181 protein-coding genes, 2 tRNA genes and 12 pseudogenes (2 of these 195 only partly in view) are annotated in these 230686 nt (G+C 61.2%); 85 read left to right on the top strand and 110 right to left on the bottom strand.

The window, feature by feature from the left end; all coding sequences use genetic code 11:
* The 3 genes and pseudogenes from JN756_RS01275 to JN756_RS01285 form a co-directional block, all read right to left on the bottom strand.
* On the bottom strand, positions 1-20 hold the beginning of the coding sequence (locus JN756_RS01275) for a DUF1493 family protein (protein ID WP_082107806.1). It extends 616 nt beyond the left edge of the window; only the first 20 of its 636 coding nucleotides appear in the window; the start codon lies at positions 18-20; its stop codon lies beyond the left edge, outside the window.
* Positions 21-25: 5 nt separating this feature from the next.
* Entirely contained in the window at positions 26-508 is a 483-nt protein-coding gene (locus tag JN756_RS01280) for a hypothetical protein (RefSeq protein ID WP_046385050.1), read from the bottom strand.
* A gap of 365 nt (positions 509-873) precedes the next feature.
* Positions 874-1032: pseudogene (locus tag JN756_RS01285) on the bottom strand (Fic family protein); the annotation flags it as partial.
* A gap of 160 nt (positions 1033-1192) precedes the next feature.
* Here JN756_RS01285 and JN756_RS01290 point away from each other — a divergent pair.
* The 3 genes from JN756_RS01290 (at position 1193) to JN756_RS01300 (ending at position 5047) form a co-directional block, all read left to right on the top strand.
* Positions 1193-2368, top strand: coding sequence for a tetratricopeptide repeat protein (locus tag JN756_RS01290; protein ID WP_017848566.1), 1176 nt, complete (start codon positions 1193-1195; stop codon positions 2366-2368).
* A 286-nt stretch (positions 2369-2654) separates the two neighbouring features.
* Entirely contained in the window at positions 2655-4592 is a 1938-nt protein-coding gene (locus JN756_RS01295; protein WP_201021719.1) for a RecQ family ATP-dependent DNA helicase, read from the top strand.
* A gap of 23 nt (positions 4593-4615) precedes the next feature.
* Positions 4616-5047, top strand: a complete 432-nt coding sequence (locus JN756_RS01300; RefSeq protein WP_102617764.1) for an acyl-CoA thioesterase — start codon at positions 4616-4618, stop codon at positions 5045-5047.
* Positions 5048-5165: 118 nt separating this feature from the next.
* Here JN756_RS01300 and JN756_RS01305 read toward each other — a convergent pair whose 3' ends face one another.
* From JN756_RS01305 to JN756_RS01320, 4 genes are all read right to left on the bottom strand, one after another.
* Positions 5166-5642, bottom strand: coding sequence for a glycine zipper domain-containing protein (locus JN756_RS01305; protein WP_057005769.1), 477 nt, complete (start codon positions 5640-5642; stop codon positions 5166-5168).
* 199 nt (positions 5643-5841) lie between these two features.
* Positions 5842-8190 carry an FdhF/YdeP family oxidoreductase gene (locus JN756_RS01310; protein WP_201021720.1) on the bottom strand — a complete coding sequence of 783 codons (2349 nt, stop codon included), beginning with the start codon at positions 8188-8190 and terminating at the stop codon, positions 5842-5844.
* Positions 8187-9026 carry a formate dehydrogenase accessory sulfurtransferase FdhD gene (gene fdhD / locus JN756_RS01315; RefSeq protein WP_046385046.1) on the bottom strand — a complete coding sequence of 280 codons (840 nt, stop codon included), beginning with the start codon at positions 9024-9026 and terminating at the stop codon, positions 8187-8189. Before fdhD ends, JN756_RS01310 begins: the two co-directional genes overlap by 4 nt.
* Positions 9027-9123: 97 nt before the next feature.
* Positions 9124-10011: a LysR family transcriptional regulator gene (locus JN756_RS01320; RefSeq protein WP_017848560.1), complete on the bottom strand. Its 888-nt coding sequence runs from the start codon at positions 10009-10011 to the stop codon at positions 9124-9126.
* Positions 10012-10142: 131 nt separating this feature from the next.
* Between JN756_RS01320 and lysM the strand changes: the two genes are divergently transcribed.
* Complete coding sequence (gene lysM, locus JN756_RS01325; protein WP_046385045.1) at positions 10143-10586, top strand: peptidoglycan-binding protein LysM; 444 nt, start codon at positions 10143-10145, stop codon at positions 10584-10586.
* Positions 10587-10628: 42 nt separating this feature from the next.
* Here lysM and yrfG read toward each other — a convergent pair whose 3' ends face one another.
* Positions 10629-11291, bottom strand: a complete 663-nt coding sequence (gene yrfG, locus JN756_RS01330) for a GMP/IMP nucleotidase (RefSeq protein ID WP_046385044.1) — start codon at positions 11289-11291, stop codon at positions 10629-10631.
* A gap of 87 nt (positions 11292-11378) precedes the next feature.
* Here yrfG and nudE point away from each other — a divergent pair, with 87 nt between their 5' ends.
* Both nudE and cysQ read left to right on the top strand, forming a co-directional pair.
* The gene (gene nudE, locus JN756_RS01335) at positions 11379-11945 is read left to right on the top strand and encodes an ADP compounds hydrolase NudE (RefSeq protein ID WP_017848557.1); all 567 of its coding nucleotides are present in this window, start codon (positions 11379-11381) and stop codon (positions 11943-11945) included.
* A complete protein-coding gene (gene cysQ / locus JN756_RS01340) occupies positions 11942-12778 on the top strand; it encodes a 3'(2'),5'-bisphosphate nucleotidase CysQ (protein ID WP_046385043.1) in 837 nt (278 codons plus the stop codon). The genes nudE and cysQ overlap by 4 nt, the downstream gene beginning before the upstream one ends.
* A 60-nt stretch (positions 12779-12838) precedes the next feature.
* Here the strand turns inward: cysQ and JN756_RS01345 are convergent, their stop codons facing one another.
* From JN756_RS01345 to rfbB, 4 genes are all read right to left on the bottom strand, one after another.
* Positions 12839-13297 (bottom strand): YiiD C-terminal domain-containing protein, encoded by a 459-nt coding sequence (locus JN756_RS01345; protein ID WP_169881829.1) that lies wholly within the window; start codon positions 13295-13297, stop codon positions 12839-12841.
* A 26-nt stretch (positions 13298-13323) separates the two neighbouring features.
* Complete coding sequence (locus JN756_RS01350; protein ID WP_046385041.1) at positions 13324-14709, bottom strand: sigma-54-dependent transcriptional regulator; 1386 nt, start codon at positions 14707-14709, stop codon at positions 13324-13326.
* The gene (locus tag JN756_RS01355) at positions 14706-16514 is read right to left on the bottom strand and encodes a sensor histidine kinase (RefSeq protein WP_046385040.1); all 1809 of its coding nucleotides are present in this window, start codon (positions 16512-16514) and stop codon (positions 14706-14708) included. The genes JN756_RS01350 and JN756_RS01355 overlap by 4 nt, the downstream gene beginning before the upstream one ends.
* A 110-nt stretch (positions 16515-16624) precedes the next feature.
* Positions 16625-17707 (bottom strand): dTDP-glucose 4,6-dehydratase, encoded by a 1083-nt coding sequence (rfbB, locus tag JN756_RS01360; protein WP_201021721.1) that lies wholly within the window; start codon positions 17705-17707, stop codon positions 16625-16627.
* Between the two features lie 154 nt (positions 17708-17861).
* Here rfbB and JN756_RS01365 point away from each other — a divergent pair, with 154 nt between their 5' ends.
* The 4 genes from JN756_RS01365 to JN756_RS01380 all read left to right on the top strand — a co-directional run bounded on the left by JN756_RS01365 (position 17862) and on the right by JN756_RS01380 (position 24322).
* The gene (locus JN756_RS01365) at positions 17862-20771 is read left to right on the top strand and encodes an aminotransferase (RefSeq protein ID WP_201021722.1); all 2910 of its coding nucleotides are present in this window, start codon (positions 17862-17864) and stop codon (positions 20769-20771) included.
* Positions 20772-20891: 120 nt separating this feature from the next.
* Positions 20892-21998, top strand: coding sequence for an agmatine deiminase (gene aguA, locus JN756_RS01370; RefSeq protein ID WP_057005777.1), 1107 nt, complete (start codon positions 20892-20894; stop codon positions 21996-21998).
* Positions 21999-22232: 234 nt separating this feature from the next.
* Positions 22233-22448 (top strand): hypothetical protein, encoded by a 216-nt coding sequence (locus JN756_RS01375; protein WP_017848546.1) that lies wholly within the window; start codon positions 22233-22235, stop codon positions 22446-22448.
* A gap of 587 nt (positions 22449-23035) precedes the next feature.
* On the top strand, positions 23036-24322 hold the full coding sequence (locus JN756_RS01380) for an OprD family porin (RefSeq protein ID WP_046385033.1): 1287 nt from the start codon (positions 23036-23038) through the stop codon (positions 24320-24322).
* A 73-nt stretch (positions 24323-24395) separates the two neighbouring features.
* Here JN756_RS01380 and JN756_RS01385 read toward each other — a convergent pair whose 3' ends face one another.
* From JN756_RS01385 to JN756_RS01430, 10 genes are all read right to left on the bottom strand, one after another.
* On the bottom strand, positions 24396-26525 hold the full coding sequence (locus tag JN756_RS01385) for a M48 family metallopeptidase (protein ID WP_201021723.1): 2130 nt from the start codon (positions 26523-26525) through the stop codon (positions 24396-24398).
* Between the two features lie 216 nt (positions 26526-26741).
* Entirely contained in the window at positions 26742-27536 is a 795-nt protein-coding gene (locus JN756_RS01390) for a hypothetical protein (protein ID WP_057005779.1), read from the bottom strand.
* A 13-nt stretch (positions 27537-27549) separates the two neighbouring features.
* A complete protein-coding gene (locus JN756_RS01395; RefSeq protein WP_057005780.1) occupies positions 27550-28365 on the bottom strand; it encodes an acid phosphatase in 816 nt (271 codons plus the stop codon).
* A gap of 37 nt (positions 28366-28402) precedes the next feature.
* Complete coding sequence (locus JN756_RS01400; protein WP_057005781.1) at positions 28403-29245, bottom strand: MipA/OmpV family protein; 843 nt, start codon at positions 29243-29245, stop codon at positions 28403-28405.
* 72 nt (positions 29246-29317) lie between these two features.
* The gene (locus tag JN756_RS01405) at positions 29318-30352 is read right to left on the bottom strand and encodes a DUF1254 domain-containing protein (protein ID WP_057005782.1); all 1035 of its coding nucleotides are present in this window, start codon (positions 30350-30352) and stop codon (positions 29318-29320) included.
* A gap of 159 nt (positions 30353-30511) precedes the next feature.
* Positions 30512-31498, bottom strand: coding sequence for an AraC family transcriptional regulator (locus tag JN756_RS01410; protein ID WP_108526231.1), 987 nt, complete (start codon positions 31496-31498; stop codon positions 30512-30514).
* 331 nt (positions 31499-31829) lie between these two features.
* Entirely contained in the window at positions 31830-32828 is a 999-nt protein-coding gene (locus JN756_RS01415; protein WP_108526233.1) for an NADP-dependent oxidoreductase, read from the bottom strand.
* Positions 32829-32896: 68 nt separating this feature from the next.
* Positions 32897-33766 (bottom strand): alpha/beta fold hydrolase, encoded by an 870-nt coding sequence (locus tag JN756_RS01420; RefSeq protein ID WP_126587768.1) that lies wholly within the window; start codon positions 33764-33766, stop codon positions 32897-32899.
* Positions 33767-33813: 47 nt separating this feature from the next.
* Complete coding sequence (locus JN756_RS01425; RefSeq protein ID WP_169881821.1) at positions 33814-34602, bottom strand: SDR family NAD(P)-dependent oxidoreductase; 789 nt, start codon at positions 34600-34602, stop codon at positions 33814-33816.
* Positions 34603-34668: 66 nt separating this feature from the next.
* Entirely contained in the window at positions 34669-35769 is a 1101-nt protein-coding gene (locus JN756_RS01430; protein WP_201022274.1) for an alkene reductase, read from the bottom strand.
* A gap of 146 nt (positions 35770-35915) precedes the next feature.
* Here JN756_RS01430 and JN756_RS01435 point away from each other — a divergent pair, with 146 nt between their 5' ends.
* Positions 35916-36485, top strand: a complete 570-nt coding sequence (locus JN756_RS01435) for a TetR/AcrR family transcriptional regulator (protein WP_046488718.1) — start codon at positions 35916-35918, stop codon at positions 36483-36485.
* Positions 36486-36795: 310 nt separating this feature from the next.
* Positions 36796-37251, top strand: a complete 456-nt coding sequence (locus JN756_RS01440) for a hypothetical protein (RefSeq protein ID WP_017848534.1) — start codon at positions 36796-36798, stop codon at positions 37249-37251.
* A 93-nt stretch (positions 37252-37344) separates the two neighbouring features.
* Here JN756_RS01440 and JN756_RS01445 read toward each other — a convergent pair.
* Positions 37345-37494, bottom strand: a pseudogene (locus JN756_RS01445) (Arm DNA-binding domain-containing protein); the annotation flags it as partial.
* Positions 37495-37548: 54 nt separating this feature from the next.
* Between JN756_RS01445 and JN756_RS01450 the strand changes: the two are divergent.
* Positions 37549-37695: pseudogene (locus tag JN756_RS01450) on the top strand (phage portal protein); the annotation flags it as partial.
* Positions 37696-38098: 403 nt separating this feature from the next.
* On the opposite strand, the gene JN756_RS01455 reads toward JN756_RS01450, so the two are convergent.
* From JN756_RS01455 to JN756_RS01505, 10 genes and pseudogenes are all read right to left on the bottom strand, one after another.
* Positions 38099-38722: a Fic/DOC family protein gene (locus JN756_RS01455; protein WP_057005789.1), complete on the bottom strand. Its 624-nt coding sequence runs from the start codon at positions 38720-38722 to the stop codon at positions 38099-38101.
* Positions 38719-38886: a YhfG family protein gene (locus tag JN756_RS01460; protein ID WP_090234743.1), complete on the bottom strand. Its 168-nt coding sequence runs from the start codon at positions 38884-38886 to the stop codon at positions 38719-38721. Before JN756_RS01460 ends, JN756_RS01455 begins: the two co-directional genes overlap by 4 nt.
* Before the next feature lie 467 nt (positions 38887-39353).
* Positions 39354-42512 (bottom strand): metallophosphoesterase, encoded by a 3159-nt coding sequence (locus tag JN756_RS01465; RefSeq protein ID WP_201021724.1) that lies wholly within the window; start codon positions 42510-42512, stop codon positions 39354-39356.
* A gap of 853 nt (positions 42513-43365) precedes the next feature.
* Complete coding sequence (locus JN756_RS01475) at positions 43366-44343, bottom strand: IS5 family transposase (protein ID WP_033902000.1); 978 nt, start codon at positions 44341-44343, stop codon at positions 43366-43368.
* A gap of 100 nt (positions 44344-44443) precedes the next feature.
* Positions 44444-45424: pseudogene (locus JN756_RS01480) on the bottom strand (integrase domain-containing protein).
* A gap of 909 nt (positions 45425-46333) precedes the next feature.
* Positions 46334-47656, bottom strand: a complete 1323-nt coding sequence (locus tag JN756_RS01485; protein ID WP_201021725.1) for a tyrosine-type recombinase/integrase — start codon at positions 47654-47656, stop codon at positions 46334-46336.
* Between the two features lie 172 nt (positions 47657-47828).
* Positions 47829-47904: transfer RNA gene (locus JN756_RS01490), tRNA-Thr, on the bottom strand.
* 130 nt (positions 47905-48034) lie between these two features.
* Positions 48035-49411, bottom strand: a complete 1377-nt coding sequence (locus tag JN756_RS01495; protein WP_046385021.1) for an HlyD family type I secretion periplasmic adaptor subunit — start codon at positions 49409-49411, stop codon at positions 48035-48037.
* Positions 49401-51554, bottom strand: a complete 2154-nt coding sequence (locus tag JN756_RS01500) for a type I secretion system permease/ATPase (protein WP_102618928.1) — start codon at positions 51552-51554, stop codon at positions 49401-49403. Before JN756_RS01500 ends, JN756_RS01495 begins: the two co-directional genes overlap by 11 nt.
* A gap of 46 nt (positions 51555-51600) precedes the next feature.
* The gene (locus tag JN756_RS01505) at positions 51601-52953 is read right to left on the bottom strand and encodes a TolC family outer membrane protein (RefSeq protein WP_046385019.1); all 1353 of its coding nucleotides are present in this window, start codon (positions 52951-52953) and stop codon (positions 51601-51603) included.
* Between the two features lie 347 nt (positions 52954-53300).
* On the opposite strand from JN756_RS01505, the gene JN756_RS01510 reads away from it, so the two are divergent.
* Both JN756_RS01510 and JN756_RS01515 read left to right on the top strand, forming a co-directional pair.
* The gene (locus JN756_RS01510; protein ID WP_250690865.1) at positions 53301-72044 is read left to right on the top strand and encodes a tandem-95 repeat protein; all 18744 of its coding nucleotides are present in this window, start codon (positions 53301-53303) and stop codon (positions 72042-72044) included.
* Between the two features lie 123 nt (positions 72045-72167).
* Positions 72168-72506: a hypothetical protein gene (locus JN756_RS01515; RefSeq protein WP_057003600.1), complete on the top strand. Its 339-nt coding sequence runs from the start codon at positions 72168-72170 to the stop codon at positions 72504-72506.
* Positions 72507-72550: 44 nt separating this feature from the next.
* Here the strand turns inward: JN756_RS01515 and lapD are convergent, their stop codons facing one another.
* Both lapD and lapG read right to left on the bottom strand, forming a co-directional pair.
* The gene (gene lapD, locus JN756_RS01520) at positions 72551-74509 is read right to left on the bottom strand and encodes a cyclic di-GMP receptor LapD (RefSeq protein ID WP_169881404.1); all 1959 of its coding nucleotides are present in this window, start codon (positions 74507-74509) and stop codon (positions 72551-72553) included.
* Between the two features lie 11 nt (positions 74510-74520).
* On the bottom strand, positions 74521-75237 hold the full coding sequence (gene lapG, locus JN756_RS01525; RefSeq protein ID WP_017849958.1) for a cysteine protease LapG: 717 nt from the start codon (positions 75235-75237) through the stop codon (positions 74521-74523).
* 265 nt (positions 75238-75502) lie between these two features.
* On the opposite strand from lapG, the gene bcsQ reads away from it, so the two are divergent.
* A complete protein-coding gene (gene bcsQ / locus JN756_RS01530) occupies positions 75503-76462 on the top strand; it encodes a cellulose biosynthesis protein BcsQ (RefSeq protein WP_201021731.1) in 960 nt (319 codons plus the stop codon).
* Positions 76463-76703: 241 nt separating this feature from the next.
* On the opposite strand, the gene JN756_RS01535 is transcribed toward bcsQ, so the two are convergent.
* The 5 genes from JN756_RS01535 to JN756_RS01555 all read right to left on the bottom strand — a co-directional run bounded on the left by JN756_RS01535 (position 76704) and on the right by JN756_RS01555 (position 80909).
* On the bottom strand, positions 76704-77891 hold the full coding sequence (locus JN756_RS01535; protein WP_046490904.1) for a methyltransferase: 1188 nt from the start codon (positions 77889-77891) through the stop codon (positions 76704-76706).
* Positions 77872-78561 carry an ABC transporter permease gene (locus tag JN756_RS01540; RefSeq protein WP_046385364.1) on the bottom strand — a complete coding sequence of 230 codons (690 nt, stop codon included), beginning with the start codon at positions 78559-78561 and terminating at the stop codon, positions 77872-77874. Before JN756_RS01540 ends, JN756_RS01535 begins: the two co-directional genes overlap by 20 nt.
* 38 nt (positions 78562-78599) lie before the next feature.
* Positions 78600-79295, bottom strand: a complete 696-nt coding sequence (locus JN756_RS01545) for an ABC transporter permease (protein WP_046385013.1) — start codon at positions 79293-79295, stop codon at positions 78600-78602.
* Between the two features lie 74 nt (positions 79296-79369).
* Positions 79370-80122 (bottom strand): ABC transporter substrate-binding protein, encoded by a 753-nt coding sequence (locus tag JN756_RS01550; RefSeq protein WP_046385012.1) that lies wholly within the window; start codon positions 80120-80122, stop codon positions 79370-79372.
* A gap of 13 nt (positions 80123-80135) precedes the next feature.
* Positions 80136-80909: an ABC transporter ATP-binding protein gene (locus tag JN756_RS01555; protein WP_017849951.1), complete on the bottom strand. Its 774-nt coding sequence runs from the start codon at positions 80907-80909 to the stop codon at positions 80136-80138.
* 555 nt (positions 80910-81464) lie between these two features.
* On the opposite strand from JN756_RS01555, the gene gabP reads away from it, so the two are divergent.
* On the top strand, positions 81465-82856 hold the full coding sequence (gene gabP / locus JN756_RS01560) for a GABA permease (RefSeq protein ID WP_017849950.1): 1392 nt from the start codon (positions 81465-81467) through the stop codon (positions 82854-82856).
* A gap of 79 nt (positions 82857-82935) precedes the next feature.
* Here gabP and JN756_RS01565 read toward each other — a convergent pair whose 3' ends face one another.
* Together JN756_RS01565 and JN756_RS01570 are read right to left on the bottom strand one after the other, a co-directional pair.
* Complete coding sequence (locus JN756_RS01565; protein ID WP_201021732.1) at positions 82936-83349, bottom strand: hypothetical protein; 414 nt, start codon at positions 83347-83349, stop codon at positions 82936-82938.
* 69 nt (positions 83350-83418) lie between these two features.
* The gene (locus JN756_RS01570; protein WP_108526630.1) at positions 83419-84366 is read right to left on the bottom strand and encodes an alpha/beta hydrolase family protein; all 948 of its coding nucleotides are present in this window, start codon (positions 84364-84366) and stop codon (positions 83419-83421) included.
* A 213-nt stretch (positions 84367-84579) separates the two neighbouring features.
* Between JN756_RS01570 and relB the strand changes: the two genes are divergently transcribed.
* The 4 genes from relB (at position 84580) to JN756_RS01590 (ending at position 87771) form a co-directional block, all read left to right on the top strand.
* A complete protein-coding gene (relB, locus tag JN756_RS01575) occupies positions 84580-84771 on the top strand; it encodes a type II toxin-antitoxin system RelB family antitoxin (protein WP_081610227.1) in 192 nt (63 codons plus the stop codon).
* Positions 84758-85069 carry a type II toxin-antitoxin system RelE/ParE family toxin gene (locus JN756_RS01580; protein WP_032805156.1) on the top strand — a complete coding sequence of 104 codons (312 nt, stop codon included), beginning with the start codon at positions 84758-84760 and terminating at the stop codon, positions 85067-85069. Before relB ends, JN756_RS01580 begins: the two co-directional genes overlap by 14 nt.
* Positions 85070-85110: 41 nt before the next feature.
* A complete protein-coding gene (locus tag JN756_RS01585; RefSeq protein WP_079442658.1) occupies positions 85111-86085 on the top strand; it encodes an arsenic resistance protein in 975 nt (324 codons plus the stop codon).
* Between the two features lie 78 nt (positions 86086-86163).
* Positions 86164-87771 (top strand): ArnT family glycosyltransferase, encoded by a 1608-nt coding sequence (locus JN756_RS01590; protein WP_126585334.1) that lies wholly within the window; start codon positions 86164-86166, stop codon positions 87769-87771.
* Between the two features lie 143 nt (positions 87772-87914).
* Here JN756_RS01590 and JN756_RS01595 read toward each other — a convergent pair.
* The 4 genes from JN756_RS01595 to JN756_RS01610 form a co-directional block, all read right to left on the bottom strand.
* Positions 87915-87990, bottom strand: a tRNA-Phe gene (locus JN756_RS01595).
* Positions 87991-88093: 103 nt separating this feature from the next.
* Positions 88094-88366: an oxidative damage protection protein gene (locus tag JN756_RS01600; protein WP_017849944.1), complete on the bottom strand. Its 273-nt coding sequence runs from the start codon at positions 88364-88366 to the stop codon at positions 88094-88096.
* A complete protein-coding gene (gene mutY / locus JN756_RS01605; RefSeq protein WP_201021733.1) occupies positions 88363-89430 on the bottom strand; it encodes an A/G-specific adenine glycosylase in 1068 nt (355 codons plus the stop codon). The genes JN756_RS01600 and mutY overlap by 4 nt, the downstream gene beginning before the upstream one ends.
* Positions 89427-91646, bottom strand: coding sequence for an AsmA family protein (locus tag JN756_RS01610; RefSeq protein ID WP_128192071.1), 2220 nt, complete (start codon positions 91644-91646; stop codon positions 89427-89429). The genes mutY and JN756_RS01610 overlap by 4 nt, the downstream gene beginning before the upstream one ends.
* Positions 91647-91970: 324 nt before the next feature.
* Between JN756_RS01610 and JN756_RS01615 the strand changes: the two genes are divergently transcribed.
* From JN756_RS01615 to JN756_RS01645, 7 genes are all read left to right on the top strand, one after another.
* Positions 91971-93632, top strand: coding sequence for an OFA family MFS transporter (locus JN756_RS01615; protein ID WP_057003609.1), 1662 nt, complete (start codon positions 91971-91973; stop codon positions 93630-93632).
* Between the two features lie 169 nt (positions 93633-93801).
* Positions 93802-94395 carry an imidazoleglycerol-phosphate dehydratase HisB gene (hisB, locus tag JN756_RS01620; protein ID WP_017849940.1) on the top strand — a complete coding sequence of 198 codons (594 nt, stop codon included), beginning with the start codon at positions 93802-93804 and terminating at the stop codon, positions 94393-94395.
* A complete protein-coding gene (gene hisH, locus JN756_RS01625; RefSeq protein WP_017849939.1) occupies positions 94395-95033 on the top strand; it encodes an imidazole glycerol phosphate synthase subunit HisH in 639 nt (212 codons plus the stop codon). The genes hisB and hisH overlap by 1 nt, the downstream gene beginning before the upstream one ends.
* Positions 95034-95291 carry a DUF2164 domain-containing protein gene (locus JN756_RS01630; RefSeq protein WP_017849938.1) on the top strand — a complete coding sequence of 86 codons (258 nt, stop codon included), beginning with the start codon at positions 95034-95036 and terminating at the stop codon, positions 95289-95291.
* 39 nt (positions 95292-95330) lie between these two features.
* Positions 95331-96068: a 1-(5-phosphoribosyl)-5-[(5-phosphoribosylamino)methylideneamino]imidazole-4-carboxamide isomerase gene (gene hisA / locus JN756_RS01635; protein ID WP_017849937.1), complete on the top strand. Its 738-nt coding sequence runs from the start codon at positions 95331-95333 to the stop codon at positions 96066-96068.
* A gap of 9 nt (positions 96069-96077) precedes the next feature.
* Positions 96078-96848 carry an imidazole glycerol phosphate synthase subunit HisF gene (gene hisF, locus JN756_RS01640; protein WP_010563131.1) on the top strand — a complete coding sequence of 257 codons (771 nt, stop codon included), beginning with the start codon at positions 96078-96080 and terminating at the stop codon, positions 96846-96848.
* 66 nt (positions 96849-96914) lie between these two features.
* Positions 96915-97670 carry a substrate-binding periplasmic protein gene (locus JN756_RS01645; protein ID WP_046385004.1) on the top strand — a complete coding sequence of 252 codons (756 nt, stop codon included), beginning with the start codon at positions 96915-96917 and terminating at the stop codon, positions 97668-97670.
* Here JN756_RS01645 and JN756_RS01650 read toward each other — a convergent pair.
* The 4 genes from JN756_RS01650 to gpmI all read right to left on the bottom strand — a co-directional run bounded on the left by JN756_RS01650 (position 97661) and on the right by gpmI (position 102869).
* Entirely contained in the window at positions 97661-98440 is a 780-nt protein-coding gene (locus tag JN756_RS01650) for a divergent polysaccharide deacetylase family protein (RefSeq protein ID WP_201021734.1), read from the bottom strand. The genes JN756_RS01645 and JN756_RS01650 overlap by 10 nt on opposite strands.
* Position 98441: 1 nt before the next feature.
* Complete coding sequence (locus JN756_RS01655) at positions 98442-99758, bottom strand: S41 family peptidase (protein WP_046385002.1); 1317 nt, start codon at positions 99756-99758, stop codon at positions 98442-98444.
* 30 nt (positions 99759-99788) lie between these two features.
* A complete protein-coding gene (locus tag JN756_RS01660) occupies positions 99789-101084 on the bottom strand; it encodes a murein hydrolase activator EnvC family protein (protein WP_046385001.1) in 1296 nt (431 codons plus the stop codon).
* A gap of 258 nt (positions 101085-101342) precedes the next feature.
* Entirely contained in the window at positions 101343-102869 is a 1527-nt protein-coding gene (gene gpmI / locus JN756_RS01665) for a 2,3-bisphosphoglycerate-independent phosphoglycerate mutase (RefSeq protein ID WP_046385000.1), read from the bottom strand.
* 151 nt (positions 102870-103020) lie between these two features.
* On the opposite strand from gpmI, the gene JN756_RS01670 reads away from it, so the two are divergent.
* Genes JN756_RS01670 through secB form a run of 3 tightly spaced genes read left to right on the top strand, consistent with a single transcriptional unit; the run spans position 103021 to position 104211 of the window.
* Entirely contained in the window at positions 103021-103434 is a 414-nt protein-coding gene (locus JN756_RS01670; protein WP_017849931.1) for a rhodanese-like domain-containing protein, read from the top strand.
* A 1-nt stretch (position 103435) separates the two neighbouring features.
* Positions 103436-103690, top strand: coding sequence for a glutaredoxin 3 (gene grxC / locus JN756_RS01675; protein WP_046384999.1), 255 nt, complete (start codon positions 103436-103438; stop codon positions 103688-103690).
* A 41-nt stretch (positions 103691-103731) separates the two neighbouring features.
* Complete coding sequence (gene secB / locus JN756_RS01680) at positions 103732-104211, top strand: protein-export chaperone SecB (RefSeq protein ID WP_017849929.1); 480 nt, start codon at positions 103732-103734, stop codon at positions 104209-104211.
* A 118-nt stretch (positions 104212-104329) separates the two neighbouring features.
* Here secB and JN756_RS01685 read toward each other — a convergent pair whose 3' ends face one another.
* Complete coding sequence (locus JN756_RS01685; protein ID WP_017849928.1) at positions 104330-104785, bottom strand: tRNA (cytidine(34)-2'-O)-methyltransferase; 456 nt, start codon at positions 104783-104785, stop codon at positions 104330-104332.
* Between JN756_RS01685 and JN756_RS01690 the strand changes: the two genes are divergently transcribed.
* Positions 104784-105224: a hypothetical protein gene (locus JN756_RS01690; RefSeq protein WP_079442662.1), complete on the top strand. Its 441-nt coding sequence runs from the start codon at positions 104784-104786 to the stop codon at positions 105222-105224. The genes JN756_RS01685 and JN756_RS01690 overlap by 2 nt on opposite strands.
* Before the next feature lie 531 nt (positions 105225-105755).
* Here the strand turns inward: JN756_RS01690 and ntrC are convergent.
* From ntrC to glnA, 4 genes are all read right to left on the bottom strand, one after another.
* Complete coding sequence (gene ntrC / locus JN756_RS01695; protein WP_017849926.1) at positions 105756-107192, bottom strand: nitrogen regulation protein NR(I); 1437 nt, start codon at positions 107190-107192, stop codon at positions 105756-105758.
* Positions 107189-108274, bottom strand: a complete 1086-nt coding sequence (glnL, locus tag JN756_RS01700) for a nitrogen regulation protein NR(II) (protein ID WP_017849925.1) — start codon at positions 108272-108274, stop codon at positions 107189-107191. Before glnL ends, ntrC begins: the two co-directional genes overlap by 4 nt.
* 311 nt (positions 108275-108585) lie before the next feature.
* A complete protein-coding gene (locus tag JN756_RS01705; RefSeq protein WP_017849924.1) occupies positions 108586-109122 on the bottom strand; it encodes a chorismate mutase in 537 nt (178 codons plus the stop codon).
* 145 nt (positions 109123-109267) lie between these two features.
* Positions 109268-110674 carry a glutamate--ammonia ligase gene (glnA, locus tag JN756_RS01710; protein ID WP_017849923.1) on the bottom strand — a complete coding sequence of 469 codons (1407 nt, stop codon included), beginning with the start codon at positions 110672-110674 and terminating at the stop codon, positions 109268-109270.
* Between the two features lie 334 nt (positions 110675-111008).
* On the opposite strand from glnA, the gene thiI reads away from it, so the two are divergent.
* Both thiI and typA read left to right on the top strand, forming a co-directional pair.
* Complete coding sequence (gene thiI / locus JN756_RS01715; protein ID WP_046384997.1) at positions 111009-112463, top strand: tRNA uracil 4-sulfurtransferase ThiI; 1455 nt, start codon at positions 111009-111011, stop codon at positions 112461-112463.
* Between the two features lie 139 nt (positions 112464-112602).
* On the top strand, positions 112603-114423 hold the full coding sequence (gene typA, locus JN756_RS01720) for a translational GTPase TypA (RefSeq protein WP_017849921.1): 1821 nt from the start codon (positions 112603-112605) through the stop codon (positions 114421-114423).
* Between the two features lie 195 nt (positions 114424-114618).
* Here the strand turns inward: typA and JN756_RS01725 are convergent, their stop codons facing one another.
* The gene (locus JN756_RS01725) at positions 114619-115053 is read right to left on the bottom strand and encodes a YkgJ family cysteine cluster protein (protein ID WP_017849920.1); all 435 of its coding nucleotides are present in this window, start codon (positions 115051-115053) and stop codon (positions 114619-114621) included.
* Between the two features lie 236 nt (positions 115054-115289).
* Between JN756_RS01725 and JN756_RS01730 the strand changes: the two genes are divergently transcribed.
* The 6 genes from JN756_RS01730 (at position 115290) to JN756_RS01755 (ending at position 124951) form a co-directional block, all read left to right on the top strand.
* The gene (locus JN756_RS01730; RefSeq protein WP_079442664.1) at positions 115290-117740 is read left to right on the top strand and encodes a glycogen/starch/alpha-glucan phosphorylase; all 2451 of its coding nucleotides are present in this window, start codon (positions 115290-115292) and stop codon (positions 117738-117740) included.
* A 159-nt stretch (positions 117741-117899) separates the two neighbouring features.
* Positions 117900-121439, top strand: a complete 3540-nt coding sequence (locus JN756_RS01735) for a DUF2339 domain-containing protein (RefSeq protein ID WP_057003612.1) — start codon at positions 117900-117902, stop codon at positions 121437-121439.
* The gene (locus JN756_RS01740; protein ID WP_169863899.1) at positions 121439-122791 is read left to right on the top strand and encodes a DUF3999 domain-containing protein; all 1353 of its coding nucleotides are present in this window, start codon (positions 121439-121441) and stop codon (positions 122789-122791) included. The genes JN756_RS01735 and JN756_RS01740 overlap by 1 nt, the downstream gene beginning before the upstream one ends.
* A gap of 109 nt (positions 122792-122900) precedes the next feature.
* Positions 122901-123911 carry a class 1 fructose-bisphosphatase gene (locus tag JN756_RS01745; RefSeq protein ID WP_046384995.1) on the top strand — a complete coding sequence of 337 codons (1011 nt, stop codon included), beginning with the start codon at positions 122901-122903 and terminating at the stop codon, positions 123909-123911.
* Between the two features lie 185 nt (positions 123912-124096).
* Complete coding sequence (locus JN756_RS01750; protein ID WP_010563154.1) at positions 124097-124351, top strand: hypothetical protein; 255 nt, start codon at positions 124097-124099, stop codon at positions 124349-124351.
* Positions 124352-124381: 30 nt separating this feature from the next.
* Positions 124382-124951, top strand: a complete 570-nt coding sequence (locus tag JN756_RS01755; protein WP_017849913.1) for a lipocalin family protein — start codon at positions 124382-124384, stop codon at positions 124949-124951.
* 84 nt (positions 124952-125035) lie between these two features.
* On the opposite strand, the gene JN756_RS01760 is transcribed toward JN756_RS01755, so the two are convergent.
* Positions 125036-126400: a formimidoylglutamate deiminase gene (locus JN756_RS01760; protein WP_017849912.1), complete on the bottom strand. Its 1365-nt coding sequence runs from the start codon at positions 126398-126400 to the stop codon at positions 125036-125038.
* Positions 126401-126478: 78 nt separating this feature from the next.
* On the opposite strand from JN756_RS01760, the gene hutC reads away from it, so the two are divergent.
* From hutC to JN756_RS01825, 13 genes are all read left to right on the top strand, one after another.
* Entirely contained in the window at positions 126479-127258 is a 780-nt protein-coding gene (hutC, locus tag JN756_RS01765) for a histidine utilization transcriptional repressor HutC (protein ID WP_169850562.1), read from the top strand.
* The gene (locus tag JN756_RS01770) at positions 127255-127815 is read left to right on the top strand and encodes a HutD/Ves family protein (RefSeq protein WP_169863789.1); all 561 of its coding nucleotides are present in this window, start codon (positions 127255-127257) and stop codon (positions 127813-127815) included. Before hutC ends, JN756_RS01770 begins: the two co-directional genes overlap by 4 nt.
* Positions 127816-127921: 106 nt before the next feature.
* Entirely contained in the window at positions 127922-129100 is a 1179-nt protein-coding gene (locus JN756_RS01775) for an integrase core domain-containing protein (protein ID WP_372340312.1), read from the top strand.
* Positions 129101-129506: 406 nt separating this feature from the next.
* Positions 129507-131192, top strand: coding sequence for a urocanate hydratase (hutU, locus tag JN756_RS01780; protein ID WP_057003614.1), 1686 nt, complete (start codon positions 129507-129509; stop codon positions 131190-131192).
* A 149-nt stretch (positions 131193-131341) separates the two neighbouring features.
* Positions 131342-132814, top strand: a complete 1473-nt coding sequence (locus JN756_RS01785) for a purine-cytosine permease family protein (protein ID WP_108526624.1) — start codon at positions 131342-131344, stop codon at positions 132812-132814.
* A gap of 68 nt (positions 132815-132882) precedes the next feature.
* The gene (locus JN756_RS01790) at positions 132883-133848 is read left to right on the top strand and encodes an ABC transporter substrate-binding protein (protein ID WP_046384991.1); all 966 of its coding nucleotides are present in this window, start codon (positions 132883-132885) and stop codon (positions 133846-133848) included.
* A 71-nt stretch (positions 133849-133919) separates the two neighbouring features.
* On the top strand, positions 133920-134771 hold the full coding sequence (locus JN756_RS01795; protein ID WP_046384990.1) for an ABC transporter permease: 852 nt from the start codon (positions 133920-133922) through the stop codon (positions 134769-134771).
* Positions 134768-135592: a quaternary amine ABC transporter ATP-binding protein gene (locus tag JN756_RS01800; protein ID WP_017849905.1), complete on the top strand. Its 825-nt coding sequence runs from the start codon at positions 134768-134770 to the stop codon at positions 135590-135592. Before JN756_RS01795 ends, JN756_RS01800 begins: the two co-directional genes overlap by 4 nt.
* 136 nt (positions 135593-135728) lie before the next feature.
* Positions 135729-137252, top strand: a complete 1524-nt coding sequence (locus JN756_RS01805; protein WP_169881401.1) for an HAL/PAL/TAL family ammonia-lyase — start codon at positions 135729-135731, stop codon at positions 137250-137252.
* A gap of 19 nt (positions 137253-137271) precedes the next feature.
* On the top strand, positions 137272-138810 hold the full coding sequence (hutH, locus tag JN756_RS01810) for a histidine ammonia-lyase (protein WP_017849903.1): 1539 nt from the start codon (positions 137272-137274) through the stop codon (positions 138808-138810).
* A 144-nt stretch (positions 138811-138954) separates the two neighbouring features.
* A complete protein-coding gene (hutI, locus tag JN756_RS01815; protein WP_201021735.1) occupies positions 138955-140160 on the top strand; it encodes an imidazolonepropionase in 1206 nt (401 codons plus the stop codon).
* 11 nt (positions 140161-140171) lie between these two features.
* A complete protein-coding gene (gene hutG / locus JN756_RS01820; RefSeq protein ID WP_108526621.1) occupies positions 140172-140972 on the top strand; it encodes an N-formylglutamate deformylase in 801 nt (266 codons plus the stop codon).
* Positions 140973-141143: 171 nt separating this feature from the next.
* Positions 141144-141482, top strand: a complete 339-nt coding sequence (locus tag JN756_RS01825; RefSeq protein ID WP_201021736.1) for a hypothetical protein — start codon at positions 141144-141146, stop codon at positions 141480-141482.
* A 141-nt stretch (positions 141483-141623) separates the two neighbouring features.
* Here the strand turns inward: JN756_RS01825 and JN756_RS01830 are convergent, their stop codons facing one another.
* The 5 genes and pseudogenes from JN756_RS01830 to JN756_RS01845 form a co-directional block, all read right to left on the bottom strand.
* Positions 141624-141815, bottom strand: coding sequence for a hypothetical protein (locus JN756_RS01830; protein ID WP_132849963.1), 192 nt, complete (start codon positions 141813-141815; stop codon positions 141624-141626).
* Entirely contained in the window at positions 141805-142224 is a 420-nt protein-coding gene (locus JN756_RS01835; protein WP_057003621.1) for a hypothetical protein, read from the bottom strand. Before JN756_RS01835 ends, JN756_RS01830 begins: the two co-directional genes overlap by 11 nt.
* Positions 142225-142609: 385 nt before the next feature.
* Positions 142610-142776: pseudogene (locus tag JN756_RS32175) on the bottom strand (RHS repeat-associated core domain-containing protein); the annotation flags it as partial.
* Positions 142775-143182, bottom strand: coding sequence for a hypothetical protein (locus tag JN756_RS01840; protein WP_227778768.1), 408 nt, complete (start codon positions 143180-143182; stop codon positions 142775-142777). The pseudogene JN756_RS32175 and the gene JN756_RS01840, both read right to left, overlap by 2 nt.
* Positions 143166-147503 carry an RHS repeat-associated core domain-containing protein gene (locus tag JN756_RS01845; RefSeq protein WP_250690866.1) on the bottom strand — a complete coding sequence of 1446 codons (4338 nt, stop codon included), beginning with the start codon at positions 147501-147503 and terminating at the stop codon, positions 143166-143168. Before JN756_RS01845 ends, JN756_RS01840 begins: the two co-directional genes overlap by 17 nt.
* On the opposite strand from JN756_RS01845, the gene JN756_RS32270 reads away from it, so the two are divergent.
* The 9 genes and pseudogenes from JN756_RS32270 (at position 147502) to JN756_RS01890 (ending at position 157767) form a co-directional block, all read left to right on the top strand.
* Positions 147502-147741 (top strand): hypothetical protein, encoded by a 240-nt coding sequence (locus JN756_RS32270; RefSeq protein ID WP_057003622.1) that lies wholly within the window; start codon positions 147502-147504, stop codon positions 147739-147741. The two genes, JN756_RS01845 and JN756_RS32270, sit on opposite strands and share 2 nt — an antisense overlap.
* A 152-nt stretch (positions 147742-147893) precedes the next feature.
* Complete coding sequence (pip, locus tag JN756_RS01855; protein WP_017849899.1) at positions 147894-148865, top strand: prolyl aminopeptidase; 972 nt, start codon at positions 147894-147896, stop codon at positions 148863-148865.
* Positions 148862-149299, top strand: coding sequence for a D-aminoacyl-tRNA deacylase (gene dtd, locus JN756_RS01860; protein WP_046384985.1), 438 nt, complete (start codon positions 148862-148864; stop codon positions 149297-149299). The genes pip and dtd overlap by 4 nt, the downstream gene beginning before the upstream one ends.
* Positions 149300-149622: 323 nt before the next feature.
* Positions 149623-151302: a glucan biosynthesis protein G gene (locus JN756_RS01865; RefSeq protein WP_186357264.1), complete on the top strand. Its 1680-nt coding sequence runs from the start codon at positions 149623-149625 to the stop codon at positions 151300-151302.
* Positions 151295-153903: pseudogene (gene mdoH, locus JN756_RS01870) on the top strand (glucans biosynthesis glucosyltransferase MdoH). The gene JN756_RS01865 and the pseudogene mdoH overlap by 8 nt, the downstream one beginning before the upstream one ends.
* A gap of 150 nt (positions 153904-154053) precedes the next feature.
* Complete coding sequence (locus tag JN756_RS01875; RefSeq protein ID WP_177031414.1) at positions 154054-154854, top strand: transporter substrate-binding domain-containing protein; 801 nt, start codon at positions 154054-154056, stop codon at positions 154852-154854.
* A gap of 220 nt (positions 154855-155074) precedes the next feature.
* On the top strand, positions 155075-155872 hold the full coding sequence (locus JN756_RS01880) for a transporter substrate-binding domain-containing protein (protein ID WP_046384982.1): 798 nt from the start codon (positions 155075-155077) through the stop codon (positions 155870-155872).
* A 208-nt stretch (positions 155873-156080) separates the two neighbouring features.
* Positions 156081-157040, top strand: coding sequence for an amino acid ABC transporter permease (locus tag JN756_RS01885; protein ID WP_017849893.1), 960 nt, complete (start codon positions 156081-156083; stop codon positions 157038-157040).
* On the top strand, positions 157033-157767 hold the full coding sequence (locus JN756_RS01890; protein WP_017849892.1) for an amino acid ABC transporter ATP-binding protein: 735 nt from the start codon (positions 157033-157035) through the stop codon (positions 157765-157767). The genes JN756_RS01885 and JN756_RS01890 overlap by 8 nt, the downstream gene beginning before the upstream one ends.
* A 3-nt stretch (positions 157768-157770) precedes the next feature.
* Here the strand turns inward: JN756_RS01890 and JN756_RS01895 are convergent, their stop codons facing one another.
* From JN756_RS01895 to ubiE, 12 genes and pseudogenes are all read right to left on the bottom strand, one after another.
* A complete protein-coding gene (locus tag JN756_RS01895; protein ID WP_201021740.1) occupies positions 157771-159678 on the bottom strand; it encodes a methyl-accepting chemotaxis protein in 1908 nt (635 codons plus the stop codon).
* A gap of 142 nt (positions 159679-159820) precedes the next feature.
* A complete protein-coding gene (locus JN756_RS32275; protein WP_371928175.1) occupies positions 159821-160693 on the bottom strand; it encodes a methyl-accepting chemotaxis protein in 873 nt (290 codons plus the stop codon).
* A pseudogene (locus JN756_RS32280) lies at positions 160679-161737 on the bottom strand (methyl-accepting chemotaxis protein); the annotation flags it as partial. The gene JN756_RS32275 and the pseudogene JN756_RS32280, both read right to left, overlap by 15 nt.
* Before the next feature lie 80 nt (positions 161738-161817).
* Positions 161818-162525, bottom strand: coding sequence for a 16S rRNA (uracil(1498)-N(3))-methyltransferase (locus JN756_RS01905; RefSeq protein WP_201021741.1), 708 nt, complete (start codon positions 162523-162525; stop codon positions 161818-161820).
* A complete protein-coding gene (gene tatC / locus JN756_RS01910) occupies positions 162522-163316 on the bottom strand; it encodes a twin-arginine translocase subunit TatC (protein WP_017849888.1) in 795 nt (264 codons plus the stop codon). The genes JN756_RS01905 and tatC overlap by 4 nt, the downstream gene beginning before the upstream one ends.
* A complete protein-coding gene (gene tatB, locus JN756_RS01915) occupies positions 163313-163723 on the bottom strand; it encodes a Sec-independent protein translocase protein TatB (protein WP_017849887.1) in 411 nt (136 codons plus the stop codon). Before tatB ends, tatC begins: the two co-directional genes overlap by 4 nt.
* Before the next feature lie 10 nt (positions 163724-163733).
* Positions 163734-164012, bottom strand: coding sequence for a twin-arginine translocase TatA/TatE family subunit (locus JN756_RS01920; RefSeq protein ID WP_017849886.1), 279 nt, complete (start codon positions 164010-164012; stop codon positions 163734-163736).
* A gap of 25 nt (positions 164013-164037) precedes the next feature.
* Positions 164038-164370, bottom strand: a complete 333-nt coding sequence (locus JN756_RS01925; protein ID WP_017849885.1) for a phosphoribosyl-ATP diphosphatase — start codon at positions 164368-164370, stop codon at positions 164038-164040.
* A gap of 2 nt (positions 164371-164372) precedes the next feature.
* Positions 164373-164765 (bottom strand): phosphoribosyl-AMP cyclohydrolase, encoded by a 393-nt coding sequence (gene hisI, locus JN756_RS01930; RefSeq protein WP_017849884.1) that lies wholly within the window; start codon positions 164763-164765, stop codon positions 164373-164375.
* A gap of 41 nt (positions 164766-164806) precedes the next feature.
* Positions 164807-166411 carry a ubiquinone biosynthesis regulatory protein kinase UbiB gene (ubiB, locus tag JN756_RS01935; protein ID WP_017849883.1) on the bottom strand — a complete coding sequence of 535 codons (1605 nt, stop codon included), beginning with the start codon at positions 166409-166411 and terminating at the stop codon, positions 164807-164809.
* The gene (locus tag JN756_RS01940; RefSeq protein WP_017849882.1) at positions 166408-167031 is read right to left on the bottom strand and encodes a ubiquinone biosynthesis accessory factor UbiJ; all 624 of its coding nucleotides are present in this window, start codon (positions 167029-167031) and stop codon (positions 166408-166410) included. The genes ubiB and JN756_RS01940 overlap by 4 nt, the downstream gene beginning before the upstream one ends.
* The gene (ubiE, locus tag JN756_RS01945; RefSeq protein WP_017849881.1) at positions 167031-167801 is read right to left on the bottom strand and encodes a bifunctional demethylmenaquinone methyltransferase/2-methoxy-6-polyprenyl-1,4-benzoquinol methylase UbiE; all 771 of its coding nucleotides are present in this window, start codon (positions 167799-167801) and stop codon (positions 167031-167033) included. Before ubiE ends, JN756_RS01940 begins: the two co-directional genes overlap by 1 nt.
* 144 nt (positions 167802-167945) lie before the next feature.
* Here ubiE and JN756_RS01950 point away from each other — a divergent pair, with 144 nt between their 5' ends.
* From JN756_RS01950 to JN756_RS01965, 4 genes and pseudogenes are all read left to right on the top strand, one after another.
* Entirely contained in the window at positions 167946-168221 is a 276-nt protein-coding gene (locus tag JN756_RS01950; protein ID WP_017849879.1) for a polyhydroxyalkanoic acid system family protein, read from the top strand.
* A gap of 104 nt (positions 168222-168325) precedes the next feature.
* Positions 168326-168748, top strand: coding sequence for a phasin family protein (locus JN756_RS01955; RefSeq protein ID WP_046384976.1), 423 nt, complete (start codon positions 168326-168328; stop codon positions 168746-168748).
* 12 nt (positions 168749-168760) lie between these two features.
* Positions 168761-169630: a phasin family protein gene (locus JN756_RS01960; RefSeq protein WP_057003629.1), complete on the top strand. Its 870-nt coding sequence runs from the start codon at positions 168761-168763 to the stop codon at positions 169628-169630.
* A 60-nt stretch (positions 169631-169690) separates the two neighbouring features.
* Positions 169691-169831, top strand: a pseudogene (locus JN756_RS01965) (DNA-binding response regulator); the annotation flags it as partial.
* A gap of 23 nt (positions 169832-169854) precedes the next feature.
* Here JN756_RS01965 and JN756_RS01970 read toward each other — a convergent pair.
* The 10 genes from JN756_RS01970 to JN756_RS02015 all read right to left on the bottom strand — a co-directional run bounded on the left by JN756_RS01970 (position 169855) and on the right by JN756_RS02015 (position 182807).
* Complete coding sequence (locus JN756_RS01970) at positions 169855-170475, bottom strand: TetR/AcrR family transcriptional regulator (RefSeq protein ID WP_017849876.1); 621 nt, start codon at positions 170473-170475, stop codon at positions 169855-169857.
* Between the two features lie 28 nt (positions 170476-170503).
* The gene (gene phaC, locus JN756_RS01975) at positions 170504-172186 is read right to left on the bottom strand and encodes a class II poly(R)-hydroxyalkanoic acid synthase (RefSeq protein ID WP_079442680.1); all 1683 of its coding nucleotides are present in this window, start codon (positions 172184-172186) and stop codon (positions 170504-170506) included.
* 88 nt (positions 172187-172274) lie between these two features.
* Positions 172275-173120, bottom strand: coding sequence for a poly(3-hydroxyalkanoate) depolymerase (gene phaZ, locus JN756_RS01980; RefSeq protein WP_017849874.1), 846 nt, complete (start codon positions 173118-173120; stop codon positions 172275-172277).
* A 163-nt stretch (positions 173121-173283) separates the two neighbouring features.
* Entirely contained in the window at positions 173284-174963 is a 1680-nt protein-coding gene (gene phaC / locus JN756_RS01985) for a class II poly(R)-hydroxyalkanoic acid synthase (RefSeq protein WP_046384973.1), read from the bottom strand.
* 249 nt (positions 174964-175212) lie between these two features.
* On the bottom strand, positions 175213-175590 hold the full coding sequence (locus JN756_RS01990) for a gamma-butyrobetaine hydroxylase family protein (RefSeq protein ID WP_057003631.1): 378 nt from the start codon (positions 175588-175590) through the stop codon (positions 175213-175215).
* Positions 175591-175737: 147 nt separating this feature from the next.
* On the bottom strand, positions 175738-177075 hold the full coding sequence (gene hslU, locus JN756_RS01995) for an ATP-dependent protease ATPase subunit HslU (protein ID WP_046384972.1): 1338 nt from the start codon (positions 177073-177075) through the stop codon (positions 175738-175740).
* Positions 177076-177113: 38 nt separating this feature from the next.
* Positions 177114-177644 (bottom strand): ATP-dependent protease subunit HslV, encoded by a 531-nt coding sequence (gene hslV, locus JN756_RS02000; protein ID WP_010563201.1) that lies wholly within the window; start codon positions 177642-177644, stop codon positions 177114-177116.
* A gap of 272 nt (positions 177645-177916) precedes the next feature.
* Entirely contained in the window at positions 177917-178618 is a 702-nt protein-coding gene (locus tag JN756_RS02005) for an SPOR domain-containing protein (protein WP_017849870.1), read from the bottom strand.
* 1 nt (position 178619) lies between these two features.
* Positions 178620-180356 (bottom strand): arginine--tRNA ligase, encoded by a 1737-nt coding sequence (gene argS, locus JN756_RS02010; protein WP_057003632.1) that lies wholly within the window; start codon positions 180354-180356, stop codon positions 178620-178622.
* Positions 180357-180587: 231 nt separating this feature from the next.
* Positions 180588-182807, bottom strand: a complete 2220-nt coding sequence (locus JN756_RS02015) for a primosomal protein N' (RefSeq protein ID WP_017849867.1) — start codon at positions 182805-182807, stop codon at positions 180588-180590.
* A 225-nt stretch (positions 182808-183032) separates the two neighbouring features.
* On the opposite strand from JN756_RS02015, the gene rpmE reads away from it, so the two are divergent.
* The 3 genes and pseudogenes from rpmE to JN756_RS02030 all read left to right on the top strand — a co-directional run bounded on the left by rpmE (position 183033) and on the right by JN756_RS02030 (position 184885).
* Positions 183033-183263, top strand: a complete 231-nt coding sequence (gene rpmE, locus JN756_RS02020) for a 50S ribosomal protein L31 (RefSeq protein ID WP_017849866.1) — start codon at positions 183033-183035, stop codon at positions 183261-183263.
* 14 nt (positions 183264-183277) lie between these two features.
* Positions 183278-183361, top strand: a pseudogene (locus JN756_RS02025) (thermonuclease family protein); the annotation flags it as partial.
* A 255-nt stretch (positions 183362-183616) separates the two neighbouring features.
* Positions 183617-184885: a malic enzyme-like NAD(P)-binding protein gene (locus JN756_RS02030; RefSeq protein ID WP_017849864.1), complete on the top strand. Its 1269-nt coding sequence runs from the start codon at positions 183617-183619 to the stop codon at positions 184883-184885.
* Positions 184886-185084: 199 nt separating this feature from the next.
* Here the strand turns inward: JN756_RS02030 and JN756_RS02035 are convergent, their stop codons facing one another.
* Entirely contained in the window at positions 185085-187547 is a 2463-nt protein-coding gene (locus tag JN756_RS02035; RefSeq protein WP_442966384.1) for a penicillin-binding protein 1A, read from the bottom strand.
* Positions 187548-187767: 220 nt separating this feature from the next.
* Here JN756_RS02035 and pilM point away from each other — a divergent pair, with 220 nt between their 5' ends.
* The 12 genes and pseudogenes from pilM (at position 187768) to JN756_RS02090 (ending at position 202932) form a co-directional block, all read left to right on the top strand.
* Positions 187768-188421 (top strand): type IV pilus biogenesis protein PilM, encoded by a 654-nt coding sequence (gene pilM / locus JN756_RS02040; RefSeq protein WP_046385359.1) that lies wholly within the window; start codon positions 187768-187770, stop codon positions 188419-188421.
* Entirely contained in the window at positions 188418-188972 is a 555-nt protein-coding gene (locus JN756_RS02045) for a PilN domain-containing protein (protein WP_046384969.1), read from the top strand. Before pilM ends, JN756_RS02045 begins: the two co-directional genes overlap by 4 nt.
* Positions 188969-189517: pseudogene (locus JN756_RS32285) on the top strand (type IV pilus inner membrane component PilO); the annotation flags it as partial. The gene JN756_RS02045 and the pseudogene JN756_RS32285, both read left to right, overlap by 4 nt.
* A 6-nt stretch (positions 189518-189523) precedes the next feature.
* Positions 189524-189940, top strand: a pseudogene (locus JN756_RS32290) (pilus assembly protein PilP); the annotation flags it as partial.
* A 144-nt stretch (positions 189941-190084) separates the two neighbouring features.
* A pseudogene (locus JN756_RS02055) lies at positions 190085-191338 on the top strand (type IV pilus secretin PilQ); the annotation flags it as partial.
* A 4-nt stretch (positions 191339-191342) separates the two neighbouring features.
* On the top strand, positions 191343-191861 hold the full coding sequence (gene aroK / locus JN756_RS02060; protein ID WP_026140392.1) for a shikimate kinase AroK: 519 nt from the start codon (positions 191343-191345) through the stop codon (positions 191859-191861).
* Positions 191862-191986: 125 nt separating this feature from the next.
* Positions 191987-193087, top strand: a complete 1101-nt coding sequence (gene aroB / locus JN756_RS02065) for a 3-dehydroquinate synthase (RefSeq protein WP_017849857.1) — start codon at positions 191987-191989, stop codon at positions 193085-193087.
* A gap of 10 nt (positions 193088-193097) precedes the next feature.
* The gene (locus JN756_RS02070; RefSeq protein WP_057003635.1) at positions 193098-194666 is read left to right on the top strand and encodes an SPOR domain-containing protein; all 1569 of its coding nucleotides are present in this window, start codon (positions 193098-193100) and stop codon (positions 194664-194666) included.
* 351 nt (positions 194667-195017) lie between these two features.
* On the top strand, positions 195018-199463 hold the full coding sequence (gltB, locus tag JN756_RS02075) for a glutamate synthase large subunit (protein ID WP_057003636.1): 4446 nt from the start codon (positions 195018-195020) through the stop codon (positions 199461-199463).
* A gap of 32 nt (positions 199464-199495) precedes the next feature.
* A complete protein-coding gene (locus JN756_RS02080) occupies positions 199496-200914 on the top strand; it encodes a glutamate synthase small subunit GltD family protein (RefSeq protein WP_017849854.1) in 1419 nt (472 codons plus the stop codon).
* 242 nt (positions 200915-201156) lie between these two features.
* Positions 201157-202224, top strand: a complete 1068-nt coding sequence (gene hemE / locus JN756_RS02085; protein ID WP_017849853.1) for a uroporphyrinogen decarboxylase — start codon at positions 201157-201159, stop codon at positions 202222-202224.
* Positions 202225-202422: 198 nt separating this feature from the next.
* On the top strand, positions 202423-202932 hold the full coding sequence (locus JN756_RS02090) for a cytochrome b/b6 domain-containing protein (RefSeq protein WP_017849852.1): 510 nt from the start codon (positions 202423-202425) through the stop codon (positions 202930-202932).
* A gap of 11 nt (positions 202933-202943) precedes the next feature.
* Here JN756_RS02090 and JN756_RS02095 read toward each other — a convergent pair whose 3' ends face one another.
* A complete protein-coding gene (locus tag JN756_RS02095; protein WP_201021743.1) occupies positions 202944-204212 on the bottom strand; it encodes an MFS transporter in 1269 nt (422 codons plus the stop codon).
* A 124-nt stretch (positions 204213-204336) separates the two neighbouring features.
* On the opposite strand from JN756_RS02095, the gene JN756_RS02100 reads away from it, so the two are divergent.
* Positions 204337-205251, top strand: coding sequence for a LysR family transcriptional regulator (locus tag JN756_RS02100; protein ID WP_057003638.1), 915 nt, complete (start codon positions 204337-204339; stop codon positions 205249-205251).
* A gap of 108 nt (positions 205252-205359) precedes the next feature.
* Here JN756_RS02100 and JN756_RS02105 read toward each other — a convergent pair whose 3' ends face one another.
* Genes JN756_RS02105 through JN756_RS02200 form a run of 20 tightly spaced genes read right to left on the bottom strand, consistent with a single transcriptional unit; the run spans position 205360 to position 222660 of the window.
* Positions 205360-205755 carry a hypothetical protein gene (locus JN756_RS02105; RefSeq protein WP_017849849.1) on the bottom strand — a complete coding sequence of 132 codons (396 nt, stop codon included), beginning with the start codon at positions 205753-205755 and terminating at the stop codon, positions 205360-205362.
* Positions 205756-205782: 27 nt separating this feature from the next.
* Positions 205783-207009 carry a beta-ketoacyl-ACP synthase gene (locus JN756_RS02110; protein ID WP_046384962.1) on the bottom strand — a complete coding sequence of 409 codons (1227 nt, stop codon included), beginning with the start codon at positions 207007-207009 and terminating at the stop codon, positions 205783-205785.
* A complete protein-coding gene (fabG, locus tag JN756_RS02115; protein WP_201021744.1) occupies positions 207009-207737 on the bottom strand; it encodes a 3-oxoacyl-ACP reductase FabG in 729 nt (242 codons plus the stop codon). Before fabG ends, JN756_RS02110 begins: the two co-directional genes overlap by 1 nt.
* Positions 207734-208195, bottom strand: coding sequence for a hotdog family protein (locus tag JN756_RS02120; RefSeq protein WP_017849846.1), 462 nt, complete (start codon positions 208193-208195; stop codon positions 207734-207736). The genes fabG and JN756_RS02120 overlap by 4 nt, the downstream gene beginning before the upstream one ends.
* Positions 208192-209358 carry a beta-ketoacyl-[acyl-carrier-protein] synthase family protein gene (locus JN756_RS02125; RefSeq protein WP_079442688.1) on the bottom strand — a complete coding sequence of 389 codons (1167 nt, stop codon included), beginning with the start codon at positions 209356-209358 and terminating at the stop codon, positions 208192-208194. The genes JN756_RS02120 and JN756_RS02125 overlap by 4 nt, the downstream gene beginning before the upstream one ends.
* Positions 209355-209837 carry a hypothetical protein gene (locus JN756_RS02130; protein WP_201021745.1) on the bottom strand — a complete coding sequence of 161 codons (483 nt, stop codon included), beginning with the start codon at positions 209835-209837 and terminating at the stop codon, positions 209355-209357. The genes JN756_RS02125 and JN756_RS02130 overlap by 4 nt, the downstream gene beginning before the upstream one ends.
* Positions 209834-210568: a class I SAM-dependent methyltransferase gene (locus tag JN756_RS02135; protein ID WP_201021746.1), complete on the bottom strand. Its 735-nt coding sequence runs from the start codon at positions 210566-210568 to the stop codon at positions 209834-209836. The genes JN756_RS02130 and JN756_RS02135 overlap by 4 nt, the downstream gene beginning before the upstream one ends.
* The gene (locus JN756_RS02140; protein ID WP_026140390.1) at positions 210565-211812 is read right to left on the bottom strand and encodes an NAD(P)/FAD-dependent oxidoreductase; all 1248 of its coding nucleotides are present in this window, start codon (positions 211810-211812) and stop codon (positions 210565-210567) included. The genes JN756_RS02135 and JN756_RS02140 overlap by 4 nt, the downstream gene beginning before the upstream one ends.
* A gap of 33 nt (positions 211813-211845) precedes the next feature.
* Positions 211846-214176, bottom strand: coding sequence for an MMPL family transporter (locus JN756_RS02145; protein WP_046384957.1), 2331 nt, complete (start codon positions 214174-214176; stop codon positions 211846-211848).
* Positions 214148-214834, bottom strand: a complete 687-nt coding sequence (locus JN756_RS02150) for an outer membrane lipoprotein carrier protein LolA (RefSeq protein ID WP_046490798.1) — start codon at positions 214832-214834, stop codon at positions 214148-214150. The genes JN756_RS02145 and JN756_RS02150 overlap by 29 nt, the downstream gene beginning before the upstream one ends.
* Positions 214828-215256 carry an acyl-CoA thioesterase gene (locus JN756_RS02155; RefSeq protein ID WP_057003642.1) on the bottom strand — a complete coding sequence of 143 codons (429 nt, stop codon included), beginning with the start codon at positions 215254-215256 and terminating at the stop codon, positions 214828-214830. The genes JN756_RS02150 and JN756_RS02155 overlap by 7 nt, the downstream gene beginning before the upstream one ends.
* On the bottom strand, positions 215249-216790 hold the full coding sequence (locus tag JN756_RS02160; RefSeq protein WP_126588445.1) for an HAL/PAL/TAL family ammonia-lyase: 1542 nt from the start codon (positions 216788-216790) through the stop codon (positions 215249-215251). Before JN756_RS02160 ends, JN756_RS02155 begins: the two co-directional genes overlap by 8 nt.
* Positions 216774-217709, bottom strand: a complete 936-nt coding sequence (locus JN756_RS02165) for a lysophospholipid acyltransferase family protein (RefSeq protein ID WP_017849837.1) — start codon at positions 217707-217709, stop codon at positions 216774-216776. Before JN756_RS02165 ends, JN756_RS02160 begins: the two co-directional genes overlap by 17 nt.
* Positions 217706-218440, bottom strand: a complete 735-nt coding sequence (locus JN756_RS02170) for a glycosyltransferase family 2 protein (RefSeq protein ID WP_046384953.1) — start codon at positions 218438-218440, stop codon at positions 217706-217708. The genes JN756_RS02165 and JN756_RS02170 overlap by 4 nt, the downstream gene beginning before the upstream one ends.
* Entirely contained in the window at positions 218433-220103 is a 1671-nt protein-coding gene (locus tag JN756_RS02175) for an acyl-CoA synthetase family protein (RefSeq protein ID WP_201021747.1), read from the bottom strand. Before JN756_RS02175 ends, JN756_RS02170 begins: the two co-directional genes overlap by 8 nt.
* Entirely contained in the window at positions 220100-220645 is a 546-nt protein-coding gene (locus tag JN756_RS02180; protein WP_017849834.1) for a COG4648 family protein, read from the bottom strand. Before JN756_RS02180 ends, JN756_RS02175 begins: the two co-directional genes overlap by 4 nt.
* Positions 220642-220896: an acyl carrier protein gene (locus JN756_RS02185; protein WP_017849833.1), complete on the bottom strand. Its 255-nt coding sequence runs from the start codon at positions 220894-220896 to the stop codon at positions 220642-220644. Before JN756_RS02185 ends, JN756_RS02180 begins: the two co-directional genes overlap by 4 nt.
* Before the next feature lie 9 nt (positions 220897-220905).
* Positions 220906-221175 (bottom strand): phosphopantetheine-binding protein, encoded by a 270-nt coding sequence (locus tag JN756_RS02190; protein WP_046384951.1) that lies wholly within the window; start codon positions 221173-221175, stop codon positions 220906-220908.
* Positions 221153-221965 (bottom strand): lysophospholipid acyltransferase family protein, encoded by an 813-nt coding sequence (locus JN756_RS02195; RefSeq protein ID WP_017849831.1) that lies wholly within the window; start codon positions 221963-221965, stop codon positions 221153-221155. The genes JN756_RS02190 and JN756_RS02195 overlap by 23 nt, the downstream gene beginning before the upstream one ends.
* Entirely contained in the window at positions 221941-222660 is a 720-nt protein-coding gene (locus tag JN756_RS02200) for a beta-ketoacyl synthase chain length factor (RefSeq protein ID WP_046384950.1), read from the bottom strand. The genes JN756_RS02195 and JN756_RS02200 overlap by 25 nt, the downstream gene beginning before the upstream one ends.
* A gap of 337 nt (positions 222661-222997) precedes the next feature.
* Between JN756_RS02200 and JN756_RS02205 the strand changes: the two genes are divergently transcribed.
* Complete coding sequence (locus tag JN756_RS02205) at positions 222998-223768, top strand: ParA family protein (protein ID WP_017849829.1); 771 nt, start codon at positions 222998-223000, stop codon at positions 223766-223768.
* Between the two features lie 41 nt (positions 223769-223809).
* Here the strand turns inward: JN756_RS02205 and trxC are convergent, their stop codons facing one another.
* The gene (gene trxC / locus JN756_RS02210; protein WP_017849828.1) at positions 223810-224244 is read right to left on the bottom strand and encodes a thioredoxin TrxC; all 435 of its coding nucleotides are present in this window, start codon (positions 224242-224244) and stop codon (positions 223810-223812) included.
* Positions 224245-224482: 238 nt separating this feature from the next.
* Between trxC and JN756_RS02215 the strand changes: the two genes are divergently transcribed.
* Both JN756_RS02215 and JN756_RS02220 read left to right on the top strand, forming a co-directional pair.
* Positions 224483-224779 carry a type II toxin-antitoxin system HigB family toxin gene (locus tag JN756_RS02215; RefSeq protein WP_017849827.1) on the top strand — a complete coding sequence of 99 codons (297 nt, stop codon included), beginning with the start codon at positions 224483-224485 and terminating at the stop codon, positions 224777-224779.
* Positions 224776-225177: a helix-turn-helix domain-containing protein gene (locus JN756_RS02220; protein ID WP_046384949.1), complete on the top strand. Its 402-nt coding sequence runs from the start codon at positions 224776-224778 to the stop codon at positions 225175-225177. The genes JN756_RS02215 and JN756_RS02220 overlap by 4 nt, the downstream gene beginning before the upstream one ends.
* A 6-nt stretch (positions 225178-225183) precedes the next feature.
* Here the strand turns inward: JN756_RS02220 and selO are convergent, their stop codons facing one another.
* The 3 genes in view from selO to JN756_RS02235 are tightly spaced (at most 49 nt apart) and all read right to left on the bottom strand, a layout consistent with a single transcriptional unit that may run on beyond the window.
* Complete coding sequence (selO, locus tag JN756_RS02225) at positions 225184-226647, bottom strand: protein adenylyltransferase SelO (protein ID WP_126588442.1); 1464 nt, start codon at positions 226645-226647, stop codon at positions 225184-225186.
* 48 nt (positions 226648-226695) lie between these two features.
* Positions 226696-230079 carry a mechanosensitive channel MscK gene (gene mscK / locus JN756_RS02230; protein ID WP_046384947.1) on the bottom strand — a complete coding sequence of 1128 codons (3384 nt, stop codon included), beginning with the start codon at positions 230077-230079 and terminating at the stop codon, positions 226696-226698.
* Positions 230080-230128: 49 nt separating this feature from the next.
* On the bottom strand, positions 230129-230686 hold the 3' portion of the coding sequence (locus JN756_RS02235; RefSeq protein ID WP_046384946.1) for a potassium/proton antiporter. 1185 nt of this gene lie beyond the right edge of the window; 558 of the gene's 1743 nt are visible here — the last part of the coding sequence; the start codon falls outside the window, past its right edge; its stop codon occupies positions 230129-230131.

A 230686-nucleotide genomic window follows, 5' to 3' on the forward strand; every position in this document is an offset into this window, starting at 1 on the left:
CATTGAAGATATTCAATCATTGGGCTTAACCGCCTAGGAACGGGACGACAATGGCAGACATGGAGCGTTGAGGGCCTATCCCGCCTTCGACCTGGGCTTCAATTCCAATGACCACGTCGCCAGCGGGGTAGCTACGGATGATGCTTTTGATGATTAAGCCCACCGTGGTGCCAACGACGCGTGCTACAGGTTTTGAAAGCGGGTGAATGGGCGCACCGAAGGCCCCTGCCAATAATAAGGCGACGATGGTCCCGCGTTCGTTAAGCAGATCGGCTTGTTGCCGGGTCAGCGGCTTGGAAATCGCGACAGTCATCTTGCAGGGCAAATCACGAGCAAACATCTTTTCATAAAGATCCACCAGTCGATAGCGCACCTCGTTTGCTGAAGCACCGGCTTCTAACAAGCAAAGGTTTGCCAGAGCATGCTTGTGAGTGGGGAGAACGGTAAGGCGAATGACCGTGAAGGTGACGCCGTAGTGGCCGATGTGTTGAGTCCTTTCGATGTCCATGGGTTTTTGCCGAGGCAGTTGAGAGATCAATAGTTTCGGCCATGCGAAGGGGGGTTATGTAGAGGATTGGGCGGGTGTTTTGAGCAGTTTGGGAAGGGGACTACGTAGTAATAGATAGTTTCTTACGGAGGATTCCCGCATTTTCAATTTCACCGAGATTTGCAGGGCAAAGCCAATCAATTGTGGGAGTCGGGCTTACCCGCGATGGCGGTGGGTCAGGTATAGAAATATAGCCTGAAGTTTCGCCGTCGCAGGCAGGCCCACTCCCACAGTTTTAGCTGTGTGGCTGGCTTGGTTGTGTTTGCTTAATAGCTGGTTTAGCCGTTCGTGGTTCGATCAGGCACTGACAGGCCTACTGATACACCCTGGATGATTTTCGCCGCTTCCGGCGGGATGCGTTCCGGGGTGCAGAACAGTGTGCTGCCTTTCTGGATGTTGACGCTGCGCAACTCGCTAGCCCAGTCGTAGATGTCGTCGAACAGCGTGCGGTGGATGTGTTGCAGGCGGTCGAGGTCGTAGGGCGGTTACGCAGGACGCCGCTACCGGGGTAGCAAGGCTTGATTGTAGCGAAATAAAATCACGTCACATTTTGTATAAAAAGTCCGCAAGGGCTCTAAATTCAGCGTATGTTTCACCGCAAAATCTTGTAGGACGATCCCGTCCACTACTTAAAGGGAGTTAAGCATGGGTTTGCTTCGTGTCGCTTCGGCGATGTCATTGTGTGCAGTGGCTTTTTCGATCCAGGCCGAGCAGTTGCCGATCGAGGTGCTCAGTGCGGTGGTCAAGGACCAGAAAATCGCCGACGCCGAAGTCCTGCTGCAACGTAACGGCGCACAGAACGTGGTGGGCCGCACCAACGCCCAGGGCCAGGTGACCCTCACCAGCGAAGCGGCCGATGATGCCAGCAACCTGTTGATCATCAAGAAGCCCGGCTATTCCAACCTGGTAGTGAAGTGCCCCTGCGCCGGCATGACCTACGCCATCAGCCCGGTGATGGAAAACCTCGACGGCCTGCGTGTGGTGCTGACCTGGGGCAAGACCCCGCGCGACCTCGACTCGCATATGATTTTCCCCGGCAATAACATCTTCTTCCGTAACAAAAAGGGCACCGACGCTGAGTTGGATGTGGACGACACCGACAGCTATGGCCCGGAAACCATTACCCTGCAGAAGAAGCACTACGGCGAAAGCTACGTGTATGCCGTGCATGACTACTCCAACAGTGGTTATCCAAACTCGAACGAGTTGTCCAACAGTGAGGCCAAGGTGTTTGTGTACATGGGGCAATCCCTGGTACGCACCTACTACGTGCCGCAGAACCGCGCGGGCAACCTGTGGACCGTATTCCGCATGACCGGTAGTGGCGACTTCCAGGACATCAACACGTTCACCGGTGTGAGAGTCGGTGCCGAAGACGTACTCAATGAGGTCAAGCCTCTGCTGGACGACAGCGTGGCCGTCACCGCAGTGGCTGTCAGCTCGTCGGTACAAGCGGATGCGAAGAAGCTGAACCTGAAGGGCGAAGCAGCCTACCAGGCAGGTAACCTGGACCAGGCCATCGACCTGTTCCGTCAGGCCATCGACCTGGACAATAGCTTCGGCAAAGCCTACGGCAACCTGGGCCTGGCGTATCAGAAGGCTGGCAACACCGCCGAGTCGATCTGGGCCAACCGCAAGGCCATCGCCCTGGCGAACGGTGCCACTGCCGCGACCGTGCGTGCCGGCGCCTACTACAATATTGCGCGGATCTACGAAGCGGCGGGGCAGTTCGCGGATGCGTTGCGTCACTACCAGTTGGCCAAGGAACAGAAGGCCAATCCGGTGTATGACACGGCGATCGAGCGTGTGCAGAACCGCTGATTTAGCTGTAGTGCCGTTCTAAGGTGTGGGAAGGGGGTTGCTCCCGATGGTGGTAATTCAGTCGGTTAATTTCTGACTGATACACCGCCATCGGGAGCAATCCCCTTCCCACATTTGGTTTGTGATGCTCCTACTTACACAGTCGAACTTGTCATATTTGGCCCAAGGCCATTGCCCCAGCCTGTGTATCATCCTGTCTCTTTTTTCCTTGCGACCTATCTCGATTCGCTGAGCGTCCCAGGCTATGTTTTTGAGCCACCTTCAGCGGTCAATGGAGTGACAGCTTATGCACGACACCCTCCAGCAGGTCTTTGGTTATCCACAATTTCGTTTGGGCCAGGAAGCCGCGGTCAGCGCCGTGCTGGCCGGTCGTTCGGCGGCAGCGATTTTTCCGACCGGGTCGGGCAAGTCCCTGTGTTACCAGCTGTCGGCGGTGTTGCTACCGCACCTGACGCTGGTGGTGTCGCCGTTGCTGGCGCTGATGCAGGACCAGTTGGGTTTCCTGCAACGCCATGGCATCTCGGCCGGCAGTATCGATTCGGCGCAAAGCCGCGATGAGGCCAATGAGGTGATGGCGCGCGCGCGCTCGGGCGAGTTGAAAATCCTGATGATTTCCGTGGAGCGCTTGAAGAACGAGCGCTTTCGCAACTTCCTGCAGAGCGTGCCCATTTCATTGCTGGTGGTGGATGAGGCGCACTGTATTTCCGAATGGGGCCACAACTTCCGTCCGGATTATTTGAAGCTGCCGGACTACCAGCGTCAGTTCAAGATCCCACAAGCGCTGCTGCTGACGGCTACAGCGACGCCCAAGGTGATTGCCGACATGCAGGCCAAGTTCGCCATTGCGCCTGACGACGTGATCACCACGGGCTTCTACCGGCCGAACCTCAACCTGTTGGTAGAACCGGTGAGCGGCGCGGACAAGCGTCGGCGGCTGGTCCAATGGATGAGCGAGCGGCCCGGCCAGCCGAGCATCGTCTACGTCACCTTGCAGAAAACCGCCGAGCAGATCGCCGAGCACCTGAATCGCCATGGCATCCAGGCCGAGGCGTATCACGCCGGCTTGCCCCACGATAAACGCGAGGGCATCCAGCAGCGTTTCATGGGTGGGCGCTCCAATTGCATCGTCGCCACCATCGCGTTTGGCATGGGCATCGACAAGAGCGATATCCGCAACGTGGTGCATTTCGACCTGCCCAAATCCATCGAAAACTACAGCCAGGAAATCGGCCGCGCCGGGCGTGACGGGCAACCCTCGGATTGCCTGGTGCTCGCCAACCGCGACAGCCTCAATGTGCTGGAAAACTTCGTGTACGGCGACACGCCCGAGCAGGAGGGCATTCGCCGTGTGCTGGACGAGTTGCAGGCCGCGCGAGGGGACGGGCAGTGGGAGTTTCTGCTGCGCTCGCTGTCGGACCACAGCAACATCCGTGAGCTGCCCCTCAAGACGCTGCTGGTGCAGTTGGAACTCAAAGGCGTGATTGCGCCGCGCTACGCGTTTTACGCCGAATACCGGTTCAAGTACCTGATCGAGCCCGACGCCTTGTTGGCGCGGTTTTCCGGGGAGCGGCAGGCGTTTGTCGCAGCGATCGTCCAGGTGTGCAAGCGGGCCAAGACCTGGGCGACGGTGGATTTCGACACGCTTTATCAACAGCACCAGGCCGAGCGCAATCGCGTGGTGAAAGCGCTGGATTACTTCCAGGAGCAGGGCCTGATCGAGCTGGAAAGCAAGCAGATGACGGAGGTCTACAGCCTGCTGAAGACCGATTTCGATCCGCAGGTGTTGAGCGCCGAGTTATACACAGGCTTCAAGCAACACGAGGTCACGGAAGTGGCGCGGATTCACGCCATGCTCGACCTGTTCGCCACCGAACACTGCCTGGGCCAGCGCCTGGCCCGCTATTTCGGTGATGAACATGCACCGCAGCGCTGCGGGCATTGTTCGGTGTGCCACGGCCATGTCGCGCATTTGCCGGCGCCGCCGAGCCTGGCGCCGCTTGTGGATAAAAACTTCATGGGGCTGTGCGGTGATTTTATCCACAGGCATCATGAGTACTGCGGCCAACTGCCCGGCGCCGAACGGCTGACGCGGTTCCTGGGCGGTATCAGCGTGCCGCTGTTCACCAAGTTGAAGGCACGCGGCATCCCTGGTTTTGCTGCGCTGGAGGACTACCCCTACGCCGAGGTACGCGAGTGGGCCGAAACCCATTTGAATAACCTGTAAACCCACTTTGACGAGACGCGCCGATGCCTGACTCCATGCCCCAACGCGCCGATTACCGGCACTTCCAGCCGATCATTACGCGCTGGCACGACAATGATGTGTATGGCCATGTGAACAACGTGACCTACTACAGCTTCTTCGACACTGCGGTGAATACCTACCTGATCGAACACGGTGGCTTGGATATTCATGACGGCGAGGTGGTGGGGTTTGTGGTGAGTTCGGCGTGTGATTACTTTGCTTCCGTCGCCTTTCCCGAACGCATCGAAATAGGCCTGCGGGTCGGCAAGTTGGGCAACAGTTCGGTGCAGTATGAGTTGGCGGTGTTCAAGGCAGGCGAGGAGGACGCCTGTGCGGCGGGGCGCTTCGTGCATGTGTTCGTGGATCGGGGGACGAACCAGCCGGTGACGATTCCGGGGATGTTGCGCGAGGCGTTGCAGCGGTTGGTGGCCTGACTGTGGGAGGGGGCTTGCCCCCGATAGCGGTGTATCAGCCAGCACATGGGTGACTGAAACTCGGCTATCGGGAGCAAGCTCCCTCCCACAGTGTTTCTTCAGTGTTCTTTAGATCTGATCAATCACGGTAGTGATGCTTGTTCTTGCGATGGCCATAGGCATGGCCACGGCCAGGGTGATCATCCCGGTAGTAGCGACGGTCGTCACGGCCACGGTAACGACGGTCGTCGTCATCGCTCTTGTTGCCCATGTAGTTGCCCAGCGCGCCGCCCGCGCCGCCGCCGGCGGCTGCGCCGATCAGGCTGCCGGTGGTGCCGCCCATGCTGCGGCCTACCACGTTGCCGCCCGCTGCGCCCAGGGCGCCGCCAATGGCTGCTTCGCCGCGGCTGCGCTTGTCAGCGCCGACCGCACTGCCGCCCGCGCCGCCCAGGGCTGCACCGATGGCTGAACCGGTATTACCGCCGACCTGCTGGCCGACAACCGAACCGAGTACCCCGCCCAATGCGCCGCCTACACCGGCTTCGGTGGTGCCACCGGCCATGGCTGCGCCACTGACCAGGCCAAGGGACAACAAGAGAATCGAGGAGAACTTCATAGAGAGACCTCAAGAGGATGACGGCGCGATCCTGAGGCTGTGTCGACATTGTGACAATAGAAATCCGACCAGTAACACGACTTGTACACAATTCTCTAACTTACTGTTTTAGCTAGGGAACTTAAGTAATTTTGGCGGGTCTGTAATTACTTCGGAACGGCCGCTTTTATGCAAAAGCGGCCTTTTTTGTGCCCGGGATTTACGCCGAGCGCGCCATGATCAGGCCATTGTCGCTCGCCGCTTCCAGGCGGATCGCCACAAATTTCGACGTCGGCGTATGGCTGCCATCCCCGGTGCTTTCCAAGGGCACCAGCGGGTTCACTTCCGGGTAGTAAGCCGCTGCCTGCCCCGCCGGAATATCGAACGCGAGCAAGGTGAAGCCTTTTACGCGGCGCTCACGGCCGTCTTCCCACAGCGACACGATGTCGGCCTTTTGCCCCGGCTTGAAGCCCAGGCGGATGATGTCGGCTTCGTTGACGAACAACACGTCGCGTTGACCTTTGACCCCGCGATAGCGGTCGTCCAGGCCATAAATGGTGGTGTTGTACTGATCGTGGGAGCGCATCGACTGCATGATCAGGTCCGGCACGTGCCCGGTGGCGTGGGTGCGTTCGTGGATCAGGTCCTTGGGCAGGACGTTCGGGCGGAAGTTGGCGCGGCCCGAAGGCGTGTTCCAGCGACGTACCCCGGCGGCGTTGCCCAGGTAGAAACCGCCCGGGTTTTTGATCCGCTCGTTGAAGTCCTTGAAGCCTGGGATGGTGTCGGCGATCAGCTCGCGAATACGTCCGTAGTCGGCCACCAGCCAGTTCCAGTCCACCGGTTGGCTGCCCAGGGTGGCGGCGGCGATGCCGGCGAGAATGGCCGGCTCGGATTTCATCAGGCTCGACAGCGGTTGCAGCTGGCCGTTGGAGCCGTGGACCATGCTGAACGAGTCTTCCACCGTCACCGCCTGCGGGCCTTCGGCCTGGATGTCGATGTCGGTGCGGCCCAGGCACGGTAGGATCAGCGCGTCTTTGCCGTGCATCAGGTGGCTGCGGTTGAGCTTGGTGCTGATCTGCACGGTCAGGTCGCAATTGCGCAGGGCTTCGAAGGTGCGCGGGCTGTCCGGGGTGGCTTGGGCGAAGTTGCCGCCCAGGCCGATAAATACTTTGGCGCGGCCTTCCAGCATGGCGTGGATCGCCTCGACCACGTTGTGCCCGTTGGTGCGCGGCACCTGGAACTGGAAGCGCCGCTCCAGGGCGTCGAGGAACGCCACCGGCGGCCGTTCGTTGATGCCCATGGTGCGGTCGCCCTGCACGTTACTGTGGCCGCGCACCGGGCACAGGCCGGCGCCCGGGCGGCCGATATTGCCGCGCAGCAGCATCAGGTTGGCGATTTCCTGGATGGTCGGCACCGAGTGACGATGCTGGGTGATGCCCATCGCCCAACACATGATCACGTTCTTGCCTTTGGCGTACATGCGCGCCGCTTGCTCGATTTCTACCAGAGGCAGGCCGGACTGCGCGACGATTTCTTCCCAGGAGGTGTCATCGATCTGGCCGAGGTAATCGAGCACGTGGGTGGTGTGTTCGTTGAGGAAGTCGTGGTCGAACACCGCTGCCTTGCCTTCGGCCTGGGCCTGGCGCTCCCACAACAGCAGGAACTTGGCCATGCCGCGCAGGATGGCCATGTCGCCCCCCAGCGCTGGGCGGAAGTACGCGGTGTTGGTCGGCTTGTCGCCGTTGGTGAGCATTTCCAGCGGGTGTTGTGGGTGCTGGAAGCGTTCCAGGCCGCGCTCTTTCAGCGGGTTGATGCACACCACCTGAGCGCCGCGTTTCACCGCTTCGCGCAGCGGTTCGAGCATGCGCGGGTGGTTGGTGCCGGGGTTCTGGCCCCAGACGAAAATCGCGTCGGCGTGTTCGAAGTCGTCAAAGGTCACGGTGCCTTTGCCGACGCCGACACTTTGCGCCAGGGCCACGCCACTGGCTTCGTGGCACATGTTCGAGCAATCCGGGAAGTTGTTGGTGCCGTAGGCGCGCACGAACAACTGGTACAGGTACGCCGCTTCGTTGCTGGCGCGGCCCGACGTGTAGAACTCGGCCATGTCCGGGCTCGGCAGGGCGTTGAGGTGCTGGCCGATCAGCTCGAACGCCGCCTCCCAACTGATGGGCTGGTAACGGTCGGTCTGTGCGTCGTAGCGCATCGGCTCGGTCAGGCGGCCCTGGTATTCCAGCCAATAGTCACTTTGCTCCAGCAACGCGGTGACGCTGTGCTTGGCGAAGAACGCGGCATCGACGCGGCGTTTGGTGGCTTCCCAGTTGACTGCCTTGGCACCGTTTTCGCAGAACTTGACCATGCCGCTTTCCGGCGAGTCGCCCCAGGCGCAGCCCGGGCAGTCGAAGCCGCCGTTCTGGTTGGTCTTGAGCATCATGCGCAGGTTTTTCAGCGCGTTGTCGCTGGTCAGCCATGCCTGCGCCACGCTGATCAGCGCGCCCCAGCCGCCCGCCGCACCCTTGTAAGGCTTGTAGCGCGGGGTTGGGGTTTGGTCGGCTTGGTGGTGATTGCTCATGGCTGTTTCTCCATCGCAGGGCTGTAGACCCGCGGCGCACTTTTCTGCGGCAGGTGGATGAGATTGAGGTTGTGCCGGCGTGCCCATTGCAGGGCCAGGCCGGTGGGCGACGACAGGCTGACCAGGGTCTGGATGCCCGCGCGCAGGACTTTCTGGATCAACTCAAGGCTGCAACGGCTGGTGACAATGGCCAGGCCGCCTTCGCTTGGAATCCGTTGGCGGATCAGCGCGCCGATCAATTTATCGAGGGCGTTGTGTCGGCCGATGTCTTCGCGGCCCAGCAGCAGTTCGCCCTGGTTGTTCATGAACACCGCCGCATGCACCGCGCCGCTGTGCTGGCCCAGAGGCTGGAACGCGCTGATGCGCTGGCGCAGGCCGTCGAGCCACTCGGCCGGCGGCAGGGGCGCGCCGGGCAGTACCTCAAGGTCCGGCAGGGCGTGTTCCAGCGCTTCCACGCCGCACAACCCGCAACCGCTGGTACCGGCCAGTTGGCGGCGCTGCTGCTTGAGGTTCCAGAACGCGCGGCTGGAAATCTGCACCTGAGCGTACTGGGCAGAGCCCGTGCCGCTGAGTTTCAGGTCATAAATGTCGCTAACGTCGGCGATAATGCCGCTGCCGATACTGAAGCCTACAATGAAGTCTTCCAGGTCCGTCGGCGTCACCAGCATCACGGCCTGGCTGATGTCGTTATAGGCAATCGCCAACGCCACTTCTTCCGCCAACGCGGTGCTGGCGACTTCCGTGTGTTCGAGCGTGCAAAACTGGTAGCTCTGGCTGGCGGCGGGCGCGGGCGTTTGAACAGCGGGCGCCGCGCAGACTGGGCGCTTGGCGTTCATGAGGCAGTACCGACGGCGGATGGGTCAGTGTTTAGACTAGGCGCGACAAAGCGTCGCGTCTAATTGCCAGTACTGATCTACCGATAGATGACGTCGATCAAGACTCGGTTTGCGATTTCTGAAACAGCGCGAAACACGCTTCCGCCAACGCAGAGCGCGGGGCGCTGCGGCGCATGATCAGCCCCAGGCGCGCCAGGGTGTGGGCGTCTTCGATCGGTTGCAGGCGCAGATGCTCGGTCAGCGCGTCCAGGCCGCCGTCCAAGGGCATCACCGCACAGCACAGCCCGCCGTGGACCGCTTGTAACAACTGATGGACCGCGTCGGTCTGCAACAACGGTTGCGGGTGCAGGCCCCGGCTATGGAAGTTGTGATCGATGGACTGCCGGAAGTGCATGCCGCTGGTGAGCATGCCCAGCGGCAGTTCGATCAGGGCTTCCCAGCTCAGGGGCTTTTCGCCGAAGCTGAAATAGCGTTGGTCGTACAGCAGGCCCATGCGGGTTTCGCCGAGGGCCAGGGAGTCGAAGCGCTCGTTGTCCAGGCGGTCGAGGTAGGACACGCCGAGGTCCAGGCGATTGCTCGCCAATTGTTCGAGGATCTGTTCAGAGCTGAGGGCCGACAGCTCAAAGCGCAGACTTGGGTGTTCTGTGTGCAGTTGTTGCATCAGCGCCAACGGATCGAAACTCGACAGCGGCACCACGCCCAGGCGCAACGTCCCCACCAGGTTGCCGCGACAGGCTGCGGCTTCGGCCAGCAGGCCGTCATACGCCGCCAGCACCGTGCGCGCCCAGGCCAGCACGCGCTCACCCGGGGCGGTGAAGCCTTCGAAGCGCTGGCCACGGTTGACCAGTGGCAGATCGAGTTCTTCTTCGAGGCTGCGCAGGCGCATCGACAGGGTCGGCTGGGTGATATGGCAACGCGCGGCCGCCTGGCCGAAGTGGCGCGTCTCGTCGAGGGCGATGAGGAATTTCAGTTGCTTGATGTCCATCTTCGCTCCAGGGCTTATTCCAATGGCGGGGGGATTCTAGCGTGTTTGGGTCTTTAGGCGGCTGGGAACCCAGATCTGTTGGGCTGGTCTAGTCTTTGGCATCTGGAACTCAAACCCAAGGAGAGAGCAGCATGAGTATTTTTAGCTTTGTTAAGGAAGCCGGCGAAAAGTTGATCGACCTGTTGACGCCGGGTAATGCGAACGCCAGCGAGCAGTTGAAAGAGCATGTGGCCAAGGTCGGTCTGGGTAATCCGAACGTACAGACCACGGTTGACGGCGACAAGGTGACCGTGACCGGCGAAGTTGCCAGCCAGGAAGAGAAAGAGAAGATCCTGCTGGCGCTGGGCAATATTGCCGGGGTCGCGAGTGTGGATGACCAGATCAAGGTCACCGACCCCGCACCGATTGTGGCGGCGCGTTTTGTCGTGGTGAAAAAGGGCGACACCCTCAGCGCGATTTCCCTGGCGGTGTACGGCAACGCCAATCTGTACAACAAGATCTTTGAGGCCAACAAGCCGATGTTGTCGCATCCGGACAAGATCTACCCGGGGCAGACGCTGCGCATTCCCGAGTAGTACACGCGGTAAACCTGTGTGGGGGCTTGCTCCCACATGGGTTCAGAGTCCGACAATGAGATCCCGGTAGTCCTCGACTGCCGCAAATTCCCCGGTGTCCTTTGGCCCTTTTTTGCTGTCCGGCTCTTTCACCGCCAGCAAATGCCCCACGCCGAAGTCCCTGGCGCTGCGCAGGATCGGCAAGGTGTCGTCGATGAACAGGCTGCGCGCCGGGTCGAAGTCGATATCGGCCTGCAGGGCGTCCCAGAACTGTGGGTTTTCCTTGGCGAAACCGTAGTCGTGGGAACTGATCATCCGCTCGAAATACGGCGCCAGCTCGATGCGTTCCATCTTCAATGACAGTGAATCACGGTGCGCGTTGGTGATCAGGATCACGCGCTTGCCGGCCTGTCGGATCGCCGCCAGAAACGTATCGGCATCCGCACGCAGGGCGATCAGGTGGGCGGTTTCCTGCTTGAGTTCGCGCACCGGGATTTTCAGCTCGGTACTCCAGAAATCCAGGCAATACCATTGCAACTGGCCGGCGTTACGCTCGAACAGAGGCTGCAACTCCATCTCGGCCATGGCACGGCTTACCCCATGCAGCTCGGCGTAGCGTTGGGGCAGGTGCTCCATCCAGAAGTGGTTGTCGTAATGCAGGTCGAGCAGGGTGCCGTCCATGTCCAGCAGGACGGTGTCGATGGCGTGCCAGGGCAAAGAGGGCATGGGGCGTTCTCACGTAAGTAAAGATATCCGACACAGACAATCGGAAAAGCCACGGTATAGTAACCCGATCACCCCAAGGAGCCGCTTATGCGCCAGAAACCCACCGTCCTCTCCCGCGAAATAGTCGCCAGTAGCCGTTTGTTCCGCGTGGAAGCAGTGCAATTGCGCTTTTCCAACGGCGTAGAACGGACCTACGAGCGCCTGGTGGGGCGCGGTGCCGGCTACGGCGCGGTGATGATCGTGGCGATGATCGACGCCGAGCATGCGTTGCTGGTGGAGGAATACTGCGGCGGGACCGACGAATACGAGCTTTCGTTGCCCAAGGGTTTGATCGAGCCGGGCGAGGATGTGCTGGCGGCGGCGGACCGTGAACTCAAGGAAGAAGCCGGCTATGGCGCACGCCAGTTGGAGCACCTCACCGAGCTTTCGCTGTCGCCTGGCTACATGAGCCAGAAAATCCAGGTGGTACTGGCCACCGATCTGTATGAAGAACGCCTGGAAGGCGATGAACCCGAGCCGATGCGTGTAGACCGGGTCAACCTGCGCGAGCTGGCGCAACTGGCGCAAAACGAGCAGTTCAGCGAAGGCCGTGCCCTGGCCGCGCTGTACCTGGTACGAGACCTGTTGACCCAGCGTGGAGTGTTCAGCGCATGAGCGAATTGTTTTTAGGCCACCCATTCATTGCCCCGGTGATCGAGCTGGCGCGCCAGGCCGGTGAAGTCATCATGCCGTTCTGGCGCGCCAATGTGGCCGTGACGTCCAAGTCCGATAATTCACCCGTGACGGCGGCCGACCTTGCCGCTCATCATCTGATTCTCGCCGGCCTTACCGCGCTGGACCCGAGCATCCCGGTGCTTTCTGAAGAAGACGCCGATATCGACCAGAGCGTGCGTGCCGGCTGGCAGCGCTGGTGGTTGGTGGACCCGTTGGATGGCACCAAGGAATTCATTTCCGGCAGCGATGAATTCACTGTCAACGTCGCGTTGATCGAACAGGGCCGCGTGGTGTTTGGCGTGGTGTCGATGCCCACCAGCGGCCGTTGCTACTTTGGCGGCGCGGGCCTGGGGGCGTGGCGCTCCGATGTGAACGAAGCGCCCAGGCCGATCCAGGTGCGCCTGGCCCCGGCCGCCGGCGAGGCGTTTACCGTGGTTGCCAGCCGCCGACACAGCAGCCCTGAGCAGGAGCGTTTGCTCCAGGGCTTGAGCGAAGGCTTGGGTGAGTTGAAGCTGGCGAATATCGGCAGCTCGTTGAAGTTTTGCCTGTTGGCCGAAGGCAGTGCCGATTGCTACCCGCGCCTGGCGCCGACCTCCCAGTGGGATACCGCCGCAGCCCAGGGCGTGCTCGAAGGTGCGGGCGGCGAAGTGCTGGAGTTGAGCGGCGAGCCGTTCAGCTATCCGGCGCGGGAATCGTTGCTGAACCCGTTCTTCCTGGCGCTGCCGGCCAAAGCCGCGTGGCGCGAACGCCTGCTCACCCTGGCCCGCGCTTAAGGCCTCAGCAGATCAAAATGTAGGGGGGGCTTGCTCCCACTTTGTTTTGTGGCGCGGCGGCTAGCGGTGCAGGACGTACTGGCCGCTGAAAACCACTGCGCGCTCGTCACTGCCGTCATTCACAATCCACGTTTCCAGGGTCAACCGCGCGCGGCCATAGCGCTTGTACGTCGCCACAAAGCGCCTCCACACGTTCTCCTCCGGCGCCTGGCAGATCACGGTCGCGTCTCGTGTGACCGGCAGCGGGTAACTGATCTGCCCTTCCTGGATCACGATATGCCCGTCTTCGAGAATGCCTTCTTCACGCAACTGCAAGTGCAGCCAACCCCAACCCGCCAAGACCGCGCCGCAATACAGGCTGCCGCCGAACATGGTGCTCTTGTGGTTGATATTGGCTTGCAGGGGCAAGTGCAGTTGCAATTGGCCGTGTTGCCAGTCGAGCACCTTGAGGCCCATTTCCCGGGTGAGGGGGATGTCGTGGTGGAGGATAGATTCCAGGTAACGGCTGTCGCGGCTCATGGCGGCCTCTTGGCGGATAGGGTGGGTCATTCGTCGTCGCTGCTGTGGCTGGCGCTGTCGGCAAAGTTGAGGCCGTGCTTGCGCAGTTTGTCATGCAGGGTCTTGCGCGGTACGCCGAGGGCTTCGGCGAGGCTGCGCAGGGAACTGTGGGGGCGGCTCAGTTCGGCGGCGATCAGGCTTTTTTCGAACTGTTCGACTTGTTCGCTCAGGCCGCCGGGGGTGGAGGTCAGCAGGCCGGCGGAGAGATTGTCCGGGGTGTTGTCCAGCGCCAACTCCAGGCCCAGGGCGAAGCGCTCGGCGGCGTTCTGCAATTCCCGCACATTGCCCGGCCAACTGTGGCGCAGCAGCAGCGCGCGTTGGCCCGGCTGCAATTCGTGCAGCGGCAGGCCATGGCGGCTGCTGGCTTCGTCGGCAAAGTGCTGGAACAGCATCAGCGCATCTTCACCGCGCTCACGCAGCGGCGGAATGCGCAACGGTGCGACGTTGAGGCGGTAATACAAGTCGGCGCGGAAGCGGCCCTGGTCGGCGGACTGGCGCAGGTCTTCCTTGGTGGCGGCGATGATGCGGATATCCAGCGGGATCAGTTGATTGCCGCCCAGGCGCTCGACCACGCGCTCCTGCAGCAGGCGCAGCAGCTTGACCTGCACATCCAGGCTCATGCTTTCGATTTCGTCGAGGAACAATGTGCCGCCGTTGGCGAATTCGAATTTGCCGATGCGGCGTTTTTGCGCGCCGGTAAAGGCGCCCGGCTCGTGGCCGAACAGCTCGCTTTCGACCACCGACTCGGCGAGCGCGCCAGCGTTGATCGCCACGAAAGGCCCGCTGCGCCGGCTCGACAAGTCGTGCAGTGCGCGAGCGACCACCTCTTTGCCGGCGCCGGTTTCGCCGAGGATCAGTACATCGGCCTTGGTTGCCGCCAGCGCGCCGATCTGCTCGCGCAGGCGCAGCATTTGCGGGGAATGCCCGACCAGGCGCGTGCTCAATTGCTGGCGATCGCTGAGGGCCAGGCGCAGGCTGCGGTTATCCAGCACCAGCCGGCGCAGGGCCAGGGCGCGGCGCACGCTGTCGAGCAGGGCGTCGCTGGCGAACGGCTTTTCGAGGAAGTCATACGCACCGGCACGCATGGCCTGCACCGCCAGCGGTACATCGCCGTGGCCGGTGATCAGCAGCACCGGCAGCTCCGGGTCCTGGCCGTGCAGCTCGGCCAGCAGCTCCAGGCCGTCCATGCCGGGCATGCGGATATCGCTGACCACCACGCCCGGCCAATCCCGCGACAGCTGCGCGGTGAGGCCGGTGGCTTCGCCCAGGGGCAGGACTTTCAGCCCGGCCAGGTCCAGGGTCTGGCACAGGGCCTGACGCAAGTGTGGATCGTCGTCGATCAACACCACCTGAATCTGGTTATCGATACTCATACACTGCGGTCCTCGGACGGTTGCAGACTGACGCCCGGCGAGCCGGCACGCAATTTCAAGGTTAACAGCGCGCCGCCTTGCTTGTGGTTGGCAAACAGCAGTTCGCCACCAAAGGCACGCATCAAGGTGTCACAGATCGCCAGGCCCAGCCCGAGGCCCTGGGTGCGGGTCTTGGTGGTATAGAACGGCTCGCTGGCGCGTCCCAGGGCTTCCATGCAAAACCCCGGGCCGTTGTCGCGAATGTACAGGTTGACGCCCTGCTCGGTGGTTTCGGCACTCAGCCAGAGTTTGCGCGGCGGGCCTTTTTCGGTGAGGGCGTCGAGGGCATTGGCCAGCAGGTTGCCCAGCACTTGGCGTAGACGGGTTTCACCGGCCTCGACCCACAAGGTCGCCTCGGGCAAATCGCGGATCAACTCGACTTCCATCGCGCGCCGCCGTTTGGCCAGCAACGCCAGCGCGTCGTCCAGTGCCGGTTGCAGGGCGACGCTTTCCGGCGCATGCCGATCGCGGCGGGCGAACGCGCGCAAGTGGGCGATGATCGAGGCCATGCGGCCGGTCAGTTCGCTGATCAGTTTGAGATTGCCGCGCGCGTCGTCGGTTCGCTCATGGTCGAGCAGGATTTCGGCGTTTTCCGCGTAGCTGCGAATCGCCGCCAGGGGTTGATTGAGCTCGTGGCTGATGCTCGCCGACATGGTGCCCAGCGCCGACAGTTTGCCCGCCTGCACCAGATCGTCCTGGGCGCGCACCAGTTCCTGCTGCGCATGTTCGCGCTCCAGCACTTCCTGTTTCAGACGCCGGTTGAGCCCTTCCAGGTCGCTGGTACGCTCGGCCACGCGCATTTCCAGTTCGCGTCGGGCCTTGGCTTCGAAGGCGATGCGGTCCAGGTAGTGTCGACGGCGCTGCATCATCAGGCCCAGCAGCAACATCAGCACCAACAGCGTGGCGCCGCCCACCGCGACCACGGTGCGTACCGGGCGGTTGATCAACGATTGTGGCGCGAGGATCTCCACGTTCCAGCCGGTTTCGGCGATGGCCGTGGATTGGCGCAGCCAGGCCGTCGGGCTCAAGGCCAGCGGTTGCGGATCGCGGGTCGGGTAGGGCTGGATCGCGATGATCGCCTGGCGCTCTTCGTCCGTCAGTGGCCGGGTGGCGCGGAACCGCCATTGCGGGCGCGAGGTCAGGATCACGACGCCGTTGTGGTCGGTGACCAGCAGTTGCTCGGGGGTGTTGCCCCACAGGCTTTCGGTGTGGTCCAGGTCGACCTTGACCACCAGCACACCGATGACTTTCTCGCCATCGCGCACCGCGGCGGCGAAGAAGTAGCCGCGTTTGGCCGAGGTAGTGCCCAAGCCGAAGAACCGGCCCAGGCGCCCGGCCATGGCTTCGCTGAAATACGGGCGGAACGAGAAATTGCGCCCGACGAAGCTGTCTTGCTTGTCCCAGTTGGACGCAGCGAGGGTCTTGCCGGTGGTGTCCATCAGGTACATCACTTCGACCCCGGCCTGGGCGGCGACGTCCTTGAGCAACAGGTTGGCGTTGGCCAGGTTGGTACTGACCTGCGGTGCCGCCAGCGCGGTGCGCAGGGCTGGCAAGTCGCCGAGGATCTGCGGCAGCACTTCATAGCGGTGCAGGGTGCCCAGCAGGTTGGCGACGTACAGGTCGAGGGTCTGGCGGTTCTGCCCGGCCAGTTCGCTGCGGTAGTAGCGCTCGGCCAGGTGCTCCAGCGGCCACAGCAGCGGCGCCAGGCACAGCGCCAACAGGGCGAGGCTGCGCCAGCGGGGTCTTCGCGGGAGGGGTGGGGTCATGGGAGTCATGCGCCTGAGGGTACAGGCGCATTATGCCTAGTGCTGCTGTGCAAGACACTCGCGCAATGCGTCTTGCCACTGTGGCCCGTGGGCCTATGCGATCCCCTTCATCATGCAATCAGATCCTTCATGTCGGTATTGCCCAATCGTTCGCCCTGATAACTGCCGTCCTGGACCCTGCGGCACCATTCCAGGTTATCGAGGTACCACTGCACGGTTTTGCGCAGCCCGGTTTCAAAGGTTTCTTGCGGGACCCAGCCCAACTCGCGTTCGATCTTGCTGGCGTCGATGGCGTAGCGCTGGTCGTGGCCGGGGCGGTCCTTGACGAAGGTGATCAGGTCGGCAAAGTGCGCGACACCGGCCGGGTGTTGCGGTGCCAGCTCTTCCAGCAGGGCGCAGATGCTGCGTACCACGTCGATATTCTTCTGCTCGTTGTGGCCGCCGATGTTGTAGGTCTCGCCGACCACGCCTTCGGTCACCACCTTGAGCAACGCACGGGCGTGGTCTTCGACGAACAGCCAGTCGCGGACCTGCAAGCCGTCGCCATAGACTGGCAACGGCTTGCCAGCGAGGGCGTTGAGGATCACCAGGGGGATCAGCTTCTCGGGGAAATGAAACGGCCCGTAGTTGTTCGAGCAGTTGGTCAGCAATACCGGCAGGCCATACGTGCGCTGCCAGGCGCGAACCAGGTGGTCGGACGCGGCCTTGCTGGCCGAATAGGGCGAGCTGGGGGCGTAGGGCGTGGTTTCAGTGAACAGATCGTCCACGCCGTGCAGGTCGCCGTACACCTCGTCGGTGGAGATGTGGTGGAAGCGGAACGCGCTCCTGGCCGGCTCTGCGAGCGTTTGCCAATACGCGCGGGCGGCTTCCAGCAGGCTGTAGGTGCCGACAATGTTGGTCTGGATAAAATCCGACGGGCCGTCGATGGAGCGGTCCACGTGGGACTCGGCCGCCAGGTGCATGATCGCCTGGGGCTCGAAGCGCGCGAGCACGGCGCTGACGGTGGCCTGGTCGACGATATCGGCCTGGACGAACTCATAGCGGCTGTTGGACGCGATGCTGGTCAGCGACTCCAGGTTGCCGGCGTAGGTCAGTTTGTCCAGGTTGAGCACTTCGTGCTCGGTGTGTTGAATCAGGTGGCGGATCAGGGCAGAGCCGATGAAACCAGCGCCGCCAGTGACAAGAATGCGCATGTTCGGAGGGCCTTTTCCTTGGACGGACGTTAAGCGGATGGAGCATAGCTTGAGTTGTGCGGCAGGGTCGCGCAAGCACGGTATGCGAAGGGGTTGCCTAACCCCCCTCAATAATGGCGATATAAGCGCCTGACAAAAAAGCCGAGGTCGCCCCATGTTGCTCGCTACGTTGATCCATCGCGCCAGCCTACCCTGCCCGCAAGTGGGGCCCGACCAGGCGATTCGGTTACTTGAGCAGCATTACGGCCTCACTGGCACCTTACGGTCCCTGGGCAGCCAACAAGACCTCAACTACAGCATCGACACCAACCATGGCCGCTTTGTTCTGAAAATCTGCCTGGGCGACTACGCCGCCGTCGAATTGCACGCCCAGCATGCCGCGCTCCACGCCTTGCAGACGCAGGACGGGTTGCGCGTCCCCCGAGTCATCAAGGCCCTGACCGGTGAGGACCTGCTGACCGTGACCGTCGACGGGCAAACCCTGCACCTGCGGCTGTTGGATTACATCGACGGCCAGCCCTTGACCCACCTGCCTCACGTGGGCCGCGAGGTCATCGCAGGCTTCGGTGACTTGTGCGGGCGGATGAGCCAGGCGCTGGCCGATTTTGCGCATCCGGGCCTGGCGCGGACCCTGCAATGGGACCCGCGCCACGCGCAGGAACTGATCAGCCACCTGCTGGCGACCCTGCCAGACCTGCCCCACCGCGCGGCATTGGAGCAAGTCGCCGAGCAGGTCGGCGAGCGCATTCGGCCCCTGGCGGATCACTTGCCGTGGCAAGCGGTACACATGGACATTACCGATGACAATGTGGTCTGGCAGCGCGATGCCCTGCGTCATTGGCAGATCCAGGGGGTGATCGATTTCGGCGATCTGGTGCACACCTGGCGCATCGCCGACCTGTCGGTGACCTGCGCCGCCTTGCTGCACCATGCCCAGGGCGATCCCTTTGCCATTTTGCCAGCAATCCAGGCCTGTCATTCCGTTACGCCGTTGCAGCGCGAAGAACTGCAGGCGCTATGGCCGCTGATCGTCGCCCGTGCGGCGGTGCTGGTGCTCAGCAGCGAACAGCAGCAACGCCTGGACCCCGATAACGACTACCTGTTGAAAAACGCCGAGCATGAGTGGGAAATTTTCCAGGTTGCAACGTCGGTGCCGTTTGAATTGATGGAGGCGGCGATCCTGCTCTGTGTCGGGCAGACGCTGCCACCGATCGCCAGCGAGGGGTTCGCGCCGCTCTTGCCGGGGCTGGTGGGACGCGAGTTCGCGCTGATCGACCTGGGAGTGCTCAGCCCACATTTCGAGGCGGGTAATTGGGAACAGCCGGGGATTGACCGGCGCTTACTGGACGAGGCTGCGGCGGTTCACGGGTTGGCCGCCAGTCGCTACGGCCAATACCGTTTGTCGCGCACCTGCCCGGACAGCGCCACGGAACCGCAGACGTTCCCGCTGCATGTCGAGTTGCACCTGCCCCACGGTACAGCGGTGGAGGCGCCCTTCGCTGGGGTGCTGCGTGTCGGTGCCGATGGCTTGCTGTGCGTGCAGGATGGTCCGTTGAGCCTGCGCTTGTGGGGCGTAAGCACCTCGTTGAGCGCGGGAGCGGCGGTGGTGGAAGGGCAAATACTGGGCGAGGTCCATGCTCCCCTGACCGTGCAATGGTGCCGCGCCGACGTTGAGCCACCGCTGTTCTGCACGCCGAGCCGGGCGTCGGCGTGGCAAGCGCTATGCCCGTCACCCTCGGCGCTGCTGGGGCTGGCCTGCGATGCCGAACCCGAGCTCGACCCCCAAGCCCTGCTGGCGCGACGCGATGCCAGCTTCGCGCGCTCGCAGAAGCATTATTACGTCGATCCGCCGCGCATTGAACGAGGCTGGCGCAACCATCTGATCGACATGCAGGGCCGCTCCTATCTGGACATGCTCAACAACGTCGCTGTGCTCGGCCATGGTCACCCCCGCATGGCAGCGGTGGCGGCGCGGCAGTGGTCGCTGCTCAACACCAACTCGCGCTTTCACTATGCGGCGATTGCCGAATTCTCCGAGCGCTTGCTGGAGCTGGCGCCGGACGGCATGGACCGGGTCTTCCTGGTCAACAGCGGCACCGAGGCCAATGACCTGGCCATCCGCCTGGCCTGGGCCTACAGCGGCGGGCGCGACATGCTCAGCGTGCTGGAGGCCTACCACGGTTGGTCGGTGGCGGCGGATGCGGTGTCCACGTCGATTGCCGACAACCCCAAGGCCCTGAGCAGTCGTCCGGACTGGGTTCACCCGGTGACCGCGCCCAATACCTATCGCGGTGAGTTCCGCGGGCAGGACAGCGCGCCGGATTACGTGCGAAGTGTGGAACACAACCTGGCGAAAATCGCCGCGAGCCAGCGCCAACTGGCCGGCTTCATCTGTGAGCCGGTGTATGGCAATGCCGGGGGCATCTCCCTGCCGCCGGGCTATTTGCAGCAGGTGTATGCGTTGGTGCGCGCCCAAGGTGGCGTGTGCATCGCCGATGAGGTTCAGGTGGGTTATGGCCGCATGGGGCATTTCTTCTGGGGCTTTGAAGAGCAGGGCGTGGTGCCCGATATCATTACCATGGCCAAGGGCATGGGCAACGGTCAGCCGTTGGGGGCGGTGATCACCCGTCGCGAGATTGCCGAGGCGCTGGAGGCCGAGGGGTATTTCTTCTCGTCATCGGGGGGCAGCCCGGTCAGTTGTCGGATCGGCATGGCGGTGCTGGATGTGATGGAGGAAGAAAAGCTCTGGGAAAACGCCCAAGTGGTCGGCGCGCATTTCAAGGCGCGGCTGGAAGCCCTGATCGACCGTCACCCGTTGGTCGGCGCGGTTCATGGTTCCGGCTTCTATCTGGGCCTGGAGCTGGTGCGCGACCGGCATACCCTGGAACCCGCCACCGAAGAGACCACACTGCTGTGCGACCGCTTGCGTGAGCTGGGGATTTTCATGCAGCCGACCGGTGATTACCTGAACATTCTCAAGATCAAGCCGCCGATGGTCACCTCCAGACGCAGTGTGGATTTCTTTGTCGACATGCTGTCGAAGGTGCTGGACGAACAGTTGTAAATAATCGATTGTTATCGATTAAATGCTGTCATATTTATCGGCTATGTTGTTTTGATGCTTTTAAGGCCGATTTTTATCGGTTATAAAGTCGGCCTTCACCCTTTCGGAGCCCTGATCGCCATGACCACCCTGCACAGCACACCTCGCGCCGATGGCTTTCATATGCCTGCCGAATGGGCGCCACAGACCCAGGCCTGGATGATCTGGCCCGAGCGCCCGGACAACTGGCGCCTGGGTGGCAAGCCGGCGCAGGCCGCGCACGTGGCGGTGGCCAAGGCTATCGCGCGTTTCGAGCCGGTCACCGTGGCGGTTTCCGCCGGCCAGTACGAAAACGCCCGTGCCCGCCTCGACGTGCCCAATATCCGCGTGGTGGAAATGTCCAGCGACGACGCCTGGGTGCGCGACACCGGCCCGACTTTCGTGATCGACAGCCGTGGTGAAGTGCGCGGCGTGAACTGGGATTTCAACGCCTGGGGCGGTTTTGACGGCGGCCTGTATGCGCCGTGGAACCGTGACGCGCAGGTCGGCGGCAAGATCCTCGAGATCGAGCGTGCGCCGCGCTACCGCACCGAAGGGTTTGTGCTGGAAGGCGGCTCGATTCATGTCGACGGCGAAGGCACCCTGATCACCACCGAAGAATGCCTGCTCAACCGCAATCGCAACCCGCATCTCGACCGTGCAGCCATCGAGGCTGTGCTGAGCGCCAACCTGGCTGTGGATAAGATCATCTGGTTGCCAGACGGCCTGTTCAACGACGAAACCGACGGCCATGTGGATAACTTCTGCTGCTATGTACGCCCGGGCGAAGTGCTGCTGGCCTGGACCGACGACCCGCAAGACCCGAACTACTCACGCTGCCATGCCGCCATGGACGTGCTGCAAAGCAGCACCGATGCCCGGGGCCGCTCGTTCACAGTGCATAAAATGCCGATTCCGGGGCCGCTTTATGCCACCGAAGCAGAGTGCGCGGGTGTGGACCCGGTGGACGGCAGCCAGGAGCGCAACCCTTCCGTGCGTCTGGCCGGTTCCTACGTCAACTTCCTGATCGTCAACGGCGGCATCATCGCGCCGAGCTTCGACGACCCGCTGGACAACCAGGCCCGCGAAATCCTGCAGAACCTGTTCCCGCAGCACGAAGTAGTGATGGTGCCGGGCCGCGAACTGTTACTGGGTGGGGGCAATATCCATTGCCTGACCCAACAACAGCCTGCCCCGCAGAAAAACTGAGTGCGGTTGTAACAACGTCGGAGCGACGACCGGGCGCCACTCGGTTCTAGCGTTCACAGCAAGCCCGCGGCCCCGTAAGGCCGTGGGCTTTTTTGTGTCCAACTGCCTATAAATACTGCACATTGGCATAGCTTTTGTATTGGTATTGTCACAGTGGCCCACGGTGATGACTGCGCAGTTCTGTCATAAACCTTGAGTAAGTTAGCGGCTCACGCAGTAGGAGAGAGCGCTGAAATGAATGTCGATATCAACTTGATGCACACGCGCACGTTCCACCCCGTGCGAGTCAACAGTGACGAAATCCATGCGCTGGCGCTCTGGTTGAAGGCACATGGCTCACGGCAGGTCAGGCAGCCGCCTGATTTATTCAGTGTGATGAGTGAGCGCTACCCGGCAGGCTTGTTCAGCGACGAAGAAATGCACGCATTGTGCGAATTGATGAATAACTGAGAACTCGCCGATCAACCATCGGCGAGGGAGCACGTTCGCCATTGCGGTGTGCCCTTCACTGAATAAGTGATTGAGCTATACCTGTCGCGAGCAGGCCCCCGTTTAAAGTCGGTTCAGTCTTAGAAACAGCAGGTTCCCCTCACCATGATGTGACGACAGATCTTCGGGCTGAATCTGCGTCACATGGCTCGCTTAAGCGCATAAGACCTTACTTGAAAATAATGACAATTATTTGCATTTGTGCGCGTGCCTGTTCCCACGCGTTCGACTTATAAAATATGTTAGTGAGTCCGTATTTTTTCTGTATGGATAAGATTTCCAGGCGATGGCCGAAGCGCTGTAGGCCGTGGCTTAGAATTTTTTTGCCTAAATACAGACGATTAGCGAAATTGACACATAGTTCAACGCGAGACTAGCATTGCGTCCAACGCCTGTGGCTAACAGCCATGACTCAACCAATAAGAAAAGGCCCGCGGCAGTTCAGTCGTCCGCGGGCTTTGTTTTTTTCGGAAAAAGTCGACACCAAAACAGCAATACGGAGCCTGGTGTCATAGCGCGTACTCAACCAGTAATAAGGAATATAAGAAATGTTGAAACAACGGATGAGTCTGATCGCTCTGGGGATTTTGAGCGCATCGACAGCCATGGCAAACGACCAGGAGCAATCCAAGGGTTTCGTTGAAGACAGCCACCTGAACATCGCCGCACGTAACGCTTACATCAGCCGTGACTACAAGAACGGCAAGCAAGACAAAGCCGAATGGGGCCAAGGCTTCATCGGTAAGTTCGAGTCCGGTTTCACCCAAGGCACCGTCGGTGTGGGTGTGGACGTGATTGGCCAGTACGCCATTCGCCTGGACGGCGGTAAAGGCCGCAGCGGCGCGGGCGGTATCGACTTCTTCAAGCAAGGCGACAGCGGCTCTGCCGCCAACGACCTGGCTAAAGGCGGTGCGGCGGTGAAGTTCCGCCTGTCCAACACTGTGCTCAAGTACGGCGACCAGTTCCCGAACGTGCCCGTGCTGGCTTACGACAACTCTCGTCTGTTGTCGGAAACCTACACCGGTACCTCGATCGTTTCCAAAGAGATCGAAGGTCTGCAACTGGATGGGGGCCACTTCACCAAAGAAGCGCGTAAGAGCGCTGAAGGTACCGACAGCGGCCGTCTGAAAAGCATCGATTACATCGGTGGTAGCTACAAATTCACCGAAAGCCTGTCGGCAGCGCTGTACGCCTCCGACATGCAGGACGTGCTGAAGAAGCAATACGTGAACGTCAACTACGTACTGGCCCTGCCGGAAAAGCAGTCGCTGACGTTTGACTTCAACGGCTACAAGACCAAGCTGGATCGCAGCTTCGCCCTGGAAAACCAAGGTGATGCAGACGCGCGCGACAACAAAATCTGGAGCCTGGGCGCCACGTGGGCTGTTGGTCCGCACAGCTTCACCGTCGCTCACCAGCGCAGCACCGGCGACACCGGCTACCTGTACGGCGGCTACCGCAACGATGGCGGCATCGGCGACGGCGGCAACACCATCCTGCTGGCCAACTCCTACTGGTCCGACTTCAACGGCAAGGACGAGCGTTCGTGGCAAGCGGCCTACGGCATCGACTTCGCTACCTTCGGCATGCCTGGCCTGACCTACAACGTGGCCTACGTGCGCGGTACCAATATCGACGACGGCAGCGGTCGTGGCGATGGCACCGAGCGTGAAATCTGGAACCAGTTCAAGTACGTCGTTCAGAGCGGCCCGGTCAAAGACCTGAGCCTGCGTGCTCGTGCCTCGTGGTTGCGCGTTTCCAACAACGCCAGCAACTACAACGTAGGCGGTAACGAATTCCGCCTGTTCGCCGACTACCCGATCAACGTTTTCTAATTGATCCGGCGTCGCGCCTGATTGCAGGCGATAAAAAACCCCGACTGGTTCGGGGTTTTTTTATGTCGCGGGTTCAGTCCTGCCGGTTTTGCAGAATCTTGCGGGCGAGGGATGCGTTGACGTAGTCGGTCATCAGCGTCAGGCCTTCATAGGGTTCGATCTTCTTGTTGTCGATGCACAACTGCGCCATCTGCAACAGCACCTGACGTTTCTTGCGGTTGACCCGCGCACCGGGTACGCCGAATGCGGTTTTGCGCAGTTCGGGCAACGGCGCCTCGGGCGTGAGTTCGACGGTCACCCAGATGCCTTGGACAAACTGCAGCGTGACAGTGGCGATGTGTTCGATGGGCAGCGGTTGCGCCAGATTGGCAAACACGAAATGTTCCGGCGTCAGGCGCAACGCGGTCTGCGGCGCGCGTTTGAACCGGCGGATGCCCAGCCACAGAAATATCAGCGCAATGCTGGCAATCCCCGCCCCGGCACCCACGGCGGACAGCGCCGTGCCTTTCAAGCGCTCCGGGGCAAGCCAGGGCTCGCTCATCATCGCCAGCCCCAGCAACATAAACGGCAGCGCCAACACCGCCATTAACACGGCACGTCGGCGACCGCCTTCGTGCAGGGCATGTTCGCCTTGCGCCGAGGCGGCCAGGGTTTCCAGCAGATGAGTGTGAGCGCTGTGTTCGCAGGCCGCTGCGGCGATCAGGTCGTGGGACAGTTGCTCACGCAGCGGGTGCGCCGCGCTGAAAAGGGCATCGATTTGCCGGCTCGCAGCCTCTGCGTCCACGCCACGGGTGGCGCTGTGCATGGCGTCGGCCCAGGGCACACGCAATGCGTGCAAGCGCTCGCCGTTGGAGGGGTGGGAATCGGTCGGGTGGGGTTGATGCGTTTCCAGCGCTTCGTCGGGTGCCTGCAATTCTTGGCCTTGCAACGCGGCGAGGGCGGCGTTCAGCACATCGCCCTCAACGGGGGTGTCGCAATGGGCCAGTAGCACGTCTTCCACAGGCGTCTGCAACACCGATATGCGCAACAGCGCCGAGGCTACTGCCGCATTGCCTGCCAAGCGGCCACCGGCGGCGTCGGCCAGCAACTCGCGCTCACGGCTCCAGCGGTTCACCGCATGATCGAAGCGCTGCATGAAAAACACCCCGAACAGGAACGACGGGCGCATCAACCAACCCTGGATCAGATCGCTGTTCATCATGGTCTGCGCCAGCGTCTCCAGGCTGCGGCTGACGCCATCGTAGATCGGCACAAAGCGCAGGCTGTACTCGGTGTCTTCGCCGACAAAATGTGCCAGCTCATGGCCGATCACGGCGTCGACTTCCTCGCGGCTCAGCAACCCCAGGTACAGCAGCGGCACATGCAGGGTGCGCCCGTGCAGCGGCGTTTCAGCGGGCCGCACCGTGGCGGGGCTGGAGGTCACGTAAAAGCCCAGGGCGAGGCTGACCACAATATGATCCGGCGGCAACGCGCCCAATCTGTCGGCCAACTCGCGCACCTGGCGCCATAACCCGGGCGCCTGTTCAGCCGTCACCACCCGGCCGAACATCTCGAGCGGCGTGGGCTCGAACATCACCAGCATATGCCGCAGTTGTTTGAGCAGCAGCCAGATCGAATACAGGCAGATTACCGCGATTACCCCCAGCCACCCCATCAGCTTGACTTCGCCCCGGCCCAACCGGCCGATATGCCACAGCGCCAGGCCCTCATAACTCAGCACCAAGGCGAGCGTCGCCGCCATCGCCACCACCTGGCTTACCAGTACGTAGGGCAACAACCGGCTGCCCAGGGAAAATACCTGCAGCAACTGTTCTCGCGACTGCTGCGCGCGCCGCCCCGCCCATTGCGTACCGGCCAGCGCGGCCACGCCGATCGCCGCGGCGAGCAGTCCGAGCCCCATCACCCAGGGTGCCAGCGTGCGCAAGACGCGATTGAGTTGGCGCGCGGTGGGCAGCTCGGCCTCGATTCGCGCCAGTCGGGAGAGAAACTGCTCCGGGCTGAGGGCGTCACTGCCCACCGTAATGGGCACCGTCGGATTTTCTTCCACCCACCTCTTCAGCACGGGCTTCATCACGTTGACATAGGCTTGGGCTTGGTCGGGAACCTGTGCGCCCTCGGTGGCGCGCTGCAATTGCCATGTTCCAACGCCGGCCAGCAGCAGGGGAAAAATGATCAGCAGGAAAATCAGTTTTATGGCGTTCATGGGAGTCCGTTCGCAACGCAGAAAGCGAACGTTTATACCGAAGAACAGGTGGGGTGGGCGAGAGGAGCGGTCTTCCCGGGCGTTAGGAAAAAGCGCCGCGGGAAGGAGGAGGGCTCTGTAGGCTAGATCGTCAATTCTGAAACGCTTTGACCTGTCAGCGGTCGAGGCGTTTGGCGTGGGGCTTGCTGACTGTTAACCATGGGCGATGATTTGTCCTCAGAATCGCCCACTGATACCCAACAGCGGCCCCTTCTGGACAATGTCGTAGACAAAGCCATCGTGACGATAATCAACCCCCATGGCCCGGTAGCCGAGCACCGCTGAAAACCCGGGTGAAAACTCCCAGCCTGCCAGCGCTGCCAGGTCCCAGTCTTCCCGGGACTGCCCGGTGCCCACCATCCCCCAGGATGACAGCCAGAATCGATCATTCACTGCATAGTGCCCTCGCAGGCCCGCCATGGCGTCTGCCCACGTCGCATTGTCAGAGCCAGAGGAACCGCCAGCCGGCCCACCATGCAGGCGGATGGTGGTGCCGCTGTACCAGACGCGCACGCCACCCGCGACATCCAACCGACGGCTTTCATCACCCAACACCGTGTACCCGCCTCCCAGGAACCCGGAGGCGGTCTTGCTTTCCACCTCAAGTTTGGACGCGGGGGCGTCCGCCGGCAGACGGTTGCGGGTGTCGGTGTCGATGTACATCAGGTCGGCGAGTACGCTGTATGGGCCGCGTCGCGCCTCGCCCATCAGCATCGCCGACATATCCACAGTGCGTGCGATATCCGCGAAATCGGACTTTATAAACTGGGTTCCGGTGCTGCTATGGCCCACATGTCCGCGAATGCCGGCGCCCCACACGTAAGGCCCACCGTTGAAGGTCCAGCCATCGCCGTCGGCCGCCATGGCCCTTGTTGGCAAACCGGACGCGGCTACCGCCAAGGCGCCAGCCACCAATGCCAGGCGTGCATGTTTGCGCCGCAACGCCGAGCGTGGGTTGTCGCTGTGCATCATGGTGTTTCTCCGGTCAATGCTGAGTCAGCGAGAGCGCCACGCCCTCGGCCGCACAGTCCTCTGTAGGCTTGAGCCCCGCTTTTTGAGCGGCCTTGACCTCTTCCTTCGCGGCCGCCAGGTCCGCCAGGAACATCGGATTACTATGCAAACTCGCCACGGTCGCAGCCCCCATGATGCGGCCTGCGTCCACATCGCTCTGCCAATGAGCATCGCAGATGACCCGGCTCTGGCCGAATGACAGCCCGCGAGTCATCAATTCAGTGGCGCGTGCGGGTTGAATCTCGGCCAGCAACAGCCCCCAGGCCCAACCGGCAGCGGAGTGGCCGGACGGCCAGGAGCCATCCGTGCGCAGCAACGGTTCCATGTCTTTACGACAGGTTCCTTCGTTGTGCGCCACGAATGGGCGGGTGCGGTTGTAGGCGTTTTTCCCGGCATAGGTGGAACCGCCCGCATCCGTCAGGGTGCGCTGCATCAAGGTATAAAGATGCGGTGTGTTTTCTTCGGTGATCGGTGTGCCCATCGCGCAGGAAAATGCTTTCGCCGGACCCGGAAATGAAAGCTCGGCATCCGCTGCCGCGAGTTTCTCCCGGGCCGTACCTCGCAGCGACAGCGCCGCTCGGCGTGCTTCCTCATCCCGCGCGAGCGCTGCAGAGTCGGGCTTTGGCGGGGCGCCAAGCAATGCCAGGCGCAGTGGCAAGTCGGCCGAGTCAAGATAGCCCGGGGCGAGTTTGAAGTGAGGGTCCGTGACCTTGGTGACAGCATCGTCGGCCAACACCAGCCCGGAGCAGAGCAGGCCGGCCAGCCCCAGTTGCTTTTGTATTGTTTTCATCGAGGGTTCCCTTATCTATCCCGGAATTGCCGGCTGATCAAAACCGGTAGAGGGCATTCAGATAGGCGCCTGCGCCCACTTTTTCGCCTGTCAGCGGGCTGTTGCGGGCATCGGAGACCAGGGCGTAGGTCTTGACGCCGCCTTCCAGTGCCAGTTGTGGTTGCCATTGCCAGGTGAGGCCCAGTTTCAAGGTCACGTCGCGCATCCCGCCACCGGGGTGGTATTCGTCGAACCGCGTGCGTGCAGCCTGTTGGGCGGTGACACCGAAGCGCGCCATCATGTCGTTCTCGTTGCTCCAGGTGCCGTACAGGGTCGAGTCCAGGGTCAATGTCGAAGACAGTGCGTAGGCAGTGGCCACCCCGGCCTCCAGATACGCGGTACGCCCCAGGCTTTGCCCACCGTAATCACGGTTCTGGGTTGATTGCAGGCCTCGAACGAACAGGCGACCGGCCGGAAGCACCCAATACGCTTCCGCCCCGACCAAGGCCGTGCTGTCCAGGTTGCCCATTCCCCTCAGGTAGTTATCCCGACCGTCTAGGGTGTGGATTCTTTCCTTGCGCCCGGGGTCGTAACCCATCAGCAGAGCCACGCCAAAAGGAGAAAGCCCCGGCAAATCCCAGCGCAGTCCGTCCGGGAAAGCGGCGGTGAATTTGCCCCAGTTTTCGGTAGGCAAGACCGCTTTGAATTTCAGTGAAGGGAATGCGGCATAGTGTGAAGCGCCTTCGTACAACGGGCCGACGGCCAGCCCGCCGCCGACGGTCACGGAGGGTTCGTTTGAATCCTCCGCGTGTGCAGGCAATACCATCGCAAGTGCGAGTGTCGCACCGGTAATGAGCGTTACCGGATGCTTGAGAAAGTTTGAACCACCGATGGTTGTCATTGCGTCTCTCCTATGCGGTAAAGCCAAACTTATTGGCGTTTTTATTTAGTTATAAAGTTTGTAGATTTTTAATCAGCGCGTGACTGGCTGCGGCTTCGGAAAGCTCCATTGGCCATTCAGTATTTGTTCGCTTGGCTGATAAAGCCTGACTGTGTAGTTCCAGCCGGGTGGAGTCGGCAGGCAATTCGCGATCTTTGCGTCGCAGCCACCGAACTGAATGACAATCGAACCATCCTCACTTTTCTTGGCGGTGAGGTTGTTCAACGAGTAAGCGTCCTGAGGGTTTTTCTCAAAGTAACCGTCTGCGTTATAAACACTCACGGACCAGAAACTGTTCACCGGAACATCCCCGACTTTGAGCCGGTACACAGTGTTGCCGTTGTTCTTTGGCATCACCCCGCCCAGGTAGATAGCGTCCTTGGCTGGGTTTCCGCCCCACCCCGTCGCAGTGCCGATCAAGTGATGGATCGGGTTGACCGCGCCCTTGGGCCCAAAGGACTGGTTGTAGTCGGGAATGGTCGAGCCCAGGACGGCCAAGGCATCACGTACCTTGGCCTGGCTGGCCTGGTCCCACTTCGGTACGACGAACTCCCCAACCTTGGCTTGGCTGACCGTGATTGCGTCCTGCAGTGCATGCACTGTTTCAAGGTCTTTGCGATCGGAGGGGTCGAAGAACGTCCGCACCGCCACAAACACATAACGTGTGCCGACAGCCTCTTTCGTCAGCGTCCGGCGACCGGCGCCGTAAGTGACGATGGGTACGTAGTGATCTTCATTGATCACCGCCATCGACATGAACCTTCCCCCGGCCTCGGGCAAGGTGATCGTGACGGGGCCTGCATCGAGATCGAACACCGCCGATGAATAGAGCGTGTCCCGATTCATCCGCACCACATTCTGGGCATCGATTGGCACGGCTTCGCGGCTGTGAACAAAGCGGCCCAAACTGCCAGTCGCCACCATTTTTCCCAAGTAGAGATCGGACTCGGCACGCACGAAGTTATCTACACCCACCGGTATTGCCGCGTCCGAGGATGACTGGGCGTTCGCGCTTCCAAAAGCTGCCAACGCCATGGCGAAGATGCAGGCCGTGGATGAAGGGGACATGTAAACCTCTTGGTTTTATAAGTTGGCGTTAATTTTTTGACTGTATAAGAACGCCTTGGCACAAACTTGCCATTTGGTGCCAAAAGCAAAGCGAGCGCGCACGCGAAGGCCATCCCTGAACGGGGCTAAAGAGTTGGGCAAGCAGGCGAGGAGGGGAGGTTAACGATCGTGTTTCAACAAGATGGAGCGATAGCGCGACGGCGGGCTCCCGGTCCAGCGCTTGAAGGCACGCGTGAAGTGCGCGGGATCGCTGTAGCCGACCATATAGGCAATCTCGGTTGCGCTGTATTTACCGCTGGCCAGTAACTGAAATGCTTCGCTACGACGTGTCTCGTCACGTAATGCGTCAAAGTCGATGCCGCAATGTTCGAGGCGACGCTGCAACGTTCGGGGCGACAGCCCGATCGTTCGTGAAATAGTCGCAAGTTTGGACAGTTCCTGATCCGCTATCTGCTTGGCGAGCACGTCAGCTGTTTCAGTGGTCGACTTCAAGGCTTGAGTGGTTTTCCAGGCAATATCCCGAGTGTAGTGCAGGGGAATTTCAAGCAACTCACGATCGAACTCGATCATGTTGTACTCAGCGTTCATGTGGAGATTCGGGCCCAGGTATTCTTCAAGCGCCTCGTCGCCTCTTTCTCTTGGGTTCTTTAGATGTACGCGTATGGCGCCGGGCTCGCCGGACATGAGCGGCACTTTTCTGAGCACCACCAGGCTGGCGGTAATGACTTGCTTCGGATCAGCCCCGTGCTGCCCGTTAAAGTGGTGGATGAGTTTCGTCGTGCGCCCTTCGGTGACAATGTTTACTTCTCCTCCTTGATGCAGTAATTGCGTATGGACTGCCGCCATTGCACACGCCTGAGCGAGGCTGGTGGAACCCAATATCAATTCGCCCCATGCACCGAGTGAGCGCACGTCGGTCAAATGCCCCACAGACGCACCGGCGAAGGGGTCCTGTGCGATAGCTGCCATTTCGTTGGCGATATGAAAGCAGGCCGCTCGTGGTACCCAGGCATCCGGGTTTTGAAACACGTGAGGAGAGATACCAAAACGCCGAAAGAACTCCAGCGGCAACACGCTGCGCATGCTCAGATAGGGGGCTATTTGTCGAAGAGTGCTGAGTTTGATGGCTGGCGCAGCATTCGTCATGGGGGGCGCACCTGTTTTTAGAGGCAATCCACTTGAAACCGTCTGGGTGCGCGGGGAAATACGTGTGGAACTTCTGCTGAAGTCGCGCTGTTGAAAGCACAGTAAACATGATGGTCGATTCGGCGACAAGATCATCGCTTTTCGACATTCGCCCCCTTTCCCGTTACTGCTCAAGCATCAAGCTACGCCAAATGATTATCGGCGCTTCTACAGGTGCAACTTGCGGTTGCAACGGCGCCTGTGTGTGCGGTGGCGGTTCCTCTGGTTCAGGCGCTGGGGGCTGATACTTGGCGGCGTGCGCGTTATCGACTGACATATTGTTGGAGTGCGCTTATTGGAGAGTGATGATGACTTTGCCTTTTGATCTGCCCTGCTCGACGTAGCGCAACGCCTCTGCCGTCGATTCAAAAGGGAAGGAACGATCAATGACCGGTTTGATGACACCAGCTTCGATAAGCGAGCTGATTTTTTGCAGTTGTGCGCCGCTGGCCCGCATAAACAGAAATGCATAGTTCACCCCGTGCTTGCGGGCTTTTCTACGAATACCGCTGCTCAGCAGGCGCATGACTTGTCGCAGCATCCAGGACAAGCCTTGCGCTTGGGCAAAGGCTGCCGTCGGTGGCCCGGAGAGGGAGATGAGCTGTCCGCCGGGCTTGAGAACCTCGACCGATTTCATCAGCACATCCTTGCCCTGGCTGTTCAATACCAGGTCGAAATCGTGTAATTCGCTCGCAAAGTCGTGCTTCTTGTAGTCGATGACCACATCCGCCCCGAGCGCCTTTACCCATTCGACATTCGCCGTGCTGGTGGTGGTCGCAACAAAAGCGCCGAGGTGTTTGGCGAGCTGGATGGCAAACGTGCCGACACCGCCGGAGCCGGCATGAATCAACACCTTCTGGCCTTTTTTCAGCTGGGCGGTCTCAACCAGCGCCTGCCAAGCCGTCAAGGCGGCCAAGGGGACGGACGCCGCTTCGGCCATGTCCAGGTTCGAGGGTTTCAGCGCGAGTGCGTTTTCGTTCACGGCGATCAGTTCGGCAAACGTGCCGATCCGATCCTCGGGAGGGCGTGCATAGACTTCGTCTCCCGGGTTGAACCGCGTCACCGCCGAGCCTGTGCGAACGACCACCCCCGCCAGGTCGTTGCCCAAGACCAATGGAAATGTATAAGGCAGGATCAGTTTGAATTCGCCGGTTCTGATCTTCGAGTCCAACGGGTTCACGCTTGTTGCGTGCACCTGGATCAGAACGTCATGCACACCGACCGCAGGGTCGGGCACTTCGCCAAGCAGTCCGTTCTGCTTGCCGTAGCGGTCGATAAAAAATGCCTTCATGTTGCAACGCTCTTGTCGGTGGAATGAGAACGGGGCGCGGCCCCGGCAACGTTGATGCGATGAGACGTTCAGGCGTCGAGGAACGCCAAGGCCTTGCTCACGAAATCGCCAGGGTGCTGGAAAATGCTGCCATGCCCGGCGTCCGGGTAAATGACCAGTTGCGCGTCAGGGATTCGCTTTGCCAGCTCAAGCGAGTTGACCGTGGGCACCATGATGTCGTTGTCGCCGTTGGCGATCAGCGTCGGCATCTGCAGGCGCCCGAGGTCTTGCGGCGCCTGCTTGCCCCACGCAGTAATGGCTTTTAATTGCCGAAAAAACGCACGGGGTGTCGGGCCTTTGTCCCGGTCTTGCTGGCGCTCTTTCAGCCGTTGCAAATACTCGGACGCGGCGCGTTGTCCGTTGGCCGTGCCGGTAAAGAACAGGTAGAACTTGGGATCGCGTAGCGTCAGCAGCCCCTTGAGCATCAACGGCCAGGTCACCGAACCGACGTTGTCGATGCCTGTGCCGCCGGCCGGTCCGGTTCCGGTGAGGATCAGCCGGCGCACGCGTTCGGGGGCTTTCAGGGCGATGTCTTGAGCGACGAAGCCACCGAGTGAAAAGCCGAGCAGGTCCACCTTGTCCAAACCCAACGCACGGATAAAACCGATGCCATCGTCAGCCATTTCACCGACGGTCAACGGCGCGGCGCCCCCCGAGCCACCGATACCACGGTAATCGGTGGTGATGACACGCCGGTTTTTCGCCAGACCGTCAATGATCCTGGGGTCAAAGTTATCCAGCACTGCCCCCCAATGGTTGAACATGACCAGCGGAACCTGCGTTCTGGGGCCCAGATCGCGGTAGGCAAAAGGTATCCCGCCCACCAGAACCGACTGGTTCGCCGCGTGGATAAATGACGACGGTGAACCGGGATGATTGCTGCTAGCCAAAAGAGTCATGTTTATTCCGTGCGATTGCGGAGCGAGGCCGACCTGCTCGACAGGGTTCAGACTTCAGTCAAATAACGCGGCGCCACGACGGACTGTCTGATCTGCGACAAAAGACCCTGACGTGCGGTTTGCAGGGCATCCCAGCGCTCGCCTTCTTGCAGCGGCGGAATGGTCACCGGTTCGCGGCGATCGAAGCCGACCAGTGCGGCATCGACCAGGTCAGCCACTTCCATGACTTCACTCAAGGTGTTGATGTCGATACCGGCGCGATCCCAGATCTCCGTGCGGGTGGCCGCGGGCAATACGGCCTGCACATAAACACCCTGAGGCGAAAGCTCCAGGCTCAGGCCTTGGGAAAGGAACAGCACAAACGCCTTGGTCGCCCCATAGACCGACATACCAAACTCAGGCGCCAGGCCCACCACCGAACCGATGTTGATGATCGCGCCTGCACCGGCTTTGGCCAGGCGTGGCGCGATGGCGCTGGCGAGTCGCACCAGCGCCGTGGTGTTGAGGGCCACCAGCTGCGCCACGCTGTCGGTGCTTTGCTCGATGAAGCTGCCGGACTGCGCGGCACCGGCATTGTTGACGAGGATGCCGATGCGAGCGTCGTCCCGCAGGCGCGCTTCGACGGTCTGCAGGTCGCCGAGTTGAGTCAGGTCGGCCGCAAGCACTTCAACGGCGACGTTGTGTTCGCCACGCAACTTTGCGGCGAGTGTTTCCAGGCGCGCGTGGTCGCGGGCAACCAACACCAGATCATGCCCGCGTTGGGCAAAACGCTCGGCGTAAACCGCGCCGATGCCAGTGGAAGCGCCAGTGATGAGAACGGTAGGGTAAGTCGTCATGATGTCAGCTCTTTATCGGGAACATGGATTGATGCACGAATAAAACCGGGCTCGATCAGCCAGTGCTCAGTTCGCGCGGGTGCTGGATTCGGCAAGCGTTGGGTAGTCGATGTATCCCGCCGCGCCGCCGCCGTAGAGCCTGGAGGGGTCGAAGGCGGACAGTGGCGCAGCGGTCTTGAGCCGCTCCACCAGATCGGGATTGGCGATAAACGGGCGGCCAAAGGCGATCAGGTCGGCCCTGTCATGCGCAAGGCGTGCGGTGGCCAGGTCCAGGTCATAGCCGTTGTTGGCGATGTAAGTGTTCTTGAAGCGCTGGCGCAAGGCGTCGAAATCAAAGGGCGCCACATCACGTGGCCCGCCGGTTGCGCCTTCGACGACGTGCAGATAAACGATGTCCAGGGCATTGAGTTGATCGACGATGTAATCGAACTGAGCCTGCGGATCACTGCTCGATACCCCATTGGCCGGCGAGACCGGCGAAAGGCGAATACCCGTGCGATCAGCACCAATCTCGGCGGCCACCGCGGCTGTCACTTCCAGCAGCAGGCGCGCACGGTTTGCGATCGAGCCGCCGTAGGCATCAGTGCGCAGGTTGGCACTGTCCTTGATGAACTGATCCAGCAAATAGCCGTTTGCACCGTGGATTTCCACACCGTCGAAGCCTGCCGCAATGGCGTTTGCCGCCGCTTGGCGGAAATCGTTGACGATGCCTGGGAGCTCGTCAATTTCCAGCGCGCGCGGCTCGGAAACGTCCTCGAAGCGATTGTTGACGAACACCTTGGTCGCCGCACGCAGCGCGGAAGGGCCTACCGGCGCCGCGCCGTGCGGTTGCAGATCCACGTGGGAAACTCGGCCCACATGCCACAGCTGCAGGAAAATCTTCCCGCCCTTGGCGTGTACGGCATCGGTCACCTTGCGCCATCCCTCTATCTGAGCCGCTGTGTAAATACCTGGCGTGTCCTGATAGCCCTGCCCCTGCTGGGAGATCTGCGAGGCTTCGGAAATCAGCAACCCCGCACTGGCCCGCTGGCTGTAATAGGCCGCAGCAAATTCACTCGGTACAAAACCCTTTCCGGCGCGATTGCGCGTCAGTGGCGCGAGAACCACGCGGTTCGACAGCGTCAGAGCGCCCAGTGTGTAGGGGGTAAACAGGTTCAAGTCGCTCATGGGTGTGTGTTCCGTGCCCGTTGGTAAATGGTCATCTTGCTTGCGATTAGGATGATGATCGAAATCTAAACTGTCAACGGTTTTGATTATGGTCGACATCTATGTATCATCAGCCGATGAATTTCAGCGGTAGAGAGGTATCGAACATGCGAGTGTCCAAGGCTCAGGCCCAGGCAAATCGGGAGCACATCGTCGAAACGGCGTCAGTCGTGTTTCGCGAGCGCGGCTTTGACGGAGTCGGCGTGGCCGACCTGATGGCCGCCGCCGGTTTCACCCATGGCGGTTTCTACAAACATTTCGCTTCAAAGGCCGACCTGATGGCCGAAGCCTCGGCCAACAGCCTTGCGCACTCACTGGCCAACGCCGAAGCATTGAGCGTGAAGGACTTCATCGATCTGTACGTCTCCAGGGAGCATCGCGACAGACGCGCTACGGGTTGCACCATGGCAGCGCTGTGCGGTGACGCAGCGCGTCAATCGGGCGACTTGAAATCGGCATTCGCTGAAGGCATCGAGCACATGCTGCAAACGCTCGGCGAAAAATACCCGACCGGCCCGGATGCGGCGCCGGGTGAGGCAAGGCAGAAAATGATCGACCTGCTGGCACGCGCGGTCGGCGCGATCACGCTATCGCGCGCCTGCCCTGACGACTCGGCGCTGGCGGATGAGATTTTGGCGGTGTGTCATGGGCAGATGATCGAGTCGTTGTCGGAGTAGTTGGGGGTTTGATGGTTTTGGGCGTTAGGGGGAGTCAGGGGAAGAACATGATTTTCGTTATCTGATTGAAAATATGGCCTTGCCCCTATTGACCGCTGTTCTCCAAGCAATTGACCTGTACACGCAGCACTGAGAGCAGGCGCCTTCACGGAGTAAACCACCGGCGATAAGGGATAATTCAAATTAATCTAACTTCCTGTTGTTTCTAACAGTGTTGGCCATTTTGATGCTGTGGAATAGTACACGGGTTCGTGATAGTGAATTTGCTTAAATGTTTGCAATTTCAAACATACTATTCGGAGGCGTGCACATGGCCACTCTTAATGGAAAGGTTTTATTTTATGATCCCAAGTACCAGACGGGGACGATAGGCGACGAGGCGGGAAGCATGAAACGTTATGTTTTTCATGACTCGGACGTGGTATCTGGTGAGACGTTGGAAAAAGACCAGCTTGTGTTTTTTACTGAAGAAGTATCTTTAAGTGGCGGGACCCCTGGATATAGAGCTACCTTGGTTCAAGGTAGGCCGTATAGGGTGGGAATGACCATACTTTCCGGTACGGTACTGTCATATAGTTCTGAGCGCTCGGGGGGGGTAATTGCAGATAAGAACACAAAAAATCTCAATCACTATACCTTTTCCGACTCGGACGTGGTGTCTGGAGGTCCATTACACGTGGGGCAGTCTGTAACCTTCATTGGAGAGATGATCCGAGTTAATGAGGCTCAGTTTCAATACGGAGCAAAAATAATTCAGGGTGAGTAATGATACTTGCCGGTGGTGAGCCGCGTGAACATTTACGTAAACTGTGCGGCATTCTCTGAGTTAATGGAGTTTTTAGCCTCGGTCGCTGATGAGCCGCGACCGGGAGAGGTTGGCGGTAACGATGGGGTAATTGCCAATGATGAGCGTACCTTCCTTGCCGCTGGGCTTGGTGTACTTCAAGCGCCAGGTCTTCACGCCATTGGGTTTGACGAAAAGGTACATGCCGCCGCCGTCGAACAGTTTGGGAAACAGGGGCAGACTACCATTATTGAAAACATGCTCTGACCCCTATTTTCCATGCCGGAAAATGCGGCGGGGTTTGGGGATGTGGAAAAGATTGATCGGGTGTATATGAATAATGAAATACGGTCGATCAGGCAGTTGTTTTTACAGGTGAATGGGCGGTTGCGTATGGATCGAGGCATAGAATGGATTGATAGATGAGCTCGTAGGGGGCATATATAGGTAGAAGTGTGCGCGTGTGTTTTTCAATTGCCAAAGTATAGGCCTGATTTTTATGATTTGTCGGGAAACAGGGGTCAGACCACCATTATTGAAAACATGCTCTGACCCCTATTTTCCTAATTTAGCCGTGAGCGCGAAACCAGTTGCCATCCAGCGGCTATAACTGGCGTAGGAACCCCGTCGATGGTTGGATCATCAGCGTAGGGTGAGACCCCCACACCCCTGCTTGAGGGCGTGTATATGAATATCAAGCGTACTTTCAAGGGCTGCCGGCAATGGTGGCCCTTTTCTTTACCTGTCACAAAAGTGTGTAGCGCTTGTATAGCTGGTCGCCGGGGGAAACGCTGTCCTGTCTTTTTTCATGGGGCTTGTTCACTCCCCATCAGGCGTCGTCTGCATTGTCTTCCATGATCGGCAGACCAATGCAACGATCAAATATCTGGATCAGCGGGCCATCGTCGCCATGAAATGACTGATGATTCGCTTTAATCCATTCTTGTTTGTCGACTTCCCACCAATTGATCTCGTAACCCGCGTTGATGATGATCCATTCGAACAGCATCCGCTGGGCTCGTCCGTTACCTTCTCGGAAGGGATGTGCGACGTTCAACGTACTGTAGGACTCGGCGACGGCTTTGAGCAGTAAGTCGCGTGAATAGCCTTCAAACCAGCCGTTGGACTCGACTTTTCGGAATTCTCTGGCGGCTTCCGGCTCTATGCGGTCAGGGACACAGAACTGATTTCCACCTTTGCTGATCTTTACCGTCCGGATCTCGCCGGCCCAACTATAGATAGCCGAGAATAGGGTACGATGAATTTGTTTCAGAGTATCCAGGCTGTATGGCGGCTCTATGAACTCAAGCCGCTCTGCGGCAGCTTCGGTGAGATAGCGTTCGGCCTCGTTGAGGTCGTCCTCATCATGCAAATCAAGTAGGTTTTTGAGGGTACCTGTTCCCCGGTAACAGTAGGGATCCTGATCGACCCCGTATTTGTCATTACTACTCAAGCTTTGATTTGCCGAACGGCCATGAGCGCAGCTTCGCGAGTGGGAAGCTTGTGATCGTCATTTGGAGAGGTCGTAAAACCCTCGAGGCGCAAGCTGGCCGCGAAGTTGGATTTACGGTGTTTGGCGAAGTAGGCTTTTTTGGCTTGAAAACTCAGCTTTTCCACGTCTGCTCTCCACGGATGTGTGCCCGAGAGTATAGCTTATTCAACTAGCTGTTTGGCTCTGCATCGGCGCTACTCGTCGCCTTGGGAGATGCTCCCACCGAAGGCCGGGCTGGAAGGACATTTCGTCAGGCAAAAAAAAGCCTCGCATCGCTGCGAGGCTTTTTAATATGGTGCGGCACCAGGAGTCGAATTAAAACATAACGTTTTGTTTTTCCGCTGTTTACTAGTTCCGCAAAATTTACACTATCCCTAAAAATATCCTTTTGTTCTGGTGGTTTTTCCATCGACGAGAACCAATTGACTTGGTTTTTTCAGAAAAAATTTCAACGCCAGAGTGAATTTTAGTTGAGTCGATAGTATTAAAAGATATTGGTTTTGTATGTTGTTTGTATGGCTGTTAATTGTAAAAGCGTCTTAGGTGCGGACCTCAATATTTAAAATCTAGTTGAGGCCCGTTTGATTAGTCGTTACTGCGGGTTTCGTTCGGGCAAAAAATCTTTCCAGTCTATCTGGCTGATTTTTTTTGCGCCGACGCTGCTGGTCCCAATAAAATGTTTGGCGGACGCCGCTTTCATTAAGTGCTCGATATCTTTGAGAGTGTTGGTTGAAATGAAAGCGTATTTATATTGATTGCGAAGTGTTCTGTTTATATCCATAAGGTAAAAAGAGTTATGCTGTACGGTGTTGATGTATTTTTCAACCTCTCTGTTCCAGTCGCGAGGTCGTTTTATAATCGCCAGGAGCATTAGTTCATGCTTAATTATTTCGCTTGTGGAGTGGTTTTTTATCTTGTCTATCAGAAGTGGACCCATTTTCATCGAAAATAGATCGTCAGCAAACATTCGCGTAACAGCGGCGGGAATTGCAGCTAGAATACTTCCAAATCTTTGCTCTGGCGTATCACCAAATTTGCCATTTAATATTATATATACGCCATCGTAGATGGCGTGTTTATCAACTGCTAGGGTTGGAAGAACTACAAGGATAACTTTCGAAGCTTGTTCCCAGCATAAAAGAATTTCGTTTAAAAGTTCGCGCTTTAGATCTAGAGACGCATAATCGCTGTTGCGGAGAGCTCGTGCTGCAGCTCGAATCCCTGACATCATCCTGTCAAATGAATGTTCAGATAAGAAGGTGCTTATATTTTGATCGTGTGGTTTTGCTCTGTCATAATCACGGTCTGCATAACGGTCTTTAATTTCCGCTGGCAGGTTGGATTCCGCCACTCCATTAGCAACTTCATCTGCCATTAGTTTGCGAGCTTTTTCAGATGCAACCCATTTTCCGAACTTATATGGGTTTAGTGTCGGTGGTAGGCCACAGTCTTCCTCGACTTTTGTTCTGACTTGACGTAAATCTTCGCTAAGTATCCGAAGTGCATCCTCTCGACGCCGATCTATCCCGGTGTAAAACTCAATCATTTCCGGGTACGCCATGTATCTCATATCCGAAAAAATATAATCGGAAAATGTCGTTTCATGATGCATGCGTTGGGCGGCAAAATAATAAACCCAATAAGCAAATCTGAAAGAAAACATGTTGTTTCGAGAAATAATTATGTTGTTTCGATGTAATACGTCAAAAACAACATTTATCTCAAGGTCTATAAGTCTTTCCTGGCAGCAGTCTTGCGTTTTTCGTAGGAAACCGTCACGTGAAAAAACGTAATCGCCCTGTCTAATAAGGTATTCGCAAAAATAACCTAGAACATATTCGCAGTCTTTAAGGTCTGGTCGAAGTTTGTATGTAGGTATGTCATCAATGTTGAATAGGAGGAATAGTACTCGTTTGATTATTTCTGATCTATTTACCGGGCTTTCATCAAAATCTATTTCCGATACTTTGAGCAAGGTCAGGCAGTTAAGGGGGGTGCGATGGAGATTTAATACATCCATATCAGCAATGATTCGGGAGGTCACGCTGTCTTCGTCACCAATAGTTTTCTTTTCGTTGTAGCTTGCGACAAATTTTCTAATTTTTTCGCGCGACAAAGGCCACAGATACAGTGTTTCAAACTCTCTTCCAAGATCCACTGAATTAGTGGTTGTAACCCTGTTTATGTCGTCGTGCTGCATGCATATTATCGGCGCTGTGGGGAATAGTTTTGTTAAAAGATTAAATAGCTTTAGATCGTCTTTTTCAAAAGCAGACCAAGAATCTAAAATTATGCACTTTACATCGGATGACTGAAAACCCGTTAGCTCCAGTTCCTCCTGTACCGCAGTGTTTAATGCTGAACTGTTGGCTTTAATATTCTGGGCGTCAAGGTAAAGCCAAAGTTGCTGATCCGGACTGCACCATGCAGCATGGATTAGATAATGAGAAAGACAAGTAAGGCCATATTGTGGGGGCGCCTTTATTACTATTGGATGGGGCGCTTTCACGATAGACGCTAAATCGACAAGTCCATCTTCTTCAGCGCCTGAGTTTGTTTCTTGGTGTCGCGAAATAGTCGGGGTGATCCAATCCACGGGATTGGAAGAAAACAACTTCAATGCATCTGTTAATCGTTTTTTAAACTGCCGTTCAATGAAGATGCTTGCTGAGTTACCTTTGTCTATAACTGGAGCTGCATGTTTTGGGAGCGATGTTGTCAATTGCGAATCGGATGCTTGTTCAGGAGGGCAGAATTTATTTAGTTTGAAATTCCACCGTCCTAATGGCGCATGCTTTGCCACAGGTGCGATAGTCCAATCACTAGATTTTTTCTTGGTATGAAGAAGGACTTCACCTATTCCACTTTTATAATCAATACTGACGAGGTTGAAGCCAAATTCTTCTGACGCCTCTGCTCCAACAGCCCCCGCGCCAATCACTACGTGGCTTTCTAAAGGACTGACCCATGAATTATGTGTGTGTCCGTGTAGCCAAAAATCATAGTTTGCCGATATCTGGATTGTTGATATATCTCTGTCTGCTGTATTGAGCCAGTCAACTGGATGGTGTATTAAGCCGATTTTAATGTCAGCTTGTTTAAGGTTTTTGTTCGCAGTGTTGAATTGCCATTGGCCAGCGAGCCAGATATTACGATCATCTTCATCACCGGCGCACGTCCAAGCGGAGTTAAAACCGGCGATCCCTACGGTCACAGTGTTAATGGTTCTAGTGGTGCTGTACACATGCCGATTTTCAGGGTCGGATTGATGAGGTAAGTATCGCTTGATGAAGTCGCCGTATTCGTCAAGTCGGCTAATTGCGCTGCTGAACTCTATCGATCGATCGGCAAATCTTTGATTTATTTTGTCAATGTGACTGCTAGCGTCACTAGCCCAGTTTTCAAGCGTAAGTTGGGCGTCGGAGTTTATTGACTTGCGATTTACATCATGGTTTCCGGGAACTAAAAAAAGATTATCCTTTGGGAAAGGATCGCTTCCTGTTCCGCATATATTTAGTATCTCATCAAAGAACTTCTGAGCTATATCATACTGTTCTTTTAAAGGCATTCCTGGCATGTTGCCGAATGCAATATCACCGGTACAAAAAATAAGATCTGGCTTAGGCAGGTATCCATCTTTAAAATGCTCCACTAGATAGTCTATCAAAGATTCTCTAGATGCAGAGTCTCGCCACTCTTTTTTTGGAGAAAAGTGGATGTCTGAGATATGAAGCCAAGTTAATTTGCTCATGCGAGCCCCTTAGTTTTATTTAATTAAATAACTTGTAGCTACATTCTGCGTTTTAATAATTATCGTGCGTGGCCAATAATGCATTTTTTTACTTGGCTGCGTAGCTTTAGTGGTGTGCTCTAGTAATTGTTGTGTCAGTCGACTTTTCGGAAAGGATGAAGGACGGAGCGGATTAACCCCTAGTGAAAAAAAGACTGCGAACAAAACACTGGCGGCGCCCTCAATGAAGCTGAATTCCTGATGGTTGTGCCGGTAGGAAGCCTCCACCCAAAGGTTGAAAAAAATGGATGCTTGGCGGTGATAGGGTTTGTCTTCCATGGCACTCAACGCATTGACCCGCAGCGAGACAATTTACGGTATCAGGCATATTTGCTCAGCTGCCTGGATCCTGTTCAGCGTCTTCACGGTACTATATTGCCATCATGGAGTCCAAGTGCTGATTTGCCAATCATTGTCGTGAGTGCTGTGGTGTGAGCTGGAACGATTTACCCATACGTAGCTCAATGAGTTGTATCGTAAGTTTGTAGTAGTAGCGTGTTTCGGCCGTCCGCTCATTCAGCTTCTGGCTAAGAAACCACTGAAGGTGCTTTCGCTGCCAATTCCATGGTGTCGTTCTATGCCAGCGATGTGAGATGGCTGTTTGGATAGCAATTGCTTGACGAATGTGGCGTTGGCGAGTGGTTTTGGAACCATTCAGGACGCCAGTTAGGGAAGGTCTGAAGTAAGCAGCCGTTTTTAACGGCCTCGCTGTCTGAGGTTCAAAAAACACCGACTTAATCGAAAATCAGACCTTTCCTCCTGTCAGTTCACTGTTTTTTGCGGAATAGCACCTTTTCAGGGCTCATTGTCCACATCACAGGCGCACCTCGCCTGCATTCAACAGTCGTTTTCGCATCATCCACAGGTTCGATAAGGCAAACAGTGTGGTCTGCTGCGCGGTGTTTTTCACCAAGCCTCGGAAGCGGACTTTCGTATAACCAAACTGGCGCTTGATCACCCTGAATGGATGCTCAACCTTGGCCCGGACTTGAGCTTTCGCGTATTCGATTTTGCGGCGCATGCGACCGATCAGGCTCTTTTTTGCATGCTTCTTATAGCTGCTGGGGCGCGCTGCGATCGACCAGATCATCTGGCGATGTTGATGCTCCGCACGCTTCTCCACGCCGGTGTAACCGGCATCGCCAGAGACGTAAGTTTCCTCGCCATGCAGCAACTGATCGACCTGAGTCACGTCCGCCACATTCGCCGCCGTGCCCACCACGCTATGTACCAGACCGGATTCAACATCGACACCGATGTGCGATTTCATCCCGAAATAGTACTGATTTCCTTTCTTTGTCTGGTGCATTTCGGGGTCGCGTTTACCGTCCTTGTTCTTGGTCGAACTGGGCGCATGAATGATCGTCGCATCGACCACAGTTCCCTGACGCAGCAGCAAACCTCGGTCGCCCAAATAGCCGTTGATGACCTGCAAAATCCCACCGGCCAGCTCATGTTTTTCCAACAGCCGGCGGAAGTTGAGGATCGTGGTTTCATCCGGAATCCGATCCAAATGCAGCCCGGCAAACTGGCGCAGAATCGTGGTTTCGTAGAGGGACTCTTCCATCGCCGGATCGCTGTAGCCGAACCAGTTTTGCATCAGATGAACCCGCAGCATGGCCATCAACGGATACGCCGGACGACCGCCTTCACCCTTCGGATAATGCGGCTCGATCAACGCAATCAGGCCTTTCCAGGGCACGACCTGATCCATCTCAATCAGGAAACGCTCACGGCGGGTCTGCTTACGTTTGCCTGCGTACTCGGCATCAGCGAAAGACATTTGCTTCATCGGGGCTCAACCGTTCAGTTCGTGGGACAGCCGTATCTCACCAGATTTGGAAGTCTTTTTCAGAGTTTCCTTAGGAAAAGCTCCATATCGAATGGTTTGCTCATCCTCGGCCACCAATGTAAGCCGATACCACGTCGATACGGCCGTGCCCCAGCTCATAGCCGATTTGTGCTCGCGCTTCCTGATCGAGGTGTCGGTCGAGCTGGTAGCAACTGCCACCGTTGATGGGCGCAGGATGCTGAGTGATTTGCTCATATCGTTCGCACGCATAGGTCGCCCGCAATTAGTGAAAGCCCTTGAGGTTGTGCGTTTGTAAAATCTCCCGTGCGGGGCGAACGATTACCTGCTGGAAATCGAGGTAGCGTTCATTCCCTGCAAGCAGGTTGCGGCTACCGTCAGGTGAGACTTGAAGGGCGAATGCCAGTGCCTCGCGGATGTGCTCATCGACCGTTATCCACCGATGGGCCGAGGCGCCAGATCGGCCACCTTTGGTGCCGTCCTGGATGTTGATCTTCCCGAGTTGCTCGGCTTCCCGTTGCAGTCGAGGAAGGTCGGCCAAAATGGCCTCGCGCAAGCGCATTCCGGCGGCTCGCACCAAGTGCACGATGGCGGCAGCGCGTTGCATTTGGTGTTCGCGGAGTACGTCGACGATCCGTTTCACATGTTCGCGATCTTGGCCTTGCGGTACCGATTGACGAACACTGATGCGCCGCATTCCCAACGCCTTGCTCGGACTCACGACCTTCACATACTGATCACCCCGAAGTGCAGCCATGGTCCGGTTCACGCTGGACAATCGGTTTTGCGCGGTGGCGATGCCTATAGCGCCTTGGTCAACTTGCTGACGCAGATATCCGGCGTATTCCAGCAGGGTCTGCCGATCAATTTGTCGCGCATCGTTAATTCCTGGTCCATCCTCCGACCGACACCACCGAACAAAGGCCTGCCAGCGATCACTGTGCGCTTTAACGGTCCCATAGTGCCCGCCGCCGAATATGTCTTTCAGCGCTTGCGGCCCGGCATAGCTCAGTTGCCGACCATAGCCAAAATTCTGCCCGTCCCGTCTACCTACCAGTGCCATGATCAAACTCCTCTCGAAGCCAAACCTTTGAGACTTTCCCCACGTCATCCCGCCAAGAATGTTGAGTGTTATCAGGGATCAAGGCCCCTGCGGCCTGTGAGGGTTGTCCACTAACGCGGGACTTACGGCTCTTTACGGCCGGGAGCTTGGGCATCTCATGATCTGGTCTCCTGAACACTTCCGAAGAAGTGGGCGGGTGGAGGCTACGCTGGCTGACGAGACCGGCGCCGCGAGATCCTGAGTCGGGTGAAGGCAGTGAGGCGATGACCGGGGCATACCTGACTGTCAGTCAGGTGCAGTCCATTCCGTGGGCTGCGGCACCATCATCTGCATCGCTGTTGCTGGTGACTTCGGTGTTTGTCACGCCGATTGTCACGTGGGGAAATGCCGCAATGCCTTGTACGAGGTGGGCTGCAGCAGTGGTAGGAGCGCCCGTCTCTTTCCGGGAGAAAGAGACGGGCGCAGGTTGGCGCAATGAAATGACCAAGCGGATAGGTTGCTGCAGGGCAGCTATGAAAGGGGGAAGTTGCCGCAGTGGGCACACTGGTAAAAGTAGGCATCCATCACATCGCTGTGACCGTGCGAGCCGCCGGACGCTAATCGCACTTTGGGAGAACCACCACGGTGTGGCGTAGCCTTAAAGGTTCTGGCTACCTGGGTTGCTGTCAACGACAGCGCTTTGCCCGATCTTTTCTACGCCTGTGGATAATTTGGGTCAAGGCTCGAATTTTCGAGAGTTCTGCGGCTGTGGATGAAATTATCCACCGGTGGAAATCTGTGGTTTTCCACAGACAGTTGCGTGGGCTTTAGATTTTTTAAGTGAGGTCCATCCAAGCAGGGCGGCTTTGCAGCCCTGTTTGGATGGACCCGCGTGGACAAGCGGATCACTGAGATATGAAGACCGAGCGCTTACTCGGTTGCGCCACGTTTTGCTTTTAGGCGAGTGACGTTCGCTCCGGTCTGGTTCGCGAACTCGTGGGGAGTGACATGCTCCTGCCGGTTGGCCTCCAGGTACCGGCTCCACCAGTTCATGATCAGCCTGCGCTCCTCGATGAATTCGGCCTTGTGGATGTAGGCGGCGCGGACGTTGTTGCGTTCCTTGTGGCTCATCTGCCGTTCAATAGCTGTCTCCGACCACAATCCTGACTCGATCAGTGCGCTGCAGGCCATCGAACGAAACCCATGCCCGCAGATATCGGTTTTGGTGTCGTATCCCATCGTCCGTAGCGCGTTGTTCACGGTATTTTCGGACATGGGCTTCCAAGGTTTGGCATCCCCTGCGAAGACCAATGCGAATTTGCCTGTGAGTGCATGGATTTTTTCGAGTAGCGCCACTGCTTGCGGCGATAAGGGTACTAAATGGATATCCCCTGCCATCTTCGTACCCCTTGTGGAAAAGGGTACTCCTTCCAGCGCGGGGCGAGTGTCCGGTATCTCCCAGGTGCCGCGCTTGAGGTCGAACTCGCTCCAGCGTGCGAAACGCAGCTCGCTGGATCGTACAAACACATGCAGCGACAGCATCACCGTCAGACGGGTAAGTGCCCGGCCTTTATAGGTGTCGATCCGCTCCTGCAGTTCCGGCAGTCGCGATAAGGGTAGAGCGGGGCGATGCACCACCCGCGGGGCCTTGATCGAGCCTTCGAGGTCGTAAGCAGGGTTTATGGTGATAAGCCGGAGGCGCTTTGCCTCGCGCATTATGCTCTGCAGGTAGTTTTGTACCCTTAAAGCAACGTCTATCGTTCCGCGCTTCTTGATCGCTTCCAAGGGCTGCATAAGGTCATGGGTGTCGAGATCAACAATGGCGCGTGCGCCGATCAGCGGGAACACGTGGGTTTTGAGGCGGCTCATCACTGTCTTGGAATGGCCTGGTGCCCACTTGGCCGACATTTCCGTATGCCAGTCGAGCGCAACGCTTTCAAAGGTTCTGCCTTTGATCACGGCTTCCGCCTTGGCTTGGTGCTTGGTCTCTATGGGATCAATGCCATCCGCCAGCATTCGCTTGACCTCCAAGCGCTTGCGGCGCGCATCGGCGAGGCCGATGACGGGGTAGTTGCCGAACGAGGTCAGTCCTTCCCGTCCGTCAGGTTTGACGTAACGGAGCCGCCAGCCTTTGCGGCCATTGGGTTGGACTAGGAGGTAGAGGCCATCGCCGTCGAAAAGCTTGTAGGCGCGGTCTGTAGGTTTTGCCAAGCGGCAAGCTGCGTCGGAGAGCGGAGCTGTGGTGCGCGACATAAGGGTACTCCCTTTTATCGAAGTGACCTGTATCCCAAACTCTACCCTTAAAACGGTTGGAATCCATCAGTTTCTGACGGAAACCGATGGAACGCCAAAACGAAAAAACCCGCCAGAAGGCGGGTTTTTCGGGGGTTCCAGAGATTTTGAAAGCCTTCTCTGGAACCTTGTATGGTGCCGGCACCAGGAGTCGAACCCGGGACCTACTGATTACAAGTCAGTTGCTCTACCAACTGAGCTATACCGGCGTGTTAGGGCGACGATTATAGCGATTGAAAAAGTTCTGTAAACCCCTGAAATCTGACTATTTTTGCGAAAACCCAAGTTTTCGCCCTTCGCCCTGCATTTACCTGCTTCTCCCGCAGCCAAATGCCCCGATCAGCGCTCGTGCATGGCCTCTGCGCGGGATTTGATGATTGGCTTGAGCAGGTAGCTCAAGATGCTCTTCTTGCCGGTGATGATGTCCACAGAGGCCACCATGCCGGGGATGATCAGCAGGGGTTTGTCGTCGGTGCCGAGGTGGCTGCGGTCGGTGCGCAGTTTGATGACGTAGAAGGTGTTTTTCTTCTCTTCATCCATCACGGTGTCGGCGCCGATCTGTTCGAGTTTGCCTTTGAGGCCGCCGTAGATGGTGTAGTCGTAGGCGGTGAATTTGATCATTGCTTCCTGGCCGGGGTGGAGGAAGGCGATGTCTTGCGGGCGGATCTTGGCTTCTACCAGCAAGGTGTCGTCCAGCGGTACGACTTCGGCGATGTCGCTGCCGGGCTGGATCACGCCGCCTACGGTGTTGACCAGCATTTGCTTGACGATACCGCGCACGGGGGAGGTGACCATGGTGCGGCTGACGCGGTCTTCCAGGCCTTTGGAGGTGGCTTGGGCCTTGCTCAGGTTGGTGCGCGCTTCGTTCAGTTGAGCCAGGGCTTCGCTGCGGAATTTGCCGCGGGTCTCGTCGATTTTGCGTTGCACTTCGTTGATGGCGGCCTGGGCGCGGGGGATGGCCAGGGTGGTGCCGTCGAGCATGCCGCGAGTTTCCACTTCGGAGCGTTTGAGGCGCAGCACTTCTACCGGCGAGACCGCGCCCTGTTGTACCAGCGGTTCGGACATGCCGATCTCCTGGCGCAGCAGGTTCAGGCTGTTGCGGTATTGGTCCTGCTTGGAGGCGAATTCACGCAGTTCCTGCTGGCGTTGCAGCAGTTGTTGTTGCAGCCCGCCGATTTCGTCCGACAGTTGCTGGCGTCGGCTCAGGTACAGCGACTCTTCGTTCGAAGCCTGGTTGGGCACGGCTTTGCGCGCGTCTTCGGTAATGTTCAGCGGGCGATTTTCGACTTCGGCGCTGAGGCGCTCCACGCGCAGTTCCATGGCCACGCGGTCGGCTTCGGTTTCGCCGACGTTGGAGGCAAAGCGTGTGTCGTCCAGGCGTACCAGCGGCGCGCCGGCGTCGACGATTTGGCCTTCATGCACGTAGATCTGGGCGACGATGCCGCCTTCCAGGTTCTGGATTTTCTGGATGCGCGAGGAGGGGATCGCCTTGCCTTCGCCTTTGGTCACTTCATCGATGATCGCAAAGTGCGCCCACAGTATCAGGAACACGAAGAAGCCGATCACGCCCCAAATGGTCAGGCGCACGATGCGCGGGGCGTCGTCGACCAGGGCTTTTTCGACTTCGGGCAAGGGCTGGTCTTCGAGCGAGTCGGTGCCTCTGAAATAGCCGAAGATGACGTCTTTCAAACGGCGTGGGCCGGATTTAAGCAACACTGATCTGCCCCTTTTTCAGCGCTTCCATGACGGCCGCTTTTGGACCGTCCGCGAGTATCTGGCCACGGTCGATCACCAGCAGGCGATCCACCAGGCTCAACAGCGAGGCGCGGTGGGTGACCAGAATCACCGTCTTGTTTTCGATCACCGACTGCAAGCGCTGTTTCAGGCGCTCTTCGCCGGTGTTGTCCATGGCGCTGGTCGGTTCGTCCAGCAGCAGGATCGGTGGGTTCAATAGCAACGCACGGGCGAGGGCGACGTTTTGTCGCTGGCCGCCGGAGAGGTTTTGCCCGCGTTCGCCCACTTGCAGTTCGTAACCTTGCGGATGCAGCCTGGCAAATTCATGCACGCCGGCCAGTTCTGCGGCTTGCAGCACCATTTCGTCGTCCACGTAGCGTGCGCCCGAGACGAGGTTGTCGCGCAAGGTGCCGGCCAGCAGTTGGATGTCCTGGGCCACGTAGCCGATGTTGTGGCGCAATTCGCTGACATCGATCTGGCGAATGTCCACGCCATCGACCAGCAACGAGCCCGAATCCGGCTGGTAAAGACCGACCAGCAGTTTGGCCAGCGAGCTTTTGCCCGAGCCGCTGCGCCCGATGATGCCGATCTTCTCGCCCGCCCGCACATTCAGGTTGATGCCGCGCAGCGCCAGGTTTTGTTGGTTCGGGTAGGTGAAGTCGACTTCGCGGAACGTCATCGCGCCTTGCAGCGCCTTGCGGCTGAGCGGGCGTTCGTCGTAGTTGCGTTCTTGCGGCAACTCCATCATCTGGTCGACCGAGACCATCGTCACCTTGGCTTGCTGGTAGCGCGTCAGCAGCCCCGACAGTTGCGCCAACGGGCCCAGTGCGCGACCGCTGAGCATGTAGCAGGCAACGAGGCCGCCCATGCTGAGGGCGCCATCAATGATCTGGTACACGCCGAAAATGATCATCGCCACGCCGGCCACTTGCTGGATCAGCAAGGTGATGTTCATGGCCAGGCCGGACAACACCTTGACCCGCAGTTCCAGGCGGCTGAGGGTGCCAATGGTCTGTTCCCATTGATACTGGCGCTCGCTTTCTGCGTTATTGACCTTGACCGCATCGAGCCCGGCGAGGGTTTCGATCAGGCTCGACTGGCGCTCGGCGCCCAGGGCCATGGTGCGCTCCAGTGTCGCAGTCAGCGGTTTCTGGAGCATGTGGCCGATACCCAGGGCCAGCGGGAAGGCGATGATCGGAATCCACACCAGGTGGCCGCCGAGCATGGCGATCACCACCAGGATGATCAGGGTGAAGGGCAGGTCGATCAGGCTGGCGAGGGTCAGCGAGGTGAGGAAGTCGCGCATCCCCTGGAATTCATGGATGTTCTGCGCAAAGCTGCCGACCCGCGCCGGGCGCACTTTCATGGCCATGCCCACGATGCGCTCGAACAGCGTCGCGGAGATGATCAGGTCGGTTTTTTTGCCCGCCAGGTCCAGGCATAAACTGCGCAGGCTCTTGAGCAGCAGATCGAACAGGTACGCGCCGCAGATACCGATGGCCAGCACCCACAAGGTGGCGGTGGCCTGGTTGGGGACCACGCGGTCATACACGTTCATCACAAACAGCGGTGCGGCCAGGGCGATCAGGTTGATCACCAGGCTCGCGGCGATTGCGTCGGCGTAGAGCCAGCGCGAGCGCTTGAGGGTGTCTCGGAACCACGAGCGTGCGCGCGGAATCAGCGTGCCGCTGGTGATGTCAAATTTATGCTGCGGTTGGGCGAAAAATACCCGACCGCTGTAATCCTGACTCAAGGTTTCACGGCTGACCTGTACTTCGCCGCCGTCGCTTTCGCTGAGCAGCAGTCGCGCCGTGTCGCCTTCCCAGCCCAACAGCACCGCGCTGCGCCCTTCCTTGAGCAGCAGCATGGCGGGCAGTGCGATGGATGGAATCTGTTCCAGCTTGCGCTGCAGCAACCGCCCCTGCAAACCCGCCCGAGCGGCTGCACGCGGCAGCAGCTCGGCGCTCAGGCGCTGGGCCGCGAGTGGCAGCCCAGTGGTCAGCATTGCGCGGCTGGCGGGTTTGTAATGCAGTGAGCAGAGTGTCAACAACCCGTCCAGCAAGGGGTCGTCATGCTGACTGCGCGGGTCATGGTTGAGTTGCGCCACACCTATTTCAGAATCCAAGCTGACTCTCTCTTACTGCAGTTGAGTGGTCCAACGCCGTCAAGAATCAGTTCATCCCTGGCAGGTTTACCGACGGTTTAATATCGTTCTGCACAACCGATGCCATCGGCGCTACCACGCCCTGACTTCTCAGCAGTTGGCCCATGTCGGCCTTGATTCGATACTGCGTGTAGATCTGCAGGTTTTTGATCTGCGCCAGACGCTGCTGAGCGGTGAACAGTTCATTCTCGCTGTCGAGCAAGTCGAGCAGTGTACGCTCACCGAGGCTGAACTGCTGTTGATACGAGGTACGTACTCGCGTGCTGCGGTCCACGTATTCCTGCGCGATCGGCACCTGCTGGGTGGCGTTGTTGTAGGCGTTCCACGCCAGGCCCAGCTCTTCGTTCAGCTGACGCAGGGCGTTGTTGCGGATGTCCAGCGCCTGGGAGGCCTGGGAAGCCTTGGACTGCAGGTTGGCCTTGTCGGTGCCGCCGTTGAACAGGTTGAACTGCATGTTCAGCATGGCGGAATAGCTGTTGTCATGGCCTGGGTCGCCGGCGATGTTGTCGTTGGCCGAACGTTGCAGCACCGCATCGAAGCGCGGGTAGAAGGTCGACTTGGCGGATTCGTACTGCTTTTCAGCGGCGGTGATATCCGATTCGGCAGAGCGCAATACCGGGCTGTCGGCAATCATCTGGCGGCGTGCGTCATCCAGGCTGGCTGGCAGCAAGGTCACGATGCCCGCTGGCTTTTCCAGTTGGTCAGGCTCTTGGCCGACAACGCTCATGTAGTTGGTATTGGCGTCAGCCAGGTTGGTCTGTTCGGTGATCAGGTTGTTTCGAGCCTGAGCCAGACGGGCTTCGGCCTGGTCCATGTCCGCCATTCTTCCGACGCCACGGCTGGTGCGCAATTTGATCTGGTCAAAAATGCGTTCGTGGCTTTTCAGGTTCTCTTCTGCCAGTTGCACCATCTCGCGACGGGTCAAGACATCCAGATAAACCTGGGCGACCGTCAGGGCGGTGCGCTCGGTCGTGTTGAGCAGCGCATAACCGCGGGAATTGGCGGTGGCTTGTTGGCGGCCTACTTCATTTTGGGTGCCAAAACCCTGGAACAGGTTTTGCTGCAGACGAATGGTCGATTCGCCGCGGTTCATGGTTTTCCAATCGTGGCTGTTGCTGGCCGCGCGGGTGGTGGTGTTGTCCGAGCTTTCACGGCCATAACCGCCCAGCAAGTCGACTTTAGGCAAGTAGCCGCCTTTGGCTGCGTCGACTTGGTAGTCAGCAGCAATGCGCGCATTGACACCCGCTTGGATCTCCGGATGGACTTCCACCGCTTTCTGCATCGCTTCCGTCAGCGTTTGAGCCTGTACGAAACTGGCGGCTAGAGCAAAAGGCAAAGCTTTGAATAAGTGCAAACGCATTGTGATTCTTCCCTGGGGATTGGTTGCCTGGAAAACCGCAACAAACTTGAAATAGTGCATTGGATTGGCAACCGAAATCACTGCTTGTCATGAGTGCTGGACGGTGCAAACAGAAAGTCGCGATGCCGTGTAAATATCAATGTGACATTACCGGGCGGATTGTTTAGGATGGCGCCAAATAGGTCAATACCTTGACGGAAAAGTAATTCGTCGAGCAAAACACCAAAATATTGACGCCAAATTTTTTACATGGGTTTAACGTACTCCAGCTATTGAATCGGCACTAGAGAGAAAGGCCGGTCTCCATGATGGATGCCCCCTGAACGGTAATACACGGAGAGTCTTTTATGAGCAGCGTTGCGGTCGTCAAAAGCATTGTCGGTCAAGTGTTTGCGGTATCCCCGGAAGGGATTCGTCGCCTGCTGGTAGAAGGGGATCGTTTGTTTGCAGGGGAGCAGGTGGAAACCGGTCCTGCCGGCTCCGTGTCGCTGGAGCTTGCCGATGGCCGCACCCTTGACCTGGGGCGCGACACGCAATGGAGCGCGAACACGCCTGACTCAGTGACCGACCTGAGTGCCGCCACTGCCCAGGAAGCACCCTCCGTTGCCGAACTGCAGCAAGCCATCGCTGCCGGTGCCGACCCGACCCAAGACCTTGAAGCCACAGCTGCCGGCCCGACTGCCGCTGGCGCGGACGGCGCCGTGGGTGGCGGCCACAGCTTTGTCGTGCTGGACGCCACCGCAGGCACGGTTGACCCTACCATCGGTTATCCGACGAACGGCTTGAATGCCGCCGATGCCGCGACCAGCCTGTTCACCGCCGCTACCAATAACAGCCTCGATCCGCGCAGCGTCACCATCACCTTGACTGCCACGCCGAGCATCACCGAAGCCGGCGGCGTCGTGGTTTACACCGTGTTTGTCACCCAGGCGCCGACCAGTGACCTGACCGTCACCTTGTCCAACGGCTTGTCTGTCGTGGTCCTCGCCGGCCAGACCGCGGGCGCGCTGAACGTCACGTTCGCGGGCAATGACACGCCTTACCTGGATGCCTCGTCGATCTCCGCCACCATCACCGGCACGTCCGGCGGCGGCAACCTGATCATCACCACCGACCCGGCGCCGGCCGTTACGCAGATCAATGACACCATCGACACCACCACCGTCACGCTGAGCGCGAACGCGTCGGTCGATGAGGGCGGCAAGATCGTTTATACCGCGACCGTGAACAACGCCGCGCAGACCGACGTCACCATCACGCTGTCCAACAACACCACCATCACCATCGAAGCCGGTAAAACCACGGGCACCGTCAGCGTCGATACGCCGGCAAACCTGGCCGATGGCAAAGACCTGACCGTCAGCGCCACCATCACCGGTGCAAGCGGCGGTAACTACGAAAACCTGGCGATCAACCCGGAAGCCGCCACTACCACCGTGATCGCTGTCGACAACCCGAGCGTGCTGGTCGCAGACACCAACACGGTTGCCGAGGAGCAGGTTGCCACTGGCAACGTGCTGAGCAATGACAGCGACATCGACAACGTGCTGACCGTCGCGACGTTCACCGTTGGCGGCACCACGTATAACGCAGGCCAAACCGCCATTGTCGAAGGTGTCGGTACCGTCACCATCGGTGCGGATGGTGCGTATGCGTTTACCCCGGTCAAGGATTACAACGGTGAAGTGCCGCAAATCGGCTACACCACCAATACCGGTTCGAGCAGCACGCTGGACGTGACGGTGACGCCGGTTAACGACGCGCCGGTGGCAGTGGTGGTCGCAGCGAACGGAGCTGAAGATCCGGCCCAGGGCATTGCGGTCAAACTGAGTGCGACCGATGGGGATGGTTTGGCGAACGTGAAATCGTTCACTGTTGGCACGCCAACCAATGGCACGTTCTACACCGACGCGGCCATGACCAAACCGGTGACCGGCTCGATCGACGCGGTCAACGGCGAAGCGACGATTTACTTCAAGCCGAACGAAAACTTCAACGGCACCGCGAATTTCACCTATACCGCGACCGACAGCGGCAACGCGGATGGCAGCAACCCGCTGACCTCTGCTCCGGCTAACGGCACTGTCACTGTGACGGCGGTCAACGATGCACCGGAAGCGATCGCGACCACTGCAACCGGGACTGAAGATCCAAGCGTAGGCATTGCGGTCAAGCTGAGCGCGACCGATGTGGATGGCCTGGCGAACGTGAAATCGTTCACCGTCGGCGAGTCGGCCAACGGCACGTTCTACACCGACGCTGCCATGACCAAGCCGGTGACTGGCGCGATTGACGCGGTCAATGGCGAAGCCACCGTGTACTTCAAGCCGAACGAAAACTTCAACGGCACCGCGAACTTCACCTACACCGCGACCGACAGTGGCAACGCTGACGGCAGCAACCCGCTGACCTCTGCGCCGGCTAACGGCACTGTCACTGTGACGGCGGTCAACGATGCGCCTGAGGCTGTGGCGACCACTGCGACGGGCTCTGAAGATTCGGCCCAGGGTATTGAAGTCAAGCTTTCGGCCACCGACGTAGACGGCGTGGACAACGTGAAATCGTTCACTGTCGGCACGCCAACCAATGGCACGTTCTACACCGATGCTGCCATGACCAAACCGGTGACTGGCTCGATTGATGCGGTCAACGGCGAAGCGACTGTTTACTTCAAGCCAAACGAAAACTTCAACGGCACCGCGAATTTCACTTATACCGCGACCGACAGCGGCAACGCTGACGGCAGCAACCCGCTGACTTCGACCCCAGCCAACGGCACCATCACTGTCACTGCGGTGAACGATGCGCCGGTGGCTGTGGCGACCACTGCGACCGGTTCTGAAGATCCGGCCCAGGGCATCGAAGTCAAGCTTTCGGCCACTGATATCGATGGCGTGGAGAACGTGAAATCGTTCACCGTCGGCACGCCTACCAACGGCACGTTCTACACCGATGCGGCCATGACCAAGCCGGTAACCGGCTCGATCGACGCGGTCAACGGCGAAGCCACGGTTTACTTCAAACCGAACGAAAACTTCAACGGCACGGCGAACTTCACCTACACCGCGACCGACAGCGGCAATGCTGATGGCACCAACCCGCTGACTTCTACTCCGGCCAACGGCACTATCACCGTGACTGCGGTCAACGATGCGCCAGAAGCTGTCGCCACTACCGCGACCGGTTCTGAAGATCCGGCCCAGGGCATCGAAGTCAAGCTTTCGGCCACTGATATCGATGGCGTGGAGAACGTGAAATCGTTCACCGTCGGCACGCCTACCAACGGCACGTTCTATACCGACGCTGCCATGACCAAGCCGGTAACCGGCTCGATCGACGCGGTCAACGGCGAAGCCACGGTTTACTTCAAACCGAACGAAAACTTCAACGGCACGGCGAACTTCACCTATACCGCGACCGACAGTGGCAACGCTGACGGCACCAACCCGCTGACTTCTACTCCGGCCAACGGCACTATCACCGTGACGGCGGTCAACGATGCGCCGGTCGCCGCACCGACCACCGCAACGGGTTCTGAAGATCCGGTTCAAGGCATCGAAGTCAAACTGAGCGCGACCGACGTAGATGGCGTGACAGACGTGAAATCCTTCACCGTCGGCACCCCAACCAACGGCACCTTCTACACCGACGCGGCCATGACCAAGCCAGTTACTGGCTCGATCGACGCCGTTAACGGTGAAGCCACCGTTTACTTCAAACCAAACGAAAACTTCAACGGCACCGCGAACTTCACCTACACCGCCACCGACGGCGGTATTGCTGACGGCGGCAGCCCGCTGACCTCTGCGCCTGCCAACGGCACTATCACCGTGACCCCGGTCAACGATGCACCAGTGGCTGCGGCCACTACCGCAACGGGTGCTGAAGATCCAAGCGTAGGTATCGCGGTCAAACTGAGCGCGACGGACGTAGACGGCGTGGCGGACGTGAAATCGTTCACTGTCGGCACGCCTACCAACGGCACGTTCTACACCGACGCCGCCATGACCAAACCGGTGACCGGCTCGATCGACGCCGTCAACGGCGAAGCCACCGTTTACTTCAAGCCAAATGAAAACTTCAACGGCACCGCGAACTTCACCTACACCGCGACCGACGGCGGTATTGCTGACGGCGGCAGCCCGCTGACCTCGGCTCCGGCCAACGGCACCATCACCGTGACTCCGGTCAACGATGCACCGGTCGCCGCACCGACCACCGCAACGGGTTCTGAAGATCCGGTTCAAGGCATCGAAGTCAAACTGAGCGCGACCGACGTAGATGGCGTGACAGACGTGAAATCGTTCACCGTCGGCACCCCAACCAACGGCACGTTCTACACCGACGCCGCCATGACCAAGCCAGTGACTGGCTCGATTGACGCAGTCAACGGCGAAGCCACCGTTTACTTCAAGCCAAACGAAAACTTCAACGGCACCGCGAACTTCACCTACACCGCGACCGACGGCGGTATCGCTGACGGCGGCAGCCCGCTGACCTCGGCTCCGGCCAACGGCACCATCACCGTGACTCCGGTCAACGATGCGCCGGTCGCCGCACCGACCACCGCAACGGGTTCCGAAGATCCGGTTCAAGGCATCGAAGTCAAACTGAGCGCCACCGACGTAGACGGCGTGGCAGACGTGAAATCCTTCACCGTCGGCACCCCAACCAACGGCACCTTCTACACCGACGCGGCCATGACCAAGCCGGTAACCGGCTCGATCGACGCGGTCAACGGTGAAGCCACCGTTTACTTCAAGCCAAACGAAAACTTCAACGGCACCGCGAACTTCACCTACACCGCCACCGACGGCGGCATTGCTGGCGGCGGCAGCCCGCTGACCTCGGCTCCAGCCAACGGCACCATCACCGTGACTGCGGTGAACGACGCTCCGGTACTGGGCAACGCCTCGACCAACGCATTCGGCGACACCTATATTGAAGGCAAGCCTGGCGGCTACGTGGCGGCGAACCTGACCGTCAGCGACGTCGACAACAACACCCTGCAAAGCGCCAAAGTCACACTCGTCAACCACCTGGCAGACGATGTACTGATCGCAGATGTCAGCAACACCAAAATTGCAGTCAGCTACGACAAGGCCACGGGCATCTTGACCTTGTCCGGTGAGGCCACCACGGCTGAGTACCAGGAAGTCCTGCGTTCGGTACACTTCGCCAGCGAAAGCGAGAACCCGGACCCGGCCAATCGCACCCTGACCATCACCGTCAACGACGGCCAGCTGGATTCGGCGCCTGTCACCTCCGTGGTGTACGTGGTTCCGGTGAACGATCCGCCTGAGGTCAAGTTCGACAGCACCACATTCACTGAGCAAAAAGACGCAGTCGCGCTGGTCGAAAACCTGACCATCAAAGACGTCGACAACACCACCTTCAGCAAAGTCGTGGTCACCGTCGACCACCTGGCTGCAGGTGATTTGCTCAGCAATACCGATGTGCTCAAGGCCCTGGCCGTTGCCGGGATCACCATCACCCAGAGCGGCAGCGCCGCCGACGGGAAAATCGTCTACACCCTCACCAGCGACTCGAAGGCCGGCAGCAGCGCCGCCGACTTCGTCAAACTGGTTGAAGCCATCACCTTCCAGAGCCCGGGCAATAACCCTGTCGGTACCGATCGTACCGTCACCATCGATGTGACTGACAACGGTGGCGGCAACCTGGATCGCGAACCGCCGGAAACCGGCAGCGCCACTGGCAAGGTCACTATCGACCTGTTCAACGACGCCCCGACTGCATCGGCCGACAACACCACCGCCGATGAAGACCATACCGCCAAGATCGTGCTGGACGGCAAGGATGTGGACGGTACCGTCTCCAGCTTTGTCATCACCACCTTGCCGGAAAACGGCAAGCTGTACAGCGATGCCACGCTGCAAACCGAACTCAAAGTCGGCGACTCGGTGCCAGCGGGTGCCGACGGCAAGGCCGCGGTTTATTTCGCCCCGACCGGCGACTGGAGCGGCAAAACCGAGGTGACGTTCACTGCGGTCGACAACGGCGGTAAATCGAGCGCCGTAACGACGGCCGACATCACGATCGCGCCGGTTACCGACACTCCGCACCTGGGCCTGCTCGGCGGCGGCCCTGTGACCTCGATCAACTTCGACAGCGCCAACCTCAATGGTTCGTGGGGCATCGTCGGGGTAAATGACGCCAACAACGCGCCTGTCAGTGGCACCCCGAGCACTCCGTGGCTCACGGGGAATGCCGGCGGCCAAGTCGAAATCGGCCAAAGCAGCAACTACGGCGTAGAGACCCCAGGCAACAGCCAGGTCATCGAGCTTGAGAAAAACGCCGGCGACGACTCCAGCCTGTACACCATCATCAAGGCAGAAGCCGGCACGGCGTACACCATCTCGGTCGACTACTCGCCGCGTGCGGGCGCCGAGAACAATTCGGTGATCGACGTATTCTGGGGCGGCGTCAAAGTCGGCACCCTGGATACCACCACCGTCGGCATGAAGACTTACACCTTCGTCGTGCCGGTCACTGCTGACGGCGATGCCAAACTCGAGTTCAAAGCCCCGGCCGGGGATGCAAACAACTCGTTGGGCGGCGTGCTGGACAACATCAACGTCACCCAGGTGCTGAACACCGGCCTGGAAGACCATGCGATCAAGCTGTCGACCATCGACGCATACGCCACCGACAAGGATGGCTCCGAGACGCTCAAGCTGGAAGTCGGTGGCATACCGCTCAACGCGACCATCTCCGATGGCACGCCGGGCCACACCTTCACCGCGACGGCTGGCAATCAAAGCGTCGACATCAGCAACTGGAACAAGGCCACCCTGGTCTTCACCCCGGCGGAAAACGCCAACGGCCTGGTGAACCTCACCGTCACCGCCACCGCGCAGGACGGCACGGCTGATCCGAAGTCCGAGTCGATCACCCTGCCGATCAACGTGATTGCCGTTAACGATGCGCCAGAAGCTATCGCGACTACCGCGACCGGTTCCGAAGATCCGGTTCAAGGTATCGAAGTCAAACTTTCGGCTACTGATATCGATGGCGTGGAGAACGTGAAATCGTTCGCGGTTGGTACGTCGACCAACGGTACGTTCTATACCGATGCGGCGATGACCAAACCGGTGACTGGCTCGATCGACGCCATCAACGGCGAAGCCACGGTTTACTTCAAGCCAAATGCGAACTTCAACGGCACGGCGAACTTCACCTATACCGCCACCGACAGTGGCAATGCTGACGGCAGCAACCCGCTGACCTCGGCGCCTGCCAATGGCACCATCACTGTGACTGCGGTGAACGATGCGCCGGTTGCCGCACCGACCACTGCAACGGGTTCTGAAGATCCGGTCCAGGGTATCGAAGTTAAGCTTTCGGCCACTGACGTAGACGGCGTGGCGGACGTGAAATCGTTCACCGTCGGCACGCCAACCAATGGCACGTTCTACACCGATGCGGCCATGACCAAGCCAGTGACTGGCTCGATTGACGCGATCAACGGCGAAGCCACCGTTTACTTCAAGCCGAACGCGAACTTCAACGGTACCGCCAACTTCACTTACACCGCCACCGACGGTGGCATTGCTGACGGCGGCAGCCCGCTGACCTCAGCACCTGCCAACGGCACCATCACCGTAACTCCGGTCAACGATGCGCCTGTGGCTGTGACCACTACCGCGAGCGGTGCTGAAGATCCAAGCGTAGGTATCGCGGTCAAGCTGTCCGCCACCGACGTAGACGGCGTGGCAGACGTGAAATCCTTCACCGTCGGCACGCCTACCAACGGCACGTTCTACACCGACGCCGCTATGACCAAACCGGTGACCGGTTCCATTGACGCAGTCAACGGCGAAGCGACCGTTTACTTCAAGCCAAACGAAAACTTCAACGGCACGGCGAACTTCACCTACACCGCCACCGACGGCGGTATCGCTGACGGCGGCAGCCCGCTGACCTCAGCGCCTGCTAACGGCACTATCAGCGTGACTCCGGTCAACGATGCGCCAGTGGCTGTGACCACTACCGCAACGGGTGCTGAAGACCCAAGCGTAGGTATCGCGGTCAAACTGAGCGCGACCGACGTGGATGGCGTGGCAGACGTGAAATCGTTCACCGTCGGCACGCCAACCAATGGCACGTTCTACACCGATGCGGCGATGACCAAGCCAGTGACCGGCGCTATTGATGCGGTCAACGGCGAAGCGACCGTTTACTTCAAGCCGAACGCGAACTTCAACGGCACCGCGAACTTCACCTACACCGCTACCGACGGTGGTATTGCCGACGGCGGCAGCCCGCTGACCTCAGCACCTGCCAACGGCACCATCACCGTGACTCCGGTCAACGACGCGCCAGTGGCTGTGACCACTACCGCAACCGGTGCTGAAGACCCAAGCGTAGGTATCGCGGTCAAACTGAGCGCGACCGACGTAGACGGTGTGGCAGACGTGAAATCCTTCACCGTCGGCACGCCAACCAATGGCACGTTCTACACCGATGCGGCCATGACCAAGCCAGTGACTGGCTCGATTGACGCGGTCAACGGCGAAGCGACCGTTTACTTCAAGCCGAACGCGAACTTCAACGGCACCGCGAACTTCACTTACACCGCGACCGACGGCGGTATCGCTGACGGCGGTAGCCCGCTGACCTCGGCACCTGCCAACGGCACCATCACCGTGACCCCGGTCAACGACGCGCCTGTGGCTGTGACCACTACCGCGACCGGTGCTGAAGATCCAAGCGTAGGTATCGCGGTCAAACTGTCCGCCACCGACGTAGATGGAGTGGCAGACGTGAAATCCTTCACCGTCGGCACGCCAACCAATGGCACGTTCTACACCGATGCGGCCATGACCAAACCGGTGACCGGTTCCATTGACGCGGTCAACGGCGAAGCGACCGTTTACTTCAAGCCGAACGCGAACTTCAACGGCACCGCGAACTTCACTTACACCGCGACCGACGGCGGTATCGCTGACGGCGGTAGCCCGCTGACCTCCGCGCCTGCTAACGGCACTATCACCGTGACCCCGGTCAACGATGCGCCTGTGGCTGTGACCACTACCGCAACCGGTGCTGAAGATCCAAGCGTAGGTATCGCGGTCAAACTGTCCGCCACCGACGTAGATGGAGTGGCAGACGTGAAATCCTTCACCGTCGGCACGCCAACCAATGGCACGTTCTACACCGACGCGGCGATGACCAAACCGGTGACCGGTTCCATTGACGCAGTCAACGGCGAAGCCACGGTTTACTTCAAACCAAACGAAAACTTCAACGGCACTGCGAACTTCACCTATACCGCCACCGACAGTGGCAATGCTGACGGCAGCAACCCGCTGACCTCGGCGCCTGCCAATGGCACCATCACTGTGACTGCGGTGAACGATGCGCCGGTTGCCGCACCGACCACTGCAACGGGTTCTGAAGATCCGGTCCAGGGTATCGAAGTTAAGCTTTCGGCCACTGACGTAGACGGCGTGGCGGACGTGAAATCGTTCACCGTCGGCACGCCAACCAATGGCACGTTCTACACCGATGCGGCCATGACCAAGCCAGTGACTGGCTCGATTGACGCGATCAACGGCGAAGCCACCGTTTACTTCAAGCCGAACGCGAACTTCAACGGTACCGCCAACTTCACTTACACCGCCACCGACGGTGGCATTGCTGACGGCGGCAGCCCGCTGACCTCAGCACCTGCCAACGGCACCATCACCGTAACTCCGGTCAACGATGCGCCTGTGGCTGTGACCACTACCGCGAGCGGTGCTGAAGATCCAAGCGTAGGTATCGCGGTCAAGCTGTCCGCCACCGACGTAGACGGCGTGGCAGACGTGAAATCCTTCACCGTCGGCACGCCTACCAACGGCACGTTCTACACCGACGCCGCTATGACCAAACCGGTGACCGGTTCCATTGACGCAGTCAACGGCGAAGCGACCGTTTACTTCAAGCCAAACGAAAACTTCAACGGCACGGCGAACTTCACCTACACCGCCACCGACGGCGGTATCGCTGACGGCGGCAGCCCGCTGACCTCAGCGCCTGCTAACGGCACTATCAGCGTGACTCCGGTCAACGATGCGCCAGTGGCTGTGACCACTACCGCAACGGGTGCTGAAGACCCAAGCGTAGGTATCGCGGTCAAACTGAGCGCGACCGACGTGGATGGCGTGGCAGACGTGAAATCGTTCACCGTCGGCACGCCAACCAATGGCACGTTCTACACCGATGCGGCGATGACCAAGCCAGTGACCGGCGCTATTGATGCGGTCAACGGCGAAGCGACCGTTTACTTCAAGCCGAACGCGAACTTCAACGGCACCGCGAACTTCACCTACACCGCTACCGACGGTGGTATTGCCGACGGCGGCAGCCCGCTGACCTCAGCACCTGCCAACGGCACCATCACCGTGACTCCGGTCAACGACGCGCCAGTGGCTGTGACCACTACCGCAACCGGTGCTGAAGACCCAAGCGTAGGTATCGCGGTCAAACTGAGCGCGACCGACGTAGACGGTGTGGCAGACGTGAAATCCTTCACCGTCGGCACGCCAACCAATGGCACGTTCTACACCGATGCGGCCATGACCAAGCCAGTGACTGGCTCGATTGACGCGGTCAACGGCGAAGCGACCGTTTACTTCAAGCCGAACGCGAACTTCAACGGCACCGCGAACTTCACTTACACCGCGACCGACGGCGGTATCGCTGACGGCGGTAGCCCGCTGACCTCGGCACCTGCCAACGGCACCATCACCGTGACCCCGGTCAACGACGCGCCTGTGGCTGTGACCACTACCGCGACCGGTGCTGAAGATCCAAGCGTAGGTATCGCGGTCAAACTGAGCGCGACCGATGTAGATGGCGTGGCGGACGTGAAATCCTTCACCGTCGGCACGCCAACCAATGGCACGTTCTACACCGATGCGGCCATGACCAAGCCAGTGACTGGCTCGATTGACGCGGTCAACGGCGAAGCGACCGTTTACTTCAAGCCGAACGCGAACTTCAACGGCACCGCGAACTTCACTTACACCGCGACCGACGGCGGTATCGCTGACGGCGGTAGCCCGCTGACCTCGGCACCTGCCAACGGCACCATCACCGTGACCCCGGTCAACGACGCGCCTGTGGCTGTGACCACTACCGCGACCGGTGCTGAAGATCCAAGCGTAGGTATCGCGGTCAAACTGAGCGCGACCGATGTAGATGGCGTGGCGGACGTGAAATCCTTCACCGTCGGCACGCCAACCAATGGCACGTTCTACACCGATGCGGCCATGACCAAACCGGTGACCGGTTCCATTGACGCGGTCAACGGCGAAGCGACCGTTTACTTCAAGCCGAACGCGAACTTCAACGGCACCGCGAACTTCACTTACACCGCGACCGACGGCGGTATCGCTGACGGCGGTAGCCCGCTGACTTCGGCTCCAGCCAACGGCACCATCACCGTAACTCCGGTCAACGATGCGCCTGTGGCTGTGACCACTACCGCAACCGGTGCTGAAGATCCAAGCGTAGGTATCGCGGTCAAGCTGTCCGCCACCGACGTGGACGGCGTGGCGGACGTGAAATCCTTCACCGTCGGCACGCCAACCAACGGTACGTTCTACACCGATGCGGCCATGACCAAGCCAGTGACTGGCTCGATTGACGCAGTCAACGGCGAAGCCACGGTGTACTTCAAACCAAACGCGAACTTCAACGGCACGGCGAACTTCACCTACACCGCTACCGACGGTGGTATTGCCGACGGCGGCAGCCCGCTGACCTCAGCGCCGGCTAACGGCACCATCACAGTAACTCCGGTCAACGACGCGCCTGTGGCTGTGACCACTACCGCGACGGGTGCTGAAGATCCAAGCGTAGGTATCGCGGTCAAACTGTCCGCCACCGACGTAGATGGCGTGGCAGACGTGAAATCCTTCACCGTCGGCACGCCAACCAATGGCACGTTCTACACCGATGCGGCCATGACCAAACCGGTGACCGGTTCCATTGACGCGGTCAACGGCGAAGCGACCGTTTACTTCAAGCCGAACGCGAACTTCAACGGCACCGCGAACTTCACCTACACCGCTACCGACGGTGGTATTGCCGACGGCGGCAGCCCGCTGACCTCAGCTCCAGCCAACGGCACTATCACCGTGACTCCGGTCAACGACGCGCCTGTGGCTGCGGCCACTACCGCGACCGGTGCTGAAGATCCAAGCGTAGGTATCGCGGTCAAACTGAGCGCGACCGATGTAGATGGCGTGGCGGACGTGAAATCCTTCACCGTCGGCACGCCAACCAATGGCACGTTCTACACCGATGCGGCCATGACCAAACCGGTGACCGGTTCCATTGACGCGGTCAACGGCGAAGCGACCGTTTACTTCAAGCCGAACGCGAACTTCAACGGCACCGCGAACTTCACTTACACCGCGACCGACGGCGGTATCGCTGACGGCGGTAGCCCGCTGACCTCAGCACCTGCCAACGGCACCATCACCGTGACTCCGGTCAACGACGCGCCAGTGGCTGTGACCACTACCGCAACCGGTGCTGAAGACCCAAGCGTAGGTATCGCGGTCAAACTGAGCGCGACCGACGTAGACGGTGTGGCAGACGTGAAATCCTTCACCGTCGGCACGCCAACCAATGGCACGTTCTACACCGATGCGGCCATGACCAAGCCAGTGACTGGCTCGATTGACGCGGTCAACGGCGAAGCGACCGTTTACTTCAAGCCGAACGCGAACTTCAACGGCACCGCGAACTTCACTTACACCGCGACCGACGGCGGTATCGCTGACGGCGGTAGCCCGCTGACCTCGGCACCTGCCAACGGCACCATCACCGTGACCCCGGTCAACGACGCGCCTGTGGCTGTGACCACTACCGCGACCGGTGCTGAAGATCCAAGCGTAGGTATCGCGGTCAAACTGAGCGCGACCGATGTAGATGGCGTGGCGGACGTGAAATCCTTCACCGTCGGCACGCCAACCAATGGCACGTTCTACACCGATGCGGCCATGACCAAGCCAGTGACTGGCTCGATTGACGCGGTCAACGGCGAAGCGACCGTTTACTTCAAGCCGAACGCGAACTTCAACGGCACCGCGAACTTCACTTACACCGCGACCGACGGCGGTATCGCTGACGGCGGTAGCCCGCTGACCTCGGCACCTGCCAACGGCACCATCACCGTGACCCCGGTCAACGACGCGCCTGTGGCTGTGACCACTACCGCGACCGGTGCTGAAGATCCAAGCGTAGGTATCGCGGTCAAACTGAGCGCGACCGATGTAGATGGCGTGGCGGACGTGAAATCCTTCACCGTCGGCACGCCAACCAATGGCACGTTCTACACCGATGCGGCCATGACCAAACCGGTGACCGGTTCCATTGACGCGGTCAACGGCGAAGCGACCGTTTACTTCAAGCCGAACGCGAACTTCAACGGCACCGCGAACTTCACTTACACCGCGACCGACGGCGGTATCGCTGACGGCGGTAGCCCGCTGACCTCAGCTCCGGCTAACGGCACCATCACCGTGACCCCGGTCAACGACGCGCCTGTGGCTGTGACCACTACCGCGACCGGTGCTGAAGACCCAAGCGTAGGTATCGCGGTCAAACTGAGCGCGACCGACGTAGACGGTGTGGCAGACGTGAAATCGTTCACCGTCGGCACGCCAACCAACGGCACGTTCTACACCGATGCAGCCATGACTAAACCGGTAACCGGCGCGATCACCGCGGTCAACGGCGAAGCCACCGTGTACTTCAAGCCAAACGAAAACTTCAACGGCACGGCCAACTTCACTTACACCGCGACCGACGGCGGTATCGCCGACGGCGGCAGCCCGCTGACCTCGGCACCTGCCAACGGCACCATCACCGTAACTCCGGTCAACGATGCGCCGACTGCGAGCAATGGCTACGTAGAAAGCAACGAAGACACCCCAGTCGAGCTGAAATGGTCGACGTTTGGGGTCAGTGATGTGGATTCCACGGACCTGAAAGTCGTCTTCACCAGCCTGCCCAACGGTGCCATCGAGTACAAAGTCGACGGTGTCTGGGTCAAGCTCAGCGCGGCTGATCTGAAAACCGATACGTCGCCGGGCAAGGCCTTCAGCCAGGCCGACTTCGACAATCACAATGTGCGTTACAGCCCAGCGGCCAACGAGTCGGGCGATAACAGCTTCGGCAACGCCGGCGTCGGTAACAAGCAGGGTGATTACACCGAGCTGAAGTTCCAGGCGACCGACGGCCAGCTCAACAGCGATACGAAAACCATCACCGTGGATATCCACCCAGTGACGGACGTTCCTGTCGTGACCGTCGGCGCATTCGGTGACGTGCCAACCGGCTTGACCATTCAAACCTGGACCGGCGGCAACCTGCCGGGTGCATTGGGTACGAACGGCAATGGGGTTGTTCAGTCCAGCGATTTGATCCGGGTCATCAACGCTCAAACGCCTGACAGCGCAGCCTCCACGGGTGTGACCGCCAACGTGAGCAACGCTAATGTGGTGGAACTCACCGCGACCAAAGTCTCCGGTCTGATTTACCTGGAAGCCGGCAAGAGCTACAGCTTCACCGGCAGCGCCGATGACAGCCTGGCGGTTACCGTCGGCGGCAAGTTGGTGTCGACCGAGACCTGGAGCCAGGGCACCGGGATCAACGCAACCCCCTTCACGCCGACAGAGTCGGGTTATTACACCCTCGACATCTATCACTACAACCAGGCCGGCCCGGGCAACTACGACGTCAATGTCTCGATCAACAACGGCCCGTCGATGGCGTTGGGCAGCAGCGGCGTGCAGACCTATACCAGCCTGGAAGCGTTGAAAGCCGCCGGGGCGGTGTTTGACGATGCTCATGTGGTCAACGGAGAAGGTTATTACACCGGCTACGTTTATAACCACGGCCTGGAAGACACTGCGATCAAGATCAGCCCGATCACGACCACGTTTGTCGACAATGACCAGTCGGAATCGCACAAGGTAGAAATCAGCGGCCTGCCTGAAGGCGCTGTCATCACCGACGGCGCCACGGGCCACAGCTATACCTCGACGGGTGCGACCACCCAGTACGATGTCAGCAATTGGAACCTGGCTACCCTGACCGTCACTCCGGCCAAGGATGCGACTGCCAATTTCGATCTGACTGTGACGGCAACGGCCAAAGAGTTGAGCACGCAGGTTGAAGAAGTCACGACTGGCAAGGTGAGCGTGGTGATCACTGCGGTCAACGACGCGCCGGTGGCTGTGGCCACTACTGCGACGGGTGCTGAAGACCCAAGCGTAGGTATCGCGGTCAAACTGAGCGCGACCGACGTAGACGGCCTGGCGAACGTGAAATCCTTCACCGTCGGCACGTCGACCAACGGCACCTTCTACACCGACGCGGCGATGACCAAACCTGTGACCGGCGCGATTACCGCGGTCAACGGCGAAGCCACCGTGTACTTCAAGCCGAACGCGAACTTCAACGGCACGGCGAACTTCACCTACACCGCGACCGACGGCGGCAACGCTGACGGCAGCAATGTACTGACCTCGCCAGCAGCCAACGGCAGCATCACCGTGACTCCGGTCAACGATGCGCCAGTGGCTGCGGCAACCACCGCGACCGGTGCTGAAGATCCAAGCGTGGGTATTGCAGTCAAGCTGAGCGCGACCGACGTAGACGGCCTGGCGAACGTGAAATCGTTCAGCGTCGGCACGCCAACCAATGGCACCTTCTACACCGACGCAGCGATGACCAAACCAGTGACCGGCGCGATTACCGCGGTCAACGGCGAAGCCACCGTGTACTTCAAGCCGAACACGAACTTCAACGGCACGGCGAACTTCACCTACACCGCGACCGACGGCGGCAACGCTGACGGCAGCAACGTACTGACCTCGCCAGCAGCCAACGGCAGCATCACCGTGACTCCGGTCAACGATGCGCCAGTGGCTGCAGCAACCACCGCGACCGGTTCTGAAGATCCAAGCGTAGGCATCGCGGTCAAGCTGTCCGCCACCGACGTCGATGGCCTGACCAACGTCAAGTCGTTCACCGTCGGCACGCCAACCAATGGCACCTTCTACACCGACGCGGCGATGACCAAAGCGGTGACCGGCGCCATTAACGCTGTCAACGGCGAAGCCACGGTTTACTTCAAACCGAACGCGAACTTCAACGGCACGGCGAACTTCACCTACACCGCGACCGACGGCGGCAACGCTGACGGCAGCAACGTACTGACCTCGCCAGCAGCCAACGGCAGCATCACCGTGACTCCGGTCAACGACGCGCCGGTGGCTGTGGCCACTACTGCGACGGGTGCTGAAGACCCAAGCGTAGGTATCGCGGTCAAGCTGAGCGCGACCGACGTAGACGGCCTGGCGAACGTGAAATCGTTCACCGTCGGCACGCCAACCAATGGCACCTTCTACACCGACGCGGCGATGACCAAAGCGGTGACCGGCGCGATTACCGCGGTCAACGGCGAAGCCACCGTGTACTTCAAACCGAACGCGAACTTCAACGGCACGGCGAACTTCACCTACACCGCGACCGACGGCGGCAACGCTGACGGCAGCAACGTACTGACCTCGCCAGCAGCCAACGGCAGCATCACCGTGACCCCGGTCAACGATGCGCCGGTTGCAGCGGCAACCACCGCGACCGGTGCTGAAGATCCAAGCGTAGGTATCGCGGTCAAGCTGAGTGCGACCGACGTAGACGGCCTGGCGAACGTGAAATCGTTCAGCGTCGGCACGCCAACCAACGGCACCTTCTACACCGACGCAGCGATGACCAAACCCGTGACCGGCGCGATTACCGCGGTCAACGGCGAAGCCACGGTTTACTTCAAGCCGAACGCGAACTTCAACGGCACGGCGAACTTCACCTACACCGCCACCGACAGCGGCAACGCTAACGGCAGCAATCCGCTGACCTCGGCCCCGGCCAACGGCACTATCACCGTGACCTCGGTCAACGACGCACCGACCCTGGACCTGAGCACCACAGACGGTTCCGTCCTCACCAGCTACAGCACGGCCTACTCGGAGCGCAGTACGGGTGGGATAGCGATCACCGGCAACGTAGCCATCGGTGACGTCGACAGCAGCCAGATGCAAAGCGCGACCATCACCTTGAAAAACGCCAGCGCGGGCGACCAGCTCAGCTCGAGCCTGGTGACCGTGGGCGGTACTTACAACGGCGTCACCCTGACCAGCGTTGGCACCGACGTCAGTGGCAAAATCGTCCTGACCCTGTCGGGCGCGGCTGACACGGCCACCTACAAGTCGTTGCTCGAGTCGTTCCAGTACTCCAGCACCAGCAAGTATCCGACCACGGGTGATCGCACTGTCGAGATCGCCGTGAAGGACAACGCAGGCGCTGACAGCCTGAGTTCGTCGGTGGCCACCAGCACCATTACCGTTACGCCACAGACTTATGTGGTGACGGAAGGCGGCGGCGCCGCCGATGTCGTCGACCTGAGCAGTACCTCGGCCAACAACATGGTGGTCGGTGACAAAGGCGGTATCGTCAATGCGGGCAGCAACTACAACATTGCCTTCATCGTCGATACCTCGGGCAGTATCGGCAGCAGTGCGATGAAGTCGATCAAGGCGCAGCTTGCGAGCGTGTTCGATACCTTGATCAGCAATGCCGGTAAAAGCGACTCGGGTGTTGTGAAAGTACTGCTGGTCGACTTCGATACGCGGGTCGAAGCGCAGGTCTCGGTCAACCTCGCCGACAAGGACGCCGCTAAAGCGGCCTTGCAGGCTGTGTTGACTCAGATGACGTCAAAATCGAGCGACATGACCAACTATCAGGATGCGTTCAACGCCGCCACCAACTGGTTCAAAGGCGACGAAGCCACGAGCAATGTGGGTGCAAAAAACCTGACGTACTTCATTACCGACGGTGAGCCGAACATGTACACCGCCATTCAGGGTAACCCTCTCCTGGGCTCGACCAGTTGGTTCGGCTCGAATGTTTACTTTGATAGCATCGTCAATAGCGGCAATTACGTCTTGGGTCAGACCAACTCGGTCACAACGACAATCAACGGCAGGACGCAGGTGATTGTCGATGGTGACGGCAAGGTCTATTCCTACGATGGTTGGGGTAATAAAAACCTCGAAGGCACCGTGGTGGCCAACAGCAGCGGCGGCTTTGACGTGGCGTCGGTCTACAACGACTCCAGCGCCGCCATGAGCAACGCCCAGTCGGCCTACTCCGATCTGGTCAACGCGGTTCCAGGCAAGGTTGTCGTCGAGGCCATCGGTCTGGGCTCGAACATTGATACCACTGTGCTCAAGCAGTTTGATACCGATCATACCGTCGCCACGATCGACACCGCGAAGCTGGCGGATGCCATCACCGGCCACGCGGCTGATACCGGCGCCGACACCCTCACCGGTGGTTCGGGCAACGACATTCTGTTCGGCGACCTGATCAGCTACAACAACCTTGAAGGCAGTGCTGCACTCAAGGCGTTCGCGGCCGACAAACTGGCCACGACTGTCGATCACATCGATGACCGTACCTTGCACCAGTTCATCACCGAGCACGTCGCTGACGTGGGTGCATTGGCCAGCGCGTCGAACATCTACGGCACCAACGACGGCGCTGACAAGCTGATCGGCAACGCCGGCGACGACATTCTGTTCGGCCAAGGCGGTAACGACGTGCTCAACGGCGGGGCGGGTAACGACATCCTGGTGGGCGGCAAGGGCAATGACACCCTCACCGGCGGCGCGGGGGCGGATACCTTCGTGTGGCTCAAAGGGGACACCAACACCGGGACTGGCGTCGATACCATCACCGACTTCAAGCACAGCGAAGGCGATAAGTTGGACCTGTCCGATTTGCTGCAAGGCAGTAACGACACCAACCTGACCAACTACCTGAAGTTGAGCACCGACTCGGCGGGCAACTCGACGCTGAGTGTCAGCAGCAGCGGTTCGTTCACGGCGCAGGGTGGCGGTACGGCCGATGTTACGATCAAGGTCGATGGCGCCAGCTGGGGCAGTGGCAGTGCCGCGATCAACAGCCTGATCGCCGGTGGTGATCTGACCGTCAAGCATCACGACTGATCACCCTGGAGCGCCAATCTTTCGGGATTGGTGCTCCGTGGGCACCAGCTTCGGGAAAATGTGTGTAATCTCTGTAGGAGCCAGGTGCGGCGCCTGCAGGGATTTTTTATTGGGAGAACGCTGATGTTCTACGTGCAACGCGATCAATACAACGCTTTGGTTCGCGTCGAGACGCAGGCCTTCGCCGAATCCACCGGGACTCTACCGGCGGATCATCAGGACATTCAGGCGTGGTTTGCCACGGATGTGATCGACAACAGCCTCAAGCAGCTCCAACAGAGCGACTCCGAGATGATTCGGGTGCTCGATGACTTGATCCAGGTGCTGACCGCCAAGGGCGTGATCCGCATCACTGACCTGCCGCCCGCCGCGCAGGTCAAGGTGATGGAGCGTACCCAGGCACGGACGGCGCTGGGCGGTTTGAGTGAGCTGATCAATGACGATGAAAGCGGTTTGATCTGAGGCGCACGCACCTCTTTCACGGCATGAGCGTCAAGCCGGCCTGATTACTCGGCGCTCCACGTCCACGGCGCAGGTTCACCGACCAGTTGGCCTTGCACCCCTTCGATGCCCATCTCGCGAATCACGCGCAACTCACCTTCGGTTTCCACGCGTTCTGCAATCAACGGCAAATCGATGCTGTGGGCGGCACGCTGGATCGCCTCGATAAAAAAGCGCTTGTGGCTTTCCTGATCAATGGTCCGGATGTAGCTGCCGTCGATTTTGAGGTACGCCAGGCCCAGGTTCGCCAGGTTGCCGATCATGCTGAAACGCCCGCCGAAACGTTGCAGGCCGAGGCTGTATCCGAGGCTGCGCAGGCGCCGGGTGAGACGCTCCAGCTGGGCTTGCTCGGGCACTTGCTCTTCGCCGATCTCCAGCGTCAGGCGCGTACCGAGTGTCGGGTGTTGCGCCAATCGCTCGAACATCCGCTCCAGGGCTTGTGGGTCATTCAAGGTCGCCGCCGAGAGGTTCAACGCCACCGATTGGTTGTGTTGTGCCAGGTGTTTGATCACCAGGTCGAGCATCAATTGGTCAAGGCGTGCGGTCCAGCCGAAGCGCTCCAGCCAGGGCAGGAAGTGCCCCGCCGCAATGGTCTGGTCCTGGTTGTCGAGCAGGCGCGACAGTACCTTGTAGTGCAGCACCTGACGGGTATCGCTGCTACTGACCACCGGCTGGAAAAACAAGCGGAAGCGCCCCTGATTCAGGGCCTCGTCGAGCAGGGTGTGCCAGCTATGCGGATCGTCGCTGACGGTGCCCCGGGTCTGGCGCTCCAGGCATACCCAGGTTTGGCCGCTACTGGCTTCAGCCTGGGCCAGGGCCTGATCGGCCAGCTTCAACAGGTCGGCCGAGGCATCGCCGGGGTTGTAGGGCGCGAGGCCGATGTAGGCCACGCTCTGCATGTCTGTGGCGCCCGTTTCGTACAGGCTCTGCAGGGTGGTTTCCAGCGCCTGGGCCAATTGCACCGCTTCGTGACGCACCAGGCCTGGGGCAAGCACCGCGAACTCGCCGCCGCGGCTGCGGGTGATCAGGTTGTGGGTTTCCGGGTACTTGGCGCAGGTCCGCACCAGTTGCTGGCTGACGGCTTGCAGCAGTTGGTCGGTGCGTTGCCCGCCCAGGCGCTGGTTGAGACCGGCGAGGTCATTGACCCGCAAGATCAGCAGGTAGCCTGAACTGGCTTCTTCCAGGTTGCTGACCCGCGAGTTGAGCTGCATCTCGAAATAGCGCCGGTTGGCCAGCCCGGTCAGGCTGTCCTGGTAGGACTCCACGCGCAGCTTCTCGCTGCGCTCGGTCTGTTCATTGAACAACGCCTTGAGCTTCTCGACCATCTGGTTCATGGCCTGCACCACGCGCCGCAGTTCGGGGGTGCGGGGCAGGTCGGGCAAACTGATGAATTCGCGCCGCGCGATGGCGTGGGACTGTTCGACCATATAGTCCAGCGGCTTCAACTGACGGCGCAGCAACAACGCGCCGAGCACCGCACTCGCGGCGCCGCAGAGCAGCAACCAGCCCAGGCTGCCCAATGCGCTCTGCCACAGTTTGGCCAGGGCGAACATCGGGTGGCTGATCACCTCGACCCGTGCCGCCTGCTGCCAGCCTCGGCTGACGATGGCATCGCCGCCGGCCGGCGCGAGGCCGATCATTTTCACGAACCAGGCCGGCACGCCGCTGGCATCAGGCTCGGCGGCACGCTCCACCAGCACCTGATTATTGCTCAGGTCCACCACGCGGATGCTCGCGTAGTAGCCACTGTCAAAAATCGAACTGACCATCAGCTCGGTCATCGCCGGGTCATCGATGTTCGGCGTCAGCGACAGCGCCAGTGCGGTGGCCGCATCCTGGGCGTGGGAACGCAACTGGTTGACGTACTGCGCACGCGAGCTTTCCAGGCTGACGATGAAGCTACCGCTGAAGGCAACCACTAGAAACACACAGATAGCGATCAGCAATTGTTTGAACAGTGACATCGTAGCTCCTGTTAATTATCCGAACTGGCCGGAAACCCTTCGGCGGTCATTTTTTTCAAGACATCCTGCCAGCGTGACAGGCGCTTGCTATCACCGACTTTTTTGTTGCCCGCCGCGCCGGTCAGCCACAACCCTTCGCCGTTGAAAGCATAGACGGGCAGCAGGTCCGGACGTTGGCTGGCCGGCAGAATGGGGTCCATCAGGCTGTCCAGTACCAACGGCATGGCTTCCGGGCTTGCATAGTAGGTCAGTACCATATGCGCGCGATTCTGGCGCAAGGCCTTGACGTAGGTTATGCGCAGCTTCTCGGCCGGGACGCCCAAGTGACGCAGGCTGAAGTATTTGGCGATGGCATAGTCTTCACAATCACCGGCACCTTTCCACAGGGATTGAATGGGCGTCGCCCAATAATCGATCTCGTGCCACAGGTCGATATCTTCTTCGTAGTGCAACTGGCGGTTAAAGAACAAGTTGACCACGTTGAGTTGTTCGGTCTCGCTGACCTGCTTTTGCGCCGTGAGCAGGTGTTGCCAGGCATCGATACGCTGGCGCCCGGCGCCCAGGGGCCCGTACAGCGCCTCGGCGCGGCGGCTGATCTGGCTGAAATCCCAATCGGCGAGCAGATTGCCCAGCAGGCCGCCACCCAGCAACAGCGTGATGGCCAGACCGTACAGGAACCGAGGGAAGTTAAAGCGTATCGCCACTGCGAATACCCGAGCTTGCAGCATTGAAGGTGCGGCAATGGTGCGGTGATACCGGGTAAAAAACAATGGCACGATGAAATCACTTTGTAGCAATTTATCCTGAATAAGTGCCGGTAAATTGGCTATTTTCCGCTCGTCTGAAAGGGTGGCGGCAATTCCATCAAAATAATGACACCTCATAACGCCTGTCACAGAATGTCGCAACCAAAGCGCCGACAAAAAGACTTGCGGTCAGCCTTATCTTGCCGACCTTTCACGTCTTTAATGGCACTGTGAAGGAGTTATGGCCATGAGCCGTACCGATGATCTGTTTGCCCCGTCCGGCAAGAGCCTGACCCGGGAGCCCAAGGCACGGAACGCTCGGCTGCACTTTTTCGGCACCCTTCCATTCGATGATGGCACCCGCGCTAACCAGAAAGACGGCTCGCGCTTTTGCGCCAATGCGCCAGCGGCGTATGAACAACCTCATCATTATGACTTGAGCACACCGCGCCCAACCGTGGTGGCGCTGGTCTCAGTCAACGGCGGCGTCGGCCGCAGCACCCTGGCCACGGCGTTGAGCAGCGGCTTGCAGCGCTTGGGGGAGTCGGTGGTGGCGCTGGATCTGGACCCTCAAAACGCATTGCGCCAGCATTTCGGCGTGGCCCCGGAGCTCCTGGGCGTCGGCCGCGCCAGCCTGCTCAATACGCGCTGGGAGACGCTCCTGCAAACAGGGTTTGCCGGCTGCCGCGTGATCCCCTTCGGGCACACCGATATCAAGCAGAAGGACAACCTGCAACGTTGGCTCACGCGTGAACCGGAGTGGTTGGCGCAGCACCTGTCGACCCTGGGGTTGAGCGAGCGCCCGATCATGCTCATCGACACCCCCGCCGGTAATAACGTCTATCTGCATCAAGCCTTGAGCGTGGCCGATAGCGTATTGGTCGTCGTCCAGCCGAATGCCGCGTGCCTCGGCACGCTTGACCAGTTGGACGCGGTGCTGGCGCCTTATCTTGAGCGTGAACGCCCGCCACATTGCCACTATGTGATCAATCAACTGGAAGAAAACTCGGCGTTCAGCCGGGACATGGTCAATGCCTTCAAACTGCGCCTGGGCGATAATCCGTTGGACGTGGTGCATCGCGATCCATCGATCAGCGAAGCCCTGGCCTTTTCCACGGACCCGCTGGATAACTTGGCGGCGAGCGCCGCCTGCGACGATCTCAAGAGGCTGTGCCGGTTGTTGATCGCACGGAAAAAAGCCCGCTAAATCACGCTTTATGCGCTGAACGCGAAATGCTTATGCACAATCGGCAGGTCGCCGATGGCGTCGAATGGGGTTTGGGCGGAACCATTCTCAACACGGCGCAACCGCCTGTTTTGCGTGCGTTTTATTCGTTGCACAAAAAATGATCAGTATGGCATTTGGCCTGTAGCGCAGATGGCTACAACTTCTGTAAGGATTTCATCAACAGAGTTATCCACAGGGCGCGCGTAGGAAAAAATGCGCTTTAATCGCGCTCAGCCAGCACCATAAGGTTGCGTGGGGTCAGGGTGGTTTCGCAGAAGCTGCCTACCGCCACGGTGTAGCCCTGTTCCCGCAGAAACAGAGCCCGATCCAGCACCAGCCACAGCTCCAGCGGGCGGCGGAACAACCCTCGCAGCAGTTCCAGGTTTCTGACCTCGGCCAAGCGCCGCCAGCCGTGTGCCTCCAGCGCTGTCCAATCCTGCTCGCCTGTGGATAAACCTTTGAGGCCGGCCAACTCGCGGCAATAGTCGGCGAAGGGTTTATCCAGCCAACTGGCGGGCAGGGACGGCGTGGGCAGGTACGTGTCGCAATGGCGCAATTGGCGCTGCAAGTGATCGAAACCCAGGCGCCTGGCCATGGACGTATCCCGTTGCCGGCGCACCCGCTTGCCGGCGGTGACGGTTTCACTGAGGGGCAGCCCCAGGTCATCCACTGATAAGCGCAACGCCGAAGCGCGGCCGACGCTCGACAGTGGCTGATAGCGATCGGTGCGGATGCGGTTGTAGCAGCAGGGTGCCAGCGCCAGTTGCTTGCAGCCGGCAGTGCTGGCCAGTTGCAGCAGACGCACGTGCAGGTCGCCGCAGGCGTGCAGGGCGACGGGTGTGTGTTCGGCGCTGACCGTCACGTCGGCCAGTACGTCTTGCAGGTGATGGGTGACGGGCAGTTGGTGGTGGTCGCTCAAGGCCTGCCCGGCGGCGATCAGGGCCGGATCGTATTCCAGGCAGGTCAGTTGCTGCCCGCTGTGCAGCAGGCGGCGGCCGAGGTGGCCTTTGCCGGCGCACCAGTCCAGCCAGTGCCGCGGTGGTTGCGCGAACCCCAGGGCAGCACCGAATGCTTCGATCTGTTGCCACTTGCGGCCGGGCACATCGACGTTCAGGCGCTGGCGGGCGGGTGCCAGGGGCTGCGTCGGTAACTTATCCACAGCACTGAGGCGCAGCGCCTGCGCGGCCAACTGTGGAAAAGGCGCCGGGGCGGGCAGCTCATGGGGCCGGTTGTGGCTGCTTTCCGCGTCGGCCAGCGAGCGCCGGCGCAGCCACTGGGCGAGCGCGGGATGTTGGGATTCCCAGGGTAACTGGCGATGCGTGAAGGGCCGTGGTCGCCACAGCCCCTGATGTTCGCTGAGGAACGCATCCAGCGCCTGGAAGTGCGCTTCAACGTCCCTGGCAGGCATCGACTCGCAGCCAGCGTTCCAGCAGTTTGAAACCGCGCACCAGCACATAGGCCATCAGCAGGTAGAACAGGCCGGCGGCGAAGAAGATCTCCACTGGCAGGTACGTGCGCGCAATGATGGTGCGCGCCATGCCAGTCAGTTCGAGCAGCGTCACGGTGCTGGCCAGGGCGCTGGCCTTGAGCATCAGGATCACTTCGTTGCTGTACGCCGGCAGGCCGATGCGCGAGGCGCGCGGCAGGATGATATAGAACAGCGTCTTCGGCTTGGACATGCCCAGGGCCCGCGCCGCTTCGATTTCACCCGGCGGGATGGCCTGGATCGCACCGCGCAGGATTTCGGCGATATAGGCGGCGGTGTGCAGGGTCATGGTGGCGGTGGCGCACCAGAACGGATCGCGCAGGTACGGCCACATGAAGCTGTTACGCACCGCGTCGAACTGCGCCAGGCCGTAGTAGACCAGGAACAGTTGCACCAGCAACGGTGTGCCGCGGAAGAAGAAAATGTAGCAATAGGGCAGGGTCCGCACGTACCAGCGGCGCGAAGAGCGGGCGATGCCCAGCGGGATCGCCAGCAGCAGGCCGGCAATCACCGCAATGGCCACCAGCTCGAGGGTGAGGGTCGCGCCCTGGGCCAGTTTGGGCAGCCACTTGATGATCACGGCCCAGTTCAGGCCCAGGTCGAAATGGGACAGCCAGCTGTAGTCGCCGTTCATTGGGTGCTCCTTGCAAAGCCGCGACTGGCGCGTTCTTCCAGGAAGTGCATGCCAGTCATGGCCAGCACGGTGAGGCCCAGGTACATGAACGCCGCCACCATGAAGAAGGTGAACGGCTGCTTGGTCACGGTCACGCCGATCTGCGCATGGCGCATGATTTCTTCGAGGCCGATCACCGATACCAGCGCGGTGTCTTTCATCAGGATCATGAACAGGTTGCCCAGGCCCGGCAGGGCGATGCGCCACATCTGCGGCATGATCAAGCGGGTGAAGATGCGAAACTTCGACAGGCCCAATGCCACACCGGCTTCACGGTGGCCCTTGGGAATAGCGAGGATCGCACCACGGAACACTTCCGTGGCGTAGGCGCCAAAGCACAGGCCCAGGGCGATGACCCCGGCGGCGAAGGCGCTGAGGGAAAGGTCGGGGTTACCGAAAAACTCCCCGAGGGCACGCATCAGGTTGACCGTGCCGAAATAAATCAGCAACACCCACAACAGTTCGGGAATACCGCGAACGAGGGTCGAGTAAGCCCCGCCCAGCCACTGCAGCGGCTTGTATGGGGACGTCTTGGCCAAAGCGCCGGCCAGGCCGAGTACCAGCCCCAGGCACAGGGCCGTGAGCGCCAGCTTGACGGTCATCAGCGCGCCGGCGGCGAGCGCCGGGCCGAATCCGTAGAGATCGAAATTCATGGTGTTTTCATATCGCGGCAGGCAAAGCTGAAAGCCGACGCGCCCCTGGGAGCGCGTCGGGCATACCGTTCAGATCATTCGATGCTGAAAGGGAAGTACTTGTCGTTGATCTTCTTGTAGGTGCCGTCGGCCTTGATCTCTGCCAGGGCTTTGTTCAGGCGTTCGCGCAGCGGGTCGCCTTTGCGCACGGCGATACCGATCTTGTCGCTCTCGACCACCGGGTTGCCCTTGAATTCGTAGGCGGAACCGTCTTTGCTCTTGAGCCATTCGTACTGCACGTACTTGTCGGCGAGGATGCCGTCCAGGCGGCCGGACGTCAGGTCGAGGTAGGCGTTTTCCTGGGTGTCGTAGAGCTTGCTGGTGGTGTCTGGCAGCTTGTCTTCCAGGTAGGTGCCGGCCAACGTCGCGCGTTGTGCGCCGATGATCTTGCCTTTCAGGTAGGCCGCGTCGGTCTTGAAGTCTGCCGTGGCTTTAGGTGCGATGAACTGCAGCTTGTTGGAGTAGTACGGGTCGGTGAAGTCGACGGCCTGCTTGCGCTCGTCGGTGATCGACAGCGAGGACACCAGGAAGTCGAATTTCTTCGCGTTCAGCGCCGGGATGATGCCGTCCCAGTCCGATACATACACTTCGCACTTCTCGACTTTCATCTTGGCGCACAGGGCGTCGCCGATGTCTTTGTCGAAGCCGACGACGTTGCCGCTGGCATCTTTATTGTTGAACGGCGGGTAGGCCGCTTCGATCCCCATTTTCAGGGTTTCTGCCATGGCCGAGGCGCTGAACGCCATCGAAACGGCCGCGGCCAGAAGGAATTTTTTATAGTTCTGCATGCATGTTGCTCCGTTAGCGGTTGCTGGACATGAATTGTTTGCAGCGCGCCGAAAGCGGGTTTTCAAACACCTGCTGTGGCGATCCTTGCTCTTCGACCAGGCCTTGGTGCAAGAACACCACTTCACTGGACACCTGGCGGGCGAAGCCCATTTCATGGGTGACCAGCAGCATGGTGCGGCCTTCTTCGGCCAGCGCGCGGATCACATTAAGTACTTCCTGGACCATTTCCGGGTCAAGGGCCGAGGTGGGTTCGTCGAACAGGATGACTTTCGGCTGCATCGCCAGGGTACGCGCGATGGCCGCCCGCTGCTGCTGGCCGCCGGACAATTGTGCGGGGTAGGCGTGGCGCTTGTCGCCGATGCCGACCTTGGCCAGCAGGGCTTCGGCCACTTCGATGGCTTCGGCCTTGCTCTGGCCGAGCACGCGGCGTGGGGCCTCGATGATGTTGTCGAGGATGCTCATGTGCGGCCACAGGTTAAAGTTTTGAAACACAAACCCGATTTCGCTGCGCAGGCGGTTGATCTGCTTGCCGTCGGCGGCTATCAGCTCGCCGTTCTTCGCGGCCTTGAGCTTGAGCTCTTCGCCGGCCACCAGGATCTGGCCCTGGTGCGGGTTTTCCAGCAGGTTGATGCAGCGCAGGAATGTGGACTTGCCGGAACCGGAGGAACCCAGGATCGAGATCACATCGCCGTCGCGAGCGGTCAGCGAGATACCTTTGAGTACCTCCAGCTCACCATAGCGTTTATGCAAGTTGCGGATTTCAAGCGCGGGCGCGGCCAGAGCCATGTGCGGTCCTCATTGTGTTCGTTGCGTTCCTGCTGTTGGGTCGCCTTCCTGGCGAGGCGCCAACCTAGCATAGCGTCCGGATGGCAGCCAACAGCGCGGCGGATGCTTAACAGGTGGTCTGCGGCAAGGTGTCGCATCGGCACAGCGGCGTGTCGCGCCATCAACAACCGAACAGCCGTTTGAACCTGGAAAACCCGCAGGCTTCGCGTGAAAAAGGGCGCGATGGTGCCAGCTTTGGGCGGGTGTTGGAAGGGTTAACCGGGCAAACGGTGACCATCGGCCCTTTTATGGGGCGTCACGTACTTTTTGTGTGTATTTGTGGTGCGCGCGTTCGGGTAAAAGTGAGTCGCTCGGTAACGCTGTAGCGGAATGCCAGCATTCTCAATGACTTGCGAGGGCTGCTGGATCGTCCTACAGCCCGCGTCAATCGGGGTTTTGTAACATTTTGGCGCAAATATTGCGTAAAAAATAAAGAACGCCCTGTTTGTTTCTTTTCACGTGAAAGGCACGCGCCGGGCGGACCGTTTTCGCAATTCCTCGTTTAAAGGTGTGTCAATGAGTAGTACGCATAGCTCCAATGACCTCGAACAGGGGCTCAAACCGCGTCACGTCACCATGTTGTCGATTGCCGGCGTCATCGGTGCCGGTTTGTTTGTCGGCTCCGGCCACGCGATCGCCGCCGCCGGCCCTGCGGTACTGCTGGCGTATGCCGCCGCCGGTGCGCTGGTGGTCTTGGTGATGCGGATGTTGGCCGAAATGGCCGTGGCGTCGCCGGACACCGGTTCGTTCTCGACCTACGCCGATCGGGCGATCGGTCACTGGGCCGGTTTCACCATCGGCTGGCTGTACTGGTGGTTCTGGGTGCTGGTGATTCCATTGGAAGCCAACGCCGCCGCGACCATCCTCCATGCCTGGTTCCCCGGCGTGGCCATCTGGGCGTTTACCCTGATCATCACCTTGCTGCTGACGGCGACCAACCTGTTCAGCGTGAAGCACTACGGTGAGTTCGAGTTCTGGTTCGCGCTGATCAAAGTCGTCGCGATCGTGGGCTTTGTGATCCTCGGCCTGCTGGCGATCTTCGGCTTCTTGCCGACCAGCCAGGTCAGCGGTGTCTCGCACCTGTTCGACACCCAGGGCTTCATGCCGAACGGCATGGGCGCTGTGCTGGCGGCCATCCTGACCACCATGTTCTCGTTCATGGGCACCGAGATTGTCACCATCGCGGCCGCCGAGTCGAAGGACCCGGGCCAGCAGATCACCAAGGCCACCAACTCGGTGATCTGGCGGATTGGTTTGTTCTACCTGCTGTCGATCTTCATCGTGGTGTCCCTGGTGCCTTGGAACGATCCGACCCTGGCTGCCGTAGGTTCCTACCAGACAGTGCTGGAAAGCATGGGCATCCCGAATGCCAAGCTGATCGTTGACCTGGTGGTCTTGGTTGCCGTGACCAGCTGCCTCAACTCGGCGCTGTACACCGCCTCGCGCATGCTGTTTTCCCTGGGCCGTCGTGGTGATGCACCCGCCGTGTCCAAGCGCACCAACAAAAGCGGCACGCCTTACTGGGCGGTGATGCTGTCCACCGGCGCAGCGTTCCTGGCGGTCTTCGCCAACTACGTGGCACCGGCGGCGGTGTTCGAATTCCTGCTCGCCAGTTCCGGCGCCATTGCGTTGCTGGTGTACCTGGTGATTGCGGTGTCGCAACTGCGCATGCGTCAGAAGCGTACTGCGGCGGGCGAGACGCTCGCTTTCAAAATGTGGTTGTTCCCAGGCCTGACCTACGCGGTGATGGTGTTCATCGTCGGTACGCTGGGGATCATGCTGTTCCAGGAAGCCCATCGGGTCGAGATCATCGCGACCGGGGTCTTGAGCTTGCTGGTGGTGGCGGCGGGGCTGCTCGTTTCGAGCCGTCGCAAGGCCCAGAGCGTAGGCGCTGCAGTACTGAATTGATGTGATGGAGTGCGGTGCTTGATTGCGCCGCAGTTCAAATGTGGGAGGGGGCAAGCCCCCTCCCACATTGCGTTTTGCGTCAGTCTTGGGAAATCACCAGCGCCTGGGATGCGGCGACGTAATCCGCCTGGAACTGCGGCGACTCGACCCACGCCAGGGCTGCCGCTTCATCCTCGGTGTCGGTAGCCCACTGCCGATATTCGATCAGTGCCGCCAGGATAAAGTCGGTGGCCTCTTCTTCGCCTTCCTGCTCCAGCACCAATGCCAACAGCGGGTGCGCCAGGAATGCCGCGCACAGCGCTTGCTGGCTGATTTCGCCGGCAGTACGCATCTCGACAAACAATTCAGTCAAATCCACCGACTCAAGATCGATGCGGCTGTCATCGCCGGCAAATGCATCCGGATTGCTCGCGACGGCGCGTTGGGTACGGTTTTGCTTGGCCTTGGCCTTTGCCCGGTGGGCACGTTTCTGCTGCTTGTTCGGCGAGGCCATGGGCTCACGTCCTTGGTTCAGGATCTGGGTGGGTATTGAAGCGCAGGTTGAGGGAAATCCCAAGGGGTTCTAGACGCGCGCCGTTATGCGACGGCCCGGTGTGCCGGGTGTTAGCGCGCCGTGCTTCAGCCATGCCAGCGCAATCGGCCACAGCCGATCCTCATACTCGCTGCGAAAGAACGCGAAATGTCCGACCTGTGTTTCTCCGATATCGTCAGGGGCGATGCGCAGGTGAGTGCGTTCGCTGCTGGCGAAGTAGCTCAGCAAGCGCTCGATGGCCGGCACGGTGCCGAAGGGGTCGTCGGTGATGCTGATCGCCAGCACCTGCGCCGTTACCCGGGCAAACGGCAGTTCACCCAAGGCGCGCCCGCTGGGCCGTGTTTCATAGCTCGGCGTCGGCGTGCCCCAGTCCCGTACCACGCCGGCCGGCGTATCCTCCAGCCAGCCCAGGCGCTTGCCCGGGAAGTAGCCGAACAGCGCCGTCACCAGTGGCATCACCACATGCCACTTGCCAACCATGCGCCAGCGCCCGCTCGCTGCGTAATCGCGCCAGTAGGCGAATTGCGCGCCCACCGTCACCAGGCGCCGGATCACTGCGCCGGACGCCCCGAGCCCCGCTGCGCAGCCGCCAAAGCTGTGACCGACCACGTCGATCGGCTGCCCCGGGAACTCGCGCTGCGCCCGCTGCAATATCGCCTCGAAATCCAGGCGGCCCCAATCCGACCATGAGGCCTTGAAGCCTCGCAGCGAACCACGGCGGGACTCGCCGATGCCGCGATAGTCGTAGGTGATGACATCGAAGCCGTTGGCGAACAGGTAGTCGGCGAAGCGTGAATAGTGGCGACAGCGCACGGAGGTGGCGGCGTTGATGATGACGACCGGGCGTGTAGGGTCGCTTCGGATATGGCGCCAGGTGAAGCCGCCAAGCGGGTAGCCGTCTGCGGCGGGTGCCCTGAAGGAAGTGTTTTGGCAGGGTTGAGTTGCAGGCGTTGGCGAAGAGGCATCATTCAAATTCATCGTTTTGGGCCTGTGCCGATTTTTTATTTTTGGTAACGGTTGGCCAGTTTGCCAGCACTTGTACTTCGTTCCGCTGACTCACTAATCTCTGGCGCTCACAACGCCTACAACGCCCGTGCACAGTGGCTTGTTCCGAAAAAACCACACATCTGAGAGAAACGACAGCCAACCATGGACAGATTAGACTGGCAGGCATCCATTACGGAGGTCTCTATGAGCATTCCACGTTCTCCCATCGTTTCGGAGTTTGAAACAGAAGAGCAAGCTGCCAGCTACGACCGTTGGTTTCGTGCCAAGGTGCAGGCTTCAATTGACGATCCTCGTCCTAGTATTCCGCACGATCAGGCGATGGCTGAAGTCGAGAAGGTGCTGGAAGAGAGGCGCAAGGCTCGTGCTTCTCGTTAAATGGCGACCTGAGGCTATTGTCGCCCTGATCGAGATCATTGATTACATCGAGCAGTACAACCCGGTTGCCGCCGTCTCGCTGCACCAAACTATTGTGGTTGCCGCCGAGGGGTTGTCCCTGATGCCATACGGATTCAAGCACGGTCGCTTGTCTGGTACTCGGGAAATGGTTGTTCATCCAAACTACCTGGTGGTCTATCGGGTGACGGAGCACGTTGAGATAGTGATGGTGTTACACACTCGCCAGGAATATCCCAGGGATGTGATCGGGCCACACCACTCGACCTCACGCCAGTAGATGCTTAGGCTTGCGCCTTTGCAATCAGCGAGAGCGTCCTGATGACCCGCGACACCCTCGAACACCACCAGATTCCCCTCTACTTCGCCACCGTCCTCCTGGCCGCCGCTTTCGGTCTGCTCGCGCCGTCATTGGCGCATGGCCTCGGCGTGCTGGTCACGCCGGCCATCGCGGTGCTGATGTATGCGATGTTCCTGCAAATCCCGTTTCTGCAGCTGCGCCAAGGCGTGGGCAACCAGCGGTTCCTGGCGGCGTTGCTGCTGGCCAATTTCGTTCTCGTGCCCGTGCTGGTGTGGCTACTGACGCGTGGCCTGGTGGAGCGCCCGGCGTTGCTGGTGGGGGCGTTGCTGGTGTTGCTGACGCCGTGTATCGACTACGTGGTGGTGTTTACCCACATCGGCAAGGGCGATTCGCGCTTGATGCTGGCCGCGACGCCGCTGCTGTTGTTGTTGCAGTTGGTGTTGTTGCCGGTGTACCTGGGGTTGATGTTGGGCGCGCAGTCCGCGGTGGTGGTGGAGGTGCGGCCGTTTGTCGAGGCGTTCCTGTTATTGATCGTGGTGCCGATGGTGCTGGCGGTGATCACCACCTCGCTGGCGCGGCGATCCTCGGTCGTCAACGCCTGGAACGATGCCTGGGCCTGGTTGCCGGTGCCGGCGATGGCAGCGGTGCTGTTTGTGGTGATCGGTTCGCAAATCACCGCGGTGGTGCGCGATATCAGCCTGTTGCTGCCGGTGATTCCGGTCTACGTCGGCTTTGTGCTGTTGGCGCCATTGATGGGGATGTTCGCCGCGCGCCTGTTCGCGCTGCCGGCGGTGACGGCGCGCGCGGTGACGTTCAGCGCGGCGACGCGTAACTCGCTGGTGGTGTTGCCCCTGGCGCTGGCGTTGCCCGAAGGCGTGCGCGGGTTGGCGGCGACGGCGGTGATCCTGCAAACCCTGGTCGAGTTGATTGGCGAGCTGATCTACGTTCGCCTGATCCCGACGCTGGTGTGGCGCGCAGATCGGCCGGGCACATGAATGTTCAGGGTTGTTCAGGCGCTATTTGGGATGTGTTGGGCACCATAAGCCGCCGCTCACTACCTGGCAGGACAACCGATGGATCAGCGCAACTCTTTTCGCCTGGAGTCTCTGGGCATTTTTCTGATTGCTTTGTTGTTATTTACGTTGGGGATCTGGGACCAGCAGCCTCAGGGGTTTGACGGGCGCTGGGCGTTGTTCATGCAGGAAATGTTTCGCCATGGGGCGAGTCTTTTCCCCACCACCTACGGCCAGCCCTACGCGGATTATCCCGGTACGGCGACGTTCTTCAGTTTTGTATTCGCCCGGTTGTTCGGTGCGCCCAACCACCTGGCGAATGTCCTGCCCACCGCGCTGGCCTCTGCCGGAGTGGTGGCGCTGATCTATCGCTTGCTGGCGCCTTCCAGTCGCGCCTGGGCGCTGTTGACGGTGCTGCTGACCTTGCTCACCACCCAGTTGCTCGAAAAGTCGCGCTCGGTGTGCCTGGATCAGATGGTGGCGCTGTTGTGCGTAGGCAGCTTCTACCTGCTGCACAGTGGCGAACGCCTTGGCTCGCGGCTGCGGCAGCTGGCGGTGTTCCCGCTGTTTATCCTGGGCTTTGCGATTCGCGGGCCGTTGGGCTTGATCGAAGTCTGTGGGGTGGCCTGCGTGTATTGGGCGTTGGGTCGTCCGGGGGAGCGGGTCAGGCAAGTGCTGATCCACGGCGTTATCGGGTTGCTGCTGTTGGCGTGTTGCTGGTGGCTGCTGATGCAGTTGGCGCGGATCAGTGGGGGCCAGGCCTTTGCCGATGAAGTGTTCAAGATGCAGGTTGGCGGGCGCCTCGATGAAATCGGCGAGCCGTTCTATTTCTACTTCCAGCTGAGTCTGTACCGTTACTTCCCGGTGGTCCCCATGGCGTTGGCGAGCATGGTTGCGCTGCGTCATCGCTGGCCGGAACGCTGGGGCAATGACGACGTGCAACTGGTCGTGCGGCTCGGCGCCTGCGGCTTGATGATTCTGCTCGGGCTGTCGGTGCCGCACTTCAAGCGCGCTTATTACATCCTGCCCATGGTGCCGATGTTTGCCGCTGTCGCCGCCTATGGGCTGCTCCACGCACAGAACTGGTTCGTCGGGGTGCGTCGCTGTTACACATGGCTCGTCGCGGCGCTGCCGGCGTTGTGCGTGGTTGTAGTCTTCGTGTGTCGACATGGGTGGCAGAAGCACGGTTACTGGCCGGACGTTTCGTTGCCGTTGCTGATCGGCGTGCTGGTGATCCTGCAGGGGGCGGCATTGATCGCCTGGCGTCGCGCCGGGCGTTTGGTGTGGCTCAGCGCGATCGCACTGGCGGCGCAGTGGTTGTTGCTGGTGACCGTGGTAGAGCCGGCCAAGGACCTGCAGTTCGACACCCGGCAATTTGTCAGTCAGGTGGAAGCGCTTCGCGCACAAGAGCCTGGACCGTTGGTGTTTGTCGGCCTTGCGCGGGACACCTGGGCAGTGCGCTACATGATGAACCTGGATCACGACGAGCAACCGCTGTTCATCGGGCGTAACCAGCTCGATCAGTTGGACTCGCTGCCACGGCCGTCCTGGGTGATCGTGGCGCGCAAGGAAACCGAGCAGTTGAAGGGCACACCGGTGGAACACCTGGCGCCGATGTTCAACGGACGACTGAACGACAATCCGTTGTTGGTGTTCTTGCTCAAGTAGGCGGCGCGAGGCGGGTATTGCGTACTGGGGTGACGGTGAGCCACCCCGGTTCGGGATGGGTAAATCGAAGGCAACAAAAAACCCGCACTAGGCGGGTTTTTTGGGTGTTTCAGATGATCGTTGCACCACCTGAAACTTAATAGTGGTGCCCAGAGACGGAATCGAACCGCCGACACGGGGATTTTCAATCCCCTGCTCTACCGACTGAGCTATCTGGGCAACGGGGCGCATTAAACGGGTTTTTCAGGGGGTCGTCAAGCAAGTTTTCAAAAAATATTTAATTATTACCGTCGCTTACGTGCCGACCCCGGTTTTTGATCAATTATTGAGCAGGCGGCACGTAGCCTTCGGCCTTGGCGTAATCCTCGCCGGAAAAGAACTTGTCCATCTCGCCTTGCAGGTATTTGCGGTCTTCGGCGTTCATCATGTTCAGGCGTTTTTCGTTGATCAGCAGGGTCTGGTGTTTCTGCCAGTCGGCCCAGGCCTTGGCGGAGACGTGATCGAAAATGTCCTGGCCCTTGGCACCCGGGAACGGGGCGCGCTCCAGGGCGGGCAGTTCTTCGTGGTACTTGCGGCAGATGATGGTGCGGGTCATGACGAAACTCCTGCGTTCAATACGTCGGCCGCGCGCTTCAGCAGTTTTTTCACCGGGGCGGCAAGGCCCAGGCGCGGCGGGGTGGCGAGGTTATACCAGAGCCAGTCGGCCTCGGCCACGTGATGGGCGGATTCCTCGACCTGGACCAGCCAGGGTTCGATGGCCAACTGGAAGTGGCTGAAGGTGTGGATCAGCCCCGGCAGTTCCTGTTGTTTGCCCAGCTCCAGCGCGTGCTGGTGGGCGAGATGTTCGAGGTCTTGCAGGTCGTCCAGCTCCGGCAGGCTCCACAAACCGCCCCACAGGCCCGTGGACGGGCGACGGTAAAGCAGGATCGCGCCGTCGCCATTGGCCAGCATGGGCATCAGCGTGCGCTTCTGGGGGATGCTCTTGCGCGGCTTGGGGATCGGATAGCGCGTCTCCAGGCCGAGCATGTGGGCTTCGCAGCCTTTTTCCAGCGGGCATAACAGGCAACTGGGCTTGCTGCGGGTACACAGGGTGGCGCCCATGTCCATCATCGCCTGGGTGTAGGCGTTGATGCGATCATGGGGCGTGAAGCGCTCTGCGGTGGCCCAGAGCTGTTTGGCCACTTTGGGTTCGCCGGGGTAGCCCTCCTGCGCGGTAAAGCGTGCCAGCACGCGTTTGACGTTGCCATCGAGGATCGGCGCGCGCAGGCCCATGCTCAGGCTGGCGATCGCGCCGGCGGTGGACAGACCGATGCCGGGCAGTTCGGTGAGCTTTTCCACGTCGCGGGGAAACTCGCCGCCGTACTCGGCCACGACAATCTTCGCGGTCTTCTGCAGGTTGCGCGCCCGGGTGTAATAGCCGAGGCCGGTCCACAGGTGCAGCACCTCGTCTTCCGGCGCGGCGGCCAGGGCTTCGACCGTTGGCAGGGAGGCCATGAAACGGTCGAAGTAATTGAGCACGGTGCTGACCTGGGTCTGTTGCAGCATGATCTCCGAAACCCACACCCGGTAGGGCGTGATGCCCTGTTGCCAGGGCAGGTCATGGCGACCGTGGCGGTCGTACCAGTTCAGTACCGCCTCGGAAAACTGCTCGTTTTTCATCGTTTGAACAGGCCTTTCAACGCGTCTTTCAACTGCGGGTTAACTTTGTCGAGCTTCTCTTCCAGCTTCTCGTTGAGGCGGTTGCCGGCGGCCTTGATGGCGACCTGGCCGAGGCCGTCCTTGTCCAGGCGGCACGCCTTGGCGCCCAGCTCCAGCGGGCCACGGCAGCGCAGCGGCACTTCGATGCCCTGGAAGTTGGCGCCTACCTCGCAGGCGGGGTCCGGCACTTCGCGTTGATCGCCCTCGACGATGATGCCGACGCGATAATCCATGCCCAGCACGCGCAGGTCGATGTCGCCGTTGCCGTTGACCGTAAGGCCGGGGATACGCACCTTCAGGTCGGGGTTGTTGGCCACGCCGTTGCGCAACGTCAGGTTGCCCCTGAGTTCCTGGAACGGTGTGTCCTTGGCCCGTGGCTCGCTGCTCAAGGTCTTGCGGTTGAGCAGGGCGATGCCGGTACACAGTTGCTGTTCAAGGTTGGCGTTGAGCAGCACGCCGTTGTTGATCACGAAGCTGGCGTTGCCGTTGAGGCTGTCGATCAGTGCCTTTTGGCTGTTGCCGCGGCCGCTGAGGTTGCTGTCGAGGGTGATCTGGCCCTTGACCGGCGGCGTCTGCCCCTGGGCTTGCAGGATGCGCTCGACCGGCACTTGCTTGATGTGGCTTTGCAGGGCCAGCACTGGAATGTCCTGGCGCACATCGAGGCTGCCATTGGCCTGGAAGCTGCCGTTGTAGAGGCCGCCGCTCAGGCTGTCGAGCTTGAGCTGGCCGTCGAGGCCGCTGGCCTTGAGCATGGCGTTCTGGATCGGCAGCTTGCTCAGGGTCAGTTGGCCGAAGGCCAGGTCGGCCTCCACGTCCAGCGTGCGCAGGCGGGTCAGCGGCAGCAGCTTGTCGGTGCTCCAGGCGCCTTTGGTCGGGGCGTCCGGCAGCGGTGTGGTGCCACCGGCGGCCATGGCGCCGGCTTCGCTGTTCTGCACTTCGGCCTGGCGTGCGGCGGTTGCCCCCTTGGCGGATTCGGACTTGGCCGGCAGGTAATTGTCGGCGTTGAAGGTGTCGCCCTTGAGTTGCACGCGCAGCGATTGCTTGGCGAAATCGTCCACGGCAACGCGGCCGGTGAAGGTGCTGCCGTCGAGTTTCAGGTTGAGGTCTTCCAGGGCCAGGCGGGTCGGCGTGCCTTGGAGGCGGCTGACCAGCTCGACTTTGCTCAGGCTGCCCTCGGCCATCGGTGGCAGCGGGTTGCCGACGCTGTCGAGGAACTTGGCCAGGTCGAACTGGGCGATCGACAGGGCGCCGCTGAGCTGCGGGGTCTTGTCCAGGTCATTGACCTTCAGTTCGCCGAGGGCGCGCAACTGGTTGGCCGAGAGTTTCAGGTTGGTCCACTCGGCAATGTTGGCCGCCAGGTCCACCAGCAGTTGGCCCTGGGTGGAGAAGGTCACGGTTTTGCCTTGCAGCGGTTCGCCGGTGGCTTCGCCGCTGAACCGCATGTCTTCGAACTGATAACGCTTGAGCGCCCGCTGAATGCGCAGGTTGCCGTTGAGTTCGGTCTTGACGCGCATGACCGGCTGGTTGCTGCCGAGGAACGCGGTGAGCTTCAGCGGAATGCTCGCCCCTTCGTGGATGGCACCCGCACTCAGCTGGATGCTTTCGGCGCTGAACTGCTTGCCGGTCTGTTCATCGTTGTATTCGATGCGGGCGTTGTTGATGGTCAGGCTGTCGATGTCCAGGCGGATGGGCTGCGGCGGTTTCTCTGCCTTCACCTCGGTCACCGGTGCCGTCGCTTGCACGGGGGTTGGCGTATCGGTGGCCGCCTCGGGGGCGTTCTTGCCGATGTCTTCCCAGTTGCCGTGGCCTTGCTTGTCGCGGTTGAGGCGCAGGTTCAGGCCTTCGACGCGCACATCGCTCATCTGCACTTCGCGGCGCAGCAGCGGTAGCACGCGTACCGACAGGCCGAGCATCTGCAGGTCGGCGAACGGCTGGGTCGGGTTGGTCAGGGTCGCGACGCTGGCTTCGTGCAGTTCCAGGCCCAGCCAGGGGAACAGGCTCCAGCCGATGTCGCCATTGAGCGTCAGCTCGATGTGGGCCTTGTCGCGGGCAATCTGGCGAATCTCGTCTTTGTAGTCGTTGGGATCGAAGAGATGGGTCAGGGCAAAGCCGAGAGCCACAATGATCAGCAACAGCCCGAGAAGTACCAGACCCAGGATTTTGCCGAACGCTTTCATGGGCGAGTCCTTGTATGTCGATTTCAAAATTTAGCCGCAGAGTATAGCGCCCGATGGCCTGCGTCAGTTCACGGATCGTTACATTGTATCTAGCGCAGGGGGGCGGTATTTTGGCGTCAAAAAACACAAAAAATCCGCGAAAGGTAGTGGCATTTTGGTTTTTCTGTCATCCACTGATGCTAATCTCTGCGCGTTCGTCCGCCTTCTGCGACGTAACGTCGCGCTTTAAATGGAGCTTTATTCAACAAAACGGTCACGCCCTGCGTGCAAGGCCGAAGGAGAGAGCGCCTGACGAACACATACTAATAACTGGGGGAAACACTAATGAGCACTAGCACTGCGGCGGGTATTGCTGCCGCGCAGCCTGCGTTCCTGTCCAAGGAGCGCATCATCGCCAAGCCCGGGTTCAACCGCTGGCTGGTTCCACCGGCCGCTCTGGCCATCCACCTGTGTATCGGCATGGCCTACGGCTTCTCGGTGTTCTGGTTGCCGCTGTCCAAGGCGCTGGGGATCAGCGCGCCGGTGGCCTGTGCGCCGGATATGAGCTTTATCGCTCAGGTCTTCTCGTCTCAGTGCGACTGGCCGATCTCCATGCTGGGCTGGATCTACACCCTGTTCTTCATCTTCCTGGGCTGCTCGGCGGCGATCTGGGGCGGCTGGCTGGAACATGCCGGGCCACGCAAGGCGGGCGTCGTCTCGGCGCTGTGCTGGTGTGGCGGCCTGCTGATTTCGGCGCTGGGGATTTATACCCACCAGATCTGGCTGATGTGGGTCGGCTCCGGCGTCATTGGCGGTATCGGCCTGGGCCTGGGTTATATCTCGCCCGTGTCGACCCTGATCAAGTGGTTCCCGGACAAGCGCGGCATGGCCACCGGCATGGCGATCATGGGCTTCGGCGGCGGCGCGATGGTGGGGGCTCCCCTGGCGGCAGCGCTGATGGGGCACTTCGCTTCGCCGACCAGCGTCGGCGTGTGGCAGAGCTTTCTGGTGATGGCGGCGATTTACTTCGTGTTCATGATCGGTGGCGCGCTGTCCTACCGCGTTCCGCCGACCGGCTGGAAGCCTGAGGGCTGGACCGCGCCGGTGAAAAAAGCCAGCAATGCGATGATCACCCATCGTCACGTTCACGTGAACGTCGCCTGGAAAACCCCGCAATTCCGTCTGGTCTGGCTGGTGCTGTGCCTGAACGTATCGGCCGGTATCGGCATCCTCGGCATGGCTTCGCCGCTGCTGCAGGAAGTGTTTGGCGGCAAATTGCTGGGTGTGGACGTGCCGTTTGGCCAACTGAATGCCGGGCAACTGGCCTCGATCGCGGCGATCGCGGCGGGCTTTACCGGGCTGTTGAGCCTGTTCAACATCGGTGGCCGGTTCTTCTGGGCGTCGTTCTCCGATTACCTGGGCCGTAAAAACACCTACTTCGTGTTCTTCGCCCTGGGCTTTGCCCTATATGCGCTGATCCCGAACCTCGGGCACCTGGGCAACGTGGCGCTGTTCGTGGCGGCGTTCTGCATCATCCTGTCGATGTACGGCGGCGGTTTTGCGACGGTTCCGGCTTACCTGGCCGACCTGTTCGGCACCCAGATGGTCGGCGCGATCCATGGCCGCCTGCTGACCGCCTGGGCTGCGGCGGGCGTGCTGGGCCCGGTGTTGGTGAACTACCTGCGTGAATATCAGTTGAGCATCGGCGTCGAACGCGCCGCCGCTTACGACATCACCTTGTACATCCTCGCCGGCCTGCTGGTGCTGGGTTTCATCTGCAACCTGCTGGTGCGCCCGGTGGCCGACAAGTACTTCATGAGCGACGCCGAACTGGCCGCCGAACAGGCGCTGGGCCATGACAAGGGTGCCGATTCGAGCACCGTGCTGGAGTGGAAAGCCTCCGCCGGCAGCAAGCCGCTGGCTGTCGCGGCCTGGTTGGTGGTGGGTATTCCGTTGGCGTGGGGTGTGTGGGTGACCCTGCAAAAGACGGCGGTACTGTTCCACTAAGTTGACTGCAGGCGGGCGCACCATCCTGGAGCGCCCGCTTGTATGCACATGTCTAGCGTCGACCTTCCTCGCTTCAACTCGTCAGTCTTATCCCCTTCGATGTTTCTGTTTAGCGCCCGCGCCCCTATAATGGCTGCCTTTTTCGCCCAATGATTTTGCGGAGCTGGTGATGGCCGAACGTAAGGCGTCCGTCGAGCGCGACACTCTGGAAACCCAGATCAAAGCCTCGATCAACCTGGATGGCACCGGAAAGGCCCGATTTGATATCGGTGTACCTTTTCTTGAGCACATGCTGGACCAGATCGCCCGTCATGGGCTGATCGACCTGGATATCGTCAGCAAGGGCGACCTGCATATCGACGACCACCACACGGTGGAGGATGTCGGTATCACCCTCGGCCAGGCTTTCGCCAAGGCCATCGGCGACAAAAAAGGCATCCGTCGCTACGGCCACGCCTATGTCCCGCTGGATGAGGCGCTGTCGCGTGTGGTCATCGACTTCTCCGGTCGCCCCGGCCTGCAGATGCACGTGCCCTACACCCGCGCCACCGTGGGCGGCTTCGACGTCGACCTGTTCCAGGAATTCTTCCAGGGTTTCGTCAACCACGCCCTCGTCAGCCTGCACATCGACAACCTGCGCGGCACCAACACCCACCACCAGATCGAAACCGTGTTCAAGGCATTCGGTCGCGCGCTGCGCATGGCGGTGGAGCTGGATGAGCGCATGGCCGGGCAAATGCCATCGACCAAGGGCGTCCTGTAATGCAGACGGTCGCGGTTATCGATTACGGCATGGGCAACCTGCACTCGGTGGCCAAGGCCCTCGAGCACGTAGGGGCCGGCAAGGTGCTGATCACCAGCGATGCCACGGTGATTCGCGAGGCTGACCGCGTGGTGTTCCCAGGCGTTGGCGCGATTCGCGATTGCATGGCCGAAATCCGTCGCCTGGGCTTTGACAGCCTGGTGCGCGAGGTCAGCCAGGACCGGCCGTTCCTCGGCATTTGCGTGGGCATGCAAGCCTTGCTCGAGCGCAGTGAAGAGAACGACGGCGTCGACTGCATCGGCCTGTTTCCAGGCGAAGTGAAGTTCTTCGGCAAGGACCTGCATGAAGACGGCGAACACCTGAAAGTCCCGCACATGGGCTGGAACGAAGTGCGGCGCACCGTGGATCACCCGCTGTGGCATGAGATCCCGGACATGGCGCGCTTTTACTTCGTCCACAGCTACTACATCGCCGCCGGTAACCCGCGCCAGGTGGTGGGTGGCGGGCACTACGGCGTCGACTTCGCCGCTGCGCTGGCCGAAGGTTCGCGTTTTGCGGTGCAGTTCCACCCGGAGAAGAGCCATACCCATGGCCTGCAATTGCTGCAGAACTTCGCTGCGTGGGACGGTCGCTGGTAGATGGCCAAGAAACCGAAGCTGCCGATCCTGAACCTCACGCCCGAACAGGAACGTGAGGCTACCAACAAGATCAAGCGCTTCATGGAGGACCGTTTCGAGCTCAAGCTGGGCTCGTTCGAGGTTGCCGAGATCCTTGAGTTGTTCACCATTGAAGTTGCGCCGCACTATTACAACAGGGCGATTTTCGATACGCAGACGCTCCTTAGGGAACGGTTCGAAAGCATCGAAAGCGACCTGTGGTCGCTTGAGAAACCCTGATTTCCCAAGCATTGCTGAATATCGAATAAGGTTTGCCAGATGCTGATTATCCCCGCTATCGATCTCAAGGACGGCGCTTGCGTGCGTCTGCGCCAGGGCCGCATGGAAGATTCCACGGTGTTTTCCGACGACCCGGTGAGCATGGCTGCCAAATGGGTGGACGGTGGTTGCCGTCGCCTGCATCTGGTGGACCTGAACGGCGCCTTCGAAGGCCAGCCGGTCAATGGCGAAGTGGTGACTGCGATCGCTAAGCGCTACCCGAACCTGCCGATCCAGATCGGCGGCGGTATCCGCTCCCTGGAAACCATCGAACACTACGTCAAGGCCGGCGTAAGCTACGTGATCATCGGCACCAAGGCCGTGAAAGACCCGGCCTTCGTCGCCGAAGCCTGCCGCGCGTTCCCGGGCAAGGTGATCGTCGGCCTGGACGCCAAGGACGGTTTCGTCGCCACCGACGGCTGGGCGGAAATCAGCACGGTGCAGGTGATCGACCTGGCCAAGCAGTTCGAAGCCGACGGCGTGTCCGCCATCGTTTACACCGACATCGCCAAAGACGGCATGATGCAGGGCTGCAACGTACCGTTCACCGCTGCGCTGGCGGCGGCGACCAGGATCCCGGTGATCGCGTCCGGTGGCATCCACAACCTGGGTGACATCAAGTCGCTGCTGGATGCCCGGGCCCCTGGAATCATCGGCGCGATCACCGGCCGCGCAATCTACGAAGGCACCCTGGACGTCGCCGAAGCCCAGGCTTACTGCGATGCCTACAACGGCTGAGGACTGACCATGGCGCTGGCCAAACGCATCATCCCTTGCCTGGACGTCGACAACGGTCGCGTGGTCAAGGGCGTCAAGTTCGAGAACATCCGTGACGCCGGCGACCCGGTGGAAATCGCCCGTCGCTACGATGAGCAAGGTGCCGACGAGATTACCTTTCTCGACATCACCGCCAGCGTCGACGGCCGCGACACCACGCTGCATACCGTCGAGCGCATGGCCAGCCAGGTGTTCATCCCGCTGACCGTGGGCGGTGGCGTTCGCACCGTGCAAGACATCCGCAACCTGCTCAATGCCGGCGCGGACAAGGTCTCGATCAACACCGCCGCAGTGTTCAACCCGGAGTTCGTCGGCGAAGCCGCACAGCACTTCGGCTCGCAGTGCATCGTGGTGGCCATCGACGCCAAGAAAGTCTCCGGCCCCGGCGAACCGCCGCGCTGGGAGATCTTCACCCACGGCGGGCGCAAGCCGACCGGCCTGGACGCGGTGGAGTGGGCGATGAAGATGGAAGGCCTGGGCGCCGGTGAAATCCTGCTGACCAGCATGGACCAGGATGGCATGAAAAACGGCTTCGACCTCGGCGTGACCCGTGCCATCAGCGATGCGCTGGGCATTCCGGTGATCGCGTCCGGCGGCGTCGGCAACCTGCAGCACCTGGCCGACGGCGTGATCGAAGGCCACGCCAGCGCCGTGTTGGCGGCGAGTATTTTCCACTTCGGCGAATACACCGTCCCCGAGGCCAAGGCGTACATGGCCGCGCGCGGTATCGTGGTGCGCTAAACGCTGCTGGACACCATGGCAAGTGCGCGGCACTCTCTGCGCTTGCCATGGATTCCGGTAACTTTCATGCTCAAAGACCTGTTGCTCGCGCTCGCCAGTACCTCCGTGCTCATGATCGGAGTGGCCCAAGCCGAAGAATCGTCTGACGCCTCCCTGGTGTTGCTGACGGAAAACTTCCCGCCCTACAACATGGCGAAAAACGGCAAGAACTTCGCCAAGGACGAGAATGTCGAAGGCATCGCCGTGGACATCATGCGCGAAACCTTCAAGCGTGCTGGCATTTCCTACAGCCTCACTCTGCGTTTTCCTTGGGAGCGGATCTACAAACTCGCCCTGGAAAACCCCGGCTACGGCGTGTTCGTGATGGCCCGCCTGCCGGAGCGCGAAGCGCTGTTCAAATGGGTCGGCCCTATCGGCCCGGATGACTGGGTGATGCTGGCCAAGGCCGACAGCAAAATCCAGCTCGACGAGCTGGCGCAGGCGCGGCGCTACAAGATTGGCGCGTACAAGGGCGACGCGATTGCCGAGACCCTGGAGAAGCAGGGCCTCAAGCCAGTGCTGGTGCTGCGTGACCAGGACAACGCGCAAAAGCTGCTGGATGACCAGATCGACCTGTGGGCCACCGGCGACCCGGCCGGCCGCTACCTGGCGCGCCAGGTCGGTGTGACCGGGCTCAAGACCATCCTTCGCTTCAACAGTGCCCAGTTGTACCTGGCGCTGAACAAGGATGTGCCGGACGAAACGGTGGCCAAGCTGCAGGCGGCGTTGGATCAGTTGCGCGAGGAAGGCCTGCTCGACCAGATGATGGCGCGCTATTTGTAGCGATAGGTGCCGTTCTTGCCGTGCCCTGCCATCGCCTGATTGCTGCGCACGCTGATCATCAGTTTGATATCAATCCAGTCCACGCCCTGGGCCTTGAGCTTGGGCAGCTCGCGTTCGAGCACCGCCAGGGTTTGTGGATACGGATGGCCGATCATCACGACTGAGCCCTGTTTATGGGCCAGTTTGATGGCGCTCTGCAATTGCGTGGTGATCGCGGCTTCGGTGCGTTCGTCGTCGAGGAACACATCCCGCGAGACGCTGGCCAGGCCGATCTTCTGCGCTTCGGCGGCGCCGACGGTCTGCGCGCTGGTGCGGCTGTCGACAAAGAACTTGTGGCGCCGTTGCAACTCGCCCATCAGCCAGGCCATGGCTTCGGGCTGGGCAGTCATGCGGCTGCCCATGTGGTTGTTGATGCCGGCGGTGTAGGGCACGGCCTTGAACGCAGCGTCCAGGCGCTTGCCGAGCTCTTCGATAGGCAACTCGGGGTGCCAGGCGAACGGGCCGGTGGCCGGGTCCATGGGCATGTGCAGGATCACGATCTTGCCGGCCTTGTGCGCTTCGCGGGCGAATTCGGCGGCGTGGGGCGTGTCGGGCATGATCGCCGTGGTCACCGGGCCGGGCAGGGCCAGCACACGGCGATCCCGGGGCAGGTTTTGCCCCAGGTCGTCGATGATCAGGGTCAGGTAGGCTTTGTGCGGTTCGCTGGCCGGGGTCGCGTGGGCGACCCCGGCCAGGCTGCACAGTGCAGCGATGATCAGGGCAACGCGCATATCAACGGCTGCGCGTGATGCTCAAGCCCTTGAGCAGGCTCAACGCCTGGGCCAGTTGGTAGTCATCGTCCTGCGGCATCGGCTTGGCCTTGGCACTGCTGCCGGTCGGTTGGTCGGCGCCGCCGTTGCCATTGCCGAGGTGGCCTTGCAGGTCGGCTTCCTTGTAGTACTCGCTGTCGACCTCGTTGGTGATCTTGGCCTTGCGCACTTCGATGTCCGGCACGATGCCCTGGGCCTGGATCGAGCGGCCGTTTGGCGTGTAGTACAGCGCGGTGGTGATTTTCAGGGCGCGCTCGTTGTTCAGCGGCAACACGGTTTGCACCGAGCCTTTGCCGAAACTGGTGGTGCCCATCAGCACACCGCGCTTCTGGTCTTGCAGGGCGCCGGCGACGATCTCCGAGGCCGAGGCGCTGCCGCCGTTGATCAGCACGGCCAGCGGCACGTTTTCGCTGAGGTCGTTGCCGGTGGCCGAGAAGCGCAGTTCGGAGTTGGCGATACGGCCCTTGGTGTAGACGATCAGGCCTTTGGTGATGAAGTGGTCGACCACTTCCACCGCCGACTGCAGCACGCCACCGGGGTTGTTGCGCAGGTCGAGCACGATGCCGTTGAGCTTCTTGCCGTTGTCTTTGCGCAGCTTGGCCAGGGCCTTGGCCACTTCGTCGCCGGTCTTGACCTGGAACTGGGTGATGCGGATGTAGCCGTAGCCCGACTCCAGCAACTGGCTCTTCACGCTCTTGACCGTGATGGTCGCGCGGGCCAGGGTCACGTCGAACGGCGCGCCGCCGTCGCGCACCAGGGTCAGGGTGATTTTCTGGCCGATCTTGCCGCGCATCTTGTCGACGGCTTCAGTCATGGTCTGGCCACGGGTCGGCTGGCCGTTGATCTTGACGATCAGGTCGCCAGCCTGGATGCCGGCCTTGGACGCCGGGGTATCGTCGATCGGCGAGACCACTTTGATCTGGCCGTCTTCGGCGCCGACTTCAATGCCCAGGCCACCGAACTCACCGCTGGTGCTTTCCTGCAGCTCGGCGAAATCTTCCGGGCCGAGGTAGGCGGAGTGCGGGTCGAGGTTGCTGAGCATGCCCTTGATGGCATTTTCCAGCAGGGTCTTGTCGTCCACGGGTTCGACATAGGCTGCCTTGATCCGGTCCATGACCTCGGCAAAGGTGCGCAACTCGTCCAGCGGCAACGGCGCCTTGGTGGTCGCGGCCATGCCGGCGGGTGCAGCCGGTGCGGCCTGGTCGGCGAAAGCCAGAGGCGCGCCGATCACCAGGGCGATCGTCAGGGCCAGCGAAGTGAGGCGGGACAAATGCAGCATGTCGAACGAACTCCTAATGTAGATGCGACCCTATCCTTGGGTGCGGCACCATTGTGCAGGATCGCTCGGGCGGCCCTGCTGACGAATAGCGAAGTACAGCGCCGGGGTGTCCTGGCCGCCACTGTTACCGACAGTGGAGATGGATTCCCCGGCTTTTACCACATCACCTGCCGACTTGAGTAAAGTCTGATTGTGGCCATAAAGACTCAAATAGCCATTACCGTGGTCGAGAATCACCAATAAACCGGCGCCCCGCAGCCAATCGGCAAACACCACGCGACCGCCGTGGACGGCGTGGACCTGGCTGCCGGCGGCCGCGCTGATCATCACCCCATCCCACTTGGCGCGGGTGTCATCGCCGCGGGTTTCCCCAAAGCGTGCCAGCAGTCGACCATCAACCGGCCACGGAAGTTTGCCGCGCGCGGAAGCAAAAGGCCCGCCGAAGGATTCGCCCGCGCTGGAAACCAGCGGCCCGGGCGCTGCGTGCGCCGGTTTGCGCGGTGCCGGGGCGTCGCTCGTGGCTGCCAGTTCGGCCTCACGCTGGCGCTTTTTTTCCGCTTCCTGCTGGGCGATCAGCGCTTTCTGTCGCGCTTCTTCGGCCTCGCGTGCCTGGCGAGCCAGGGTTTCTTCGATGGTTTTCAACACTTTGCCGAGGTCGGCCTGGTCCTGCTCGCGGGCTTGTAGCTTGGCGTCGCGGGCCTTTACGTCGTCATTGAGCTTGGCCAGGGCCAACTGGCGTTCCTTGCGCACCTTGTCGAGCTGGTCGCGCTGGCTGTCGAGGCTGCTTTTCTGGTCGAGCAGTTGCGATTGCTGGTCGGCGATTTCCTGTTCGACGTTGGCCAGTTGGCGCAGGGTCTCGTTGAAGCCCTTCAGTTGGGCAAGGCGTGCCTTGCTCAGGTAATCGTAGTAGGTCAGGGTGCGTGCGAATTTTTCCGGGTTCTGCTGGTTGAGCAGCAGCTTGAGGTACTCCTGGCGGCCACTCTGGTAGGCGGCGCGGGCCTGGATCGCGATCAGGCGTTGCTGTTCAACGCGGGCGCTCTGGAGTTTTTTTTTCTCAGCGTCGAGTCGCTCCAGTTCCGACTCGCTCTTCTTTAATTCTTTTTGTAGCTCCTGGACCTGCTTCTCCAGCTTGCCCATCTCGGTTTCCGTGCCGCGCAGGTCTTTCTGCACCCCGGATTTCTCTTCCTGGAGCTTGCCGAGCAGTTTTTTCAGCTCGGTGATGTCCTGACGCGTAGCGTCCAACTGTTGTTGGGTTTGCGCGCGCTCATCGGCAAATGCCGGTTGGAGCAGGCAGACGAGAGCGAGGGTAATCAAGGCGCGAAGCATAGAGGCGGGCGACACCAGGGAAAGGGACGGCCTAGTATGCCCGGCAAGCGCTGCAAAAAAAACGCCCAATTCGGGCTTCTGGGCAAGATAGGTGCCGAGCGGCAGTGGTATGGCGAAAAGACATCTACCCAACACCACGAGTCCAATGTGGGAGGGGGCTTGCCCCCGATTGCGGTGTGTCAGCTGAATAGGTGTTGGCTGATCCACTGCTATCGGGGGCAAGCCCCCTCCCACATTGGTTCTGCGGTGTGGTTTAGATCAGACCAGAATCGAGGTGCCGGTCATCTCTTTGGGCTTCTCCAACCCCATCAACATCAGCATGGTCGGCGCCACATCGGCCAGCACGCCGCCTTTGCGCACTTTCAGGTCGCGCTTGCCGACGTAGATGAACGGCACCGGCTCGGTGGTGTGGGCGGTGTGGGCTTGCCCGGTGGATTCGTCGGACATTTGCTCGCAGTTGCCATGGTCGGCGGTGATCAGCGCTTCGCCGCCGACTTTTTCCAGGGCGTCGACGATGCGGCCTACGCACAGGTCCAGGCATTCCACGGCCTTGATCGCGGCGGCCAGGTTGCCGCTGTGGCCGACCATGTCGCCGTTGGCGTAGTTGACCACGATCACGTCATAACGCTGGTGTTCGATGGCGTCGACGATCTTGTCGGTGACTTGCGGCGCGCTCATTTCCGGTTGCAGGTCGTAGGTCGCGACTTTCGGCGACGGGATCAGGATGCGCTCTTCGCCCGGGAACGGTTCTTCGCGGCCGCCGGAGAAGAAGAAGGTCACGTGGGCGTACTTCTCGGTTTCGGCGATGCGCAGTTGGGTCTTGCCGTTTTTCGCCAGGTAGTCGCCCAGCACGTTTTCCAGGCTGCCGGGGGCAAAAGCCGACGGGGCCGGGATGTTGGCGGCGTATTGGGTGAGCATCACGAACTCGATTTTCGGCTGGCGCGCGCGTTCGAAGTCCTTGAAGCCTGGGTCGACGAACACATGGCTCAGCTCGCGGGCACGGTCGGCGCGGAAGTTCATGAACACCACGGCGTCGCCGTCTTCCACTTTCACCGGCTCGCCGATGGTGGTGGCCTTGACGAACTCATCGCTCTCGCCACGCGCGTAGGCGGCTTCCAGGCCTTCCTGGGCGGTGGCGGCGTTGAATTCGGCCTGGCCGTCGACGATCAGGTTGTAGGCCTGGGACACGCGGTCCCAGCGGTTGTCGCGGTCCATCGCGAAATAGCGACCGACCAGGCTGGCGATGCGGCCCTTGCCGAGGGCGGCGAAGGTGGCGTCCAGCAGTTCGATCGACGATTGCGCGCTTTTCGGCGGCGTGTCGCGGCCGTCGAGGAAGGCGTGCAGGTAGATCTTGTCGGCGCCGCGCTTGAAGGCCAGTTCGGCCATGGCCACGAGGTGGTCCTGGTGGCTGTGTACGCCGCCATCGGACAGCAGGCCCATGAAGTGCACGGCCTTGCCGGCAGCGACGGCTTTATCGACGGCTGCGCAGATGGTCGGGTTCTCGAAGAACTCGCCGTCGCGGATCGCTTTGGTCACGCGGGTGAAGTCCTGATAGACCACTCGTCCGGCGCCGAGGTTCATGTGGCCGACTTCCGAGTTGCCCATTTGGCCGTCCGGCAGGCCCACATCCATGCCCGAACCGGAGATCAGCCCGTTGGGCAAAGTGGCGGTCAGACGGTCCAGCACCGGCTTGTTGGCCGAGTACACGGCGTTGTCGTGGTGGCTTTCACTGTGTCCGAAGCCATCGAGAATTATCAGGACCAAAGGTTTAGGCGTCGTAGTCATAGATCCTCTCGCGGCGGTAATTGATGAAGGGGATTGAAAAGGGAGTGGCAGTTTAAAGCGAAGTTCCGACCACGTCACCGCTTTACGGGGGTTGGCCCCCCCTGACGGCTGTGTATACTTACCGCCATTTTAACGCCCTGGAACCTCCTTGATGGTTGATCACCTGATTGCATTTGCCACTGCCCACTACCTGCTCGCGGGTGCCTTCGTCATCCTGCTGGCGCTGCTGATCGCTCATGAAATGAGCCGCGGTGGCCGCAGCCTGAGCACGTCGGAGCTGACCGCGCTGGTCAACAAGGATGAGGCCGTTGTCGTGGATATCCGTCCGGCCAAGGATTTTGCCGCCGGTCATATCGTTGGCGCCCTGAACATTCCCCAGGACAAGCTGATCGCGCGCCTGGCCGAGCTGGAAAAGCACAAGGCCAAGACCATCATCCTGGTCGACGCCCAAGGCCAGCATTCCGGCACCCACGCCCGCGAAATGCTCAAGACCGGCTTTACCGCCGCCAAACTGTCTGGTGGTATCAGCAGCTGGCGCGCCGACAACCTGCCGCTGGTGAAGTGATATGAGCCAGGTTGTCGTGTATTCCAGCGATTGGTGCCCTTACTGCATGCGGGCCAAGGCCTTGCTGGAGAAAAAGGGTGTTGCCTTCGAAGAGATCAAGGTCGACGGCAAACCCCAGGTGCGCGCCGAAATGGCCCAGAAGGCGGGACGCACGTCCGTGCCGCAGATCTGGATCGGCGCCAAGCACGTCGGTGGATGCGATGACCTGTTTGCCCTTGAGCGCGCCGGCAAGCTGGACGCGCTGCTTCACGTCTGACTCCTAAACCCTAAAAGACCCAAGATCAAGAAGGATCTGCGATGACTGACCAACAGAACACCGAAGCAGCAGAAGCCCAAGGCCCACAGTTTTCGCTGCAGCGCATCTATGTGCGTGACCTGTCGTTCGAAGCGCCGAAAAGCCCGGCCATCTTCCGTCAGGAGTGGACCCCAAGCGTCGGGCTGGACCTGAACACCCGTCAAAAAGCCCTGGAAGGCGACTTCCACGAAGTCGTGCTGACCCTCTCGGTCACCGTCAAGAACGGCGAAGAAGTGGCCTTCATCGCTGAAGTGCAACAGGCCGGTATCTTCCTGATCCAGGGCCTGGACGAAGCGTCCATGAGCCACACCCTGGGCGCGTTCTGCCCGAACATCCTGTTCCCGTATGCCCGCGAGACCCTGGACAGCCTGGTCACCCGTGGCTCGTTCCCGGCGCTGATGCTGGCTCCGGTGAACTTCGATGCCCTGTACGCGCAAGAGCTGCAGCGCATGCAACAGGAAGGTTCGTCGACGGTTCAATAAGTCGATGCGCTAAAAATGTGGGAGGGGGCTTGCCCCCGATTGCGGTGTGTCAGCTGAATAGGTGTTGGCTGACCCACTGCTATCGGGGGCAAGCCCCCTCCCACATTTGTTATGTGTGTTATTTGAAGCCGAGTTGGCGCCAGCCTTCGTAGACGGCGACGGCGACGGTGTTCGATAAGTTCAGGCTGCGGCAACCTTCGCGCATCGGCAAACGCAGGCGATGGCCGTCGGGCAGGGCGTCGAGCACCTCGGCCGGCAGGCCACGGCTTTCCGGGCCGAACAGGAAGGCGTCGCCGTCGGCGAAGCTGGCGTCATGGAACGGCCGCGAGCCCTTGGTGGTGAACGCGAACAGCCGAGGGTGGCCGAGGCTTTCCAGGCAGCTGGCGAGGTCGGCGTGGCGTTGCAGGGTGGCATACTCGTGGTAGTCCAGCCCGGCGCGGCGCAGGCGCTTGTCGTCCATGTCGAAGCCCAGCGGCTCGATCAAATGCAGGTGGCAGCCACTGTTGGCGCACAGCCTGATAACGTTGCCGGTATTCGGCGGAATTTCTGGTTGAAAAAGGATGACGTGAAACATGCACGGCTCCGAAGGCAAAGATGCGCTGCATTCTACCCTCGAAGAAGACCCCAGGCCGAAGCTATTGCCAAGGGTTTTGGGCTCTTTGGCGATTGTCGGCCTGATGGTGGGCCTGATGATCGGGCGCCTGACCGCCCCGGACCCGGTCGAATTGCTGCAGGTGACGCCGGCGGCCAACGGTGTGGTGGTGTGGTTCAACAGCGAACCCAAGCTGCATGGCGAGCATATCGACGGCACCGTGGCGCTGTTGTTCGACGCGCAGGGCAAGGCCGCCAGCGGGCAGCTCAAGGTCAATGACAAGGATGTGAACTGGCGCGTGCGCAAGACCGATGGCGGCCTGTTGCTCAACCTGGTGGCGGCGCGGCCGTTGCGTGGGGAATGGTCGGGAGAGGAAGCTGAAGGCCGCTGGCGGCTGGAGATCCATCTCCAAGAGCAATAAAAGAGGGAGTTCCCGGCCTGCCTGTACCAGGGCTCCCAAAACGGGATGAAGCCATCCGGCTTCGTGTTAAAGAGGGAATCCCCGGCCTGCCTGTACCGAGGTTCCCGAAAGCGGTGTGGAGCGCGACGCGGTTCGCATCAAGCACCCCGGGTGTAAAGAGGGGATTCTCGGCCTGCCTGTACCAAGGTCCCCGAAACTGGGTTGTATCAGGGTTATTGCAGGGCGCGTGCCACACTGGCCAAGTTGCTCGAAAAAAACGCTCCAGACAGCGAAAAGCCCCGGAATACGGGGCTTTGGCGTTTTCGGTTGTCTGATTTCAGGCGGCGGTGCGAAGGTTTGAGGTGTTGGCGCCGTGCCCGATGCCGGTTCATGGTGCATTGAAGCGGTGCATGGTCGCCAAACCTTATGCAGATCCAAATGTGGGAGGGGGCTTGCCCCCGATTGCGGTGGATCAGTCATGTAGATGCCGACTGACATGCCGCTATCGGGGGCAAGCCCCCTCCCACATTCGATCTTCAGTGGGGCTGAGATTCAGCCCTCGTCACCGTCGTCATCATCCGCGCCATCGACCTTCATCCCCAGTTCCTTGATCTTGCGCGTCAGGGTATTGCGGCCCCAACCCAGCAGCACGGCGGCATCGCGACGGCGGCCGGCGGTGTGCTTGAGGGCGGTTTCGATCATGATCCGTTCGAAGGCCGGCACGGCGCTGTCCAGCAGGTTCGACTGGCCGCGTGCCAGGGCCTGGTCGGCCCATTGACGCAGCGCCTGTTCCCAGTTGGTCACGGGGGCCGAATCCTGCGGCAGGCTGAGCAGCTCCGGCGGCAGGTCGCTGATATGCACTTCGCGCCCGGACGCCATGACCGTGATCCAGCGGCAGGTGTTCTCCAGTTGGCGCACGTTGCCGGGCCACGGCAGGTTCTTCAGGTATTCCTCGGTCTCGCTTTTCAGCAGCTTCGGCTCGACGGCCAGCTCCTGGGCGGCGCGGCTGAGGAAGTGGCGCGCGAGGGTCGGGATGTCTTCGCGACGGTCCGACATGCGCGGGATGTGGATGCGGATCACGTTGAGGCGGTGGAACAAGTCCTCACGGAACTTGCCCGCATGCACCAGGGTTTCCAGGTTCTGGTGAGTCGCGGCGATGATACGCACGTCAACCTTGACCGGCGTATGCCCGCCCACACGGTAGAACTCGCCGTCCGCCAGCACGCGCAGCAAGCGGGTCTGGGTATCGGCCGGCATGTCGCCGATTTCATCGAGGAACAGCGTGCCGCCGTCCGCCTGTTCAAACCGCCCGCGCCGCAGGTTGGCCGCGCCGGTGAAGGCGCCTTTCTCGTGGCCGAACAGCTCGGACTCCATCAAGTCCTTCGGAATCGCCGCCATGTTCAGCGCGATGAACGGCGACGCCGCGCGCGGGCTGTGGCGGTGCAGGGCGTGGGCCACCAGTTCTTTACCGGTGCCCGACTCGCCGTTGATCAGCACGGTGATGTTGGAGTGGCTCAAGCGCCCGATGGCGCGAAACACTTCCTGCATCGCCGGCGCTTCACCGATGATTTCCGGGGTGCGGGTCAGGGCAGGCGGGGCTTCCTGGTTCTGCTGTTCCTGGGCGTGCTGGTTGGCGCGCTTGACCAGCGCCACCGCTTCGTCCACGTCGAACGGCTTGGGCAGGTACTCAAAGGCACCGCCCTGGTAGGACGCGACAGCGCTGTCCAGGTCCGAGTGCGCGGTCATGATGATCACCGGCAGGCGCGGGTGCTGCTCGCGAATCCGCGCCAGCAGGTCCAGGCCGCTGGCACCGGGCATGCGGATGTCGGAGATGATCACGTCGGGCTGCTGGCGCGCCAGGCGGCTCATCACCCCGTCAGCGCTGTCGAAGCTCTGGGTGGTCATGCCTTCCTGTTGCAGGGCTTTCTCGAGGACCCAGCGGATAGAACGGTCGTCATCGACGATCCAGACAGTTTCACTACGGCTCATGTCGATGGGGCTCCTTGTTCCAGAGGCAGAAAGATCGAGAACGTGGTGTGGCCAGGATGGCTCTCACATTCGATCAGACCCTGGTGCTGGCTGATGATGTTCTGGGTAATGGCCAGGCCCAGCCCGGTACCGTCCGGGCGGCCGCTGACCATGGGGAAGAAAATGGTTTCCTGCAGTTCTGCTGGAATGCCCGGGCCGTTGTCGGTGATTTCGACTTTGGTCACCAGACGATGGCGCACGTGGCCGATGGTGAACTGGCGCAAGGCGCGGGTGCGCAGGCTGATGCGGCCCAGGCGCAGCTCGTTCTGGCTGCTGATGGCCTGCATGGCGTTGCGCACGATGTTGAGCACCGCCTGGATCATCTGCTCGCGGTCGATCAACACGTCGGGAATGCTTGGGTCATAGTCGCGCACCAAGGTAATGCAGCCTTGGCTTTCGGCCTCGACCAACTGGCAGACACGCTCCAGCACCTCATGCACGTTGGTCATCGCCAGCGACGGCAGCTTGTTGGAGCCGAGCATGCGGTCCACCAGATTACGCAGGCGGTCGGCCTCTTCGATGATGACGTTGGTGTAGTCCTTGAGGTGCTCGTCCGGCAGCTCACGAGCCAGCAACTGCGCCGCGCCGCGAATCCCGCCCAACGGGTTCTTGATCTCGTGGGCCAGGCCGCGCACCAGCATCTTGCTGGTTTCCTGCTTGGACAACTGCGCTTCTTCCTTGGTGATGCGCAGCAGGCGGTCACGCGGGTGGACTTCGAGCAGCAGCAGGGTGCTGCCGTTGCTCAGGATCGGGGTCACGGCGTAGTCGACGGTCAGGGTCTGGCCGGTCAGGGCGGTGAGCATCGCTTCGCGCTTGGTGAACGGATGTGCCTGCTCCACTGCCTGGCGCAACGAGCTCAAGGCTTCGGCCGACTCGGTGAACAACTCGCTGATGAACTGCCCATGGCTGCGCTGCCCGCTGATGGCCAGGAGCATCTCCGCCGCCGGGTTCATGTACTCAAGGCGCAGGTCGTCATTGAGCAGGATGGTCGCGGTGGTCAGGTTGTCGAGTAACAAACGGTGCAGTGCATCGCTGATGGTCATCAGGACCTCTTTTGGAGCAAGGCGCGGGCTTGAGGCACACGCTGATACAAGGAAAATGCAAAAACCAAACCAAGGCTCCGAAAAGAAGCGTTTAAGCCCTGAAATAAGGGTTTAAGGCTCGAAACTGTGGCGTTCTGCCAGCTTCATCGGGAAGTTTCGAACCAAAATGGGCTGGGTCGGTGGGAAGGGTGCAAGCTGTCGCACCAATATAGTGCGATTTTGTGACGATTGTTCAGGAAGCGCGAATTCACACAAATCAAATGTGGGAGGGGGATTGCCTCCTCCCACATTTTTGGATCGGGTTTACCGTTTTAGTTTTTGTAGATACACAGCTCGGCGGTCGCGCGGATCATCGCCAACTGCTGCATCGGCTCATTGAGCGGCTCATGCACGGCTTCGGCCAGCCATTGCGGGCACTGTGGGTCGGTGCGCTGCGGGCTGAAGTCGGCCAATTGCTGCAGCAGGCGTTTTTGCAGTTGGTCCAGTTGCGGGCGAATCTGCTTGACCAGGTCCGGGCGCGGATCGTCGGGGGCCTTGCCCTGGAACTGCCAGTCGGAAAGATGGGCGTACTGCACCAGTTTGTTCGCTTCGATCTGTGCCGAGAAGAACTGCCCGGCGGCGGCAGGGTCCAGCTTGTAGCTCGGGGCCTGGGCGACGACGCTGGCGATCACCTCTTGCTCGCGCTTCTTGTCTTCTACGGGCTTGTGGCTGTCCCACTTGCTCAGGGCGACCTGGTCGGCGATCGCCAGGCGCTCGGCGATGCTGTTGAGTAAAGGTTCGAGGCTGGGCGGCGCAGCGCTCGCACTGGCACTGACGAATAACAGAGCGAACACAAGTCGACGTTTCAATGCTGATCTCCTTGTGGGAGGGGGCAAGCTCCCTCCCACCTTTTTGATTGGGTTTGCAGGTGCGGAGCTGTGTAATCCCCGGGCAAAAAAAGACCTCCCGAAGGAGGTCTTTTTCGATCACGCCACGTTAAGCGACGCTACCGGATCAGCAGCTGTAGTACAGCTCGTATTCCAGTGGGTGTACGAAGGTGCGGACTTTGATTTCTTCTTCGCTTTTCAGCTCGATGTAGGCATCGATGAAGTCGTCGCTGAATACGCCGCCTTTGGTCAGGAACGCACGGCCCTTGTCCAGCTCTTCCAGGGCTTCTTTCAGGCTGCCGCACACTTGTGGGATCTCTTTGGCCTCTTCAGGCGGCAGGTCGTACAAGTTTTTGTCGGCGGCGTCGCCTGGGTGGATCTTGTTCTGGATGCCGTCCAGGCCAGCCATCAGCAGTGCAGCGAAGCCCAGGTACGGGTTGGCTGCCGGGTCCGGGAAGCGGGCTTCGATACGGCGAGCGCGCGGGCTGGACACGTAAGGAATACGGATCGATGCGGAGCGGTTACGAGCCGAGTAGGCCAGCATTACCGGTGCTTCGAAACCTGGGACCAGACGCTTGTAGGAGTTGGTCGACGGGTTGGTGAAGCCGTTCAGGGCCTTACCGTGCTTGATGATACCGCCGATGAAGTACAGGGCGGTGTCGGACAGGCCGGCATAACCTTCGCCAGCGAAGGTGTTCTTGCCATCTTTAGCGATGGACAGGTGAACGTGCATACCCGAACCGTTATCGCCGTACAGAGGCTTAGGCATGAAGGTTGCGGTACGGCCGTAGGCATCAGCCACGTTGTGTACGCAGTACTTCAGGGTCTGGACTTCGTCAGCCTTGGCAACCAGGGTGTTGAACTTCACACCGATTTCGTTCTGGCCGGCAGTCGCCACTTCGTGGTGGTGTACTTCGATGACCAGGCCCATTTCTTCCATGGCGTTGCACATGGAGGTACGGATTTCGTGGTCGTGGTCGAATGGCGGAACTGGGAAGTAGCCACCTTTGATACCTGGACGGTGGCCTTTGTTGCCGCCTTCTACGTCCTGGTCGGACATCCACGAACCTTGTTCGGAGAAAATCTTGAACATGGAACCGGAGATGTCGGACTTGAACTTGACCGAATCAAAGATGAAGAATTCTGGCTCTGGGCCTACGAATACGGTGTCGCCGATACCGGTCGACTTCAGGTATTCCTCGGCACGCTTGGCGATCGCACGTGGGTCGCGGTCGTAGCCTTGCATGGTCGAAGGCTCGATCACGTCGCAGACGATGATCAGGGTTGGGTCTTCGGTGAACGGGTCCAGCACGGCAGTGCTGTCGTCCGGCATCAGGATCATGTCGGAAGCTTCGATGCCTTTCCAACCGGCAATGGAGGAACCGTCGAACATTTTGCCTTCTTCGAAGAACGCGTCATCCAGCGCGTCGCGAGCCGGCATGGTCACGTGGTGCTGAGTGCCTTTTGTGTCCGTGAAGCGCAGATCAATCCACTTAACGTCATGATCTTTGATGAGTTGAACCGACTTCGACATGGTGTCCTCCGGGGTGGCTTCGGGCTGGGTAGTGGAGTTAGCCCTTAGAATGTGGGTGATGCCGGCGCGGATAGTCCGCCATGGCAACCTGCCTCACAAGAGAGCAAATTGCATGCCAGTGCGCCAACATGGCCTTTTTGCGTCAAAATGGCCCCTATAACAGTGCAAACCGCCGAAATGGAATAAATAACGCACTGCAATGTGGCGCGCATTTGCATAAGTGACCTGTTTTGGTGCGTTGCGCCGTTGATGCATATTAACTGGTTAAACCTTGAGCGATTTCCGCTATAATCCGCGCCCCCCTTTTTCGGCAGGCCCTGCGCGCGCTGTTTCCATGAAATTAATCGTTAAAGTCTTCCCCGAGATCACCATCAAAAGCCGACCGGTACGGATGCGTTTCATCCGTCAGTTGGCCAAGAACATCCGTGCCGTGCTCCGCGATCTGGACCCGGCTGTGGTGGTGAACGGTGTGTGGGACAATCTCGAGCTGGAAACCCGTGTCACCGACGCCAAGGCCTTGAAGGATATGACCGAGCGCCTGAGCTGCATGCCGGGCATCGCGCATTTCCTGCAGGTCGACGAGTACCCGCTGGGCGACTTCGACGACATCACCGAAAAGTGCAAACAGCACTTCGGCAGCGAGCTTGAAGGCAAGATTTTTTCGGTGCGCTGCAAGCGTGCCGGCAAGCACCCGTTCAGCTCCATGGATGTGGAAAAATACGTCGGCAGCAAGCTGCGTCGCGAGTGCGGCGCAGCCGGAATTTCCCTCAAGGCGCCGCAAATTGAAGTGCGGATGGAAATTCGCGACCAACGGTTGTTTGTGATCCACAGCCAGCACAATAGCATTGGTGGCTACCCGCTCGGCGCCCTGGAACAGACCCTGGTCTTGATGTCCGGCGGTTTCGATTCCACGGTGGCGGCCTACCAGATCATGCGCCGCGGCCTGATGAGCCACTTCTGCTTCTTCAACCTGGGCGGGCGTGCCCACGAATTGGGCGTGATGGAAGTCGCGCACTATATCTGGAAGAAGTACGGCAGCTCCCAACGCGTGCTGTTTGTCAGCGTGCCGTTCGAGGAAGTACTGGGCGAAATTCTCGGCAAAGTCGATAACAGTCATATGGGCGTAGTATTGAAGCGTATGATGTTGCGCGCAGCGTCCCGAATTGCCGATCAACTGCAGATCGACGCGCTGGTGACCGGCGAAGCGATTTCCCAGGTATCCAGCCAGACGCTGCCGAACCTGTCGCTCATCGATTGCGTGACCGAGAAGCTGGTGCTGCGCCCACTGATCGCCAGCCATAAGCAGGACATCATCGACCTGGCAGAACAGATCGGCACCGCTGACTTTGCCAAGCACATGCCTGAATATTGCGGGGTCATTTCGGTGAACCCCAAGACCCACGCCAAGCGCAACCGCGTGGAGTATGAAGAACAACAGTTTGATATGGCGGTTCTGGAGCGTGCGCTCGAGAACGCCAAACTGGTCCCGATCGATCGTGTCATCGACGAGTTGGGCCAGGATGTGCAGATCGAAGAAGTCAGCGAAGCCCTGGCCGGTCAGATCATCATCGACATCCGTCACCCGGATGCCGCTGAAGACGAGCCGCTGGAAATCGCTGGCATCGACGTACAAACGCTGCCGTTCTATGCATTGAACGCGCGTTTCAAGGAACTGGATAACAGCCGTCAGTACCTGCTGTATTGCGACAAAGGCGTGATGAGTCGCCTGCATGCCCACCATTTGCTCAGTGAGGGGCATGCCAATGTGCGCGTTTATCGACCGAGCTAAGAGCCCGGGGCTGTTTGCCTGTGGCCTGCGTCACCGGCCCCCCGACTCTGCCGTCAAGCTGTAACGGCAAGGCCTGACTCTACTGTTAATCGCTGCCACGACCTGTCAGCACACCGAATCCTCTGATCGAGATACACAAGTGATCGAAAATCTACGTAACATCGCCATCATTGCTCACGTTGACCATGGTAAAACCACCCTGGTAGACAAACTCTTGCGTCAATCCGGCACCCTGGAGCGCAACGAGCTCAACGACGAGCGCGTGATGGACTCCAACGACCAGGAAAAAGAGCGCGGTATTACCATCCTGGCTAAAAACACCGCTATCAACTGGAACGGCTACCACATCAACATCGTGGATACCCCGGGCCACGCCGACTTCGGCGGCGAAGTAGAACGCGTAATGTCGATGGTCGACTCCGTTCTGCTGCTGGTTGACGCTCAAGACGGCCCTATGCCGCAAACCCGTTTCGTGACCAAGAAGGCGTTCGAAGCCGGCCTGCGTCCGATCGTGTGCATCAACAAGGTTGACCGTCCAGGCGCGCGTCCGGATTGGGTTCTGGACCAGATCTTCGATCTGTTCGACAACCTGGGTGCTACCGAAGAACAACTGGACTTCCAGGTTATCTACGCTTCGGCCCTGAACGGTATCGCCGGTCTGGATCACACCGCCATGGCGGAAGACATGACCCCGCTGTACCAGGCCATCGTTGACCACGTTCCACCACCGAAGGTTGACCGTGACGGTCCGTTCCAGATGCAAATCTCGGCACTGGACTACAACAGCTTCCTGGGTGTTATCGGCGTTGGCCGTATCGCTCGTGGTAGCGTCAAGCCGAACACTCCGGTTGTCGCTATCGGCGCCGACGGCAAGAAGCGCAACGGTCGTATCCTGAAGCTGATGGGTCACCACGGCCTGCACCGCATCGACGTTGAAGAAGCGTTCGCCGGCGATATCGTGTGCGTCAGCGGTATGGACTCGCTGTTCATCTCCGACACCCTGTGCCAGCCGGACACTGTCGAGGCGATGAAGCCTCTGACCGTCGACGAGCCAACCGTTTCCATGACCTTCCAGGTAAACGACTCGCCTTTCTGCGGTAAAGAAGGCAAGTTCGTGACCTCCCGTAACATCAAGGAACGTCTGGACAAAGAGCTGCTCTACAACGTGGCACTGCGCGTTGAAGAAGGCGACTCGGCTGACAAGTTCAAGGTTTCCGGCCGTGGTGAGCTGCACCTCTCGGTACTGATCGAAACCATGCGTCGCGAAGGCTTCGAAATGGGCGTTGGTCGTCCTGAAGTGATCATCCGTACTGTTGACGGCGTGAAGCAGGAACCGTTCGAAAACGTCACCATCGACACCCCTGAAGAATCCCAGGGCAAGGTCATGGAAGAGATGGGCCTGCGTAAGGGCGACCTGACCAACATGGTGCCGGATGGCAAAGGCCGTGTGCGTCTGGAATACAACATCCCTGCGCGTGGTCTGATCGGTTTCCGTAACCAGTTCCTGACCCTGACCAACGGTGCTGGCATCCTGACCTCGATCTTCGATCGCTACGACACCATGAAGTCCGGCGACATGTCCGGCCGTCAGAACGGTGTTCTGGTTTCGGTTGAAACCGGCAAGGCGCTGACCTACTCCCTGGAAACCCTCCAGGCGCGTGGCAAGCTGTTCGTTGAACACGGTCAAGAGATCTACAACGGTCAGATCGTTGGTCTGAACAGCCGTGACAACGACATGGGCGTCAACCCAACCAAAGGCAAGAAGCTCGACAACATGCGTGCTTCGGGTAAAGACGAAACCATCGCTCTGGTTCCACCTGTTCGCTTCACCCTGGAACAGGCCCTGGAATTCATCCAGGACGACGAGCTGTGCGAAGTCACGCCTAAGTCGATCCGCCTGCGTAAGAAGATCCTGGACGAAGGCGAGCGTACCCGCGCTGCCAAGAAAGCCAAGAACTGAGTTAACTCAGGCTGAATGAAAAACGCCCCCGGTCGAAAGGCCGGGGGCGTTTTTTTATGTCTGCAGGTTTTGTGCTGAAGGTGCCGGCCCTATCGGGGGCAAGCCCCCTCCCACATTTTGAAGGCGTTCACAAATCAAAACTGTGGGAGGGGGCTTGCCCCCGATAGGGCCCTTGAGAGCCCTGCAAAACATGGATCAGAACTTATCGAGCGTCTTGAAATTGGTCTCGCGCACCACTTCCTTGGGCTTGTACGCGCAATACCCCGGCCGCGGGCCGATTTTCGGGTGGTTGCGGCAGGTATCCGGGCGCTTGTCATAAATAGTGCAGAAGCGCGTCTTACGATCCAGGTACAGGCAGTCGTTGTTGCTCATGCGCTGCAGGGTGAAGATCTCGGATTTGCTGTTGTAGCGCTCGACGATGCCTTCCTTCTGCAAACGCTTGGCGATGTTCTTCGGCGGGTCGCCGCGCTCGAATTCATCGACGATGCCAATGCGGATCAAGTCTTTGATCTTCACTTCGACCGGCAGCGTGCAGCAGCTGGACACGCAGCCTCCGCACATGTGGGCGGAATATTTCTGCCAGGTCTCGAGACGGTCGAGTTCCGCGGCGGCGATCAGTTGAGGCTTCATCAGGGTTCCAAGGTGGGGCGGTATCCGGGCGCGCGATCATACCGGGATTGATGGTTTTTTGAACAATATTTTCGGGTTTTCAGCTCGAAGGCGGCTCGAACAGTGATCGGGCACGACCCCTGCATTAAATTCATGCAAAGGTGAATGAGTTAAAAAACTGCCGAACCAGCGCGTCGACCGCCGGTCAGACCGACTAGGCTCTAGCAACTCCTTCAATCTCGCCCGAGGTCACACCGATGTCTCAGGAACCGCTTGCACGAGAAGCAGAGGTAGCCGCATTTCGCGATGCTGTCTTGACCAAACTCACCTACGCGGTGGGCAAAGACCCGGATCACGCCTTCGACCATGACTGGTTCGAAGCCATTGCCCTGGCCGCCCGCGACCAGATGGTCGATCACTGGATGAACCATACGCGGCAAATCTACCGCAAAGGCCAGAAGCGGGTGTATTACCTCTCGCTGGAATTCCTCATCGGCCGCCTGCTCTTCGACAGCCTGAGCAACCTCGGCCTGCTGGAGATCGCTCGCGAAGCGCTCACCGAGTTGGGTGTCGACCTGGAACGCATCCGCCTGCTGGAGCCCGACGCAGCGCTCGGCAACGGCGGTCTGGGACGCCTGGCGGCGTGCTTTATGGAAAGCATGTCGACCCTGGGCATTGCCGGCCATGGTTATGGCATCCGCTATGAGCACGGGCTGTTCCGCCAGGCGATTGTCGATGGCTGGCAGCAGGAGCAGACCGAGCGCTGGCTGGATTTCGGCAACCCGTGGGAGTTCGAACGGGCTGAAGTGATCTACTCGATCGGCTTCGGCGGCAGCGTCGAAACCCTCGCCGATGCCGGCGGCAAGCTGATTCAGGTGTGGTCGCCCAGCGAAACCGTGCGGGCCGTGGCCTACGACACCCCGGTGGTCGGCTGGCGCGGCGCCAGCGTCAACACCCTGCGGCTGTGGCGTGCGCGCGCCGTGGAAGACCTGCACCTGGAGCGCTTCAACGCCGGCGACCATTTGGGCGCCGTCGCCGAAGTGGCCCGCGCCGAAAGCATCTCCCGAGTGCTTTACCCGGCCGACAGCACCGAAGCGGGGCAGGAACTGCGCCTGCGCCAGGAATACTTCTTCGTCTCGGCCTCGCTGCAAGACCTGCTGCGCCGCCACAAGAACATGCACGGCTCGGTGCTGAGCCTGGGCGAACATGCCGCCATTCAGCTCAACGACACGCACCCGTCCATCGCGGTCGCCGAGTTGATGCGGCAACTGGTGGACCTGCACGATATTCCCTGGGAAGCGGCGTGGGACGTCACCGTCGAAACCCTGTCGTACACCAACCACACACTGCTGCCCGAAGCCCTGGAAACCTGGCCGGTCGGCCTGATGGAACGCATGCTGCCCCGGCACATGCAGATCATCTACCTGATCAACGCGCAGCACATCGACTCGCTGCGCGCCAAGGGCATCCACGATTTCGACGTGCTGCGCGCCGTGTCGCTGATCGAAGAAGACAACGGCCGCCGCGTGCGGATGGGTAACCTGGCGTTCCTCGGCTCCCATAGCGTCAACGGCGTATCCGGCCTGCACACCCAACTGATGCGCAGCACGGTGTTTTCCGAACTGCACAAGCTGTACCCGGAGCGCATCAACAACAAAACCAACGGCATCACCTTCCGCCGCTGGCTGTACCAGGCCAACCCCCAACTCACCGGCATGCTCGTCGACGCGCTGGGCGCGGACATCCTCGACAAGCCCGAACAGCGCCTGATCGAACTCGAACCGTTTGCCGAGAAGCAGGCCTTCCGCAAGGCCTTTGCCGAACAACGCCTGCACAGCAAGCGCGCGCTGGCCGAGATCATCCATGAGCGTCTGGGTATTGCGGTCAACCCGGCGGCGATGTTCGACGTGCAGGTCAAGCGCATCCACGAGTACAAGCGCCAGTTACTCAACCTGCTGCACACCGTGGCGCTGTACCAGGCGATCCGTGCCGAGCCCGAGACCGACTGGGTGCCGCGAGTGAAGATCTTCGCCGGCAAGGCGGCGGCGAGCTATCACCAGGCCAAGCTGATCATCAAGCTGACCAACGACATCGCCCGTACCGTCAACAACGACCCCACCGTGCGCGGCTTGCTCAAGGTGGTGTTCCTGCCCAACTACAACGTCAGCCTGGCGGAAAGCATCATCCCGGCGGCGGACTTGTCGGAGCAGATTTCCACCGCCGGCTTTGAAGCATCGGGCACCAGCAACATGAAGTTCGGCCTTAACGGCGCGCTGTCCATCGGCACCATGGACGGCGCCAACGTCGAGATGCACGAGCGCGTGGGCGGCGAACACATGTTTATCTTCGGCCTCAGCGCCCAGCAGGTGGAGGCCCGCAAGCACGCCGGTGAATTCCACGCCGGGCCGGACATCGCCGCGTCCCATCGTTTGAGCGATGTGTTGCAAGCGATTCGCGGCGGGGTGTTCTCGCCGGACGATCCGGGCCGTTATGTGGGCTTGATCGATGGGCTGATCGAGTACGACCGCTTCCTGGTGTGTGCCGACTTCGATGCCTACTGGGAGGCGCAGACCCGGGTCGACGCGCATTGGCATGATTCCAAGGAATGGTGGCGTTCGGCGGTGCTCAATACCGCGCGGATGGGCTGGTTCTCTTCGGACCGCACCATCCGCGAATACGCCACCGAGATCTGGAAAGCGCTCGACTAAACCCCCCAAAACCAAAATGTGGGAGGGGGCTTGCCCCCGATAGCGGACTGTCAGTTTGCAGATATGGCGACTGGCACACCGCTATCGGGGGCAAGCCCCCCTCCCACATTGGTCTCGCGTCGATATACTAGGTCCCGGTTTGCTTAGGGAATATCGACCATGCAATGGATTTTCATGCTGATTGGGCTGGCGCTCGGCTGGACGCTCGATGAGTCGTTCGGCGACGCGGGCATCGGCGCGCTGCTGGGGTTGGGCATTGGTCAGGCGATTCGCCTGTCGATGCTGGCTTCGCGCACGGATGAACAAGGCCGTCAGTTGGAGACCGCGCAGAAAGCGCTCACCGCGCTGGAACAACGCCTGGCGCAAATGGAAAAGCCTGCACCCGAACCTGCGCCGCTGGCGCACAGTGTGGTGGTCGAATCCCCCGTCGCCGAATCCGCCCCGCCGGCCAAGGCCCCCGAGCTTATCTGGGAATTGCCCGCCGAACTGGCGCCGACCCCCGTCGCCATTGCCGCCGAACCAAGCCAGGCATTACCGGCGGATGTGTGGACGCCTGCCGAGAAACCTCCTGCACCTGAACCGGTTATCCCCCGAGGCCCGAACCTGATCGAACGCGCCATCCGCGGCGCGCGCAATTGGCTGTTCGGCGGCAATACCGTGTTGCGCGTCGGCGTGGTGCTGCTGTTCCTCGGCCTGGCCTTTTTGCTGCGTTATGCCACCGAAGGCATGGTGGTGCCGATCGAACTGCGTTATGCCGGGGTTGCCGCCGCCGCCTTGGGCCTGCTGGGCCTGGGCTGGTGGTTGCGGCTGCGCAACAGCAATTACGGCTTGATGCTGCAAGGCACCGGGATTGCGGTGCTGTACCTGACGGTGTTTGCCGCAATGCGCCTGCACCCGTTGATCGACCCGGGCGCGGCGCTGGGCCTGCTGGTGGCGGTCACGCTGTTTTCGGCGATTCTGGCGATCACCCAGGATGCGTTGGGCCTGGCCTGCGCAGCGGCGCTGGGCGGGTTTGCCGCGCCGATCCTGACCTCCACCGGCGCCGGCAGTCATGTGGCGCTGTTCAGCTACTTCGCCCTGCTCAATGCCGGCATCCTCGCCATCGCCTGGTTCAAGGCCTGGCGCCTGCTCAACCTGATCGGCTTTGTCGGCACCTTCGGCATCGGCTTCGCCTGGGGCCTGCGTTCGTATGCGCCGCAGTTGCTATGGAGCACCGAGCCGTTCCTGATCGTGTTTTTCCTGATGTACCTGGCCATCGGCCTGCTGTTCACCCGGCGCAAATTGCTGGAGATGAACGACGCGCCCGAGGACGACAGCCGGGGCGCGCTGCTGCGCTGGTCGGCGGCCAAGGGCGATTATGTCGACGGCAGCCTGCTGTTCGGTCCGCCGCTGGTGGGCTTTGGCTTGCAGTTCGCACTGGTCCAACACCTGGAGTTTGCCGCTGCGTTCAGCGCCCTGGGCCTGGGCATCATCTACATGGGCCTGGCCCGACTGCTCAGTGGCGGGCGTGCCTTGTTGCTGGCGGAAACCTGTCTGGCCCTGGGCGTGATCTTCGCCAGCCTGGCGATTCCCCTGGGCCTCGACGCGCGCTGGACCGCAGCGGCCTGGGCCGTGGAAGGCGCCGGGATCTTCTGGCTCGGCCTGCGCCAGCAACGGCCGTTGGCGCGGGCGTTCGGCCTGTTGTTGCAACTGGGCTCGGCGCTGGCGTTCCTCAGTGAACTGCGCGTCGGCGCACACACAATGCTGGACGGTGCGCCATTGGGCGCGCTGTTGCTGGGCACCGCGTTGCTGTTCAGCTTCGCGCAGTTGCGCAACGCCTCCACCGAACAGGCGGCGGCTTGGGAGCGCAAGGGCTTGCCGGTGTTGGCCAGTCTCGGGCTGACCTTTGTGTACCTGCTCGCACCGCTGCTGTTGCTGACCCAGGGCACCGCCATCAGTTGGGCGCTCGCCGGCCTGGCGACGCTGTACGTGGGCCTGCGCATCGGTTCACGGACCTTTCTGTTCACCGCGTTCGCCGTGCAACTGCTGGGTGGCGCGTTGTTCCTGTTGCGCCTGCAAGGCGGTGATGGCGCGGCGGTATTCAGCGCGGGTTGGGGCGGTTTGCTGACGGCCTCGCTGATCGGGCTGGCGTTGATCGGCGGCATGCTGCTGGCGGCCCGTGACGACATGGTGCGCAGCGACGCGCGCCTGTTGCGCGGGTTGTCGGTGGTGTTGCTGGCCGGCCTGGTGTTGATCAACCTGGCCGTGCTGTTTGTGCTGCCTTGGGAAAGCGCCAGCGGGGTGTGGGCGGCGAGTGGTCTGCTGATCATCTGGTTGAGCCTGTACCTGCAACAGCGCGTCAGTTTTGTGTTCGGTTTGCTGCTGCAACTGATCGGCGGCGCGTCGTTCCTGCTGGCAGTGCCGGAACTGCTCGGGCCGTTGACCAATGAAGGTTTGCGTCCGTTGGCGCACAGCGGTTTCTGGACGCCGATGGTGTTGGGCCTGGCCGCTCTGGTCGGCGCCTGGCGCTTGCAGCGCGAACCTCATGCGCCAGTGTTTGCCGTGCTGAAACTGCAACGCCTGTCCGACCTGTTGCTGGTATGGGGCGCGGCCTGGTGGGCGTTGGCGCTGATCGGCGAAGTGCTGCGGTTTATCCCGCAAGAGTTGCAGGGCGCGTTCCTGCTGGGTATCGCCGCGGCGAGCGTGGCGCTCTGGACGCTGTTCGCGGCGCGCCTGCGCTGGGCCTCGCTGGCGATGCTCTGCACCTTGCTGATGCCGGCGGCGGCAGCGGTGTTGCTGGTGTCTGCCCATAGCTACTATCACCCGGCGGCGCAGTTCGGCTGGCTGGCCTGGCTGGCGGTGTTCGCGGTGCATTTCATCTCATTGCGGCGCTTGGCGGCGGTGGCTCCGGCCAAAGTACTGAGCGTTGCCCATGTGTTGGGTAGCTGGATGTTGATCGGCGTCCTGGCGCTGGAGCTGCGCTACGGCCTGTTGTTGCTGTCGAGCGAATACAACGCCTGGCGCTGGCTGGGCTGGGCGATCCTGCCGAGCCTCTACCTGGTGCTGGCGGCTGCGCCGCGCAGTTGGCCATGGCCGGTGTCGGCCTATGGCAAGGAGTACCGCGTGCTGGCGGCGCTGCCGTTGGCGGTGCTGATGCTCGGCTGGTTCTGGCTGGCCAATACGTTCAGCGACGGTACGGCCAAGCCGTTGCCCTATGTGCCGCTGATCAACCCGCTGGACCTGGGCCTGCTGTTTGCCCTGCTTGGCGTGTATCTGTGGTCGCGCAGTGTGGCGCCGCAGCGCGGGCCGCGTGCCGAATGGATCGCCCAAGGGGTGGCGGGGGCTTCGCTGTTTGCGTTCTTCACGGCGCTGGTGATGCGTACCGCCCACCATTGGGGCGGCGTGCCGTTTCACCTGGACGCGTTGCTGGAGTCGATGCTGGTGCAAGCCGGTTTGTCGATCATCTGGACCCTGATCGCCCTCGGCCTGATGATCGGCGGTCACCTGCGCCATCGTCGCGAAGTTTGGCTGATCGGCGCGGCGTTGATTGCCGTGGTGGTGGCCAAGTTGTTTTTTGTCGAGCTGAGCAACCGTGGCGGCCTGGCGCGGATCGTGTCGTTCATTGGCGTGGGCGGGTTGTTGCTGGTGGTGGGTTACTTCGCACCGCTGCCGCCCAAGCGCGCCGAACCTGTGTTGGAAACTGAAGGAGCATCCTCTTGATCGGTAAGTTGAGCGTGGCGGTAGTGGGCGTGTGTGCGACATTGTCGGTATGGGCCCAGGAAACGCCCGCCGACTTCTCCGCCCAGGTGCCGCTGAGTATCAGCGGCAACGGCCCGTGGTATCGCCTCGAATTGCCGCTGGCCGTGCAACTGAGTGCGCGCCAGGCCGACCTCAGCGACCTGCGCGTATTCAATGCCGCCGGTGAGCCCCAGGCCTACGCGCTGTCGCGCCAATCTGCGCAACACACCGAGAACCGTAACGTTGCCGATGTGAAGTGGTTCCCGCTGTACGCCGCCGACACCCGCGAAACCTTGCCAGCGGTGGTGATGAAGTCCAGCGCCGAAGGCACCTTGCTGGAGGTGCGCCCCTCCACGGCAACCACGACCGGCCAGCAGGTGCTGCGCGGCTGGGTGCTCGACGCCAGTGCGATCAAGGCGCCGTTGCAGCAACTGAGCCTCGACTGGAGCCACGAGCAAGAAGGCTTCCAGCGATTCAGCATCGAAGCCAGCGATGACTTGCAGCACTGGACGCCCTGGGGCGACGGGCAAGTGGCGCGCTTGTCGTTTGCCGACGAGCGCGTCGAGCAGCACGACGTCAACCTGCCGGGGCAAACGGCGCGTTACCTGCGCCTGTTGTGGCAGGGCCAGGCGGCGCCGCTGTTGACCTCGGCCAAATTGGTCAGCGCCACCCGCAGCAGCCTGCCGACGCCATGGGTGTGGTCGCAGCCGCTCTCCGGCACGCGGCTGCAGGCGGGGGAATACACCTGGCAGTTGCCGGCGGGGCTGAACGTCGAGCGCCTGCGCGTGGAATTGACACAACCCAATACGCTGGCGCCCGTGACCTTGTCGGGGCGACGCGACAGCAAGCAAGCCTGGCAGCCGCTGAGCAATGGTTTGCTGTACCGCCTGACCCAGAACGGCCAGGACGTGGTGCAGGATCAATTGCAGTTGCCGGGCCAGGCGGTCGCCGAACTCAAGTTGCAGGTGGATGAGCGCGGCGGCGGCCTGGGCACCGCCGCGCCGACCCTGCGGGTTGCCGTGCGCGCCACTCAGTTGGTGTTCCTGGCGCGGGGCGAGCCGCCGTTCACCCTGGCGCTGGGGAATGCCTCGGCCAAGGCGGCGAACCTGCCGCTGTCGACCCTGATCCCCGACTACAGCGCCGAGCGCCTCAACACCTTGGGGCAGGCCACGGTGGCGGGGGACGTCAGGGTCACGTCGCCAGCGCTCGTGGCCGCTGTCGACACCGAACCGAACTGGAAAAAACTCGGACTCTGGGCCGTATTGCTGCTCGGTGTGGCGGCGCTGGGGGCCATGGCTTACAGTTTGCTGCGCAAGCCTGCAGCAGCACGTTAAATAACGTCCATGAACTCTATTGGGTTTAAATCCTCTGATAGGAGGAAATACGCCCCGACTCGCGTTAAACTGCGCGGGTTTTTAGCCCCCCCATACATCGGAGCCTTCCATGTCCCGCGTTACCCTGAGTCGCTATTTGATCGAGCAGACCCGCAGTAACAACACGCCTGCCGATCTGCGCTTCCTTATCGAAGTGGTGGCGCGTGCTTGCAAGGAAATCAGCCACGCCGTGTCCAAAGGCGCGCTGGGTGGCGTCCTCGGCAGCATGGGCACTGAAAACGTCCAAGGCGAAGTGCAGAAGAAACTCGACGTGATCTCCAACGAGATCCTGCTCGAAGCCAACGAATGGGGCGGTCACCTGGCCGGCATGGCGTCCGAAGAAATGGACAATGCCTACCAGATCCCGGGCAAATACCCGAAAGGCGCCTACCTGCTGGTGTTCGACCCACTGGACGGCTCGTCCAACATCGACATCAACGCCCCGGTCGGCACCATCTTCTCGGTGCTGCGTTGCCCGAACGAACACCTGAGCCAGAACGAAGCCCTGAACGAAAAGGCCTTCCTGCAGCCGGGTACCCAGCAGGTTGCCGCCGGTTATGCGATCTACGGCCCGCAGACCATGCTGGTGCTGACCTTGGGCGACGGCGTCAAAGGCTTCACCCTGGACCGCGAAATGGGCAGCTTCGTGCTGACCCACGAAGACATCTCGATTCCTGCTTCTACCCAGGAATTTGCGATCAACATGTCCAACCAGCGCCACTGGGAAGAACCGGTCAAGCGCTACGTCAGCGAGTTGATGGAAGGCGAAGAAGGCCCGTTGAAGAAAAACTTCAACATGCGCTGGGTCGCGGCGATGGTGGCTGATGTACACCGTATCCTGACCCGCGGTGGCGTGTTCATGTACCCGCGTGACAGCCGCGAGCCGTCCAAGCCGGGCAAGCTGCGCCTGATGTACGAAGCCAACCCGATGTCGTTCCTGGTTGAACAGGCGGGCGGTGTGTCCACCGACGGCCACCAGCGCATCCTCGACATCCAGCCCGAAGGCCTGCACCAGCGCGTGGCGGTGTTCCTGGGTTCGAAGGAAGAAGTCGAGCGCGTGACCGGCTATCACAAGAAGTAAGTGCGGCGAGGGAGCAAGCTCCCTCGGCACGTTCAAGACGTGAAGTCTTGAACGATGAGAAGCCCCGAAACGTTTCAGCGTTTTCGGGGCTTTTTTGTTTTCGTTTGTCGGGAACCAGACACCTGTTTTCCCTTCTAAGCTTCTGGCAGACCCCCAACCTGCCTCGTCCCTCCAGGAGTTATTCCATGTCGTTACGCCGTCTCGCTTTGCTGGCCTTTTGCGTGCTGTTGGCCGCTTGCAGCAAGATCAATCAGGAAAATTACGCGAAGCTGTCGGCTGGCATGGCCAAGGCCGAGGTGGAGTCGTTGCTCGGTAAGCCGACCGATTGTTCCGGCGCGCTGGGTATGTCCAGCTGCACCTGGGGCGATAAAAACAGCTTTATCAGCGTTCAATATGCCGGTGACAAAGTTCTGATGTTTTCCGGGCAAGGCCTGAAGTAAACCGGGGCGAAAGCCTGCGGGAGAAGAAGAATGATGCGTTTTGTTGTGTTCCTTTGCGCCAGCCTGTTTTTGGCGGGCTGCGCCAGCCATTCTGGCGATGATCTGCAACCCAAGACCGCGGGTAACGTCAACCTCAAGCGTTACCAGGGCACCTGGTACGAATTGGCGCGATTGCCGATGTACTTCCAGCGCAACTGCGCGCAGTCCGAGGCCCGCTACACCTTGTTGCCGGATGGCGATATGTCGGTGTTCAACCGCTGTCTGACCAGCGACTGGAAGTGGGAAGAAGCCAAGGGCACCGCTACGCCGCAAGTGCCGGGCAAGACCGACAAGCTCAGGGTGGAATTCAATAACTGGTTTACCGCGCTGTTGCCGGGCGTCGCCAAGGGCGACTACTGGGTGTTGTATGTCAGCGATGATTACAAGACTGCCCTCGTCGGTAGCCCGAGCCGGCGCTATATGTGGATCTTGTCGCGCACGCCGACGGTCAGCGCCGACACCCGCGAAGACCTGCTGAGCAGGGCACGGCAGCAGGGTTATGACACCACGCGTTTGATCTGGCGCACGTCGGACAAGCAGATGGCGAAGACCTCGCAGTAACTCTGGATCAGCACAAATCCAATTGTGGGAGGGGGCAAGTCGAATCGTCGCACCGCCCCTCCCACATTTGTTATGGGTTGCCTGTTAACCGAGTAACTCTCTCAAAACCTGGGTAAACGCCCGGCTGCTCTCTTCTTCAGCGGCATGCCGCCCATCGCGCACCACCCACTTGCCGTTGACCAGCACATCACGCACCTGGCGATCGCCACCGGCGAACAGCCAGCGATTGAGAATCCCGTCTTCGGTCGCCGTCGCCAGGTACGGATCGTTTCCGTCCAGCACCAGCCAATCGGCGCGCTTGCCCACTTCCAGACGACCAATCGGCTGCCCCAGCGCCTGGGCGCCGCCGTCCAGTGCGGCATCGAACAGCGTGCGGCCGACCATCGGTTGGTCGTGGCGATACAGGCGATTGCGCCGCTGATCGCGCAGGCGTTGGCCGTATTCCAGCCAGCGCAGTTCTTCCACCACGCTCAGCGACACATGGCTGTCGGAACCAATACCCAGGCGCCCGCCTTGAGCGAGGAAATCCACTGCCGGAAAAATCCCGTCGCCCAGGTTGGCTTCGGTGGTCAGGCACAAACCGGCAATCGCGCGGCTGTTGGCCATGCGCGTCACTTCCTCGGGGTCGGCATGGGTGGCGTGTACCAGGCACCAGCGCTCATCGACGTCGACGTTGTCATACAGCCATTGCAGCGGGCGTTTGCCGCTCCAGGCCAGGCAGTCGTCGACTTCTTTCTGTTGCTCGGCGATGTGGATATGCACCGGGCAGGCCTTGTCGCTGGCAGCCAGCACGTCTGTGATCTGTTGCGGCGTGACGGCGCGCAGGGAGTGAAAGCACAAGCCCAGTTGCTGCGCCGGCTGTGCGGCGAGGATCGGTTTCAGGCGCGCCTGCAGCTCCAGATAATGTTCGCCGCTGTTGATAAACCGCCGCTGGCCTTCATTGGGTGCCTGGCCGCCAAACCCGGAGTGGCTGTAGAGCACCGGCAGCAATGTCAGGCCAATCCCGCTGCTGGCGGCCGCCTGGCTGATCTGCCGCGACAGTTCCGCGCGGTCGGCATATGGCTGGCCGCTGACGTCGTGGTGGACGTAATGAAATTCCGCGACCGAGGTGTAACCGGCCTTGAGCATCTCGATATACAACTGGCGCGCGATGATCTGCAGTTGCTCCGGATTGATCTTGCCGACCATGCGGTACATCAGCTCGCGCCAGGTCCAGAAGCTGTCGTTCGGGTTGCCGGCCACTTCGGCCAGGCCCGCCATGGCGCGCTGGAATGCATGGGAGTGCAGGTTCGGCATGCCCGCCAACACCGGCCCCCTGAGCCGTTCGGCACCGTCTGCGCTGGCATTGGCCGCGACGTGGGTCAGCAGGCCATCAACGCCGACTTCAAGGCGTACATCGTTGGCCCATCCATCAGGCAGCAGTGCGCGTTCGGCAAAGAAAACGGACATGTTCAGGGCACCCCGGTCGTGTGTTTATTTGTATATACATATACAGACGTTTGCCTGCTCGGTAAACTCCGGCAATCTATGCATCTTTTTCCCCTGCAAGGATTCCCCGTGCCGACTCCGCCCGCCAAGTCTTCACTGGCTGCCCACCTGGACGAAAGTCCGGCGCCCTTGTATGCCCGCGTCAAACAAATGATCAGCCAGCAGATCCTCAGCGGCAACTGGCCGCCCCATTACCGCGTGCCGTCGGAGAGTGAACTGGTCAGCCAGCTGGGTTTCAGCCGCATGACCATCAACCGCGCCCTGCGTGAACTCACCGCCGAAGGGCTGCTGGTACGCATGCAAGGCGTCGGCACGTTCGTCGCCGAGCCCAAGAGCCAGTCGGCGCTGTTTGAAGTGCATAACATTGCCGATGAGATCGCCGCCCGCGGCCATCGGCATACCTGCCAGGTCATCACCCTGGGCGAAGAGGCGGCCGGTTCCGAGCGCGCCGTCGCCCTGGAAATGCGTGAAGGCGGGCGGGTATTCCACTCGCTGATCGTTCACTTTGAAAACGATATTCCGGTGCAAATCGAAGACCGCTTCGTCAACGCCCTGGTCGCGCCGGAATACCTGCAGCAGGATTTCACCCAGCAAACCCCCTACGCCTATTTGAACCAGGTCGCACCGTTGACCGAGGGCGAGCATGTGGTCGAAGCGATCCTCGCCGATGCCGCCGAGTGCAAGTTGCTGCAGATCGAACCGAGCGAGCCGTGCCTGTTGATTCGTCGACGCACCTGGTCCGGTCGCCAGCCGGTGACCGCCGCGCGCTTGATCCACCCCGGTTCCCGTCACAGCCTGGAAGGACGCTTTAGTAAATGAGTGCAGTGACCGTCTGGCGCGCCGCCAATTACGTGCGTATGCCGTGGAAAAACGGCGGCGGCAGCACCGAAGAAATCAGCCGCGATGGCGGCCATGGCCTGGAGGGCTTTGGCTGGCGCCTGTCGATTGCCGATATCGGCGAGTCGGGCGGGTTTTCCTCCTTCGCCGGCTATCAACGCGTGATCACGGTGATCAACGGTGCGGGCATGGTCCTGACCGTGGACGGCGAGGAGCAGCGGGGGTTGTTGCCGCTGCAAGCGTTCGCGTTCAAGGGCGACAGCCAGGTGTCGTGTCGCCTGATCAGTGGGCCGATCCGCGATTTCAACCTGATCTATTCACCCCAGCGGTACCATGCGCGGTTGCAGTGGGTCGATGGGATGCAGCGCTTTTTCAGCACCGCGCAGACGGTGCTGGTGTTCAGCGTGGCCGATGAGGTGACGGTGCTCGGCCAGGTGTTGGGTCATCATGATTGCCTGCAGGTGGACGGTAATGCTGGTTTGCTGGATATCTCGGTCACGGGCCGCTGCTGCATCATCGAACTGACTGCCCGCGGTTAAAAAATGTGGGAGGGGGCTTGCCCCGGTACAGACCGGAGACATCCTTTACGTTTGAAACCGGAGACATCGTTTACATGTATTAATCATGGCCAGGAGGTAACTGGCCATGTCATGGAATCGAGAGTCCCCTATGGACCAAAAAGTCAGATTGATAGGCGACTGGCTGTCCGGCGCCTATTCAAAACGTCAACTGGCATTGAGCTACGGCATTAGTCGACCGACCTTGGACAAGTGGCTGCAACGGTACGCCACTGCGGGCTTGGACGGACTCAAGGAGGCTTCACGCCGTCCACTCTCAAGCCCTTTTCAAACGTGCGATGCACATATTGCTGCTCTAATTGAGCTCAAGCATCAACACCATGACTGGGGCCCCAAAAAGCTGGTCAAGGTCCTTTCCAATCGCTATCCGGAATGTCATTGGCCGGCACCCAGCACGGCGGGGGAATGGCTCAAACGAGCGGGACTGGTCCAAGAGCGGCGCAAGCGCAATCGTCCGCCTACCGGCCCCGTCAAACTTCGCCCGGCAGACCTCCCCAATCAAACGTGGGCCGCTGACTTCAAAGGCGACTTTTTAATGACGGATGGCCGACGCTGTTACCCGCTGACACTCACGGATCAGGCCAGCAGATTCATATTGTTGTGTCGTGCTCAGCCCAGTGTGGCCGGGGCCCGCGAGGGTTTTGACTGGGCTTTTCGCGAGTATGGTCTGCCTGACGTCATCAGGACTGACAACGGTTCACCCTTCGCTTCAACCGGCCTCAACAGGCTCTCGAGTCTGGCCGTATGGTGGATACGACTGGGTATCTACCCAGAGCGTATTCAGCCGGGGCGACCCGATCAGAACGGGCGGCATGAACGTATGCATCGCTCACTCAAGGCCGCGTTACTGAAGACGCCAGAAGCCAATATGGTCCAGCAGCAGTTGGCGTTTGAACGATTTCGACAGGAATTCAATCATGATCGGCCGCACGAGGCGTTGGGTATGAAAGTGCCGAACGATCTGTACGATAAATCGCCAAGGATCTATACAGGCTGGGTACCTCCTGCCGAATATGGGGCGGATATGGAGGTACGCAAAGTCAGAACAGACGGATCAATGAAGTGGAGGGGCAGGATGATCTTTTTGAGTGAGTCACTGGTAGGAGAGTCCGTTGGACTGCGAGAAGTGGACGACAACGTGTGGGACATGTACCTATGTAACTATCCACTGGGTAGGCTAGACAGCGGTGCAAGCCGGCTGTCCAGCACCCAGAAACGTAAAGGATGTCCCCGGTCTCGTTTGTAAAGGATGTCTCCGTCTGTACACCCCGATAGCGGTGGACCAGTCAACTTATCTGTAGCTGACCCACTGCAATCGGGGGCAAGCCCCCTCCCACATTTGTTTCTCCACTGTTCTTGCGATCTGTTTCCAGCCTTCCGCACCACTTTGTTACCGAACGCCCCAGCGTGGCGCAATACCACCCTGACGTGGCAAACCGGCCTCGCTGTAAAACCGCCCCCCGAGAAATTTCATCACGCCTCGAAGCCTTAATTTCCAAGGCTCGCGCACGCCTGTGCAAACAATCGCGCCTGCACTCCAGGAAAGTTGGCCGTTCGATTGCATATGCTTGTATGTACAAGTAAAGGTGTGTGCGTAAGAGTCGACTTCGCACGCATCCAGTTCGCGCATCGATCGCTGAGGAGTTCTGGTTGTGACCGATTTTTCTAACGCTAAGCCTACAAAATACCGAGACGTCGAAATCCGCGCCGCGCGCGGTAACACGCTCACCGCCAAAAGCTGGCTGACCGAAGCGCCGCTGCGCATGCTGATGAACAACCTTGACCCGCAAGTGGCCGAAAACCCGAAAGAGCTGGTGGTGTACGGCGGCATCGGCCGTGCGGCGCGTAACTGGGAGTGCTATGACCAGATTGTCGAGAGCCTCACCAACCTGAACGATGACGAAACCCTGCTGGTGCAGTCGGGCAAACCGGTCGGTGTGTTCAAGACCCACCGCAATGCCCCGCGTGTGCTGATCGCCAACTCCAACCTGGTGCCGCACTGGGCCAGCTGGGAACACTTCAACGAACTGGATGCCAAGGGCCTGGCCATGTACGGCCAGATGACCGCCGGCAGCTGGATCTACATCGGCAGCCAGGGCATCGTCCAGGGCACCTACGAAACCTTCGTCGAGGCCGGTCGCCAGCATTACGACAGCAACCTCAAAGGCCGTTGGGTACTGACCGCCGGCCTCGGCGGCATGGGCGGCGCGCAGCCGCTGGCCGCGACCCTGGCCGGCGCATGCTCGCTGAACATTGAATGCCAGCAGGTCAGCATCGATTTCCGCCTGAACAGCCGTTATGTCGACGAACAGGCCAGCGACCTCGACGACGCCCTGGCGCGCATCGCCAAGTACACCCAGGAAGGCAAAGCGATCTCCATCGCCCTGCTGGGCAACGCCGCCGAAATCCTGCCGGAACTGGTCAAGCGCGGCGTGCGCCCGGACATGGTCACCGACCAGACCAGCGCCCACGACCCTCTCAACGGCTACCTGCCGGCCGGCTGGACCTGGGACGAATACCGCGCCCGCGCCAAGACCGAACCGGCGGCCGTGATCAAGGCCGCCAAGCAGTCGATGGCCGTTCACGTCAAAGCGATGTTGGACTTTCAGAAACAAGGCATCCCGACCTTCGACTACGGCAACAACATCCGTCAGATGGCGCAAGAAGAGGGCGTGGAAAACGCGTTCGACTTCCCAGGCTTCGTACCGGCCTACATCCGCCCGCTGTTCTGCCGTGGCATCGGCCCGTTCCGCTGGGCCGCGCTGTCGGGCGACCCGCAAGACATCTACAAGACCGACGCCAAAGTCAAAGAGCTGATCCCCGACGACGCGCACCTGCACAACTGGCTGGACATGGCCCGCGAACGCATCAGCTTCCAGGGCCTGCCGGCGCGTATCTGCTGGGTCGGCCTGGGCCAACGCGCCAAGCTGGGCCTGGCGTTCAACGAAATGGTGCGCAGCGGTGAGCTGTCCGCGCCGGTGGTGATCGGCCGCGACCACCTCGACTCCGGCTCGGTGGCCAGCCCCAACCGCGAAACCGAATCCATGCAGGACGGCTCCGACGCCGTGTCCGACTGGCCGCTGCTCAACGCCTTGCTCAACACCGCCAGCGGCGCGACCTGGGTCTCGCTGCACCACGGCGGCGGTGTGGGCATGGGCTTCTCGCAGCACTCGGGGATGGTGATCGTCTGCGACGGCACCGACGAAGCGGCCGAGCGGATTGCCCGTGTGCTGCACAACGACCCGGCCACCGGGGTGATGCGTCACGCCGATGCGGGTTACCAGATCGCGATCGATTGCGCCAAAGAGCAGGGCTTGAACCTGCCGATGATCAAGTAACGACTGGCTCGGTTTCTGTGGGAGCTGGCTTGCCTGCGATTGCATCACCGCGGTCTACCCGAAAGACCGCGTCGCCCGCATCGCAGGCAAGCCAGCTCCCACAGAAGAGCAATCAGTACCCAAAACAATCCATCAGAGGTTGAACACACATGGCTGCAAATGACGCGCGTGCAAGCACCACCCCGTTGATCGAAAGGCGTTCGATCGACTACATCCCGGAAGCGGAAAGACACGGACGTCTGTTTAGCCAGTTCACCCTATGGATGGGCGCCAACCTGCAAATCACCGCGATTGTCACCGGGGCCCTGGCCGTGGTGCTGGGCGGTGATGTGTTCTGGTCGTTGATCGGCCTGTTGATCGGCCAACTGCTCGGCGGCAGCGTCATGGCGTTGCACGCGGCGCAAGGGCCCAAGCTTGGTCTGCCGCAGATGATCTCCAGCCGGGTGCAGTTCGGGGTTTATGGCGCGGCCATCCCGATCGTGCTGGTGTGTTTGATGTATCTGGGGTTCACCGCCACCGGCACCGTGCTTTCCGGTCAGGCGCTGGGCCAGTTGTTCGGCGTCAGCGACAGCGTCGGTATCCTTGTCTTTGCCAGTGTCATCGTGCTGGTCACGGTGCTCGGCTACCGCGTGATCCACTTCATCGGCCGGGTCGCCAGCGTCATTGGTGTGATTGCCTTTGTCTACCTGTTCAGCCGTCTGATGAGCCAGGCCGACATTGGCGCGCTGCTGCAAATCCGTCACTTCAGTTGGAGCAGCTTCCTGCTCGCGGTGTCGCTCGCAGCCTCCTGGCAAATCGCCTTCGGCCCTTACGTGGCGGACTATTCGCGCTACCTGCCGAGCCAGACGTCCTCGCTGAAAACCTTCCTGGCCGCCGGCGCGGGGTCGGTGATCGGCGCACAGGTGGCGATGGTCCTCGGTGTGTTTGCCGCCGCTCTGTCCAACGGGCAATTCGCCGGTCATGAAGTGGCCTACATCGTCGGTTTGGGCGGTACGGGGGCCACCGCCGCGCTGCTGTATTTCAGCATCGCGTTCGGCAAGGTCACCATCTCCACGCTGAACTCCTACGGCAGCTTCATGTGCATTGCCACCATCATCAGCGGCTTCCGGGGGCGCCTGCAGGTCACGCGCTTGCAGCGTCTGGTTTTTGTGCTGGCCATCGTCGGTACGGCGACTCTGATCGCGTTGCTCGGCCAGCACTCGTTCCTCGGTGCGTTCAAGTCTTTCATCCTGTTCCTGCTGGCGTTCTTTACGCCTTGGAGCGCGATCAACCTGGTGGACTACTACTGCATCACCCGCGAGCGTTATGACGTGACGGCGCTGGCCGATCCGGACGGGCGCTATGGGCGTTGGAACCTGCTCGGTATCAGCGTCTATGTGTTCGGTGTGCTGGTGCAATTGCCGTTCATCTCCACCAAGTTCTACACCGGTCCGCTGGTGGCCGCCCTGGGTGATGTGGATATTTCCTGGATCATCGGTCTGATAATTCCCGCAGTTCTGTATTACGTGTGTGCGAAAAAATGGCACAGCGCCGTGCCCGATCAACTGATTCTGCCGGTCGAGCAGGACAGCGTTGTACCTGCCCCAGCCAGCGGCGCCAGTCGCTCTGCGGCGCGGGCCTGATTGGACGTGGACCGGGCAGGATGCCTCTTGACTGCCGTAAGCCAACTCATGATTAGGAGCGTCACACAATGAAATCGAACAAGACCCTGCTGACCACATTGCTGTCCATGGGCTTGCTGGCAAGCGCCGGTGCCCAGGCGGCCGGTTGGTGCGAGTCCGGTAAACCGGTGAAATTCGCCGGCCTGAACTGGGAAAGCGGCATGTTGCTCACTGACATCCTGCAAACCGTTATGGAAAAGGGCTACGACTGCAAGACCGACAGCCTGCCGGGTAATTCGATCACCATGGAAAACGCCCTGAGCAGCAATGACATTCAAGTGTTTGCCGAAGAGTGGGTCGGCCGCAGCGAGGTGTGGAACAAGGCCGAGAAGGCCGGCAAGGTCGTCGGTGTCGGCGCGCCGATTGTCGGTGCGATCGAAGGCTGGTATGTGCCGCGTTACGTGATCGAAGGCGATGCCAAGCGCAAGCTGGAAGCCAAGGCGCCGGGCCTGAAAAACATCGCCGACCTGGCCAAGTACGCTGCGGTGTTCAAGGACCAGGAAGAGCCGTCCAAAGGCCGCTTCTATAATTGCCCGGCCGGCTGGACCTGCGAGCTGGACAACAGCGCGATGCTCAAGAGCTACGGCCTGGAGAGCAGCTACACCAACTTCCGTCCTGGCACCGGCCCGGCGCTGGATGCGGCGGTGCTGTCGAGCTACAAGCGCGGCGAGCCGATCCTGTTCTACTACTGGTCGCCAACGCCGCTGATGGGCCAGGTCGACCTGGTCAAGCTGGAAGAAAAACCCGGCGTGGATAAGAGCGTGAGCATCAAGGTCGGCCTGTCCAAGACCTTCCACGAACAGGCACCGGAACTGGTGGCCGTGCTGGAAAAGGTCAACCTGCCGATCGACCTGCTGAACCAGAACCTGGGGCGCATGGCCAAGGAGCGAATCGAGTCGCCGAAACTGGCGAAACTATTCCTCAAGGAACACCCTGAAATCTGGCACGCCTGGGTGAGCGAAGACGCCGCCAAGAAAATCGACGCGGCCTTGTAGGTCATGCGCGCCCGACTACCCTGAGGGGCAGCCGGGCGCCTGGCCACAACCCACTGGATCGAGAGCACGCTATGTTTCCTGAGAGTTTTACGTTTTCCATCGCCGACTGGGTCAACGGTTGGGTGGATTCGCTGGTGACCAACTACGGCGATGTGTTCCGGCACATCTCCGACACCCTGCTATGGGCCATCGTCAACCTCGAGGGCCTGCTGCGCGCCGCGCCCTGGTGGCTGATGCTGGCCATCGTCGGCGCCGTGGCCTGGCACGCCACGCGCAAGGTGGTGACCACCGCGGTGATCGTCGGCCTGTTGTTCCTGGTGGGCGCGGTCGGCCTGTGGGACAAACTGATGCAGACGCTGGCCCTGATGCTGGTCGCTACGCTGATCTCGGTGCTGATCGGCATTCCGCTGGGCATCCTGTCGGCGCGCAGCAATCGCCTGCGTTCGGTGTTGATGCCGCTGCTCGACATCATGCAAACCATGCCCAGCTTCGTGTACCTGATCCCGGTGCTGATGCTGTTCGGCCTGGGCAAGGTGCCGGCGATTTTCGCCACGGTGATCTACGCCGCGCCGCCGCTGATCCGCCTGACCGACCTGGGGATTCGCCAGGTCGACGGCGAAGTCATGGAAGCCATCAACGCCTTCGGCGCCAATCGCTGGCAACAGCTGTTCGGCGTGCAACTGCCGCTGGCGCTGCCGAGCATCATGGCCGGCATCAACCAGACCACCATGATGGCGTTGTCGATGGTGGTGATCGCCTCGATGATCGGCGCCCGCGGCCTGGGCGAAGATGTCCTTGTCGGCATCCAGACCCTCAACGTCGGCCGCGGCCTTGAAGCCGGGCTGGCCATCGTGATTCTCGCCGTGGTCATCGACCGCATCACCCAGGCCTATGGTCGTCCACGGCATGAGGCGAGCAAATGACTACTGTCAGCAAAATCGAAGTGAAAAACGTCTTCAAGATCTTCGGCAACCGCGCCAAGGACGCGCTGGCGCTGATCGGCCAGGGCAAGACCAAGGATCAGGTGCTGGCCGAGACCGGTTGCGTGGTCGGCGTCAACGACCTGTCCCTGAGCATCGGCACCGGCGAGATCTTTGTGATCATGGGCCTGTCGGGTTCGGGGAAATCGACCCTGGTGCGCCACTTCAATCGCCTGATCGACCCCACCAGCGGCGCGATCCTGGTGGACGGCGAAGACATCCTGCAACTGGACATGCAAGCCCTGCGCGAATTCCGTCGACACAAGATCAGCATGGTGTTCCAGAGCTTCGGCCTGCTGCCCCACAAGAACGTGCTCGACAACGTCGCCTACGGCCTGAAAGTGCGCGGCGAAACCAAGCAGGTCTGCACCGAGCGCGCGCTGCACTGGATCGAAACCGTGGGCCTCAAAGGCTACGAAAACAAATACCCGCACCAGCTCTCCGGCGGCATGCGCCAACGGGTCGGCCTGGCCCGCGCCCTCGCGGCGGACACCGACATCATCCTGATGGACGAAGCCTTCAGCGCCCTCGACCCGCTGATCCGCGCCGAGATGCAGGACCAGTTGCTCGAACTGCAAAAGACCCTGCACAAGACCATCGTGTTCATCACTCACGACCTCGACGAGGCGGTGCGTATCGGCAACCGCATTGCGATCCTCAAGGACGGCAAGCTGATCCAGGTCGGCACGCCGCGGGAGATTTTGCATTCGCCGGCGGATGAGTATGTGGATCGGTTCGTTCAGCGGCGGGCGGCGGTGGTCTGATCCGGATTATGGGGTGGGGCTGCTGGCCTCATCGGGAGCAAGCTCCCTCCCACAGGGGGATGCATTCCAAAGGTGGGAGGGGGCTTGCTCCCGATAGGGCCAGTAAAGCTGCACAAGAACTCAAGAAGGTATGAAGATGTCCCAGGCAGCAAAAATCATCATCGCCGCCCCCCCCCTGCGCTGGCAGGACGTGGTCGCCGTGGCCCGCTTCGGCGCGGTGCTCGAACTCTCGGGCCAGGCTTGGGCGCGCATCGACAATGCCCAGGCCATTGTGCAGCGCATCGTCGCCAGCGGTGAGCGCGCCTACGGCGTGAACACCGGCCTGGGTGCGCTGTGCAATGTGCCGCTGGAGGGCGCGCAACTGAGCCAACTGTCGCGCAACACGCTGTTGAGCCACGCCTGTGGCGTCGGCCCGGTGCTCAGCGACGAACAGACCCGCGCGATCATCTGCGCGGCGATCATCAACTACAGCCACGGCAAATCCGGCCTGCATCCGCAGGTGGTGCATGCGCTGCTGGCGCTGCTCAACCACGGCATCACGCCGCAGGTGCCGTCCCAGGGTTCGGTGGGTTACCTGACCCATATGGCCCATGTCGGCGTGGCGTTGCTGGGGATTGGCGACGTGAGCTACCGCGGCCGGATCGTCCCGGCGCAACAGGCCCTGAGCGCAGAAGGCTTGCAGCCGGTGGTGCTCGGCGCCAAGGACGGCCTGTGCCTGGTCAACGGCACGCCGTGCATGACCGGCCTGAGCTGCCTGGCCCTGGCCGACGCCCATCAACTGTTGCAATGGGCCGACGTGATCGGCGCCATGAGTTTCGAGGCCCAGCGCGGCCAGATCGATGCCTTCGACGCTGAAATCATCGCCCTCAAACCGCACCCCGGCATGCAGCAGGTCGGTATCAACCTGCGTGCGTTGCTCGACGGCAGTGAAGTGATCGCCAGCAGCCAGGGCATCCGCACCCAGGACGCGCTGAGCATCCGCTCGATCCCGCAGATCCACGGCGCGGCGCGCGACCAGGTGGAACACGCGACCCGCCAGATCGAGACCGAACTCAACAGCGCCACCGACAACCCGCTGCTGCTCGGCACGCCACACAGCTACCGCGTGGTGTCCCAGGCCAACCCGCACGGGCAGTCCGTGGCGCTGGCCGCTGATATGCTGGCGATTGCCATGGCCGAGATCGGCTCGGTCGCCGAACGTCGTCTGGACCGCCTGATCAACCCCCACGTCAGCGGCTTGCCGGCGTTTTTGGTGAGCGACCCGGGGGTCAACTCCGGGATGATGATCGTGCAGTACGTCGCCGCTTCCCTGTGCGCGCAGAACCGCCAGTTAGCGCAGCCGGCGGTGCTCGACAATTTCGTCACCTCGGGCCTGCAGGAAGATCACCTGAGCATGGGCACCAACGCCGCGCTCAAGCTGCACCAACTGTTGGCCAACGTTACCCAGATCCTCGCCATCGAGTACCTGCTGGCGGCCCAGGCCTTCGAGTTTCTCAAGGACCAGCGTTTCGGCGCGGGCACCGACCGCGCCTGGCGCTTGTTGCGTGAACAGGTCGCGCCTTACGCGCAAGACCGCTGGCTGGCGCCAGACATCGCGACCGCCGCCGCGTTGCTCAAGCAGAGCGCTTTGCTGCAGCAGACTTTTCCCGAATTGCACTGAACAATAATTTCCAAGGAGCATGAATGTGACTGCGCTAACTCTGATTCCGGGCCAACTGAGCCTTGCCCAACTGCGGGCCATCTACCAGCAGCCGGTAACGATCAATCTGGATGACAGCGCCACTGCGCAGATCGACGCCAGTGTGGCCTGCGTGGAGCAGATTCTCGCCGAGAACCGCACCGCCTACGGCATCAACACCGGTTTCGGCCTGCTGGCCTCGACCCGCATCGCCAGCGAAGACCTGGAAAACCTCCAGCGTTCCCTGGTGCTGTCCCACGCCGCCGGCGTCGGTGAGCCGATCAGCGATGCGCTGGTGCGGCTGGTCATGGTGCTCAAGGTCAACAGCCTGAGCCGTGGGTTTTCCGGGATTCGCCGCCAGGTGATCGACGCGCTGATCGCGCTGATCAACGCCGAGGTGTACCCGCACATCCCGCTCAAAGGCTCGGTCGGTGCCTCCGGTGACTTGGCGCCCTTGGCCCATATGTCCCTGGTGCTGCTCGGCGAAGGCAAGGCGCGCTACCAAGGCGAATGGCTGGAGGCGACTGCTGCGCTGAAAATCGCCGGTCTCACCCCGCTGACCCTGGCCGCCAAGGAAGGCCTGGCGCTGCTCAACGGCACCCAGGTGTCCACAGCGTATGCGCTGCGGGGCTTGTTCGAGGGCGAGGATCTGTTCGCCGGTGCCCTCGCGTGCGGCAGCCTCACCGTGGAAGCGGTGCTGGGTTCGCGCTCGCCGTTCGATGCGCGCATTCACGCCGCGCGCGGCCAGCGTGGGCAGATCGATTCGGCGGCGGCTTACCGCGACCTGCTGGGCGAAAGCAGCCAGGTGTCGCAGTCGCACCAGAACTGCGACAAGGTGCAAGACCCTTATTCCCTGCGCTGCCAGCCACAAGTCATGGGCGCCTGCCTGACCCAGTTCCGCCAGGCCGCCGAGGTGCTGGTGATCGAGGCCAACGCGGTGTCGGATAACCCGCTGGTATTCGCCGCCGAAGGCGACGTGATCTCCGGCGGCAACTTCCACGCCGAACCGGTGGCCATGGCCGCCGACAACATGGCGCTGGCCATCGCTGAAATCGGCTCGCTGAGCGAGCGGCGTATTTCGTTGATGATGGACAAGCACATGTCGCAACTGCCGCCGTTCCTGGTGGGCAATGGCGGGGTGAACTCCGGTTTCATGATCGCCCAGGTGACCGCCGCGGCACTCGCCAGCGAAAACAAGGCACTCGCCCATCCCCACAGCGTCGACAGCCTGCCGACCTCGGCCAACCAGGAAGACCATGTGTCGATGGCTCCGGCTGCGGGCAAGCGCTTGTGGGAAATGGCTGAAAACGTTCGCGGCATCCTGGCGGTGGAATGGCTGGCGGCGTGCCAGGGCCTGGACCTGCGCGAAGGCCTGAAGACCTCGCCGAAGCTGGAAAAAGCGCGCGCTACCCTGCGTGGCAAAGTGGCGTTCTACGACAAAGACCGCTTCTTCGCCCCGGACATCATCGCCGCCACTGAACTGCTCGCCAGCCGCTGCCTGAATGAACTGGTGCCGGCCAAGTTGCTGCCGAGCCTTTGAAAAACCCTCCGCCCCTGTAGGAGCGAGCTTGCTCGCGAAGAACCCCCAGGCGCCGCGAGCTATCAAGTAGCACGCGTTATCGTTGAGGTTTTTCGCGAGCAAGCTCGCTCCTACAGGCAACAGCGACCACCTTGGGAGGCATTGATGAAAGTCCTTTGGCAACACTGCCACATCGCAACCATGGCTCAGGGCAATTACTCGATCATCGAGGATGCCGCCCTGGTCACTGCCGGTTCGCTGATCGAGTGGATCGGCCCGCGCAGCGAAATGCCGGCTGCGGATTACGCCCAGGTGCATGACCTGCACGGCGCGTGGGTCACCCCCGGGCTGATCGACTGTCACACCCACACGGTGTTCGGCGGTAACCGCAGTGGTGAATTCGAGCAACGCCTTCAAGGCGTCAGCTACGCCGACATCGCCGCCCAGGGCGGCGGTATTGCCAGCACCGTGCGCGCCACCCGCGCCGCCAGCGAGGATGAACTGTTCGAAAGCGCCCACAAGCGCCTGCGCAGTTTGCTGCGCGACGGCGTGACCACGGTGGAGATCAAATCCGGCTACGGCCTCGACCTGGCCAGCGAGCGCAAGTTGCTGCGGGTGATTCGGCGCCTCGGCGACGCGCTGCCGGTCAGCGTGCGCGCCACCTGCCTGGCCGCCCATGCGTTGCCGCCGGAGTACAAGGACCGCGCCGACGCCTACATCGATCACATCTGCAGCGAAATGCTCCCGGCCCTGGCCGCGGAAGGGCTGGTGGACGCGGTGGATGCGTTTTGCGAATACCTGGCGTTCTCGCCGGCGCAGGTGGAGCGTGTGTTCAAGGTCGCGCGGCAACTCGGCCTGCCGGTGAAGCTGCACGCCGAGCAACTGTCGTCGCTGCACGGTTCCAGCCTGGCCGCGCGTTACCAGGCGCTGTCGGCGGATCACCTGGAGTTCATGACCGAAGACGACGCCATCGCCATGGCCGCTGCCGGCACCGTCGCGGTGCTGCTGCCGGGCGCGTTCTACTTCCTGCGCGAAACCCAACTGCCGCCGATGGACGCCCTGCGCAAGCACGGGGTGAAGATCGCCATCGCCAGCGACCTCAACCCCGGTACTTCACCGGCCTTGTCGGTGCGCCTGATGCTGAACATGGCCTGCACCCTGTTCCGCATGACCCCGGAAGAAGCCCTGGCCGGCGCCACCCAACATGCCGCCACCGCGCTGGGCATGGGCGATACCCATGGCTCGCTGGAAGTGGGCAAGGTCGCCGACTTTGTCGCCTGGCAGATCGATCGTCCCGCCGACCTGGCCTACTGGCTGGGCGGCGAGCTTGAAAAACGCGTCGTGCGCCACGGCGTCGATGTCACTGTTTAAGGAGTCGCACTGTGGATAACGTTCTGAACTTCAAACAAGGCCGCGTGCCGCTGCTGATCAGCATGCCCCACGCCGGCCTGCGCCTGACGCCTGCCGTGCAGGCCGGGCTGATCCCCGAGGCACAAAGCCTGCCGGACACCGATTGGCATATCCCCACGCTGTATGACTTTGCCGAAGAACTCGGCGCCAGCACCCTGGCGGCGGAGTACTCGCGGTTTGTCATCGACCTGAACCGGCCCTCCGACGACACGCCGCTGTACGCCGGCGCCACCACTGGTTTGTACCCGTCGATCCTGTTCGATGGTGTGCCATTGTTCCGCGAAGGCCTGGCGCCATCCAGGGAAGAGCGCGCCACCTACCTCGAGCAGATCTGGATGCCGTATCACCGCACCCTGCAAGACGAACTGGCGCGGCTCAAGGCCGAATTCGGCTACGCACTGTTGTTCGACGCACATTCGATCCGCTCGGTGATCCCGCACCTGTTCGACGGCAAACTGCCGGACTTCAACCTCGGCACCTTCAACAACGCCGCCTGCGACCCTGGGCTGGCCAGCCAACTGGAAGCCATCTGCGCCGCGCATCCGCAGTACACCCATGTGCTCAACGGACGCTTCAAGGGCGGGCATATCACCCGGCATTACGGCAACCCGGCGCAGAACATTCATGCCGTGCAGTTGGAGTTGTGCCAGAGCACGTATATGGAAGAGTTCGAGCCGTTTCGTTATCGCGAGGATCTGGCGGGGCCGACGCGGGGGGTGTTGAAGCAGTTGTTGGACGGTTTTCTGGGGTGGGGGCAGAAGCGTTACTGCTGAAGCAGGTGGTCAGTTGGGCATTCGCCCACGATCGCCTGCAACCGTCATTGAGATGACTAAGGTGCGAGTGGTCATCAAATATGCAGAGTTCAACAATATGCCTATGTATATGTTGACGGCGTTTCCAATCCTTTGAGGCAGTCAATGACTTACGGGTATCTAGAGAGCTTCATGTATGGTGAGGTGGCAGAGGGCGTAGGCGCATGGCTTGTCGACGCCGAATCAAACGTCGCGCCTACGGCGCTTTCGGATATTGTGAAGGGGTATGTTGATAGCCGATCACGCTTCGCATCTTTTATGCTCAAAAGAGATATTGGACGCTACCTGAAAGCAAACCTCACCGCTACGGGCCTGAAAAACGCCGCTCCGTTTGACTATGAGCTTTGCTTTTCCGAGCAGTATTTTGGCTGTAGTAATCAACAGTTCTTGCAGCAGGTCTCTCAGTTACTTGATGTAAATCTCAAGCGTACTAAGTGGCGAAACGTAAAACGTTTTTTGAAATGGCGCTGAGATGCCATGTTGATGATCTTGCTGCTTCTACGGTCAGACTTCGTCCGCTGCGAGAAGATGGGTTGTTGGAGCCTTCAGGGTCAGCCCCCTATCAACACGACCGGTGGCGTCGTAGTGAGGAGTTGGCGGTGTGGGTCTGGATCAGGTTGCGAGTTCGTCGTAGTGATGGTTTAGGTTGCCAGCGGCGCTTTGTTCGGTGAGCAGTTGGCCCAGTGGGTCGTAGACGTATTCGGTGCGGTCGTCATCGGTCATTTCTGAGTGAATTGTAGGACTGATCCCAAAGGCCGGTTGAGCCCCGGCCAGCGCGAGGGCGACCACGATTCTAAAAGTCATAAACCCAAAGCTCACTAAATACAAAGTCGAGATCAAAATGATCGGTCAACGAATCGAAGTCATCGTATTCCTCCGGCAGCGAGAGGCCTATGCCGTTGACTTGGTCAATTTGTACGAAACCCGCCCACGCCACTTGCTCTTTGGAGAGCCTTAGGACATCGGCTACAGTCATTCCCGGCCATAGCATATTTTCATAATTACCCTTGAAAGCAGTATTGCAAGAGATAGCAGAAATGACGCCATCGACGCCGTGATACGCCGTAATAAACCCGTTGTCGATGGTGAATGAATCGGGGCTGTTATGGGTTTTGTACTTATCTGACAGACGTGCTTGTACTTGTGTAATGCTTTCTCCAATGGCTATTCCGCCGATCGAAACTTTTGGCACTATTACGTTAGTCAAATTCATAACTATCTCTATTTCGGAGCATTCACTAATGCCCCGTCTACAAAAACTGGACTATCGACAATTTTTTCGTACTTTACAAAATCTGTTGGAACTACGCGTCCTTGGACTTCCCCATTCCGGTAGACTTTCCAGTAGCTGGGTTGGTGGACGCCTCCGCCCGGATGGTAGTCCAGGACATCCTTGTTTCCGGGTTTTGTCGTCCTAGTAACTTGGGTGTGCTGAGTCTTGTTGGTGTTCAAATTTGTGATGCTTTTGGTATAGCCTTTTTTCAATAACGACGCTTCAACTTGCTGTGTAGTGGTCACTGAGGCGTTTTGCCGGAAAGCTTGCTCGTCCATTTTTTAGAAATGTTTCTCCCTCTATTAAAGGCTTTAATGCAAGTTGGCCCGAGGGGGGCTACCCATTCGATTGGATTTTTGCATAGGCATAGAGGTTAATCCCCCCCATCAACCCAATCGGATCCGGCGTCGTAAACCGCCCCACATCCGGGTCATAAAACCTGAACGTATTGAAGTGCAACCCCGTCTCCCGATCCAGATACTGCCCCGGTCTAGACTTGTTTTTCTGTGTACATGTAAAATACATCTTCCGAGCAGTAGAATACTTTTCTCTTTTGATGTGCTTGGATTGGAGAAATTAATAACTCCCTCAATTCATCTGAATCTATGGCCTCAAAAATAAAATTCAACAAGTCGTCCTTTTTTGCTTTATACAACCTTCCTTTGAAGATTGTTTTTTTTCCTTTGCGTGCGGTTAAATTATGTGCCACGTAGTAGCAGTCCGAATTTAAATATGACTTCATATCTGCAAGCGAGTCGAAAATTTTTACCATATCCCCGTACAGTATCGGCTTTTGCATCATTGAGTAGATATCTTCCCTACTTTCGGTTGGGCCCAATTCCGACTTTATAAGTTTTTCAAAGCGATAGCTGTTTTTCATTTTAGTTTGGGATGTCATAAAAAATATGACCATCCCCTCCATTTTTATACCACTTGATGTGAGGTGTATCCCCGAAGCCGCCCTCTGGAGCCATATGCTGCTCGTAACCTTTTGGGTATTTTGCTACACCGTCGGCGCGGGCGCTTTGGGTATGAGCCTTGTAACGGTTCATATTGCCTTGCGATTCTTTCAAGAAAAATTTTGCATCTGAGCTTGATTTCACCTTAACTTGAAATTTCCCCCCATTTGCCATAGCCATCTTGCTATCTGCAACCGCTTGCTTCCACTCTTTTGAACCTTTAGTTAGTGCGTGCATCTGCGATGCTTTTTGATTCAGTTTTCCCTTGTAGGTACTGCACGCCAATCCTTTGGGATCGACCCACCCGAAAGGGTTCGGAGCATATTGATATAGATTCAATCCGCCCGCTAACCCGATCGGGTCAGGCGTGGTGAATCGTCCGATATCCGGATCATAAAACCTGAACGTGTTGTAGTGCAGCCCCGTCTCCCGATCCAGATACTGCCCCTGAAACCGCAGGTTCTGCTCTTCAATGTAGTAAGGCTCACGCACCTCTTCTGCCGTGTTCCCCCACACCCGATAAGTCGCCCGCCACACCGTTTCCCCATCAGCTTCCGTCAGTTGCTCCGGCAACCCATTCAAGTCGTTGTGGTAATAGCGCACGCTCTGGTGTTCGCCCACGCCATCAATCCGGGCCAGCGGCGTGTAGCCATCGTCCTCATAGAGATACAGGCTGGTTTGACTATGCCGATGCTCCTGCAGCAGGCGCAGGCCATCCCAGGTGAAGCGGGTTTCTCCCAGCGCATAACCCCGGCTGTCGTGTTCGGTTTTAGTGATGCGTCGACCGAGCGGGTCGTAGGTCATGTTCACAACCGTTTCTCGCTCGCCTTTTTGGCTGCGCACTTGGATCAAGCGGTGTTCAGCATCGTAGGCAAAGCGCTGTACGCCGCGTTTGGCGCTGCGCTTTTCGATCATTCGGCCGAAGCCGTCGTAGCGGTAACGCTTGTCCTGGTAGGTCAGCAGTTTGTTATGCACCACCAGCCCGGCGCCGGGTTGCGGGCCGTCGAGCAGGTTGGCGGCGGCGTCGTAGGCGAAGGTTTCGCGCTGACCTTGAGTGTTGTCCTGGGTAGCGATAATCCGGCCGGTGGCGTCGTAGTGCAGCAGTTCGAGGTGTTCGTCTTCCCGGCGGCTGATCAGGTTGTTGGCGGGGTCGTACTCGAAGTGCTTTTGCGCGGCCGCCGGCATCAACGAGGGCTGGCTGGCGTGGCGGCGCTGGCGGGCGCGCAGGCGGCCGCTGCGGTCGTATTCGCTGCGGGTGCTGAGTTGGCCTTGGGTGCGCAGCACTTCGCGGTGTAGACGGTCGCGTTCGAAGTCGCTGATGACGTGGCCGTCGAGGTTGATCTGGTGCAGGTGGCCGCTGCCGTAGTACAGGCGATTGAGCCAGCGGCCGTCGGGCAGTTGCGTTTGGATCAGGTTGCCGAGTTCGTCGTAGTGGTGGTGCAGAGTGCCCGCTGAACTCTGTTCGGCAAGCAACTGGCCAAGGGCGTCGTAAGCGAAACCAAGAGCCTGGGTATTGCCCTGCAAGTCGGTGAAGGTGACGGCGGTTAGCTGGTCCACTGCATCGTAGCTGTAGTCGGTGCGGCCATCGTCGGTGGTCTTGGCAATCAACCGGCCAACCGCATCGCGCTCCAGTCGATGAATGATGGGGGCCGGTGGCTCCTCGGGAACTATCGCCAAGCCATTGCCATAAGGCGCCGCAACGGCGGTCACTGCCGTGATGTTATCCAGCCGGTCGTAGGTGTAGCGCTTGGCGCTGCCGTCGAGGTCTTGTTGTTGGGTCAGCCGATCCCCGGCATCCCACGCGAACCGATAGCTTTCGCCGTTCTCGTTGACCAGCGCTTGCAGCCGCCCATAGCTGTCATAGCCGAATTGCACCTGCCGGCCATGGGCGTCGGTGCGCTGGCGTACCTGACCGCGACGGTTGTGCTGGTAGAGCGTGGTGTGCCCGGCCGGGTCGGTGTAGCCCACCAACTGGCCGCTGGCATCACGCTGATATTGCTCGGTGCGCCCGTCCGGCAGTTGGCTGCTGAGCAAGCGTCCTTGAGCGTTGTAGCTGAATTGAGTGCGTTCGCCGAGGGCGTCGGTGATGACCTGCAAATAGCCGCGCTCGTCGTAGCGAAAGCGCGTGGGGTAGCCCGAGCAATCGACATGCTCGACCAGTTGCCCGAACGGGTTCCAGCGCAGCTTTTTACTTTTGCCGGTGGCATCGATGATTTCCACTGCTTGGCCAAAGCGGTCGTATCGATAGCGCGTGGTCTGACCAAGTGGATCGATTTCGCTGACGCAGTTGCCACGCGGGTCGTACCGGTATTGCCAAACCTGTCCGGCGGCATCGGTTTCCACCAACGGCAGCGACCAATGCTGCAGCCACAAGGTGGATTCGATACGCCCCAGCGGATCTTGCGTCTCGCACAGGTTGCCGGACTCGTCGTAACCGAACGTCCACTGACCGCCCTGAGGGTCGGTGGCGCCGAGCAACTGGCGCTCGTCATTCCAGTCGAATTGCCAGGTTTGGCCGAGGTTGTCGGTGTATTCGGTGATCTGGTACTGCGGATTCCATTGGCGGGTGCTGACCCGTTGCAAGCCATCGGTAATCCGCGTGATCCCAGCGTGTAGGTCATAGTCGAACTGGTAGTCGTCGCCCTCGTCGGTCCAGTGTCGGACTACGCGCCATTCGTAGTCGTCCACACAGGCCCATTGGTAATAGCAACGCAGCCCGGTAGGTCGTTGGTGCTCGACCATGCGCTGGCCGCTGTCGTAGGCAAAGCGGCGCTGTAGATGCCCGGCAGTATCGCGAACTTCGGCCAGGTCGCCATGAGCGTCATAGGCATAGCTGACTAGGGTTTCGCGGCTGTGGTCGGCGAACAGCCGTTCAATCTGCTCGAGCCGGCCGAGTTTGTAGCCGAGTTCGATTCGCACATCATTGAGGGAATCGCGTAACCGGCTCAGCCGACCTTGGGCGTCATAGTCGAGGAGGATGCGGTTGTCGTTGCGGTCCCCTAATTGGCTCAAGCGCAGGTGCGACGGGTTGCCGGGCGTTGGTTCGAACAGCCGATAGAGCCCGTCGACGCTTTCAATCAGCAACTGCCCGTGGGCATGGCGCCGCACGCTCAGGCCTTCGCCCGCGCTGAACACCGCGCCGCCCAAGGGGATCACGCCCATATCGATCTGCCGGGCCTGCTCGTCGGTGTAGATCAGGCGCTCGCCGCCCTCAGCAAGCCCTCCTATCTCGAGGAAAACCTCGTAGATCACACTCCAACCGGAGCCGAACAGGCCATCGCGGCGTTCGTCCCGACTGCTGTAGTAGCGCTGCCACTCGATCGGCAACAGGCCAGGCAGGGTGAAGTCCAAGTCGTCCTCACCGTCGAGAATTTTCGCCCCCGTGGCGCTGTGTACCGGGTTGGGCGAACCCACGACCGCCGAGGTGATGGCATTGCTCACCTGACTGCTGCCCCACGACACCAGCCCGCCCACGACCATGCACGGCAACGTGCTGAAGAACTTCGCGCCACCGCCGCGCAACGTCAGCAGCGCCGTCACCGCCAGCCCGACACCGGGCGTCTTGCCGCTGCGAATCTCGCGAACCACCACGGGCGCTCCGCCGATGATCACATTCGGCGAAATCTGTACCGTCCCAACCTTGGCCTCGCAGGTGCTCCGATCACCACTGCGCACGGCGGGCTGGCCGTTGATAAATACGCGACTGGAACCCTCGGCCATGTATTGCTCTGGCATCGGCGCGTGTTTATGGCAGTCGACTTTATCGCCAGGACAAGGCGCAGCGCCCGCCACCGGAGAGGCCACCGTTGGGCGCCATAGCTGAGAGAAAAACCCTTCAGCGATATCCAGATAAGAAGGCTCACCACCTGGCGCTGCGATCACATCCGAGATTTTGCCAGCCGCCCGCGCAGCGGGTTTACCGTTGATGAATACGTTGGGCGAACCGCTGCTGATGAAGGCGTCGACGACGGGAGGAAACAGGGCATTGGCGAAATACTCACATAATCGTGAGAGGCCTTTATCCGCGCCGGTTTTGCTCATGCCGACGCCGACCACCGCTCCCACCACGGCGCCGAGTACCACGCAGCCGAGACCGCCAGTCGCCACGGTTACACCCGCCGCGGCAACCACCGCCGCTGTCGCCAATGCGGTCACGGCCACGTTGGCGGCAATCTCCAGGACTCCGCCTAAAACGTCGGCCAGCATGGAACTGTGCAGAAGCGCATCGCCCTCGCGGGCGGCCCAAGGCGTGTCGGTCATGCGTAACGATCCGTGTCTGAAAAAGACCCGGATCAAATCACGCAGTGGCGGTATTGCTCAGGTGAGACTTTCCGATGCGCTTGTAGGAATGCTCCTGAGGTTGATCGGCCAAACTCTCCACTTGTATGCCAAGCACCTGCACGCGGCGGGCGTGAACGCGCTGCTGTACTGCGGCCAAAGTCTGGTCCATGGCTGTTTGCGGGCGCAGAGCGAGGTGGAGGAGGGCGACCGGCTTTGATAGCTGCCTGTTGGCTCACCTGGGTAGCGAACTGCTGACACAGGTCTAAGTGCTCAAGGACATGCTCATTGCACAATTCGGGTTTATAGTGCCAGACGGCAAAATAAAAGACGTCCCCCCAGGGATGAACCCGACCCCCTACGGAGCGCGCAATGCAGACTTGGTACCCGCAGATCAAACCCTACGCCCGGCACGATCTGGCCGTCGATGACACCCACACCCTGTATGTCGATGAAAGTGGCTCCCCCGAAGGCTTGCCCGTCGTATTCATCCATGGTGGCCCTGGTTCCGGTTGCGACGCCAACAGCCGCTGCTATTTCGATCCGAACCTGTACCACATCGTCACCTTTGACCAGCGGGGCTGCGGGCGTTCCTCTCCCCGCGCCAGCCTGGAAAACAACACCACCTGGGACTTGGTCGCCGACCTCGAGCGCATTCGCGAGCACCTGGGCATCGACAAATGGGTGTTGTTCGGCGGCTCCTGGGGGTCGACCCTGGCGCTGGCCTACGCGCAAACCCATCCCGAGCGCGTGCATGGCCTGATCGTGCGTGGGATTTTCCTGGCCCGGCCCCAGGACATCCGCTGGTTTTACCAGGAAGGCGCCAGCCGCCTGTTCCCGGATTACTGGCAGGATTACCTCGCACCGATCCCCCAGGACGAGCGCCACGACCTGCTCACCGCATACCACAAGCGCCTGACCGGCAACGACCAGATTGCCCAGATGCACGCCGCCAAGGCCTGGTCCACCTGGGAAGGGCGCATGTTGGGCCTGTGCCCGAACCCGCAGTTGATCGAGCGTTTCGCCGAGCCCCAGCGCGCGCTGTCGATTGCCCGCATCGAGTGCCACTACTTCACCAATAATTCCTTCCTGGAACCCGACCAACTGATTCGCGACATGCACAAGATCGCCCATCTGCCTGGCGTAATCATCCACGGCCGCTACGATATGATCTGTCCGCTGGATAACGCTTGGGAGCTGCATCAGGCCTGGCCGAACAGTGAACTGCAGGTGATCCGCGAGGCGGGCCATGCGGCGTCCGAGCCGGGCATCACCGATGCCTTGGTGCGCGCGACCGGCGAGATGGCGCGTCGTCTGCTGGACTTGCCGCCTGAAGAAGCATGAAGGGCCTGTTGCAACGGGTGCGCGGCGCCCGGGTCGAGGTCGCGGGCGAAATCGTGGGGGCGGTCGACCAGGGTTTGCTGGTGCTGGTGGCCGTCGAACCGGGGGATACTGTCGAGAGCGCCGACAAACTGCTGCACAAACTGCTTAACTATCGGGTGTTCAGCGACGACGATGGCAAGATGAACTTGTCGCTCAAGGATATCGACGGCGGTTTGCTGCTGGTGTCGCAGTTCACCCTGGCGGCGGATACCAAAAGTGGGCTGCGGCCAAGTTTCTCTACCGCCGCGCCGCCGGCCCTGGGGGCGGCACTTTTTGCGCACTTGCTGTTACAAGCGCAACAATTGCATGGCAAGGTGGCGTCAGGGTGTTTTGGTGCGGATATGCAGGTTCATTTGGTCAATGATGGCCCTGTGACCTTCCTCTTACAGACATGAATGTATTAAAAACGACGTTAATGCCTAAAAACGCAGGGTTTCGCTACAAATACTTCGTTGTCCCTGATGCGTTGTCTCGCGGGCTACTAGATAATCGCGCGCTACGGGGATCAGCGTTGATTGGTCCATTTTTGACTTAGGTAGAGACTTGTCCGACAGCCTCAGGGGAATCATTTTGCCTCAGGGGAGTCGGAACAATGCTCGCCAACCTGGCATATAGATAGCTGGCCGTTGGTTTTTTGATCTGTTTTCGGCGAGGGTTGCTCGTGATTGTTAGTCCCTGTAATGCACCAAAATTGTCTGCCAAACGGTTACGAAACGCACTGGTGACGGGCTCCGCCCTGTTTTGCCTGTTCGGCGCGGGTCAACTGTGGGCATTCAGTCTGGATGATGTGTCGGCCAAGGCAAAAGAGCTGGCCGGGCAGAAATACGAAGCTCCGCGCAGCAATCTGCCGAACGAATTCCGCGAAATGAAGTTCGCTGACTACCAGAAGATTCGTTTCCGCAACGAAAAAGCCGAGTGGGCTGATCAGAACACCCCGTTCAAGCTGTCCTTCTATCACCAGGGTATGCACTTCGATACACCGGTGAAGATCAACGAAGTCACCGCCGACAGCGTCCAGGAAATCAAATACGACCCGACGCGCTTCGATTTCGGCGACGTCAAATTTGATCCCAAGGCCACTGAGCAGCTGGGTTATGCCGGTTTCCGCGTGCTGTTCCCGATCAACAAGGGCGACAAGCAAGACGAAATCATGACCATGCTCGGCGCCAGCTATTTCCGCGTCGTGGGCAAGGACCAAGTGTATGGCCTGTCCGCCCGTGGCATGGCGATCGATACCGCGCTGCCGTCCGGCGAAGAATTCCCGCGTTTCACCGAGTTCTGGATCGAGCGTCCGAAGCCGGGTGACAAGCATCTGGTGATCTTCGCCCTGCTCGATTCGCCGCGCGCCACCGGCGCCTATCGCCTGATCCTGCGCCCTGGCACCGACACCGTGGTCGACGTCAAGTCCCAGATGTTCCTGCGCGACAAGGTCAGCAAGCTGGGCGTTGCCCCGTTGACCTCGATGTTCCTGTTCGGCGCGAACCAGCCGTCCAAGGTCCTCAACTACCGTCGCGAGCTGCATGATTCCAGCGGCCTGTCGATCCATGCCGGCAATGGCGAGTGGATCTGGCGCCCGCTGAACAACCCTAAACACTTGTCGGTCAGCAACTTCACCGTGGAAAACCCACGTGGTTTCGGCCTGCTGCAACGCGGTCGCAACTTCAGCCACTACGAAGACCTGGACGACAACTACGACAAGCGCCCAAGCGCCTGGATCGAGCCTGAAGGCGACTGGGGCAAGGGTTCCGTCGACCTGGTAGAGATCCCGACCGCCGACGAAACCAACGACAACATCGTTGCCTTCTGGAGCCCGGAAAAACTGCCGGAAGTCGGCCAGCCGCTGGATGTTGCCTACCGCCTGCACTGGACCCTGGACGACGCCGCGTTCCATTCGCCGGACAGCGCCTGGGTCAAGCAGACCCTGCGTTCCACCGGCGACGTGAAACAGTCCAACCTGATCCGTCAGCCGGATGGCAGCGTCGCGTACCTGGTGGACTTCGAAGGCCCGGCCCTGAAGAAACTGCTGCCGGACGCCCCGGTGCGCAGCCAGGTGAGCGTGGGTGACAACGCCGAGCTGGTGGAAAACAGCGTGCGTTACAACGAGCACACCAAAGGCTGGCGCCTGACCCTGCGCATGAAGATCAAGGACCCAAGCAAGCCGACCGAAATGCGTGCGGCCCTGGTCCAGGACATCGTGCAGCCTGAGCCCGAGAAGGTCTCGACCCAAGTGCTCAAGGCTGACAAGGTTTTGGCCAAGCAGCACGAGAAACAAGCCAAGAAAGACGCCAAAGACAAGGAAGCCAAGCAGCCAGAAGCTGCCCCAGCCACACCGGAGCCGATCAAGACCGAGCAAGTCCTGACCGAAACCTGGAGCTATCAGTTGCCTGCCGATGAGTAATTCTCAAGTCCAGCCAGAGACTCTGTCCGAGTACCTGGCGCATCTGCCGATGACCGCAGAGCAGCGCGCCGAACTGGCGGGCTGCACATCCTTCAGCGAACTGCACGAACGTTTGTCGTCCAAGGCGTTCGATGCGCCGGTCGACGCCGCCCAGGCGTCGGTTGGCCGCCGGTTGACCCTCAGCACGGCCGAAGAGCTGGAGGACGCCGAAATGCTGGCGCTCGACGCCAGCGGCCGGGTGTGCCTCAAGGCGACGCCGCCGATTCGTCGGACCAAGGTGGTACCGGAGCCGTGGCGCACCAATATCCTGGTGCGCGGCTGGCGCCGGCTGACCGGCCGCACCAACCCGCCGAAGCCGCCGAAAGACGAGCGCGTGCTGCCGGCGGCGCGCTGGCGCACGGTTGGTTCGATCCGTCGCTATATCCTGCTGGTGTTGATGCTCGGCCAGACCATCGTGGCCGGCTGGTACATGAAAGGCATCATGCCGTACCAGGGCTGGTCGCTGGTCGACTTCGACGAGATCCGCAACCAGACCTTGCTGCAGACCGCGACCCAAGTGCTGCCATACGCCCTGCAAACCAGCATCCTGATCATGTTCGGGATCTTGTTCTGCTGGGTGTCGGCCGGTTTCTGGACCGCGTTGATGGGCTTCCTTGAGCTGCTGACCGGCCACGATAAGTACCGGATCTCCGGTAAAAGTGCCGGTCACGAGCCGATTCCGAAGAATGCGCGCACCGCGCTGGTGATGCCGATCTGCAACGAAGACGTGCCCCGCGTATTCGCTGGCCTGCGCGCGACGTTCGAGTCGGTCGCGGCGACCGGTGACCTGGACCGCTTCGACTTCTTCGTGCTCAGCGACAGTAACGACGCCGACATCTGCATCGCCGAACAGCAAGCCTGGCTCGACGTGTGCCGCGAAGCCGGTGGCTTCGGCAAGATCTTCTATCGCCGCCGTCGCCGTCGCGTCAAACGCAAGAGCGGTAACCTCGACGACTTCTGCCGTCGCTGGGGCGGTGACTACAAGTACATGGTCGTTCTCGACGCCGACAGCGTGATGAGCGGCGAATGCCTGACCAGCCTGGTGCGCCTGATGGAAGCCACGCCGGATGCCGGGATTATCCAGACCGCGCCACGGGCGTCGGGCATGGACACCCTGTATGCGCGCATGCAGCAGTTCGCCACCCGCGTGTACGGCCCGCTGTTCACCGCCGGCCTGCACTTCTGGCAGCTGGGTGAGTCCCACTATTGGGGTCACAACGCAATCATCCGCATGAAGCCGTTTATCGAGCACTGCGCCCTCGCGCCGTTGCCGGGTAAAGGCGCATTCGCCGGTGCGATCCTCTCCCACGACTTCGTCGAAGCCGCGCTGATGCGCCGTGCCGGCTGGGGCGTGTGGATTGCCTACGACCTGCCGGGCAGCTACGAAGAACTGCCGCCGAACCTGCTGGACGAACTCAAGCGCGACCGGCGCTGGTGCCACGGCAACCTGATGAACTTCCGCCTGTTCCTGGTCAAGGGCATGCACCCGGTTCACCGTGCGGTGTTCCTCACCGGTGTGATGTCCTACCTGTCGGCCCCGTTGTGGTTCTTCTTCCTGGTGCTGTCGACGGCGTTGCTGGCGGTGAACACCTTGATGGAGCCGCAGTACTTCATGGCGCCGCGCCAGTTGTACCCGCTGTGGCCGCAATGGCATCCGGACAAGGCGGTGGCGCTGTTCTCCACCACCGTCGTGCTGCTGTTCCTGCCGAAGTTGCTGAGCGTCATCCTGATCTGGGCCAAGGGCGCGAAAGAGTTCGGTGGCAAGTTCAAGGTGACAATGTCGATGCTGCTGGAGATGCTGTTCTCCATGCTGCTGGCGCCGGTGCGGATGATCTTCCACACCCGCTTCGTCCTCGCCGCGTTCCTCGGCTGGGCCGCGACCTGGAATTCGCCGCAGCGTGACGACGACTCCACCCCCTGGGGTGAAGCGGTCAAGCGCCACGGTCCGCAAACCTTGCTCGGCTTCCTCTGGGCGCTGTTGGTGGTGTGGTTGAACCCGAGCTTCCTGTGGTGGCTGGTCCCGATCGTCGGTTCGTTGATGCTGTCGATCCCGGTGTCGGTGATTTCCAGCCGGGTCAAGCTGGGCCTCAAGTCCCGTGACGAGAGCCTGTTCCTGATCCCTGAGGAATACAATCCGCCGCAGGCGCTGCTGTCGACCGAGAAGTACACCCACGAAAACCGCTGGCACGCCCTCAATGATGGGTTCGTGCGTTCGGTGGTCGACCCGCAGCAGAACGCCCTGGCCTGCGCCCTGGCGACCTCGCGTCACCGCGAGGCGGAGCCGATCGAGTACCTGCGTGGCGAGCGCGTGCGCTATGCGTTGAAAGTCGGCCCGACCGGCCTCAACAACGCCGAACGCCTGGCCCTGCTCAGTGACCCGGTGGCCCTGGCCCGCCTGCACGAGCAGGTCTGGAGCGAAGGGCATGCCGAGTGGCTGGGCGCCTGGCGTCAGTCCTTCAAGTCCGATCCGCACGCGCCATTGCTGCCGTTGCAACCGTTGTCGTCCCAGGCTCAACCGGCCTGATTCAGACGCCCCCGAGGGTTCTCCTCGGGGGCGCTTGAAGCGCTGGTCCTACAGCGTTTCCCGTCTCTTCCTTTGTGCTCTAACTCCTTGTTATTTCGAAACAAAAGTCCCTGGTTCAAGGCGTATTGCCGTGCCTGTGTCTGAGTTAGCATCGCCCCCCGAAATTTGACTCGAGCACAGGGGGATTCATGATCAAAAGGTATTGTTCGGCATTGCTGATGGGCGCTGTCGCATTGATTCACGGTGCTCTGGCGCAGGCCGGCGCGCTGGACGACGCCGTTCGGCGTGGCGTGCTGAAAGTCGGCACCACGCCCACCTACGTGCCGTTCGAGATGACCGATAAACAGGGGCGTATCGTCGGTTTTGAAGTCGACTTGCTGCACGCGATGAGCCGCGCCCTGGGGGTCGAGCTTGAGCTGGTGGCGGTGCCGTACACCGAGTTGCTGTCGGGGCTGATGGCGAGGAAATTCGATCTGATCGGCAGCGGCATGACCGTCACGCAGGAGCGCAACCTCAAGCTGAATTTCAGCGACTCGTTTATCGTGGTCGGCCAAACGGTGTTGCTGCACCCGCGCCTGGCCGGCAAGGTCGCCAGCATTGAAGACCTGGACGAGGCCGGCTACCGCATCGCCACCACCGAAGGCACTACCGCGCAGGCGGCGGCGCAGCGGTTTCTGGGGGCGGCTCGGCTCAGCAGTTTCGCCACGCCGGAGGAAGGGGTGCGCCAGGTGGTGAGCGGGGTGGCCGATGCGTTTATTCATGATGCGCCTTACAACCTGATCGCTATGACCCGGCCGGAAAACCAGGCATTGCTGGCGCTGGAGCAACCCTTCACCTACGAGCCCCTGGCGTTCGGCCTGAAAAAAGGCGATTACGACAGCCTGAACTGGATCAACCATTTCCTCAACCAAGTGGCCCAGGACGGCACCTACGATCGGCTGTACGACAAGTGGTTCAAGGACACCGACTGGATGGCCGAGGTCGACTGAAAGTCATACCTACTTACACATCAATCAATTGCCCTCGCCCGACAATGAAGTGTCTACGTCTGCGCTTTGCCGCAGTGCTGTAGGGCTATTCCGACATACCTCGACAACTATTACCGGTGAAACCTTTGTACCGGGCAGCGAGTGGGTTAGGATCGCACCCCGAAATGGTGCAGCCCTTTTTGCGCGCCGACTTCATAAGAATCGTTCAGGGGACTTGATGATGAAAAAGTATCTTTCGATGCTGCTGCTCGGCGTCACCGCGCTGGTCGCGGCCAATGTGGCTCAGGCCGGGGCCATCGATGATGCGGTCAAGCGCGGCACGCTGAAGGTCGGCATGGACCCGACCTACATGCCATTCGAAATGACCGACAAGCGTGGTGAAATCATCGGCTTCGAAGTCGACATCCTCAAGGCCATGGCCAAGTCCATGGGCGTCAAGCTGGAGCTGGTGTCCACCGGCTACGACGGCATCATCCCGGCCTTCCTCACCGGCAAGTTCGACATGATCGGCAGCGGCATGACCCTGACCCAGGAACGCAACCTGCGCCTGAACTTCAGCGAACCGTTCATCGTGGTTGGTCAGACCCTGCTGATCCGCAAGGACCTGGAAGGCACCATCAAGTCCTACAAAGACCTGAACGACGAGAAATATCGCCTGACCTCCAAGCTCGGCACCACCGGCGAGATGGTCGCCAAGAAGCTGATCTCCAAGGCCAAATACCACGGCTACGACAACGAACAGGAAGGCGTGCTGGACGTGGTCAACGGCAAGGCCGATGCCTTTGTGTATGACGCACCGTACAACGTCGTCGCCGAGAAGAAAGTCGGTAATGGCAAGCTGGTGTTCCTCGAAGAACCCTTCACCTTTGAACCGCTGGCCTTCGGTCTGAAGAAAGGCGATTACGACAGCATCAACTTCATCAACAACTTCCTGCACCAGATCAAGAACGACGGCACCTACGATCGCATCCATGACAAGTGGTTCAAGAGCTCCGAGTGGCTCAAGGACATGGAATAACGCCGGCTCCTATGGCTCCTGCTTTCTGTAGGAGCGAGCTTGCTCGCGAAGGCCGTCAACGATAACGCTGGCTTGCTGAATAAACGCGGTGTCTTTGAGTTTTTCGCGAGCAAGCTCGCTCCTACAAAATGCCTTGACTGAATGGCATTAGGGCAAGCCCGCCCGCCACAAAGGTGGGGGCTTACCCGACCCTTTTGGATGTTGAGTAATGAAACAGAAAAAAGCCCAATGGCCCTGGCACCTGCTGACCGTGGTCGTGCTCGTCGGCCTGGCGGGCGCCTTGTACTACGCCACGTCGCTGATGTCCTACGAATGGCGCTGGAACCGCGTACCGCAATATTTCGCCTATCAGGCCGAAACATCGCAGCGCGCGGCGGATATCTCCACCGTTGTCGAGCTGGTGCGCAAAGGCGATGTGGCCGAAGTCACCCTGCGCAACGACGCGGGCACGGAGCAAAAGCTCAGCGTGGCCGACAACAGCCTGAAAGTGGCGCGCGGCGATGACGTGGCGGAAGGCGATGTAGTGGGCGTGACCCGGCAGTGGGCGCTGGGCCCGTTGATGTGGGGCTTGTGGACCACCTTGTGGCTGTCCTTCGTGTCCGGCGTGCTGGGCTTGGCGATTGGTCTGGCGACGGGCCTGTGCCGGCTGTCCAGCAACCCGACCTTGCGCGATCTGTCGACGATCTACGTCGAACTGGTGCGCGGCACGCCGCTGTTGGTGCAGATCTTCATCTTCTATTTCTTTATCGGCACGGTGCTCAACCTGTCCCGGGAGTTTGCCGGGATCGCCGCGCTGTCGCTGTTCACTGGGGCCTATGTGGCGGAAATCGTCCGCGCTGGTGTGCAGTCGATCACCCGTGGCCAGAACGAAGCCGCGCGCTCGTTGGGCTTGAGTGCCAGCCAGTCGATGCGCCATGTGGTGCTGCCGCAGGCGTTCAAGCGCGTGCTGCCGCCCCTGGCCGGGCAGTTTATCAGCCTGGTGAAAGACACTTCGCTGGTGTCGGTGATCGCGATCACCGAGTTGCTCAAGAGCGGCCGCGAAGTCATCACCACTTCGTTTTCGCCGTTTGAAATCCTGTTCTGCGTGGCAGGCCTGTACCTGTTGATCAACCTGCCGCTGTCGAAAATGGCCAGCCGGCTTGAGCGGAGGCTCGCGCAAAGTGATTGAAGTCCGCGATCTGGTAAAAGTCTTCGACACCCGTGGCCATGTGGTGCGCGCGGTGGACCACGTCACCACCCAGGTCGCCAAGGGCGAAGTGCTGGTGGTGATCGGCCCGTCCGGCTCCGGCAAGTCGACCTTCCTGCGCTGCCTCAACGGCCTGGAAGAGTTCGATTCGGGGTCGGTGAGCATCGACGGCCTGCAACTGGCCGATCCGAAAACCGACGTGAACGCCTACCGCCGCGAAGTCGGCATGGTGTTCCAGCACTTCAACCTGTTCCCCCACATGACCGTGCTGGAGAACCTGTGCCTGGCGCAGAAAGTCGTGCGCAAGCGCGGCAAAAAAGAGCGTGAAGCCAAGGCCCTGGCGTTGCTGGAAAAGGTCGGCATCGCGCAAAAGGCCAACGAGTTTCCCTCGCGTCTGTCCGGCGGCCAGCAGCAGCGGGTGGCGATAGCCCGCGCGCTGGCGATGGAGCCCAAGGTGATGCTGTTCGACGAGCCCACCTCGGCCCTCGACCCGGAAATGGTCGGCGAAGTGCTCGACGTCATGAAAACCCTGGCCCTGGAAGGCATGACCATGGTCTGCGTCACCCACGAAATGGGCTTCGCCCGTGAAGTGGCGGACCGGGTGTTGTTCTTCGATCACGGCAAGCTGCTCGAAGACGCGTCCCCGGCCGAGTTCTTCGATGCGCCGAAAGACCCGCGAGCCCAGGCCTTCCTGCGCCAGGTGCTGTGAGCCTCAGAGCCTGAACTTGCCGACCAGTGTCTGCAAATCCAGGCTCAACTGGCTTAACTGAGCGCTCGCCGCCGCCGTTTCTTCACTGGCGGCGGCGGTTTGCTCGGACACATCGCGCACCTTCAACACACTGCGATTGATCTCCTCGGCCACCGCGCTTTGTTCCTCGGCGGCGGCGGCAATCTGCGGGTTCATTTCCTGGATGACCGACACCGTGCGCGCAATGGCCGCCAGGGCGTCGCCGGCGTCGCGGGTCAGGCTGACGCTGTTGTCCGTCAGGCTGCGACTGCTGTCCATGATGTCCGCCACCTGCTGGGTGCCGGTATGCAGACGCAAGATCAGTCCTTCAATTTCCTCGGCCGATTCCTGCGTGCGCAGGGCCAGGCTGCGCACTTCATCGGCGACCACCGCGAAACCTTCCCCGGCACTGCCCGCGCGCGCCGCTTCGATGGCGGCGTTCAAGGCCAGCAGGTTGGTCTGCTGGGAGACTGACTTGATCACGTCGAGCACGCTGCCGATCTGTTGGCTCTCCTGCTGCAACGCCAGCATCGCCCGGCTGGACAGTGCCATTTCACTGGCCAGATGGCCGATCTGCTCCACCGCCTGCGCAACCACTTTGTCGCCGAGGTGGGTCTGTTGGTCGGCTTCGCTCGCCGCGATCGACGCTTGCTCGGCATGTCGGGCGACCTCCTGGGCGGTGGCGAGCATTTCATTCATGGCCGTGGCCACCTGGTCGGTTTCGTCCTTTTGGTTGTTGACCCCGGCGCGGGTTTGCTCGGTGACGGTGGATAGCTGCATAGCCGCGCTGGCGATTTGCCGGGCGCTGTCGCCGATGCCGCTGATCAGGCCGCGCAGGTTGCGGATCATCTGCGCCATGCTCTGCTGCAACTGGCCCAGTTCATCGCGGCGCTCCACGGCGGGGTTTTCGCTTAAGTCGCCCGCGGCAATGCGGTTGGCGACGGCCAAGGCCTCGCGCAACGGCACGGCGATTTGCCGGGCGATCCACCAGGCCGCCAAGGCCCCCAGCAGCAGGGCGGCAAGGGTGACGCTGATCAGCAGGGTTCGGGTGTGCTGCGCTTCCCGGTCGCGTTTGAACACCTGGCCCTGGCTGACCAGATCGCTTTGCGCCAGCAACTGATTGAGTTGTTGTTCAAAGCGGTTTTGCACGGTCTCGGTGTCGAGTTGTGCCTGCTTGAGCGTGGTCAGCAGCGCACGGTATTGCGCGAGGTCGGTTTTGAGCAGGGTGGCGTCCACGGGCAGGCTGGTGACGGCGACTTGAGCGACATCCAGGGCGTCGAGGGCCTTGCCCACCGCTTCGGCATAGGCCTGCAACGACTCGGCGGCCCAGGCGGGGCTGCGCGCGCGATCTTCGGCCTGTTCCATGGCCTGGCGCAGATCTTCGATGGCGTCGAGCGCCTGCTGGTCTTGCTGGTCAGGCAGTTCGCTGGCCAGTTGCGCGAGAGTGTCGCTGGCTTGCAGGGCGGCTTTTTGCAGCGGCGGCCGGGCGTTTTCCCGCTGTTCGATCAACGGCGGCAATTCCACCAGCACCGCTTTGAAGGCGGCCACCAGGCGTTCGGCTTCCTCGAGACGCTGCAGGTCGGTCGGGTCTTTCATGTGTTTTGACAGGTAGTCGAGGTGCTGGTCGATTTTTTCGATCTGCCGCGTCATTTTGCCCAGGCTGGCCGTGTCAGTGAGCGTTCGGTACACGATGCGGTCGGCGCGCATGGCCTCCGCGTCGGCGGCCAGTTGGCCCAGCACCGTCAGGTTGCTGGAGCGGAACAGTGCGGCATTCAAGGCCTGCCAGCCTGTCATGGCGATGATGAAACTGAGGACCAGCACCTGGCCAAAACCCAGGGCGAGTTTGAGTCGGACGCTGGCGTTGACCAGCAAGCGGGTCAGCCGAGGAAACATGATGAACCTCCAAATCTGAAAAAGCGCTGCGCAACAAGGCAAACGCTAAAACGATTTGGGGTGAGGGCGGGCTGATAAGCGTGTAGGAAATTTCACAAGTTGCTGAAGTGCGGCGACCCGGATGGGTCGCCGCCCAGCCCGGTCAGATGCGGAAACGTCCGACCAGGGTTTGCAGGTAGATGCCCAGGCGCGCCAGTTCGGCGCTGGAAGCGGCGGTCTCTTCACTGGCCGAGGACGTCTGTTCTGACACATCGCGCACGTTCAGCACGCTGCGGTTGATCTCTTCGGCCACGGCGCTTTGTTGCTCGGCGGCGGTGGCGATCTGCGAGTTCATCGCCTGGATCGTCGATACGGTACGGGTGATGTTCGCCAGGGCGCTGCCGGCGCGGCGCGTCAATTCGACGCTGCTGTCGGTCAGCCCACGGCTGTTGTCCATGATGGTCGCCACCTGCTGGGTGCCCGTTTGCAGGCCGACGATCAGCTCTTCGATCTCTTCCGTGGATTTTTGCGTGCGCTGGGCCAGGCTGCGCACTTCATCGGCCACCACCGCGAAGCCGCGCCCGGCTTCACCGGCACGCGCTGCTTCAATCGCGGCGTTCAGCGCGAGCAGGTTGGTTTGCTGGGCCACCGACTTGATCACGTCGAGCACGCTGCCGATCTTGTCGCTTTCGCGCTTGAGATGGCCCATGGCCTCGGTGGAGTTGCCGACTTCGGTGGCCAGGCGTTCGATCTGGGCGATGGCTTCACCGACCACCTTGTCGCCTTCGCGGGCCTGCTGGTCCGCTGCCACGGCGGCTTCGGACGCTTCCTCGGCGTTGCGCGCAACTTCCTGCACGGTCGCGGCCATTTCATTCATGGCCGTAGCGACTTGGTCGGTCTCGATTTTCTGATTGTTGACCCCAGCGCTGGTCTGCTCGGTGACCGACGACAATTGCTCGGCGGCGCTGGCGATCTGGGTGACGCCGTCGCTGATGCCGCCGATCAATTCGCGCAGGCCTACGGTCATGCTTTGCATGGCACGTTGCAGTTGGCCCAGTTCGTCCTGGCGCGTGGACGTCAGGTCGTGGCTCAGGTCGCCGGAGGCAACGCGCTCGGCCACCTTGAGGGTCTGATTCAGCGGGATGACGATCTGACGCGTGATCGCCCAGGCGGCCACCAGGCCAAAGATCAATGCCAGCACGGTGGCCAGCAGGAGCAGGTACTTGGCCTGGGCGGCATCGGTGTCGCGCACCGCGGTCTGGGAAATCGTCAGTTTATCGCTGCGGTTCAGCAGGATATCGCCTTGCTCGCTCATGGTTTTGAGTGCGACGGCGGTGGCCACCTGGGAGTCGCGGAACTGGCTGACGGCGGCGCGATAGGCTTGCAGCGAGACACTGGCCTGCTGCAGGTTGGCCTGGTATTGCTCCTGCAATGAGCCTTGCAGTTCAGTGATCTTCTTCAGCGCGTTGTCGATGGCGTCGAGCGCGGGTTGCTCAGCCTCGACCTTGCCGCTGTAGGTGTAACCGCGGACCTGGAAGCGCGCTTGCTGGATCAGCTTGCTCAGGTCGACCACGCTATTGAACTGGGTGACGCTGTCGCCTTGCAGCAGGGACTTCTCGACTTCAGTCACCTTGAGCACCGCATTGTCGGCGGTATTGCCCAGCTTGCTGCGCGCATCCTCACGGTTGGCCCCGGCTTGCGCCATATCGCTGAATGCGCGTTTGTATTGGTCCACGGCGGCCAATTGTTCATCGACCAGCGCGATGTCGGCGGGTTGTTCGATCAGCGTGCGGGCGGTCTTCATGCCGCTGTCCAGGCGGTTCAGCAGCTCGCTGACGGCCGCCGTGCCTTGTTCGCCACGGCGCATTTCATAGTCCAGGCGAGCGATACGCAGGTCTTTGGTCAAGACACTCAGGCTGGAGATATACCCCAGTTTGTCGCCGCGGCTGGTCACATCGCCCAGGCCGGTCCAGCCGGTGAAGGTGATCAACAAGGTAAGGAGCAACACCAGGCCAAAGCCCACGCCCAGCTTGTGGTTGACGCTGACATTCCCCAGCTTTTCGGCTAACCAACGATACATGCTGCGAACTCCCGTGGAACAAGGCTTGGACTTATTCGACGGTTATCGGCAGCGCAGCAGGAATCTGTAGGGATGGGTGGCTAGAACAGCCGGGCGAGCAGGGCGGTGACGGCAGTTTCCACGCGCAGGATGCGCGCACCCAGTTGCACCGGTTGCAAGCCGGCCTTGCTCAGCAGGTCGACCTCGTAGGGTATCCAGCCGCCTTCCGGGCCGATGGCCAGGGTTACCGGCTCGTCCAGACCGCGCGGGCACGGCGGGTAATCGCCGGGATGGCCGATCAGGCCGAGGGTGCCTGCGGTCATGGCGGGCAGGCGGTCTTCGACGAAGGGCTTGAAGCGTTTTTCGATGACGATTTCCGGTAGCACTGTGTCGCGCGCCTGTTCCAGGCCGAGGATCAATTGCTCGCGGATCGCCTCGGGCTCCAGGAAGGGGGTTTGCCAGAAGCTCTTTTCCACGCGGTAGCTGTTGACCAGCACCACCTTCGGCACGCCCATGGCGGCGACGGTCTGCAGCACCCGGCGCAGCATTTTCGGGCGTGGCAGGGCCAGCAGCAGGGTCAGCGGCAGTTTGGCCGGCGGCGGCAGGTCGAAGGCCACTTGCAGCTCGGCTTCGTGGGCTTCCAGGCGCAGCACTTGGGCATTGCCCATCAGCCCGCCGATACGCCCGACCCGCAGGTTGTCGCCCACCGTCGCGCGGTGGACGTCCTGCATATGCACCAGGCGCCGGTCACGCAGGACCACCCGGGCGGCCGCGATAAAGTCGGCCTCTTCAAGCAGCAACAGGTTCACGGCTGGGTCGCTGGCGGCTGGTCGTTGTCGTCGGCGGCTTGGTCGTCGGGGTGTTCGCCACGCTTGGTGATCAGGCTGCTGAACAGGATGCCGATCTCGAACAGCATCCACATCGGCACGGCCAGCAGGGTCTGGGAGAAAATGTCCGGCGGGGTCAGGATCATGCCGACCACGAAGCAGCCGATGACCACGTAGGGACGGATCTTCTTCAGGTACTGCACGTTGACCACGCCGATCCACACCAGCAACACCACGGCCACCGGAATTTCGAAGGCCACGCCGAAGGCGAAGAACAGCGTCATCACGAAGTCGAGGTAGCTGGTGATGTCGGTCATCATCTCCACGCCGGCCGGGGTGGCGGCGGCGAAGAACTTGAAGATCAGCGGGAACACCAGGAAGTAAGCGAACGCCATGCCGGTGTAGAACAGCAGGATGCTCGACACCAGCAACGGCACCGCGATGCGCTTCTCATGCTTGTACAGGCCGGGGGCGATGAAGCCCCAGATCTGGTGCAGGATCACCGGGATCGCCAGGAACAGCGAGACCATCATGGTCAGCTTCAATGGCGTCAGGAACGGCGACGACACGTCGGTGGCGATCATCGTCGCGCCGGCCGGCAGGTAATGGCGCAGTGGCGTGGAGACGAAGGTGTAGATCTGCTGGGTAAAGGCGAACAGCCCGGCAAAGATCACGAAGATCGCCGCCACGCAACGCAGCAGGCGGGTACGCAGCTCGGTGAGGTGCGAGACCAGTGGCATGTGCTGGTCGTTTTCCGGTTTATCAGCGCTCATGGGGCTCGCGGCGGCAATGTAGGGTCATGGGGAGCGGGCGGCGCGGTTGGCGTCGGCGCTGGCTCGGTTGGAGCGGTCGGGGTAGCGGGCGCTGCTTCAACAACGGGCGTGGGCGCAATGCTGTGTTCGGCCACCGGTGTCACCGGCTTGGCCTGCTCCTGCACCGGCGTCAGAATATTGCGCGCCTCCTGCTCCAACGAAAGGATGTGTTCGTTGTGCAGTTGGCGGCGGATTTCGTCGGCGCCGATTTCCCGTTCAACTTCCTGTTTGATGGCGTTGAAACTGCGTTTCAGACGCCCGATCCACAAACCGGCCGTGCGCGCGGCACCGGGCAGGCGTTCCGGCCCGAGTACCAGCAAGGCCACGAGGCCGACGAGCAGCAGTTCAGAGAAGCTGATACCAAACATTAGTCAGTGCTCACGAGTCTTTGCGGATCGGCTCTTCGACTTTTTCAGCCTGCACGTCGAAGGTGCGACGCTCGGTGATCGGCTGGGTCGCCTGCGGGTGGACCGGTTGGGCCGGCGGCACCGGGTTGGCGGCGGGTTCGGCGGGTTTTTCGTCGTCGTTCATGGCCTTGCGAAAGCCCTTGATCGACTCGCCCACGTCGGTGCCGAGGTTTTTCAGTTTCTTGGTGCCAAATACCAGAACGACCACCACCAAGATGACGATCCAATGTTTCCAGTCAAAAATGCCCATGCTGCAATTCCTCTGTAAAAGTTATTCAGGCGGACGGGCGCGAGGCCTTTTCGGCATGCCCGGACAAGCCGAAGCGACGGTCCAGTTCATCCAGCACGGCCTGCGGATGCTGCCCCAGTTGGGCGAGCATGACCAGGCTGTGGAACCATAGGTCGGCGGTTTCGTAGATCACATCGCTGCAGTCGCCGCTGATCTCGGCATCCTTGGCGGCGATGATGGTCTCGACGGATTCTTCGCCGAGTTTTTCCAGGATCTTGTTCAGGCCCTTGTGGTACAGGCTGGCGACGTAGGAGCTTTCGGCATCCGCGCCTTTGCGCTCTTCCAACACCTGGGCCACACGGTTCAGGGTATCGCTCATGTTCAGTGTCCTGCCGAGTAAATGGCGTGCGGGTCTTTGAGTACCGGCTCCACAACCTTCCACTCGCCGTTCTCGAACACGCGATAGAAGCAGCTGTGGCGGCCGGTGTGGCAGGCGATGCCGCCGATCTGCTCGACCTTGAGGATCACCACGTCGGCGTCGCAGTCCAGGCGTATCTCGTGCAGGGTTTGCACGTGCCCGGACTCTTCGCCCTTGCGCCACAGTTTGCCACGCGAACGTGACCAGTAAATGGCGCGCTGCTCAGCGGCGGTGAGGCTCAGGGCCTCGCGGTTCATCCAGGCCATCATCAGCACGCGCCCGGTCTTGTAGTCCTGGGCAATGGCCGGCACCAGGCCGTCACTGTCCCACTTGATCTCATCCAGCCAGTCTTTCATCTTCGGCTCCGGCAATTTGCGACAGTGTATAACCGGATTGGCTACCGACGCACGATCAGATAAACACCCACGGCGACCATGATGCCGGCCGGCCAGTGGCCCAGTTGATTCAGCGGCCCGCCGATGGCCAGCATCACCCCGCCGACCAGATGCGCGGCGCCCAGCAGGCGCAGGAACCAGTCGTCCTTGCGCGTGTGCCACGGCGGCGTCGGGTCTTTGGCGTGGGGCTGGGACATGCGTTCCAGCAGGTCGCGGGTCATGTTGGCCAGGTGCGGCAGTTGCTCCACCTGGCTCTGCAGGTTGCCCAGCAGGGTTTTCGGGCTGACCCGCTCGCGCATCCAGCGTTCGAGGAACGGCTGGGCGGTGTTCCACAGGTCGAGGTCGGGGTATAGCTGGCGGCCCAGGCCTTCAATGTTCAGCAGGGTTTTCTGCAGCAGCACCAACTGCGGCTGCACTTCCATATTGAAGCGCCGCGCGGTCTGGAACAGGCGCATCAGCACCTGGCCGAAGGAAATGTCTTTCAGCGGCTTTTCGAAGATCGGCTCGCACACGGTGCGGATCGCCGCTTCGAATTCGTTGAGCTTGGTTTCCGCCGGCACCCAACCCGAATCGATGTGCAACTGCGCCACGCGGCGGTAGTCGCGCTTGAAGAAGGCGAACAGGTTGCGCGCCAGGTAGTCCTGGTCTTCCGGGGTCAGGCTGCCGACGATGCCGCAGTCGATCGCAATGTACTGCGGGCTCCACGGGTTGAGGGTGCTGACGAAGATATTGCCGGGGTGCATGTCGGCATGGAAGAAACTGTCGCGGAACACCTGGGTGAAGAAGATCTCCACGCCGCGCTCGGCGAGCATTTTCATGTTGGTGCGCTGGTCGGCCAGGGTCGCGAGGTCGGTGACCTGCACGCCGTAGATGCGCTCCATCACCAACACTTTAGGGCGGCACCAGTCCCAATACACTTGCGGCACATACAGCAGCGGTGAGCCTTCAAAGTTGCGCTTGAGCTGGCTGGCGTTGGCCGCTTCGCGCAGCAGGTCGAGTTCGTCGTAGATGGTTTTTTCGTAGTCGGCGACCACGTCCACCGGGTGCAACAGGCGCGCGTCGGCGGAGAAGCGTTCGGCGGCGCGGGCGAGAATGAACAGCCACGCCAGGTCTTGGCCGATGATCGGCTTGAGGCCCGGGCGAATCACCTTCACCACCACTTCTTCGCCGGTCTTGAGCTGCGCCGCATGCACTTGCGCCACCGAGGCCGAGGCCAGGGGCTCGACGTCGAAACGGCTGAACACGTCGCTGATCTTCCGGCCCAACTGCTCTTCGATCAGCTTCATCGACTGCTGCGAATCGAACGGCGGCACGCGGTCCTGTAGCAGCATCAGTTCGTCGGCGATGTCTTCGGGCAGCAGGTCGCGACGGGTCGAGAGGATCTGCCCGAACTTGATAAAGATCGGCCCCAGATCCTGCAAGGCCAGGCGCAGGCGCGCGCCACGGCTCAGGTCCAGCGGCTTGCGCGGGAACCAGCGCCACGGCAGCACATAGCGCACGGCAAGCAGGAACCACGGCAACGGCAGGGCGAACAGCAGGTCATCGAGGCGGTAGCGGATTACGACGCGCTGGATACGGAACAAACGGCGGACGGCGAGCAGCTTCATGCGTTATCGCTTGGATCAAGGGAACGGCTCAGGCGCTCGAAGCGGGCCTCAAGGCGTTCCAGGTCGATTTTGGCCTTGTCGAGTTCACGAAAGCGCGCTTGCGCTTCCCGTTGTCCGACCAGGGTGCGCGATTCTTCGCTCAGGTATTCGGCGAGGTTCTGGTTGAGGCTGGCGAACCCCTGCTGGTACCAGCGCGTGCGACTGCGCAGGTGGCCGCTGATCAACTGGGTGGGCACGGGGCCGATCCAGCGCGACAGTTCGTATTCCCAGTCCAGTTCCAGGTCCTGCAGCACGGCGGCCAGGTCCATCAGCACCGCGCTGTCGCCTTCCAGCGCCACTTCGGGGCCGTGGAGGATGGCGGTCTTGTTGCGGCTCAGCGCCAGGTGCAACAGGCTCGAGGCCGGCGCACGCAGGGTGCAGTCGGCCTCGGCGGCCCAATGGGTCGCGAGCAACAGGCCTTCGTCGCTGGGCAGGATAAACAGCTGCAAGGCGGGGCTCGTGCAGTCGACGGCGATGATCTTGCCGTTCAAGTGCGCCAGCCGCGCCAGGGCGGTGCTGTCCAGGCGCAGCACGCGGTTGACGCCGTGTTCGACGCTGGCGAGCAGGCCTTGGAACAGCATCAGGGCTTGATGCCGCGGTGCAGGGCGACGATGCCCGAGGTCATGTTGTGGTAGGTCACGCGGTCGAAACCGGCGTCCACCATCATCGACTTCAGGGTTTCCTGGTCGGGGTGCATGCGGATCGATTCGGCCAGGTAGCGATAGCTCTCGGCGTCGTTGGTGATCAGCTTGCCCATCAACGGCATGAAGGCGAACGAGTAGGTGTCGTAGACCTTGGACATCAGCGCGTTGGTCGGCTTGGAGAACTCCAGCACCAACAGCCGGCCGCCGGGCTTGAGCACGCGCAGCATCGAGCGGATCGCGTCTTCCTTGTGGGTCACGTTGCGCAGGCCGAAGGCGATGGTCACGCAGTCGAAATGGTTGTCGGGGAACGGCAGCTTTTCCGCATCGGCCTGGACGAATTCGATATTGCCGGCCACGCCTTTGTCGAGCAGGCGATCGCGGCCGACCTTGAGCATCGAGCCGTTGATATCCGCCAGCACCACCTGGCCGGTCGGGCCGACCAGCTTGGAGAACTTGGCCGCCAGGTCGCCCGTGCCGCCGGCGATGTCCAGCACGCGGTTGCCGGTACGCACGCCCGACAGTTCGATGGTGAAGCGCTTCCACAGGCGGTGCATGCCGCCGGACAGCACGTCGTTCATCAGGTCGTACTTGGCCGCAACGGAGTGGAACACTTCAGCGACTTTCTGCGCTTTCTGGCTTTCCGGGACGTTCTTGAAGCCGAAGTGAGTGGTGGGTTCGGCATCGCTGCCTTTGCGCTGATCAGTCATATCGCTGTCACCAAAAGAGAATGCGGGACATGATAATCCCCAAGGCCTGCTTTGTCTTGGCAAGGCTGAAGGTAAGATAGGTGCTCACCGAGACCTTTTGCCGCATGGCAGGTGTTCAAGTCGTTATAAAGAGGAGTCGTTGCAATGGCCCGTATCACTGTTGAACGTGCACACACCCTGGGTAAAGAAGGCGCACGGGCGAAGGCCGAGAAGCTGGCACAGAAACTCCAGGATCAATATGGCCTGGAGCCTTCGTGGTCTGGCGATACGTTGAACCTCAAGCGTTCGGGGGTTAAAGGCACGGTGCAGGTTGCCGCTGATCTGTTGCGTATCGATGTGGAACTGGGCCTGCTGATGTCGGCCATGAGTGGCACCATCAAGACTGAAATCGAGAAAGCCCTGGATAAAGCCTTGGCCTGATCCGACTGTTGTTAGGGTGCCGATTCTAATTTTTCTGCCTACTTTGTGCCCAAGCCCTCAACTTCTGCGGGCCGTTCCTCCACCCTTTTTGCGTGAGGTGCACCATGGCCAAAGTTACCCTGAAGAAAAAAATCGACGCCCCGAGCCACGCCCTGGACGAGGTTAAAACCTATGCCCGCAAGATCTGGCTGGCAGGCCTGGGTGCCTATGCCAGGGTCGGAAACGAGGGCGGCGCGTACTTCAAAGAGCTGGTAAAGACTGGGCAACATGTTGAAAGTAAAGGTAAAAAAGTTGCCGTTGAACAACTTGATGCTGCCAACAGTCAGATTGACCAAGTAAAGAGTAATCTCTCCAGCGTCAAAGGCCGGGTTGAAGTTCAACTGGATAAAGTTGAAAAAGCTTTTGACACTCGTGTTGCAAGTGCCTTGAATCGAATCGGCATTGCGTCTAAACATGACGTGGAGACACTCTCTGCTAAGCTCGAAGAGCTGACGGCATTGCTCGAACGTGTCGCGCGTAAACACTAAGGAGACATCGGGATGGCTGTTAAAAAGACTACTCAGAAAGAAGGCAGCTCGTGGGTCGGGAAAGTTGAAGAATATTCCCGCAAGATCTGGCTGGCTGGTTTAGGCGTTTACTCGAAGATCGACAGTGACGGCAGCAAACTCTTCGAGACGTTGGTTAAAGACGGCGAGAAGGCCGAGAAGTTGACCAAAAGCACCGTGGGTAAAAAAGTCGATGCGGCCAAGGCCAGCGCCGGTTCCGCCAAGTCGAGCATTTCCGAGACTTGGAACAAGTTGGAAGAAACTTTCGACAAGCGCCTTAACAGTGCGATTTCGCGACTGGGCGTACCCAGCCGTGCTGAAGTGAAAGCACTGCACAGCAAGGTCGAGACCCTGACCAAGCAAATCGAAAAACTCACCGGTGCCAAAGTCACCCCGGTGAAGGCTGCTGCGTCCAAGCCTGCCGCTAAAACCGCTGCCGCCAAGCCGGCTGCGAAAACGGCCGCCAAGCCACTGGTCAAAGCCGCCGCCAAGCCGGCTGCCAAACCTGCGGCCAAAGCGCCAGCCAAAGCCGTGGCTAAACCTGCGGCCAAGCCAGCGGCGAAAGTTGCAGCGGCCAAACCTGCGGCCAAGCCAGCCGCTAAACCAGTGGCCGCTAAAGCCGCTGCCAAGCCTGCTGCCAAACCCGCCGCTAAAGCGGTCGCCGCCAAACCTGCTGCGGCCAAACCTGCCGCCGCGAAGAAGCCGGTCGCCGCGAAAAAGCCCGCAGCAGCGAAGCCGGCCGTGGCCGCCAAGCCTGCGCCTGCGGCACTCGCCGCTTCCAGCGCCAACTCGGCAGCCGCGCCGACCGCTGCGCCTGCACCGACTGCCGCATCGGTAACCCCGACGCCATCCAGTCAGTCCTGATCTTTTCGGGGCACCTGAAAAAGCGCCCGGCCTGTGAAGGTCGGGCGTTTTTATGATCGGTCAGTCCATTCGATTGCCGCACGGTTCTCGCGCAGTGCAAGTACGATCAGTACGCAAAAACAATCGGCTTATCGAAAGTTGGGGATCAGAAGTGACTGCGAGCTGTTCAAGTTCACTCGACAGTTCGGTGAGCCTCAATGACGCAGTGCCTGTAAGGCACACGTTTAACCCGGATCGTCCATATAGCGCAGCGCCAGGCGCTCCGTGGTTTCCCGCGCTGCTGGCAACAGGTGCGGCGCGACCAGCATCATGATCTGGTAGACCACCACCTGCACCTCGCCTTCACGGTCGAGAATGCGTTGGTAGTCCAGGGAAAACAGCAGGGTCATGGTGATCTGCTCAACCAATTGGCCTAGCGCCTGGGTGCTGCTGACCAACTGCCCCGCCGCCTGCAGCCGTGCGAGTAATGACGCCAGGGTGCGCTTGAGCGCCGTGAGCAGGTGGCGAATGCCCCTTGCCAGTTTCGGCAGGCGCCCCGCCAGGTTCGACAGGTCCTGGAACAGGAACCGGTAATGGGCCATGCGCTCGACGATCAGGTGCAGGAACAGCCAGTAATCCTGGGCCTCCAGTTGCGCGCCTGGCGGTGGGTCGAGCAGGGGCGCCAGCTCACTCTGGAAACGCTCGAACAGCCCGAGCACCAGCGGTTCCTTGCCATGGAAGTGGTAGTAGAGATTGCCGGGGCTGATCCCCATTTCATTGGCCACCTCCATGGTCGACACGTTCGGTTCGCCCTTGTGGTTGAACAGCAGCAGGGCACATTCAAGGATACGGTCGCGGGTTTTCATCCGGTCTTCTTAAATAGGATCGTTGAGCTCAGCGGACCCGCACGTAAGTGCCTGGCGCTGCTTCCATCGGTGGGTAATTCTGGTTGCCCAGGGCGGTGAGGGTTTCGCGTTGTACGCCCGAGCGCGCTTGAATCCACGCCAGCCACTCGGGCCACCAGCTGCCTTCGACGTGGCTGGCGTCGTAGTACCAGGCGCGTGGGTCGCTGCTCAGCTTGAGGTTCTCGACGTAGTTGGCCTTGGGGTTGCCCGGCGGGTTGAGGATGCTCTGGATATGCCCGCTGTTGGACAGCACGAAGCGCCGCTCGCCGCCCAGCAACTGCGTGGAGCGGTACACCGCGTCCCATGGCGTGATGTGGTCGTTGATCCCGGCCACGCTGAAGCTGTCCACCGTGACCTTCTGCAAGTCGATGGGCGTGCCGCACACTTCCAGTCCACCGGGACGGCTCAGCGGGTTGTGTTTGAAGAAGTCCAGCAGGTCGCCATGCAGGGCGGCGGGCAGGCGCGTGTTGTCGTTGTTCCAGTACAGGATGTCGAAGGCCGGCGGTTCCTTGCCCAGCAGGTAGTTGTTGATCCAGTAGTTCCAGATCAGGTCGTTGGGGCGCATCCAGGCAAATACCTTGGCCATGTCGCGACCGTCCAGCACGCCTTGCTGGTAGGAGCGGCGCTTGGCGGCTTCCAGGGTTTGCTCGTCGGCGAACAGGGTGGCGGGGCTGTCGATCTGGCTGTCGAGCAGGCTCACCAGATAGCTGGCGCTGGCGACGCGGCGCAACTGGCGCTTGGCTTGCAGGTGGCCTTGCAGCGCGGCGATGGTCAGGCCGCCGGCGCAGGCGCCCATCAGGTTGACCTCGCGGGCGCCGGTGATTGCGCGGCAGACGTTGAGTGCTTCCTCCAGCGCGGCCACGTAGGTGGACAGGCCCCATTCGCGGTGGCGCACATCCGGGTTGCGCCAGCTGACGATGAAGGTCTGCAGGCTGTTTTTCAGGGCGTACTGCACGAAGCTGTTGGCCGGGCTCAGGTCGAAGATGTAGTACTTGTTGATTTGCGGCGGCACGATCAACAGGGGCTTGGCGTACTGCTTTTCGCTCATGGGCTTGTACTGGATCAGCTCCAGCAGCTCATTGCGAAACACCACCGAGCCTGGCGTGGTGGCGACGGTCTTGCCCACTTCAAAGGCGTGCTTGCTGACCTGGCGCGGCAGGCCGTTGTTGTGCAGCATGTCTTCGAACAGGTTGCTCACGCCGCGCACCACGCTGTTACCGCCGGAGTTGAGCAGTTCCTTGATGGCCAGCGGGTTGAGCAAGGTGTTGGAGGGCGATACCGCATCGTTGATCAGGGTGAACGCGAAGTGCGCGCGGGCGCGGTCATCGGCGCTCAGGGTGCTGTCATCGATCCAGCTGCGGGTTTGCTTCTGCCAGCTCAGGTACGCCTGCAGGCTGCGTCGGTACAGCGGGTTGAGGGCCCAGGTCGGGTCGATGAAGCGGCTGTCGTGGGGGTTGGGTTCATGCACGGTTTCGCCCAGCAGCACGCGCCCCAGTTGACCGCCCAGGGCCAGGGCATGACGAGCGGTATGCACCGGGTTGCGCAAGCCGTGGGCGGCGACGCTGCGCAGGGTCGACAGCAAGTCCCGGCCGCGCAGGCCGGTGATCGCATTTTGCGCATTGATGAACGCGGCAGGGGTGGGCGCCGGGTTCGTCACGGGTCGTTCTCGCATGAGCCAACACTCCTTCGTCAAGTCATCAACAGGCACGCCAATTCAGAACCATAGTCGGTTCTCGGCAAGTTGCGCGGCGGTGTGGTCCTTACACCGCCGGACGGGGATGAATCACCGCGCGCAGGCGCTCCTCCTCGAGAAATTTCATGATGATCGGCGCCACGGCTTCGGCGCGAGTGATCAGGAACAGGTGGCCATCATCGATGATGTGCAGCTGTGCGTTGGGAATGCGCCAGGCGAGCATCCGCATGTTGATCAGTGGGATCAGCGGGTCGTCGTCCCCGGCCAGCACCAGGGTCGGCTGACGGATCTTGTGCAGCCAGTGGATGCTGGTCCAGCCCAGCCCGGCGAACAGTTGCCAGTAGTAACCCAGCTTGCCGGCCGAGCGCACTTTGCTCGCATGTTCGGCGGCCAGGTTCGAATCGCGGCGGAACGAACCGCCATAAATCATCGGTGCAATACGCACCACGTGAGACGGCTGGATATAGCGCCGCGGGCTCGCCATCAGCCACAGCACTTTCGGCTTGCCCGGCACCATCACCGCACCGGCGGCGGTCGCGGCGAGAATCAGCTTCTTGCAGCGCTCCGGGTAGTCGTAGGCAAACTGCTGCGCCAACGCGCCGCCCCAGGACACGCCCACCGCATTCACCTGGCCGTAGTCCAGGTAATCGAGCATGCGCGCGGTGAGCTTGGCCAGGCCGGGAAAGCGATACGGCCGCTTGGGTGTCGACGAGCCGCCCACGCCCGGCACATCGAAGGCGATCACTTCCAGGTCCGGGTCCAGGGCCTGGACGAACGGAAACACCAGCTCGAGGTTGGCGCCGATGCCGTTGAAGATCAGCAGTGGCGTCAAGTGCGACTTGCCCGGGCGTACCGCCGTGCGGATGGTCTGGCCATCCAGGTCGATGGTGCGGAAAATGAACGGTTGCGGCATGCTCAAGCCCTGTGAAGTATTGCAGTCCGAGTGAGGTCAGTGTGGGAGGGGGCTTGCTCCCGATGACGTTCGGTCAGTCAATGGATCTGGCGACTGATACACCGCTATCGGGAGTAAGCTCCCTCCCACATTTGATCTCATTTCAATCCCAAAAAAGTGTGCTCTAGCGTTCATGCACATAGGTACCCGGTGCCGCTTCGGCTGCGGCGTAGGTTTTATTGCCTAATGTCGTCGGTGCCTTCTTCAACTTGCCCGCCCGCTCCGCCTGCCACGCCTGCCAATGCAACCACCACGAGTCGGTGTGCTTGGTCGCATTTTCCTGCCATTCCAGCGGCTTGCCCGCCAGGCCGTCGCTGGTCTGGTAGCGCGCCTTGGGGTTGCCCGGCGGGTTGAGGATGCTCTGGATATGCCCGCTGCTCGACAGCACAAACTCCACCTTGCCGCCAAACAGCTGCGCCGACTTGTAGCAGGACTGCCACGGCGTGATGTGGTCGTTGGTGCCGGCCAACGAGTAGATATCGGCCGTGACCTGCTTGAGGTCGATCGGCGTGCCGCACACTTCCAGGGCGTTGGCGCGCACCAGTGGGTTGTTCTTGAACAGTTCGATCAGGTCGCCGTGGAATGCCGCCGGCAAGCGCGTGGTGTCGTTGTTCCAGAACAGGATGTCGAACACCGGCGGCTCGTTGCCCAGCAGGTAGTTGTTGACCCAGTAGTTCCAGATCAGGTCGTTGGGACGCATCCAGGCAAACACCTTGGCCATGTCGCGGCCTTCCAGCACGCCGGCCTGGTAGGAGTGGCGCTTGGCCGCTTCCAGCGTCTGCTCGTCGACGAACAGCGCCACCTGGGTGTCCAGGGTGGTGTCCAGTACGCTCACCAGCAGGGTCAGGGCGTTGACCTTCTTCTCCCCCAGCGCCGCGTAGTGGCCGAGCAGGGCGGTGCAGGTGATGCCGCCGGAGCAAGCGCCGAGCATGTTGATGTCTTGGCTGCCGGTAATCGCGGTGACCACATCGACCGCTTCCTTGAGCGCCTCGATATAGGTCGACAGGCCCCACTCGCGCTGGGCCTTGGTCGGGTTGCGCCAGCTGACGATAAACGTCTGCTGGCCGTTGCGCAGGCAGAAGCGCGCCAGGCTCTTATCCGGGCTCAGGTCAAAGACATAGAATTTGTTGATCTGCGGCGGCACCACCAGCAGCGGGCGTTCGTGGACCTGTTCGGTGATCGGCTTGTACTGGATCAGCTCCAGCACGTCATTGCGAAACACCACCGAACCTTCGCTGGTGCCCAGGGACTTGCCGACCTCAAACGCGCCCATGTTGACCTGGCTCGGCATACCGCCGTTGTGAACCATGTCCTTGGCCAGGTGGGACAGGCCGTCCAGCAGGCTTTTGCCGCCGGTTTCAAAGAAGCGCTTGACCGCCGCCGGGTTGGCCGCCGTGTTGGAGGGGGCCATGGCTTCGGTCATCAGGTTGATCACGAAGTGACCGCGGCTGATGTCCTGTTCTGACAGGTTGCTGTCACCGATCCAGTCGTGCAGTTCCTTGCGCCACGCCAGGTAGGTTTGCAGGTAACGCTTGTAGAGTGGGTTCTGGCTCCAGGCCGGGTCGTGAAAGCGACGGTCATCGCTTTCGGGCATCAGCGCGGATTTGCCGAACATCACATTTTTCAATTCGACGCCAAAGTGGGCGACATGCTTGACGCTGTGCAACGGTTGTCTGATGGCTTGGCTCAGCACCATCTTCGCTGAGGCCAATAAGTCCTTTTTACGTAACGCGATGATCGGGTTCAGCCCCAAGGTGTTTTCCGAGGCCTGGCGTTTCAAGTCATCGTTATTCTTGTTACTCATCTACGACGCTCCATTGTCCGAAAGACGAGTACCGGGTACCGCTGCGCACCACGTTTCGATACACAACACAAGCCAGGTACTGCGACTCGGGTGACCGTTGATACCGCATCGTCAAATGCAGGGAACTTGCCAGTTCCATTGGTTACCCGAGTTTAATTTTTTTCGCAAGCGGGCCAATCGTTGGCCACAGGAGTGGGCATTCAAGCAGATGGAATTAGAAAATGCCCTCTAAAGCGCAAGAAGCCTGGGCTAGAGCATCAGCCGCACGACTGACTGATCCGGGTCGCGGGTTTTTCCGGCCGCTTTGAGTTCGGCGAGGTAATCGGCCCACAGCGCGTCCTGACGCACGGCCAGTTGGTAGAGGTAGTCCCAGGTGAACAATCCGCTGTCGTGTCCGTCGTCGAAGATCAATTTCAGTGCGTACTGACCGGCCGGTTCGATCTTGTTCAAGCGCACGTTGAGCTTGCCGAATTGCAGGATGGGTTTGCCGTGGCCCTGGACTTCGGCGGAAGGCGAATGTACCCGTAGGAATTCGGCGGGCAACTGGTAGGCCTCGTCGGGCCCGTAGGTGAGGCCGAGGGTGTTGGAGGTTTTGTGCAGGTTTACAGCAGTAGGAAATTTCGACATTGATGAGATCCTGAATAAACCGGCTTCAAAATGTGGGAGGGGGCTTGCTCCCGATGGCGGTGTGTCAGTCAGCATACATCTGTCTGACCGACCGCTATCGGGGGCAAGCCCCCTCCCACATTGAAGCAAAGCAGTGCTGTGTGAGGCTTACAGGATATAGCGAGACAGATCTTCGTTCTGCGCCAATTCGCCCAAGTGGCTGTTGACGTAGGCGGCGTCGATCTGGATCGCTTCGCCATTCTGCGCACCGGCCAGGTCGCCGGCGCTGAACGACACTTCCTCGAGCAGGCGCTCCAGCAAGGTGTGCAGGCGACGGGCGCCGATGTTCTCGGTCTTCTCGTTGACCTGCCAGGCGATTTCCGCCAGGCGCTTGATGCCGTCCGGCAGGAACTCGATGGCGAGGCCTTCGGTTTTCAGCAGCTCGCGGTATTGCTCGGTGAGCGAGGCATGCGGCTCGCTGAGGATGCGTTCGAAGTCGCCCGGGGTCAGCGCCTTGAGCTCCACGCGAATCGGCAGGCGGCCTTGCAGCTCCGGCACCAGGTCGCTTGGCTTGCTCAGGTGGAACGCACCGGAGGCGATAAACAGGATGTGGTCGGTCTTGACCATGCCCAGCTTGGTATTGACGGTGCAGCCTTCGATCAGCGGCAGCAGGTCGCGCTGTACGCCCTCGCGGGACACGTCGACGCCACCGGAGTTACCGCGCTTGGCCACCTTGTCGATCTCATCGATAAACACGATGCCATGCTGCTCGACCGCTTCCAGGGCCTTGGCCTTGAGTTCTTCCTCGTTCACCAGGCGCCCGGCTTCTTCGTCGCGCACCAGTTTCAGCGCTTCCTTGACCTTGAGCTTGCGGCTTTTCTTCTTGCCCTTGCCCATGTTGGCGAAGAGGTTCTGCAGCTGGCTGGTCATTTCTTCCATGCCGGGCGGCGCGGAGATGTCGACGCCGGACATTTCGGCGACTTCGATCTCGATTTCCTTGTCATCCAGCTGGCCTTCACGCAGGCGTTTGCGGAACAGCTGGCGAGTGTTGGAGTCCGAGGCTGGCGCGGCGTCTTCGTTGAAACCCATGCGCGCCGGTGGCAGCAGGGCGTCGAGGATACGTTCTTCGGCGGCGTCTTCGGCGCGGTGGCTGACCTTGGTCATTTCCTGTTCGCGCAGCAGCTTCAAGGCAGCGTCGGCCAGGTCACGAATGATCGACTCGACGTCGCGGCCCACGTAGCCGACTTCGGTGAACTTGGTCGCTTCGACCTTGATGAACGGGGCATTGGCCAACTTGGCCAGGCGCCGGGCGATTTCGGTTTTACCGACGCCGGTCGGGCCGATCATCAGGATGTTCTTGGGCGTTACTTCAACGCGCAGTTCTTCCGGCAGTTGCATCCGGCGCCAGCGGTTACGCAGCGCGATGGCAACGGCGCGCTTGGCATCGTCCTGGCCGATGATATGGCGATTGAGTTCATGGACGATTTCGCGGGGAGTCATGGACATAATGTTTGGCGGTCCTCAAGCGGGAATAAGCCTACGGCTTACTCGGCGAGGTCCTGCTCCTCAATGGTGAAGTTGTGGTTGGTGAACACGCAGATATCGCCAGCGATACCCAGGGCGGTTTCGACGATTTCGCGGGCCGACAGGTCGGTTTTCTTCAACAGTGCGCTGGCTGCCGCTTGGGCATAGCCACCGCCGGAGCCCATGGCGATCAGGCCGTGTTCAGGCTCAACCACATCGCCGTTACCGGTGATGATCAGCGACGCGTCTTTGTTGGCAACGGCCAGCATGGCTTCGAGGCGGCTGAGGGAGCGGTCGGTACGCCATTCTTTGGCGAGTTCGACGGCGGCGCGAACCAGGTGGCCCTGGTGTTTTTCCAGTTGGCCTTCGAAACGTTCGAACAGGGTGAAGGCGTCTGCGGTGGCGCCGGCAAAGCCTGCGAGCACCTGGCCGTGGTACAGGCGACGCACTTTCTTCGCGTTGCCTTTCATCACGGTATTGCCAAGGGAAACCTGGCCGTCGCCGCCCATGACGACTTTGCCGTGGCGACGTACTGAAACGATGGTGGTCAAGGGGAGAGTCTCCACGCAGCGGGGCGAAAATGCCCTGGTGGGAACTGATATGGGGGTAGCGGGGATGATTTCAACCTTGGGAGGTTGGTACGGACGAATGGTGTCTATTGGTCTGACACCCTTTCGAGAACCGCCTAAAACCAATGTGGGAGGGGGCTTGCCCCCGATCGCGGTGTATCAGTCGCCGAAAATATTGACTGATCTACCGCTATCGGGGGCAAGTCGAATCGTCGCACCGCCCCTCCCACATTTTGATTGGTGTTGGCTTTAGGTCAGCGGCTCTGGCGCTGTTGTAACAACAGGTTGCTAAAGCCCGCGCCGGCCAATTGTTTCTGCGCCACGGTCAGTTGCTCGCGGTTGCTGAACGGGCCCACCAACACGCGATACCACGTTGCCTCTTTCACCGTGCCGGACTCCACCGTGACCGCCTGGCCCAGCAGGATGATCTGTGCACGCACGCGATCGGCGTCCGCCTGTTTCGGGAACGAGCCCGCCTGCAGGAAGAACTTGGTCACCGGCGCGGCCTTGGTGGTCGCAACCGGCGGCGGTGGCGGCGGGGTGATCCCGGCCAGCGCGGCCTGGGCCCGTGCCGTGTCGATTTTGGCCGCTTCCGCCGGGGTGACCGGTGTGGTCGGTACTTGCGGCGTCGGCAGGGTTTTCTCCGGCACGGCGTCGGGCGGCACGATCACTTCCGATTCCGGCAGCAGGGTGTAGAAGTCGTACTTGGGCTTCACCGGCGCGGTCGGGCTTGGCGCGGTCTTGTTGGCTTCGGCCATTTTCGTGGCTTTTTGCTGCTCCTGTTTGACCCGTTTGACGTCATCGCCCTGGCCGGGGTCCAGCTTCATCAGGAATACGATAAACGCGCCGACCGTGAGGCCGATGGCCATCCACAACCAGCCCGGAATGGGCTTCTTCGCCGGTGCCTGGTAGCGGCTGGCGCCGCGCTTGGGTGCAGGTTTTTTCTTGGCAGCCAACTTACATACGCTCCAGAGTTTCCAGGCCCAACAGTTCCAGGCCTTGCTTGAGGGTCCGTCCAGCCAGTGCGGCGAGGCGCAGGCGACTCTGCTTGTGGGCTTCGTCGTCGGCGGTGAGGATCGGGCAGTTCTCGTAGAAGCTGGAGAACAGCCCGGCGACTTCGTACAGGTAGGTGCAGAGGATGTGCGGCGTGCCTTTCTCGCCGACGCTGTTCAGCACTTCGCCGAATTGCGCCAGCTTGGCGCCCAGTTCCTGTTCCTGGGGCGCTTGCAATACGATCTGCCCTTGCACTTCGCTGAAGTCCTTGCCCAGCTTGCGGAACACCCCGGCCACGCGGGTGTAGGCGTACAGCAGGTACGGCGCGGTGTTGCCTTCGAAGTTGAGCATCAGCTCGAAGTTGAAGCTGTAGTCGCTGGTGCGGTGCTTGGACAGGTCGGCGTATTTCACCGCGCCAATGCCCACCACGCGGGCAATGTTGCGCAGGTCGGCGTCCGCCAGCTCCGGGTTCTTTTCCTTCACCAGGTTGTAGGCACGTTCTTGGGCTTCGTTCAGCAGGTCGATCAGCTTCACGGTGCCGCCGTCGCGGGTCTTGAACGGGCGGCCGTCGGCGCCGTTCATGGTGCCGAAGCCCATGTGTTCCATGTGCATCGGGTGCGTGACGAAACCGGCGCGGCGCGCCACTTCGAACACCTGCTGGAAGTGCAGGGCCTGGCGCTGGTCGACGAAATACAACGCGCGATCCGCCTTGAGCACGCCGCTGCGGTAGCGCACGGCGGCCAGGTCGGTGGTGGCGTAGAGGTAGCCGCCATCGGCCTTGACGATGATCACCGGCAGCGGCTCGCCCTCGGCGGTCTTGAATTCTTCGAGGAACACGCACTGCGCGCCGTTGCTTTCTACCAGCAGGCCTTTGGCCTTGAGGTCGTTGACCACGTTGATCAGGTCGTCGTTGTAGGCGCTTTCGCCCATGACGTCGGCCATGGTCAACTTGACGTTGAGCAGTTCGTAGATGTGCTGGCAGTGGGCCAGCGAGATATCGCGAAAACGCGACCACAGCTCCAGGCATTCCGTGTCGCCGGCTTGCAGCTTGACCACCAGGCCACGGGCGCGGTCGGCGAACGCTTCGGATTCGTCGAAACGCTTCTTCGCGGCGCGGTAGAAGTTTTCCAGGTCCGACAGCTCGTTGCTGGTGATTGGGTTTTCCTGCAGGTAGGCCATCAGCATGCCGAACTGGGTGCCCCAGTCACCGACGTGGTTCTGACGGATCACGGTGTCGCCGAGAAACTCCAGCACCCGCGCCACGCCGTCGCCGATGATGGTCGAGCGCAGGTGGCCGACGTGCATCTCTTTGGCCAGGTTGGGCGCCGACAGGTCGATGGCCACGCGCTCGGCAGGGCCGGCCTTGCGCACGCCGATTTTGGCATCGGCCAGCGCCGCGTCCAGGCGCGAAGCCAGGGCCTCGGTGTTCTGGAAGACATTGATAAAGCCCGGGCCGGCGATTTCGGCCTTGCTCACCTGCGGGTCGGCCGGCAGCGCGGCGATGATTTTCTCCGCCAGGTCGCGCGGCTTCATGCCGGCCGGCTTGGCCAGCATCATCGCGATGTTGCTGGCGAAGTCACCGTGGGTCTTGTCGCGGGTGTTTTCCACCTGGATCGCCGGCGTCAGGCCTTCAGGCAACACACCTTCGTTGACGAGTTGGGTGAGGGCTTGTTGGATCAGCTGGCGAATGGTGTCTTTCATGGTGTTCTCTTTCGACCGCAAGCGGTGGCGCGCGATGCGCAGGTGGAAAAACTGGGCATTATCCGTGGCGAGGGCGGGCTTGCCAACCGTTCCAGACCTGCGGGGCTTTTTAAGGGCATCCTGCCCACTTGTAGGAGCGAGCTTGCTCGCGAAAATCGTCAACGATAACGCGGATATTCGGGTTTACGTGGCGCTCTCGGGGTTTTCGCGAGCAAGCTCGCTCCTACAGGGCTAGTACAAATCGACCGGGTCCACATCCAACGACCATCGCACCTGGCGACCGCTGGGCATTTGCTCCAGCGCAAGTAACCAGCTACTTAACAGCCGGTGCAGCGGTGCGCGGGACGTTGCCTGCAAGAGTAGCTGAGCGCGGTAGCGTCCGGCGCGGCGTTCCATGGGCGCGGGCACCGGGCCGAGCAATTCGATGCCGCTCAGGCCCAACTCGCCGAGCAGGCGCTCGGCGGCGCTGCAGGCTTCATCGAGAAAACCTTCCGCCTGCCCCGGCTTGTGCGCCTCGGCGCGCAGCAGCGCGAGGTGGGCAAAAGGCGGCAGGCCGGCGGCGCGGCGTTCGCTCAAGGCCTGCTCGGCAAACGCGAAATAACCTTGTTCGGTCAGTTGGATCAGCAGCGGATGGTCGGCCAGGTGGGTCTGGATGATCACCTTGCCCGGCTCCTCGGCGCGCCCGGCACGGCCAGCGACCTGCACGATCAACTGCGCCATGCGCTCGCTGGCGCGGAAGTCGCCGGAGAACAAGCCGCCGTCGGCATCCAGGATCGACACCAGGGTCACCCGTGGGAAGTGATGCCCCTTGGCCAGCATCTGCGTGCCTACCAGGATGCACGGCTGGCCCTTCTGGATGGTGGCGAACAGCTGGTTCATCGCGTCCTTGCGCGAGGTGCTGTCGCGATCGACCCGCAGCACCGGGTAGTCCGGGAACAGGATGCCCAGGCGTTCTTCGGCGCGTTCGGTGCCCGCGCCGACCGGTCGCAGGTCGACTTTGCCGCATTGCGGGCAATGGCGCGGTACTCGTTCCACATGGCCGCAGTGATGGCAGCGCAACTCGCCATGGCGCTGGTGTACGGTCATGCGCGCATCGCAGCGTTCGCATTCGGACATCCAGCCGCAGTCATGGCACAGCAAGGTCGGCGCGAAGCCGCGACGGTTGAGAAACACCAGGACTTGCTGGCCGGCGGCGAGGGTCTGGCCGATGGCTTGTTGCATCGGCCCGGAAATACCGCTGTCCAATGGCCGGCTTTTTACATCCAGGCGTAGGAAGCGCGGTTGCTTGGCGCCGCCTGCGCGCTCATTCAGGCGCAGCAGGCCATAGCGGCCGGTGTAGGCGTTATGCAGGCTTTCCAGGGACGGCGTGGCCGAACCCAGCACGATCGGAATGTCTTCCTGACGCGCCCGCACCAGGGCCAGGTCGCGGGCGTGGTAGCGCAGGCCTTCCTGCTGTTTGTACGAACCGTCGTGTTCTTCGTCGATGATGATCAGCCCGGGGTTTTTCATCGGGGTGAACAGCGCCGAGCGGGTGCCGATAATAATGTCGGCCTCGCCGTCCCGCGCCGCCAGCCACGATTCCAGGCGTTCACGGTCGTTGACCGCCGAATGCACCAGGGCGATGCGTGCGTTGAAACGCTGCTCGAAACGCGCCAGGGTCTGCGGGCCGAGGTTGATCTCGGGGATGAGTACCAGCGCCTGTTTGCCCGCTTGCAGGGTTTCGCGGATCAACTGCAGATAGACTTCGGTCTTGCCGCTGCCGGTCACGCCGGCCAGCAGGAACGCGTGAAAGCAGTCAAAACCTGCGCGAATGGCTTCATAGGCCGCACGTTGCTCGGGGTTCAGCGGCAATTCCGGTTGGGCCAGCCAGTGTTCATGGCGCGGGTCCGGCGCGTGCTTGCGGATCTCGACCTGCACCAGGCCTTTGGCGAGCAGCAGGTCGAGGCTGTCTTTGCTCAGCATCAGCTTGCTCAAGAGCTGGTGGGCCACGCCATGGGGATGCTGCGCCAGTGTCGCCAGGGCGTCACGCTGACGCGGGGCGCGGGCGATGCGCGGGTCGTCGAGGCGCGCGCCGGGCACCGTCGACCAGAAGCGTTCCTGGCGCGCTTCGGCCAGTTCGCCCTGGCGCAGCAGCACCGGCAGCGCCCAGCTCAAGGTGTCGCCCAGGCTGTGCTGGTAATACTGGGCGGTCCACAGGCACAGCTTGAACAACGCCGGCGGCAGCGGCGGCGTGGTGTCGAGGATGGCCACGGCCGGCTTGAGCTTTTCCGCCGGCACTTCACTGTGATCGGCTACCTCCACCAGGATGCCGATCATTTCCCTGCGCCCGAACGGCACCCGCACCCGCATGCCTGGCTGCAACTGCGCCCGCAGCACGCCGGCCGGGGCCCGGTAGTCGAACAGGCGGCGCAGGGGCGAGGGCAGGGCTAGGCGCAAAATGGCGTCGGGCACGCAGGGGTTCTCTATAAAGGAGGGTGATGACGAAGGGCGGGAGCCTAGCAGACGAGGGATGCGTTGGGTATGCCGCGGTTTTCGGATGAAAGGGGCTTTGGTGTGCTGAATCGATGCAGAGCGGCGCTTGCGCGTTTAAAAAGGTCTGGTAGAATCCGCGGCCTAATTACGTGCGGTATTCGACAATGGTGTCGAGTGGCGGCACGCTAGCCTGAGGAAGTCACCATGAAAGCCGGTATCCATCCAGCGTACGAAACCATCGAAGTCACCTGCAGCTGCGGCAACAAGTTCGAAACCCGTTCGAACCTGTGCAAGCCACTGGGCACTGACGTATGCAACGAGTGCCACCCGTTCTACACCGGTAAGCAGAAAACTCTGGACACTGGCGGCCGTGTACAGCGCTTCGCAGATCGCTTTGGTGCTTTCGGCAAGAAGCCTGCTACTCCAGCAGAGTAAGGCTCAAAGGCCCTATGGGCTTTTGCCAGCTGTTGAAAAAGGCGTCCCTTGCGGGCGCCTTTTTTGTGCCCGCGATTTGGCTGGCGGCAGCCCAGGCCCGCCTCGGTCATCAGGCTTCGCTCGGCTAAGCAGGCACTCCAGCGCAGTTGCGGTGGTTGAAATCGACAGCCGAAGAAAAGTTGTAGACATTTTTTAGTGTGATTGTGAACAGTTTGGCCCCTGTATCCCGTGGCTCTTGGCCGAAAGTCGTAGTGTACGGCGCTTGACACCGGTGACTGCCCAGTCTTGTAGGGGCTTTACGACACGAGTATCCTCGGCGGTCCGTCGACCAACAGTAAAAGCGGAATGCCGATATGTCTGATTTGAAAACTGCCGCTCTCGAATATCATGCCCTTCCTCGTCCAGGAAAGCTGAGTGTAGAGCTCACCAAAGCCACTGCCACCGCTCGCGACCTGTCGCTGGCCTACAGCCCTGGCGTTGCCGAGCCCGTCCGTGAAATCGCCCGTGACCCTGAGTTGGCGTACAAATACACCGGCAAAGGCAACCTGGTTGCAGTGATTTCCGATGGCACCGCGATTCTTGGCCTGGGTAACCTCGGCCCATTGGCTTCCAAGCCAGTCATGGAAGGTAAAGGCGTGCTGTTCAAGCGCTTTGCCGGCATCGATGTGTTCGACATCGAAGTCGATTCCGAGAGCCCGCAGGCTTTCATCGACACCGTCAAGCGCATTTCCATCACCTTCGGTGGCATCAACCTGGAAGACATCAAGGCACCTGAGTGCTTCGAGATCGAAAAGGCTCTGATCGAACAGTGCGACATTCCGGTATTCCACGATGACCAGCACGGCACCGCGATCGTTACCGCGGCCGGCATGATCAACGCCCTGGAAATCGCTGGCAAAACCCTGGCTGACGCCAAGATCGTCTGCCTGGGCGCTGGCGCTGCGGCCATCTCGTGCATGAAGCTGATCGTCAGCATGGGCGCCAAGCTGGAAAACATCTACATGGTCGACAGCAAGGGCGTGATCCAGTCCGAGCGTACCGACCTGAACCAGTACAAGGCGATGTTTGCGCATCCGTCCTCCAAGCGCACCCTGGCTGAGGCCCTCGACGGTGCCGACGTATTCGTCGGCCTGTCCGGCCCGAACCTGCTGAGCGCTGAAGGCCTGAAGGCCATGGCAGCCAACCCGATCGTGTTCGCCTGCTCCAACCCGGACCCAGAAATCGCGCCGGAACTGGCACACGCCACCCGCGACGACGTGATCATGGCGACCGGCCGTTCGGACTACCCGAACCAGGTCAACAACGTGCTGGGCTTCCCGTTCATCTTCCGCGGTGCCCTGGACGTTCGCGCCAAGCGCATCAACGAAGAAATGAAAGTGGCGGCCGCCAACGCCCTGCGTGAACTGGCCAAGCTGCCGGTGCCTCAGGACGTGTGCGATGCCTACGGTGGCGCCAAGCTGGAATTCGGTCGTGAGTACATCATTCCGAAACCAATGGACAAGCGCCTGATCACCGTGATCTCCGACGCTGTGGCCAAAGCTGCGATCGAGACCGGTGTGGCCACCCTGCCGTATCCGAAAAACTACCCGCTGCAAAGCGTGGATGATGTGTTCAACGGCTAAGCCGTTGTAGCGCACCAACAAAAAGCCCCGGCTCTTGCGAGTCGGGGCTTTTTGCTGTCTGGCTATAAACCCAAGGCCTGCGCAGAACCAAATGTGGGAGGGGGCTTGCCCCCGATGGCGGACTGTCAGTCAATGAATCTGGTGACTGACACACCGCCATCGGGAGCAAGCTCCCTCCCACAGGGTTGACCGCATTGGTTTAGAACAGATCGATCGGTGCCGCCTCATCCGCCGGCAGCGGGCTGCCCGGCGCCACGCCATTGCCCAATTCGTTGATCGACGGCGGCGTGTCCTCGCTCTTGAACAGCTCGAAGTACGCATTCGGCGTGCTCGGCGATGCTGCGCGGCCACTGACCGGGTCGATCCGCAGGCTGAGGATGCCTTCCGGTTCCGGTTGGGTATGCAGCGGCTTGTCCTTCAAGGCGGCGCCCATGTAGCTCATCCAGATCGGCAGCGCGACGGTACCGCCGAACTCGCGGCGGCCGAGGCTTTCCGGCTGGTCGTAGCCGGTCCATACGGTGGTCACGTAGTCGGCGTTGTAGCCGGAGAACCAGGCGTCCTTGGATTCGTTGGTGGTACCGGTCTTGCCCGCGATGTCCGCGCGGCCCAGGGCCAGTGCACGGCGGCCGGTGCCTTTCTTGATCACGTCTTCCAGGATGCTGTTGAGGATGTAGGTGGTGCGGCCATCCACCACGCGTTCGGCCACTGCCGGCGCCTGCGGTTCAGGCGCGGCGCTCGGGTTCGCCGCCGGCGTGACGCCTGGGGTCGGCTCGATGGTGATACCGCCGTTGCTCGGTGCGGCCAGCCCATCGCTGGCGGCCACGCCGTTGACCACATCACCCGGCACCCGTGGCGGGTTGGCGGTGAACAGGGTGTCGCCATTGCGGCTTTCGATCTTGTCGATCAGGTACGGCGTGATCTTGTAGCCGCCGTTGGCAAACGTGCTCCAGCCGGTGGCGATTTCCATCGGCGTGAGAGTCGCCGTCCCCAGGGCCAGGGACAGGTTCGGCGGCAGGTCCGCCTTGTTGAAGCCAAAGCGGGTGATGTAGTCGATGGTCTTGCCCACGCCCATCGCCTGCAGCAAGCGGATCGACACCAGGTTGCGCGACTTGTACAGCGCCTCGCGGATGCGGATCGGGCCGAGGAAGGTGTTGGTGTCGTTCTTCGGACGCCAGACCTTGTCCAGGTACTCGTCGACAAACACGATCGGTGCATCGTTGACCAGGCTGGCGGCGGTGTAGCCGTTGTCCAGGGCGGCACTGTAGACGAACGGCTTGAAGCTCGAACCCGGCTGGCGCTTGGCCTGGGTGGCACGGTTGTAGTTGCTCTGCTCGAACGCGAAGCCGCCGACCAGGGCACGGATCGCGCCGTTCTGCGGGTCGAGGGAGACCAGAGCGCCTTGGGCGACCGGCACCTGGCTGAATTTCAGGCTGTCGTCCTTCTGGCGTTGCACGCGGATCAAATCACCCACCTGCGCCACGTCCGACGGCTGCTTGGGCATCGGCCCCATGCTGTTGGTGTTCAGGAATGGGCGCGCCCATTTCATGCTGTCCCACGCCACATGCGCTTCGCCGGTGCGGGTCAGTACCTGTACGCCGTCCTTCTTCACCTGGGTGACGATGGCCGGTTCCAGGCCGCTGATCGTGCGCTGTTTGCCGAGTTCGGTGGTCCAGGCGCTCAGGGTCTTGCCCGGCAGGCGCGATTCGGGGCCGCGGTAGCCATGGCGCCGGTCGTAGGTGATCAGGCCTTCATGCACCGCGTTGTTGGCGATTTCCTGCAAGTCGCTCGGAACGGTCGTGGTCACACGGAAGCCTTCGGTGTAGGCCTCGCTGCCATAACGGCCGACCATCTCGGCCCGTGCCATCTCCGCGATATAAGGGGCGTTCACTTCCGGGGTCGGTACGTGGTAGCTGGCGTTCAGCGGCTCGGCCACTGCGCTTTCATAGGCGCTCTGGCTGATTTTGCCCAGCTTGTACATGCGCCCCAGAATCCAGTCGCGCCGCTCTTTGCTGCGTGCCGGGTTGGCCAACGGGTTGAAGCGCGAGGGTGCCTTGGGCAGGCCGGCAATCATGGCCATCTGCGCCAGGCTGGCGTCGCGAATCGACTTGCCGTAGTAGACCTGGGACGCGGCTTCGATGCCGTAGGCGCGGTTGCCCAGGTAGATTTTATTGACGTACAGCTCAAGGATCTCGTCCTTGGTCAGCTGTCGCTCGATCTGCAGTGCCAGCAGGATCTCGGTGGCTTTGCGTGAAAAGCTGCGTTCGCTGGTGAGGAAGAAGTTCTTCGCCACCTGCATGGTGATCGTGCTGCCGCCGGATTGAATGTGTCCGCTTTTTACCAATTGCGTGGCGGCCCGCACCAGGCTGCTGGGGTCGACGCCGTAGTGGTTGGCGAAATTATCGTCCTCGGCCGACAGCAGGGCGTTGATGAAATTGGGTGGAATATCCGCGAAACGAATCGGGGTACGGCGCATTTCGCCGAACTCCGCGATCAGTTTTTCATCGCTGCTGTAGACCCGCAAAGGAATCTGCAACTGGATGCTTCTCAGGGCCTCTACGGAGGGCAAACCCGGACTAAGGTAGAGGTAGGCGCCGCTGAGGACGAGCAGCAGCCCGCAAACGATGGCGACAATGGAGTACCCGAAAAACTTCAGCAGACGAATCAAGGCTTTTGGATTTCCAGAGAAAAGAATGGGTTAGGCGCCGGGGCATGCATGGCAAACGATGAATCGACCCTGGCTGCAGATAAAAAGCGGGAAAAAACGCTGGGCATTAAAGCATTTTCGGCTTGGGGCGTCATTCGCGCCTCGCAAACAAGGCGACCGAATGCACGCTGCCACGCGCCAATCAGGCGGTATGACAGGGAAAGTTTTAGGGAGTTTTATGGAAAAGGGATTTTTCAGGCGAAAAGTCGATACCGTCCTGGGCGTCGACATCCAGGACACCGGCATCCGGTTGATCGAGCTCGGCCGCTCGCCCACTGGCTACAACGTGCAAAGCTACGCCACACAGGCGCTACCGCCCCAGGCGGTGGTCGACAGCAGCGTGCTCGACCTCGACGGCGTGGGGCAGACGTTGTCCCAGGCATTGGCCCGCTCGCGCACCTCGGCCCGCCACGCGGCCGTGGCCGTGGCGGGAGCTTCGGTGATTACCCGGGTGATCGAGTTGGAGGCGGGGCTCAGCGAGGAAGAAATGACCTGGATGATCCAGATGGAGGCCGACCAGTACATCCCTTATCCGCTGGATGAGATGGCCCTGGATTTCCAGGTTCGCGGGCCATCGGCCCAGAACCTGGCGCGGGTTGATGTATTGCTCGCGGCGTGCCATAAGGCCCAGGTAGAGGCTCGGGTCGCGGTTTTGACCCTGGCTGGGCTGGTGCCGAAGGTGGTGGATGTGGAAGCATTTGCATTCGCACGCGCTTGCAGTCAGGATTTCGCCAGCTTCACGCCGGGCCATCGAGTCGATGGCGCACAATGGGCCGCGGATGCCCGCGGGATGGGAATTGCTTGCGGGTTGGCCCTGAGGAGTTTCGCTTGAAGACACTAATCAACCTTTTGCCCTGGCGCCAGGCGCTGGCGGAACGGCGGCGCAAATTCTTTCTGGGGTTGCTGCTGGCGTTTGCCTGCGTGGCGTTCGCAACCGTGTGGTTGGCCGATCAGGTGATCGACCGGGCGATCGATCGACAAGTGACGCGCAATAGCCACCTGGACAAGGACGCCGCCGTCCTCGACTCGCGCATCAAGACCATCGATGACCTGCAGGAACAAAGCCAGCAATTGGCGGAGCGCATGAAGGTCGTGCAGGACTTGAACGAAGCCCGCTCGGCCGGTGCCCAGCTCTTGGATCAGTTGGCCCGCGCGGTGCCAGACGGCGTGCATTTGCACGAGGTCGTGGCGAAGGGTGATACGGTCAGCATCCGTGGCAGCGCCGATTCCAGCCAGGACATCGCCCAACTGATGCGTCGCCTGCAAGCCTCCGAAGGCGCCCATGCCACTCGGCTGCAACATGTGCGGATGGAAGATGGCCAGGGCAGCAACGAGTTTCAATTGATGGTGCGCCAGGGAGAGTCCGCCGAGGCTCAACCGTGAGCCTGCCCAGGCTCGACTTTTCCGCTCTCACCCACAACGCTGCGAAATGGCCCTTGCCCGCCAAGGTCGTGCTCGGCTGCGCGCTCGCCGGCCTGGTGCTGTGGGTGGGCGATGGGACGTACCTGAGTCCCTCGCGGCAACGGTTGCAGGCGGTCGAGGCGCAGGGCGTCGTCTTGCAGCGACAGGTGGCCCAGAAGGCTGGCCTTGCCGCCAGCCTGGAGGCGCGCAGCCAGCAGCTTCAGGCGATGCAGGCGCGTTTTGCCGGGCTGATGCAGCAGTTGCCCGGTGCGTTCGGGGTACCCGCATTGCTCGAAGATATCGCCCGGCTGGGGGCGGTCAATGGGGTGCTCGTCGACGCTATCGTGGTGTTGGATGAGCAGCCCCGGCCACTCTATATCGAGCAGCCGTTACGCCTGGGCGTCACCGGGGCTTATCACGACCTGGCGATGTTTGTGAGCGCTTTGGGCGGCTTACCGCGCATCGTCACGGTGCATGATGTGGCGCTTCGGGCTGATGCGGCCGGGTTGCGCCTGGAGTTGGTGGCCAAGACCTATCGCAATCCGTCGTCGGGCGGTCAGTCGACCCCGGCCGTCGAGCCGGGGCCGCGCTTTGTCTATGACGCGCTGGCCTTGCGTGATCCGTTCCAGCCGCGCGCCTTGCAGGTCGGTCACGTACCCGGCCGGCCCGCGCTCGCACCGGACCTCGGGCGTGCCCGCGGTGCCCTGGAAGGTATCGCCGTCGACCAGTTCGAAATGGTCGGCACGCTGTCCCGAGGCGCGCAGACCTTCGCTCTGCTGCGTGCCGCTGCCAGCGTCCACAGGCTGGCGGTCGGCGATTACCTGGGGCCGGACCACGGTCGGGTCACGGCTATTGATGAGGGCCATGTGGAATTGCTCGAATTGTTTCCCGATGAACAGGGCGCGTGGCTGGAACGCCCGCGGACCCTCGTGCTGAACGTCAACTCATAACGGAATCAAACAATGAAAAGGACTTTCTCGTCCTTCGGTGTGGCGCTATGGATAGCGTTCACGGCACCGATGGCTGCTGCTGCTGTGCCCAATCGTGTGGATCTGATCCAGCTGCCGCCTCCCGGCGGTGCGGCATCAGGTACCTATACCGGCGACAAGCTGAACCTCAATTTCCAGAACATCGAGCTGCGCGCCGTGTTGCAGCAGATTGCCGATGTGGCGGGCCTGAATCTGGTCGCCAGCGACGATGTGCAAGGTTCGATCACCCTGCGGCTCAAGGACGTGCCTTGGGACCAGGCGCTGGACCTGGTGTTGCAAAGCAAGGGGCTGGACCAGCGGATAAAGGCCGGGGTGCTGTTGGTGGCGCCCGCCGACGAGTTGGCCGCGCGCGAGCTGCTGACGCTGGAGTCGCGCAAGCAGATGGCTGAACTGGCGCCATTGCGGCGCGAACTGTTGCAGGTCAATTACGCCAAGGCTGCGGACCTGGCCAAGTTGTTCCAATCGGTGACCGGCCTGGAAGGCGCCACCGACGAACGCGGCTCGGTGGCGGTGGATGACCGCACCAACAACATCATCGCCTACCAGACCGGCGAACGCCTGGAAGAGCTGCGACGCATCGTGGCGCAGCTGGATATTCCGGTGCGCCAGGTGATGATCGAGGCGCGGATTGTTGAGGCCAATGTCGACTACGACAAAAGCCTGGGCGTGCGCTGGGGAGGGCGGATCAATCGCGGCAACTGGGGCGCAGGCGGTGTCGAGAAACCTCCGGAGCCAGGCACCGAGCCTGTGGAAAACCCGTCCGGCTCGCCCTTTGTCGACTTGGGGGCGCTCACCAACACTTCTGGCCTGGGTGTCGCGTTTATCACCGACAACCTGCTGCTGGACCTGGAACTGACCGCGATGGAAAAAACCGGCAACGGCGAGATTGTCTCGCAGCCCAAGGTGGTCACGTCCGACAAGGAGACCGCGCGCATCCTCAAGGGCACCGAGATTCCCTACCAGGAGTCCAGCTCCAGCGGCGCCACCTCGGTGTCGTTCAAGGAGGCTTCGCTGTCCCTGGAAGTCACCCCGCAAATCACCCCCGACGACCGCGTGATCATGGAGGTCAAAGTCACCAAGGATGAGCCGGATTACCTGAACAAGCTCAACGACGTACCGCCGATCAAGAAAAACGAGGTCAACGCCAAGGTGCTGGTCAGGGACGGCGAGACCATCGTCATCGGCGGAGTTTTCTCCAATACCCAAAGCAAAGTGCTAGATAAAGTGCCATTTTTGGGCGATGTGCCGTATCTTGGCCGCCTTTTCCGGCGCGATGTGCTGGCAGAAAAAAAATCCGAGCTGCTGGTATTCCTGACTCCGCGTATTATGAATAACCAGGCGATTGCTGTGAGTCGTTGATTCTGTGCGAAATTTGATTCTTGTAGGACCGATGGGGGCTGGAAAAAGCACCATCGGCCGTTTGCTGGCCAAAGAGCTGCGCCTGCCATTCAAAGACTCCGATAAGGAAATTGAAGTGCGCTCGGGTGCCAATATCCCGTGGATCTTCGATAAGGAAGGCGAACTGGGCTTTCGTGACCGTGAGCAGGCGATGATTGCCGAGCTGTGCGCTTGCGATGGCGTGGTCCTGGCGACCGGCGGCGGTGCCGTGATGCGCGAGGAGAACCGCCGGGCATTGCATGCCGGTGGTCGGGTGGTCTATCTGCATGCGTCGGTCGAGCAGCAGGTGGGGCGCACCGCGCGTGATCGCAATCGCCCACTGCTGCGCACCGCCGACCCGGCGAAGACCCTGCGGGATCTGCTGGCGCTGCGCGATCCGCTGTATCGGGAAATCGCCGATCTGGTGGTGGAAACCGATGAGCGGCCACCTCGGATGGTGGTGCTCGACATTCTCGAGCGCCTGCAACGGCTGCCACCCCGTTAAAGCCAGGCCCGAAATGCGCTATTCTCGGCGGCGCGTCATCACCCTGCGGGGTGTGGCGTAGAGCCATCAGGCGACGTCGGATCACGACGTTGCCGGTCGTTAATACATCTTCAACGCGGGGACACATGCAGACACTTAAGGTCGATCTAGGCGAGCGCAGCTACCCGATCCATATTGGCGAAGGTCTGCTCGACCAGCCCGAGTTGCTCGCACCGCATATTGCCGGGCGGCAAGTGGCGATCATCTCCAACGAAACGGTCGCGCCGCTGTATCTTGAGCGTCTGAGCCGCAGCCTGGCGGCGTACTCGGTGATCTCCGTGGTGCTGCCCGACGGCGAAGCCCACAAGAACTGGGAAACCCTGCAACTGATCTTCGATGGCCTGCTGACCGCACGCCATGACCGGCGCACCACCGTGGTCGCCCTCGGTGGCGGCGTGATTGGTGACATGGCCGGTTTTGCGGCCGCCTGTTACCAGCGCGGCGTGGATTTCATCCAGGTGCCGACCACCTTGCTGTCCCAGGTCGATTCGTCGGTGGGCGGCAAGACCGGCATCAACCATCCGCTGGGCAAAAACATGGTGGGCGCGTTCTACCAGCCCCAGGCTGTGCTGATCGACACCGCGACCCTCAACACCTTGCCCCCGCGCGAGCTGTCGGCGGGCCTGGCGGAAGTCATCAAGTACGGGCTGATCTGCGACGAGCCGTTCCTGACCTGGCTGGAAGAACATGTCGACGCCCTGCGCGCGCTGGACCAGGTGGCGCTGACCGAAGCGATCTCCCGTTCCTGTGCGGCCAAGGCGCTGGTGGTGAATGCCGACGAACGGGAGTCCGGTGTACGGGCCACCTTGAACCTGGGCCACACCTTCGGCCATGCGATCGAAACGCACATGGGCTATGGTGTGTGGTTGCATGGGGAAGCCGTAGCGGCTGGCACAGTGATGGCATTGGAGATGTCGCAACGCCTGGGCTGGATCAGCGCCCAGGAGCGGGATCGGGGCATCCGCCTGTTCCAGCGCGCCGGGTTGCCGGTGATCCCGCCCGAGGAAATGAGCGAGGCGGATTTCCTCGAACATATGGCGATAGACAAGAAAGTGATCGACGGTCGACTGCGACTGGTGCTGCTGCGCCGCATGGGCGAAGCGGTGGTGACCGACGATTATCCGAAAGAGATTCTACAGGCCACGCTGGGAGCGGATTACCGCGCCCTGGCCCAGCTTAAAGGTTAATAAGAGCCCGATGACTAGTTTGCATGCCGACGAGGCGTTCCTCGGCCATTACCAGTTAAGCCACGACCCCTTCGCTCCACGGGTGCCTGGTTTCAAATTCTTCCCTGCGCAGCGCAAGCCGGTGCTCGGGCAGTTGCATCACCTGGCGCGCTACAGCCAGTTGTTGCTGGTCGTCACCGGCCCGCTGGGCAGCGGCAAGACCTTGCTGCGCCAGGCGCTGGTCGCCAGCACCAACAAGCAATCGGTGCAAAGCGTAGTGGTGTCGGCGCGTGGCGCCGGCGATGCGGCGGGCGTGCTGCGTCAGGTGGCCCAGGCCCTGGACGTTGCCAGCGCCGAGCCGAATGCGATTCTCAAGCAAGTGGTGCAACTGGGCCTGACCGGCCAGGAAGTCTACCTGCTGGTGGACGACGCCGAGCAGCTTGACGAGTCGGCCCTCGAAGCGCTGCTGGCGCTGGCGGCGGGTACGCCGGAAGGTCGTCCGCATGTGTTCCTGTTCGGTGAATCGTCCCTGATCGCCGCTCTGGAGCAGATCAGCGGCGAGCAGGAGCTGTTCCACGTCATCGAATTGCAGCCGTATGAAGAGGAAGAAACCCGCGAATATCTGGCACAACGCCTCGAAGGCGCCGGGCAGGGCATCGAACTTTTCTCCGCTCAGCAGATCTCTGATATTCACGAAAGCTCCGACGGCTGGCCTGGCACCATCAACCAGGTTGCCCGCGATGCGATGATTGAAGCCATGATTGCCAGCCGCTCTGCGGTCAAGCGTCCAAAGATGGGGTTCACTATGCCTAAAAAGCACGTATTGGCTATTTCCGCCGTTGTCGTGGTCGCTGTCGCCGCCGCCTGGTTGATCCCAGGTCGCAGCAAGGCACCGACGCCTGCCGGCGCGCCAACCGAACAGGCGCAGTTACCACTGGGTAAACCCACGCCGAATGTCGAGTTCGCCAACTCCGGCCAACCGACCAACCTGCCGATGGTCGGCCAGCCCGTCATGCGCGGCCCGCTCGCCGAAGCGGCCGGCGGTATCTCCGAAGGCGACGACGGCGTGCCAGTGGAAGGCTCCAGCAGCACACCGCCGACCGTGACCACCACCGCGCCGCCAGTGGGCGTGCCTGCCGGTCAACCGGCGGCAAAACCAACGCCTGTGCCTGTACCTGCGCCTACGGTCGCGACCGCCAAACCGGCGCCCGTCGCCAAGCCGGTCGCGCCAGCGCCTGTCGCCAAGCCAGCTCCGGCCCCGGCCGCCAAACCGGCGGAAAAACCGGTGACTGTCGCCAAGGCCGGCGCCACCGGCAGCAGCTGGTACACCAGCCAGCCCAGCGGTAACTTCGTGGTGCAGATCCTCGGCACCAGCTCCGAAGCCAATGCTCAAGCCTTCGTCAAAGAGCAGGGCGGCGAGTACCGTTATTTCAAGAAGGTGCTCAACGGCAAGCCGCTTTACGTGATCACTTACGGCAGCTTCTCCAGCCGTGCCGCCGCCGATACCGCTATCAAAGCCTTGCCAGCGAAGGTTCAGGCTGGTAAACCTTGGCCTCGCACTGTTGCCAGCGTTCAACAAGAACTGGCAGCAACTCGCTGAAGATTCGGCGGCCTTACCCAGGCCGCCCTCCCGGCACCTCAAAAAAAACCGCAAGTGCGTGCAGCCCTCAAGGCCGCGCGCATTGTGGTGTCTGCGTCACAGTGGCTTTTGAGTCGTAGCGGTCAAAATTAAAAAAGTTTTGACTAGCACAGCATATCGCTTTAAACCTTTCATAAATGCGACATAGATTTGCGACATCTCGTCGCTAAATTTGTGAGCGTCTGTGTCGGTGTGTACAATGACCTCCCTTTTGCCCCTGCAAAGCCGGCGAACGTTCGGCGTGGAAGGTAACTGGTTGAATTGAAAAGAAATTTGCCTCGATATAAGAGGCAGCCTGGTGAGAAAGTGTCTATGAAAGCAGGTCTGTACCAACCCGATGAATTCAAGGATAACTGCGGTTTCGGCCTGATTGCCCATATGCAGGGCGAGCCCAGTCATACCCTTTTGCAAACGGCCATCGAGGCCCTGACCTGCATGACCCACCGCGGTGGGATCAACGCCGACGGCAAGACCGGTGACGGTTGTGGCTTGCTCATTCAAAAGCCCGACCTGTTCCTGCGCGCCATCGCCAAACAGCATTTCGCGGTCGAGCTGCCCAAGCAGTACGCCGTGGGCATGGTGTTTTTCAACCAGGACCCGGTCAAAGCCGAAGCCGCTCGCGAGAACATGAACCGCGAAATCCTCGCGGCTGGCCTGCAACTCGTCGGCTGGCGCAAAGTGCCGATCGACACCAGTGTGCTCGGCCGCCTGGCCCTGGAGCGCCTGCCGCAGATCGAACAAGTGTTCATCGCAGGCGACGGCCTGAGCGACCAGGACATGGCGATCAAGCTGTTCACCTCGCGTCGTCGCTCGTCCGTGTCGAATGCCGCCGACACCGACCACTACATCTGCAGCTTTTCGCACAAGACCATCATTTATAAAGGCCTGATGATGCCGGCGGACTTGACCGCCTTCTATCCGGACCTGAGCGATGAGCGCCTGCAAACCGCGATCTGCGTGTTCCACCAGCGCTTCTCCACCAACACCCTGCCGAAATGGCCGCTGGCCCAGCCATTCCGCTTCCTCGCCCACAACGGCGAGATCAACACCATCACCGGCAACCGCAACTGGGCCGTGGCCCGTCGCACCAAGTTCGCCAACGATTTGATGGACCTGGAAGAGCTCGGCCCGCTGGTCAACCGCGTCGGCTCCGACTCCTCCAGCATGGACAACATGCTCGAACTGATGGTCACCGGCGGCATCGACCTGTTCCGTGGCGTGCGGATGATCATTCCGCCTGCGTGGCAGAACGTCGAGACCATGGACCCCGATCTGCGGGCGTTCTATGAGTACAACTCGATGCACATGGAACCGTGGGACGGCCCGGCCGGCGTGGTCATGACCGACGGCCGCTACGCGGTGTGCCTGCTCGACCGTAACGGTCTGCGCCCGGCGCGTTGGGTGACCACCACCAACGGTTTCATCACCCTCGCGTCGGAAATCGGCGTGTGGAACTACCAGCCGGAAGATGTGATCGCCAAAGGCCGCGTCGGTCCTGGCCAGATCCTCGCCGTGGACACCGAAACCGGGCAGATCCTCGACACCGATGCGATCGACAACCGCTTGAAGTCCCGTCACCCATACAAGCAATGGCTGCGCAAGAATGCCCTGCGCATCCAGGCGACCATGGAAGACAACGACCACGGTTCGGCGTTCTACGACATCGACCAGCTCAAGCAGTACATGAAGATGTACCAGGTCACGTTCGAAGAGCGCGACCAGGTGCTGCGTCCGCTCGGCGAGCAAGGCTACGAGGCGGTCGGCTCGATGGGCGACGACACGCCGATGGCCGTGCTGTCCCAGCGCGTTCGCACGCCATACGACTATTTCCGCCAGCAGTTCGCCCAGGTGACCAACCCACCGATCGACCCGCTGCGTGAAGCCATCGTGATGTCCCTGGAAGTGTGTCTCGGCGCCGAGCGCAACATCTTCCAGGAATCGCCTGAGCACGCCTCCCGTGTGATCCTCAGCTCGCCGGTCATTTCCCCGGCCAAGTGGCGTTCGCTGATGACCCTGGAGCGTCCGGGCTTCGACCGCCAGATCATCGACCTGAACTACGACGAGAGCCTCGGCCTTGAAGCCGCGGTGCGCAATGTCGCGGACCAGGCCGAAGAAGCCGTGCGCGCCGGGCGTACCCAGATCGTGCTGACCGACCGTCACATCGCACCGGGCAAGCTGCCGATCCACGCCTCCCTGGCCACCGGCGCGGTCCATCACCGCCTGACCGAAAAAGGCCTGCGCTGCGACTCCAACATCCTTGTGGAAACCGCCACCGCCCGCGACCCGCATCACTTCGCGGTGCTGATCGGTTTCGGCGCCTCGGCGGTGTACCCGTTCCTCGCCTACGAAGTGCTCGGTGACCTGATCCGTACCGGTGAAGTGCTGGGCGACCTCTACGAGGTGTTCAAGAACTACCGCAAAGGCATCACCAAGGGCCTGCTGAAGATCCTGTCGAAGATGGGCATCTCCACCGTCACTTCCTACCGTGGTGCGCAGTTGTTCGAGGCCATTGGCCTGTCGGAAGAAGTCTGCGAGCTGAGCTTTCGTGGCGTACCGAGCCGCATCAAGGGTGCGCGTTTCGTCGACATCGAAGCCGAGCAGAAAGCCCTGGCGGCCGAAGCCTGGAGTGCGCGCAAGCCGATCCAGCAAGGCGGCCTGCTCAAGTTCGTACACGGTGGCGAGTATCACGCCTACAACCCGGACGTGGTCAGCACCCTGCAAGCCGCCGTGCAGCAGGGCGACTACGCCAAGTTCAAGGAATACACCGCGCTGGTGGATAACCGCCCGGTGTCGATGATCCGCGACCTGTTCAAGGTGAAAACCCTGGATACGCCGCTGGCCCTCAGCGAAATCGAACCGCTCGAATCGGTCCTCAAGCGCTTCGACTCCGCCGGTATTTCCCTGGGCGCCTTGTCGCCCGAGGCGCACGAAGCCCTGGCCGAAGCCATGAACCGCCTGGGTGCGCGTTCCAACTCCGGCGAAGGCGGCGAAGACCCGGCGCGCTATGGCACCATCAAGAGCTCGAAAATCAAGCAAGTGGCGACTGGCCGTTTCGGTGTAACCCCGGAATACCTGGTCAACGCCGAAGTGCTGCAGATCAAAGTCGCCCAGGGCGCCAAGCCCGGTGAAGGCGGCCAGCTGCCAGGCGGCAAGGTCAACGGTCTGATCGCCAAGCTGCGTTATGCGGTGCCGGGCGTGACCCTGATCTCGCCACCGCCGCACCACGACATCTACTCGATCGAAGACTTGTCGCAGCTGATTTTCGACCTCAAACAAGTCAACCCGCAGGCCCTGGTCTCGGTGAAACTGGTGGCGGAAGCCGGCGTGGGCACGATCGCCGCCGGTGTGGCCAAGGCCTATGCCGACCTGATCACCATCTCCGGCTACGACGGCGGCACCGGCGCTTCGCCGCTGACCTCGATCAAGTACGCCGGCGCTCCGTGGGAGCTGGGCCTGGCCGAGACGCACCAGACCCTGCGCGGCAACGACCTGCGCGGCAAAGTCCGGGTGCAAACCGACGGCGGCCTGAAAACCGGCCTCGACGTGATCAAGGCCGCGATCCTCGGCGCCGAAAGCTTCGGCTTCGGCACCGCGCCGATGATCGCCCTGGGCTGCAAATACCTGCGCATCTGCCACCTGAACAACTGCGCCACTGGCGTCGCCACTCAGAACGAGAAGCTGCGCAAGGATCACTACATCGGCACCGTCGACATGGTGGTGAATTTCTTCACCTACGTCGCCGAAGAAACCCGTGAGTGGCTGGCCAAGCTGGGCGTGCGCTCCCTCGAAGAGCTGATCGGCCGCACCGATCTGCTGGACATCCTCGAAGGCCAGACCGCCAAGCAACAACACTTGGACCTGACGCCGCTGTTGGGCAGCGATCACATCCCGGCCGACAAGCCGCAATTCTGCCAGGTGGACCGCAACCCACCGTTCGACAAGGGCCTGCTGGCCGAGAAGATGGTCGAGATGGCCGCTTCGTCGATCAACGACGCCAGCGGCGGCGAATTCAGCCTGGACATTTGCAACTGCGACCGTTCCATCGGCGCACGCATCTCCGGCGAAATCGCGCGCAAGCACGGCAACCAGGGCATGGCCAAGGCGCCGATCACCTTCCGCTTCATGGGCACCGCGGGCCAGAGCTTCGGCGTGTGGAACGCCGGTGGCCTGCACATGTACCTGGAAGGTGACGCCAACGACTACGTGGGCAAGGGCATGACCGGCGGCAAGCTGGTGATCGTTCCGCCTAAAGGCAGCGTCTACAAGACCCAGGACAGTGCCATCATCGGCAACACCTGCTTGTACGGCGCCACCGGCGGCAAGCTGTTCGCCGCGGGGACCGCCGGTGAGCGTTTCGCCGTGCGTAACTCCGGTGCCCACACCGTGGTGGAAGGCACTGGCGATCACTGCTGCGAGTACATGACCGGGGGCTTTGTCGCAGTACTGGGCAAGACCGGTTACAACTTCGGTTCGGGCATGACCGGCGGTTTCGCCTACGTGCTCGACCAGGACAACACCTTCGTCGACCGGGTCAACCACGAGTTGGTCGAGATCCAGCGGATCAGCGGCGAAGCGATGGAATCCCACCGTAACCACTTGCAGCACGTGCTGGACGAGTACGTCGAGGAAACCGGCAGCGAATGGGGTCGTAACCTCGCCGAGAACCTTGATGATTTCCTGCGTCGTTTCTGGCTGGTCAAGCCCAAGGCTGCCAACCTGAAATCGTTGCTTTCCAGCATCCGTGCCAACCCGCAGTGATATGCGCCTGAAGAGTTTGATGAGGTTTTAACATGGCTGAACGTCTGAATAACGACTTCCAGTTCATCGATGTCGGGCGCAAAGATCCGAAGAAGAAACTGTTGCGTCAACGCAAGAAAGAGTTCGTGGAAATCTACGAACCCTTCAAACCCCAGCAGTCGGCCGACCAGGCCCACCGCTGCCTGGGGTGCGGTAACCCGTATTGCGAATGGAAGTGTCCGGTACACAACTTCATTCCCAACTGGCTGAAACTGGTGGCCGAGGGCAACATCCTCGCCGCCGCCGAGCTGTCGCACCAGACCAACACCCTGCCGGAAGTCTGCGGCCGGGTGTGCCCGCAGGACCGTCTGTGCGAGGGTGCCTGCACCCTCAACGACGGTTTTGGCGCGGTGACCATCGGTTCGGTGGAGAAGTACATCACCGACACCGCCTTCGCCATGGGCTGGCGCCCGGACATGTCCAAGGTCAAGCCGAACGGCAAGCGCGTCGCGATCATCGGCGCGGGCCCGGCGGGCCTGGGCTGTGCCGACGTGCTGGTGCGTGGCGGCGTGACCCCGGTGGTGTTCGACAAGAACCCGGAAATCGGCGGCCTGCTGACCTTCGGCATCCCCGAGTTCAAGCTGGAAAAAACCGTGCTGAGCAATCGTCGTGAAGTGTTCACCGGCATGGGCATCGAGTTCCGCCTGAACACCGAAGTCGGCAAAGACGTGACCATGGAACAACTGCTCGCCGAATACGATGCAGTGTTCATGGGCATGGGCACCTACACCTACATGAAGGGCGGCTTTGCCGGCGAGGACCTGCCGGGCGTGTACGACGCGCTCGACTTCCTGATCGCCAACGTCAACCGCAACCTGGGCTTTGAAAAGTCGCCGGAAGACTTCATCGACATGAAAGGCAAGAAGGTCGTGGTGCTGGGCGGTGGCGACACCGCGATGGACTGCAACCGCACCTCGATCCGCCAGGGCGCCAAGTCGGTGACCTGTGCGTATCGTCGTGACGAAGCGAACATGCCGGGCTCGCGCAAAGAGGTGAAGAACGCCAAGGAAGAAGGCGTGAAATTCCTCTACAACCGCCAGCCGATCGCGATTGTCGGTGAAGACCGCGTCGAAGGCGTGAAGGTGGTCGAGACCCGTCTCGGCGAACCGGACGCCCGTGGCCGTCGCAGCCCCGAGCCGATCCCGGGTTCCGAAGAGATCATCCCGGCCGACGCCGTGGTCATCGCCTTCGGCTTCCGCCCAAGCCCGGCGCCGTGGTTCGAGCAGTTCCAGATCCAGACCGACAGCCAGGGCCGCGTCGTCGCCCCGGAACAAGGCCAGTACAAGCACCAGACCAGCAACCCGAAGATCTTCGCCGGTGGCGACATGGTGCGCGGCTCTGACCTGGTAGTGACGGCGATCTTCGAAGGCCGCAACGCCGCCGAAGGTATCCTGGACTACCTGCAGGTCTGACCCCGATCCCGAGTTGAAATGGGATCAATATGTGGGAGGGGGCTTGCCCCCGATAGCGGTAGTCCAGTTAAAGATACTGAGACTGACACACTGCAATCGGGGGCAAGCCCCCTCCCACATTCGGTTTTGATGTGCCCAAGAGATTGTCGTAAATCAACCCGATAGATAAAAGGCACGGCTCATCCCGTGCCTTTTGCGTCGCGCTCTGAGAAAATGCCCGTACTTTTTTTGCGGATGCCGACATGACTGCCCTCAAGAACGACCGTTTCCTTCGTGCCCTGCTCAAGCAGCCCGTAGACGTCACCCCTGTGTGGATGATGCGTCAAGCCGGTCGCTACCTGCCGGAATACCGCGCCAGCCGCGCCCAGGCCGGCGACTTCATGAGCCTGTGCATGAACCCGGAGTTCGCCTGCGAAGTCACCCTGCAGCCGTTGGACCGCTACCCGGAGCTGGATGCGGCCATCCTCTTTTCCGATATCCTCACCATTCCTGACGCCATGGGCCAAGGCCTGTACTTCGAGACCGGCGAAGGCCCGCGTTTCAAGAAAGTCATCAGCACCCTGGCCGACATCGAAGCGCTGCCGATCCCGGACCCGCACAAAGACCTCGGTTACGTGATGGACGCCGTCAGCACCATCCGCCGCGAGCTCAATGGCCGCGTGCCGCTGATCGGCTTCTCCGGCAGCCCCTGGACCCTGGCCACCTACATGGTCGAAGGCGGCTCGTCGAAAGACTTCCGCAAGACCAAGGCCATGCTCTACGACAACCCGCAGGCCATGCACCTGCTGCTGGACAAGCTGGCGCAGTCGGTCACCTCGTACCTCAACGGCCAAATCATGGCCGGCGCGCAAGCGGTGCAGATCTTCGACACCTGGGGCGGCAACCTGTCGGCGGCGGCGTACCAGGAGTTCTCCCTGGCCTACATGCGCAAGATCGTCAGCGGCCTGATCCGCGAACACGAAGGCCGTAAAGTGCCGGTGATCCTGTTCACCAAGGGCGGCGGCCTGTGGCTGGAAAGCATCGCCGATGCCGGCGCGGATGCCCTGGGCCTGGACTGGACCTGCGACATCGGCGACGCCCGCCGTCGCGTCGGCAACCAGGTTGCGCTGCAAGGCAACATGGACCCGACCGTGCTGTACGCCAAGCCAGAAGCCATCTGCACTGAAGTCGGGCGAATCCTGGCCAGCTACGGCAAGGGCAGCGGGCATGTGTTCAACCTGGGTCACGGCATTACGCCGGAAGTGAACCCGGAACATGCCGGCGCGTTCTTGCGCGCGGTGCATGAGTTGTCGGCGCAGTATCACGAGTAACCAGCGTCCCCGCCTGAATCGAGCCCCCGTCTGCCCGGCAGGCGGGGGCTCGTTGCGCTTCAGCTCTTGTTAAGTCCTGCCTTGGTAGTCTGTGGTCTTTAGGACTTCTCCTACGGCTGCCGTTGTCCGCCCAAGAAAAAATCCTGCCCAACTTTTCCACTCGCCAGTGATTGGCGTCCGTTGTCAGGTGATCGCTGGATGAATACCGCTGACTATTCAACGTGCCAGAAACTGCTGCATTGGGTTTCGGCCGTCATCATCGTGTGGGCGCTATTGTCAGGTTCTGTCGTGGCGATATTCGCCGTGCCGGCCTCGGTCAAAGCGTGGGTGTTTTTTTTCAATGTGTCATTGACCACCCTGTACATCCCGGTGTTTGTCGTGCGGGTTTATTGCTCCTTTACCCACGGCCTGGATTTTTCCGTCAGGCGTTCACCGCGGGAATACCTGGCGCTATGGGTGCATAAGGCCATGTATGTGGTGTTGGCAATGGTGCTGGCAACAGGGGTACTGATGATGGATCGCCCGATCAACCTCTTTAACCTGGTCTCCTTCGCACCGTTTCACAGTGACCCGGCCAGCATCGTCTGGTACTCCCGCGTGCATGTGCTGTCCTGCGTGGCCTTGTTGCTGATGCTGGTGATGCACATCGGTGCCGTGGTTATGCACGAGCGCCGGGGCAAGCGGGTGATGGTGCGGATGTCGTTCTAGGGCGCTGCGCCTCAAGCCGAGGCCAGCGGCGGCAATTTCGCCAACTTCAACGCCACCAGCAACGCGCCGAGCAACAGCGCGACGATAAACCCGCCAATCCCGTTCCACCCGGCCAAATGCCAGAAGAACCCCCCCGTGGTGCCGGCGACGCTTGACCCCGCGTAGTAGCAGAACAGGTACAGCGACGACGCTTGCCCCTTGGCTTTCACCGCGCGACGGCCGATCCAGCTGCTGGCCACCGAGTGCGCGCCGAAGAAACCGAAGGTGAACACCAGCATGCCGGGTATCACCAGCCACAGCGGAGTGAACAGGGTCAGGCCGATGCCGCCAAGCATCGACACGATGGTGGCCCACAGCACACGGCGGCGGCCGAGGCGGTCGGCCAGCGCGCCGATTTTCGCCGAGCTGTAGATGCCCGAGAGGTACACCAGCGACAGCAGGCCGACCACGGCCTGGCTCAGGTCATACGGGGCGGCCAGCAGGCGATAGCCGATGTAGTTGAACATCGTCACAAACGCGCCCATCAGCAGGAAGGCTTCGAGGAACAACCACGGCAGGCCCGAGTCCTTGAAGTGCATGACGAAGCCGTCCACCAGGCTGCGCGGCTTGAGGCTGCTGGCGCGGAAGTTGCGCGATTCGGGGAGGATTTTCCAGAACACCGTCGCGGCGATCAGGGCCAGGGCGCCGATGATCAGCACGGCGGTGTGCCAGCTGACGAAGTCGATCAATACGCCGATGATCAGGCGCCCGCTCATGCCGCCGATGGCGTTACCGCCGATGTACAGGCCCATGGCCAGGCCGATGTGCTGCGGGTGGATCTCTTCGCTCAGGTAGGTCATCGCCACGGCGGCCAGGCCACTCAGGGACAGCCCCAGCAGCGCGCGCATCAGCAGAATCCCTTCCCAGCTCGGCATCAGGCCGCTGGCGATGGTGGACAGGGCGGCACAGAACAACGCGGCGACCATCACCGGCTTGCGCCCCAGGGTGTCGGAAATCGGCCCGGTGATCAGCAGGCCCAGGGCGAGCATCGCCGTGGACACCGACAGCACCAGGCTGCTTTGCGCCGCGTTGATGGAAAACTCGTGGGACAACGCCGGCATCATCGGCTGCACGCAATACAGCAGGGCAAACGTCGCGAAGCCGCCGCAGAACAGCGCTAGCACGGTCCGCATGAACATCGGTGTACCTTTTTCGATGTACGTGTCAGTGAGCTGCTCCACCCTCTTATCCAGGGCAATCGGCGGGACTTCTTGAGCGAATGGAGCGACAGCAGATTTCACGGGGACCTCGGGGAGGAAAAGCCTGCCAGGACCGGCAATGCAAAAAAGAATATAGCTGCCTAATGATTCTTTCCAATATATTGTTCGACCTGTTTGATAGCTTTAACGACCTAATGAGGCTGCTATGGAATTACGTCACCTGCGGTACTTCATCGCCGTCGCCGAAGAGCTGCATTTTGGCCGGGCCGCGCAGGTGCTGGGCATCTCGCAACCGCCTCTGAGCCAGCAGATCCAGGCGCTGGAGCACGAGGTGGGCGCGCGTTTGTTCGAGCGGACCAACCGTCGGGTCGAACTGAGCGAAGCCGGGCGCTTGTTCCTGCACGAGGCGCGACTGGTGCTGGCGCAAGTCGATAAGGCCGCGGATGTGGCACGCCGGGCGCAGTTGGGTGAGCTGGGCGAACTGAAGATCGGCTTCACGTCGTCGGCGCCGTTCAATTCGAGCATCCCCCAGGCGATCTTTGCGTTTCGCCAGGCGTTCCCGGCGGTCCACCTGAGTTTGCAGGAAATGAGCAGCACCGAGGTAGCCGAGTCGCTGGTGGATGAGTCGATCCAGGTCGGCTTGATGCGGCCGCTGCCGTTGCCAGACTCGCTGAGTGTGGTGGAGTTGATGCGCGAACCTCTGGTGGCGGTGCTCAACGCCGATCATCCCTTGGTGCAAGGCAGCGAGCGGGGCTTGCACCTGGTGCAGTTGGCCGAGGAGCCGTTCGTGTTTTTCCCGCGCAGCTACGGCAGCGGCCTCTACGCGCAACTGCTCAACCTGGCCCGCGACGCCGGCTTCAGCCCGCGCTTTGCCCAGGAAGCCGGGGAGGCGATGACGATCATCGGGTTGGTCGCGGCGGGGTTGGGCGTGTCGGTGCTGCCGGCGTCCTACCAGCGCATCCGCATCGATGGCGTGGTCTATCGCACCCTGCTCGACCAGGAGGCGGTGACGGCGGTATGGCTGGTGCAGCGCAAGGGCGCGCAAACGCCGATGGCGCAGGCGTTTGTGGAGTTGTTGACGCGTAAGGCGGCGGTTCGCAGCGCGCTTGGGGGGCGGTGAGTTCAGCTGTGTTTTGCCAGCGCTTGCAGAGCCAGGCAGGACGCGGCGATGACAAGCCCACCGGTTTGTGAAGAGGGCGCCGAACGGCGCCCTTTGTCGTTTCCGGGGTTACTGCATCCCCGCCGAACGCAACCCCGCCATGATGTCCCGATCCAGCATGCTCACCCAACGGTTGTAGTTGCGATGGATCTTGCCGTCCTTGTAGCCCAGGTCGCGGCTGTCGCGGTAAGTGATGGCGTAGCTGTTGCGGGTGTAGCGGATGTCGATGGCGGCGTAGAACTGATTGCGCACGGTGATCTCAGCCTGCACCAGTTGCGGGCTCAGGCGTTGCACGGTCCATTCGCGTTTTTGCAGGGCGGTGACGATCACCTGTTTGACTTGTTCTTCGCTGACCTGGGCACCCGCCGGCAAGTCGTGCTGGGTGTTGAGCACCGGTTTGCTGGTGCAACCGGCGCCGGTCAGCAGGGCCAGGGTGATCAGGGTGGCGCGTAGCAAGGAAGACATTCCGTTTTCTCCAGTCGATGTAAAAAGTCAGGACCAGCGGCGGAAGATCAACGAGGTGTTGACGCCGCCGAAGGCAAAATTGTTGTTCATCACGTAGTCGTGGTGCATCTCGCGAAACTCACCTTGCAGGTAATCCAGCTCGCCGCACTGCGGGTCGACGGAATCCAGGTTGAAGGTGTGTACGTACTGGTCGCGGTTCATCATCTCGATGCTGAACCACGACTCCAGCGCCCCGCACGCGCCCAGGGTGTGGCCGAGGAAACTCTTCTGCGAGCTGATGGGCATGCGGCTGCCGAACAGGCTGTTGGTGGCCAGGGTTTCGGCGATGTCGCCCTGGTCGGTGGCGGTGCCATGGCCGTTCACGTAGCCGATGACCGAGGGCTCGAGCCCGGCGTCTTCCAGGGCCAGCTCCATGGCGCGGCGCATGGTTTTCTGTTCCGGGCGCGTGGTGTGCTGGCCGTCGGCGTTGCTGCCGAAACCGACAATTTCGGCGTGGATATGCGCGCCACGGGCCAGGGCGTGTTCCAGTTCTTCGAGCACCAGCATGCCGCCGCCTTCGCCGATCACCAGGCCGTCGCGGCCGCTGTCGTAGGGGCGCGGGCTGGTCTGTGGCGCATCGTTCTTCAGGCTGGTGGCGTAGAGCGCGTCAAACACCATGGCTTCGGTGGGGCACAGCTCTTCGGCGCCGCCGGCGAGCATCAGCGGCAGGCGTCCGAACTTGATCGCCTCATAGGCATAGCCGATGCCCTGGCTGCCGCTGGTGCAAGCGCTGGACGTGGGAATCAAGCGCCCGGTGAGGCCAAAGAAGATGCTGATATTCGCCGCCGTGGTGTGGGGCATCATGCGGACATAGGAGTTGGCGTTCAGCCCCTCGGCCACCGAGTTGAGCAGCATGTTGCCGAACGCCTTGATCTCGTCGGTGCTGCCGGTGGACGAGCCGCAGGCCACGCCCATGCGCCCGTCCTTGATCGACTCGTCACCGAGCAAGCCGGCGTCTTTCAGCGCCTGCTCCGCCGCCCACACCGCCAGGCGCGATACGCGGCCCATGCTGCGCAGTTGCTTGCGGGTCCAGTGCGCGGGCACGACGAAGTCGTCGATCGGCCCGGCCAGGCGCGTGTTCAATTCGCTGAAACGGTCCCACTCGTCCATGCGCCGGATGCCGCTGCGGTTGGCGCGAAAGTTGGCGGCGATGGTGTTCCAGTCGCTGCCCAGGGAGGTGATGCCGGCCATGCCGGTTACGACCACGCGCTTCATCAACACAGACCTCCGTTCACGGCCAAGACCTGGCGGGTGATATAGCCGGCTTCGGGCGACATCAGGAAATTCACCGCGCCGGCCACTTCTTCCGGCGTGCCCATGCGCTGCGCCGGGATCATTTTCATCAGCTCTTCGACCGGCACGTTTTCATCGAGCATCGCGGTGTCGATCAGGCCCGGTGCGACGCAGTTGACGGTGATCTTGCGCTTGCCCAGCTCGATGGCCAGGGCCTTGGCCGCGCCGATCAGGCCGGCCTTGGAGGCGCTGTAGTTGACCTGGCCGCGATTGCCGATCAGCCCGGACACCGAGGTGATGCACACGATACGCCCGGCGGCGCGACGGCGGATCATCGGCATCATCACCGGGTGCAGCACGTTGTAGAAACCGTCGAGGTTGGTACGCATCACCACGTCCCAGTCGTCTTCCGACAAGGCCGGGAACGCGCCGTCGCGGGTCAGGCCGGCGTTGAGCACCACGCCGTAATACGCGCCGTGTTGTTCCACGTCGGCTTCGAGGATTGCCTTGCACTCGGCCCGCTCGGAAACGTCGAATTGCAGCACCCGCGCCTTGCGGCCCAGGGCTTCGATCTCGACCTGCACCGCGTCGGCTTCTGCTCGACCGCTGCGGCAATGCAACACGATGTCGTGCCCGGCCTGCGCCAGGCGCAGGGCAATGGCGCGGCCGATGCCACGGCTGGAGCCGGTGACCAGTACGGATTCAGTCATGGCGTTTCGTCCTTCGATTCATCTAAATAGGTGGCCGCCTGGGGCGGTCGAAATACGTTCAAGCGGGCGCTGGCGTGGATACCGTCGCCGGTCAGGTGGCATTCGAACACACCCATGCCGTTGTCGTCTTCCAGGGAGCGCAGGCCGTGGATGGTCAACTCGGCACCGGCCGGGAAGTGCTCCACGTTGCACTCGAACTTACGCGTGCCCAACAGGAAGCCCAGCTCCACCGCCTGGCCGTTCTGGCGCGCGCGGCAACCGGCATAGGCGGCGACGCTTTGCGCCATCAGCTCGATGCCGACCCAGGCCGGCAGGCTGCCGTCGGGGCGGTTGAACAAGCCACCGGGTTTGACGGTGAGGCGAGTGTGAATCTGCTCTTCGTCGAACGACAGCACCTGGTCGATCAGGATCATGTCGCCCGCGTGGGGCAGCAGTGCGGCGAGTGGCCAATCGATCATGGGGCCTCTGCGATAATCAGGCTGACATTATTGCCGCCGAAGGCAAACGAGTTGCTCATCAGGCAGCGTTTTTTCAAGGTGTCACCTCGGCGTGCCCACTGCAAGGCAGGCAGCGCCGGGTCGGCCTGGCCGTCCCATACGTGGGGCGGCAGCCGGCCGTGGGCCAGGCTCAGCCAGCAGAACGCCGCTTCCAGCGCGCCGGCCGCGCCCAGGGTGTGGCCGCTCATCGGTTTGGTCGATGAACAGGCCACGCCGTCGGGGAACAGGTTGGCGACGGCCAGGCTTTCCATGGCGTCGTTGTGTTGGGTGGCGGTGCCGTGCAGGTTCAGGTAGCCGATCTGCTCCGGCTTCAAGCGTGCGCTGGCCAGGGCCTTGCGCATCGCCAGCAACGCGCCTTTGCCAGTGGGTTCCGGCGCGGAAATATGGTGTGCATCGCAACTCGCGCCACTGCCCAGCAGCGCGATGGGGGCGGGTTCGCGAGTCATCAAAAACAACACCGCCGCTTCGCCAATGTTGATGCCGTTGCGGTTCACCGAAAACGGGTTGCAACGCTCGCTCGAGACCGCCTCCAGCGCGGTAAAGCCGTTAAGCGTCAGCTTGCACAGGCTGTCGACGCCGCCGCAGATCACTGCATCGCACAGGCCCAGCTCCAGCAGGCGCCGGGCACTCATCAAGGCGCGGGCGCTGGAGGTGCAGGCGGTGGAAATCACATAGGCCGGGCCGCTCAGTTGCAGCCAGTCGGCGAGGAAGTTCGCCGGGGCGCTGAGTTCCTGTTGCTGGTAGTCGTAGTCGTCGGGGAACCGGTGATCGCTCAGGTAACGGGCAATGCCGCGACTGGCTTCGTCGATGCCCGAGGTGCTGGTGCCGAGCACAATGCCGACCCGCGCCGCGCCGTAGCGTTGGATCGCCTGGCGGATCTCGCCGTCGATCTGCAACGCGGCTTCGAGCAGCAACTGGTTATTGCGGCTGCTTTGCTGGCCCAGCTCGGGCGGGATGGTCGCCAGTGCGCCCGATACGCCGGCAACCGGCAACACGCGCTCCGGCACCCAGTCGCTTTCGGCGCGCATGCCGGAGCAGTCGCCGGCAAACAGGCTGCGGCTGACGTCGGCCTGGCCGCGCCCGAGAGCGCAGATCACGCCGAGGGCATTCAGATACGCGGTCATCGCGCCATTCCCAGCGGGGTGATGCGATAGCTCAGCGGTTGCCCGTGCATGTTCACGCTGAACACCTCGGATGACTGATAGACGATTTGCCAATGGCCCGGCAGGGTGCGTGTCAGGTCCATCGCTTGGGCGTTCGGGTACAGCGCGCGGAGGTCATCCGCCGAAGTCAGTGCAAACAGCAACGCGGCGAACAGCTCGCGCGCCTGGGGATTGGGCGGCAGCAACCCGTCGGCCTGCCACTGGCCGTCGATCAGCTTCTGCCGGGCCTGGGGGATGCCCAGCGGGTCCATCATCGACCAGCGGATCGCGTTGCCTTCGTGCTGGATCACCAGCAACCAGTCCTGGCTCTGGCCGTCCGCCAGGCGCTGCACGTGCAGTTGCATCGGCAGGGCCAGGGCCGGGTTTTTTGCCGGCAAGGGCGGTTGGCTGGCGCAGGCGCTCAGCAGCAACAGGCAGCCGATCAGCAGCGCACGGATCATGGTGCCGCGCTCGCCAGGGGTTTGCGTGCCACGCAGTTGACCAGGGTTTCTTCGCGCTGGCCCACCGGCGGTGCCTTGCGCAGGCCCCAGCGTTCCAGCAGGCCGAAATCGCTGGCCCGGCTCCACCACAGGTATGGGTAGGAGACGTTCTGCGCGCCGAATTCAAAGCCCTGCTCGTGCAGCATCTGCAGGTACTCTTCGGCGCTTTTCTGCACCTGCATGGGGTGGCGGAACAGCCAGCGAATCACCCAGGTGTCGATATAGGCTTCGGTGGACTCGGCAAACAGCAGGTAGCCGCCGGGCTTGAGGACCCGGTAGAACTCTTTCAATGCACGGTGCTGCTCAACCAGATGATGGAAGGTCTGGTGGCAGAACAGGATATCGACGCTGGCGTCGGCGATGTCGAGGGTGGCGCAGTCGCTGCCGATCAGCTCGACGTCCAGCCCCTGGTGCGCGGCTTCCGCCTTGCTCAGCTCAAGGCTGTGCGGGTCGGCGTCCAGCCCGATCAGGCGGGACGGCGCAAACACTTGCTGCAACAGCTTGAAGGATTTGCCCTGGCCGCAGCCGGCGTCCAGCAGTACCGGCGCCACCGGCAGCGGTTCGCTGAACAGGCTGCGCAGGTCGTTGATCGCCACGCGCAACACATGGTGCTGCCAGGTGTGGCTGCGCAGGAACCAGAAGCCGAACTTGGTTTCTTCGACGTAGTTCTTACTCAAGTACTGACTGCTCACACGGCATCCCCTGCACAAATTTCCGACAACATCCGTAACCGCCGCTTGGGCTCGCTGACAAACGGGTTGCGCTCGTCCCAGGCGTAGCCGGCGAGGATCGAACTGATCATCCGGCGAATCTCCGGCGAGCTGCCGGCGTGAAAAATAACATCCTGGAACGTCCCGGCGTACCAGCCTTCGACGTAGCAGCGGAAGGTGTCGACGCCGCGCTTCAACGGCTCGGCAAACTCGCGCTGCCAGTCCACGGTTTCGCCGTTGAGCTGACGATGCAGCACGCCCGCGGCCATGCTCGCCGAACGCATGGCGATGGTCACGCCGGAGGAGAACACCGGGTCGAGGAATTCTGCGGCATTGCCCAGCAGCGCAAAGCCCGGGCCGTGCAAGGTTTTGACGTTGGCCGAGTAGCCGCCGATGGTACGCGCGGGGGTATCCCACACGGCGTTCTGCAGCACGCTGCTGAGGCTTGGGGTTTCGTCGATGAACCCGCGCAGGCACGCGTCCAGGTCGTTGTCGCGGCCGGCGAAATGTTCCTTGGCCGCCACTACGCCCACGGAGCAGCGGCCATTGCTGAACGGGATGGTCCAGAACCAGATGTCGCGCTGGGTCGGGTGGGTCGTCACGAGGATCTTGGTGCGGTCGAAGCCTGGGTGTTCGATGCGGTCCTCGACATGGCTGAACACCGCCTGGCGCAACGGGAAATCCGACGGCGCTTCCAGGTCCAGCAGGCGCGGCAGGACGCGGCCGTAGCCGCTGGCGTCGAGCACGAACTTGGCTTTGATGTGGTACTCGCTGCCGTTCTCCCGGCGCACATGCAGGTAGTGGGTTTCACCGCTGAAATCCACGCCGACGATGGTTTCGCCGTAACGGATGTCGACGCCTTGCAGCGCCGCCTGATCGGCCAGCAACTTGTCGAACTCGCCGCGCTGCACCTGGAAGGTGGTCGGCTTGCCGTGGCTGAACGTATCGCCGAAATCAAACGCACTGTAGCGCTCGCCCCAGGCGAATGCGGCACCGGTTTTCACCTGGAAACCCGCGGCCTGCACGGCGTCGAGCATGCCGGCCTCTTCGATAAAGTCGATGCAGTGCGACAGCAGGCTTTCACCGATCGAAAAGCGTGGGAAATGCTGGCGCTCGATAATCAATACATCATGCCCTTTACGCTTTAACAGCGCTGCAGCGATGGCACCGGACGGGCCGGCACCGATCACCACCACCTGGCGACGTTCCATTTCAACTATGGGCACGAGGGCTCCTTGCCGCTTTGGCGATAATCACATTCATGAGGCGTGCTTCTGTCGGCCGGCCCAGGGCGCCAGCATAAAGCTGAAGGCCAGGCCCAGGCTGACCGACAGGCCGAAATTACTCACCGCGGGTGTACTCGACAGCGCCAGCAGGCCGAACGACAACCAGGTCGTCAGTGCCGCCAGCAGTGTTCCTAATAGGCTGACCGCAGGCCCGCCGATCTGTTCACGCATCAGGATCGCGTAGTCGACGCTGATGGCGGTGACCAGCAGCAGGCCGAACAGGCTGAACAGCGTCAGCGGCTGGCCCAGCCAACCGAGGCTGGCCAGGCTGCACAGCGCGGCCAGCAACGGCAGGGCGACGATGCGCAGCGCGCCGCCAAAGCCGAAGGGCACGATCAGCAACAGCACGATCAGCCCGCACGACATCAACTTCAATTCAGCCGCGCTGATCTGCGTGGCGGCGAACACCCGGTTCAACTCCCCCAGGCGATCCACCAGTTGCACCCCCGGCAAATCCGCGGCCTGCACCTGCAGCAGCGCCGGGTCGCTCAAGCCTTGCAGGCTGATCATGGCTGCCACACCGCCGTCGACCGGGCCCAGCCACAGCGTGCGCCAGGGTTCGGCCAGTGGCCCGAGCAGCGCAGCGTCGATGTCTTGGGTGGGCAGCGCTTGCAGTTGAGCGACTTCGGCTTGCAGCGCGCCGACGGGCACGCCGAGGTCCAGCAGCGGTTGCCAGTGCGCGGGAAGTGCATTCAGCGCCTCGCGCAGCTGTTGTTGCTCGGCGGGCAGGTTGACCAGCTGGTTCAGCGCCAGATAACCCTGGAGTTTGTCCATATTCACCAGCTGTTCCAGGCGCTGGCCCAGGGCGGCCTGGCGTTCCAGCAACTGCTGCTGATTGTCGGCGCGCACCAGGAAGAACTGGCTGGTGGGTTGGAACCCGGTGATCCGCGCCACGGCCTGGGCTTCCTGCAGTAATTGCGGCGGGGCGCCGATCCACTGGCGCAGATCGTTTTTACTGTTCAACTGCCACAAGCCGCCGGCGCAAAACAGCAGCACCCACACCAGCAGCACCGCGCTCGGCACGCGCTTGATCAACCCGGAACGCATCAGCCACAGGCGCTCGGCGATGTGCAACGGCCATTGCGCCGGGCGCAGGTCGACACCCTTGAGCAGCGCCGGCAACAGGCACACGGCCGACAGGTACGCACCGACCAGGCCGGCAGCGGAGAATACGGCGATCTGGGTCAGCGCCGGGAACGGCGTCCAGGCCAGCGCCAGGTAACCGATGCAACTGGTCGCCAGGCTCAGGCTCAGGCCCGGCAGGGTCAGGCGCAACGCCGGCCAACTGCGCCACGGCTGCAGGCTCCAGCTTTTCGACAAATAGTGCAGCGGGTAGTCCACCGCCACGCCGATCAGGCTGGAACCGAGCACCAGCGTCATCACATGCATATGCCCGAACAGCGCCACACAGGCCACCGCGCCGAACAGCATGCCCACCAGCACCGGCACGAAGGCCAGCAGCACGCGCCAGCGGCGGAACGCCAGGAGCAACAGCAGCAGAATGCCGAGGGTGGCGCCGCCGCCGACCCAGGTGATTTCGCGGCTGGCTTGCTGTTGCCCGCTGGCAGCGTAGAGCAAACCGCTGGCCGCGAGCAGTTGCGCACCGTGCTCGGTGGCCTGGGCGCGACTGGCCTGGAGCAGGTCCGCGACCTGCAGCGGCAGTTTCATATCGAAGGCATTGCCGGTGGTGCGCGCACGCAACAGCACCCAGCTCTTGCCGTCGGCATCGGCGATCAATGCGCCGCTGCCGATATCCAATTGCACCGCGCCGCTCTGCGGCTGGCTGTTCTGAATGCGTCCGGTCAGGCCCAGCCAGTCGTCCTGGCTCGGCACCAGGCTGAACCCGGTGAACGGGTCGAACAGCGCTTGCACGCGCTGCTGGATGAAGGCGTCGGGGTGGTCGATCAGTTGCTCGCGGTCCTTGGCCGCGAGCATCGACAAACGCCCGCGCAACAATTGCGCGCGCAGTGCCGGCAGGTCGGCTTGCAGGTTCCATTGGACCTTTTCAAACAGGCCGCTGGCTTGCCAGCGCGCGCCCAGTTGCTCGGCCACGTTGACCGCTTGCTGGCGGTCGGCGTGCCCCACGAGGACCAGGATTTCGCGGTTCAACGGTTCCTGCATGCGCTGTTCGGCTTGCAGTTCGAGGGCGTCCGGCGTGTTGCCCGGCACCAGTTCCATCAGGTTGGCCGACAACGGCGCGCCATGGCGCCATTGCCAGCCGGCCAGGGCCAGCACGGCCACCAGCAGGGTCAGGAACAGGCGCGGCAATAAACGCTCACTGGGCAAAGTCGTGTTGCTCCGCATCGCTCAGGGGAAGGTCGGCGCTGCTGTCCTGCATGCGCAGCACGGTGCTGTCGCCCTGGGTTTCCAGCAGTTCGATGCTGTGGACCAGCGTGCCGCCGTCGATATTGATCTGCTTGAACACTTGCTTGAGCAGCAGCGAGCGCGGGGTCAGCGTCAACTGCCACTGCTCGGCTTCGCCCTGCAGTTGCAGGTCGAAGTCACGCTGCAAGCCGCTGCTGTCGCCCTGCAGCACGGCGAGGAACAGGCGGTTCTGCTCGGCCCCGGCGCTCTTGTTCGGCAGCGTCTGCCAGCCATTGGCGTCACGCCGCGCAATGCCTTGGGTACTGATGCGGTAATCCTGTTGCAGCGGGGTTTTGAGCAGCCACAGCAGGCCGTGGTCTTTGGCCAGGACGAAGGTGCCTTTGCTGACCAAGGGCTGCGGCAGGGCGCGCAGGTGTTTTTCCTGGATGAAGCTGCCGTGGATCACGCTGGGTTTGGCCAACTGATCGCTCAGTTGCTGCAGATCGAACCCATGGGCCGCCGCCGAAAAACCAAACAACGCGAACACTGTAGGAGCGAGCTTGCTCGCGAAAAACCTGAGGGCACCGCGGGGTGTCAGGTGGCCAGCGTTATCGTTGACGATCTTCGCGAGCAAGCTCGCTCCTACAGGGGTCAGCATTTCAGGGCCTTTTCGATCGCGTCGATGAAGACGGTAGGGGACGCCAGTTGCATCTCGCGGCTGGCGATTTGTACCGCTACTTGTACCGTGCTGGCACGGGTCAGGCGTTCGCCGCTGGTACGGTCGGTGATCAGGTAATTGACCTTCAAACGGTTCTCCCACTCCACCAGGCTGGCGCGCACGTTGAGCGTCTGGCCGAAGGTGGCGCCGCGCACATAGCGCAGTTGCATGTCGATCACCGGCCAGGCGTAGCCCGACTCGAGCATCGCTGCGTAGTTATGGCCGATCTTGTCGAGCAGGGCGCAGCGGGCGATTTCCAGGTACTTCACGTAGTGCCCGTGCCAGACCACGTTCATGGTGTCGATGTCGAAAAACGGCACGAGGATTTCCGTGTCGCAATGCAGTACGCCCGGGCTACGCATGCAGCCTCCAGTGTTGCTCGGCGATGCGTTGCAGGCACAGGCGCAGCTCGCCTTCGAGGGCGCGGTCTTCGATCACCGGCGGGAAGTCCTTGGCCAGCTCGCTGTGCATCGCTGCCAACGCCGGCGGCAACGGGCGCGCCTCGGCGGCCTGGGCGCGCAGCCACACGCCCTGGTTGGCGGCGAGCAGGGTGGCGGCGGCGACCTGTTCGGTCAGCTCCAGCACACGGATCGCATCGCGGGCGGCGATGGTGCCCATGCTCACTTTGTCCTGGTTGTGGCACTCGGTGGAGCGTGAAAACACGCTGGCCGGCATGGTGTTCTTCAGCGCTTCGGCGGTCCAGGCGCTGGTGCCGATCTGCACTGCCTTGAAGCCGTGGTTGATCATCGCGCGGTCGGCCGGGGCGCCGGACAGGTTGCTCGGCAGGCCGTGGTTGTAACGCACGTCCACCAGCAGGGCGAGCTGGCGGTCGAGCAGGTCGGCGACGTTGGCCACCAGGGTCTTGAGGCTGTCCATGGCGAAGGCGATGTGCCCGCCGTAGAAGTGCCCGCCGTGCAGCACGCGCTCTGCTTCGGCGTCGATGATCGGGTTGTCGTTGGCGCTGTTGAGTTCGATCTCGATGAACGAGCGCAGCCAGTTCAGGCTGTCGGCCAGCACGCCGAGAACATGGGGCGCGCAACGCAGCGAGTAGCGGTCCTGCAAACGGTGCAGCGGCGCAGTCGGCGCATCGATGGCCAGGTCTTGGCGCAACCACGCGGCGACTTGCATCTGCCCCGGGTGCGGCTTGGCGGCGAACAGGCGCTCGTCGAAGTGTTCCGGGTTGCCTTGCAGCGCCACCACGTTCAGCGCGGTGATGCGCGTGGCCAATTGCAGCAGGTAATCGGCGCGGGCGAAGGCCAGGCAGGCGAGGCCGGTCATCACGGCGGTGCCGTTCATCAGTGCGAGGGCTTCCTTGGGCCGCAGGACCAGCGGCGCCCAGCCCAGTTCGCGGTGGACGTCGATGGCCTGGCGGCGTTCGCCACGGAACAGCACGTCGCGTTCGCCGGAGAGCGTCGCGGCCACGTAGGACAGCGGCGTCAGGTCGCCGCTGGCGCCCACCGAGCCTTCTTCCGGGATCAGCGGCAGCACGTCGTGTTCGAGGAACGCGTGCAGGCGTTCGAGCAGTTCCACGCGCACCCCGGACACGCCGTGGCACAGCGACTGCAAACGCGCCGCGAGCACGGCGCGGGTGGCTTGCGCGTCGAGCAACTTGCCCAAGCCGCAACCGTGGAAGGTGTACAGGTGCCGCGGCAGGGCTTCGACGTGCTGCAACGGCACCGCCACCACGCACGAGTCGCCATAGCCGGTGGTCACGCCGTAGATCACGCCTTCCTTGTCCAGCAGCGAGTCGAGGAACTGCGCGCCCTTGGCGATGCGCTGGCGATACGCGGCATCATCCTGCAAGTGCGTGGGCGCCTGACGATTGGCCAGGGCCAATACGTCTTCAATGCGCAAAGCGCGTTCGCCAAACGTTACCGGCTCAAGATGCGTCGTCATCGGTCTTCCAGAAAGGGTAAAAGTTGAACCATTGTTGGGGCGCTTCCAGGCAGAACTGGCCCAGGCGTGCGGCGTAGCGTGCGGTCCACAGGGCGATGACCTGCTCGCGGGTGCTGCGTTTCCATTCGATCAGTTGGGCAAACGGTTCGATGCTCAGGCGATAGCGGCCCTGGTGCTTGAGGCACATCAGCAGGTTGACCGGGCATTTCAGCAGGCCGGCCAGCAGCCACGGGCCCTGGGGGAAGGCGGCGTCATGGCCGAGGAAGTCCACGCGCACCGTGCGCCCGCCGTGCAGTGGCACGCGGTCGCCGGCAATCGCCAGCCATTCGCCGTCGTCCAGGCGCTGGCTGAGCAGCAGCATGGTCGCCGGGTCCAGCTCGCTGACCTGGATCAGGCGCAAATGGGTCGCGCCGGCTTCGCCCAGCAGGCGGTTGAAGCGTTCGGCGTGCTTGGTGTGGACCAGCACGTTCATGGTGACTTTTTCGCCGATCTCCGCGAGCGCGCGGCACACTTCGAGGTTGCCCAGGTGCGCGCCCACCAGCATCTGCCCGCGTTCGCCGCGCAGTTGCCCACGCAATTGCGCCGGGTCGTGGATTTCGATCTGCTCGATGCGCAGCTTGCCGTTCCACACGTCGAGCTTGTCCAGCAGCGCATCGGCAAATGCCATGAACTGGCCGAAGACTTTGCGCAGGGTCGGGCGCAGCTCATCGCGGCCGCTCCATTGCGCCAGGCGCTGCTGGTATTGCCAGGTGCTCTGGCGCGCGGTGCGGCCGAACAGGAAGAAGTACAGCACGATGCCGTACAGCAGCGGGCTCAACAGCCGGCGCCCGAGCAGCCTGGCGGCGACTGCGGTGAGTTTCATCAGCCAGAAACTGCCACGCTCTTCGCGGTCGGCCCAGTGTTTGCTGCTGTCGCTCATGCCTGCCACCGTCGCCACAGAATCATCGGTGCGCGCACCAACATGCCGAAGAACAGCCGGGTGTGCATGGCCGAGATACGCACGTTGTCGCGGAACAGGCGGAAGTGCGACAGGCCGTCGGCGGGGTAATGCACCTTCGTCGGCAGCCAGCGCATCGGCTGGTTGCGCCAGGCCAGGCGCACCAGGATGTCCGAGTCGAAATCCATGTGGGTGCCGATGTAGGCCGAGTCCATCAGCGCCAGGGTCGGCACCAGCGGGTACACGCGAAAGCCGCACATCGAATCGCGAATCTGCAGCGACAGGGTGTTGATCCACACCCACACGTGGGTCAGGTAGCGTGCGTACAGGCGGCCCTTGGGCACGCTGTCGTCGTATTCGGGGTAGCCGCAGATCACCGCCGTGGGGTGTCGGCGCGAGGTGTCGATGAAGCTCTCGACTTCGCGCAAGTCATGTTGGCCGTCGGCGTCCACTTGCAGGGCATGGGTGAAGCCCAGGCGCGCCGCTTCGCGAAAGCCGGCCATCACCGCGCTGCCCTTGCCTTGGTTGTTCGGCAGGGTGAGCAGGCTGACGTTGTCGAGGGTCGCCAATTGCGCCAGCACCGCCGCGCACGCCGGGCTGCTGCCATCGTCCACCAACAGGCATGGCAGGCCGCTGTCGAGCAGGCTGTGGACCACGGCCGGCACGGCGGTTTCATGGTTGTAGACCGGGATCAGGGCGCAGGGGTTATGCATGCACAGGCTCCAGTTGAATCCGGCCACTGGAGCAGGCTGCGACGCCGCTGCGGTAGGCGAAATACAGCTTGCTGCGTTGCGGGTCGAAGCGCAGGTGCAGTTCGACGTGGTCGCCGGGGCGCACCAGTTGCTGGAACTTGAGCACTTCCATGCCGGCAAAGGTCGCCGGCAGGTCGAGCAGTTGCTGGCCGAGGTTGAACGCCCACTCGACCTGCACCACGCCCGGCAGCACCGGCGTCACCGGGAAGTGGCCGCTGAAGTAGGCCAGGTCCGGCGGGATGCTCAGTTGCAAGGTCCATTCGCCATCGGCTTCGACTTGCTCCAGCACCTCCGGGGCTTTCGGCCGGGGCGCCAGCAGCAGCGCTTCGATCTCGGCCTGGGGCAGCTTGCCTTGGCTGTTCAGCGGCAACTGTCGCAGTAAACGCCAGCGACGCGGCAAGGCCAGGGCTTCGCAGTGCTGGCTCAAGTGTTGGCGCAGGGTTTGCGTGACGGTACGCCGGCCCTGGTTGCGCAGGGCATGCAGGCCGTCGGCGCTCAGCACCACGAGGGCGCCGAGGCTGGCGCGGTTTTCCTGGACCACGCCCAGGCGCGTTTCGGCGACCCAGGGGTGCGCCATCAGGGCCTGTTCGAGCATGGGCAGGGAGATACGTTTTTCTTCCAGTTTGACGATGCGATCCAGGCGCCAGAGCAGCTCGAAGCGGCCGTCGGCATGCAGGCGGGCGGCGTCGGCGGTCTGTTCGATATGCCCGGCGGGCAGGTACGGCGAGGCAATGCGCAGGGCACCGTCGGCGTCCTGGCTCAGTTCTACCCCGGCGAACGGCTGCCACGGCTGCGCGCCTTGGCGCCAGGCAATGCCGCCGGTTTCCGAGCTGCCGAGGATTTCCGTCGGCCATTGTTGCAAGCGTTCGTACAGGCTGGCGGCTGCGTCGATGGGCAGGGCGCCGCCGGAGGAGAACACCCGCGACACTCGGCTCAGGGCCGGCCAGTCGAGGTTGTCGCCCATCCGCTTGAGCAGCGCCGGGCTGGCGACCCAGGCGAACCGTGGGTGCTCGCGGCTGGCGCGCTGCAAATCCTCCGGGAAGGCCAACTGGCGGCGCACGAAGCTGCGGCCGGCGCACAACGGCCACAGCACGCGGAACAACAAGCCGTAGATGTGTTGGGTGGCGACGCTGCCGATGATGCAGGCGTCGTTGAGGTCCGCGCCCCACAGCGTTTCCAGGGCCTGCACCTCGTTGGCCAGCTGGCGCAGGGTCTTGTCGATGCGCTTGGGTTCGCCGCTGGAGCCGGAGGTACACAGGCTCAATTGGCACGCATCCAGGTCGAGGGCGGCCGGGCTCAACGGCGCCTGATACAACGCGTCCAGGTCCGCGGCGTCGGTCAGCCAGGTGTCGACGGCGTCGGCCCAGCGTTGGCGAGTCTGCGGTTGCAGGTCGGCGGGCAGCAACACGCCGACCCCGGCGCGCCAGGCTCCCAGCAGGGCGATCGCCAGCAGGCCGGCGTCTTCCAGATGCACCGCCACGCGCTGGATACCGCGCGCGTGCAGGCCTGCCGCCAGGCGCAGGGATTGCTCCCACAGCTGGGCGTGATTCATCGCAGGCTCGGTGGTGACCAAGCGCTGTTCCAACGGCTCAAGCAGCAGGTGCTCAAGTTTCAACCCATTCATACGCGGCCTCGAACCCTTTGTCGTACCAGCCATTCCACGGCAAACAACAGCCCCATCAGCCCGTAGGCGATCAGGCCGTTGTACAACGTCCACCAGCTCAGCGGCGCCCACAGGGTGAGGGCGGCGGCCAGCAGGCCATTACACAGAAAAAACACGCTCCACACCACGGTGACCTGGCGCGTATACACAATGGCTTTCGGCGGCAGTTGCGGGTCGGTCATGCGTGCCAGGCGCTCGACCATCGGCGGGCCGTATTTCAGGCTCAGGCCGAACAGCGCCAACATGAACGCGCTGACCAGGCTCGGGTACCAGCGCAGCAGGTGCGGGTTGTCGAACCAGGCCAGGGCCAAGCAGAACAGGATGATCGCCACCGCCATCCAGCGGCTGCCGGGGCGCCGCGCACCCGTGAGCGCGCGCAGCAACCACAGGCTGCCGAGCAGCAGGCCGAATTGCCACGGTGCAAAGTGCTCGGTGCCGTAATACACCGCGAAAGGGTACAGCAACCCCGCCAGCAACAGGCCAAGGCCGATCAGCCGGCTCATGCGGCCGGTTGGACCAGACGGTACACCGCCTCAACCACGTCGTTCACGGTACGCACAGCCTTGAACTCTTCGGCGGCGATTTTTTTGCCGGTCTGGCGTTTGATGTGGTCGATCAGGTCCACGGCGTCGATGCTGTCGATTTCCAGGTCCTGGTACAGGTTGGCTTCGAGGGTGATGCGTTCAGGTTCCAGTTCAAACAGTTCCACCAAGGCAGCGCGCAGGGTGTTGAAAATATCGTCACGAGTTTGCATGGTACGGTCTCAAGCTGCCTGTTTGGCCGTGACGAACGCCGCAAGGCTGGCCACGTTGGTGAAGTGATTGCGGGTGTCCTTGGCGTCGGCATCGATCTTGAAGCCGTACTTTTTCTGGATCGCCAGGCCCAGTTCCAGGGCGTCGACTGAGTCCAGGCCGAGGCCTTCGCCGAACAGGGTTTGGTCGCTGTTGATGTCGTCGACGCTGATGTCTTCCAGGCCCAGGGCCTCGATGATCAGCGTCTTTATGTCGTGCTCAAGGCTGTTTGAGTTGCTCATCTTCGGCGAGCTCCTTAATAAAATAGTGATGCAGGTAATCGTTGAGCTTGCGTGAGGCCTGGGGCGCGGGGCCGAGTGCGGCGAACGCTTGTGGTTCTATATCGGCACCCACCCGTAAACTGAAGTGAAAGCGGCGTTTGGGAATGCGATACCAGGGTTCGGCCTTGGTCAGGGTGGTCGGGCTGACCTTGATTACCACGGGGGTGATGATTGTCGCACCACGCAACGCAATCGCGGCGCCGCCGCGATGAAAGGCAGGCGCCGCGCCGGGTGTGGTGCGGGTGCCTTCTGGAAAGATGATCAGGGTCTGACCTTCGCGCAGCGCATCGGCGGCGGCGTCGAGCATGTCCGCGCTGCCGTCATTGCTGATGTAGCCGGCATCGCGTACCGGCCCACGGGTGAACGGGTTTTGAAACAGGCTCTGCTTGACCACGCAGTTGGTCTGGCGCATCAGGCCGATCAGGAACACCACGTCGATCAGTGACGGGTGGTTGGCGACGATCATCTGGCCGGGGCGTCCGAGTTTGTCGGCACCGTCGACGCTGAACGTGAGAATGCCCAGGCGCTGCATCCACCGAATGAACAACCAGAACAGGCGACTGATGGTATGCCGCGCGCGCCGTTGGTGCTGCTTGGCAGTCCCCGGCAGGCAATTGAGCAACGGAAACACCAGTAAGCGCAGGCACAGCCCGCCGACGCCAAACAGCGCGAAGCTGGCGGCGGTGGCGAACAGGCGCCAGTAGTAGGCGTCCCGTGGCTTGTCGTTCAGGGCTTGCGTTGCCAGTTCCATACGCGGTTCTTCCAGGCGTGTTGGCAGGCGCCCTGTTCGGTCAACAGGGTGCGTAGCAGGTTCAGGGCATGAGGCCACTGGGTGTGAGTGTGTTGGACAGTGCCGGTGCGCAGTTCCAGTTGCCACTCGTCGCCCGGCGTCAGTAACAGGCCGAGGGCGTAGGGGAAGGGCACGTCGTGGATCCAGTTGGCGTAGGCCTCGGGTGGCTGTTCCTCGCTGATCACCAGCAATACCGCCGGGGCGCCTTCGTTGAGCAGGGCCGCTGCTTCGAGCATGCCGTGTTCCAGGCCATCGCCGGCGGCGGCGAGGGCGGTCATTTCGCTGGTTTCATTGCGCAGGATCGACCACAGGCCAATCACCGCGTTATGCACCGACAGGCTGAACTGGGTCGGCGACAACGGCTGGTCGTTGGCCAGGTCGCTGAGGATGTCGAGGGTGCGCGGGGTTTCGCCGTGGCGGGAAACGAACACCAGCGGCAGGTCTTGCAGGCCCTCGGCCAGCGGCCAGCCCACGCTGAAAGCCATGCGCGCCAGACGGCTCAGGCGGCGGCGCTGCATGGCCGGTAAAAACGAGACGTCGGGGGAGGCTTCGCTGGCGGGTAGCAACACTGGCGCCTGGCACCAGGCGCGCCAGTCGTCCGCACTTTCGAGGCCCGGAGCCCAGGCGCGCCATTGGCTGATATTGAAATTGATCACTGAGAAGATATCCCGCCCCTGCGGGCTTCCATGCGCGGCCACTGGCCCCGAATACCGGGACAGGGAGCAGCAGCCGAATGGCGCGCATTATCCCGGTGCTGTGGGGTTCTAGCAAACTTTGGTAAATATTTGTTCACGGCCGATTACAATTTGCTGGGGAAGATTTACAGATTGTCCTTCACTGAGAACCGAGCTGGATTGTCGGACTGTTCCTTTTCATTTGTACGTTAGATGCTAGCCCTGACCATTAATGCAGCAGTGCATGGATGAACGAGGTAGCTAACCGGCGCTTTTGCCCTCTACACTCGGGCATTCATTGGTACACGGAGGTTTTTCCATGCGGCGCGTGGTGTTCAATCAAAAAGGCGGGGTTGGCAAGTCCAGCATCGCCTGCAACCTGGCGGCGGTCAGCGCCAGTGAAGGTTATCGAACCCTGTTGGTGGACCTCGATGCACAAGCCAACTCTACTCAGTACCTCACCGGGCTGACCGGCGACGATATACCGATGGGTATTGCCGAGTTCTTCAAGCAAACCCTGTCTTCGGGGCCGTTCGCCAAGAAAAACCGGGTGGATATCTACGAAACGCCCTTCGACAACCTGCACGTGATCACCGCCACCGCTGAGCTGGCGGACTTGCAGCCCAAGCTCGAAGCCAAGCACAAGATCAACAAGCTGCGAAAGCTGCTGGATGAACTGAGCGAAGACTACGACCGGATTTACCTGGATACCCCGCCAGCGTTGAATTTTTATGCGGTTTCGGCGCTGATTGCTGCTGATCGTGTGTTGATCCCCTTCGATTGCGACAGTTTCTCGCGCCAGGCGCTGTATGGCCTGCTGGCGGAAATCGAAGAATTGAAGGAAGACCACAACGAAGGCCTGGAAGTCGAAGGCATCGTGGTCAACCAGTTCCAGGCGCGAGCGAGCTTGCCGCAGCAGATGCTCGATGAGTTGATTGCCGAAGGCTTGCCGGTGCTGCCGGTGTACCTGGCGAGTTCGGTACGCATGCGTGAGTCGCACCAGCAGAACAAACCGCTGATCCACCTGGACCCACGGCACAAGCTGACGCAGCAGTTTGTGGAGTTGCATAACCTGCTGGAAAACGCCTGACCCAAAGCACCACACTGGCCTGCGTTGTGCTCAAGGTCGAGTTACACCCCTTGGCTACGCAACCAGCTCATCAACTGCGGTAACGGAAACGCCCCACTCTGACGCGCCACTTCGCGGCCGTTCTTGAACAGAATCAAGCTGGGAATCGAGCGAATCCCCAACTGCGCCGACAACTGCTGATTGGCCTCGCTGTCCAGCTTGGCCAACCGGCACTTGCCTTCCAACTGCGCAGCGGCCTGCTCGAAGATGGGTGCGAACGACTTGCACGGCCCACACCAATCGGCCCACACATCCACCAGCAACGGCAGGTCGCCCTTGATCTGGCTGGCGTAGTCGCCCTGTTTCAGTTCAAAAGGTTTGTTCAGCAGCACCGGCTGCTTGCAGCGCCCGCACTTCGGCGCATCGCCCAGGCGTTCGCCGGGGATGCGATTGAGGCCGTTGCAGTGCGGGCAGGGAATGACGAGAGGGTTGGACATGGTGGCGCTCCTTTGAGACTGGCCAATAGATCCTATTTGGAGTCAGGTCTGGGGTTTATCAAGGCGTGGGAGCGGTGACTCATCCGTTCACAGTTTCTGCCATGTCGATGTGAAGCCGCTTATCTAGGCTGTTGGAGCGCGTTCTGTTTCCCGCCATCTGTCTGTTTGCGGTTATAGCAAATTGCGATAGTTTGAGTTCGGGTTTAACCTTCATAGCAAGATGCGATAAGGATGTTGCATGCGAGTGATTAGTGAGAAAAGGATCTGGGAAGCAAAGGAAAAGTGGCCGCGCTCAGCGAGTGCTTTGGATGAGTGGTACCGACGGATAAAGCGCAATAGCCCAGGAGATTTCGCGTCAATGAAAGGCATTTTTCCTGCGACGGATAAAGTCGGGCAGTTCCATGTGTTCGACATCGGTGGCAATAAACTGAGGTTAATTGCTTTCGTGCGGTACCCAGCACAACGAATTTACATCAAGCATCTGCTCGATCACCGCGAATACGAACAAGACAAGTGGAAGGAGACAATCAGATGAGCGCACTCATTCAGCTCGCCGCTGAACATTGGCAATTTGTTTCACCATTACTGCGCAAGCCAAAAAACGAGGCGGATTACGATGCACTGGTTGCTGCCCTCGACGAGTTGCTGGATTTGGTCGGGGAGGACGAATCAAATCCGCTTATGAGTTTGGTGGATATTCTCAGTGACTGGATCGAAGCCTACGATCACGAGCATCGTCCGATGCCCATCGTCAGTGGTGTTGACGTGTTGCGCGCGATGATGCGCGAACACGGCTTGAATCAAAGTGATCTGCCAGGCTTAGGCAAACAGTCAGTCGTTTCCGAGATTCTGAGCGGTAAGCGTAAGCTCAATCTGCGACAGATTAAATGGTTGGCCGAACGCTTTGGGGTTTCCGTGGAGACGTTCATCTAGCCGACTCTACGAAGAACAACTGATCTCCAAATGCTTGCCCCAATCCGGCGGCCGCTGCGCGTACTGCTCCATCCCGGCCTGCTCCTCGAACGGTTTGCGCAACACCTCATGCAGCCGCCGCACTTCGCTGTAATCCCCAGACTCGGCGGCGGTGATAGCGTTCTGTGCGAGGTAGTTGCGCAGGATGTACAGCGGGTTGACCGCATGCATCCGTGCTCGGCGCTGTTCTTCGCTGTACTCGCCATCACGCGCCACGCGGGCCTTGTACGCATCCGCCCAGGCATCGAAGCCGTTCCTGTCGACAAACTCGTCGCGCAACCGCGCCACTGCGAGCGCGGCCGGTTCATCGCCCAGGCGGCGGAAGAACAGCGTGTAGTCCACGCCGCTGTTCTGCATCAATTGCAGCAGGCGCTCCAGCAGTTTCTGGTCATCGTCTTCGGCGCTGGTCAGCCCCAGCCGGCGGCGCATCAGGTCCAGGTAGTGCGCCTGGTACAGCGGCAGGTACAGGCCGAGGGTTTCCTTCAAGGCGTCGACGCTGATAAACGGTGTGAGCGCCTGCGCCAGCGCGCTGAGGTTCCACTGCCCGATCGGCACCTGATTGCTGAAGGAGTAGCGCCCTTCATGATCGGAGTGGTTGCAGACGAAGTGCGCGTCAAAATCGTCGAGAAACGCAAACGGCCCGAAATCGAAGGTGATGCCGAGGATCGACATGTTGTCGGTGTTCATCACCCCATGGCAGAAGCCATAGGCCTGCCATTTGGCGATCAGTGCGGCGTTGCGTTCGACGACTTCGCGGAACATCGCCAGGTACGGTTCGGGCTGTTCCTGGCACTCGGGGAAGTGCAGCTTCAACACGTGCTCGGCCAGTGCCGCCTGCTGCTCGGGCTTCTGGGTGTAGTAGAAGTACTCGAAATGGCCGAAGCGGACATGGCTACGGGCCAGGCGCAACACCATCGCCCCGCGTTCCTGCTTCTCGCGCCAAACCGGCGTGCTCGAGCCGATCACACACAGCGCCCGGCTGCTAGGGATGTTCAATGCATGCAGGGCTTCTGATGCCAGAAACTCCCGAATCGAAGAGCGCAGCACGGCGCGGCCATCACCCATCCGCGAGTACGGCGTCTGCCCGGCGCCCTTGAGGTGCAAGTCCCAGTGTTCGCCGGCGCGGTTATACACCTCGCCGAGCAGCAAGCCACGGCCATCGCCCAACTGCGGGTTGTAGGAGCCGAACTGATGCCCGGAATACACCATCGCCCGCGGTTCGGCTTCGGCCCACAGCTTGTGGCCGCCGAACAGTTCGGCGAACACCGGCGTTTCGGCCACGGCCGGGTCGAGGTCGAGCAGGGCCATGGCGGCGTCGCTCGCCACGACCAGGCGCGGTTCGTCGAGGGGCTCGGGCAGGACGTGGGTTGAGAACGCGTCGCCCAGGCGTGCGAAGCGATTGTCGAAGGTCAGTTCGTCGAGGGCTTTCACCGGCCATCTCCAGCAGAATGTCCGAGCATTCTGCTGGGGATAGGCGTTTTAGTCGAGCTTGGAGGGTGGCGGCTCGGGGGCGTCCACCACTTTGCCCGGCGGCGGTTCCGGTGCGTCGTGCGTCTCGGCCGGGTTGGCGATGGTGCGTTTTTCGTCTTCTACCGGCACCAGCTTGTACTCCTGGCCGTGCAGGTTCTTCAGGTAAACCTCCATCTGCCGGAACGAGATGTTGATGTGGTTGTTCTTGAACTCGCGGTTGATAAAACGGTTCACCTCGTCGATCACCGGGTTGCGGTCACCGAGGTCGCGCACGTGCATGCGCAGTTCGTGGTCGAGGGTGCTTTCGCCGAAGTTGAGGAAGTACACGTGGGGTTCGGGTTCTTTCAGCACCCGCGGGTTTTCGCGCGCGGCCTGGAGCAGCAGGGCTTTCACCAGGTCGAGGTCGGAGCCGTAGTCCACGCCGAGCTTGAGGGTGACCCGGGTGATGGTGTCGGTCAGCGACCAGTTGATCAGTTGCCCGGTGATGAACGTCTTGTTCGGGACAATGATGTCCTTGCGGTCGAAGTCGGTGATGGTGGTGGCGCGGATGCGGATCTTGCTCACCGTGCCCGACAGGTTGCCGATGGTGATGGTGTCGCCGATCCGCACCGGGCGCTCGAACAGGATCATGATGCCGGAGATAAAGTTGGCGAAGATCTCCTGCATACCGAAGCCCAGGCCCACCGACAGCGCAGCCACCAGCCATTGCAACTTGTCCCAGCTCACGCCGAGGGTCGATAGGGTCGCCACAAACCCCACGCCGGCAATCACGTAGGACAGCAACGTGGTGGTGGCGTAGGCGCTGCCCTGGGCCAGGTCCAGCTTGGACAGCACCAGCACTTCCAGCAAGCCGGGCAGGTTGCGCGCCAGGGCGAAGGTGATGCCGATGATGATCAGCGCGCCGAGCATGTCGCCGATGCTGATCGGCACCATGCTGATATTGGCCCCGGTGCCGCTGGTGTATTCGTAGAGGGTGACGTTGTCGAGGTAGGAGAACACCGAGATCAGGTCCGACCACACCCAGTACAGCGCCGCGATGAAGCCGCCGAGCAGGGCCAGGCGGATCAGGCGCATGGATTGTTCGTTGACCTGTTCGATGTCCAGGGTCGGCTCTTCGATCACCGCTTCGCCTTCGCCGGCTTCCTTGGCGGCCTGGCGTTTTGCCAATGCCCGCGAATAGGCCAGGCGCCGGGCGGCGACGCCCAGGCCGCGGGCGAACGTGGCTTCGATCACCAGCCAGAACATCAACAGGTACAGGGTGTTGATCAACCGGTCGCTGAGCTTCAGCGCGGTGTAGTAATAGCCGAAGCACACGGCGATAAACAGTGCGATGGGCAGCGCGGTAAACAACAGGCCCGCGGTTTTGCGGAACAGTGAGGCTTTCTCGTGGGTCGTGCTGTGCAACAGCAGGCGACCCAGCAGCCAGGCCATCAGCGCATAGCAGGTCAGCACCACGCCGATGCCCAGCACATCGTCGGCCAGGGCTGCCGGCTGGTGCTCGGCAATGGCCACCACGGCCACCAGCGCCAGCACCACCAGCCCGAGCTTGCGTACCCAACCTTGCAGGAATGCGACCTGCGGTCGTTCCCAGCGGAAGTGCAATTCGGCGACGCCGCCTGGCGCGAGGATTCGGTAGGCGGTGTAGAACACCAACCACGCCTGAGCGATCTGCAACAGCGCGGCACCCAGGTTGGCGTTTTGCCCGCGGGCGTCGATCTGCAACGCATAACCGCATAACGCCAGGCCCAAGGCCACGGGCATGGCCAGCAGGATATTCACCAGGATCGCCTGGGGCGTGTGCCATTGGCTGTCACGCTTGAAGTGGCCGATGTCCATGTGCACCTTTTTCAGCCGCGCGTACAAGGCATTGCGCCGCCACAACAGTGCGCCGATCAACAGCAGCAACGGCAGGAACAGCAGCGGGCGCTGGGTCAGGCCGTCGTACAGTTCGCTGACGCTGGAGGCCCAGGGCAGGGAGGTGACTTGCTTGCTCAGGTGATCCGGGACGGTTTCCAGCCACTCGGTGTCCAGCGGCTTGTTGCTGGGAATCCAGAACATCTGCTCATCGAGGGTCGCACGCAGGGTGGTGGCGGTGCTCAGCAGTTGTTTTTGGTTCAGTTGCAGGGTGATCGATTCATTGAGCAGCGCGCTCAGCTCGCGGCTCAGGCGCTCGAGCAGGTCGCTGCGGGTGATCGCCAGTTCCAGCAGAGTGCGCCGCAATTGCGGGGTGACCTCATCCGGCGGCTGGTTGGCCAGCAGGTTATCCACATAGGTGCTGGGCGAGCTGATCAGTTCGCGCTGCTGGTTGACCTCGAACTGGTACAGGCGAATGTTGGCGATGTCGTCGGCGAGGTTGCGGTCGACCGTGAGGCGCGGCAAGGCCTGTTTCTGTTTGTACAGAATCTTCGACAGCAGCAGGCTGCCCTTGAGCACGTTGATCTGTTCGTCCAGCGCCGAGTCGCTCTGGGTCACGGTGTCCAGTTGCTGCTTGGTCTGCAGGTTCTTCTGGGTCAGGTCGTTGAGGCGGTCGGTGCTTTTGAGCAGGTAGTCGGACAGCTTCAGGTTGGCCGCGCTTTCCGTGGCCAACAGGCTGCTGCTGCCGGCTTTCTGCGCTTCGATGGACTGTTGGGTCACCGTCTGTTGGGACTGGGCCAGGCGTTTCTGGTTGATCAGGGTTTGCAGGTCCTGGATCTCTTGTTCCAGGCGCGCGGTTTTTTCCACCACCAGGTCATGCTGGCTGTTGCCCAGGTCTTGCAGTTGGCTGTTGCCGGCCAGTTCCTGGCGGCGCAGTGGGATCAGGGCATTGAGCGACGCCAGTTCGGCGTTCAACTGGTTGCGTTGGTCGGCGCTGAGGGTTTTGCCATTGTCCTTGCCGGCCTTGAGGGTCGCGTTGATCTGCTGGATGCGCGTCTGGCTGCTGCTGATTTCGGTCTGGGCGCGTTCGGGACGGGTCTGGGCGGCGATGGTCAGGCTGTTGGCGTCGGCCAGGTCTTTTTGCAGGTCGCCTTGCTGGGTGGTGCGCTGCACCAGCAGTTGTTCCAGTTGCGGCACCGGCAAGGTGGCGTAGCGCTGGGCCACCGGGACGACTTTGGTGGCCTTGAGCCGGGTCAGTTCGCGCTGGTTTTCGCTGGTCTGGCGCGGGGCGTCTTGCAACTGGCGCTTGAGATCGACCAGGCGCTGCTCGTAATCCTGCTTGTTGCCCAGGTGAGTCAGCGTCTGCTGCAGGATCGCCTGCAGCGCCTTCATGTCGGCGTCGGGCAGCTTGCGGTCGGGCAGCTTGTCCAGGGTTTGCTGGATAGCGTCGGCGCTGGGCGGGTCGGCGGCGTATACGCTGCCGACACAAAGGGTCAGGCCCAGCAGGGCAGTGGCGAGAAAAGTGCGCAGGGTTGGCATAGAGACCGGTCGAGCAAGGTGAAGAATCGGGGCAGTATTGCCCCGCAGTTTAGAGGAAGAGTCCGGGGCCCGGGCGACTTCCTTCGGGGAATCTGACGCCGACTTTGCCAATCTTGTTCCCGTCCATGACGGCGACGGTCCAGATCGTGTTGTTCCACTCCACCTGGTCGCCGACCACCGGCGCGCCGCCGACTTTCTGGGTGATGAAGTGGCTCAGTGGCATGTCCGGGTCGATGCCTTCGAGCTGCAGGCCGTACAGCGCCGAGACTGCGCCCAGTTGGGCGTCGCCTTCGAGGATGAAGTCGCCGAAGAAGCGCAAATCCAAGCCGCGTTGCGGCGCCTGGCTGAACAGTTTGCCCAGGGCCGGCAGGTTGTGTTCGTGACCGATCACGCAGAGCAGATCGTCGGCTTCCAGCACCGTACTACCCGACGGATGGAGCAGTTGCTGGCCACGGAACAGTGCAGCGATACGCGTGCCTTCGGGCATTTTCAGCTCGCGCAGGGCTGCGCCGATGCACCATTTTTCCGCGCCCAGGCGGTAGACGAACAGTTCCCACTCACTGGTGACGTGAACTTCCAGGGCGGCGCGGGAAATCGGCGCCGGCTC

Origin of the sequence: Pseudomonas sp. Y39-6 (assembly GCF_023651955.1) — a bacterium.
In the GTDB taxonomy this organism is placed as follows: Bacteria; Pseudomonadota; Gammaproteobacteria; order Pseudomonadales; family Pseudomonadaceae; genus Aquipseudomonas; species Aquipseudomonas veronii.

Excerpts from the sequence above, each read along its gene's own strand:
- hslU (WP_046384972.1), bottom strand. The coding sequence starts at position 177,075 with ATGTCCATGACTCCCCGCGAAATCGTCCATGAACTCAATCGCCATATC.
- JN756_RS02170 (WP_046384953.1), bottom strand. The coding sequence starts at position 218,440 with ATGCATAACCCCTGCGCCCTGATCCCGGTCTACAACCATGAAACCGCC.
- JN756_RS01515 (WP_057003600.1), top strand. The coding sequence starts at position 72,168 with ATGTTCTACGTGCAACGCGATCAATACAACGCTTTGGTTCGCGTCGAG.
- hisB (WP_017849940.1), top strand. The coding sequence starts at position 93,802 with ATGGCCGAACGTAAGGCGTCCGTCGAGCGCGACACTCTGGAAACCCAG.
- glnA (WP_017849923.1), bottom strand. The coding sequence starts at position 110,674 with ATGTCGAAGTCGGTTCAACTCATCAAAGATCATGACGTTAAGTGGATT.
- gltB (WP_057003636.1), top strand. The coding sequence starts at position 195,018 with ATGAAAGCAGGTCTGTACCAACCCGATGAATTCAAGGATAACTGCGGT.
- tatB (WP_017849887.1), bottom strand. The coding sequence starts at position 163,723 with ATGTTTGGTATCAGCTTCTCTGAACTGCTGCTCGTCGGCCTCGTGGCC.
- JN756_RS01955 (WP_046384976.1), top strand. The coding sequence starts at position 168,326 with ATGGCCAAAGTTACCCTGAAGAAAAAAATCGACGCCCCGAGCCACGCC.
- secB (WP_017849929.1), top strand. The coding sequence starts at position 103,732 with ATGACTGACCAACAGAACACCGAAGCAGCAGAAGCCCAAGGCCCACAG.
- JN756_RS01435 (WP_046488718.1), top strand. The coding sequence starts at position 35,916 with ATGCGAGTGTCCAAGGCTCAGGCCCAGGCAAATCGGGAGCACATCGTC.
- thiI (WP_046384997.1), top strand. The coding sequence starts at position 111,009 with ATGAAATTAATCGTTAAAGTCTTCCCCGAGATCACCATCAAAAGCCGA.
- JN756_RS01845 (WP_250690866.1), bottom strand. The coding sequence starts at position 147,503 with ATGACCGACACGCCTTGGGCCGCCCGCGAGGGCGATGCGCTTCTGCAC.
- JN756_RS01670 (WP_017849931.1), top strand. The coding sequence starts at position 103,021 with ATGGTTGATCACCTGATTGCATTTGCCACTGCCCACTACCTGCTCGCG.
- JN756_RS01405 (WP_057005782.1), bottom strand. The coding sequence starts at position 30,352 with ATGTCCCCTTCATCCACGGCCTGCATCTTCGCCATGGCGTTGGCAGCT.
- JN756_RS01295 (WP_201021719.1), top strand. The coding sequence starts at position 2,655 with ATGCACGACACCCTCCAGCAGGTCTTTGGTTATCCACAATTTCGTTTG.
- phaC (WP_046384973.1), bottom strand. The coding sequence starts at position 174,963 with ATGAGTAACAAGAATAACGATGACTTGAAACGCCAGGCCTCGGAAAAC.
- grxC (WP_046384999.1), top strand. The coding sequence starts at position 103,436 with ATGAGCCAGGTTGTCGTGTATTCCAGCGATTGGTGCCCTTACTGCATG.
- JN756_RS01785 (WP_108526624.1), top strand. The coding sequence starts at position 131,342 with ATGGCTGCAAATGACGCGCGTGCAAGCACCACCCCGTTGATCGAAAGG.
- fdhD (WP_046385046.1), bottom strand. The coding sequence starts at position 9,026 with ATGAACGCCAAGCGCCCAGTCTGCGCGGCGCCCGCTGTTCAAACGCCC.
- rpmE (WP_017849866.1), top strand. The coding sequence starts at position 183,033 with ATGAAAGCCGGTATCCATCCAGCGTACGAAACCATCGAAGTCACCTGC.
- JN756_RS01770 (WP_169863789.1), top strand. The coding sequence starts at position 127,255 with ATGAGTGCAGTGACCGTCTGGCGCGCCGCCAATTACGTGCGTATGCCG.
- ntrC (WP_017849926.1), bottom strand. The coding sequence starts at position 107,192 with ATGAGCCGTAGTGAAACTGTCTGGATCGTCGATGACGACCGTTCTATC.
- JN756_RS01835 (WP_057003621.1), bottom strand. The coding sequence starts at position 142,224 with ATGAATTTGACTAACGTAATAGTGCCAAAAGTTTCGATCGGCGGAATA.
- JN756_RS01660 (WP_046385001.1), bottom strand. The coding sequence starts at position 101,084 with ATGCTTCGCGCCTTGATTACCCTCGCTCTCGTCTGCCTGCTCCAACCG.
- JN756_RS01830 (WP_132849963.1), bottom strand. The coding sequence starts at position 141,815 with ATGACTTTTAGAATCGTGGTCGCCCTCGCGCTGGCCGGGGCTCAACCG.
- JN756_RS01430 (WP_201022274.1), bottom strand. The coding sequence starts at position 35,769 with ATGAGCGACTTGAACCTGTTTACCCCCTACACACTGGGCGCTCTGACG.
- relB (WP_081610227.1), top strand. The coding sequence starts at position 84,580 with ATGAGCATTCCACGTTCTCCCATCGTTTCGGAGTTTGAAACAGAAGAG.
- JN756_RS01485 (WP_201021725.1), bottom strand. The coding sequence starts at position 47,656 with ATGTCGCGCACCACAGCTCCGCTCTCCGACGCAGCTTGCCGCTTGGCA.
- JN756_RS01555 (WP_017849951.1), bottom strand. The coding sequence starts at position 80,909 with ATGGCTCTGGCCGCGCCCGCGCTTGAAATCCGCAACTTGCATAAACGC.
- tatC (WP_017849888.1), bottom strand. The coding sequence starts at position 163,316 with ATGAGCGCTGATAAACCGGAAAACGACCAGCACATGCCACTGGTCTCG.
- JN756_RS01510 (WP_250690865.1), top strand. The coding sequence starts at position 53,301 with ATGAGCAGCGTTGCGGTCGTCAAAAGCATTGTCGGTCAAGTGTTTGCG.
- ubiB (WP_017849883.1), bottom strand. The coding sequence starts at position 166,411 with ATGAAGCTGCTCGCCGTCCGCCGTTTGTTCCGTATCCAGCGCGTCGTA.
- JN756_RS01395 (WP_057005780.1), bottom strand. The coding sequence starts at position 28,365 with ATGAAAACAATACAAAAGCAACTGGGGCTGGCCGGCCTGCTCTGCTCC.
- dtd (WP_046384985.1), top strand. The coding sequence starts at position 148,862 with ATGAAGGGCCTGTTGCAACGGGTGCGCGGCGCCCGGGTCGAGGTCGCG.
- JN756_RS01350 (WP_046385041.1), bottom strand. The coding sequence starts at position 14,709 with ATGAGTATCGATAACCAGATTCAGGTGGTGTTGATCGACGACGATCCA.
- JN756_RS01310 (WP_201021720.1), bottom strand. The coding sequence starts at position 8,190 with ATGAGCAATCACCACCAAGCCGACCAAACCCCAACCCCGCGCTACAAG.
- JN756_RS01950 (WP_017849879.1), top strand. The coding sequence starts at position 167,946 with ATGGCCCGTATCACTGTTGAACGTGCACACACCCTGGGTAAAGAAGGC.
- JN756_RS01615 (WP_057003609.1), top strand. The coding sequence starts at position 91,971 with ATGAGCACTAGCACTGCGGCGGGTATTGCTGCCGCGCAGCCTGCGTTC.
- JN756_RS01610 (WP_128192071.1), bottom strand. The coding sequence starts at position 91,646 with ATGAAAGCGTTCGGCAAAATCCTGGGTCTGGTACTTCTCGGGCTGTTG.
- glnL (WP_017849925.1), bottom strand. The coding sequence starts at position 108,274 with ATGACCATCAGCGATGCACTGCACCGTTTGTTACTCGACAACCTGACC.
- JN756_RS01425 (WP_169881821.1), bottom strand. The coding sequence starts at position 34,602 with ATGACGACTTACCCTACCGTTCTCATCACTGGCGCTTCCACTGGCATC.
- JN756_RS02125 (WP_079442688.1), bottom strand. The coding sequence starts at position 209,358 with ATGACCGCGTATCTGAATGCCCTCGGCGTGATCTGCGCTCTCGGGCGC.
- JN756_RS02160 (WP_126588445.1), bottom strand. The coding sequence starts at position 216,790 with ATGACGACGCATCTTGAGCCGGTAACGTTTGGCGAACGCGCTTTGCGC.
- JN756_RS02155 (WP_057003642.1), bottom strand. The coding sequence starts at position 215,256 with ATGCGTAGCCCGGGCGTACTGCATTGCGACACGGAAATCCTCGTGCCG.
- JN756_RS02175 (WP_201021747.1), bottom strand. The coding sequence starts at position 220,103 with ATGAATGGGTTGAAACTTGAGCACCTGCTGCTTGAGCCGTTGGAACAG.
- gabP (WP_017849950.1), top strand. The coding sequence starts at position 81,465 with ATGAGTAGTACGCATAGCTCCAATGACCTCGAACAGGGGCTCAAACCG.
- JN756_RS01290 (WP_017848566.1), top strand. The coding sequence starts at position 1,193 with ATGGGTTTGCTTCGTGTCGCTTCGGCGATGTCATTGTGTGCAGTGGCT.
- JN756_RS01920 (WP_017849886.1), bottom strand. The coding sequence starts at position 164,012 with ATGGGCATTTTTGACTGGAAACATTGGATCGTCATCTTGGTGGTGGTC.
- JN756_RS32270 (WP_057003622.1), top strand. The coding sequence starts at position 147,502 with ATGCGTAACGATCCGTGTCTGAAAAAGACCCGGATCAAATCACGCAGT.
- JN756_RS01690 (WP_079442662.1), top strand. The coding sequence starts at position 104,784 with ATGCACGGCTCCGAAGGCAAAGATGCGCTGCATTCTACCCTCGAAGAA.
- JN756_RS01305 (WP_057005769.1), bottom strand. The coding sequence starts at position 5,642 with ATGAAGTTCTCCTCGATTCTCTTGTTGTCCCTTGGCCTGGTCAGTGGC.
- JN756_RS02030 (WP_017849864.1), top strand. The coding sequence starts at position 183,617 with ATGTCTGATTTGAAAACTGCCGCTCTCGAATATCATGCCCTTCCTCGT.
- fabG (WP_201021744.1), bottom strand. The coding sequence starts at position 207,737 with ATGACTGAATCCGTACTGGTCACCGGCTCCAGCCGTGGCATCGGCCGC.
- lapG (WP_017849958.1), bottom strand. The coding sequence starts at position 75,237 with ATGCTGCAAGCTCGGGTATTCGCAGTGGCGATACGCTTTAACTTCCCT.
- hutI (WP_201021735.1), top strand. The coding sequence starts at position 138,955 with ATGAAAGTCCTTTGGCAACACTGCCACATCGCAACCATGGCTCAGGGC.
- JN756_RS02150 (WP_046490798.1), bottom strand. The coding sequence starts at position 214,834 with ATGCTGACCCCTGTAGGAGCGAGCTTGCTCGCGAAGATCGTCAACGAT.
- hisA (WP_017849937.1), top strand. The coding sequence starts at position 95,331 with ATGCTGATTATCCCCGCTATCGATCTCAAGGACGGCGCTTGCGTGCGT.
- JN756_RS01355 (WP_046385040.1), bottom strand. The coding sequence starts at position 16,514 with ATGACCCCACCCCTCCCGCGAAGACCCCGCTGGCGCAGCCTCGCCCTG.
- JN756_RS02215 (WP_017849827.1), top strand. The coding sequence starts at position 224,483 with ATGCGAGTGATTAGTGAGAAAAGGATCTGGGAAGCAAAGGAAAAGTGG.
- JN756_RS01825 (WP_201021736.1), top strand. The coding sequence starts at position 141,144 with ATGTATGGTGAGGTGGCAGAGGGCGTAGGCGCATGGCTTGTCGACGCC.
- JN756_RS01655 (WP_046385002.1), bottom strand. The coding sequence starts at position 99,758 with ATGCTGCATTTGTCCCGCCTCACTTCGCTGGCCCTGACGATCGCCCTG.
- JN756_RS01990 (WP_057003631.1), bottom strand. The coding sequence starts at position 175,590 with ATGTCGAAATTTCCTACTGCTGTAAACCTGCACAAAACCTCCAACACC.
- bcsQ (WP_201021731.1), top strand. The coding sequence starts at position 75,503 with ATGAGCCGTACCGATGATCTGTTTGCCCCGTCCGGCAAGAGCCTGACC.
- JN756_RS32275 (WP_371928175.1), bottom strand. The coding sequence starts at position 160,693 with ATGCAAAGCATGACCGTAGGCCTGCGCGAATTGATCGGCGGCATCAGC.
- JN756_RS01940 (WP_017849882.1), bottom strand. The coding sequence starts at position 167,031 with ATGCTGTTCCAAGGCCTGCTCGCCAGCGTCGAACACGGCGTCAACCGC.
- hutH (WP_017849903.1), top strand. The coding sequence starts at position 137,272 with ATGAATGTGACTGCGCTAACTCTGATTCCGGGCCAACTGAGCCTTGCC.
- JN756_RS01840 (WP_227778768.1), bottom strand. The coding sequence starts at position 143,182 with ATGACATCCCAAACTAAAATGAAAAACAGCTATCGCTTTGAAAAACTT.
- JN756_RS01970 (WP_017849876.1), bottom strand. The coding sequence starts at position 170,475 with ATGAAAACCCGCGACCGTATCCTTGAATGTGCCCTGCTGCTGTTCAAC.
- JN756_RS01565 (WP_201021732.1), bottom strand. The coding sequence starts at position 83,349 with ATGGCCTCGCCGAACAAGCAGCAGAAACGTGCCCACCGGGCAAAGGCC.
- JN756_RS01410 (WP_108526231.1), bottom strand. The coding sequence starts at position 31,498 with ATGACGAATGCTGCGCCAGCCATCAAACTCAGCACTCTTCGACAAATA.
- JN756_RS01805 (WP_169881401.1), top strand. The coding sequence starts at position 135,729 with ATGTCCCAGGCAGCAAAAATCATCATCGCCGCCCCCCCCCTGCGCTGG.
- aroB (WP_017849857.1), top strand. The coding sequence starts at position 191,987 with ATGCAGACACTTAAGGTCGATCTAGGCGAGCGCAGCTACCCGATCCAT.
- argS (WP_057003632.1), bottom strand. The coding sequence starts at position 180,356 with ATGAAAGACACCATTCGCCAGCTGATCCAACAAGCCCTCACCCAACTC.
- hisF (WP_010563131.1), top strand. The coding sequence starts at position 96,078 with ATGGCGCTGGCCAAACGCATCATCCCTTGCCTGGACGTCGACAACGGT.
- JN756_RS02145 (WP_046384957.1), bottom strand. The coding sequence starts at position 214,176 with ATGCGGAGCAACACGACTTTGCCCAGTGAGCGTTTATTGCCGCGCCTG.
- aguA (WP_057005777.1), top strand. The coding sequence starts at position 20,892 with ATGACCACCCTGCACAGCACACCTCGCGCCGATGGCTTTCATATGCCT.
- JN756_RS01390 (WP_057005779.1), bottom strand. The coding sequence starts at position 27,536 with ATGATGCACAGCGACAACCCACGCTCGGCGTTGCGGCGCAAACATGCA.
- JN756_RS01570 (WP_108526630.1), bottom strand. The coding sequence starts at position 84,366 with ATGAATTTGAATGATGCCTCTTCGCCAACGCCTGCAACTCAACCCTGC.
- ubiE (WP_017849881.1), bottom strand. The coding sequence starts at position 167,801 with ATGACTGATCAGCGCAAAGGCAGCGATGCCGAACCCACCACTCACTTC.
- JN756_RS02120 (WP_017849846.1), bottom strand. The coding sequence starts at position 208,195 with ATGATCGATTGGCCACTCGCCGCACTGCTGCCCCACGCGGGCGACATG.
- JN756_RS01385 (WP_201021723.1), bottom strand. The coding sequence starts at position 26,525 with ATGAACGCCATAAAACTGATTTTCCTGCTGATCATTTTTCCCCTGCTG.
- mscK (WP_046384947.1), bottom strand. The coding sequence starts at position 230,079 with ATGCCAACCCTGCGCACTTTTCTCGCCACTGCCCTGCTGGGCCTGACC.
- JN756_RS01735 (WP_057003612.1), top strand. The coding sequence starts at position 117,900 with ATGCAATGGATTTTCATGCTGATTGGGCTGGCGCTCGGCTGGACGCTC.
- JN756_RS01440 (WP_017848534.1), top strand. The coding sequence starts at position 36,796 with ATGGCCACTCTTAATGGAAAGGTTTTATTTTATGATCCCAAGTACCAG.
- JN756_RS02165 (WP_017849837.1), bottom strand. The coding sequence starts at position 217,709 with ATGAGCGACAGCAGCAAACACTGGGCCGACCGCGAAGAGCGTGGCAGT.
- JN756_RS02220 (WP_046384949.1), top strand. The coding sequence starts at position 224,776 with ATGAGCGCACTCATTCAGCTCGCCGCTGAACATTGGCAATTTGTTTCA.
- JN756_RS01415 (WP_108526233.1), bottom strand. The coding sequence starts at position 32,828 with ATGAAGGCATTTTTTATCGACCGCTACGGCAAGCAGAACGGACTGCTT.
- JN756_RS01375 (WP_017848546.1), top strand. The coding sequence starts at position 22,233 with ATGAATGTCGATATCAACTTGATGCACACGCGCACGTTCCACCCCGTG.
- JN756_RS01400 (WP_057005781.1), bottom strand. The coding sequence starts at position 29,245 with ATGACAACCATCGGTGGTTCAAACTTTCTCAAGCATCCGGTAACGCTC.
- lysM (WP_046385045.1), top strand. The coding sequence starts at position 10,143 with ATGAGTATTTTTAGCTTTGTTAAGGAAGCCGGCGAAAAGTTGATCGAC.
- JN756_RS01365 (WP_201021722.1), top strand. The coding sequence starts at position 17,862 with ATGTTGCTCGCTACGTTGATCCATCGCGCCAGCCTACCCTGCCCGCAA.
- pip (WP_017849899.1), top strand. The coding sequence starts at position 147,894 with ATGCAGACTTGGTACCCGCAGATCAAACCCTACGCCCGGCACGATCTG.
- JN756_RS01895 (WP_201021740.1), bottom strand. The coding sequence starts at position 159,678 with ATGTTTCCTCGGCTGACCCGCTTGCTGGTCAACGCCAGCGTCCGACTC.
- JN756_RS01505 (WP_046385019.1), bottom strand. The coding sequence starts at position 52,953 with ATGCGTTTGCACTTATTCAAAGCTTTGCCTTTTGCTCTAGCCGCCAGT.
- JN756_RS01590 (WP_126585334.1), top strand. The coding sequence starts at position 86,164 with ATGGATCAGCGCAACTCTTTTCGCCTGGAGTCTCTGGGCATTTTTCTG.
- JN756_RS02205 (WP_017849829.1), top strand. The coding sequence starts at position 222,998 with ATGCGGCGCGTGGTGTTCAATCAAAAAGGCGGGGTTGGCAAGTCCAGC.
- JN756_RS01380 (WP_046385033.1), top strand. The coding sequence starts at position 23,036 with ATGTTGAAACAACGGATGAGTCTGATCGCTCTGGGGATTTTGAGCGCA.
- JN756_RS02185 (WP_017849833.1), bottom strand. The coding sequence starts at position 220,896 with ATGCAAACTCGTGACGATATTTTCAACACCCTGCGCGCTGCCTTGGTG.
- JN756_RS01465 (WP_201021724.1), bottom strand. The coding sequence starts at position 42,512 with ATGAGCAAATTAACTTGGCTTCATATCTCAGACATCCACTTTTCTCCA.
- phaC (WP_079442680.1), bottom strand. The coding sequence starts at position 172,186 with ATGCGAGAACGACCCGTGACGAACCCGGCGCCCACCCCTGCCGCGTTC.
- JN756_RS01300 (WP_102617764.1), top strand. The coding sequence starts at position 4,616 with ATGCCTGACTCCATGCCCCAACGCGCCGATTACCGGCACTTCCAGCCG.
- JN756_RS01750 (WP_010563154.1), top strand. The coding sequence starts at position 124,097 with ATGTCGTTACGCCGTCTCGCTTTGCTGGCCTTTTGCGTGCTGTTGGCC.
- JN756_RS01795 (WP_046384990.1), top strand. The coding sequence starts at position 133,920 with ATGTTTCCTGAGAGTTTTACGTTTTCCATCGCCGACTGGGTCAACGGT.
- JN756_RS01345 (WP_169881829.1), bottom strand. The coding sequence starts at position 13,297 with ATGAGCCGCGACAGCCGTTACCTGGAATCTATCCTCCACCACGACATC.
- JN756_RS01755 (WP_017849913.1), top strand. The coding sequence starts at position 124,382 with ATGATGCGTTTTGTTGTGTTCCTTTGCGCCAGCCTGTTTTTGGCGGGC.
- hisI (WP_017849884.1), bottom strand. The coding sequence starts at position 164,765 with ATGAAAGACTGGCTGGATGAGATCAAGTGGGACAGTGACGGCCTGGTG.
- JN756_RS02105 (WP_017849849.1), bottom strand. The coding sequence starts at position 205,755 with ATGTCTTCCTTGCTACGCGCCACCCTGATCACCCTGGCCCTGCTGACC.
- hisH (WP_017849939.1), top strand. The coding sequence starts at position 94,395 with ATGCAGACGGTCGCGGTTATCGATTACGGCATGGGCAACCTGCACTCG.
- rfbB (WP_201021721.1), bottom strand. The coding sequence starts at position 17,707 with ATGCGCATTCTTGTCACTGGCGGCGCTGGTTTCATCGGCTCTGCCCTG.
- JN756_RS01535 (WP_046490904.1), bottom strand. The coding sequence starts at position 77,891 with ATGCCTGCCAGGGACGTTGAAGCGCACTTCCAGGCGCTGGATGCGTTC.
- JN756_RS01730 (WP_079442664.1), top strand. The coding sequence starts at position 115,290 with ATGTCTCAGGAACCGCTTGCACGAGAAGCAGAGGTAGCCGCATTTCGC.
- JN756_RS02090 (WP_017849852.1), top strand. The coding sequence starts at position 202,423 with ATGAATACCGCTGACTATTCAACGTGCCAGAAACTGCTGCATTGGGTT.
- yrfG (WP_046385044.1), bottom strand. The coding sequence starts at position 11,291 with ATGCCCTCTTTGCCCTGGCACGCCATCGACACCGTCCTGCTGGACATG.
- JN756_RS01775 (WP_372340312.1), top strand. The coding sequence starts at position 127,922 with ATGTCATGGAATCGAGAGTCCCCTATGGACCAAAAAGTCAGATTGATA.
- JN756_RS02110 (WP_046384962.1), bottom strand. The coding sequence starts at position 207,009 with ATGAAGCGCGTGGTCGTAACCGGCATGGCCGGCATCACCTCCCTGGGC.
- mutY (WP_201021733.1), bottom strand. The coding sequence starts at position 89,430 with ATGAAAAACGAGCAGTTTTCCGAGGCGGTACTGAACTGGTACGACCGC.
- JN756_RS02130 (WP_201021745.1), bottom strand. The coding sequence starts at position 209,837 with ATGATCCGTGCGCTGCTGATCGGCTGCCTGTTGCTGCTGAGCGCCTGC.
- JN756_RS01585 (WP_079442658.1), top strand. The coding sequence starts at position 85,111 with ATGACCCGCGACACCCTCGAACACCACCAGATTCCCCTCTACTTCGCC.
- hutC (WP_169850562.1), top strand. The coding sequence starts at position 126,479 with ATGCATCTTTTTCCCCTGCAAGGATTCCCCGTGCCGACTCCGCCCGCC.
- JN756_RS01320 (WP_017848560.1), bottom strand. The coding sequence starts at position 10,011 with ATGGACATCAAGCAACTGAAATTCCTCATCGCCCTCGACGAGACGCGC.
- JN756_RS01960 (WP_057003629.1), top strand. The coding sequence starts at position 168,761 with ATGGCTGTTAAAAAGACTACTCAGAAAGAAGGCAGCTCGTGGGTCGGG.
- JN756_RS01760 (WP_017849912.1), bottom strand. The coding sequence starts at position 126,400 with ATGTCCGTTTTCTTTGCCGAACGCGCACTGCTGCCTGATGGATGGGCC.
- trxC (WP_017849828.1), bottom strand. The coding sequence starts at position 224,244 with ATGTCCAACCCTCTCGTCATTCCCTGCCCGCACTGCAACGGCCTCAAT.
- cysQ (WP_046385043.1), top strand. The coding sequence starts at position 11,942 with ATGAGCGAATTGTTTTTAGGCCACCCATTCATTGCCCCGGTGATCGAG.
- JN756_RS01725 (WP_017849920.1), bottom strand. The coding sequence starts at position 115,053 with ATGAAGCCTCAACTGATCGCCGCCGCGGAACTCGACCGTCTCGAGACC.
- hemE (WP_017849853.1), top strand. The coding sequence starts at position 201,157 with ATGACTGCCCTCAAGAACGACCGTTTCCTTCGTGCCCTGCTCAAGCAG.
- JN756_RS02180 (WP_017849834.1), bottom strand. The coding sequence starts at position 220,645 with ATGAGCCGGCTGATCGGCCTTGGCCTGTTGCTGGCGGGGTTGCTGTAC.
- JN756_RS01875 (WP_177031414.1), top strand. The coding sequence starts at position 154,054 with ATGATCAAAAGGTATTGTTCGGCATTGCTGATGGGCGCTGTCGCATTG.
- JN756_RS01420 (WP_126587768.1), bottom strand. The coding sequence starts at position 33,766 with ATGACTCTTTTGGCTAGCAGCAATCATCCCGGTTCACCGTCGTCATTT.
- lapD (WP_169881404.1), bottom strand. The coding sequence starts at position 74,509 with ATGTCACTGTTCAAACAATTGCTGATCGCTATCTGTGTGTTTCTAGTG.
- JN756_RS01600 (WP_017849944.1), bottom strand. The coding sequence starts at position 88,366 with ATGACCCGCACCATCATCTGCCGCAAGTACCACGAAGAACTGCCCGCC.
- JN756_RS01650 (WP_201021734.1), bottom strand. The coding sequence starts at position 98,440 with ATGCGCGTTGCCCTGATCATCGCTGCACTGTGCAGCCTGGCCGGGGTC.
- JN756_RS01790 (WP_046384991.1), top strand. The coding sequence starts at position 132,883 with ATGAAATCGAACAAGACCCTGCTGACCACATTGCTGTCCATGGGCTTG.
- JN756_RS02070 (WP_057003635.1), top strand. The coding sequence starts at position 193,098 with ATGACTAGTTTGCATGCCGACGAGGCGTTCCTCGGCCATTACCAGTTA.
- gpmI (WP_046385000.1), bottom strand. The coding sequence starts at position 102,869 with ATGACTACGACGCCTAAACCTTTGGTCCTGATAATTCTCGATGGCTTC.
- JN756_RS02080 (WP_017849854.1), top strand. The coding sequence starts at position 199,496 with ATGGCTGAACGTCTGAATAACGACTTCCAGTTCATCGATGTCGGGCGC.
- JN756_RS01685 (WP_017849928.1), bottom strand. The coding sequence starts at position 104,785 with ATGTTTCACGTCATCCTTTTTCAACCAGAAATTCCGCCGAATACCGGC.
- JN756_RS01800 (WP_017849905.1), top strand. The coding sequence starts at position 134,768 with ATGACTACTGTCAGCAAAATCGAAGTGAAAAACGTCTTCAAGATCTTC.
- JN756_RS01630 (WP_017849938.1), top strand. The coding sequence starts at position 95,034 with ATGGCCAAGAAACCGAAGCTGCCGATCCTGAACCTCACGCCCGAACAG.
- JN756_RS01880 (WP_046384982.1), top strand. The coding sequence starts at position 155,075 with ATGAAAAAGTATCTTTCGATGCTGCTGCTCGGCGTCACCGCGCTGGTC.
- JN756_RS02195 (WP_017849831.1), bottom strand. The coding sequence starts at position 221,965 with ATGGAACTGGCAACGCAAGCCCTGAACGACAAGCCACGGGACGCCTAC.
- pilM (WP_046385359.1), top strand. The coding sequence starts at position 187,768 with ATGGAAAAGGGATTTTTCAGGCGAAAAGTCGATACCGTCCTGGGCGTC.
- JN756_RS01475 (WP_033902000.1), bottom strand. The coding sequence starts at position 44,343 with ATGAAGCAAATGTCTTTCGCTGATGCCGAGTACGCAGGCAAACGTAAG.
- JN756_RS01645 (WP_046385004.1), top strand. The coding sequence starts at position 96,915 with ATGCTCAAAGACCTGTTGCTCGCGCTCGCCAGTACCTCCGTGCTCATG.
- nudE (WP_017848557.1), top strand. The coding sequence starts at position 11,379 with ATGCGCCAGAAACCCACCGTCCTCTCCCGCGAAATAGTCGCCAGTAGC.
- JN756_RS01925 (WP_017849885.1), bottom strand. The coding sequence starts at position 164,370 with ATGAGCGATACCCTGAACCGTGTGGCCCAGGTGTTGGAAGAGCGCAAA.
- JN756_RS02190 (WP_046384951.1), bottom strand. The coding sequence starts at position 221,175 with ATGAGCAACTCAAACAGCCTTGAGCACGACATAAAGACGCTGATCATC.
- phaZ (WP_017849874.1), bottom strand. The coding sequence starts at position 173,120 with ATGCCGCAACCGTTCATTTTCCGCACCATCGACCTGGATGGCCAGACC.
- JN756_RS01545 (WP_046385013.1), bottom strand. The coding sequence starts at position 79,295 with ATGAATTTCGATCTCTACGGATTCGGCCCGGCGCTCGCCGCCGGCGCG.
- JN756_RS02100 (WP_057003638.1), top strand. The coding sequence starts at position 204,337 with ATGGAATTACGTCACCTGCGGTACTTCATCGCCGTCGCCGAAGAGCTG.
- JN756_RS01885 (WP_017849893.1), top strand. The coding sequence starts at position 156,081 with ATGAAACAGAAAAAAGCCCAATGGCCCTGGCACCTGCTGACCGTGGTC.
- JN756_RS01745 (WP_046384995.1), top strand. The coding sequence starts at position 122,901 with ATGTCCCGCGTTACCCTGAGTCGCTATTTGATCGAGCAGACCCGCAGT.
- JN756_RS01280 (WP_046385050.1), bottom strand. The coding sequence starts at position 508 with ATGGACATCGAAAGGACTCAACACATCGGCCACTACGGCGTCACCTTC.
- JN756_RS01550 (WP_046385012.1), bottom strand. The coding sequence starts at position 80,122 with ATGCAGAACTATAAAAAATTCCTTCTGGCCGCGGCCGTTTCGATGGCG.